The sequence below is a fragment of the Streptomyces sp. NPDC049954 genome, from assembly GCF_040656295.1.
GTDB lineage: Bacteria > Actinomycetota > Actinomycetes > Streptomycetales > Streptomycetaceae > Streptomyces.
This window is the reverse complement of sequence record NZ_JBFALS010000007.1, coordinates 245,903-467,419: the sequence shown is the minus strand read 5'-3', so window position 1 is coordinate 467,419 and position 221,517 is coordinate 245,903. Positions and strand designations below refer to the sequence as shown.

The window sequence follows — 221,517 nt, the reverse complement described above, 5'->3', positions numbered from 1 at the left end:
GGTGCCGGTGTGGCACTGGGTGACCGTCGCGTTCTCGGAGCGGCGGGTCAGCAGCAGCGGCATCGGACGGCCGATGGTGACGCCCCGGCCGACGACGACGACCTCGGCGCCGTTGATCTCCACGCCGTGCTCGCGCAGCAGCCGCACGATGCCGTACGGGGTGCAGGGCAGCGGGGCGGGCTCGTTGAGCACGAGCCGGCCGAGGTTCATCGGGTGCAGCCCGTCCGCGTCCTTGTCCGGGTCCATGAGTTCGAGGACGCGGTTCTCGTCGATGCCCTTGGGCAGCGGCAGTTGGACGATGTAACCGGTGCAGTCGGGGTCCGCGTTGAACTCGCGGACGACGTCCTCGATCTCGTCCTGGGTCGCGGTGGCGGGCAGTTCGCGCTGGATCGAGGCGATGCCGACCTGAGCGCAGTCCCGGTGCTTTCCGGCCACGTACTTCTGGCTGCCGGGATCGTCGCCGACCAGCAGGGTGCCGAGGCCGGGCGTGACGCCCTTGGCTCGGAGGTCCGCCACCCGGGCGGCCAGCGCGGACTTGATCGATGCGGCAGTCGCCTTGCCGTCGAGAATCTGGGCAGTCATGGTTCCATCTTCACCGATGGCGCCCGCCGGGTCCCAATCCGGGTCGCCCCGTACGTCGTCGCGGCGTCCGCACGGTGTTGCGCTTGGGCAACACCCCACCGTTACATCTGGACAAACCCCGTCAGCCCTGAGAACCATGGGCGCTACTGCGCCGCAGGCAGTGAACGGGGGGAACGCGTGCGCGCCGCCTCCGTGCGCGGCCGCGTCGTCCCCGCTCAGCAACGGAGGAAACCTCGCCATGAGTTTCGGCGACCCCAACAACCCCTACGGACCGCCCCCGCAGGGCGGTCAGCCCGGTGGCCAGCAGCCCGGTTACGGCGCCCCGCAGGACCCCGGTTACGGGTATCCCCAGCAGGCCCCGCAGGGCGTGCCGCAGCAGGGCTATCCCCAGGCCCCGCCCGTGCAGCCCTACGGCGGCCCCTACCCGGGCGGCCCCGGTTACGGCGAGGCTCCCCCCTTCGCCCACTGGGGCCTGCGTTTCCTGGCCACCCTCGTGGACGGACTGACCTTGGTGGTGCCGTACGCGTTCATCGGCATCGGTGCGGCGAACGACATCCCGGCCCTCGCGGTCGTCGGCGGCGTGCTCTTCATCGCGTTGGCGATCTACCAGCTGATCCTCGAAGGCCGCAGGGGCCAGACGATCGGCAAGCGCACCCTCGGCATCAAACTGGTGTCGGAGAACACGGGACAGCCGATCGGCGTGGGCATGGCCTTCGTCCGCAGGCTCGCGCACTTCCTCGACAGCATCGCCTGCTACCTGGGCTGGCTGTGGCCGCTGTGGGACTCCAAGAAGCAGACCTTCGCCGACAAGGTCTGCTCGACGCTGGTGATCCGCGCCCGGTGACCGCCGGCCGGTGAGGGACCGGGGGCCGTGGGCGGCCGGACTCCGGTCCGCCCACGGCCCTTACGCGTCCCCCGGGCCCCTCAGTGGGGCCCGGTCGTACTCGGTCGTACTCAGTCGTGCTCGGTCGTACCTCAGTGGAAGAAGTGCCGCGTCCCGGTGAAGTACATCGTGACCCCGGCCTTCTTCGCGGCCTCCACGACGAGTTCGTCGCGGACCGAACCGCCGGGCTGGGCCACGGCCCTGACGCCGGCGGCGAGCAGGATCTCCAGGCCGTCGGGGAACGGGAAGAACGCGTCCGAGGCGGCGAAGGAGCCCTGCGCGCGCTCGGCCCCGGCGCGCTCGACGGCGAGCTTCGCGGAGTCGACGCGGTTGACCTGGCCCATGCCGACACCGACCGAGGCGCCGTCCTTGGCGAGCAGGATCGCGTTGGACTTGACGGCCCTCGACGCCTTCCAGGCGAAGGCCAGTTCACGCAGTCCGGCCTCGTCGAGCGGCTCGCCCGCCGCGAGCGTCCAGTTGGCCGGGTCGTCGCCCTCGGCCTGGAGCCGGTCGGTGACCTGGACGAGCGCGCCGCCGTCGATCTGCTTGGTCTCGGTCGCGTTCGCCGGGGCGCCCTCGGCCCGCAGGATGCGCAGGTTCTTCTTCCGGGACAGCGCCTCGACGGCGCCCTCCTCGTAGCCGGGCGCGACGATGACCTCGGTGAAGATCTCCGCGACCTGCTCCGCCATCTCCTTGGAGACGGGGCGGTTCACGGCGATGACCCCGCCGTACGCGGACAGCGGGTCGCAGGCGTGCGCCTTGCGGTGCGCCTCGGCGACGTCCGCGCCGATCGCGATGCCGCAGGGGTTGGCGTGCTTGATGATCGCGACGCAGGGCTCGTCGTGGTCGTACGCGGCACGGCGCGCGGCGTCCGTGTCGGTGTAGTTGTTGTACGACATCTCCTTGCCGTGCAGCTGCTCGGCCTGGGCCAGCCCGCCGGTGCCGTCGACGTAGAGCGCGGCGCCCTGGTGCGGGTTCTCGCCGTAGCGCAGGACGTTCTGGCGCGTGTAGGTGGCGCCGGTGAAGTCGGGGAAGCCGCTGTCGTCGGCGGCCGCGTAGCCGTCCGCGAACCACGAGGCGACGGCGACGTCGTACGCGGCGGTGTGCTGGAAGGCCTCGGCCGCGAGCCGCTTGCGGGTGCGCAGGTCGAAGCCGCCGTGCTGCGCGGCGGCGAGCACGTCGGCGTACCGCTCGGGGCTCGTGACGACGGCGACCGACGGGTGGTTCTTGGCGGCGGCGCGCACCATCGAGGGCCCGCCGATGTCGATCTGCTCGACGCACTCGTCGGGGGTGGCCCCGGAGGCGACGGTCTCCTTGAACGGGTACAGGTTGACGACGACCAGGTCGAAGGGCTCGACGCCCAACTCGGCGAGCTGCGAGCGGTGGTCCTCCAGGCGCAGGTCGGCGAGGATGCCCGCGTGGACCTTGGGGTGCAGGGTCTTGACCCGGCCGTCGAGGCACTCGGGGAAGCCGGTCAGCTCCTCGACCTTGGTCACCGGCACCCCGGCGGCGGCGATCCGCCCGGCCGTCGAACCGGTGGAGACGAGCTGGACGCCCGCCTCGTGCAGCCCTCGCGCCAGGTCCTCCAGTCCGGTCTTGTCGTAGACGCTGACGAGCGCGCGGCGCAGCGGGCGCCGGGTGGTGGCGGAGCTGTCGCCGGTGTCGGTGGTCGTGGACTCGGTAGTCACGGAACCAGAACCTTTCGTCCCTCAATGCGGTAGCCGTGGCGGGCCAGACGCCCCACGACCTCGACGAGCAGCCTTCGCTCGACGTCCTTGATACGTGCGTGGAGGGCCGCCTCGCCCTCCGGGGAGTCCTCTTCCACGACCTCGACCACGCCCTGGGCGATGATCGGGCCGGTGTCGACGCCGTCGTCGACGAAGTGGACGGTGCAGCCGGTGACCTTCGCGCCGTAGGCGAGGGCGTCCCGCACCCCGTGGGCGCCGGGGAAGCTGGGCAGCAGCGCGGGATGGGTGTTGACGACCCGGCCGCCGAAGCGGGCCAGGAACTCCTTGCCGACGATCTTCATGAAGCCCGCCGAGACCACGAGGTCCGGGGAGTGCACGGCGGTCGCCTCGGTGAGCGCGCGGTCCCAGTCGGCGCGGCTCGCGTGGTCGGCGACCCGGCACACGAAGGTCGGCAGCCCGGCCGCGCGGGCCCGCTCCAGGCCGGCGATGCCCTCCCGGTCGGCGCCCACGGCGACGACCTCGGCCCCGTACGCCTCCGGGCCCTGGGCCTCGATCGTGTCCAGCAGGGCCTGGAGGTTGGTGCCGGAACCGGAGACCAGGACGACGAGACGGCGGACGGCGGGGGGCGGTGCGGTGGCCACGCGGGGGCCCTTTCTCGGGTGGCGCGCCGCAGGTCCCGCCCGTGGGCGGTCCCGTACGACGGGCGTGCTGCGGCTGGCGTGCGGTTGCGGCGGCTGGGGTGCGGTTGCTGCGGCTGGCGTGCGTTCTGCGGGTGGGGTCGGGGCGGCTCCTGCGGTCCGGCCGGCGCCGTACAGCCCGTGCACGGCCCGTGTGCCCGGCCCGTGCGTCGCGACCGGGCGGCCAGGGGCCTGTCGCGTTCGCCGCCGCGCGCCGCACACCTCTGGTGGATCTTTGGTGGATCACACGAAGGCTGCACGCCTCGCCATACGGGGAACTCTACGAAGCCGCCGACCGTCAGCAACGATACCGGCACCTGTGCCGGGCCCCTCCGGCGGCTTGATCGGCGGGGCTCCGGGGCGGGGGCGTCCGCCACTCCGGGCGGGGCCGGAATTGGGGGCCGCCCCGCACAGACGGGTGCGGGCCCGGCAGGTAGCGTCAAGGGTGCCCGCCCCTGTGCCGGGGCGAGGGGGGAGCCGCAGGACGGACTGTCCGACAGACCGCGCGACCGGCTCCCGCCGTCCCAAGTCCGCCCGCCGCCCGTCCCGTACCGCCGTCCGCAAGCCGACTCGTCCAGCCGTCCGGCCCCGCCCGCGCACGGCCTCTCACCTAGGGGAAGACGCACTCCTGATGCCGGACCGACCCTCCCGCCCGACCCTCCGTCTCCCGCAGCCCGCCGGGGCCGTCGCCGGGGGGCCGCTCGGCACCCTCCCCACCGCCGTGCCCGTGTCCACGGTCGCGGTCTCCGCCTTGTCCTTCTCTCCCTTGTCCTTCGCGTTCCCGGGCCCCGCCCTGCGCGGCGGTAACGAGGACGGGAGCGGCGGGGACGCCGGGACGAGCGACAAGAGCGGCAAGAGCGGGGGCGGCGGGGCCTCCGGGCGCGAGGGCTCGCAGGAGGACAACCCCTTCGCGCCGCCGCCCGAGGACCGGCCGGACCAGCCCTGGCAGCCCCGCCGCCCGCAGGGCGGAGAGGGCGGCGAGGGCGGCGGCTACCAGCCGTGGGGCGGGCAGTGGAGCGGCAACCAGCCCGGCCCCTCGCAGGGCGGCGGTTTCGGTGACCGTCCGGGGCGCGGCCCCGAGGGCCCGCAGAACCCTCAGGGCGGTCCGCCCCGGCGCCAGTTCGGCCCGCGCTGGGACCCGACCGACCCGGTGCAGCGGCGCGCGCGGTACGCGCTGATGGCCGGCATCTGGGGCCTGTTCTCCGGGGTCCTGCTCGGCTGGACGTATCTCGCGCTGCTGCTCGGCGCGCTCGGACTGTACTGGGGCATCGCCGCGCTGCGCGGCACGGCCCGCACCCCGGAGGAGACCGAGGCGGCGCTGCGCGCGGCGGCGGGCGGCGGCAACCCGGAGGAGGCGGCCAGGGCGGCGCGCGGTTCCGCCGACTCGCCGTCCGGGGGCCGGGCCACGGCCACGGCCTTCCGCCCGGCGACGGCGCCGCCCGGAGCGGTCCCGCAAGGGGCCCCGCAGCGTACGCGTCCGCAGGTCCCCTCGGCGGTGGGCGGCATCGTCACGTCCTCGCTGACCCTGGCGGCCGTGGTCCTGGTCTTCGTCGGCCAGCTCGTGTACCGCGACTACTTCACGTGCGTCGACGACGCGCTGACCAACGAGTCGAAGCAGTCCTGCGACCGCCATCTCCCCGAGGAACTGCGGCCGCTGCTGGGCGAGTAGCGGACCGCGCGGCGCCCCGGCGGGCGGCCCGCACCCGTGTCACACGGGGTCCCGGCCGTGCCGCCCCGGCCCGTCGCCGCCCCCGGTGGTCCCGTCCGTCCCGCCCTTCGCCTCCCCCGTGTTCCCGGCCGGACCGTCCTCGGCGGTGCCGTCCTCGGCCTTGCTCACGGCGGCCGGTTCGGCGGGTACGGGCGCGACAGGCGGGAGGACGGCGCCGGGCGCCGTGAACTCGTACGGGTCGAAGACCGGGTAACCGGTGTCCGGGTCCGGAGCGCCGCCCCCGTCCGTCCGCTCACCCGCGCTCGCTTCCGCGTCCGTCCCCGCGTCCGTACTACGGCCATGGGCGGGGGCGCCGGGCCGGGCGGTGTCCGGTTCCGTGTCCGTGTCCGTGGCGCTCCCCGGTCCCTGGCCCGAGGCGTCCGAGGCGTCCGGGGCCACCGCCGTGTCGCGCTCGCGGCGGGGCAGCCACCAACGGCCCTCCAGCGCCTCGCGGACGCGCGCCTGCGCGTCCGGCCGCGCCGTGAACGTGGAGGAGGCCCCGGGCTTCCCGTGGCCCGGCCGGAGGAGGAACGCCTCCTTGCCGCGCAGCCCCCAGGCCCGTACGCCCAGCGCCCCGGGTACGCCGAGCAGCGCCGTCCAGCCGAAGGCGGCCGCGCCGACCCGCCAGCCGACGGGCCCGAACTCGGCGAGCGCGCCCGTGCCCAGCGGGCCGCCCGCGAGCGAGGAGAGCACGGCGAGGCCCAGTCCGCACAGGAGGGCGGCGGCGGCCGCCGCGTACGCCGTCGCGCCCGCCGTCCACACCGTCCGCGCCCCGGCGGTGGCCGCGCGCCCGCTCACCCGGGCGACGGCGAGTCCGGCGAGGACGGGGAAACCGAACACGGCCCAGCTCAGCGGCGTACCGCCGCCCGCTTCCGGCACCCCCGCGAGCAGCGGGAACGGCGGCAGGCCGGGCAGCGGGTCGGAGGCTCCGGGGGCCACGACGTGCCCGGAGCCGAGCAGGAAACCGGGGCCGAGACAGTAGGCCGCGGCCCACACCGCGGCGTTCGGCACGAGGCAGACGGCGAGCAGCAGGACCGCGAAGAGACCTGACCACACGTCGGTGAGCCCCTCGAAGGAGGCGCGGGTCGCGGCGCCGTCCGAGACGAGCACGACCGCCACGAGCAGCGCCCCGGCCCCGAGGAGAACGAGGACCCCGGTGCCCGCCGCGCGGTACACGGCGCGCAGCACCTCGGGGCGCGCCCACGCGCGGGCGCCCGCGCCCTTCGCGTACCGCGCGAGCGGGTCGGCCCATCCGTGCGCCGCCGACACACCGGACGCGACCGCGAGGGCCGCGAACAGGGACACGTGGACCAGGGCGCTCAGCGGTACGGGCGCGGGGTCGCCGCCGAGCGCGTACAGAAACGCGGCGCCCGCCGTCGCGAGGTAGCCGGTGAGCACCCCGGCGACGGCGACGCCCCTGCCCTGCGGGCGGCTCACGGGGGCCCACATCGGCGGGTCGGGGGGTGGCTCGGCCGCCTCACGGGCCGCGCGGTGCAGCAGCCACAGCGGCGCCACGGTGAGCAGCAGCGGGACGAGGCCGAGTGGGGCCGACGCCCCGGTCAGCCCGTTCTGCCTGGTCAGCTCGGTTCCGTGGGCGAGGAACCACAGGGCGGCGGCGAACCGGAGCGCCCCGCCGGGGCCGCTGTCGGGGAACGGCGAACTGATCCACAGCCCGATCACGAGGACGGCGGCGCCGCCCAGCCCGAGACCGGCGGCGACCGCCCCGCCGAACAGCGAGGCGACGAGGGCGGGAGCCCGCTCCCGGGCGCGGGCGAGGGGGCCGGCGGGCGGCGGGGACGCGGTGGCGGACGAGGGTCCGGGCTCGGTCGTCTGGGTCACGGGACCATGCTCCCAATGACGCACACAATCCTCGCGCAACAAGCGAATACCGGAGGTGTCGATCAAAATACGCTTATGCGATTTAACGTACAGAAGGGTGAGCGCTCATGCCCTCGCGGGGAGGGGCGCCGATGACGTCCCGCACCCCTGCCCCGGCCGTCCCGCTCCCCCCGCCGAAGGAACGGCGCAGGCTGCGGGAGCGCCACTCCCTCAGCCGCGCCCAGCTCGCCGTCCGCCTCGGCGTCAGCCGCGAGACCCTCCGCACGTGGGAGAACGGCCGCACCGAACCCCGGGGCAGCGAGCGCGCGACCTACGCGGAGGTCCTCGCCACCCTGACGGCGGAGGCGGAGGCCGGGCGGAAAGCCGAACCCGAGGCCGCACCGGAGGCCGCACCTGAGGCCGCACCGGAAGCCGGGGCCGACGCGGGCTCCGGCCCCGGCCCCGCGCCGGGTCCCACCCCGGTCCGCCCCGCGCCCGATCCCGCCCCCGATCCCGTCGCGGCCTTCGCGGCCCTGTACGACGCGTCGTCAGCCACCCTCGAACGTCAGGCGTACCTGCTGACCGGACGCCCCGTCACGGCGCGGGACGCGGTGCTGCGCGGGTTCCAGCTCGCCTGGGAGCGCTGGCCGGAGGTCGCGGTGGACCCGGACCCGGATGGCTGGGTGCGGGCGGCGGTGCACGAGTACGCCCTGTCGCCGTGGAACCGTTTCCGGCCCGCCTCCCGCGGCCCCCTCGTCCCGCCCGCCGACGCCGGGGACGGCGCGTTCGTCGAGGCGTTGCTGACGCTGGCGCCGAGGCACCGCCGCACCCTGCTGCTCCACGAGGGGGTGGGCCTCGGGCTGCCCGAGACGGCCGCCGAGACCGAGGCGAGCACCCCGGCCACCGCGAGCCGGCTGGCGTACGCGCGCGAGGCCCTCACCGCGCGGCTCCCCGGACTTGTCGAGGCGCCCGAGGAACTGGGGCGCCGGCTGCGGGAGTTCCTCGGCGAGCGGGAGGTGCCGGGCGGGCTCGCGCTGCCGGACGCCGGGCGTGCGCTCGCGGTGGGCGAGAGCGTCGCACGGCGGCGCACGGGCGCCTCGCTCGCCCTGACCGGGCTGATCGCGCTCGCGACCGGCTACTGCCTGCTCACCGCCCCCGACGCCTTCAGCGACCGGGGTGCCCCGGTCACCGGATACGTCGGCGAGGCCGCGGTCCACCCCGCCGCGGGGCCGCCCGGCGCCTCCGTACCGCGGCTGCGCGAGGCGCTGCGGTCCGGGACGGCGGACGGCCCGCAGCGACTCGCCCCCGAGCCGCGCTGAGGCCCTGCCGTACGCACACGACCCCCGCCGCCCCGCCCCCGTACGCACGAAGGGCCCGCGTCCGGCCGTACGACGCGATGTCGTACGGACCGGGCACGGGCCCTCACGCGCGGCTCCGGACGGCGGCCCGGCCGTCAGGGACGGCGGCGGGCCGGCCGGGTGGGCCGGTGGGACTCAGCCGTTGAGGATGGCGCGGGCCAGCTTCGCGGTCTCGGTCGGGGTCTTGCCGACCTTGACTCCGGCGGCCTCCAGGGCCTCCTTCTTCGCCTGGGCGGTACCGGCGGAGCCGGAGACGATGGCGCCGGCGTGGCCCATGGTCTTGCCCTCGGGGGCGGTGAAGCCCGCGACGTAGCCGACGACCGGCTTGGTCACGTTGGCCTTGATGTAGTCGGCCGCACGCTCCTCGGCGTCGCCGCCGATCTCACCGATCATCACGATGAGGTCGGTCTCCGGGTCGGCCTCGAAGGCCGCCAGGGCGTCGATGTGCGTGGTGCCGATGACCGGGTCGCCACCGATGCCGACGGCGGACGAGAAGCCGATGTCGCGCAGCTCGTACATCATCTGGTAGGTCAGCGTGCCGGACTTGGACACGAGACCGATGCGGCCGGGCTTGGTGATGTCGCCCGGGATGATGCCGGCGTTGGACTGGCCGGGGGTGATCAGGCCGGGGCAGTTCGGGCCGATGATCCGGGTCTTGTTGCCCTTGCTGCCGGCGTAGGCCCAGAAGGCGGCGGAGTCGTGCACCGCGATGCCCTCGGTGATGACGACGGCGAGCGGGATCTCGGCGTCGATCGCCTCGACCACGGCGGCCTTCGCGAAGGCCGGCGGGACGAAGATGACGGACACGTCGGCGCCCGTCTCCTTGATCGCCTCGGCGACGGTGCCGAAGACCGGGACGGACGTGCCGTCGAAGTCGACGGAGGTGCCGGCCTTGCGCGGGTTGACGCCGCCGACGATGTTGGTGCCGTCGGCCAGCATGAGCCTGGTGTGCTTCATGCCGGTGGCGCCGGTCATCCCCTGGACGATGACCTTGCTTTCCTTGGTCAGGAAAATAGCCATGGTGTGGTGACCTGTTCCCTTACTTCGCAGCCGCGAGCTCGGCGGCCTTGTCGGCCGCGCCGTCCATGGTGTCCACGCGCTGCACCAGCGGGTGGTTGGCGTCCGACAGGATCTTGCGACCCAGCTCCGCGTTGTTGCCGTCGAGGCGGACGACCAGCGGCTTGCTGACGTTCTCGCCCTTCGACTTGAGGAGCTCCAGCGCCTGGACGATGCCGTTGGCGACCTCGTCGCACGCGGTGATGCCGCCGAAGACGTTGACGAACACGGACTTGACGTCCGGGTCGCCGAGGATGATCTCCAGGCCGTTCGCCATGACCTCGGCGGAGGCGCCGCCCCCGATGTCGAGGAAGTTGGCGGGCTTGACGTTGCCGTGCGCCTCACCGGCGTAGGCGACGACGTCGAGGGTGCTCATGACGAGACCCGCGCCGTTGCCGATGATGCCGACCTCACCGTCGAGCTTGACGTAGTTGAGGTTCTTGGCCTTCGCGGCGGCCTCCAGCGGGTTGGCCGCGGCCTTGTCCTCCAGCGCCTCGTGCTCGGGCTGGCGGAAGTCGGCGTTCTCGTCGAGCGAGACCTTGCCGTCGAGGGCGATGATCTTGCCGTCGCCGGACTTGATCAGGGGGTTGACCTCGACCAGGAGGGCGTCCTCCTCGATGAAGACGGTCCACAGCTTCTGGAGCGCCTCGGCGATGCCGTCCTTGACGTCGGCCGGGAAGTTCGCGGCGTCGACGATCTCGCGGGCCTTCTGCGGGGTGACGCCCTCGTTGGCGTCCACGGCGATCTTGGCGAGCGCCTCCGGCTTGGTGACGGCCACCTCCTCGATCTCCATGCCGCCCTCGACCGAGGCCATGGCCAGGAAGGTGCGGTTGGTGCGGTCCAGCAGGAAGGAGACGTAGTACTCCTCCGCGATGTCCGCGGTCTGGGCCAGCATCACCTTGTGGACCGTGTGGCCCTTGATGTCCATGCCCAGGATCTGACCGGCCTTCTCGACCGCGTCCGCCGGGTCGGAGGCCAGCTTCACGCCGCCGGCCTTGCCACGGCCGCCGACCTTGACCTGCGCCTTGACGACAGCCTTGCCACCCAGCCGCTCGGTCGCCTCGCGGGCCGCCTCAGGCGTGTCGATGACTTCACCGGCCAGCACCGGTACACCGTGCTTGGCGAAGAGGTCCCTCGCCTGATACTCGAACAGGTCCACGCGCGTCCGTCCCTACTCTGATTTCTCGCCGCTCTGCTGTTTCTGCGGTCTGTTTTTCAGCGTGGGCGTGCCGCGAGGGGCAGCGTGACTGCTCTGTCACTGGGGAAAGCGCACACGGTGTCCGGGTACGCGGCATGTCCGTCCGCCAGGCTATCGCCGTCTGTGCGGGCTCCGTAAATCGCGAACGCGGGACAGCCGGTGATACCTGTCACAGAGTGCCGTCCACCTCGGCACTCTGTGCCCGGACCGTGCCACTCGGCCCGATACCTCCTGGTCGCCCGGACGTACGGGTCGTCCGGGTGTACGAGGGGGCCCGGGGGCCCGGGGCCCGTCCGCCCTGTCCCGCGCCGCCCCCGCTACCGCGCGCCCTGTGCCGTGTCCGGTACCGGCAGGGGCCGCTTCTCTATCGCGGCGGCCATCACCTCGGGGAACAGGTCCGGGGTGCACGCGAAGGCCGGGGCACCCAGTTCGGCGAGGGCCGCGGCGTGCTCCCGGTCGTAGGCGGGGGCGCCCTCGTCGGACAGCGCGAGCAGCGCCACGAACTGCGTCCCGGCCGCCTTCATGGCCGCGACCCGCTTGAGCATCTCGTCCCGGATGCCGCCCTCGTAGAGGTCGCTGATGAGGACGACGACGGTCTCGGCGGGCCGGGTGATCTTCGACTGGCAGTAGGCGAGCGCCCGGTTGATGTCGGTGCCGCCGCCGAGCTGGGTGCCGAAGAGCACGTCCACCGGGTCGTCGAGCTGGTCGGTGAGGTCGACGACGGCCGTGTCGAAGACGACCAGCCGGGTCGCGAGCGAGCGCATCGAGGCGAGGACCGCGCCGAACACCGAGGCGTACACGACGGACGCCGCCATCGAGCCCGACTGGTCGATGCACAGCACGACGTCCTTCTTCACGGACTGCGCGGCCCGCCCGTAGCCGATGAGCCGCTCGGGCACGATCGTGCGGTACTCCGGCAGGTAGTTCTTCAGGTTGGCCGCGATCGTGCGGTTCCAGTCGATGTCGTGGTGGCGGGGCCGGCTGACGCGCGCGCTGCGGTCGAGGGCGCCGGTGAGCGTCGAGCGGGTGCGGGAGGCGAGCCGTTTCTCGATGTCCTCGACGACCTTGCGCACGACGGCCCGCGCGGTCTCCTTCGTCGTCTCGGGCATCGCCTTGTTGAGGGAGAGCAGGGTGCCGACGAGGTGGACGTCGGCCTCGACGGCCTCCAGCATCTCGGGCTCCAGCAGCAGCGCGGACAGCCCGAGCCGGTCGATCGCGTCGCGCTGCATGACCTGGACGACGGAGCTCGGGAAGTACGTGCGGATGTCGCCGAGCCAGCGCGCGACCCCCGGCGCCGAACCGCCGAGCCCCGCCCCGCGCCGGCCGCTTCCTTGGCGCCCGCCGCCGCCGCCCTCGCCGCGCTGCCCGTAGAGCGCGGCGAGCGCCTTGTCCATCGCCGCGTCCCGGCCCACGAGTCCGGCACCGGTGCCGTCGGCCCCGCCGTCCCCGCCGAGCACGAGCCGCCACCGGCGCAGCCGCTCGCGATCGCCGCCGGACTCCGGGGCGCGGGTGGGGTCCGGGGCGGAGGCGTTCGTCGCGGTGGGCACGGAGGTCTCGGGGGTGGAGGTCTCGGGGGTGGAGGTCATCGTCGTCTTCCCGTCGTCGGCTGGTCGGAGGGGTGCGGGAGCGGGGCGGTCAACGGGCCTCCACACGCGCTCGCCCGGGCGGGGACGCCCCGGTGTCCTGAGGCCCGGGATGGCCGAGGAGCAGCCGCAGTACGGGGACGACGGCCGCCGCCCGCTCCGGGTCCGGCTCCGGCCCGAAGCCGGGCAGCGCCTCGCCCCCCGGCGCGCCGCCGCCCGCCGCCGTGCCCGGTCCGCGTCGCACCAGCTCCCCGAGGCTGCGGCGCACTCCGGGCTCGTAGGCGGAGAAGGTGCGGCGCAGCAGCGGCAGTACGTCGGTGAAGGAACCGGCGGAGACGGAGCCGAGCCAGGCGTCGACCAGGCCGAGCAGCCGTTCGTCGTGGACCAGCAGCATCCCGCCGCCGGTGGCGCCGCCGCCGACGAAGCCGTCGATCCACGCGGCCGCCTCGTCCGGCGCGGTGCCGGGCGACAGGGCGAGCCCCATGAGCCGGGCCGCCGCCTCGTCGCTCAACTCCCCCACGTCCAGCAGCAGTCGTGCGCAGCGCCCACGGATCACCCCGGCCACGGTGTCCCGTTCGGACAGCACGCGCAGTACGGCGTGCCAGCGACCGGGCAGCGCGGCGGTACGGGCACGGAAGGCGGGGGCGGTGCCGGGGGCCGGGACGCGGTCGGGGGCCGGGACGCGGTCGGGGGCCGGGGCGGCTTCGGGAGCCGACCGCTCCTGTTCCGTGTTCGCGGCCCGTGCGGACTCGGCGAGCAGGGAGATCGCGGAGTGCACCGCGTCGACGTGTGCGCGTACGGCCGCCGCGCCGTCCGCGTCGAGCGCCGCGCAGGCCGGGGGCAGTCCGACGAAGACGCGTTCGGCGAGCCCGGTGGCGACCTCGCCGAGCGCGGCGGTGTCGGTGCCGCGCACGTCCCCGTAGCGCAGGGTGCGGACCAGGGCGGGCAGCGCCTGCGCGAGCCGGCCGACGTCGGTGTCGAGGGCGGCGCGGTCGGCGAGCGCACGCATCACGGTGGGCAGCGCCTCGGACAGTCCGGCCGGCAGGCACTGTTCGGCGAGCGCGGTGACCTCGCCGAGCGTGCGGGCCTCGGTGGCCACGGCGACGGCCCTGGCGCTCGCGGCGCCGTGCACCGTCGTGCCCCACACCCCGGCCTCGGCGACCCGTACGGACAGTTCCGGCTCCCAGCGCAGCCGCCAGGTCTCCCGGAAGGTGCCGGTGCTGCCGCGCGAGGCGGCCGGTTCGCCCCAGTCGACGCCGAGCAGCCGCAGCCGGTGCAGGAGGCGGCTGCGCGCGGAGTCGGTGTCCTTGCGCAGGTCGAGTTCGAGTTCGCGTTCGAGGGCTTCCGGTTTGAGCCGCAGGCCGCGCTGGAGGCGGACCAGGTCGCGCTGCAGCGGGACGGCGGGCGCGGAGTCGGGGACCTCGCCGAGGACCTCGCCGACGACGAGCCGTTCGTGGATCAGGGCGAGCGGCACTTCGGAGCCCTCGCACATCACGGCCCGGACCGCGTCGGTGGCCTCGGTGAGCCCGGGCAGCGGCCGGCCGCGCATGACGGCGAGTGTCCCGGCGAGCCGTACGGCCTCGATGACGTGCGCGGAGGACACCAGGCGGTCCTCGTCGCGCAGCAGTCCGGCGACCTTGGTCATCCAGCGCTCGACGGGCCGGTCCGGGGCCTCGTGGAGGTGGCCGTACCAGCCGGGCGAGTCGATGCCCGCTCCGTAACCGCTGAAGCGGGACAGCCTGCGGTGCGTCCACGGCACCCAGGTCATCTCGACCTTCGCCCTGGGCAGCCCCTTGAGCAGGGCGCGGTCGGCGGTGAGCGTGGTCCGCGCGGCGAGCGCGGGGACGTGCCAGGCCCCGCACACGACGGCAACGGCACCGGCCCCGAACTCCTTCTCGGCCGCCTTCACCCGCAGCCGCATGTGGGCCTCGCGCAGCAGGTCGCGCGGGTGCCCGCCGTCCCCGTACGTCTCGCGCAGCGCCCCCATCGCCTCGGCGATCGCCTCGAACGGGCCGAAGGGGTCGGCCGCTTCGAGCGGAACGGCCGGGTGGCCGACCGCTTCGGAGGGTCCGGCGGCAGCCCGTCCCCCGGCGGCGCGCCCGCCCTCCCGCGCGCCCCGGTGTTCCACGACGTCCTCCCACCAGCGTTCGGCGTCGTCGTAGCCGGCGGCCTCGGCGAGGACGGCGAGCGGGTCGATCCGGACGGCCTCGGGCGCCGGGCCCCCGTCCCGGACCGCGTCCGCCTCGTCCCCGTCCTTCCCCTCCTCCCCGTGCCGGCCTTCGTCCCCCTCCCCGGCCGGGCCGGCCGCGCTCAGGGCGAGGCTGTGGGCGGCGGGCAGGTCGATGAAGCGGGCGGGCACCGCGTGTTCGTGGGCCCAGCGCAGCGCCGCCCACTCCGGGGAGAACTCGGCGAAGGGCCAGAAGGCGGAGCGGGCCGGGTCGTCGGTGACGTGGGCGAGCAGGGCGACCGGCGGGCGCATGCCGGGGTCGGCGACCAGGCCGGTGAGGGCGTCCGCCTCGGGCGGTCCCTCGATGAGGACGACGGCGGGCCTGGCCCGGTCGAGCGCGGCGCGCACGGCGCGGGCGGAGCCGGGCCCGTGGTGGCGGACCCCGAGCAGGAGCGGGCGGGCACTCACGCGCTCACCTCGCGGCAGGCGCGGTAGAAGTCCTTCCAGCCCTCGCGCTCGCGCACGACGGCCTCCAGGTACTCCTGCCACACGACGCGGTCGGCTGCCGGGTCGCGGACCACCGCGCCGAGGATGCCGGCGGCGACGTCCGCGGCGCGCAGCCGGCCGTCGCCGAAGTGCGCGGCGAGCGCGAGCCCGCCGGCCACGATGGAGATGGCCTCGGCCGTCGAGAGGGTCCCGCTCGGCGACTTGAGCTTCGTCCGGCCGTCGGCGGTGACCCCGTCGCGCAGTTCCCGGAAGACGGTGACGACCCGGCGGATCTCGTCGGCCCCGGCGGGCGCGGACGGCAGGTCGAGGGAGCGCCCGAGCTGGTCGACGCGCCGGGAGACGATGTCGACCTCGGCCTCGACGCTCTCGGGCAGCGGCAGGACGACCGTGTTGAAGCGGCGGCGCAGCGCGCTCGACAGGTCGTTGACGCCCCGGTCCCGGTCGTTGGCGGTCGCGATGAGGTTGAATCCGCGCACGGCCTGCGTCTCCGAGCCGAGTTCGGGAATCGGGAGCGTCTTCTCGGACAGGATCGTGATCAGGGTGTCCTGGACGTCGGCGGGGATGCGGGTCAGTTCCTCGACGCGGGCGGTCATCCCCTCGGCCATGGCCCGCATGACGGGGCTCGGCACGAGGGCGTCCCTGCTGGGGCCGTGGGCGAGCAGCTGCGCGTAGTTCCAGCCGTACCTGATGGCCTCCTCGGGGGTGCCGGCCGTGCCCTGCACGAGGAGGGTGGAGTCACCGCTGACGGCAGCCGCGAGGTGCTCGGAGACCCAGGTCTTGGCGGTGCCGGGGACGCCGAGGAGCAGCAGCGCCCGGTCCGTCGCGAGGGTCGTGACGGCGACCTCGACGATACGGCGCGGGCCGACGTACTTCGGCGTGATCACCGTGCCGTCCGGCAGGGTCCCGCCGAGCAGATAGGTGGCGACCGCCCACGGCGAGAGCCGCCAGCGGGCCGGGCGGGGCCGGTCGTCCTGCGCGGCGAGCGCGGCGAGTTCGTGCGCGAAGGCGTCCTCCGCGTGCGGCCGCAGCGCCTCCTCGGCCGCCGCCGCGGCCCCGCTCGCGGCCCCGCCGTCCGGGCTTTCCGTGGCGCTCTTCCCGACGGACTGCGCGGGCATGGTCATGGTGGGTCCCCCTCCGGTTCGGATGTGTGTTCCACGGTGCATCACGCCACTGACAATCGACCCAGAACCGGCTCTGACCTGCGGTGATGACTGATTGTCAGTGGCGGGTCCTACGTTTGTGGCATGACTTCGCAGGGGGTGCGCTGGACGGCGGATCAGGTGCTGGCACTGGCTCCTGACGCGCCGTCGCGCAAGGCGGGAAGCAAGCTCGGCGCGGCGGGACCGTGGTCGGGGACCGGTTCGACGGACGACGGGGAGGTGTGGGGCCTGTGCAAGGGAAGCGGCAGCAAGCCGTACCAGACGGTGGTGGACCTGTCGGGGCCCGCGTACAAGTGCAGTTGCCCGAGCAGGAAGTTCCCGTGCAAGCACGCGCTGGGGCTCCTGCTGCTGTGGTCGGCGGGCCCGTCCGCCGTCGCGGCCGGGGAGCCGCCGGACTGGGCCGGGCAGTGGCTGTCCGGGCGCCGCGCCAAGGCGGCGGACGCGGTGGCCGCCAAGGGCGGGGGCGGGATATCGGCCACCGCCGCCCCGGCCGACCCGGAGGCTGCACGTAGGCGGGCCGAGCGCCGCGCCGAGCGGATCACGGCGGGCGCGACGGAGCTGGAGCAGCGCCTGAGCGACCTGCTGCGCGGCGGTCTCGCGACGGCCGAACAGGCCGGGTACGGCATGTGGGAGGAGGCCGCCGCCCGCATGGTGGACGCGCAGGCCAAGGGCCTCGCCTCCCGGGTGCGGGAGCTGGGCGCGATACCGGGATCGGGCCCGGGATGGCCGGTGCGGCTGCTGGAGGAGTGCGCGCAACTGCACCTGCTGGTACGCGGCTGGCTGCACCGCGAGACGCTGCCGCCCGCGCTGGCGGCGACGGTCGCGGGCCGGATCGGCCTGCCGGTCCCCGCCGGCCCGGACGCGGTGGCGGAGCGCGACGCGTGGCTGGTCCTCGCTCAGTACGACACGGTGGACACCAGGCTCACGACCCGCCGCGTGTGGCTGCACGGCACCCGCTCGGGCCGCACCGCGCTCCTCCTCTCCTACGGAGCGGCAGGCCGCGCCCCGGAACTGGCCCTGCCCGTGGGCCTGTGCGTCGAGGCGCTGCTCACCCCGCGCCCCGGCCCCGCGCAGGTCCGCGCGGACCTCGGGGAGCGCCTCGGCCCGGCGACCGTCTCGACGGCCCGGCCCGAGGGCGTGTCCCCGCGGGAGGCGACCGCCGCCTACGGCACGGCCCTGCGCGACGACCCCTGGCTGGACTCATGGCCGACGACCCTGGCCGCGGTCGTCCCGACCCCCACCCCGTCCGGCTGGCAGCTCACCGACCCGGTCTCCGGCCTGGCCCTGCCCCTGACCCCGCAGTCCCGCTTCTCCTCCCACCTGTGGCGCCTGGTCTCCCTCTCGGGCGGCCACCCGCTGACGGTCTTCGGCGAACTGGGCCACCGGGGCTTCCACCCCCTGGCCGCCTGGACCGCGGAAGGAACCTCGGGAGACACCCGGGGAAAAGCCCAGGGAGGCGCCCCGGGAGGAGAGGGAGAGGGCGGGATAACGGCACTGTGGTGAGGGGGCGGAAGCAGCATGCCCCCTCTCCTCCCCCAACCTCCCCCTCCCCCTCCCCCTCTCCTCTCCTCTCCTCTCCTCTCCTCTTCTGGTTCTGGTTCTGGTTCTGGTTCTGGTTCTGGTTCTGCTCAAGGAGGTACGACTTTGTCCCCCGTGCACTCGCCCGTTCCTGAGGTCGAGGCCCTGTCCTGGGAGCACCTCGTGACCACGGCACTCCTGGGCACGGACCGCCGCCCACTGCCCGTGTCCGGTACGGCGGTCGACGGCCCCGTGGCGCTGCTCGACGCCGCCGCCCTGCACACGGCACGCCGGAGGGCGGGGGTGTGCCCGGCGCCCGCCGCGCCCCTGCTGGAGGTGAGCGGCCCGGACACCCGGCCGCCGCTGCCGGACGCCGCGCGCCGTCGCCTCGCGCTGCTGCTCGCCGACCGGGGCGGCGGCGGTGGGGGCGGGAGCCGGGGCAGCGCCCCCGACCTGACCGAACTGCTCCCGCAGTGGCTGGCGTTCGCGGGAGACCTCGGCTTCGCCGCACCGGCCGAACTCCTCCCGCCGCTCCTGGACGCGGCCCGGGCCCGTACGGATCTGCGTCCTGCGGCGCTGGCCTTCGCGGGACCGCGCGCCCGTTGGCTGGCACGGCTCAACCCCGAGTGGAAGTACGTCCTGCGCACGGCCGTGGACGGTGATCCTGGCCTCCCGCCGGGCGAACGCGGCGCGGCGGCGCGACGACTGTGGGAGGAAGGGCTGTTCGCCGAACGGACGGCTCTCCTGGGCCGGTTGCGCGCCGAGGACCCGGCGGCGGCGCTGGACCTGCTGGCCGGTACGTGGCGCACGGAGCGGGCCGAGGACCGCCTGATGTTCCTGGACTCCCTGCGTACCGGGCTGTCACCGGCGGACGAGCCGTTCCTCGAACAGGCGCTGACCGATCGCAGCCGCAACGTCCGGGCCCTCGCCGCCGAACTGCTTACCGCCCTGCCGGAGTCCGCCCTCGCGGGCCGCATGGCGGAGCGGGCGGCGACCTGTGTCGCCCCCGACCGGATCACGGGCCCCGGCCCGGGCATCGTGGTCGAGGCCCCGCACGCGTGCGACGCCGCGATGGAACGGGACGGCGTGATCGCGAAACCGCCCTCGGGCCGGGGCGAACGCTCCTGGTGGCTGGGCCAGATCGTCGAAGCCGCCCCGCTCTCCTCGTGGACGGAGCGGTTCGGTGGATCCTCCCCCGCCGAGATCGTGGCGATGCCGGTCGCGGACGGCTGGCAGGGTGAACTGCACGCGGCCTGGTGCCGGGCAGCCGTACGTCAGGGCGACGCCGCCTGGTCGCGGGCCCTGCTGGGCGCGCCGGGTTCACCCCAGGCGGCGGGCCCGGGGGCGGTGTCGCTCGCCGAACGGGCACGGCTGCTCGCCGCGCTGCCGGACGAGGAGCGCGCCGAATGGGTCGCCGTGTTCGTGTCCGCGCACGGACTGTCGGAGGCCTTCCAACTGCTGGGCGGCTGCACGGTGCCGTGGCGCGGGGCGCTGGGCCGGGCCGTCGTGGACGCCCTCAACATAGCGCGGGACAGCGGCAGTTACCCGTGGAGCTTCAGCGGGGTGATGGGTCTCGCCGAACGCTGCCTGGACCCTGCGGAGGCCGACCGCCTGGAATCCCTGGCCGCCGCCACCGCGGAACCCCCGGACACCCGGCCCGGCTCCGGCACCTACTGGGTCGAGGCGTTCCAGAGGCTGGTGAGCACCCTGCGCCTACGGGAGGAGATACGCCGCGAACTGGAGGGCTCACAGGGAAAGGCGGGCGCCGAGCCGTACGCCTGAGACCGAAACCGGAACGGGGTCCGCCGGGCCAGGACAGGGACCGGAGGACAGCCGAACCGGGGCCGGCCCGCCCGCCCCCGCCAGCGCGGGCCCGGGGCCGGCCCGCCCGCCCCCAGCGCGGGCCCGGGGCCGACCCGTCCGTCCCCGCGCAGGCCCGGGGCCGATCTCCACGACGGCTCGCGGGTCGGCGAGCAGATTGCGGTACCACTGCGGATGCGCGGGCCCCCCGGCGTTCGACGCGTAGACCAGGAAGGAACCCACCTGGTCCCGCCGTCCCGCAGGCCCCTCGGAGCCCCGCGCACGCCCGGGCTCTTCGCGGGTGCAGACCACCGGGTTCGTGTGCGGCCTGCCGCTCTTCGCGCCGGTCGTCGTCAGCAACAGCAGCGGCGCCCCTTCGAAGGGCCCGCCCACGACCCCGCCGTTCTCCCGGAACTCCGCCATGACCTTCTGGTTGAAGTCCCCCGCCGCTAACGGCCCCTCTTGTTCCCGCCCCACATCGGACACGTCTCGCCCTCCAGTCTCGCGACCGCACGATTGACCCAGAAAACAAAACATCTTTGAAAGCAAAGCCATAAGGGAGCGCGAGAGGTGTCAACGGATCGACGCCGCGACCGGCCGCCGTCCGGCGCGACGGACGCAGGCGAGAGCGAGCCCGGAAGCCGGACCAAGAACAGAAGCGAAAACGGAAGCGGAAGCGGAAGCGGAAGCCGGACCGAGAGCGAAAGCGACACCGGCGGCAGCAACGGCACCGGCTCCGGCTCCGGCTCCGGCGTCGACTCCAGCACCGGCACCGGCACCGGCACCGGCACCGACTCCGGCACCGACTCCGACTCCGGCTCCGGCTCCGGCTCCGGCTCCGGCTCCGGCTCCGGCTCCGGCGGCAGCAACGGTATGGACGAGGCGATCCGTTCGCTTCTCCTCCTGATGCCGCGCATGGTCGGTCGCACCAAGCGGATGCCGGTGCCCGCCGAGTTCGCCTCGGTGCACCTGACTGCACGCCACTTGTCGCTTCTGGCCTGTCTCCTGTTCGACGGCCCGACGGGGGTCAACGAACTCGCGGGCAGGCTGGCGGTGGCACCGACCACGGTCAGCCTCATGGTGTCCACGCTCAGCCGGGCGGGCATCCTGGAGCGCAGGGAGGACGAGGCCGACCGGCGGCGCAAGATCGTGAGCATCTCGGAGGCGCACCGGCCGGGTATCGACACGTGGCTCGGCGGCAGCGCGGGCGCCTGGCGCACCGCCCTGACCCCGCTCACCCCCCGCGAACGGGCACTGGTCGTACGCACCCTCCTCACCTACGAGGACGCGCTCAGCCGCGAGCAAGAGAGCCGCGAGTGAAGGAAAGTGCGCCGCCCACTACCGGCGGCGGCGCACTGGGACGTGGAGGGGCGGGGGCGAGACAGCGAAGGCGGGGCGGGACGGGGACGGACGGAGGGGCCGCGGCCGGGGTGAGGTCAGGCCGGCTGGCGTACGTGGCTGGTGACCCAGTCCACGATCGAGGCGGTCGTGGCCCCGGGCGTGAAGATCTCCGCGACGCCCTTCTCCTTCAGCGGAGCGATGTCCGCCTCCGGGATGATCCCGCCGCCGAACACCTTGATGTCCTGCGCCTCGCGTTCCGCGAGCAGTTCGATGACGCGGGCGAACAGCGTGTTGTGGGCCCCGGAGAGGATGGACATGCCGATCGCGTCGGCGTCCTCCTGGATGGCGGTGTCCACGATCTGCTCGGGGGTCTGGTGCAGTCCCGTGTAGATGACCTCCATACCGGCGTCGCGCAGCGCTCGCGCGATGACCTTGGCCCCTCGGTCGTGTCCGTCGAGCCCCGGTTTGGCGACGACCACACGGATCGGTCCGGTTGCCACACTCATCACTGCCTCCCTGTACCGACCGCCGCACTCCGACGAGCCCGGCGTGCCCCGTACCGCACCGGTGCGGGGAAGTGAACGAACGTTATCCACAGCTTCCCGCACCCGGCGGTTTCCCGACACAGACAGAGGGGGAAATCACACGCGGGACACGCACTTGACGTACCGCCCCCGGCCCCGGTGTCACGACGGTACGCGCCCAGGGAGCCGCCCGGTCGCCGCCCACCGCGCCGTCAGCCGCACGGCGCGGTGGCGCGGTGCACACCCAGGACGGCCGCCCCGCCCCCGAGATCCCGCACCGCAACACACCACACCACACAGGTGACAGCGACGCGCCGGAAACAACGGCGGACGGGAACAACGGCGGGACCGGCCTCGCGTCGGCACCCGCCGGGAAACCTCCGACATGCCGCCACCAGCCCGACGCCGGCAGACAGGCCGATGGACAGCCCGACGCCAACGGCCAACGGCCAAGGACCGATCAGGTCGACGGTCAACGCCCGGACCGGCACCCGGACCGGCACCGCATCGACGGCCGGATCAACACCGGATCGACGGACAGACGGGGCCGATCCGGGCTCCGGGCGCGTCGCGCGTCAACGCGACACGAGGGGACACCTTTCGTTCCCGACGGCCGCTCCGGACCCGCAAGCCTTGACCACAGCGCTACCCAGCGGCGCGGAAAATTCGAACACGCTTCGAAACTGAGCCTGTTGGGTCGTCCGCTGTTCCCCGAAAGGCTGCCGAATGCCCGTTTCCCCCCTGCCCGAAACCACTGGAAGATTGTCCGCGCCACAGACCGGCGGGTACAGTCGCCGCACTGTTCCACCCCCGGGAGGCGTGCCTTCCCGCCCCCTGCCGTCGAGGCGAAAGAGACGCTGGTGAACGACCGTCACCCGTCGGGGACCACCTCCCCGACACCGGCTCCCGGCGCCGACTACGCCTCCCCCACGGCGTACACCCCGCAGGGTTCCGACGGGTACGGGTATCGCTACCAGGACTCCCCCGCGCAGGCCCCGTTCACGGGCGGCCAGACCTACGACGCGTACAGCGCCTACCCTGCGGCCCCCTACGCCGGTCCCGTACAGGCCCCGGCCCAGGACGGACCCACCGGCCACCCTGTCAGCGGGAACCATCACAGCCCGTACGAGCAAAGTCCTTATGACACAGGGGCGTTCGCGACCGGGACGTACCCGTCGGTGTCGTACGACTCGGGAACGTACGACACCGGAACCTACGCCTCACACCCGTACGAGACCGGCACCTACGACACGGCGCCCCACTCCACCGGGGCTTACGACGCCGGTTCGTACGAGACCGGTTCCTACCCGGCCGGTTCCTACGGGACGACTTCCTACGAGACGGGTTCCTTCGCCACCGGGGGCTGGCCGGCCGGCGGGCAGGCGGCGGGCTTCCAGCAGGAAACGCCCGCGCCCGGCCTCTACGACACCGGCGGCTGCGACACCGGAAGCCTCAACACGGGCGGCTCCGACACCGGAAGCTTCGACAGCGGGCAGTGGAACCTGCCGTCCCAGGCGCAGTACGACACCCTCGGCGGCCACGGCGTCGGCCCCGGCGGCTACGCCACCGGGAGCCTGCCGCAGCAGCCGCTGGCCGGGGTCCCCGCGCAGTCGCCTCCCACGCACAGTGGTCAGTGGGACACCCGGACCTGGGAGCCCGCGCACCGCGCCCACCCGGAGGACGACACGCCGGAGACGCACACCGCGCAGATGCCGGTGGTGCCCCCGTCCGGCCCGGCGCGGACTGCTGCCGGGCCCCATGACGAGGGCGGGGCGGGCGAGGCGGGCGACGCGTCCCGGCGTACCGCAGAAGACGTCCACTCCCGGAGCGCCGACGACACGCCCGGCGGGACCGCCGCCCCGGACGCATCCGCGCGTCCCTCGCTTCCCGCCTCCTTCGTCCCGGCCGGCCCGGCCGCCTCGACCGCCCCTTCGGCCGGGGAGACCGCCGGCCCGGTGGTGGTCGGTGGCGAGGCGGAGCAGCCGGGCCGGGGCAGAAACCGCCGCCGGATGCCGGCGAAGCGTTCCGCGCTGCTGACGATCGCCGTGCCCTCGGCCTGCGTCATGGGCGTCGCGGGGGTCGCGGCCGCCTCGGTGGGCGACTTCGGCGGGGACGGCAAGGAGACGGGGGCGTCGAGCAGCCCGGAACCGGTGCGGCCCGCCGTCGCCAACAACAAGCTGGACACCCAGCTCGCGAAGCTCTCGGCCGCCGCCGACGACGTCGCCGACCGGGCCAGCCGCACCCAGGAACGTATCGACCTCAAGGCGAAGAAGGAGGCCGCGCACAAAGCGGCCGTCGCCGAGGCCGCCCGCAAGGAACGTGAACGCCCCAAGTTCGCGATGCCCGTCACCCAGCACGGGCTGAGCGCCTACTTCGGCCAGGCGGGAGTCAACTGGATGTCGCAGCACACGGGCATCGACTTCCCCGTGTCGTACGGCACCGCCGTCATGGCCGCGACGGACGGCACCGTCCGCAGCCAGTGGAACAGCGCCTACGGCAACATGGCGATCGTGACGGCCAAGGACGGCACCGAGACCTGGTACTGCCACCTGTCGGGGACCACCGTGCCCAGCGGCACCGCGGTGAAGGCGGGCGATGTCATCGCCCGGTCCGGCAACTCCGGCAACTCCACCGGCCCGCACATGCACTTCGAGGTACGCCCCGGCGCGGGCGCGGCGATCGACCCGCTCCCCTGGCTGCGAAGCCACGGCATCGACCCGACCTGACCTGCCTGACCTGCCGCCCGCACCGCCTGTTCTGCGCGTCGGACCGGCCCGACGACAGGCCCGGCCCGACAACGGGCACAGGCAACGAGCAAACGGGCCCGTCTGGACGACCAGCCGGGCCCGTCGAGCCCGTCTCTACAGCTTCTCGACCGGCGCGTACCGCAGCAGCAGCCGCTTCGGCTTGGGTTCGCCGAAGTCGACCGTGGCCTCCGCGTTGGAACCGGTGCCCTTGACCCCGACGACCGTGCCGAGGCCGAACTGGTCGTGCGTGACGCGGTCGCCGATCGCGAGCGCCACGACCGGCTTCTCCTCGGCCCGCCGCGTCGCGAAGGCCGGCGCCCCCCGCTTGGCGCGCGAGGAGGACAGCGAGGCCGCGATCCCGGAGGCCGGTCCGGTGGCGACGGGCGCGCCGACCGAGCCGGTGCGCTTCCACTCCAGGTGTTCGGCGGGGATCTCCTCCAGGAAACGGGAGGGCGGGTTGTACTGCGGCTGCCCCCAGGCGCTGCGCAGCGCGGACCGCGTCAGGTAGAGCCGCTCGCGGGCCCGGGTGATGCCGACGTAGGCGAGCCGCCGCTCCTCCTCCAGCTCCTTGGGCTGGCCGAGCGCCCGCATGTGCGGGAAGACGCCGTCCTCCATGCCGGTGAGGAAGACGACGGGGAACTCCAGGCCCTTCGCCGTGTGCAGGGTCATCAGCGTGATGACGCCCGATCCGTCCTCGTCCTCGTCGGGGATCTGGTCGGAGTCGGCGACCAGCGCGACCTGCTCCAGGAACTCGGCGAGCGTGCCGGCCCCTTCCTCCTCGCTCCGGTCCTGCTCGAACTCCAGGGCGACAGCGGCGAGTTCCTGGAGGTTCTCGATGCGCGGCTCGTCCTGGACGTCGGTGGACGCCTGAAGCTCGGCCAGGTAACCCGTACGCTCCAGGACCGCTTCGAGTACGACGGCCGGGCCCGCGCCGGACTCGACGACGGTGCGCAGCTCCTCCATCAGCGTGTTGAACCGCTTCACGGCGTTCGCCGAGCGGGCCGCCATGCCGTACGCCTCGTCGACGCGGCGCAGCGCCTGCGGGAAAGTGATCTTCTCGCGCTGCGCGAGGGCGTCGATCATCGCCTCGGAGCGGTCGCCGATGCCGCGTTTGGGCACGTTGAGGATGCGGCGCAGCGGGACGCTGTCCTCGGGGTTGGCGAGCACCCGCAGGTAGGCGAGGACGTCGCGGACCTCGCGGCGCTCGTAGAAGCGGACCCCGCCGACGATCTTGTAGGGCAGCCCGACGCGGATGAAGATGTCCTCCAGGACACGGGACTGGGCGTTGGTCCGGTAGAAGACGGCGACGTCCCCGGCCTTCGCCTTTCCCTCGTCGGTGAGGCGGTCGATCTCGTCGGCGACGAACTGCGCCTCGTCGTGCTCGGTGTCGGCGACGTACCCGAGGATCTTCGTGCCGGTGCCCGCCTCGGTCCACAGGTTCTTCGGGCGGCGGTTCTCGTTGCGCTCGATGACCGCGTTGGCGGCGGACAGGATGGTCTGCGTGGAGCGGTAGTTCTGCTCCAGCAGGATGGTGCGCGCCTGCGGGTAGTCCTCCTCGAACTGGAGGATGTTGCGGATCGTGGCGCCGCGGAAGGCGTAGATCGACTGGTCGGCGTCGCCCACGACGCACAGCTCCGCCGGGTCGTCGCCCTCCCCGCCGGAGGGGCCGACCAGCTCCTTGACCAGGGTGTACTGGGCGTGGTTGGTGTCCTGGTACTCGTCGACGAGGACGTGCCGGAAGTGGCGCCGGTAGTGCTCGGCGACGTCCGGGAAGGCCTGGAGCAGGTGGACGGTCGTCATGATGATGTCGTCGAAGTCCAGCGCGTTGGCCTCGCGCAGCCGCGCCTGGTACATCGTGTAGGCCTCGGCGAGCGTCTTCTCGAACCCTCCCCCGGACTCCGTCTGGGAGGTGCCCCCAACCGCCTTCCCCGCGAACTCCTCGGCGTCCACCAGCTCGTTCTTCAGGTTCGAGATCTGCGCGGTGAAGGACTTCGGCGGGTACCGCTTCGGGTCGAGGTCGAGGTCCCGGCAGACGAGCGCCATGAGCCGCTTGGAGTCGGTCGCGTCGTAGATCGAGAAGGACGAGGTGAACCCGAGCTTCTTCGACTCGCGGCGCAGGATGCGTACGCAGGCGCTGTGGAAGGTGGAGACCCACATCGCGTTGGCGCGGGGCCCGACGAGCTGCTCGACGCGCTCCTTCATCTCCCCGGCGGCCTTGTTGGTGAAGGTGATCGCGAGGATCTGCCCGGGGTGGACCCCGCGCTGACCGAGCAGGTACGCGATGCGGTGGGTGAGCACCCGCGTCTTGCCCGAGCCCGCGCCGGCCACGATGAGCAGCGGGGAGCCGCTGTGCTCGACGGCGGCGCTCTGCTGCGGGTTCAGCCCCTCCAGCAGCGCCGCGGGGTCGATGACCGGGCGCGGCGCGCCGCCCCGGTAGTACGCGTCCCTGGGCGGCGGCGCGTCGAACTTCCCGTCGAACAGGTCGGCCGGGGTGCTGTCGTCCGGGCCGCTGTCCTCGGGCGGGGGCGGGGGCTCTTCCTCCGCGTGCGCCGTGGAGGCCATGTCCGCCAGGAAACTGTCGTCAAAGAGGCTGCTCATCGCCGTCCGAGTCTAGGCTGCCGCACTGACACCCGGGCCCGGGCCGGGAACTTTCCGCCCCCCGTAAGGGCCGGACCGAGTGGTCCGCGACACTTTCCGCCCTGGTCACGCCCGCGTACCGGGCATATCGCACGCGGTCCGTACGGGGACCGACACAGGCTCCGCACCCGCACCGGACCGGCCGCGGGGAATCAGGTCCACAGAACCGCGATGAAGATGTTCACCATGGTGAGCGCGCCCACCGTCGCGAACAGCGGCTTCTCCACCTTCTCCTCGTCCCGCTTCACATAGACGAGCCCGAGGACCACGATCAGCACGGCCAGTTTGACGCCGATCTTGACGGTGTTGACGTGCTGGTCGTCGGCCTGGTTGAGGCCCACCAGGACGATGCCGGTGACGAGCATCGTGAGCGCGCCGTGCAGCATCGCCGGGGTGAAACGGGCGGTGCCCGCGCCCATCGCCTTCATCTGGGTGAGGAACCCGCCGAGCAGGGCGGCGATCCCGATGATGTGCAGGCCGACGAAGACATTGATGAGGACATCCATGGACAGTGAGACTATTCCGGCCTCTCGTACCCTCCGGAGGCCGCCCCCTCCCCGTGGGCACACCCGTGCGACCGTCCCCGCTGACACACCCGCGCGACTACCGCTCGCCGGACCGGGAACCGCGTCTCCGTGCCGGACCGGGGCCCGCGTCTCCGTGCCGGACCGGGGCCCGCGTCTCCGTGCCGGACCGGGACGGACTCCGTGCCGGGCCGGCCCGCCCGCCTGGGCTGAGCGCGGCCCCGGCGGGACCACCGTGGGCCCGCTCCCGCCCCGACCGCGCCCGGCCCGCTCCCCCCGCCCCCTCAGACCAGTCGGCGGGCCGTGGCCCAGCGGGTCAGCTCGTGCCGGTTGGAGAGCTGGAGCTTGCGCAGGACGGCTGAGACGTGCGATTCCACCGTCTTCACCGAGATGAACAGCTCCTTGGCGATCTCCTTGTAGGAGTAGCCCCGGGCGATGAGCCGCAGCACCTCGCGCTCGCGCTGGGTGAGCCGGTCGAGGTCCTCGTCCAGCGGCACCGACTCGGAGGAGGAGAACGCGTCGAGCACGAATCCGGCGAGCCTCGGGGAGAAGACCGCGTCCCCCTCCTGCACCCGGAAGACCGAGTCGACGAGATCGGTGCCGGTGATGGTCTTGGTCACGTAGCCGCGGGCGCCGCCTCGGATCACCCCTATGACGTCCTCGGCCGCGTCCGACACCGACAGCGCCAGGAAGCGGACCGGGTTCGCCGGGTCCGAGACCAGGGCCGCGCAGCGCTTCAGCACCGTCACACCGCCGCCGCCCGGCAGGTGCACGTCGAGGAGGACCACCTCCGGCCGGGTCGCCTCGATCACGGCGACCGCCTCGTCCACGTCCGCGGCCTCTCCCACGACGTCGACCCCGGTCTTCTCGGTCCTGCCGATCTCCGCGCGCACCCCGGTGCGGAACATCCGGTGGTCGTCCACCAGCACGACCCGCACCCTGCGCCCGGGGTCGTCGGCCCCGGCCCCGCCCGGTGCCCCGCTCGTCGGGCCGTCCGTCGGCTCACTCATCGCGTGTCCTCTCCATCTCCAGCTCGACCACGGTCCCGCCTCCGGGGGCGGAACGCAGTACGGCCTTGCCCCCGTTGCGTCTCATCCGGCCGATGATCGACTCCCTGACCCCCATACGGTCCTCGGGCACCGCCTCCGGATCGAAACCCGGTCCCCGGTCCCGTACGGAGACGAACACATGGCCGTCCTCGACCTCGGCGTACACCTGCACCGCTCCGCCCTCGCCACCGTACTTGGCGGCGTTCACCATGGCTTCCCGCGCGGCCTGCATCATCGCCGTCAGCGGCTCGTCGAGCGGGCAGTCCCCGACGACGACCACTTCGAGCGGCACTCCGTGCTTGTCCTCTACCTCCGCCGCGGCCTTGCGCACCGCCTCCGCCAGCTCGGTCGGCTCCTCGTCCGCGTCCTTCCCCGTGCCCTCCGGTCTGTAGAGCCACTGCCGCAGGTCGCGTTCCTGCGCACGGGCCAGCCGCCGCACCTCTCCGGGCCGGTCCGCGTTGCGCTGGATCAGCGTCAGCGTGTGCAGCACCGAGTCGTGGACGTGCGCGGCGACCTCGGCCCGCTCCTGCGCCCTGATCCGCATGAGCCGCTCCTCGGAGAGGTCCTGCGCCATCCGGATCAGGTACGGGCCGGCGAGCAGCACGATGCCGACGAACACGGCCAGCGCCGCCTGAAGCACGGAACCCAAGTGCTGGGCGGAGCCCTGGAGTACGAAGATGACGCCGGCGCCCGTCCCGACGAGCAGGACCCCGGCAGCGGCCCGCAGGACGTTGAGCGTGCGCCGTCTGCTCCCGACCTCGACCCAGCGGGCGCGCCGCGCGTTGTCGGCCTGCCGCCAGACCAGCGCCACCCCGGCGCCGACGAGCAGCGTGGGGATGAGGTAGCCGCGCGCGGTGCCGCCCATGTCGACGCTGTCGACGAACACGAGCGCGAGGATCACCAGCGCGAACAGGGCGACGAGCTGCCCCCGCCGGTCCTGTTTACGGGAGAAGCGTCCGCCCCGGAACCGGAGGGGATGACGCGGTGACCAGCCGGCGGTGTCCTGCCCCGTCCCCGTCCCCGTCCCCGTCCCCGTCCCCGTCCCCGTCGGCGGCGGGGTCGTCGAGCCGACTCCGCCCACGCCGATCGGGACGAAGAACCAGAAGGCGGCGTAGAGGAGCGCGCCGAGGCCGTTCGCGAGGAACAGGCCGAGAAAGACGAGCCGCACCCAGGTGACGGGCAGGGCGAGATGGCCGGCGAGGCCCCGCGCCACTCCCCCCAGCCAGCGGCCCTCGCCGCTGCGATAGAGCTTGCGCGGAGGCCGGTCCGGTGTGCTGGATACGGCTGCGGCTTCCGACATGCCCCGATCCTCACACGCGCGTCCGACACCTGACATCAGGGTTCTCCCCCACAACAACCCTGATCTCCCGCTCGCGCCCCGCCGGATCTCAGGGTCGAGCCAGGGTCATCCCCTATTCGCACGGCGCCCGCCGACCGTCACCATGGAGGCATGACCGATCACCGGACCGGCACCCCACCGCCTACGCGGGCCAGGGGCGCGGGCGATACCGAGCCACCCGTGCGCGGGTTCCGCCGCGACAAGCGGCACAAGGTGCTGGGCGGCATCTGCGCGGGCCTGGCCCGGCGCTGCGATCTCGACCCGGTGATCTTCCGCATCGTGCTGGTCGTGCTCTCGGCCACGGCCGGCGTCGGGCTCATCTTCTACGGGCTGGTGTGGCTCCTCGTGCCGTACGAGGAAGAGGAGGAGAGCGACGGACGCAGGCTGCTGACCGGCCGGGTGGACGGCCCCGCGCTCACGGCGGTGCTGTGCGCGCTGGTCGGCTGCGGGCTCTTCGTGTCGATGCTCAACAACGGGGACCTCCTCTTCTTCGCGGGAGTCCTCGCTCTGCTGACGGTGGGCGCGGGGCACTGGTCGCGGCAGCGCGGCGCGGGGGTCCAGGACCCGGCGGCGGCCCAGGCCGTCGCGGACGCCCCTCCCGAGACCCGCGCGCCTCCGGTGGCGGACACACCGTCGTGGTGGCGTGGCCCGTACGCCCAGGGGGACATCTGGGTCGGCGAGGCCCCCTCTCCCCCCGTCTACCTGTGGGGCCCGGGCGGTCTGCTGTCCTTCGAGGCGCGGTACGCCGGGCTCGCGCACGGGAGGAAGAGGCCCCGGATCGATCCGGACGCCGGGAGCGGGGAGCCCGACACCGGTTTCCTGCCTCCCGACTGGCGCGAGCAGCTCGCCAGGTCCTCGGACGGCTCGCACGAGGGCGCGAGCCCGGCCACCGAGGGCGAGGAGCGGCGCCGTCCGCGCCGGATCGGCGGCCTCGTCTTTCTTCTGGCCCTGGTGGCGGGCGCCCTCGGGGCGGGCGTGGGCTGGGCGGACCGGCCGCTGGGCACGAGCCTCGTGGTGGGGTTCTCCCTCGCTCTCGCGGTGTTCGGCCTGGGGATCGCGGTGAGTGCCTTCCTCGGCCGGCTCAGCGCCGGCTCGATCCTGCTGGCGCTCGTGACGACCGGGCTGCTCATCGGTGCCTCCGCTCTCCCGAAGGACATCAGCGGCGACTGGGTACGCGGCGACTGGCGGCCCACGACCGTGGCGCAGGTGCGGCCGGTGTACAGCATCGGTTCCGGCTCGGGCCGGCTCGATCTGCGCGGGCTGGCGTTCGGCGAGGACACGGTCGTGCGTACCCGGGCCGAGGCCGGCGCGGGGCGGCTGGAGGTCCTGGTCCCGCCGGGCACCCGCGTGAAGCTGGACGTGGACGTCGGCCTCGGCGACATCCAGCTTCCCGGGGAGCGGGCGGACCGGCTGGAGGTGACTCCCGGACAGGAACGCGACGTGACGCTGCCGCCTCGCGCGGGGGCGGCGAGGACGGGCACCCTGGTACTGCGGATGCACGTCGGCGTCGGACAGGCGGTGGTGAACCGTGCGCCATGAACTCCAGCCGGGGCGGCTGTTCCTCGGCCTCACCTTCGTCGTGATCGCCCTCGTCTACGCGGGGGACGCGGGCGGGGCCTGGGAGAGCCCGTGGTGGCTGGGCGCCCCCGTCCTCGCGGTGGGCCTGTTCCTCGCCGTCGGCGCGGTGTCCGTCGCCTACGCGGTGCGCGGCAGGAGGCCACGCCGGGCGGACGACCGGGCAGACGCACGGGGCCGGTCCTCGGAGGAGGGCGACCGGTCCGGCAGGGGTGCCGGTGACGGCACGGCGCACGAGCGAATAGGCGAGGGCTGACGCCCGTCCCTCCGGGCGGGGACGCGGGCTCAGCGGCCCCAGGTGCCGAGGCCGGTTCCGCCCCGCGCCCGTACGCCGCCCGCACGCCACGCGTCGATCGAGAGGTACGGCGCCCCCGCCAGGACCAGGGGAAGCCAGGCCATCAGGTAGACGAGGTCGTTGCCGTAGTAGTACGGGCTCGCGTTCCAGCTGACGGTGAGCCAGAGGCTCAGGGAGATGAGCGCCCCGCCGACGGCGGCCACCCGCGCGTACACCCCGAAGAGGGCCCCGAGCCCGACGAGGAGTTCACCGATGGCGATGGCGTACCCGAAACCGGCCGGGCTCTTCAGTGCGAGGTCCACGAGGGCGGGGACACCGGCGTTGTCCCGGGCGCCGCGCATGAGGTCGCCGAGGGAGCCGGCCCCGGAGGAGGAGAGGAAGGCGCTGTCGGTCAGCTTGTCGAGTCCGGCGTAGACGAAGGTCACACCGAGGAAGATCCGGAGAGGAAGGAGGGCGTAACGGCCGAGGGAGTCGCGGCGTCGGCCATCGCCGCCGTAACCGCCGCCGGGGTAGGAGTCCAGGGATCTGCGGTTCATCGGAGGGCCGCCGCCTTTCAGGAGAGCCGGTTGAGCCGTCAACAGTCCGGCCCCCTTGACCCTACGTATCCGCGTACGAAGGCTCGCACCCGGGACGAGCACGGAGGCTCCCGCCCGGGCCGAGTCGAACATGGCGCCCACCCCTGCGGTGGCGCCCGGACGGCCCGGCTGCGCGCAGCAGACCACCTGCACCGCGTCGTCGGCGTGGTCCGCGCCGGCCGGCACTGCTCGGCGCGGGACCCCGCTGCGGTCAAGGACCGGATCGCCGCGGCCCGGGCGGTCGGCTGGCCGGGCCGTACCGCCGGGGTGCGAAACCGTCCCCGGCCGGAGCCCTGACGATGTGGAGGAGAGAACAGTGACGGACATCGACGTGGTCACCCAGACGGTGCTGCTGGAGCGCCAGGGACGCGACCGCGGCTGGTGGGACCAGATGCGGTCCTGCTACTGGCCCGACTCGACGGTGACGCTCAGCTGGTACCGGGGCGACGGCCCCGGGTTCGTGGACGCTTCCGAGGCCATGTCCGGACGCGGAGACGCGAGCGTGCACCGCTTGTCGCCGCCCGCCGTCCGGATCGTGGGGGACCGCGCCTTCGTGGAGCTGCCCGCGTGCGTCGAGGTGCGGACCGAGGTCGACGGGGTCACCGCCGACCTCGTCTCCTGCACCCGCGTCGTCCACCGCCTGGAGCGCAGGGCCGGCCAGTGGCGCATCCTCACCCTGGACTGCGTCTACGAGCGCGACACCCTGACCCCCGCCGTCCCCGGCACGCACCTCTCCGTCCCCCCGGAGCAGCTCACCGCGTACCGCGCGCCGTACGCGCTCCTCGCCTGGCACCTGGCCCGGCGCGGCTACGAGGTGTCGGACGGCCTGCTCGGCGACGACCAGCCCGACCGCACGGCGGCCTTCTACACGGAGACGCTGGACTGGCTCCGGGGCTGAGGGAGCCGGGCCCAGAGTGCTGAGGAGGCCCACCGTCCCCTCAGCTCAGCCGGTCTCCTGGGCCGGTCTCCGCAACTCGTCTCCCCGACCCGCCTCCTGGGCCGGTCTCCGCAACCCGCCTCCCCGACCCATCTCTTCAACCCGTCTCCGCAACCCGTCTCCTCAGCCGGTCCTCTCAGTCGGCGACGTCCATCCCGCAGCGGTTGCTCTCGACGCCGGCGGCCGTGACGACCTGGACGTCGACCCGGCCCGCTTCGACCTCGGCCGGGATGGGCACGGTGAGCACCGTGTCCGAGGGGTTGGAGAAGCCGCCGGGGACGGGCACGAGCGGCACGTGGACCTGCACGGAGCCGATGCGTACGGCCATGCGGGCCAGGCCCTGCGGGGTCTCGGCGCCGGGCGGCAGGAAGCCGGCGCCGCGGATCTCGATGTCGTCGCCCGTGCGGATGGGCGCGTCCAGGTCGCCGGCCTCGCGGGCCCGGACGACGGAGTGGATGACGGGCCGCCCGCCGTCGGTGGCCTTCCCGGCGAGGTACGTGGCGGCGGAGACGAGGGCGAGGACGGCGAGGCCCCAGGGCAGGTCGGGCAGTTGCTCGGGCCGCCGGGCGAGCCGCACGGCGCAGAAGACGACGGCGACGCCGTGCAGGAGGACGTACTGCGCGTCGGTGAAGCTGCCGCGGCCCGAGTCGTCGGTGAGCAGGTCGGCGGGGCGCGGCCGGTCGGCGCGCACCTTCTGCAGGTGGCGGCCGCGCACCCGCACTCCGACGACGTGGTGGACGAGGACGGCGACGGCGCAGGTGACGGCCAGGACGGTGACGAGGCCGGCGGCACGGCCGAGTTCGAGGCCGTCGATCAGTTCCTGGCGCCGCCGGTGTCCGGAGGCGCCGACGAGTTCCCCGGCGAGGACGAGGACCGCGTAGACGCACAGCAGGAGCCAGGCGGCGGCGACGGCCCGGGAGGTGGACAGCCGCTGGTCCTCGCCGATGACCGGGGCGAGCAGTCCGCCGCGTGTGCGGTGCAGGTGGGCGGCGGCCGTCAGGAGGCCCGCGAGGAGGACGGCGGCGACCAGTCCGGCGGTCCGGGCCGTGGTCCACCCGGCGCCGAGGGCGGTGAGTGCCTCGACCACCAGCAGGAGGGCGACGCCTCCCCACAGGACGTACAGGGTGCGGGGCCGCAGGCGGTGCAGCCAGGCGGCGCCCTCGGCGCGGCTGCGTTCGGCGACGAGCCGCGCGGACTGCGTCAGCTCGTCGGAGACCCACTGCCGGGAGGCTCCGGCCGAGTGGGCGACGGCGGCGGGCAGTCCGTGCCCCGAGGCGAGTTGCTCACGCCGGTCGAGGAAGGCGGCCACCGCCCGCCGGTGGCCCTCGCGCGCCCCGTGCGGGCAGTCCCCGCAGGTGCAGCCCCTCTCGTGGAGCTCCTGTCCCGTGTCCTCCCGCACCGCCACGACCGGATGCCGTCCTTCCGCGCGTCCCCCGTGGCGCACCCACGGTCTCCTTGTACGAACTTCGTTGTGATGCAAGCGAATTGTGCCTCACTCGGGGCCCGGGCGCGGCAACGGGACGGCGGAGAACAGGGAGAAGGGGGTCTCGCCGTACGGAGGTTGACGCGCGCGGCGCGGCTGACCGGCCCGGGAGTACGCGAGACACGCGAGCTCCCGGCCGAAAGCTGACAGAAGATGTCGGGTTTCCCGGGGAGACTGCGGCCATGAGCAACGAGCAGGAGCAGGTGCAGCAGGAGCAGGAACAGCGGCAGCCGACGAACCGGATGAGCGCGGTGACGGGGGTTGCCTGGGCCGGGTTCGCGGCGGCGCGGCCGGAACTGGCGCGGACGGTGGCGGAGCGGTTCGGGCAGTTCACGCACCACACGCTCGCGACCCTGCGCCGGGACGGGTCGCCCAGGACCAGCGGGATCGAGGTCACCTTCGGGCGCGGGGAGCTGTGGCTCGGCATGATGCCCGGCTCGTTCAAGGGACGCGATCTGCTGCGCGACCCCCGGTTCGCGCTCCAGGCCAACAACGGCCCCGGGCAGGAGATGGGCGGCGGTGACGTACGGATCTCCGGCCGCGCGGTGCGGGTCGAGGACCCGGCGGCGCGGAGCGGCTTCGTCGAGGACGTAGAGCCGCCCGAGCCCTTCGAGCTGTACCGGGCGGAGCTGACGGAGGTGGTCCGCACGTGGGTGGAGGACCCGGAGATCGTGCTCGACGTGTGGACCCCGGACCGGCCGCTGCGGGAGTTCAGACGCCGCTGACCGCCACCCCTCGCCCGCCAGCCCTCGCCCGCCGGCCCTCGGTCGCCGGCCCTCGCGCGCCGCGCGCCCGCCGGTCACCGGTCACCGGTCGCCGCCCCTCGGTCGCCGACCCTCCACCCTCGACCGCCGCCCCTCGCGCCCCGCCCGCTGATCGCCGACCGCCGCCCCCTCGCCCCCCGACCGCCCATCGACGCCCCCGAGTCGCCACCCGCCGCCCGCCGCCCATCACCCACCGCCCGCAGCCCGCAGCCCGCAGCCCCGCAGAACGACGTACGCCGGTGCCGTCGCCACCCCTCGCGGAGCGGTACGGCACCGGCGTACGTCGGTGTCGCCGCAGGTCAGCGGGCCGGTCGGGCCCGGGTGGCCTCGGCGGTCACTCCCACTCGATGGTCCCCGGCGGCTTGCTGGTGACGTCGAGGACGACGCGGTTGACGTCCTTGACCTCGTTGGTGATGCGGGTGGAGATCCGCTCCAGCGTCTCGTAGGGCAGCCGCGACCAGTCGGCGGTCATGGCGTCCTCGGAGGAGACGGGGCGCAGCACGATCGGGTGACCGTAGGTGCGTCCGTCGCCCTGCACGCCGACGCTGCGGACGTCGGCGAGCAGCACGACCGGGCACTGCCAGATCTCGCGGTCCAGGCCGGCCGCCGACAGCTCCTCGCGGGCGATGGCGTCGGCCTCGCGCAGCAGGTCGAGGCGCTCGCGGGTGACCTCGCCGACGATGCGGATGCCGAGACCGGGGCCGGGGAACGGCTGGCGCTGGACGATCTCGTCGGGCAGGCCCAGTTCCTGGCCGACGGCGCGCACCTCGTCCTTGAACAGCTTGCGCAGCGGCTCGATCAGCTGGAACTCGATGTCGTCGGGCAGTCCGCCGACGTTGTGGTGCGACTTGATGTTGGCGGTGCCGGTGCCGCCGCCGGACTCCACGACGTCCGGGTAGAGGGTGCCCTGCACGAGGAAGGCGACCTCCTCGCCGTCGGCGGCGCCCTCGGCGACGATCTCGGCCTGCGCCTGCTCGAAGACCCGGATGAACTCGCGGCCGATGATCTTCCGCTTCTGCTCGGGGTCGCTGACCCCGGCGAGCGCGTCGAGGAAGCGGTCGGCGGCGTCGACGACCTTGAGCTGGACGCCGGTCGCGGCGACGAAGTCCTTCTCGACCTGCTCGGTCTCGCCCTTGCGCATGAGGCCGTGGTCCACGTACACGCAGGTCAGCTGGGAGCCGATGGCCTGCTGCACGAGGGCGGCGGCCACGGCGGAGTCGACCCCGCCGGACAGTCCGCAGATGGCGCGCTTGGTGCCGACCTGGGCGCGGATCAGCTCGATCTGCTCCTCCACGACGTTGGTCGTGGTCCAGTTCGGCTCGATGCCGGCGCCCCGGTACAGGAAGTGTTCGAGGACCTGCTGGCCGTGCGTGGAGTGCAGCACCTCGGGGTGGTACTGGACGCCGTACAGCTTCTTCTCGTCGTTCTCGAAGGCGGCGACCGGGACGACGGAGGTCGAGGCGGTCACGTCGAAGCCCTCGGGGGCGGCGGAGCAGGCGTCGCCGTGCGACATCCACACCTGCTGCTCGTCGGGGGTGCCCTCGAAGAGCGTCGAGGCGGACTTGGTCACGGTCAGGCCGGTGCGGCCGTACTCGCGGGCGCCGGAGTTGTCGACGGTGCCGCCGAGCGCCTGGGCCATGGCCTGGAAGCCGTAGCACATGCCGAAGACCGGGACCCCGGCCTCCAGCAGGGCGGGGTCGAGCGCGGGCGCGTTCTGGGCGTAGACCGAGGAGGGGCCGCCGGAGAGGATGATCGCGGCGGGGTTCTTCGCGAGCATCTCGTCGGCCGGCATGTCGCTGGGGACGATCTCGCTGAAGACCCGCGCCTCACGGACACGGCGGGCGATGAGCTGGGCGTACTGCGCGCCGAAGTCGACGACCAGGACGGTGTCGGGGGCGGCGTCGGACGCGGGGGACACTGCTGGCACTGCGGCGGCCTTCCGGCGGTGGGAGCGGGGCGTGGTGCGAGGTGCGTGCGTGCTGCGGACACCGCTGTGCCGGATGCCGCTGTGCCGGGGGCGCGACGAGGCCCCTCACCCCGAGCCTGAGCACACACCTCGAACCGGTTTCCACGGAGCCTCGTACCCGATTCTAACGGCGTACGGGTGTCACCCGTTCCGCCGCACATCGGGCCGCCCGGGCACCCCGCGCCCCCGGGGCGGGTAGGTGGGGGCATACTGGCTGCCGTGACCAAGCACCTCGGCTTTCTCTTTATCTATGGCAACCGGCCCGCCGGCTGCCATGGACGCGCTGCTTGATCACACCGAGCGCAGCGACTTCCCAGGCGCCCCGGGCCGACAAGGCCCGGGGCGCCTGCCGTTTTTCCGGACCTCGTCGCCCCGGGGCCCTTCGACCGACCCCGCTCCGACCCCGACCGACCGAGTACGCACCGAGTACGCACCCGTTGCGAGACAGCCGTACGACACGAAGGAGCCCCGAGATGACCACCACCACCGAGCAGGACGAGACCGCGCGGGCCGCCGCCGCAGCCCGGCACGCCCGCAGGACGTCCACCGCCCCGACCGGCTCCATCCCCGAGCACGGCGAGCTGATCGCCGAGGCCCGCGAGCGGATCGACGCGATCGACGACCGCATCATCGGGCTGATCCAGGAGCGTTCCGCCGTGTCCGCCGTAGTCCAGCGGGCCCGGGTCGAGGCCGGGGGCCGGCGCGTGAACCTGTCCCGCGAGATGGAGGTGCTCACCCACTACCGGGACGCGCTCGGCAGGCCGGGCACCTCGCTCGCGATGACCCTGCTGGAGCTGAGCCGGGGCCGCGTCTGACCGGAGCGGGTCCGGTGGTCCCGGCCGGGCCGGTGTCCGGTGGTCCCGGCCAGGGCGGCGCCCGTACCCGAGTTCGGGCCCCTCCCCCGTCCTCCCGGCCCGTGACCGTCCCGGCCGGATGTCGTTGGTCCCGTTGTCCGCGCCGGCCAGGGGCGGACCGGACACACCACGCGTGGCTCCGCTGGAGCGATGAGACGTGCGGAGCCGTCCGTACGTCGTGGGACCTCGCTTCAGTGCGGTGACCGGACGGCAGGGGACAGCGGCCCGGTCACTCAGGGAAGCGGCCGGTTCCGGGGACGCCCGGGACCGGCCGCGCACGGCTCGCCGACGGTGGCGATGCGGCACAACCCCTGCCCCACGGCCCGTGTCCCACGGTCTCTGTCCCCCGGTCCACTCCGCCCCTCGCGGGGCGGCCCAGAACCTTCACCCGGTTTCCCAGCCGGCGGCGCTACCCCGGCGCCGCCCACCGCGGCACCGGCACCGCCCTGACGCGGGTGCCGCGGGACGAGAGCCCCGGGGCGGCGACCGCCGCTCCGGGGCTCTCGTGCGCACCGGGCGCCCCGTCCGCCCCGGGGGAACCACCGACCCCACCGAGTGGCGCACGTCACATAAAGATTGCGTGAGAACACCGCAACCGTGCAGAGCCTTCACAGGTCTCCCATGTGTCAGAGCGGCGAAAGCCGCGGGCGCACGCGCAGCGCAGCGACCCGGCCCGCCCCTGACCCACCGTCCGCTGTCTCGCAGTCCGCACCCTTCGTGCTCATGCTCCACCTACCTTCCGAGGTTCTGATGAAGCTTCGCCGTGCCCTTGTCACCGCCGCCGCGACCGCGGCCATAGCCCCGGTGGCGCTGCTGTCGGCTCCCTCCGCGTTCGCGGTGGCGGGGGAGTCCCCCACTCCCGCCCCGACCGTCACCGAGACCGTCAGCACCTCGCCCACCGCCACCGCAGGCGAGGGCTCCGCCTCCGCTTCGGCCCCGCAGAGCTCCTCCCCGACCCCGCCCGCGACGGGCACGGCGGCCCCCGGTGAGGGCGGCACCACCGCTCCCTCGGCGCCGCCCTCCGGGAAGCCGACCGGCGGCACGGCGTCCCCCGTGCCGTCCGGCACGACCTCCGCCTCGCCGTCCGCCGAGCCGTCCGAGCCCTCGGACAAGGTGTGCGAGGACTCGAAGGTCGACGTGGTCTTCAGCGGCCTGCCCGGCAAGATCGCCAAGGGCAGCGGCTGGCACCAGTTCGACGTGACCTTCAGCAACAACTCGAAGTCCACCCTGACCGACCTCGGCTTCTTCGCGGGCGTCGCGGCGGACGAGGAGGGCGAGAAGCTCTTCTCCACGAAGCAGGTCGCGCTCCAGGCGAAGAACCCGGAGACGGGCGCCTGGGAGGCCGTCGAGCTGGAGGGCCAGTCGGTCGACTACCTCGGCTTCGCCGACTCGCTGAAGGCGGACTACGAGATCACCATCCCGCTGCGCCTGAACGTGACCGCCTCCGCCCCGGCCGGCGCGGGCTTCTCGCTCGGCGCCGGTGTGTACGCGGACGCCGACGGCGACTGCGAGGGTGTCGGCGACAGCGCGTACAAGTTCCAGATCGTCGAGCCCGGCACCGACACGAGCGGTACGAAGCCGCAGGAGGGCGGCAGCATCCCGCTGCCCGCCGACAAGCCCTCGGCCGGTTCGGTCCCCGAGGTCACCGGCAGCCTCGCCGAGACCGGTGCCGGTTCGGCGCTGCCGAAGATCGGCCTGTTCGGCGGGATCGCCGTCGTCGCCGGTGCCGGCGTGGTCTTCGCGGTGCGCCGCCGGACCTCCGGTGGCGGCGCCGCCGCGTAACACCGCACGCGGGGCGGCCCGGTCGGCCGCCCTCGTGGCACAGATGTGGAGGGCCTGCACTCGGAGGGGGGTGCAGGCCCTTCCCGCTGTCCGCTGCGGATCTCGACGCGTACGGTCCGCTCAGTCCTCGCGCACCTTCGGCATCCCGAGGAACGGCAGGCGCAGCGCGCCGAAGGCCGTGTCCGGGACGGCGGGCGAGGTGGGGGCCACGGGCGTGAGCCGCTCGTACGCCTCGCCCTGCGCCGGACGCGGGTCCCGCTCCCCCTTGTTGGGCCACAGCGACATCGCGCGTTCGGCCTGCGCGGTGATGGTCAGCGAGGGGTTCACGCCGAGGTTCGCGGAGACGGCGGACCCGTCGACGACCGAGATGCCGGGGTGCCCGTACAGCCGGTGGTAGGGGTCGACCACGCCCTCCTCGGGGCTCGCGCCGATCGGGCAGCCGCCGAGGAAGTGGGCGGTGAGCGGGGTGCCCATCAGCTCGCCCAGGTTGCTGCCCGCGAAGCCGTTGATGTCCTTCGCGATGAGGCTCGCCGCCTCGGTCGCGGCCCGGATCTGGGACGGGTTGGGGGCGCCGTGTCCCTGCCGCGCGGTGAGCAGCCCCTTTCCCGGCCCCCGCGTACGGCGGTACGTCGTCAGCGAGTTGTCGAGGGACTGCATGACGAGGCCGATGATGGTCCGCTCCGACCAGCGCCGGTTGGACAGGGAGCGCGCGGTGAGCACCGGGTGGCGCAGGCTGTTGGCGAACCAGCCGAGGGCGCGCGGCATCCTCTCGGCGTAGGGCACCTGGAGGATGGTGAGCCCGCCCATCGCGTTGGACTTCCTGCCGTAGCGCACCGGCTCGATGTGGGTGTGCTCGTCGGGGTGGACGGACGAGGTGATCGCGACGCCCCTCGTGAAGTCGGGGGACTCCCCGTGCCGGGCGCGGTAGCGGCGTTCGGTGGTCTGCGAGCCCACCAGCGCCTCGGAGTTGGTGCGGGTGAGGCTGCCGAGCCGGGCGGAGACGCGGGGCAGCAGCCCGCCGTCGCGCATGCGGTGCAGCAGGGTCTGGGTGCCGTAGGTCCCGGCGGCGAGGACGACGTGGCGGGCGGTCAGGACGCGGCCCCGGCCCCGGCGGCGGTCGTCGGTGGGCAGGGTGCCGACCGCGTAGCCGCCGCGGGAGTCCTCGGTGACGGTGACGACGCTGGTCAGCGGGTGGATGACGGCCCCGCCGCGTTCCGCGAGGTACAGGTAGTTCTCGTTCAGGGTGTTCTTGGCGCCGTGCCGGCAGCCCGTCATGCACTCGCCGCACTCGGTGCAGGCGCGGCGCGCGGGCCCGGCCCCGCCGAAGTACGGGTCGGGGCTCTCGGCGCCGGGCGCGGCCCGTACGGTGCCGTCCGCGTCCTGGCCGTCGCCGAAGAAGACGCCCACGGGGGCGAGGTGGAAGGTGTCGCCGACGCCCATGGCCTCGGCGGCGTTCTTCAGGTGCACGTCGGAGGGCGTGACCGTCGGGTTGAGCCGCACGCCGAGCATCCGCCGGGCCTGCTCGTAGTACGGCTTCAGCTCCTCGGACCAGTCGGTGATGTCCTTCCACTGCGGGTCCTCGAAGAACGGACGGGGCGGTACGTAGAGGGTGTTGGCGTAGTTGAGGGAGCCGCCGCCGACCCCGGCGCCCGCGAGCACCATGACCTTGCCGAGCAGGTGGATGCGCTGGATTCCGTACAGCCCGAGCGCGGGCGCCCACAGATAACTCCTGACGTCCCAGGAGTTGCGCGGCAGGCTCGCCCGGGTGAAGCGGCGTCCGGCTTCGAGTACGCCGACGCGGTAGCCCTTCTCGGTGAGCCGCAGGGCGCTCACCGCGCCGCCGAAGCCGGAACCGACGACGATCACGTCGTAGTCGTAGGCGTGGTCCGGGTCCCGGTCCGGGTCCCGGTCCCGGTCCTGGTCGCTCTCCCGGTCACTGTCCCGGTCCCGGCCGCCGTCCAGGGCGGGGTCCCGGTCCTCGTCGTGGCCGTCGGACGGGTTTTCGGCACGGCTGTCCCCTGGCATGGGCCCTCCTCGTCGAACGCCGCTGCTGTTTCGGTGGATTGGGGTGGTGTGCTCAGCGCAGGCGGAACGCCTTCATGAGCTTGAGCCCGCGGGTCATGAGCGCCGCGTACTGCTCGTCGTCCAGCCCGAAGGACGGGGCCATCGGCACGAGTCGCTGCTCGGCGACGGTCTGGGCCTCGGTGAACTTGTAGAGGCCCTCGGAGCCGTGCCGGCGGCCGATGCCGGACTCCTTCATCCCGCCCATGGGCGACTGGACGCTGCCGTAGGCGGGCGCGTAGCCCTCGTTGAGGTTGACGGTGCCGGTGCGCAGCCGGCCGGCGATCCGCCGGCCGCGGCGCGCGTCCCTGGTCCACACGCTCGAATTCAGGCCGTACGGGGTGGCGTTGACGCGGTCGACGACCTCGTCCTCGTCCCGGAAGCGGTAGAGCGAGACGACCGGGCCGAAGGTCTCCTCGGTGCACACGGCCATCGGCGCCTCGACGCCGCTCAGGACGGTCGGCTCGAAGAAGTAGGGGCCGACGTCGGGCCGGGCCACCCCGCCCGCGAGGAGCGTGGCGCCCTTCTCGACGGCCTCCTCGACGTGCCGGGTCACCGTCTCCAGCTGCCGCTGCCCGGCGAGGGAGCCCATGTCGGCGCCGTAGGTGAGGGAGGTGCCCAGCCGCATCGCCTGCACGCGGGCGACGAAACGGTCGGTGAAGGCGTCGGCGACCGACTCGTGGACGTACAGGCGCTCGATGGAGATGCAGAGTTGGCCGGCGGAGGAGAAGCAGGCGCGGATCGCCCCGGCGGCGGCCTTCTCGATGTCGGCGTCCTCCAGGACGAGCATCGCGTTCTTGCCGCCGAGTTCGAGCGAGGAGCCCACGAGCCGGGCCGCCGCGCGCTGGGCGACCTCGCGGCCGGTGCGGGTCGAGCCGGTGAACGAGATGTAGTCGCCGTGCTCGACGACCTCGGGCCCCACCACCGGGCCCTCGCCGATCACGACCTGGAAGACCTCGGCCGGCAGGCCCGCCTCGATCAGCAGGTCACGGCCCCACAGGGCGCTCAGCGCGGTCTCCGTGTCGGGCTTCATGACGACGGCGTTGCCCGCGACGAAGGCCGGGAGGGCGTCGCCCACGGACAGTTCGAAGGGGTAGTTCCACGGGGCGATCTGCCCGACCACCCCGCGCGGCTGCCGCTGCTCGGTCACCTTGGTGAGCACCGGGAGGGCCCCGGTGTGCCGCTTGGGCCGCAGGTAGGCGGGCGCCCGGCGGCCGTAGTGCCGGGCCGCGATGACGACGGCCTGGACCTCCTCGTGGGCGTGCAGCCGGGTCTTGCCGGTCTCCAGCTGGACGAGGTCGAGGATCTCGGCCTGCCGCTGGAGCACCAGGTCGTGGAAGCGCAGCAGGACGGCGGCGCGCTGCCGTACCGGGGTCGCCGCCCACACGGGCTGCGCGGCGCGGGCCCGGTCGAAGGCGGTGCGGACGTCCTCGGGCGTGGCCTCGGGGAGGTCGGCGAGCCTCTCCCCGGTGAACGGGGAGTGGTTCGCCGTACGGCCCGAGCCGACGACTCCCCGGGTGAGCTGCGCCACCACCTCGGGGGTCACCACGTCGGCCGCCGTGCGGGCGCCCTCCGGGGCGGGGGCCTTCGGGTTGGTGCGGGCGGCGGCGGCCGGTGCGTGCGAGTCCGTCATGAGCGTGAGCGTACGACTTCGGGACGAGTTTTGGGTACCCGCCGGTAACACCTTTCCCGGCCCCGCCCTCGCTGCCAGCGATCACTGGCAGCAAAGGGCCTGATCAGGGCGGGAGGGGGTGGGGAGCGGCGCGCGGAACTCGTGCCGCGCGCCGCTCCCGCCGCTCACCAGTCCTTGATCCGGAAGTTGCGCGCGACGTCCTCGAAGAGCCGGTCGCCGTCCTCGCGGGCGGCGCCCTTGGCGGGCAGTTCGAGGGCGACGCTCCAGTAGACCTTGGCGTCCTTGGGGTCGTTGACGACGCGTTCGTGCAGGAGCTTCCTGATCTGGTTGTTGCCGCTGGGCGGCCCGTCGTACTCCACGAGGTTGTCGAAGACCTCCTTCGCCCCCGCGTAGGCGGCCCCGGTCTGGGTGACCCTGGGCTCGTTGAGCCCGGCGCCGGTGGGGGTGTCGGTCTCGTAGAAGGTCTTCCACTCCTCCCGCGTGCGCCGCTGCGGCTTCTCGGTGTCCTCGGCGAGGTCCACGCGGGCGAGGCTGATCGTGAAGACGCCGCTCGGGTCGTAGTACTGGACGCTCTGCCCGTCGCTCCCGGCGACCCTGCGGTAGTCCTCGGGCACGGCGAGGTCGGCGTGCAGCACCTCGCTCTCGGGCCGCACCTGCCAGCCCGCCGGCATCGGGTCCTCCTGCGCGAACGGGTTGACGAGCAGCAGGACGAGGGCCACCGCGAGGACCAGCACGCCGCCGCCAAGACCCCACTGCGCGGGCCGGTTGCGGTGCAGGACGGGCGGCACCCAGCGGTTGCCGCCCCCGGCGGCGGAGGGCTCGTGCAGCGGCCGTGTCGGCGCGAGCGGTACGGCGGTGACGGCGGCCAGTTGCTGCCGTACCTCGGCGGCGGAGGGCCGCGCGGCCGGGTCCTTGCGCAGCAGCTGCATGACGAGGGTCGCGAGCGGGCCCTGGGCGCGGGCGGGCGGCTGCGGTTCGGCGGACAGCACGGCCTGGAGCGTCGCGGGCGTGTGCGAGCGGCGGTACGGCGACATGCCCTCGACCGCCGCGTACAGCACGACGCCGAGCGACCACAGGTCCGAGGCCGGTCCGGGGCGCTGCCCGAGGACCCGTTCGGGCGCGATGTACTCCGGGGAGCCGATGAACGCGCCGGTCTCGGTGAGCTGCGCCTCGCCCTCGATCTGCGCGATGCCGAAGTCGGTGAGGACGACGCGGCCCTCCGGGGAGAGCAGGACGTTGTCGGGTTTCACGTCGCGGTGCAGGACGCCCCGCTGGTGCGCGGCCTCCAGCGCCCCGGCCACGTCGAGACCGATCCTGGCCGCCTCACGCGGGTCGAGGGTGCCCTCCCCGAGCCGGTCGCCGAGCGACTGCCCCCGGACGAGTTCCATCACGACCCACGGCCGGCCCTCCTCCTCGACCACGTCGTGCACCGTCACGACGGACGGGTGGTCGATACGGGCGGCGGCGCGCGCCTCGCGCTGCATGCGCAGGTAGGCGGTCTGCCGTTCGGCCTCGCTCAGGTGCTCGGGCAGCCGGGGTTCCTTGACCGCGACCTCGCGGTCCACGATCTCGTCGTGGGCGCGCCACACCGTGCCCATCCCGCCGTGCCCGAGCCGCGACAGCAGCCGGTAGCGGCCACCGACCCGGCGCTGCGGCTCCCCCGGCACGGCGGCGGGCGCGGCGGCCGGGCCCGGTACGTACGGCGCGGAGTGCTCCTCGGCGGGCCGGGGCGGCCGGAGCTGGTAACTGGTGGGCTCGGTCGGCCCCTCGTACGGTCCCCCGTGGTTCGTCATGAGCACATCCTGACGAACCAGACGCCCCGCGTGCCACCGCCGGGCCCGAGCGGATGCAGCACCGTGACATAGCGCGGCGCGGCGAGCGCCGCCCCGCGCCGCGCGGCGGCGGGCTCAGCCGGCCTTGTACGAGGCGAGGGCCTGGTCGTAGTAGCGGGTCACGTCGTCGCGGTCGGCGTCCAGTCCGCGTACCTGCACGACGTGGTACTTGCCGCCGACGACCATCACCATGTTGCGCGCGAACACGTCGCCGTCGCCGCCCTGCCAGGTGAACTGCCCCTCGGCCATCTTCCGGCCGCCCTCGTCGATCTCCCGCATGCCGTTGGAGGTCGACCAGGTCGAGTCGCGGAAGGGCTGCGTCTCGGGCTCCGTCTCCCGCTGGTAGCGCAGCAGGTCGGTGCCGAACTTCCCGGTGCTGTCCCGGCCGGGCACCACGATCAGCTCGAAGTCGCCGCTGGTGTACCGCACTTGACCGGCCGCGTTGCGGGCGTGCCGGGTCCAGCCCTTCGGTACGGCGATCTCGAAGCCGGTCGGGTCCTTCTGGAGCGTGTACCCGGCGGGCGCCTTCGCGCTCTTGCCGCCCTGCTCCTTCTCGCCCTTGTCACCCTTGTCACGGCCCTTGTCCTCGGGGGCCTTCGAGTCCGCGGGCGCGCTGCCGGAACCGGCCGGGGCGGACCCGGTGGGCTGCGCCGGGGGCTCGTCCTTCCCGGGCCCGCCGACCGAACCGGGCGCGTGGCTCATCTCGGCGCCGGCCCGGCTCGCGTCGTCCGCCTTCGGCATGAAGGCCATCGCGTAGACGACCGTGCCGCTCAGCAGCAGGAAGACCGCGAGGAGCAGGACCTTCCCGAGCGAGCGGGGGGCGCGGTCACGGGACGCGCTCGGCGTCCGCCGCTGCCTGGGCTCCTTCGGCGGTCCCGGTTGTCCCGCCTCGCGCGGCGGTCGTGGCTCCCGCGTCTCGCGTTCCGGTCCGGGGGCGGGGCCACGGGCGCGGCGGTGGCGCGCGTTGGCGGCGGCCTCGGCCTTCGCGCGGCGCTTGCGGCGGCGGACGAGTTCGCCCTTGCGCCGCACGATGGGCAGGCTCCCGCTGTCGTACGCGGGGGCGGGCACGACGTAGGTGCCGGCCTCCGGTTCGGGCGCCGAGCGGATCAGGGAGCGCAGCCAGCCGCGCAGCTCCTCGAAGTCGGGCCGCTCGGTGGGGTCCTGGCGCAGCAGCGACTCGACGACGGGCCGCAGCGGACCGCACTCCTCGGCGAAGGCGGGCGGCTCGGAGCACACCATCTGCACGAGCTCCGCCGTGCTGTCCTCGGGGTAGGGCGCGAAGCCCTGCACCGCGCGGAACAGCAGGACGCCGAGCGCCCACAGGTCGGTCGCGGGGCCCACGGGCGCGGCGAGCTGCCAGTTGCCGCGCACCGGCCCGGCCTGTTCGGGCGCCCAGCGTTCGGTGACCGCGCCGACGACGACCATGCGCGCCTGCCGGGCCCGTTCGGCGGCGACCGCCGTCGCGGGGCCCTTGTGGACGGGCGCGGGCTCCTGCCCGGCGGCGGCGCCGTTCCACATCGGCCCGGGCGCCACGCCCTGCGGCCCGTGGCCCTGCGGCGGTACGGGACCGGGGACCGCGCCCGGCGGCAGGCCGGGACCGACGGCCGGGCCCCGCTCGTAGTGCGGGGGCAGCGGCAGGGGCGGTACGGCCTGCGGCGGGACGGGCGCCACCCCGGGCGCCCCGGTCCACGCGGCGGGCACCGGCAGCGCCTCCGGGGCCTGCCCGAACGCGGCCGGGCTCTCCGTACCCGTCCCGGGGGCCTGCGTGCCGGGGTCCTGAGCGGGCATCCTGCGCGGCGCCGCGCCGTGCCAACTGCTCTCCCCGGCGGCCCCGTCGTCCTGCCTGTCCTGCCTGTTCTGTCTGTCCTGCTGCACGCCGTACGGATCGCTTATCCGGCCGGGGACCTCGGGCTCGGGGGCGGCGGGGGCCTGTGGGGCCCCGGCATCCTGAGCGCCCTGAGCGTCCTGAGCGCCCTCGACGGCTCCTCGCTCCTCCTGGGCCGGGCCCGGCGCCGTACGGGCCGCACCGGCCCCCTGCCCGGCCTGGGCGCGGGCGGCGGCGCGGGCCCCCGCCCGGTAGGCGGCGATCGCCCCGGCGCGGGCCGCGCGCGCGTCGTACTCGCTCCCGACGGGCGGCAGCGCGGGGGCCGAGGCGCTCGCGGCGGGCCCCACCGCGGGCGGCGCGCCGTGCGGCGCCGGGGCCACGGGCCGCCCGGGGGCCGCGTCCGGAGAGCGGCCGGGCGCGGCGTACCGCGGGGGCGGCGGCGAGGCGAGGGCCCACGCCGGAAGCTCCCCGCCGACCGGCCCGCCCGGGCCGTCGCCGTATCCGTAGCCGCCGCCGTATCCGTTGCCGGGGCTGCCTGGAACTCCCGTACCGGAGCCGGTGATCGCGCCCCGGGGCGCCGGTCCTTCCGCGCCCGCGCCCTGTTCCACGGCGGAGCGCTCGGGCACCGGGTCGTAGCCGCTCAGGGCCTCCTCGGCGGCGCCCGCCGCGAGGCCGGTCAGGACGACGCGGCCGTCCTCGCACACGAGGACGGTGCGCGCGGTGATGTTGCGGTGCACCCAGCCGTGCGCGTGCAGGGCGCGCAGTGCGGTGAGGACGTCGGCGGCGACCTCGGCGGCGCGGTACGGGTTGAGCGGGCGATCGGCGAGGAGCGTGGCGAGCGAGCGGGCGTGGAAGCGTTCGCTGACGATCCACAGCGAGCCGCCCTCGACGAACACGTCGAAGACCTGGTCGAGCCTGGGGTGGTCGGGGACCTGAGCGGCGGCCTGCGCGGCCTCCAGGGCGCGCCGCACCACCGGGTCGGCGGGCCTGCGGGTGGCCCGGCCGGCGGGGCGGCGGGCGGCGGGCCCGCCGGGGCGGTCGGTGTCGAGGAACTCGGCCTCGACGGTCTCGGGCAGCGGTATCTGCCGGACCAGGACCTCCTGGCCGCTGTAGGTGTCGAAGGCGGCCGACTCGCTGAACTCCGCGTATCCGTCCGGGTGCTCGGGGTCGGACAGCGGTAAACGGTAGCGGTCGGCGAGCACCCGTCCCGCGTAGTCGTCCACAACGCCTCCCCCACCGTGGTGGTCAATTCCGTTCGACTTGCGCCTCGTTTACCGCTGCGTACGGTCTGCAAGCACTCACGATACGTGCCGGAGGCGCATTCTCAGGGGGAGATGCCCGATCTGACGGCGGGGACACCTGCCGCGGCCCACCGGAACGGGCGCCGGGCGGGACGGGCCGGCGCCCCCGAGGCGGGGCCCCGGTGTCAGGACCTGGGCTCGAAGGTCCGGGTCAGCGTGTTCCAGGTGTCCTTGCGGGTGCCGCTGTCCCAGTCCGCGTCGCGGGCGGTGTACATCATTCCGTATCCGAGTGAACCGTTCACGACGAAGCCGCGGTCGACGGTGTGGAAGCGGGTGCCGCCGTCGGTGTAGGTGAACTCCCAGTCGGCGGTGTTCCAGCCGCGGAACTCGGCCTTCTCGATGCGCAGGCGCTGGTACTGGGAGCGGCGCATCGCGTGCTCCTGGTTCTTCCAGTCCTGGACGGGGTCGGACTTGGGGGTGCTGGTCCAGCCGATCAGCAGTTTCTGGCCGTCAGGTCCGGTGAAGCGCGCCCCGGCGGCGTCGGTCGAGCGGTACGACCAGCCCTTGGGCAGTCTTATGGAGAAGCCCTGGGAGTGGTGGAAGCCGGTGGTGCCCGCGGCCGGGTCGCCGGAGCCGCCGCCCTTCCCGCCGTCCTCGTCCTCGTCCTTCTCGTCCTTGCCCTTGCCGCCCTTGTCGTCCTTGTCGCCCTTGTCGTCCTTCCCGCTCTTGCCGTGGTCGTCCTTGCCGGAGTCCTCGGCGGACGGGGAGGTCTGCGGGTCGGAGGGCTTCTTCTCGTCGGCGGAGGAGCTGCCGGTGGCCTTCTGCCCGCCGTCCTGCCGGGCGTCCCCGCCTCCGGCCCCGTCGCTCGCGGCGGCGCTGCTCGCGGTGGCTGCGGCCTTCCCGCCCTTGCCGTCGTCCTCGTCCCCGCCGCCGAGGGTCAGCGCGAGCACGGTGGCGACGATCGCGAGGACGACCACGACGGCCACGGCGATCAGGGTGCGGCGCGGAACGACGTCGGTGAGCGAGGCCCGGGTGCTCGCCGCTCCCCCGCCGCCGACGGTCGCGGGGGTGCCGGTGCGCGGGGGCGCGCCGACGGAGGGCGAGGCGGCGGCCGCACCGGCACCGGCGGCGCCCCGGCCGCGTCGCGCGGGCTTCGGGGCGGACGCGGCGGGCGCCGGGGGCAGCGGGACGACCTTGGTGCGGTCCATGGCGACCGGGGCGCCCTCGGGGGCGGCCAGCACCTCGTTCAGCAGGGCGCGCGCTCCGGCGTCGTCCAGGCGCTGCGCGGGGTCCTTGACGAGCAGTCCGTAGATGACGGGTTCGAGCGGCCCCGCGTGCTTGGGCGGGTCGACGGGCTCGGTCATGACGGCGGTGAGCGTCGCGATCGCGGAGCCCTTGTCGTACGGCGGGACGCCCTCGACGGCCGCGTAGAGCAGTCCGCCGAGCGACCACAGGTCGGCGGCCGGTCCCGGCTTGTGGCCGCGCGCCCGCTCGGGCGAGATGTAGGAGGGGGCGCCGACGAGCATCCCGGTGGAGGTGACGGAGGGGTCGCCCTCGACCTGGGCGATGCCGAAGTCGGTGAGGACGACGCGGCCGTCCTCGGCGATCAGGACGTTGGAGGGCTTCACGTCGCGGTGCAGGATGCCCTCGCGGTGCGCGTCGCGCAGCACGTCGAGGACGGCGATGCCCACCTCGGCGGCGCGGCGCGGGCTGAGCAGCCCGTCCTCGCGGACGAACTCGGCGAGCGACTTGCCCTCGACGAGTTCCATGACGATCCACGGCCGGTCGTCCTCGTCCACGACGTCGAAGACGGTGACCGCGCCGTTGTTGCGGATGCGGGCGATCGCCTTGGCCTCACGCAGCGTACGGGTGATGAGCCGTCGCTTCTCGTCGTCGTCGATGCTGGAGGGGAAGCGCAGCTCCTTGACCGCGACCGTCCTGCCGAGGGTCTCGTCGGTCGCCCGCCACACCGTACCCATGCCACCGCGGCCAAGGACCTCCCCCAGGCGGTACCGCCCGGCGAGGAGACGACCCTTGGACTCGCGCGCCTGCTCCGACTCCGACATGCGTCCCCTCTGCAACCCGCCCTGACAGAGCCTCCATTGTCACCCACGCCGGGACCGCTTCTCGCCCAGGGTCCCGGGCGGGGCCCGCGCCCGGTGCCAGGGCCCCGGCGGCCACTCTCCCGCTCCGGCGCGGCGGGGGCAAGGGGCGGGGACAGTCCCTGACGCGCCGTGAGAGAAGGGACACGGCTTCCGGTTTCCGTCCCTGTACACAGAAGTCGGGCACCCGTGTCCTGTCCGGGTGCCCCGCTCCCGTCCCGGTATCCGCCGGTCGCCGCCCCGGTGTCCGTCTCAGGTGAGCGGCACGATGTCGGGGGCGCCGAGGCGGGCCGCGTCGGCGGTGAGGTCGTCGGGCTGGAGCTGCGACTGGCGTTCCGCCGCGACGCGTTTCCCGTACCGCTCGACCTCCCGGTCCGTCTGCTCCGGTGTCCAGCCGAGCACTCCCGCCATCAGCCCGGCGGCCTCTCGGGCGCAGCGGGTGCCCCGGTCGAAGGTCTCGATGGAGACGCGGGTGCGGCGGGTGAGGACGTCGTCGAGGTGCCGGGCGCCCTCGTGCGAGGCGGCGTACACGACTTCGGCGCGCAGGTAGTCGTCGGCCCCGGTGAGCGGGGCGCCGAGGCCCGGCTCGCGCGCGATCAGGTCGAGGACCTCCTCGGCGAGCGCGCCGTAGCGGTTCAGCAGGTGCTCGACGCGGACGACGTGCAGCCCGGCGCGGCTCGCGGTCAGGGCCCGCGCGTTCCACAGGGCGCGGTAGCCCTGCGCCCCGACGAGCGGCACGTCCTCGGTCACGCAGTCGGCCACCCGCTGGTCGAGCCCGTGCACCGCCTCGTCCACGGCGTCCTTGGCCATGACCCGGTACGTCGTGTACTTGCCGCCCGCGACGACGACGAGCCCGGGCACGGGATGGGCCACGGTGTGCTCGCGCGAGAGCTTGCTGGTCGCCTCGGACTCCCCGGCCAGCAGGGGGCGCAGTCCCGCGTAGACGCCCTGGACGTCGTCGCGGGTCAGCGGCCGGGACAGCACCGCGTTGACGTGTTCCAGCAGGTAGTCGATGTCGGCGCTGGAGGCGGCGGGGTGCGTCTTGTCGAGGTCCCAGTCGGTGTCGGTGGTGCCGATGATCCAGTGCCGGCCCCAGGGGATGACGAACAGGACGCTCTTCTCGGTGCGCAGGACGAGGCCGCTGGTGGAGTGGACGCGGTCCTTGGGCACGACGAGGTGGATGCCCTTGGAGGCGCGTACGTGGAACTGCCCGCGTTCGCCGACCAGGGCCTGGGTGTCGTCGGTCCACACGCCGGTCGCGTTGACGAGCTGCCGGGCGCGGATCTCGTACTCGCCGCCCGCCTCGACGTCCTCGACGCGCGCGCCGACCACCCGTTCGCCCTCGCGCAGGAAGCCGGTGACCCGGGCGCGGTTGGCGACGTCGGCGCCGTAGGAGGCGGCGGTGCGCACCAGGGTCGTGACGTAGCGCGCGTCGTCCACCTGCGCGTCGTAGTACTGGAGGGCGCCGGTCAGGGCGTCCTTGCGCAGGCAGGGCGCGAGGCGCAGCGCGTGGCGGCGGGTCAGGTGACGGTGGGCCGGCAGTCCGCGCCCGTGGCCCCGGGCCGTGGACATCAGGTCGTACAGCGCGACCCCGGAGCCCGCGTAGGCGCGTTCCCAGACGCGGTGGCGCAGCGGGTAGAGGAAGGGCACGGGCTTCACGAGATGCGGGGCGATCCGCTCCAGGAGCAGTCCGCGTTCCTTCAGGGCCTCGCGGACGAGCGCGAAGTCCAGCATCTCCAGATATCTGAGGCCGCCGTGGACGAGTTTGCTGGAGCGGCTTGAGGTGCCCGAGGCCCAGTCGGCGGCCTCGACCAGACCGGTCGTCAGGCCCCGGGTGACGGCGTCCAGGGCGGTGCCGGCGCCGACCACCCCGCCGCCCACCACCAGGACGTCCAGCTCCCGGTCGGCCATCCGGGCCAGGGCCTCGGCGCGCTGCGCCGGCCCGAGTGTCGCTGTCCTCACGGTCGCCTCCTGTGCTGACGGTGGTGCGGACCGCGCCGTGCGGGCGGGGCCCGAGCATGACGTGCACCGGCCGGGTGACGCACCGGTCGCGGGACACCGCGTGCGTGCCGCGTGCTCTTCTCCTGCCTGCTGCGGCCCCTCCGTACACACCCGGGTGGGCGCCACCGTGCGGGACATATCAGGAAATTCCGTGTGCCATTACCACATCACGGTCATATTTACTCCTAGTCTGACAGCGCGCTCACCCCGGACCGCCACCACTCCTTGGGAAGGACGGCCCATCCATGCCCGCAGACCTCGCGGTGATCGGCCTCGGCCACCTCGGTCTCCCGCTCGCCCGTGCCGCCGTCGCGGCGGGGATCGCGACCGTGGGCCACGACGAGCCGGCCAGGGTCCGCGACCTGGCGCTCGGCCGGCTGCCCGGCGGCGGCACCGAGGCCGCGCTGAGCGCCGCCGAGGTGCGCCGCATGCTCTCCGGCGGCTTCCGGCCCACCGCCGACCCGGCCGAACTGGGCCGGGTGCGCACCGCCGTGATCTGCGCCCCCGTCCGGCTCGCCCCGGACGGCTCGCTGGAGCTGTCCCGGGTGGCCGACGCGGCCCGCGCCCTCGCCGCCCGGCTGCGCCCGCACACCACCGTCATCCTGGAGTCGCCCGCCTATCCCGGGGCCACCGAGGACTTCCTGCGGCCGATCCTGGAGCAGGGCTCGGGGCTGCGCGCGGGCCGCGACTTCCACCTCGCCTACTCCCCCGGGCGGCTCGACCCCGGCAACCGCGTGCACGACTACCACCGCACCCCGAAGGTCATCGGCGGCCTCACCCCGGCGTGCACCGAGTCGGCCGCCGCGTTCTACGGCCGGCTCACCGACAAGGTGGTGCGGGCGCGGGGGCCGCGCGAGGCGGAGACCGTGCAGCTCCTGGAGACCAACTACCGGCACGTCAACATCGCCCTGGTCAACGAGATGGCGGTGCTCTGCCACGACCTGGGCGTGGACCTGTGGGACGTCATCCGCTGCGCCGAGACCAAGCCGTACGGCTTCCAGGCGTTCCGCCCCGGCCCCGGGGTCGGCGGCCACGGCGTCCCGCTGGACCCCGAGCACCTGCCGCACCCGACCCGTACGCCGGGCCATCCGCTGCGCATGGTCGGCCTGGCCCGCGAGATCAACGGCCGGATGCCCAGCTACGTCATCCAGCGCGCCGCGACCCTCCTCAACGAGCACGGCAAGTCGGTGCGCGGCGCCCGGGTGCTGCTGCTCGGCGTGACCTACAAACCGGACGTCGCCGACCAGGAGGGCGCCCCGGCCGAGGAGATCGCCACGCGGCTGACCGGTATGGGCGCGACCATCAGCTACCACGACCCGCAGGTCCCGCACTGGCGCGTCCTGGGCCACCCGGTCCCGCGCGCCGACGCGCTGTACGAGGCGACGGCGGCGGCCGATCTGACGATCCTGCTCCAGCACCACCGCACCTACGACCTCCAGGGCCTCACGGTGAAGGCCCAACTCCTCCTGGACACACGGGGAGCGACCCCGGTGGGCGCGGCGCACCGGCTGTGAGGGCAAGCGGCGGCGGGGCCGGTCCGGTGTAACGGCCCGGCAACCGAACGTCCCGGCGCCGTCTCCCACTGCTACTGTTTCGGCTCGCCTGACGTGCCCCGATCAAGACGGGGGCGCGTCCTCAGCCGATCGTCACAGGGGGATCTTCCGTGTCGCAGCCGTACCCGCCGCCCGCCGGACAGCCAGGACCGACGCCGCAGCCGGCCGCACCGCAGGACGCGGCGGGCTTCGGCCCGGCGCCCGCCGTGGAGCCCGCCGCACCGGCCGGCTTCGGCCCGGCGCCGTCCGTGCCGCCGCAGCAGCAGCAGGGGCAGCCGTTCCCGCCCGCCGCGCCGTCGGCGCCGGGGCAGCCCTTCCCGGCCGCGCCGGCCGGTTTCGGCCCGGCTCCCGCCGTCTCGCGGGGCGGCAACCCGGCGCTCGGTGTGGTCGCGGCCGTCGTGGCCGCCCTGGTCACCGCGGGCGTGTACGGCTGGCTGATCAGCGCCATCGAGCGCGAGGTCGGCTACGCGGCGGTCGGCGTCGGCTTCCTGGTGGGCTTCGCCGCCGGCAAGCTGGGCGGGACGCACCCGGCGCTCGCCCCGGTCTCGGCGGTCCTGTCCCTGGGCGCCGTGGTCGCCGGTCAGCTGCTCGGGGTGGCGATGCTCGGCGCGAAGGAGTCGGCCTTCACCGTGAACGAGCTGCTCCTCGACCACTTCGGCATGGTCAAGGACGCGTGGCAGGACAACCTCGACCTGCTGTCCTTCCTCTTCCTCGCGCTCGCGGCCTTCGCCGCCTTCTCGGGCGCGAAGAAGGCCGCCGCCTCCTGACGACTGCGCCGACGTGTGCGGCGGGGCCCGGACCACACGCTCTGGTCCGGGCCCCGCCGCAGTGCTGTACGAGCCGGTTCAGCTCTGGTCGTGGCGCGAGGGCGAGACGGTGACCTCGACGCGCTGGAACTCCTTGAGCTCGCTGTAGCCGGTGGTGGCCATCGCGCGGCGCAGGGCCCCGAAGATGTTCATCGAGCCGTCGGGGGTGTGCGAGGGACCGGTCAGGATCTCCTCGGTCGTGCCGACGGTGCCGAGGTCGACCTTCTTGCCGCGCGGCACGTCCTCGTGGACGGCCTCCATGCCCCAGTGGTGGCCCTGGCCGGGCGCGTCCGTGGCGCGGGCCAGCGGGGAGCCGATCATGACCGCGTCGGCGCCACAGGCGATCGCCTTCGGCAGATCGCCGGACCAGCCGACCCCGCCGTCCGCGATGACGTGCACGTAGCGGCCGCCGGACTCGTCCATGTAGTCGCGGCGCGCGGCGGCGACGTCGGCGACGGCGGTGGCCATCGGGACCTGGATGCCCAGGACGTTGCGCGTGGTGTGCGCGGCGCCGCCGCCGAAGCCGACGAGGACGCCGGCCGCACCGGTGCGCATGAGGTGCAGCGCCGCCGTGTACGTCGCGCAGCCGCCGACGATGACGGGGACGTCCAGCTCGTAGATGAACTGCTTGAGGTTGAGCGGTTCGGCGGCGCCCGACACGTGCTCGGCGGAGACCGTGGTGCCGCGGATCACGAAGATGTCGACGCCCGCGTCCACGACGGCCTTGGAGAACTGGGCGGTGCGCTGCGGGGAGAGCGCGGCGGCGGTGACGACACCGGAGTCCCGCACCTCCTTGATGCGCTGCCCGATCAGCTCCTCCTTGATCGGGGCGGCGTAGATCTCCTGGAGACGGCGGTTGGCGCTCTCCGCGTCCAGCCCGGCGATCTCGTCGAGCAGCGGCTGCGGGTCCTCGTACCGGGTCCACAACCCTTCGAGGTTGAGCACGCCGAGGCCGCCCAGCTCGCCGATGCGGATCGCGGTGGCCGGGGAGACCACGGAGTCCATGGGTGCCGCGAGGAACGGCAGGTCGAAGCGGTAGGCGTCGATCTGCCAGGCGATCGAGACCTCCTTGGGGTCACGCGTGCGGCGGCTCGGTACGACGGCGATGTCGTCGAACGCGTACGCCCTCCGGCCGCGCTTGCCGCGTCCGATCTCGATCTCAGTCACCTGCTGGCCTTTCCTACGCGGTCATGCTTTCGTCCCCCAGTATCCCCCGGCACGGACCAGAGCCCCGGGGGCGGGTGTCCGCCGCCCGGGGCCCGGGGGTGTCCGTGCGTCCAGCGCGCTCAGTGGCGGCTGTAGTTCGGCGCCTCGGCCGTCATCTGGATGTCGTGCGGGTGCGACTCCTTGAGCCCCGCCGAGGTGATCCGGACGAAGCGGCCGCGCTCCTGCGTCTCGGGCACGGTGCGCCCGCCGACGTAGAACATGGACTGCCGCAGGCCGCCCACGAGCTGGTGCACGACGGCGGAGAGCGGGCCGCGGAACGGCACCTGGCCCTCGATGCCCTCGGGCACGAGCTTGTCGTCGGAGGCCACGCCCTCCTGGAAGTAGCGGTCCTTCGAGTACGACTTGTTCTCGCCGCGGGTCTGCATCGCGCCGAGCGAGCCCATGCCGCGGTACGACTTGAACTGCTTGCCGTTGATGAACATCAGCTCACCGGGCGACTCCTCGCAGCCGGCCAGCAGCGAGCCCAGCATCACGGTGTCGGCGCCGGCCACGAGGGCCTTCGCGATGTCGCCGGAGTACTGGAGGCCACCGTCGCCGATGACCGGGACCCCGACCGCCTTCGCGGCGAGCGCGGCCTCGTAGATCGCGGTGACCTGCGGGACGCCGATCCCGGCGACGACGCGGGTCGTGCAGATGGAGCCGGGGCCCACGCCGACCTTGATGCCGTCGACACCCGAGTCGATGAGCGCCTGGGCGCCGTCCCTGGTCGCGATGTTGCCGCCGATCACGTCGACCCCGGGGGCGTTCGACTTGATCTTGGCGACCATGTCGCCGACGAGCCGGGAGTGGCCGTGCGCGGTGTCCACGACGACGAAGTCGACCCCGGCCTCGATGAGCGCCTGGGCCCGCTCGAAGGCGTCGCCCGCGACCCCGACGGCGGCACCGACGACGAGCCGGCCCTCGGCGTCCTTGGCCGCGTTCGGGTACTTCTCGGCCTTCACGAAGTCCTTGACGGTGATGAGGCCCTTGAGCACACCCGCGTCGTCGACCAGCGGAAGCTTCTCGATCTTGTGGCGGCGCAGCAGCTGCATCGCGTCCACGCCGGAGATCCCGACCTTGCCGGTGACCAGCGGCATCGGCGTCATGACCTCGCGCACCTGACGGCTGCGGTCGGTCTCGAAGGCCATGTCGCGGTTGGTGACGATGCCGAGCAGCTTCCTGCCGCCGTCGACCACGGGCACCCCGCTGATGCGGAACTTCGCGCAGATCGCGTCGGCCTCGCCGAGGGTCGCGTCGGGGTGGACGGTGATCGGGTCGGTGACCATCCCGGACTCGGAGCGCTTGACGAGGTCGACCTGGTTGGCCTGGTCCTCGATCGACAGGTTGCGGTGCAGGACACCGGCGCCGCCCTGCCGGGCCATGGCGATGGCCATCCGGGACTCGGTCACCTTGTCCATCGCGGCCGACAGCAGCGGGACGTTGAGCTTCACGTTCTTCGACAGGTACGAAGAGGTGTCGATCTGGTCGGGAGCCATGTCCGAGGCCCCCGGCAGCAGCAGCACATCGTCGTAGGTCAGCCCGAGTGTCGCGAATTTCTCGGGCACTCCGTCGACGTTGGTCATGACACCTTCTCCAAATGGCCTTGATCGGTGCGGATGTCCATGCTAACGGCCTGGGAAGGCGTGACATTCCACGAACAAGATCAACGCCGTCCTTCGGAGGTTCCTACGGAATCCTCCGCCGGGCGTCCCCTACGGCTGTTCGGCGAGCGCCCGCAGACGGCTGAGCGCGCGGTGCTGGGCGACGCGGACGGCGCCGGGGGACATCCCGAGCATCTGCCCGGTCTCCTCGGCGGTGAGGCCCACCGCGACCCGCAACAGCAGCAGCTCCCGCTGGTTGTCGGGGAGGTTGGCGAGGAGTTTCTTGGCCCACGCGGCGTCGCTGCTGAGCAGGGCGCGCTCCTCGGGACCGAGGGAGTCGTCGGGCCGCTCGGGCATCTCGTCGGAGGGGATCGCGGTCGACCCGTGCCGCATCGCGGCGCGCTGGAGGTCGGCGACCTTGTGCGCGGCGATCGCGAAGACGAAGGCCTCGAAGGGTCTGCCGGTGTCCTTGTAGCGCGGCAGGGCGAGCAGGACGGCGACGCACACCTCCTGCGCGAGGTCCTCCACGAAGTGGCGGGCGTCACCGGGCAGCCGGGACAGCCGGGTGCGGCAGTACCGCAGGGCCAGTGGGTGGACGTGGGCGAGCAGATCGTGCGTGGCCTGCTGATCGCCCTCGACAGCGCTGTGGACGAGGGCACCGATCGCGGTCGTCTCCTCGTCACGCATCGGACCATGGTGCCTTGGCGCCCGGCGATCCGCGTCGCCGCCTCCGTAGTTGTGCACTGAAGCGTTATGAGCAGGTGCGCCGGATGTCATGTCCTGCGCCCTCCCCTCCCGCTCGACCGACTCGTCCCCGAGGAACTCCACACCCCCAAGGATGCGGCATCGCGCGGGGAACTGACACAGGCCGTGTGCACGGCCCCGGTCCTGGCGCTCCCGCGCCTGGTCAGACGCCCCGTCCGCCGCGCGGCGGACGGGGAGGGGAGCGCCGGGGACCCACCGGCGCCCCTTGCGGGCGTACCGCCGTGGCGGCACCCGGGCCTTCCCGGCCGGACCGGGCCGACGCGCGAGGGCCGGTCCGGGCGGACGGACGACGGGCGGACGGCCCTACCGGACCAGGCCCCAGCGGAAGCCGAGGGCCACCGCGTGGGCGCGGTCCGAGGCGCCGAGCTTCTTGAACAGCCGGCGCGCGTGCGTCTTGACGGTGTCCTCGGAGAGAAAAAGCTCACGCCCGATCTCCGCGTTCGACCGGCCGTGGCTCATCCCTTCGAGCACCTGGATCTCCCGCGCGGTGAGGGTCGGGGCGGCGCCCATCTCGGCGGACCGCAGCCGGCGCGGGGCGAGCCGCCAGGTGGGGTCGGCCAGGGCCTGGGTGACGGTCGCCCGCAACTCCGCGCGGGAGGCGTCCTTGTGCAGGTAGCCGCGGGCCCCGGCGGCGACCGCGAGGGCCACTCCGTCCAGGTCCTCGGCGACGGTGAGCATGATGATCCGGGCGCCCGGGTCGGCGGAGAGCAGCCTCCGCACCGTCTCCACACCTCCGAGTCCCGGCATGCGCACGTCCATGAGAATGAGGTCCGAGCGATCGGCGCCCCAGCGGCGGAGGACTTCCTCGCCGTTGGCCGCCGTCGTCACGCGCTCGACACCGGGCACGGTCGCGACCGCGCGGCGGAGCGCCTCTCGGGCAAGCGGGGAGTCGTCGCAGACGAGGACGGAAGTCATGACTGTCCCTCGCAGCTCTCGCAGCTGTTGCGCGTCACCTTGAGCCTCCAGGCTGGTACTGAATCGTCACCTGAGCGGTGGACACCCTCGGACATCTGCCCGAGCGCTTGTTCCGTCAACCGCCTCAGCCCTCTCAACGACGGTCACCCGAAAGAGTTACGGCCGGGTCGGTCGCCCTCGGCACTCTACGTGAGGGGTCGCACACCTCCGCGTGACCGAGCCCCTCGCGCGCCCCCGGGAGGACACTCCCGGCCGCACGCGAGCGGCCGCACGAGGAGCACGGACCGTCGTCGAACTGAACCATGCCCCATTTAGCGCCTTTTGTTCACGTTTATCGGTGTCTATAACTAGATTCCCCAAGAGTCATATTTTCATCTTCTTAGACAGTCGCTGTACCGTCGTGGGCACCGTATCTGTACAGAACGGCACAAAGGGGACATGCAATGGCAGATTTCTCCCGTCTTCCCGGCCCGAACGCGGACCTGTGGGACTGGCAGCTGCTGGCCGCCTGTCGCGGGGTCGACAGCTCCCTCTTCTTCCACCCGGAAGGTGAGCGGGGAGCCGCGCGAAGCGCCCGGGAGACCTCGGCGAAGGAGGTCTGCATGAGGTGCCCGGTACGCGCCCAGTGCGCGGCCCACGCCCTGGCCGTACGCGAGCCCTACGGGGTGTGGGGCGGCCTCACGGAGGACGAGCGCGAGGAGCTGATGGGCCGCGCGAGACACCGGCTCGTGCAGACCCCGGCGGGGGGCGGTGGCGGACCGTCCGGGGAGGAGCTGGAGGACGAGCTCCAGGGAGGCCGCTGAAGGCCCACCGCGCGGACAGGACGGAGAAGGAACGTTTCGCCACTCGCCCGGCCGACTGCCGACGCGGCCGACTGCCGAGCGGCCGGACGCCCGCGCGACCGGATGCCCGCGCCCCCGTCCGGCGCGCCCCCGTGGCGGGCGCCCCGCTCAGCGCATCACCGTGGTGAGCACGTCCGCGCCCAGGTTCAGCAGCAGCTCGGCGTGCAGCCGGTGGTAGACCATCCGGCCCTCCCGCTGGGAGGTCACGAGGCCGACCTCCCGCAGCCTCCGAAGGTGCCGCGACACCTGCGGCTCCCCGATGCCCATCCGTACCGCCAGTTCCGAGGTGGTGATCGGCTCGCTGAGCAGGTGCCGGCACAGCTCCAGCCGGGCGGGTTCGGAGAGCGCGGAGAGCCGGTCGCGCACGAGCGACTGCGACACCGACGGGCGCTGCTCCCAGTCGTCGGCGATGAAGTGCACGACGAGGGGCAGTCCGGCGTCCAGCTTCAGGATCAGGTGCGGCCAGCCGTGCATGGTGGGCACCAGGAAGCAGCCCCGGTCGCGGACCTTCCCGCGCGCCGACTGGAGCTTGTCGTACGAGACCCGCGGCGCCGGGTCGCGGGTGGCCGCGGCGGTCGGGCTGACGGAGGCGAGCACCGCGTCGGCCGGCTCGGTGCGCAGTTGTTCCCGTACCCGGGCGGCGATGTCGCTCAGCCGGGGGCCGACCCGGCGCCACTCCTCGTCGAAGAAGGCCTCGGCGCAGCGGCCGACCGTCTCCACGAGCCCGGCGCGGAACGCCTCCGGGTCCTCGACGAGCGCGTTCGCCAGCTCCCCCCGGGAGAAGGAGCGGCGCTCGCACGCCTTGACGAACTCGCGCCGCTCGGTCCCGCTCGTCGCGAGGAGACCGGCCCCGGGGAAGACGGCCCCCCGGATGGCGTTGGCGGCGAGCGGTACGAAGGTCTCCTCGCCGAGGCCGAGCAGGGCCTCGGCCTCGGCGTGCAGATCCAGGCCGAGCGGGCCCCGCAGCGGGTAGAACAGGCGGCAGCGGTAGCGCGCCCACAGCGGGGAGTAGTACCGCAGCTCCTGGGCCAGGCCCGCGGGCAGCCGCTCGCCGACCCGTGCCAGCCAGGTGCGGGACTCCGGATGGTGCTCGGGCTCGGACAGGACGTGCAGGCAGGACAGGAGCTCCGCGAGCGGTGACGTACCGGCCACCACGTCGGAAGCTCCTGCCCCCGCCACATCGAGCACGACTACCATGGCGTCGACTCTAGGCGGTGTCCGTAAGGTCCGGCTTCGCGACGGCGTTCCCGCAGGTCACCGGGGCGGACCGGCGGGCGGCGCCTACCTCGGCAGCACGTGCAGCGTGAGCCAGGAGGGTGTCCCGGGCGCCAGGTGGACCCGGTTCCTCGCGACCGTCCGGTGCCGCGAGTCCGCCTCGTTCCCCCCGGTGTTGGGGTTGACGTCGAAGCGGGGGAAGTTGCTGGACGACACGTCCAGCCGGATCCGGTGGCCCGCCCTGAACAGGTTGGCGGTGTCGGGCGCGGTCACGGTGATCGCGTAGACCTCGCCGGGCTCCAGCGGCTCGGGCCGTTCGTAGGAGTTCCGGTAGCGGGCGCGGAGGATGCCGTCCGTGAGGTTCATCGCGTAGCCGTTGGGATAGTCCGGGGTCGGCGGGTGCACGTCCACGAGCTTCACCGTGAAGTCGGTGTCCGGGGCGTCCGAGGAGACGGAGAGCCGCACCTCGACCGGTCCCGCGACCGGGACGTCCGCCGCGAGGGGCTCCGTCTCGAAGACCAGCACGTCGGGCCGGGCGGCCAGCGGCAGGTGCGGGGGCTCGCTGCCGTACACGGTCGCGTCGGGGTGCTGGTCGAAGGCGCCCCCCACCATGACGGGCTCGCCCGAGGTGACCTGGCCCCCCATGGTGGGCACCGGGTGCGCCGGATCGAAGTCGTAGGTCACCAGGTCGTCCAGCCCGGCGACCGAGGCGTCCCGCGTGAGCGTCCCGGGCCGGCGCAGGTACAGCCGCACCGGTTCGGTCTCCTCCGGCGGCCAGGCCCCGGCCGTCCGCCAGCTCCCGCCGTGGTCGAGCCGCCCCTGACCGGTGCGCCGGCCGGTGCCGCCGCCCATCAGGAAGTACTGCACCCGCGGCCAGTCCTGAGCGCTCTCCCCGTCCGGCGGGGTCCCGAGGTGGCGGTCGAACCACCGGGCCCGGAACTCCAGGTAGTCCGGCGCGAGATTGCCGTCCAGGGTGGCGGCGGGCCCGAAGTCGACGTCGCCCGCGTGGCTGACGCTGCGCGCGCCGTGCGTCCAGGGGCCCACGACCAGGTACGCGGGGCTCTCCTTGCGCGCCCCGAGCTGCTGGAAGTTCTCGACCGCGGTGCGGACGTACGGGTCGTACCAGCTGACCATGTGCAGGCTCGGCACGTCGGGGAACTCGTCGTAGAAGCCCCGGCCGTAGATGCCCAGTTGCTTCCAGAAGTCGTCGAAGGGGCCCCGCTCCCACTGGTCGAGCAGGTACTCCTCGTACTCCGGCACGGAACGCAGCGGCGAGACCCCGCGCCGCCACGGCATGGCCTGGAACCAGTCCCGCATGTCCTGCGACTGGAGCGCGGCCGTCGTCACCGGGTCGGCCTGTACCTCGGGGCTCTGGGCCGCGTGCCGGAAGGCCCAGGTCGCCTGCTTCAGCTCGAAGGCGCCGCCCATCCGCACCCCCGCCTCGTAGGCGCTGGCGAAACCACCCGAGTCCACGAACATGGCCGACAGGTGGCGGGGCGACAGCGAGGCGAGCGCGGTCTGGGCGTGCGCCGAGTAGGAGACGCCGGTGGTGGCGACCCGGCCGTCGCACCACGGCTGTGCGGCCAGCCACTCCACGGTGTCGTAGCCGTCGGCGGCCTCGCCGAGGTACTTCACGAAGGTGCCCTCGGAGTCGCCACGGCCCCGGCAGTCCTGGCGTACGACGTGAAAGCCGCGCCCGGTGAAGAAGACCGCCTGGTCCTCGGGCCGGATCGGGCCGCCGTGCGCGTGCAGTCCGTCGGAGCCGCGGCGCTCGCGGCGGCCGTAGGGGGTGCGCTCCAGCAGCACGGGCGCGGCGGCCGGCCGCTCCTCGGCGGTGTAGAGGTCCGCGACGAGGACGACGCCGTCGCGCAGCGGGGTGCGGATCGTGCGCCGCCACACGGAGCCGCCTCCGGGCAGCCGGATCTCCTCGGGCGCGTCCTGCTCGGTGCCGGGGACGGCGCTCGTGGTCACTTGTTGACCTGCTTCGCGAGGGCGGGCCAGATCTTGAGCAGCTCGGGGGCCGGGGCCTCGGTGAACCACTTGTCGTAGATCTTCAGGAAGGTGCCGTCGGAGACCATCTTCGAGACCTGCGTGTCGATCGCCTTCTGCAGCTTGGAGTTCGACTTCCCGACCGCCATGGCCGTCGCGTGGTCCACCGGCGCCGAGACGGCGACCCGGAGGTTCTTGTACTGCTTGCGGTAGGCGTCCGAGTCGGGACCGCCCACGACGAAGGCGTCCAGGCCGCCGGAGAGCAGCTTGGAGACGGCCGAGGGCTGCGTCTGGAAACTGCTGAGCCTGGCCTCGGGCATCTTCGACTTGACGAAGTCCTGCTGCACGGTCCCGGTGACGGCGCCGACCTCCTTGCCCTTGAACGCGGTCAGGGCCGAGGCCTTGCTGTTCGTGCGGGTCAGGACGTCGGTCGTGGACCAGTACAGCCCCTTCGTGAAGCCGACCGCCTTCTGCCGCTCCGCCGTGACACCGAGCCCCGAGGCCGCGAGGTCGTACTGGCCCGAGGTGAGCCCCTGGAGCGCGCCGGGCACGCTGCTCGCCTTGTAGGTGACCTTCAGGTCGAGGCGCTTGGCGACCTCGTCCGTGACGTCGACGATGAAACCGACGGGCCGGCCGCTCTTGGTGGCGCTCGCGAACGGCGGCTGGTCGGTGGAGACGGCCGCCGTGATCGTGCCCGGCTCCTGGAGGCCGTACTTGTCGTCGGCCGCGGAGTCGCCTCCGCCGCAGGCGGAGAGGAGGAGGGCGGCCGAGGCCGCGGCGGCGGTGGCGCTTGCCTTCATGGCGGAATTTCTCATGGTGCTGGAGTCCTGTCTCTGCCTCGGCCGGGGGTGCGCGGGCACACCGCGCCAGCCCGGCAGCTGCTACGGGTTCCGGGACCGGGGGCCGGGGAGCCCGGGAGGGGCGGGGGAAGTGAGGGGGTGGGGGACGGCGGGGCCGGGTCGACAGGCCGGGCCGCGCGCGGTCGGAGGACCTGGGGTCAGAGGACCTGGGAGAGGAAGCTTTGGAGCCGCTCGCTTGAGGGGTTCTCCAACAGGTCCTGGGCGCTGCCCTGCTCGGCGATCCGGCCTTCGTCCATGAAGATCACCCGGTCGGCGACCTCCCGCGCGAAGCCCATCTCGTGGGTGACCACGACCATGGTCATCCCGGAGCCGGCCAGCTCGCGCATCACGTCGAGCACGCCCTTGACCAGCTCGGGGTCGAGCGCGGAGGTCGCCTCGTCGAAGAGCATGACCTCGGGTTCCATGACCAGCGCCCGCGCGATCGCGACGCGCTGCTGCTGGCCGCCGGACAGACCCGCCGGGCGGCTGTCCGCCAGGTGTCCGAGACCCAGGCGGCGCAGCTGGACGTGCGCCCGCTCCTCCGCCTCCTCGCGCTTCATCTTCCGTACGTTGCGCAGGGCGGCCGTCAGGTTGCCGAGCACGGTGAGGTGCGGGAAGAGGTTGAAGTGCTGGAACACCATGCCGATCCGGGCGCGGAGTTCGTCGACGTTGACCTTGGGGTCGGTGAGGGGCACGCCCGACACCACGACGGAACCGCTGGACGGCTTCTCCAGCAGGTTGAGGCACTTCAGCACCGTCGACTTGCCCGATCCGGAGGGGCCGATGACACAGACCACCTCCCGCGGGGCGATGTCGAAGCTCACACCGCGCAGGATCTCGTTCGCACCGTAGGACTTGTGGAGGTCCTTGACGCTGATGACGGGCTCGCTCATGCCCGTACCTCCTTGTCGAGGGCGCCGGCCAGGAGTCCGGTGCCCGGCTGTTCCGCGCCGGTCACCGGGGTGCCGGTCGTGGGCGGGGCGGCTGCGGGGCGCGGGCCCGACGGGCCCTTGCGCATCCTCCGGTCCAGCCAGTTGACGAAATAGGTCAGCGGGACGGTGATCACCAGGTAGCAGAGCGCGGCCGCGACCAGCGCCGAGGAGTTGTAGGTGGCCGCCTGGTGCTCCTGCGCGATGAAGTACAGCTCCCGCTGGCCGGCCGAGAGCCCCAGCAGGTAGACGAGGGAGCTCTCCTTGACGTCCACGATGAACTGCCCCGTGAGTGCGGGCAGGACGTTGCGGATGCCCTGCGGCACCACGACCACCCGCATGGTGCTCAGGTACGACATGCCGAGGCTGCGTCCGGCCTGCATCTGTCCGGCCGGTACGGACTGGATGCCGGAGCGGAAGATCTCGGCGCAGTAGGCGGCCGAGATCAGGCCCACGGCGACGACCGCGTATCCGAGCGGGCTGCGCCCGAAGGGGCGGATCCCGGCCGCGGGCAGCCCGAGTCCGACGAGGCTGACGGTCACGATCGCGGGCATGCCCCGGAACACGTCGACGTAGATCCTGGCGGGCAGCCGGACCAGCCACTTGTTGGACAGCAGCAGTACGGCGAGCAGCATGCCCGCCACCAGGCCGAAGACGATCGCCAGGACGGCGATCAACAGAGTGTTACCGAGCCCCTCGGTGAGGAGGCTCGGCAGTACGTTCCCTATCTCGTGCCAGTCGAAGAACGTATGGAGGAAATCGTGCACGGTCGCTCCGATCGATATGGGGCGACACGCCCCCGACCTCGGTGTTCGCGTCACCCTAAGGCGGACGCGAGGGGGCGGACCGAACACTTGCGCCACGGTGGTAACTGTTTACGGAACCTAGCATTCCGGATGGACGGCGGTGACACATTGTCGCCACAGCCCGGGCACGATCCAGACACGGACGGGACGGGGGCGGGGCGGGGAGAAGGCGGGGCCGCGACGGACACGACCGGACACGGGACGACACGGGCCCGCACGACGCCCCGCGTCCGGCCCTCGCGCCCTGCCGCGTCCGGTCGGCCCCGCTCAGCGCACCGCGGCCCGGGCGAGCCGGTCGAGTGTGGCGGAGACGGCGGGCACCTGGGCGAGGTCGGGCAGGGTGAGCGCGACGATCTGGCGGCGCACGGCGGGCTCCACGGTGACCGCGCGCACCCCCTTGGGCCGTACGGACTCCAGCGCGAGTTCCGGCAGGACGGCGACGCCGAGTCCGGCGGCCACGAGGCCGTGCACGGCCGGGTAGTCGTCGGTGGCGAAGTCGATGCGCGGGGAGAAACCGGCGCTGCGGCACACCTCCACGAGCTGACGGCGGCAGCGCGGGCACCCGGCGATCCAGGGGTCGTCGGCGAGTTCGCCGATTCCTGCGGTGGCGTTCTCCCGGTCCAGCCGGTGGCCCTCGGGGACGAGGCCCACGAGACGGTCGGCGAGCAGGGGCCGCACGACGAGGTCGGTCCACTCCTCCGCCTCCCCGGCCGGTCCGTCCCCGTAACGGAAGGCGAGCGCGATGTCGCAGTCCCCCTCGCGCAGCAGTTCGACCGAGCGGGGCGGCTCGGCCTCCTCCAGGGAGACCCGGGTGCCGGGGTGGTCGCGGCGCAGCGCGGCGAGGGCGGCGGGGACGAGCGCGGAGCTGCCGCTCGGGAAGGACACGAGGCGTACCCGGCCCGCCCGCAGTCCGGCGATGGCGGCGACCTCCTCCTCGGCGGCGGTGAGCCCGGCGAGGATGCCGGAGGCGTGCCGGGACAGGGCCTGGCCGGCCTGGGTGAGCCGCATCTCGCGGCCGGTACGGACCAGCAGCGGGGTGCCGGCCGAGTTCTCCAGCGCCTTCATCTGCTGGCTCACGGCGGGCTGGGTGCAGCCGAGTTCGCGGGCGGCGGCCGAGAAGGAGCCGGTGGCGGCCACGGCGCGCAGGACGCGGAGGTGTCGGGCCTCGATCATGCCACCGAGCATAAGTGATGCTTGGGGGTGACCACGAATTGTCACTGCGAGCTTTGATCGCAGGGCGAAATCGGGCGCGCGCCGCACTCCGCGCCGCCTACCCTCCCGCCTATGAAACTTCTGTCTCTGAACGTGGCCCGGCTGCGGCGGGTTCCCTACACGAACGCGCCCTCCGGCGGTACGGGCATCGACAAGCGCCCGGTCGAGGGGCCGGTGCGGGTCGCGGCGCCCGGCCCGAAGGGGGTGGGGGCGAGCGGGCTGGCCGGTGACGTGGTGAGCGACACGCGCCACCACGGCGGGGACGACCAGGCCGTGTACGCCTTCGCCCGGGAGGATCTCGACGCGTGGGAGCGGGAGCTGGGACGGCCGCTGGCCAACGGCGGTTTCGGCGAGAACCTGACGACGCTGGGCCTGGACCTGACGCACGCGCTGATCGGTGAGCGCTGGCGGGTCGGTCCCGAGGTGGTCCTGGAGGTGACGAGCGGGCGCATCCCGTGCCGCACCTTCGCGGGGCATCTCGGCGAGAGCGACTGGATTCGGCGGTTCACGCAGAAGGGCGAGACGGGCGCGTACCTGCGGGTGATCACGCCGGGCGACATACGGGCCGGGGACCCGATCGAGGTCGTGCACCGGCCGGACCACGAGGTGACGGTGGCGCTCCAGTTCCGGGCGGGGACGACGGACCGTTCGCTGCTGCCCCTGCTGCTGCCCGCCGGGGAGGCGCTGCACAGCGAGTCGCTGGCCGCCGCCCGGGAGTTCGTGGCGCGCGCGGATGCGGCGACGGGCGGGACGGTGGAGGCGGGCGGCGTTTAGAGGCCGTGGAGATCACTAGCCTTGCCGCATGACTACGGCTCTGATTACGGGATCGACCGCCGGTATCGGTTCGGCCTTCGCCCGGCGGCTGGCGGCGGACGGGCACGACCTGGTGCTGGTCGCGCGCGACACCGACCGGCTGCGGGTGCAGGCGACCGAACTGCACGACCGGCACGGGGTGGAGGTCCGGGTGCTCGCCGCGGACCTCTCGACCGACGCGGGCATCGCCTCGGTGGAGAAGCGGCTCGCCGACGCGAAGCAGCCGGTGGACCTGCTGGTGAACAACGCGGGCTTCGGGAACAAGGGCCGGTTCCTGGAGGTACCGGTGGCCGACGAGCTGACGATGCTCAAGGTGCACTGCGAGGCGGTGCTGCGGCTGACGGCGGCGGCGGCCCGCCCGATGCGGGAGCGGGGGCGCGGCGGCGTGGTCAACGTGGCCTCGGTCGCGGCCTTCCTGCCGCGCGGTACGTACGGGGCGTCGAAGGCGTGGGTCGTGCAGTTCACGCAGGGCGCGGCGCGGGACCTGGAGGGCAGCGGGGTGCGACTGATGGCGCTGTGCCCCGGTTTCGTGCGGACGGAGTTCCACGAGCGCGCCGGGATGGGCACGGACAACATCCCGAAGTGGATGTGGCTGGACGCCGACAAGCTCGTGGCCGCGGCGCTCGCCGACCTGGCGCGCGGCCGTACGGTCTCGATCCCCGATCCGCGCTACAAGACGCTCATGGGCGTGGTGAAGATGACGCCGAGGACCCTGCTCGGGGGTGTCACCTCGCGGACGGGACGGAAGTACGGGCCGCAGTAGGCGGTACCGGGGGGCGGGCGCGGTGTGGCGGCGTCCTCCGGCCCGTCCGGCGCGGAGGCCGGGCGGGCGGAGCGGACCGGGACCGGTCACGTACGGGCGCTCACACCATGCGGCGGTTCTCCGGGGTCTGGAGGCCGAGGACGAACTCCGCGTGGCTCTCGAAACCGGCCTCGGACATCACTCCGTGGGCGGAGATGGTGTTGAGGTCGCGGACGAGTTTGCCGAGGACCGAGTCCTCCAGGATCGCGGCGGCCCCCGCGTGCCGGAAGGTGCGGGTGACGACCTCGACGGCGGTCTTCGCGGCGAGCGAGGCGGCGGTCTGCATCCGGTCCAGGAGCGGCAGTTCGACCTTGTCTCCCCCGCCGATGACCCGGTCGACCTCCGTCAGCGTCTCGACGCACAGGCTGCGCACGGACCGGACACGGGCGTCGAGTTCACCCAACTCCCGCTGGAACCAGGTGAGTTCGGACAGGGCGGGCGGCCTGCTGAGGTTGATGCGGCTGCCCCGGCGGATGTGCGGGGCGGCGGCGACGATCTCGTCCAGGGCGCGGCGCGCGGCCCCGAGCACCATGCCGGGGTGCATCTGGAGAACGTAGGGGACCATGCCGAGGCGGGCCAGCGGGGTGTCCTCGCGCTGTCCGTAGCCCATCGGGTCGTAGATCAGCTCGTCCGGTACGTAGACGTCCTCGGCGGCGAAGCTGCTGCTTCCGGTGCCGCGCATGCCGAGTACGCGCCAGTCGTCCAGGACCTGGATGTCGGCCTTGGGCAGGACGGCGGCGCGGCGGACGGGGCGCCCTTCGGCGTCGTCCACGAGGAAGGTGGCGCCGACGTGGCCGGCGTGGTGGAGTCCGCTGACGAAGTCCCAGCGGCCGGTGACGCGGTAGCCGCCCTCGACGCGTTCGGCGGCCCCGGGTTTGAGCGAGGCGGCCTTGAGGGCGAGCCCGTCGGCGAAGAGCCGGCGCGCGGTGGCGGGGGCGACGACGGTGGCGAGTTCGCCCGCGCCCTCCAGGAGGATGGTCGCGGTCCAGGCGGTGGCCGGGTCGATGTGGCCGAGCTTCTCGACGATCTCGAAGGCGGTGACGGCGCCGACCACGTTGCCGCCGAGGTCGTCGGGGGTCATGATGCCGAGCAGTCCGGAGCCCTTGAGGGCGGCGGCGGAGCGGTCGCTGAGCCGTCGCTGCTGTTCCGACTCGACGGCGCCCAGGGTGAGTTCCTCGCGTACGGCTTCGACGGCGGCGAGCGCGTGGGCGCGGCGTGCGGCCGGTTCGGTGGGCCAGGCGGAGGCGGCGGGCGCGGGGGCGTACGTGGTCATGGCGGGTCCCGTTCTCAGGTGTGGGCGGGGAGGCGGCGGGGGCTGTGGGTGCCGAAGCGGCGGTTCTGGTAGGCGAGGGTCGGGGCCTCGCGGTGGTCGGCGGCGAGCACCGTGGCGAGGACGAGGACGTGGTCGCCGCCCTCGACCAGCCGGGTCGCGGCGCACTCCAGCCAGACCGGGGCCTGACGGAGCCGGGGCAGTCCGTTCTGCGGGTACCAGGGCACCGAGGCGAAGCGGTCGGTTCCGGAGGCGGCGAAGGTGAGGGCGAGTTCGTGGTCGTCCGCGCCGAGGAGGCACACGCCGAGCCTGCCGGTGGCGGTGAGAGCGGGCAGCAGGCTGGAGCGCCGGTCGAGGGCGACGGTGACCATGGGCGGATCGAGGGACAGCGAGGCGAAGGCGCTCACGGTCACCCCGCACGGGGTGCCGTCCTCGCGGCGGGCGGTGACGACGGTGACCGGTGCGCACAGCGCGGCCATCGCGTCCTTGAAGCCGGCGGCGAGGGTGCGCCGGGCGTCGTCCTGGTGCGGATCGGCAGTGGCGGACAAGGCGGTCCTCTCCTTCGTCGTCCATGTCTTCCTCGGGCCCGGCGGGTCTGCTGCCGGGGCCGCCCCGTGTGTCGACGGCCCGTTCATCGTGCGGCGGGAGGCCGCTCCGGCTCATCCCCGGAACCCGCTATCCCGGGCGGGCGGCCGGGCCGGGGCACTACCGGTTCCTGACCACCGGCCCGTCACCCGCCCCCGTCACCCGGTGGTGTCCGGGGCGGCCGGCCTGCGGACCAGTCCGAGGACGTGGGCCCGCAGTTCGGCGAAGGCGGGCCGCAGTTTGGTGGCGACCTGTTCGCGGTCGGTGCCCAGGTCCACCGGCACGATCTCGCTGACGGTGGTGGGGGCGCCCGACAGGACGACGACGCGGTCGGCGAGGTAGACGGCCTCGTCCATGTCGTGGGTGACGAGGACGACGGTCATGCCGAGCCGTCGTTGCAGGCGCAGCGTGAGGTCTTCGAGGTCGGCGCGGGTCTGCGCGTCGACGGAGGCGAAGGGTTCGTCCATGACGAGGACGCGGGGCGCGCAGGCCAGGGCCCGGGCGATGGCGGCGCGCTGCTGCATGCCGCCGGACATCTGCCAGGGGTAGAGCCGTCCGGCGTCGGCGAGGCCCACCGCGTCGAGCGCCTCGCGGGCGGCCGCCGTGCGCTGTGCCGCGCCGGTCCCCTTCCCGCGCAGGGGGAGCTGGACGTTCTCGCTGACGCTCATCCAGGGCAGCAGTGAGCGGGAGTAGTCCTGGAAGACGAGGGCGAGTCCCTCGGGCGGGGCGTGCACGGGGGTGCCGCCGAGCCTGACCTCTCCGGAGTCGGGGGCGAGCAGCCCCGCGAGACAGCGCAGCAGGGTGGTCTTCCCGGCGCCGGAGGGGCCGACGACGGTGACGAACTCGCCGTCCTCGACGTCGAAGTCGATGCCGGAGAGCACCTGGCGGACGGTGTCCCCGTTGCCGTACGACTTGGCGATGCCGTGCACTTCGAGGAGCGGGCGGTCCGGGGCGGGGCTCGTGGTGGTGTCCCGGCGGGGGCCGGTGGCGGGGGTCGTCGCGGAGGCGGTCATGCGGGGGAATCTCCTTGTCCGGCGGCGCGCTGCCCGGTGTACCAGCGCAGCAGGCGCAGTTCGAGGGCGCGGAAAGCGAGGTTGCTCGCGTGGCCGAGGATGCCGAGCAGCAGCAGCGAGGCCCACATCTCGGGGATGTCGAAGGTGCGTTGGGACTGGAGTTGCAGGTAGCCGATGCCGTGGGTGGAGGCGGTGTACTCGCTCGCGATGATGAGGACGACACCCAGGGCGACGCTGACCCGGGCACCGGCGAGGATCTGCGGGGCGGCGCCGGGCAGGACGACGCGCAGGAGCCGTTGTCCGCGCGGCAGCCGGTAGCTGTCGGCCATGGCCACGACGGTGGGGTCGAGGGACCGTACGCCGTCCACGGTGCCGAGCAGGACGGGCCACACGGTGCCGTACGCGATGAGCGCGGCCTTCATCCCGTCGCCGGTGCCGAGCAGGACGAGGGCGACGGGGACGAGGGCGATGCCGGGGACGGCGCGCAGGAACTCCAGGACGGGCCGGGCCGCGTCGTTCAGCCCTCCGGCGAGGCCGAGGAGCAGTCCGAGGCCGATGCCGAGGACGGCGGCGAGGAGGAGCCCGGCGATCAGGTTGAGGACGCTGGGCAGGGCGTCGGAGCCGAGCCGGTCGAAGAGCCACAGTTCGCGGAAGGCGCGCAGGACGTCGGGCAGCGGCGGGAAGAAGAAGGAGTGGCGCCGCACGGTGACCAGCCAGACGGCGGCGACCAGCAGGGCGGGCAGCCACAGTTCGTGGGCGGCGGCCTTGAGCAGCCGCAGGGCGCGGTTCACCGGCGGGTCCCCTCTCGGTGGGCGGGCGCCCAGGGCAGGGCGAGGCGTTCCGCGGTCAGCAGGAGGCTGTTGAGGAGGACGCCGAGCAGTCCGGCGACGACCAGCAGCGCGAACATGTGGTCGATGGCCCCGGCCTGCTGGGCGCGGGAGAGTTCGTTGCCGATGCCGGGTGCGGCGCCGAGGTACTCGCCCGCGGTGGTGAGCATGAGGGCGAGCACGGCGCAGTTGCGCAGCCCGGTGACGAGGAACGGGAGCGCGGAGGGCAGGACGAGGTGGCGTACCCGCTGGTGGGCGGGGAGCCGGAAGGTGCGGAAGGTGTCGGCGGCGACCGGGTCGACGTGCCGTACCCCGTCGACGGTCGCGGTCAGCAGCGGCCACACCGCGCCGGACACGACGAGGACGAGCTTCATCGTCATCGTCGAGCCGAGGGTGAGCAGGAGGACGGGGCACAGCGCGACGGCGGGGATGGTGCGCAGGAAGTCGGTGAGCAGCCGGGTGCTGCGGGTCAGGAACCGCGAGGTGCCGATGAGCAGTCCTGCGGGCACGCCGAGGGCGGTGCACAGCAGGAGTCCGGCGCCCCAGCCGAGCGCGGTCTGCCACAGGGCGTGCCAGAAGGCGCCGGTCCCGGCGAGCGTGCGCAGCGCGGAGGCGGTGGCGCTCGCGGTGGGTACGGAGCTGCGCGGCAGCAGCCCGGTGCGTACGGCCGCCTCCCACGCGAGCAGGGCGGCGACGGCGAATCCGGCCTGGTGGAGGGTCCTGCGGTACGGGAGCGGGGGGCCGGCCGGGCGGGGTGCGGCGGCGGGCGGGGCGGTGGGGACGCCGGGCGGGGCGAGGGTCTGGGGCTCAGTGGTCATGCGGTGCCCTTCAGCTCAGCAGCTTGTCGACGTCGACGGGCTCGGCGACGAACCGGTAGCGCTCCATGAGGTCGGTCCACACCTTGAGCGAGGACCGGGGGGTGGAGGCGTCGAACACGGGGAGTTTCATGGTGGCGATGAGCTGCTTCGGCATGGGGCTGATCGAGGGCAGCGCCTCGCGCACCTCCTCGGGGTGGGCGGCGGCGTAGGCGATGCCCTTGTCGAGGGCGCGCCGGAAGCCGCGCACGACGCCGGGGTTCTCCTTCTCGAAGACGGAGGACGTGGCGACGGCCATCTGCATGCCGTGCGGGGCGGCCTCGACGCCGGGCGACATGAGGCGGACCGCGCCCTGGGCGAGGGCCGGGGTGTCGAAGGGCGAGATGGTGCTCATGGCGTCGATACGGCCCTTGACGAGGGCGGCCGTCATGTCGGACAGCGGCATTTCGAGGATCTTGACGCGGTCGCTGTCGGCCCCGGCCTTGTCGAGCGCGGCGCGCAGCGCGACCTCTCCGCCGCCCTTGAGCTGGCCGACGGCCACGGTGCGCCCGTTGAGGTCGGCGGGCCGGTGGACGGGCCCGTTCTTCATGACGAGGAGTCCCCCGCTGTCGTCCTCGGGCCGGGGCGCGGCCTTGCTGATCCCGCCGATCACGTGGACCGGCAGCCCCTTCGCGTAGGCGGAGACGACCCCGGCGGTCTCGCAGAGCGCGAACTGGTCGGTCCCGTTGATGAGGTTGGTGAGCAGGCCGCCGGCGCTCGTCGCGTCGGCCCGCGCGTCGATGCCCTCGTCCCGGAACCAGCCCTTGTCCACGGCGAGGGTGAAGGCGACCGCGTCGACGACCGGGATGTGCCCGACGTGGACGACGGCGAGCCCGTCGTGCCGGCTCAGTTCCCGCGAGGGCCCGCAGCCCACGAGGGCGGTGAGGGCCAGCGCGCTCAGCGCGGCGGCGAGGGCGCGGCGGCGCGTCCGGTGCGGCGACGGGTGCGGCGGGGTGCGGGGCGCGGTGTCCATCCGGTGGTCCTTCCGGTCGTCGTCCAGCGCGTCCTTCCGGGTCCCCGGGAAGTCCGGGCGGTGAGAAGGGGGCGGTACGAGGAAGTCGGGAGGGAAGTTCCGACAGACAGAGCGTGCTGTCCCGGCCAGGCGGGCGGCAATGACCAGAACTCGGGATTCCGGACGGCTGCTTCCGTACGGCCGTGGGTCCCCCGCGTGAACCGGCCGTGTCGCCCGTGTGTCCTGGCCGAAAGGGCGGTGACCTGCTACGGAAGCGACGTACGAGGGTGTCCGGGGGCTCGCGGGGGCCGGGAACGGGTGCGCACGCGGCTGTGTCCACCCCTCGTCCCCTCACAGGAACTGGTCATTTTTCGGGGTGCCGGCGGGCTTCGCGCGGGGGACGGCCGGGACGCGGGCGCAGGAGATGGCCCCGCCCGTCCCGGGGTCACTCCTCCAGGAGGCCGGAGCGGATGGCGTGGGCGGTGGCCTCGGCGCGGCTGGAGACGCCGATCTTGCGGTAGAGGTTGCTGATGTGGCGGCCGACCGTCTCGATGCTGATGAACAGTTCGGAGGCGATGGCCCGGCTCGTCGCGCCGGAGGCGATGAGCCGCAGCACCTGCGCCTCGCGCCCGGTCAGCCCGTCGGGGTGGCGCCTGCGGCGTTCCCTGCGGGGGCCGGGCGCGCGTTTCGCGGAGAGCAGGGGCGGCACCTCGGCGAGGACGTCGCCCACGGTGAGTTCGGCCCCTTCGGCGCACAGCTGCTCGAAGACGGGGCGGGACAGGCTCCACTCGATACTGCTCAGGTCGATCGCGCGGGCCGGGAACTCGACCCAGTCGTCCAGGGTGAGCCGGGAGCGCACGGCCCGGGACAGCCCCACGAGCCGTGCGGCGTACGGGGTTTCGCCGAGGTCGTCGAGGCAGGCGGCGAGCCCTTCCAGGCACCACACGTAGCGCGGCCTGGCCCCGATCCGCTCCACGAGCCGCAGGCTCTCGACGTGGTGGCCGCCGGCCAGCGCCGCCTCTCCCCTGGTGAGCCGGACGTCGGCCAGCAGGTTGAGGAAGACCGAGGCGTTCCAGTCGTCACCGCCCCGCTGCGCGAGCCCGAGCCCCTCACTGAGCAGGGCGACGGCCTGCACGTCGTGGCCCTCCTCATGGAGCATCCGCCCCAGTTGCTGGTAGGGGACGTGGGTCCAGGTGCTCTCGCCGAGGTCCCGGAATCCGCGTACGGCCTCGTCCAGCGCGGTCCTGGCGAGGGTGCGGTGGGCCTCGGTGGCGGCGGCGGAGGCCCCGAGCAGGCTGCGGGCGCGCGCTGCCCACCAGTGGTCCCCGGCCGCGTCGAGGACGTCGATGGCCTCCCGGTACAGGGGTTCGGCGCGGTCGAAGCCGTGGGCCTCGAACACGGCGGCGCCCAGGTCGACCAGGGTCCGGGCGCGGGTGGTCGTCTCCCCGGCGGCCGCCCAGTCGTCGGCGCACTCCTGGAGCGCGGTCAGCGCGTGGGCGTAGGAACTGGCCGCGCCGGTGAGCACGGCGTGCGCCTCGCGGGCCCGCAGCCGGGCGGTGCCCTCTCCGGCGACGGGCAGCGCGAGCACCTCGCCGAGCAGGGCGATGCCCTCGCGCAGCCGGCCCCGGGCGAGCCAGTGGCCGCGCAGGGCGGCGGCCAGGTCGAGGGCGCGGGGGTCGGCGGTGTCGATGAGGAAACGGAGCGCGGCCCGCACGTCGGGCAGTTCCTCCTCGACGCGGCGGGTCCAGGTCTCGGCCGCCGCGCCGTGCTCCTCGTGCCCGTCCAGGACCCGCTCGCCGAAGTGGCGGGCGTGCGCGCCGCGCAGCGCCTCGGCGGCCTGCGGTCCGGCGTCCTCGCGCAGCAGCCGGCGCGCGTACTCGCGGACGACGCCGGGCATGCGGAAGCTGATGCCGGCGCTGCCGTCGGCGGACGGGACGGGCTCCAGCAGTCCGTGGGCGACGAGTTCGCTGACGCCGTCCCACAGCGTCTCGTCCGCCTCCTCCTCCGCCTTCTCCTCCGCGTGTGCGCCGAGGACGTGTTCGACGGCGGGGTAGGCGAAGCGTCCCTCGAAGACGCCGAGGCGGCCGAGGAGCCGCCGGGCGTCCGCCGAGAGGGCGGTCACGGTGTCGTCCAGGACCCGGCCGAGGCTGCGGTGCCGTCCGGGCAGGTCGACGGGGCCCTTCATGCTGAGGGACCAGCCCTCGCGCAGCCGGGCGAGCAGCGCCTCGGCGGGCAGGGCGGCGAGTTGCCGGGCCGCGATGACCAGCGCGAGCGGATGCCCTTCGAGCTGCCGGCAGATCGCGGTGACCGTCTGCTCGTGCGCGTCGAGCCCGTCCTCGTAGGCGACCCGGCGGGCGTGGCGCAGGAAGAGTTCGCGGGCGGCGGCCCCGTCCGCGACGTCGAGCGGACGCACCCGGTACAGGTGCTCGTGGGTGAGCCCGCCGGCCGCGCGGCTCGTGGCGAGCACCGTGAGCCGGGGGTGCCCGGCGAGGAGCGTGCCGAGGGCCGGCGCGAGCGGCAGCACGGCCTCCAGGTTCTCGGCGAGCAGCACGGGAGCCGAGTCGTCCGCGACCGCGGGGAGCGCGTCGGCGAGCAGCGCGAGCGCCGCCTCGGGCCCGGCGGCGCCCGCAAGTTCCACGACCGCGACGTCCGTCCCGGCCTCGCTCAGCGCGACGCGCACCTGCCGCGCCAGCCGGCTCTTGCCGACCCCGCCGAGCCCGACGAGCGTGAGCAGCCGCACCTCGGGCTCGCCCAGCAGCCGCACCACCGAGTCGACGTCACCCCGACTCCCACCAGGTCCGTTCACAGGCCCCCCGTCACCAGAGGCCCCAAGACTCCGAGCCCACCCCCGCGCCCGTCAAGATCGAGTGACCTTCCTCACCCCACCTGACCAGCCCGACAGCAACACCCGGGGACAAGGCCCCCTCACTCCTGAAGCCCAAGACCGAAGGCGCACCCCATCAAGCCCGTCCGGCGCTTGAGGACACCCCTCCCCGAAGCCAGGCCCGAAGGCGCACCCAACCAAGCCCGTCCGGCGCTTGAGGACACCCCTCCCCGAAGCCCCGGCCCGAAGGCGCACCCCATCAAGCCCGTCCGGCGCTTGAGGACATCTTTTCCCAGCCCGTCCGGCGCTTGAGGACACGGCCGAAGGCCGAACCCCCGGCGACGGCAAACAGAACGAGGCCCGGCCTCCCCAGAGGGGAAGACCGGACCTCGCGACCCAAGCGGAGCGGATCAGTGGGAGTGACCGTGCGAGTGACCGCCGGCCTCCGCCTCCTCCTCCGCCGGCTTCTCGACGACCAGGGTCTCGGTCGTCAGAAGCAGGGAGGCGATGGACGCGGCGTTCTCCAGCGCGGAGCGCGTGACCTTGACCGGGTCGATGACACCGGCCTTGACCAGGTCCCCGTACTCGCCGGTCGCGGCGTTGAAGCCCTCGCCCTTGTTCAGCTCGGCGACCTTGGAGGTGATGACGTAACCCTCCAGGCCGGCGTTCTCGGCGATCCAGCGCAGCGGCTCGACGGCGGCGCGGCGGACGACGGCGACACCGGTGGCCTCGTCGCCCTCCTTGCCGAGGGAGCCCTCAAGGACCTTGACGGCGTGGACGAGCGCGGAGCCACCACCGGAGACGATGCCCTCCTCGACCGCGGCGCGGGTCGCGGAGATGGCGTCCTCCAGACGGTGCTTCTTCTCCTTCAGCTCGACCTCGGTGGCCGCACCGACACGGATCACGCAGACGCCGCCGGCGAGCTTCGCGAGGCGCTCCTGGAGCTTCTCGCGGTCCCAGTCGGAGTCGGTGGACTCGATCTCGGCCTTGATCTGGGCGACGCGGCCCGTGATCTCGGACTGCTCGCCACCACCGTCGACGATGGTGGTGTCGTCCTTGGTGACGGTGACGCGGCGGGCGGTGCCCAGCACGTCCAGACCGGCCTGGTCGAGCTTGAGGCCGACCTCCTCGGCGATGACGGTCGCACCGGTGAGGGTGGCCATGTCGCCGAGCATCGCCTTGCGGCGGTCGCCGAAGCCGGGCGCCTTGACGGCGACGGCGTTGAAGGTGCCGCGGATCTTGTTGACGACCAGGGTCGACAGGGCTTCGCCCTCGACGTCCTCGGCGATGATCAGCAGCGGCTTGGAGGCACCGGCCTGGATGACCTTCTCCAGCAGCGGCAGCAGGTCCTGGATCGAACCGATCTTGCCCTGGTGGATGAGGATGTACGGGTCGTCGAGGACGGCCTCCATACGCTCCTGGTCGGTCACCATGTACGGGGACAGGTAGCCCTTGTCGAAGGCCATGCCCTCGGTGAAGTCGAGGTCCAGACCGAAGGTGTTGGACTCCTCGACGGTGATGACACCGTCCTTGCCGACCTTGTCCATCGCCTCGGCGATGAGCTCGCCGACCTGCTTGTCCTGGGCGGACAGCGCGGCCACGGCGGCGATGTCGGACTTCTCCTCGATCGGCCGCGCGGTGGCGAGCAGGTCCTCGGAGACGGCCTTGACGGCGGCGTCGATGCCCTTCTTGAGGAGGGCGGGGGAGGCGCCGGCGGCGACGTTGCGCAGGCCCTCGCGGACGAGCGCCTGGGCCAGGACGGTCGCGGTGGTGGTGCCGTCACCCGCGATGTCGTTGGTCTTGGTCGCCACCTCCTTGACGAGCTGGGCGCCGAGGTTCTCGTACGGGTCCTCGACCTCGACCTCACGGGCGATGGTCACACCGTCGTTGGTGATGGTGGGGGCGCCGAACTTCTTGTCGATGACGACGTTGCGGCCCTTGGGACCGATCGTCACCTTCACGGTGTCGGCAAGCTTGTTGACGCCACGCTCAAGGGCGCGACGGGCGTCCTCGTCGAACTTCAGGATCTTCGCCATGGGAGCGGTTCAGCCCTCTCGGAAAACTGGATCTGAAAACGAGTCGCGCCCCCGGCCCCGGCTTCAAGTGAATCGGGGGCCGGGGGCGCAGCTCATAGCAAAGCTGGGTGAATCCGGGTGGATTACTTCTCGATGATCGCGAGCACGTCGCGAGCCGAGAGGACGAGGTACTCCTCGCCGTTGTACTTCACCTCGGTGCCGCCGTACTTGCTGTAGAGCACGACGTCGCCGGTCTTGACGTCGAGCGGCAGGCGCTCGCCGTTCTCGAAGCGGCCCGGGCCCACAGCGAGGACGACGCCCTCCTGGGGCTTCTCCTTCGCGGTGTCCGGGATGACCAGGCCAGAGGCCGTGGTCTGCTCGGCGTCGAGCGGCTGGACCACAATGCGGTCCTCAAGCGGCTTGATGGCAACCTTGGAGCTGGCGGTCGTCACGATCCGACCTCCCCCTTCGGAGATCTCGCGGGGTCAATGGGGTGGCGACCAGGTGGTCCGTCGTCGCGGGTGCCGGACTGCCCGTCGCTGTTTGGCACTCTCCGGTGGGGAGTGCCAGGGCCGAGACTATGACTGCGATTAGCACTCGGTCAAGCGGAGTGCCAGACGAGTCCCGACGGGCAGGCCGGCGAGCGGCCCGCGGCGGACCGGCGAAGGGCCCGCCACGGGCCGGTTACGGGGCGACAGAGGGCCGGTGCCGGGGCCGCGGAGGACCGGCGGACGGCCTCAGCGGTCAGACGTAGTCCTCCAGCCTGGCCACCGCGTAACCCTTCTCGGTGACGGTTCGCAGGAACGTGCGCAGGGCGTCCGGCATGGTGCCCTTCCACTGCGCGCGGCCCTGGAAGTGCGTCAGCACGATGTCGCCCGGGTGCAGGTCCTGGTCGGCCTCGCGGTACTCCCAGCGGCCGGGGAAGACCTCCGCGTTCCACAGCGGCACGGCGCGCACCCCGCAGGACTTGGCGGTGACGAGGGTGTCGCGGTTGTAGTCGCCGTAGGGCGGCCGGAACAGTTCGGGCCGCTTTCCGTACTGGCGGCCCAGGATGTCCTGCATCCCGCAGATCTCCTCGCGCTGCTCCTCGTGCGAGAGCGCGGGCAGGTAGCGGTGGTGCAGGGTGTGGTTGTTGATCGCGACGCCCTTGTCCCGCGCCTTGCGGAAGTAGCCGTAGTCGTCGCTGACGAGGTAGTCGCTCAGGAACGCCGAGTACGGGATGTGCAGGTCCTCCAGCATCCGCAGCGTCTCGGGGTCCTTGTTGTCGCCGTCGTCGATGGTCAGGAACACGACGCGGTCGGTGGTCGGCACCGTCGTGAAGACCGGGGGCAGGGCGTCGTCCTCCTGGCCGCGCACCTCGAAGCCGGTCCGGGTCGGGGGCAGCACCTTGTCGGCGGGCGGGGGCGGGGCGATCATCGGCGGCTGCTTGAGGCCCCAGCGACGGGAGGCCGCGACCAGGGCCTTGCGTTCGCGGGCGACGCGGGCCCGCTCGGCGATGGCCCGCTCGGCGGCGGCCTTCGCCGCCTCCCGGTCGAGTTCCAGCGCGCCCTTCGGGGCCGCGGCGGCCGGTCCGGGCGCGCCCTGGGCCCCGGCACTCGCCCGCGGGGACGGGCTCGCCCCCTCGCTCGCGTCCTGCGCCCCGGTCGCGCAGCCCGAGGCGGCGAGGAGGGCGGCGAGCAGGAGCGGCAGCCGACGCCGTGCGGACGCGCCACCCCATGGGGTCTTTCTGTCTTTTTGTCGTACTAATCTCATGGGGCCGCATCCTGCTACGGCTGTCGCGCGGCGCGGGCGCGCCACGATTGCGCAACAGCCGGGCGGAGGACGCGCTTCCACCGCACGGCCGTACGAGCCTGGTCCCATGAGTGACGTCTCGTCCCCGCGCCCCGCGCCTCAGCCGGCCCCGCCCTCCGCGTGGGCCCAGGTGGCGCTGGCCGTGATCCTCGGCCTGGTGGAGCTGGCGGTGGTGGCCTGGGCGTTCTTCGCGGACGGTCTGAGCGGCTGGGCCGCGTCCGGCTCCCCGGACCCGCCGGACCACAGCACGCTGCGGTACACGGTGCTGGGCGTGGGCGGCTTCGGCGCGCTGCTCACCGCGCTGTTCTGGTGGGGCCGGGAGCGGGTGGCCGCCGTGCTCCAGGGCCTCCTGGCCCTCGTCCTGCTGCTGGTCGCGGCGCTCAGCTGGGCGCAGGGCCCCGGGAAGGCTCCTTCGCGGGCCCCGGCCCCGAACTACCGCGGTACGTACGGGCAGTGCTTCAGCGGCGGCGACAGCGACGAGTGCCCCGGCGGCTGAGCGGAGGACGGTGGACGGGCCGGGCTTCGCGTCCCGCGTACAGGACCGGGGAGACGGCACCGGAGAATGGGCGGGTGGACCTCGAAGACTTCCGTGCCCTGCGTACCCCCGAGGGCGCCGCCCTGCTCGACGAGCTGCGCGGGCTGCGCCCCGCCGAGGAGCTGCCGACGGCCACGCGGCTGCGCCGTACGCATCCGGCGCCGCTCGTGTCCGCCGCGATCGGCCAGGCGCGGCTGCGGGACCGGGCGGCGGCGAAGTTCGGGGCGGCGGACGCGGGACGCATGTTCTTCACGCCGGGCGGCGTGGAGCAGGCGACCCGGGCCCCGGTCGCCGCCCACCGCGCGCGCCGGTTCGCGCGGCTCGGGGTGTGGCGGCTCGCCGACCTGTGCTGCGGGATCGGCGGGGACGCGCTCGCGCTGGCCCGCGAGGGGATCGCCGTACTGGCCGTGGACCGCGATCCGCTGACCGCCGAGGTCGCGCGCGCCAACGCCGAGGCGCTGGGCCTCGCGGACCTCGTCACCGTCGAGTGCGCGGAGGTCGCCGAGATCGCCCTGTCCGGGTACGACGCGGTGTTCGTGGACCCGGCGCGGCGCGGCGGCCGGGGCCGGATCTTCGACCCCGAGGCGTACTCGCCGCCCCTGTCCTGGGCGGTCGGCGCGGCGCGCGGGGCGCCGGTCGCCGCGCTCAAGGTCGCCCCGGGCGTCCCGCACGAGGCGATCCCGCCGGACGCCTCGGCGGAGTGGGTCTCGGACGGCGGCGACCTCAAGGAGGCCGTGCTCTGGTTCGGTACGGGACCGGGCGGGGAGCCGGGGACAGGGCCGGGCGGGGAGCCGGGGCCGGGCGCGGCGACCGCGACGCTCCTGCCGGGCGCCCACCGCCTCACCGGGCGGGGACTGCCGAACCCGCCGGTGCGGGAGGTCGGCCGCTACCTGTACGAGCCGGACGCGGCCGTGATCCGCGCGCATCTGGTCGCGGAGGTGGCCGAGGAACTGGACGGCGCGCTGATCGACGAGACGATCGCCTTCGTCACCTCGGACCGCCTGCGCCCGACCCCGTACGCCCGCCCGTACGAGATCACCGACACCCTGCCGTTCGGCGTGAAGCGGCTGAAGGCCCTGCTGCGGGAGCGGGAGGTCGGCACGCTCACCGTGAAGAAGCGCGGCTCGGCGATGGAGCCGGAGGAACTGCGCAAGCAGGTGAAACCGAAGGGCCCGAACGCGGCGACCGTCTTCCTGACCAGGGCGGCGGGCGCTCCGGTGATGCTGGTGGGGCGGCCGGCGGGGTGAGGGGGCGGGCGGACCGCCCTGCGATCGGCTCAGTCGACGATCTCCTTGAGCTCCTCGCTCCGCAGGGTGAACCCGACCGGGTCGGGGAGGTCGATGGGCGTGCCGAACGGTCGGGACGTGACGCTACGGTAGCTGCCGCCCTCGGGATCGGTGTGCACGGTGAAGCTGTCCGCGCTCCGGTCGATCAGGAGGTAGACGGGGATGTGGGCCGCCGCGTAGCCGGCCGCCTTGTCCACGTGGTCGCGTTGCCGGGTGTCCCGGTCGTGGGACGTCACCTCGACCGTCATCAGCACCCCCTCCGGGTTGGCCCACTCCCCCGCCGTGAGGAAGTGTCGCCGCGGCGCGAGCACCCCGTCCGGCCTCGCGCGGCCACTGCGGTACCTCTCCACTTTCAGCCCGCGCTCGGGATAGAGCCGGAGATCCGGCCGAAACTGAAGACACTGCTCCAGGAGCCACATGACGATCTCGTCGTGACAGCCGTCCGGCACGGGCTTGACCTCGATCTTTCCGTTCAGATACTCCAGTCGCACGGTCTCGGGCGCCGTGCCGGCGATCTGCTCGAACTCCTCGAGCGTCATCTCCGGCCGGGCTGGGGTGTCCGGGGTCATGGCCTCGCCTCCTCCCCTCCATCCTGCCCGGGTTCCCGGAGGCACGCCGTGAACGAGGACCATGTGCGGCACCCTTTCGAACTTCACCGGGATCAGAAGACCCCCGAACCGTGCCCCCACCATGCCTGACTCCGTCACGGAGCGTGGCGGAAAAGACGATCATCCCCCCGAACGAGTGAGCCTGAAGAAGGGCAGCGGCGACCGCGACAGCGGATCTCCGTCCCAGCCGCACCGGCTCCGCACCGCGCCCGCACATGCGGTGAGGCCGCGTCAGAGTCCGTTCAGCGGGCGTCCCCCGCGACGGCCGCTCGCGCCTGGTCGAGCAGCGCGCCGATGCCCGAGGCCGCCTCCCGCGCCCCGTCCGCCGTTCCGTGCGCGGCGCGTTGCTCCAGCCGCCTCAGCCGGGCCGCGAGGGCGGGATGGCGCTGAAGGCGCACGTAGACGGACCAGTGCGCGGTGAAGCGGCGCAGCGCTGCCGGGTCCGTCTTCGCCCGGGCCCGGGCGGACGCCTCGTCCAGCTCGCGGGTGAAGGACGGGAGGGCGGTGGGCGCGATACGCGCGACGGTCTCGCCCAGAGCGGCGACCGTGGCCCGCCGGCTGCGGGACGGACGGCGGCCCCCAGGCGGGCTCAGGCCCCCTCTTCCCCCTCCTCCACCCCCACCGACTCGAACCGCCACCGGTGCACCGCCCGGGTCGTCAACTCTTCAGGGGGCTCCGGCAGTTCGGGGAAGGCGGTGTCCTGGGGGCCCGGCCACCACGTGAGGACGAGGACGCGGTCCTGCGGGGCGCGGAAGGTCTCGCGGCGCAGGGGGCGCCGCGGCAGCGGCTGGGCGCGGGCCCAGTCGAGGAGTTCCGGTCCGCGTCCCCCGGCCGCGCGCGCCTCCCACATGCAGGTCGTCACCGTGGACGGCTCGGCGGACGTCACCGGTACAGGTTCTCCTTCGCCAGCTCGTGCACGTGGTCGTGGGAGTGGCCCCCGTGGCCGTGGTCGTGCCCGTGCCCGTGCGGGCCCTCCGTGTCGGACTCGCCCCGGTCGTGCCCGGGGACGTGCGGTTCGGTCACCGGGAGGGAGGAGTCGGCGGACAGTTCCCAGTCGGAGGCGGCGCGGTTGCGGGCGACCATCTCGGCGCCGAGCGCGGCGACCATCGCGCCGTTGTCGGTGCACAGCTTGGGGCGCGGTACGCGCAGCCGGATACCGGCCCGCTCGCAGCGTTCCTCGGCGAGCGCGCGCAGCCGGGAGTTGGCCGCCACGCCGCCGCCGATCATGAGGTGGTCGACGCCCTCGTCCTTGCAGGCCCGGACGGCCTTGCGGGTCAGGACGTCCACGACGGCCTCCTGGAAGGACGCGGAGACGTCCCGCACCGGCACGTCCTCGCCCGCGTTGCGCTTCGCCTCGATCCAGCGCGCCACGGCCGTCTTGAGCCCCGAGAACGAGAAGTCGTACGGCGCGTCGCGCGGCCCGGTGAGCCCGCGCGGGAAGGCGATGGCGTCCGGGTCGCCCTCGCGCGCGTACCGGTCGATGACGGGGCCGCCGGGGAAGCCGAGGTGCAGTACCCGGGCGATCTTGTCGAAGGCCTCGCCGGCCGCGTCGTCGATGGTCTGGCCCAGCGGCCGGACGTCGGAGGTGATGTCGGCGGACAGCAGCAGCGAGGAGTGCCCGCCACTCACCAGCAGCGCCATCGTCGGCTCCGGCAGCGGTCCGTGTTCGAGCTGGTCGACGCAGATGTGCGAGGCGAGGTGGTTGACGCCGTAGAGCGGCTTGCCGAGCGCGTAGGCGTACGCCTTGGCCGCGGAGACGCCGACGAGCAGCGCGCCCGCGAGTCCGGGCCCGGCGGTCACGGAGATCCCGTCGAGGTCGCTCGCGGCGACACCGGCCTCCTTGAGCGCCCGCCGGATCGTGGGGACCATGGCCTCCAGGTGGGCGCGGGAGGCGACCTCGGGCACGACGCCGCCGAAACGGGCGTGCTCCTCGACGCTGGAGGCGACGGCGTCGGCCAGCAGGGTCGTGCCGCGCACGATGCCGACGCCGGTCTCGTCGCAGGAGGTCTCGATACCGAGGACGAGCGGTTCGTCAGCCATGGCCTGGAGTGTCGCTTTCTTGTGCTGGGTCTGTCGTCGGGCCAGTCTCCCGGCCGGGTTCTTCGGTGTGTTCGGCGACGGCCGCGGGCCCGGGCGCCGCCCCGGTCTCCCCCGCCCGGTCGAAGGCGCGCGCGCTGCCCGGGTCGGTGAGCCGCATGACGAGCGCGTCGACGTTGCCCGGCTGGTAGTAGCCGCGCCGGAAGCCGATCGCCTCGAAGCCGAAGCGCTCGTACAGCTTCTGGGCCCGTTCGTTGTCGACCCGGACCTCCAGCATGACCTCGGCGCACTCGAAGGCGGTCGCGCTGCGCAGCAGGTCGGTCAGCAGCCGGGAGCCGAGTCCCGCGCCCCAGGCCGCGCGGGCCACCGCGATCGTCTGGACGTCGGCGAGGTCCCCGGAGGCGGCGAGCCCGCCGTAGCCGAGGAGCTGCCCCTCGGGGCCGGTCGCGACGACGTAGTGCCGGGTGGCGCCGGTGCCCCGGGCGTGCGCGAGTTCGGACCAGAACATGCCGCGCGACCACGCGTCGTCGGGGAAGAGTTCACGTTCGAGGGCGAGGACGGCGTCGATGTCCCACCAGCGCATCTCCCGCAGCTCCGCCTCGGGGACGGGAGCGGGCGGGGCGGCGGGGCCGGTCGGTGCGGGTGTCACTGCGGGGTGACCACCTTGTAGTTCTTGGGGACCTGCGCGTCGGGGCGGCGCAGGTACAGCGGCCGGGGCGCGGGCAGTTCCTCGCCGGCGGCGATCCGTGTCGCGGCGAGCGCGGCGAGCGCGGCGGCCGAGGCGTGCTCGGGGGCGCGCGCGTCGGGGAAGGTGTCCGGGTAGAGCAGCGCGCCCGCGCCGGCCGCCGGGAGCCCGGCGACCTGTGCGGCGATGTCGGCGGGCCGGTCCACGGCCGGTTCGGTCACGGGCGTACGGGCGTCCGCGTAGCGCCGCCAGTACACCTCCTTGCGCCGCGCGTCGGTGGCCACGACGAAGGGCCCCTCGACGGGGTCCTCGCCGAGGCCGGCGGCGTACGCGAGGCCGTCGAGGGTGCACAGGCCGTGCACCGGGACGCCGAGCGCGAAGCCGAGGACGTCGGCCGTGGCGAGGCCGACCCGCAGCCCCGTGTAGGGCCCGGGGCCGGTACCGACGACGAGGCCGGTCAGGTCGGGGAGGCGGACCCCGGCGTCCTTCAGGACCCGGTCGACGGCGGGCAGCAGCAGTTCCCCGTGGCGGCGGGCGTCGACCTGGGCGTTTGAGGCGAGGGTCCGCTCCCCGTCGTGCAGGGCGACGGTGACGGCGGGTGTGGCGGTATCCAGAGCGAGCAAGAGCACGCAAACAGCCTACGGCGCTCATGCCCCCGGCACGTCCTGACCGCCGTACGCGCCCACCGGGAGGCCGCCGGGAGGAGGGGCGTGCGCGCGGCTGCTAACGTCACCAGTCGACTCGGCGCCCCGTCGGACCCGGAACCCGGAACCCGGCCCCGGAGACTCGGACCGGAATTCCGGACCCGGGCCCCGCAGGCGGCGCGCGGACCACGCACAGGAGGCGGCACAGTGGCAGGCAGAAGCTCCGCGACGGTGGCCGGGCTGACCGTGGCCGCCCTGGCCGGGATCGGCTTCCTGGCCTTCCAGGCGTCCGCGAGCGCCCCCGACCACCTCACCCCCTCGCACCACAGCAGCGCGTCCCCCTCGCCGTCGTCCTCGGCCCCGCAGAAGGACAAGGGCGGGGCGGGCAGGCACGGGGCGCAGTCCGCGTCCGCCGTGCCCGCGAACTCAGGGACCGGCCGCCGCGTGGTCTACGCGCTCGACGCGCGCCGCGTGTGGCTGGTCGGCGAGGACGGCAAGGCGCAGCGCACCTACGAGGTCACGCCGAGCACGGTCAGCCCGTCCCCCGGCGCCTACGCGGTGACGACGCGGACGGAGACGACGCCCGGTTCGGACGGCATCGCCGTCGTGCACGTCGTCCGGTTCACCCTGGTCGACGGGGTCACGATCGGTTTCAGCGCGGCCCAGGACGGCTCGACGCCCGCGCCGGACCCGCAGTCGCGTACGGGCGGTGTCCGCGAGTCCCTGAAGGACGCCGAGGCGATGTGGCAGTTCGCGCCGACGGGCACGAAGGTCGTCGTCGTCCCGTAGCAGCCGTAACGGCCGTAGCAGCCGTAACGGCCGCGACAGCCGTCCGGACCGGCGCGCGAACCGGACCAGCGAACCGGGACACGCGGGGCGGGGCGAGCCTTACGCCGCTTCGGAGCGCCGTTCCCGTTCGTCCCCCGCGCCCTCGTCCGCACCGTGTCCGCGCGTGTTTTCCTCCGTGCTGCGGGGTGCCGCCGGTGGGGTGGAGACCGCGTTCGCGGCGGCGCAGGAGGCCAGGAGGGTGCTCATCGAGGGGGCCGCGTGCGGCTGGGCGGCCCGCGGGCCTCGGTCGGGGCGTTCGGCCACGGGCATGACTGCCTCCAGTGATCCAGGCGTGGTTAGGTAGACCTAACCAGGTCTCGTGCTCCATGTGACCACGTCGCGGGTCCGCGACGCAACATCATGCCGACACCTTGTCGGAAAACCCGCCACCGGCGCCACTCGGCCGGAAACCCGCCGCCCGCGCCACCCGCCACCGCCCCCGCTCCGGACCTTCCGGGCTCAGGCCGGTTCCTCCCCCTCGGCCAGCCCCTCGCCCAGCGCGGTGAGCGCCGCGACCGTGGCCGGGTCCTGCCAGCGCGGGCCGTACGCGGTGACGGTCACGGTGCGCGTCTCGTCCTGCTCGTCCGGCGTCCCGGCCCCGGTGGCCTCCCCGGCCTGTCCGACGGCGCGGTCGACGCGGAGCTGGAGGCGGTTCTCCGTCAGCCCCTCGACGACGCCCTCACCCCATTCGACGACGACGACCGAGTCCGCGAGGGACACGTCGAGGTCGAGGTCCTCCATGTCGTCGAGGCCGCCGCCGAGCCGGTAGGCGTCGACGTGCACGAGGGCGGGCCCCGCGCCGAGCGGGGGGTGGACGCGGGCGATGACGAAGGTCGGCGAGGTCACCGCCCCGCGCACGCCGAGGGCCTCCCCGAGCCCCCGGGTCAGCGTGGTCTTGCCCGCGCCCAGCTCGCCGCTGAGCATGACGAGGTCCCCGGGGCGCAGGACGGCGGCGAGGCGCCCGCCGAGGCGTGTCGTGGCCGCCGGGCCGGCCACCGCGAAGGACGGGACGGCGAGCGCGGTGGGCGGCTCGGCGGGCGGGGCGGTGGGCTCAGGAGTCTGGTGGTGCGCTGCTTCCATGGGAGTTCACGGTAGCGGCTGCGCGGGCCCCGCCTGCCGCGCGTACCAGCAGGTCCGCGAGGTGTCCGTCCACCAGCTCCGGGTGTTCCAGCATGACGAGGTGCCCGGCGTCGCGGACGAGGACGAGGGCGGCGTCCGGCAGGCGCGCGGCGATGGCCTCGCTGTGCGCGACGGGCGTCAGCAGGTCCTTCGTCCCGGCGAGCACGAGCACGGGCAGGTCCGCGAAGTGGTCGAGGGCGCTGACCTTGTCGTGGCCGGCGAAGGCCGGGTAGAACTCGGCGACGACGTCGATGGGGGTGGCCTCGATGAGGCGTTCGGCGAAGCGGGCGACCGCCGGGTCCACGTCCGGGGAGCCGAAGGAGTACCGCTTGACGAGCCCCGCGAAGAGGTCGGCGGTGGCCCTGCGGCCGCGCTCCACGAGCGTCACCTGGCTGCCGAGCGCCTTGAGCACGCCGGGGACGAAGCGGCGCACGGCGTTGACGCCGACGGCGGGCAGCCCGTAGCTGACCTCGCCGAGCCGCCCGCTGGAGGTGCCGACGAGGGCGACGCCCGCGACCCGCCGCGCGATCAGCTCCGGGTACTGCTCGGCGAGCGCCATGACGGTCATCCCGCCCATCGAGTGCCCGACGAGGACGAGCGGGCCCTCGGGGGCGGCGGCGTCGAGGACGGCTTTCAGGTCGCGGCCGAGCTGTTCGATCGTGACGGGGTCGCCGTCCGGACCGGACTGGGCCTTTCCGCGTCCGGAGCGGCCGTGGCTGCGCTGGTCCCAGTAGACGGCGCGGACGGTGCCGCGCAGCGCGGCGCGCTGGAAGTGCCAGGAGTCCTGGCTGAGGCAGTAGCCGTGGCTGAACACGACGGTGGGGAGCGGCTCCTCCCCCTGCTGCCCGGGGTCTTCGACCTCGTAGTACAGCTCGGTGCCGTCCTCGGCGAGGGCCGTGCCGGGTGTTCCGCGCAGGGCGCCGAAGGGGGCGGTCGCGTCGAGGGCGAGCCGGGCCTTCCTGCGCATCCCGCGTCCCACGGTGAGCCGTTCCACGGCGACCCCGGCGGCGGCGCCCGCCGCGAGCACGCCGACGGCCGCGCCCGCGAAACCGGCCCGGCGCCAGGCCCGCGCGGCGGAGTTCGCGTCGGTGACGGCCCCCGCGACGACCTCGCCGACGGACTCGGACAGCGCGGACACCTGCCCGATCCCGGTACCGGGACTCCCGGCGCCCGCCGTGTAGGCGGCGCCGGCTCCGGCGACTCCGCGCGCGACCGCCCGCGCCCCGCTCTCACCCACGCGCGCCTCCTCGTCTTCGGGACTCCCGGACTCCCGGACTCACGGCCCCCGGGCTCCCTGCGTCGTCCCCGCCTGTCCTACTCGTCCCCCGGCCTGCCGCCGCTTACGCCCGTGGCCCGGCCCCGGGGTCAGGCGTGCAGGTGGACGCGCGGTACGCGGGCGCCGATCCGGGTGACGATCTCGTAGACGATGGTCCCGGCCGCGCGCGCCCAGTCCTCGGCGCCGGGTTCGCCCTGGTCGCCGGGGCCGAAGAGGACGGCCTCGGTCCCGGCGGGGGGCTCCTCGCCGCCGAGGTCGACCACGAACTGGTCCATCGCGACGCGCCCGGCGACGGTGCGCCACTTCCCGGCGACCAGGACCGGCCCGGTGCCGGAGGCGTGCCGGGGGACGCCGTCGCCGTAGCCGAGGGGGACGAGCCCGAGTGTCGTGTCGCCGGGCGTCGTGTACGCGTGCCCGTAGCTGACGCCGTGTCCGCCCGGTACGTGCTTGACCAGGGCGAGCGGCGCCTTGAGCGTCATGACGGGGCGCAGCCCGAGATCGGCCGGGGCGCCCAGCTCGGGGCTGGGCGAGAGCCCGTACATCGCGACTCCGGGCCGGACGAGGTCGAAGTGCGCCTCCGGCAGGGTCAGCGTGGCCGGGGAGTTGGCGAGGTGGCGCACCTCGGGGCGCAGTCCGGCGCGTTCGGCATGGCCGGTCATCTCGTGGAACAGCGTGATCTGCGCGGCGATCGAGGGGTGGCCGGGTTCGTCGGCGCACGCGAAGTGCGACCACAGGCCGGTCACCCTGACCGCGCCCTCGGCCTCGGCGCGCAGGGCGGCGCCGACCAGTTCCGGCCAGTCGGCGGGCTGGCAGCCGGAGCGGCCGAGGCCCGTGTCGGCCTTGAGCTGGACGCGGGCGGTGCGGCCGGCGGCGCGCGCGGCGGCGGTGATCTCGTCGAGGGCCCACAGGCCGCTCACGGACACGTCGACGTCGGCCTCGATCGCCTCGCGCCAGGGACCGCCGGGGGTCCACAGCCAGCACATGAGGGGGCCGTCGAGACCGGCGGCGCGCAGCGCGAGCGCCTCGGCGGGGGTCGCCGTGCCGAGCCAGTCCGCCCCGGCCTCGCGCGCGGCGCGCGCGCAGGCCACGGCGCCGTGGCCGTAGCCGTCGGCCTTGACGACGGCCATGTACGCGGCACCGGGAGCGCGCTCGCGCAGTGTGCGTACGTTGGCGCGCAGTGCGGCCAGATCGATCTCGGCCCTGGGGCCAGGCGCTGACGTGTTCATCGGCCTCAGTGTCTCATCGGCCCTTAGTGCCCCGGTCTCAGAGGGCCACTGTGTCCCGGGCCCCGGAGGCCCTTGTGTCCCGCTCCCAGAGGGGCCTGACGGGGTGCCCGCGAGGTGGCTCGCGGGCGCTCAGCGCCGCGTCGCCGTACTCCGGGCCCACTGCGGGTCGGCGGCGGCGAGCCAGGCGTCCTGGCGGTCGGCGAGCGGGGCGGACAGCGGCAGCGGCTCGAAGCGGCAGGCGAACACGAGGCCCGCGTCCTCGCCGTCCCCGCCGACGTGGTGTTCCCAGGCGGACGCGCCCTCCCTGGGCGCCCACAGCAGGAAGTACGTGGTGCGCCGGGGCTCCCCGGTGTGCGGGTGCGGGCCGCTGTCGACGGCGAGGGCGCGGGCGAGGCGCAGTCCGTCGAGCCCGGTCTCCTCGCGGACCTCGCGCACGACGGCCTCGGCCGCGCTCTCGCCGTCCCGCACGCCGCCCGCCGGGACCCGCGTCCCGGCCTCGGGCATGCCGACGTGGTCGAACACGAGGAGTTCGGGGCCGGCCGCCCCGTAGCGCACGACGTACGCGGCGACACGCGTTCTCGCAAGGGTCATGGGGACATTGTGCGGCCGAACCGGGACATCCTGCTGGAATCCGCCCCAACGCCGGGTGACGGGCGGATGACGCGTCCCGTCCGCCCGGCCGCCCGGCGCACCGCCCGGCTCACCGTTCGCGTACGTCGCGCCAGGCGGCCGGGAGCGCGGCGGCGATGTCGTGGGCGGCGAGCGGTGCGCCGTCCGCCGCGTGGCGTCCGGCGAGTCCGTGCAGGTAGGCGCCTGCCGAGGCGGCGTCGAGCGGGTCGAGTCCGGTGGCGAGCAGGGAGCCGATCAGCCCGGACAGGACGTCCCCGGCCCCGGCGGTCGCGAGCCAGGACGTGCCGGTGGCGTTGACGCGGACGGCGCGGGCCGCGTCGGGGGCGGCGACGAGGGTCGTCGAGCCCTTGAGCAGCACGGTGGCGCGGAACCGGCTCGCGAGTTCCCGTACGGAGGCGAGCCGTTGCCGTTCGACGTCGGCGCGGTCGGCGCCGAGCAGCCGGGCGGCCTCTCCGGCGTGCGGGGTGAGCACGGTCGGGGCGGTGCGGGAGCGGATCTGTTCCGGGTCGGCGAGGCCGAGCGCGTCGGCGTCCATGAGCAGCGGGACCCGGGCGGTGAGCACGTCGCGCAGCGCGGCCTCGGCGTCCTCGCCGTCGCCGAGGCCGGGACCGACGACCCAGGCCTGGACGCGGCCCGCCTCGGAGGGCAGCCCGGAGGAGACGAGCGCCTCGGGGAAGCGGGCGGTCACGGCCTCGGCGGCCGGTCCCGCGTAGCGGACCGCGCCCGCGCCCGCGCGCAGCGCCCCGGCGACGGCGAGGACGGGGGCGCCCGGGTAGCGCACGGAGCCGGCGGCGATGCCGACGACGCCGCGCCGGTACTTGTCGCTTTCGGCGGCGGGCAGCGGCAGCAGGGCCGCGACGTCGGCGTACTGGAGCGCTTCGAGTCCGGGGGGCGCGGCGTGGTAGCGGGGGTCGGGCGGGCCCTGCGGGTCGAGCAGGTCGAGGCCGATCGGGACCAGGCGCAGGGCGCCCGCGTACGCGTGCCCGGGGTCGATGAGCAGCCCCGGCTTGTACGTGCCGAAGGTGACGGTCGCGTCGGCGCGTACCGCCTCCTCGGCGACCTCCCCGGTGTCGGCGTCCACACCGCTGGGCAGGTCCACGGCGACGGTCGTGCCGGGGCTCTCGTCGGCGGTCCGGGCGAGGGCGGCGGCGACCGGGCGCAGTCCGCCCTTGCCGCCGATGCCGACGATCCCGTCGAGGACGAGGTCGGCGCGGCGTACGGCCCCGGCCGCCTCGGAGTCGGTGACCCCGGCGACGCCCTCGCTCTCGGCGGCCTCGACGACGCGGCCCCCGGCTCCCCGGAGCGCGGCGAGCGCGGCGGGGTGGGCGCGGTCCGGGGACAGCAGGACGGCGGTGACCCCGGCGCCGCGCCGGGCGAGGCGGGCGGCCGCGTACAGCGCGTCGCCGCCGTTGTCGCCGCTTCCGGCGAGGACGGTGACGCGGCTGCCGTAGACACGGCCGAGGAGTTCGGCGCAGGCGGCGGCGAGTCCGGCCGCCGCGCGCCGCATGAGCGCCCCCTCGGGGAGCTGGGCCATCAGCCGCCGTTCGGCGGCCCGTACGGTGTCGACGCTGTGGGCGGTACGCATGGGCCCGAGTCTGCCGCAGGTTCAGGCGAGTTGCAGGACCGCTATCCCCGCGAGCACGGCGGCGCTCGCGAGGAGCCGTCTGCCGCCGAGGCGTTCGTGGAAGACGAGGGTGCCGATGACGGCGGCGATCACGATGCTGGTCTCGCGCAGCGCGGCGATGGTCGCGAGGTCCCCGAACGCCTGGGCGCCGACGACGAGTCCGTACGCGGCGAGCGAGAGCAGCCCGCCGAGCACCCCCGTACGCCAGGCGGGCCGCAGCCGCCGCGCGAAGTCCTTGCCGCCCCGGGCCAGGGCGATCAGCGGCAGGACGGGGCCCTGGAGCAGGAACATCCAGCCGATGTAGCCGAGGACGGTGCCGGACTCCCGTACGCCGGTGCCGTCCACGACGGTGTAGCAGGCGATCATCACGCCGGTGCCGAGCGCGGCGGACAGCGCGGGGAGCTGGGCGCGGCCCGGCAGCCCGTCGGCGAGGGCGAGCCCGGCGAGTCCGGCCGAGATCACGACGACACCGAGGGCCTGCCCGGCCGGGAGCGCCTGGCCGAGGACGAACGTCGACAGCAGCGCGACCAGCCACGGCGAGGTGCCGCGCGCGATCGGGTACATCTGCCCGAAGTCCCCGAGCCGGTACGCCTGGAGCAGCAGCACCTGGTAGACGGCCTGGAGCAGCGCGGAGGCGAGGAGGTAGGGCCAGGCGCCACTGTCGGGCACCGGGGTGAAGCACGCGATGATCCCGCCGCCCACGGTGTAGACGAGGCCGATCGTCACCGTCCTGGCCGCCTTGTCGGCGGCGGCGTGCGCCAGGGCGTTCCAGATGGCGTGCAGCAGCGCCGCCGTGAGTACGGCGACCGGGACGCCGGCCATGGGGCTCCTTCCGGGGGCGGTGGCGGTCCGGGCTTCCGTCGACCCGGAACAGAATTCCACGCTACCCTAACCTCATGGAACAGAATTCCAAGCCGCCGCCACCGTCGCCGCCGCCACCGTCGCCTTCGTCGCCGCCGTCGTCATCGGGTGGTTCCGCCCGCTCCACCGACCTCCCCGCTCTGGTCCGCGCGCACCTGCCCGCGCTGCGCGGCGCCGAGGAGCGGGTCGCGCGGACCGTCCTGGAGCAGGGCGCCGCGCTGGTGGGGCTGAGCGTGAGCGAGGTGGCCGCGCTCGCCGGGACGGCGCCCTCCTCGGTCGTCCGGGCCTGCCAGCGGCTGGGCTTCCGGGGCTTCCAGGAACTGAAGATCGCCGCCGCCCGGCAGGCCCCGGCCTCGGTGGCGGAGCCGGTGGACAGCGGGGGCGATCCGGCCGCCCGGGCCCTGTCCGCGACCCTGGCCGCGACGCGGGAGGCGCTGGACGGGCTGTCCGCGACGCTGCCCGCCGAACGGCTCGGCGAGGCCGCCCGGCTGCTGCACGCGGCGAGCCGGGTCCTGGTGGTGGGCGCGGGCCTGTCGGCGCCGGTCGCGACGGACACGGCGTACCGGCTGCGCGCGGTGGGCCGCCCGGTGGACGCGCCCGCCGACCCGCTCACCGCCCAGCTGTCGGCGGGCCTGCTGCCGGACTCGGCGGTGTGTCTCGCGGTGAGCCACACGGGGGCGACGCGCAGCACGGTGGAGGCGGCGCGCCGGGCCAGGCTCCAGGGCGCCGCCGTGATCGCCCTGACGAGCTACGTGCGCTCCCCGCTGACCGAGGCGAGTGACGTCGTCCTGGTGGCGGGCGGACAGGACCTGGTGCTGGGCCTGGAGGCGGTCGCGAGCCGCCTCGCGCACCTCGTGGTCGTGGACGCGCTGACCCTGGCCCTGCTGGAACTGGGCGGCGCCCCGGCCCGCCGCGCCCTGGAGCTGTCGGCGGACGTCACGGCGGACCACACGTACTGAGCGGACGTCACGACGGCCGCACGTCCTGGGAGGTGAGCACGCGGGACGCGGGGCTCCCCCTCCGCGACGGCTACCCCTCCGCGACGGCTACCCCTCCTCGGCGGCTAACCCTCCGCGACGACGACCGCCGAGGCGACTCCCGCGTCGTGGCTGAGCGAGACGTGCCAGTGCCGTACGCCGAGCGCCTCGGCGCGGGCCGCGACGGTGCCGCTCACCCGCAGCCGGGGCCGGCCGCCCTCCTCGGTCCAGATCTCGGCGTCCGTCCAGCGCAGCCCGGGCGGGGCGCCGAGGGCCTTCGCGAGGGCCTCCTTCGCGGCGAACCGGGCGGCGAGCGAGGCGGTGCCGCGCCGCTCCCCGTCCGGCAGGAACGTCTCGGCCTCGACGAACAGCCGCTCGGCGAGGCCCGGGGTGCGCCGCAGCGCCGCCCCGAACCGGTCGATCTCCGCCACGTCGATCCCGACCCCGATGATCACAGCCCGCGCCTCCCGCACCCGTCCCCGTACCCGTACCCGCCACGTAGGTACAACGTACGGACAACGTACGGACAAGAGGACGGCACCCCGGCCGCCGGGCTCACTCCACGGTCACGGACTTCGCGAGGTTCCTCGGCTGGTCGACCTCGTTGCCCCGGGCGGTCGCGAGTTCGCAGGCGAAGACCTGGAGCGGGACGGTGGCGACGAGCGGCTGGAGCAGCGTCGGCACGCGCGGGACGCGTACGACGTGGTCGGCGTAGGGCTCCACGGCGGTGTCGCCCTCCTCGGCGATGACGAGGGTGCGGGCGCCGCGCGCGCGGATCTCCTGGATGTTGGAGACGATCTTGTCGTGCAGGACGGAACGCCCGCGCGGCGAGGGCACGACGACCACGACGGGCAGCCCCTCCTCGATGAGCGCGATCGGCCCGTGCTTGAGCTCCCCGGCCGCGAAGCCCTCGGCGTGCATGTACGCGAGTTCCTTGAGCTTGAGCGCGCCCTCCAGGGCGACGGGGTGGCCGACGTGCCGGCCGAGGAAGAGCACGGTGTCGTGCCCGGCCAGGGAGCGGGCCAGTTCCCGTACGGGTTCCATCGTGTCGAGGACCTGTTCCAGGGCCTCCGGGACCCCGGCGAGTTCGGTGACGACGGAGCGGATCTCGTCGCCGTACTTGGTGCCCCGGTTCTGCGCGAGGTAGAGCGCCACGAGGTAGCACGCGACGAGCTGGGTCAGGAAGGCCTTGGTGGAGGCGACGGCGACCTCGGGCCCGGCGTGCGTGTAGAGCACCGCGTCCGACTCGCGCGGGATGGTCGAGCCGTTGGTGTTGCAGATGGCGAGCACGTGGGCGCCCTGCTCGCGGGCGTGCCGCAGCGCCATGAGGGTGTCCATGGTCTCGCCGGACTGGGAGATCGCGACGACGAGGGTCCGCGCGTCGAGGATCGGGTCGCGGTAGCGGAACTCGCTGGCCAGCTCGACCTCGCAGGGGATGCGGGTCCAGTGCTCGATGGCGTACTTCGCGATGAGCCCCGCGTGGTACGCGGTCCCGCACGCGACGATCACGATCTTGTCGGTCTCGCGCAGCACCTGGGGCGGGATGCGCACCTCGTCGAGCGTGAGGGTCCCGGAGGCGTCGATCCGGCCGAGCAGGGTGTCGGAGACGGCCTTGGGCTGTTCGGCGATCTCCTTGAGCATGAAGGAGGCGTAGCCGGACTTCTCGGCGGCCGAGGCGTCCCAGTCGACGTGGTAGGTGCGGACCTCGGCGGGGCCGCCGTCGAAACCGGTCACCGTGACGCCCTCGCGGCGCAGTTCGACCACCTGGTCCTGGCCGAGTTCGATGGCGGTGCGGGTGTGGTCGATGAAGGCGGTGACGTCGGAGGCGAGGAAGGACTCGCCCTCGCCGACGCCGACGACCAGCGGCGAGTTGCGGCGCGCGCCGACCACGACGTCCGGCTCGTCGGCGTGCACGGCGACGAGCGTGAAGGCCCCTTCGAGCCGCAGGCACACCTGGCGCATGGCCTGCGCGAGGTCCCCGCAGGAGGAGAAGTTCTCGGCGAGCAGGTGGGCGACGGTCTCGGTGTCGGTGTCCGACTCCAGCCGGTGGCCCCGGGTGCGCAGCTCCTCGCGCAGGGCGGCGAAGTTCTCGATGATCCCGTTGTGGACGACGGCGATCCGGCCCGCGTTGTCGAGGTGCGGGTGCGCGTTGACGTCGGTGGGCCCGCCGTGGGTCGCCCACCGCGTGTGCCCGAGGCCGGTCGCGGCGCTCGGCAGGGGGTGTTCGGTCAGCTCCTTCTCCAGGTTGCCGAGCTTCCCCGCCTTCTTCGCCGCCGCGATCTGGCCGTCCGCGAGGACGGCGACGCCCGCCGAGTCGTACCCCCGGTACTCCAGCCGTCTGAGCCCGGCGACTACGACGTCGAGAGCCGACTGTGAACCGACATATCCCACGATTCCGCACATGACGGCAGCCTAAGCCGGTGCCCCCCGGCCCCCGCGAGAGCGACGCGGGCGGTCGGCGGACTGACCGCCCGAACCCTCCGTGCGGGCCCGTCCCATCCCCGCTTCCGGTGCCGGCGGGTGTCAGCCCATCCGGTCGCGCGCGTCCTCGACGAGCCGCAGGTACTCGACCTCCTCGCAGCGGGGTTTGCTGCCCAGGTGGTAGCAGTCGAGCTGATCGTCCAGGTCGTCGGCGATGTCCTCGTCCGGGAGGTCCTGGGCGAGCGTGCGCAGGTCGTCCCCGGCCGCGTCCGGCCCGGCCGGAGCGCCGCGCCCCCGCCTGCCCTCATGGCCGCCGGCCGCCCGGCGCGCCCGCGCGCGGTCCCGCTGCTCGCCCCACCACGCACCCGTCCGTGTCCGTGACATCGGCCTCACCCCCAAGGGGCGGAACCTACCCGCGAGCACACAGACGATCCACAGCTGTGACGAAAGGAGCGGGAACGGAGTGGGAGAGGAGCGGGAGAGGAGGAGAAACGGAACTGCCTCCTCCGGGTGACGGACCCCACGCGCCGGGCCTGACACATCGGCGCAACAATGGAACGTGTGATCACCTCACCCCCGAGGAGCGCCCACCGCAGGCCGGAGGCGACTCCCTACGTGGATCTGACCCGCGAGGAGTGGAGCGCGCTGCGCGCGAAGACCCCGCTGCCCCTGACCGCCGAGGAGGTGGAGCGGCTGCGGGGCCTCGGCGACGTCATCGACCTGGACGAGGTCCGCGACGTCTACCTCCCGCTGTCCCGTCTGCTCAACCTGTACGTCGAGGCCAACGACCGGCTGCGCGGCTCCCTGAACACCTTCCTGGGCGAGCAGGGCTCGCAGGCGGGCACGCCCTTCGTCATAGGGGTCGCGGGCAGCGTCGCGGTCGGCAAGTCGACGGTGGCCCGGCTGCTGAAGGCGCTGCTGGCCCGCTGGCCGGAGCACCCCCGGGTGGAGCTGGTGACGACGGACGGCTTCCTCCTGCCGATGGCGGAGCTGAAGGAGCGGGGCCTGATGTCCCGCAAGGGCTTCCCCGAGTCCTACGACCGCCGGGCGCTGACCCGTTTCGTCGCGGACATCAAGGCGGGCAAGGACCAGGTCACGGCGCCGGTCTACTCGCACCTGACGTACGACATCGTCCCGGGCGAACTGCTGACCGTCTCGCGCCCCGACATCCTGATCGTGGAGGGCCTCAACGTCCTCCAGCCGGCCCTGCCCGGCAAGGACGGCCGCACGCGGGTCGGCCTCGCGGACTTCTTCGACTTCAGCGTGTACGTGGACGCCCGCCCGCAGGACATCAGGAACTGGTACCTCAACCGCTTCCGCCGCCTGCGCGAGACCGCCTTCCAGGACCCCTCCTCGTACTTCCGCAAGTACACCCAGGTCACGGAGGAGGCGGCCCTCGACTACGCCCGCACCACCTGGCGCACCATCAACGAGCCGAACCTGGTGGAGAACGTGGCCCCGACCCGGGGCCGCGCGAGCCTGGTCATCCGCAAGGGACCGGACCACAAGGTGCAGCGGGTGCGGCTGCGGAAGTTGTGAGGGCCCTTTTCCTGTCCTGTTTCCTGGGCGCGGCCCCGGGCAGGGCGGGCGCGCGTCAGCGCGCCGCGCCCCACTCCCCCGGGGCGAACCCGTCACCGGCCCTGCGGACCTCCACCGCCCCCGCCCCGCCGAAGTGCGCGGGAAAGAGCAACTCGTTCTCGTCGGCGGCCCGTTCGAGGATCCTCCGGCGGCTGGCCGCGGCCTGTCCCGGGTCCGCGCAGAAGCAGCTGTTGCAGGCGGGACGGAGGACCTGGACGGGGCTGTGCACGAGGTCGCCGACGAAGACGGCCCGATCGTCTCCCGAGGCGAGCCGCAGGACGCAGGAGCCGGGGGTGTGGCCGGGCGCGGGCTCCAGCGCGAGGTGCTCGTCGATGCGGTGGGCGCCGTCCCACAGCTCGGCCTGCCCGGCGCGGTGCAGGGGCGCGACGCAGTCCTCGTAGATCACCCGGTCGTCCTCCCGCACCCCGCCCGCCCAGCCGCCGCCCGGGCCGTAGTGGGCGTCGTCGGCCGCCGGGACGAGGTACCGGGCGTTGGGGAAGGCCGGTACGCGTTCGCCTCCGGCGCCGAGGACGGTGTTGCCGCCCACGTGGTCGCCGTGCAGGTGCGTGTTGACGACGACGTCGACGTCCTGCGGCCGGACACCGGCCCGCTCCAGCGCACCCGGCAGATCGCTGCGCAGACCGCCGAAGGCCGCCGGTCCGGGCCGCTCGCGCCCGTTCCCGAGCCCGGTGTCGACCAGGACGGTCAGCCCGCCGCTGCGCAGCACCCAGCTCTGGAGGGTGAGCACCGCCAGGTCGCTCCGCGGCTCCCAGTGGTGCGGAGCGAGCCAGTCCTCGTTCTCCCGCCACACCTCGGACCCGGCCTCGGGGACCAGCCGGGACGCCGGCACGAACGGCCCCTGCCACTCCACGACCCGGATGACCTCGACCTCGCCGAGGACGACACTGCGCCCGCTCTGACTCGTCATGCCCCGACTCTAGGAAGGGCGGGCGAACACCTCAACGCCCTTTCGGCTCAACCGAGTACGCCGGCCCGGAGCAAGGGGTGCCCCGACCGCGCACCGTCCGCCCGGGCCGTGAACCGCCGCCCTGCGAGCCGGGGGCTACGACAGCCGCGCGACCCCGGTCCAGAACCCGCTGCGCTCGGCGGGCGGCACCTCGTCGCCCTCCTGGTACCAGTAGTTGGCGGTGACGAGGCCCGGCGGCAGCAGGTCGAGCCCGGCGAAGAACGGCTCGACCTCGGCCCGGGTGCGCATCCGCAGCGGGATCTCGCCCTTGCGGTACGAGTCCTTGGTGGCCGCCTCCAGTTCGGGGTGCTCGTCGGCGGTGCCGTGGGAGAGGACGAGGTAGCTGCCGGGGGCGAGCGCGTCGACCAGGGTGCGGACGATCCCGTACGGGTCCGTGTCGTCGGGTACGAAGTGCAGCAGCGCGATGAGGGACAGCGCCACCGGCCGCTCGAAGTCGAGGAGTGTGCGGGCGCGTTCGACGAGCGCGGCCGGTTCCCGTACGTCCGCGTCGAGGTAGTGGGTCTCCCCCTCGGGTGTGCCGACGAGCAGCGCCTCGGCGTGCCGCAGCACGATCGGGTCGTTGTCGGCGTACACGATCCGCGCGCTCGGCACGATCTCCTGCACGATGCGGTGCAGGTTGGGCTCGGTCGGGATACCGGTGCCGATGTCGAGGTACTGGTCGACCCCGAGGCGGGCGAGGTGGCGGGCGGCCCGGTGCATGAACTCCCGGTTGCGGCGCGCGTTCTCGCGGGCGGCGGCGGGCAGCGCCTCGCCGACGGTCTGGTCCACCGGGTAGTTGTCCTTGCCGCCGAGCAGCCAGTCGTACACCCGCGCCGGGTGCGGCCTGCTCGTGTCGATCCGGGGGTCGGGGCTCATGGCGCACTCTCCAGACGGGCTCGCGGGGAAGCGAAGACGAGGACGGCCGTGGCCACCCGTCCTGCGCCGGTGTGATCAGCCGTCATACGTCGCCCACAGCATGCCGCACCCCTCTCCGCTCCCGCCCACCGGGATGCCCCCGCAGGTCACGGCAGCCGGCCGACCCCCACGTAGAACCCGCTCTCCTCGTCCGGCGGCGCCTCGGTGTCGCGGTACCACTCGGGGGCGCGGACGATTCCCGGCTCCTCGACCTCCAGTCCGTCGAAGAACCGGGTCACCTCGGCGAGGCTCCTCGGGCACAGGGCGATCCCGCCGTCCTGGTACGTGCCGGTGATCCGCTGGGCGACCTCGGGCGGCAGGAAGTCGGCGGTGCCGTGGGAGAGGACGAGGTAGCTGCCGGGTGCGAGCGCGTCGAGCAGGACCCGGGCGAGCGCCCACGGGTCCTCCTCGTCCCGTACGAAGTGCAGCAGCGCGACGAGCGACAGCCCCACCGGCCGGTTCAGGTCCAGGACGCGCGCGGCGTGCGCGAGGATCCCGGCGGGCTCCCTGACGTCGGCCAGCAGGAAGTCCGTGGCGCCCTGCGGCGAGCTGGACAGCAGCGCCTGCCCGTGCCGCAGCACGATCGGGTCGTTGTCCACGTACAGCACCCGGGCGTGCGGCACGAGGCCCTGCGCGATCTGGTGCAGGTTGGGCTCGGTGGGGATGCCGGTGCCGATGTCGAGGAACTGGTCGATGCCGCAGCGCGCGAGGTGGGCCACCGCCCGGTGCATGAACTCCCGGTTGACGAGGGCACCGCGCTGCGCACCGGTCGCGAGCCGCTCGGCCAGCTCCTGGTCCACGGGGTAGTTGTCCTTGCCGCCGAGGAAGTAGTCGTAGACCCGCGCCGGATGCGGCGTCGAGGTGTCGACGGTGAACGTCTCGTGCTGTGCCATCCGCGGGCTCCACTCGTGGGGGGAGATGCCGTACGGGCGCCCTCGCAGGTGGGGCCCCACGGCCTGCCGTCGTGTCACGCACCCGGCAGTGTACGCGCGGGGGCGGTACCGGGGCGGAGCACGGGACCGCCGTCACCACCCTCCGCTGATCCGCCGCTCGCCCCGGCCGCCTACGGTTGTCAGGCGCCCGTCAGACCGGGCGGCGGGCCGTGACGCGTAGCCGGACGGGCCGTGTCCGGGAACGGGAGAAGAAGGTGACCGAGGTGGAGCTGTGCTGAGGCGGGAGCCCGCACCCGAGTCGCGCCGCTTTCAACGGCGCCGCGAGATAGCGGAGTTGCGCGAACAGGGACGGTACGGCCCAGGGCTGGCCGAGGTGCTGCCCGCGATCGCGGGCTTCGCCGTGGGCGCGGCGGTCCTGGTCCTTCTCCTCGTCCAGTCGTACCGCGTCTTCGGCGCCGGCGGTCCGGCGCTGGGCCTCGTCCTGCTCGCGCTGCTCGTGGCGGTCGCGGTGCCGGGGCTGCGCTGGCGGCGGGTGGCGGTGCGCAGGCGGGGCGGCGTCTACACCCCGGCGGAGATAGAGGTACTGGACGACGACGGCCTGGCGGCGGCCGCCGAGCGGATACTGCGCCGCGACGGCTGGCGCGTCATCGCCATGCCGAGCAGGGGCCGGCCCCGTCTGTTCGCGCGCGACCGGGGCGGCCGCCTGCTCGACGTCGGGTTCCACGCCGGGGACGAGCCGGCCGACGAGGACACGCGGACGGGCCCGGCGACCCTGCGGATGGAGTGGCGCACGGGGGTCGACGACCTCGTACGCGTGGTGATCAACAAGGGCGCGTACAGCGCCGAGGACGTGCGGTGGGCCGCCCGCCGGGGCGGGGTCCGCCTGATCGACGGCCCCCGGCTGCGGCGCTGGGCCGCCGGGACACCCCTGGACGACCTGGGCCTTCCGGGCCTCGACGGGGCGAGGCACGGAAGGCCCTGATCCCGGCGGGCAGGAGAGGACCACCGCGCTCCCCGGGCTCGCTACGATCCGCGGATGCTGCATCTGAGGATCATCACGCCCCCCGCGCGCACCGAGGAGGTCCTGCGGCTGCTGCGGGACACGGTGGGCACGGCGCACCTCGTGGTCCTTCCGGACGCCGCCCGCGATCCCGCTGGGGACGTCCTCACCTGCGACGTGGCCCGGGAGGCCGCCGACGCCCTCCTCGACTCCCTGAGGACGCTGGACCTCGGCCCGGACAGCGCGATCACGGCGGAGAACATCGACCTGTCGATCTCCCGTCGCGCCGAGGAGGCGGAGAAGGCGGCGCCCGGGGAGGGCGCGGACGCCGTGCTGTGGCAGCAGCTCGCGGACGCGAGCAACGAGGACTCGGCCCTCACCCTCACCTACCTGGCCTTCCTGACGCTCGCCACGATGATCGCGGCCTGCGGGGTGGTGCTCGACAACGCGATCCTGGTGGTCGGCGCGATGGCGGTCGGCCCCGAGTTCGGCCCGCTGGCCGGGATCAGCGTCGCCCTGGTGCGCCGGGCCCCGCGCCTCGCGCTGCACTCCGCGCTCGCGCTGGTCGTGGGCTTCGTCGTGGCCGCCGGGGTGACGGTGGGCTTCACGCTCCTGATGGACGCGGCGGGACTGTTCAGCGAGCCCCTGCTGGAGGGCAAGCGCCCCAACACCGGTTTCATCTACGCCCCCGACACCTTCTCCTTCGTCGTCGCCGTCCTCGCGGGGATCGCGGGCACCCTGTCCCTGACGTCCTCGAAGGCGGGTCTCCTGGTCGGCGTGGCCATCTCGGTCACCACCGTCCCCGCCGCCGCGAACGCCGCCGTGGCCCTCGGCTACGGCGACTACGGCCAGATGTCCGGCTCCCTGAAACAGCTCGGCCTCAACCTGCTGGGCATCGTCCTGGCGGGCACGGTGACCCTGCTCGCCCAGCGCCTGTTCTGGTCGGAACTACGGGAACGCGCACGGCGGGGGCGGTCCGCTTAGCGGCCCCGCCCCGGAGTCCCGCCCGACCGGTTCTGCACTAAAGTACGCGCAGTAACATGCAGGAACAGGAGATAGTACGGATGCTGGCTGCTGAACGACGCGACCACCTGCTCGGTCTGCTCGCCCGCGAGGGCAAGGTCGTCGCCAAGGACGTCGCCGCCGGACTGGGAATCTCCGAGGACAGCGTGCGGCGCGATCTGCGCGATCTCGCCGCCGAGGGGCTGTGCCAGCGGGTCTACGGCGGTGCGCTGCCCGTCTCACCGGCGGTGGCGGACTACGCCGCCCGGCAGACCGTGGCCCCGGAGGGCAAGCGGAAGGTCGCCTCGGTGGCGGCTGGACTGGTGCGGCCGGGCAGCGCGCTGATCCTGGACGGCGGCACCACGGCCCTCGCCGTCGCCCACGCCCTCCCGCAGGACCTCGCCTGCACGGTGATCACCCACAGCCCGACGATCGCCGCCGCCCTGCTCGACCACCCGCGCGCGGAACTCTTCCTGCTCGGCGGCCGCGTCTTCAAGCACTCGGCGGTCACCTGCGGCGCCGCAGCGGTCGAGGCGGCGCAGAACGTCTCCGCCGACCTGTGCCTGCTCGGCGTCACCGGCGTGCACCCCGAGGCGGGACTGACCACGGCGGACGCCGAGGAGGCCGCGATGAAACGCGCCCTGGCCGCACGGGCGGCGGACACCTACGTCCTCGCCTCCTCGGAGAAGATCGGCACGGCCTCGCGCTTCCGCGTCCTGCCCTGGGAGAAGATCAGCGGCCTGATCACCGACGCCGACCCCCACGACACCGCCGTCGAGCGGCTCAGGGCGCTCGGCGTGGAGATTGTGGCGGCCGGCTGAGCCCACGCGGCTCAACACGCGCCGCAGTGACTTCAAGGAGCCCTCCCTCCAGGGGAGTTCACCCACCCGCCGGGACGGACAACTCAACTGCTCGCGGCACCGCACGACGGGGCGACCGTGGATCACTACGCACCGGACAGCGGGCCGGTCAGGCGACACCAGCCTTGACGCCCGCCACGAACGACGAGAACGCCTCGGCGCGAACGCTCAGGACGGGACCACCCGGGTTCTTCGAGTCACGGACGGGAACCACGCCGCGCGAGCCGACGAAGTTGGCGGCCACCTCAACGCACTGGCCGCCATTAGAGCTGTACGAGGACCTGAACCAGCGGGGGGCTTCGGTCATCACGGGATGTCCTTCCACTACTGGCCCCGCGTGACACCACACAACGGGGCAACGACGGTCAGACAGCACCGGCCTTGACGCCCACCACGAACATCGAGAACGCTCCGGCGGGAACGGTCAGGACGGGACCACCCGGGTTCTTCGAGTCACGGACGGGAACCACACCACGCGGGGCGACAAGGTTGACGGCCACCTCAACGCAGTTGCCACCGTTGGAGCTGTAGGAGGACGTGAACCAACGAGGCGTTTCGTTCATCACCGGATGCCCTTCCTGTACTGACTCACCACGGCCACCGAGTACTTCGCGGCCCGTAGTTGAGAGTAGGACACCCGCACCGGCCACGCGAGAGGGCCTCTCCGGGCGGACAGCACGTGTCCTGCGACCTCGAAGGCTGCGGATCGAAGCTTCACTTTGCGGGGAAGCCTGCCGGACAGCTCACTGCCGGCGCCCAGGCGCCCCGGAGGAGGCGCGGGACGTGAACTTGAGGCAACACGGCCGAGTCGCTACTCGCAGATGAGTCCGCTCTTCCTCAACAGCGGGAGAACGTGATCCCGAACGGCAGGAGCGAGCGTTACGTCCGTCTCGCGACCGGAAATCCACCGCATGCCTGCCAATTCGGCCGCGGGATGCGGTTCACGGCTGATGCCCGCCTCGAAGACCGTCATGCGCATGGGGATTCCCTCCAGCGCGGCCACAGCCTCAACTTCTGCAAGAAACCGTGGCCCCACAGGAGACACACCGAGTTCCTCCATCAACTCCCGAGTCAGCGCCTCCAATGCGTCTTCACCCTGGTCCGGCTTACCGCCCGGCAGATAGAACACCTCAGGAGCCGCCTTCTTGCTCACGACCAGCAGTCGTCCCTCCGAGACCACTGCGGCAGCTGCCACGAGCAGAGGGGCGACGGTGTCGTGGCTCATCGGGTCCTCTCGTTTCATGCGGACCATCCTGCCAGGCAGCGCCGAACAGGTTTCGCCACCCCTCTACTTCACAGGAAGGCACCGATGCTCCCGCGCACGTTGCCCGACCCCGTTCCGCCTGCCCGGCACGAAATCCCCCCTTCTTACGTCAGCCGCCTGGCCACACTCCACGGGCTGGACATCAACGGCCTGTGGTACAGGTCACCCAGCCCGCCTGTCCCGGAGCCGGCCGCCGCGTCGTCGTCCCCGAACGGCTCGCCGCGCTGACCGGCCGCAGCGTTCACGCTCTGGCCGGAGCGATGCCGGAACTGCGCGACCCGCCGCCGAACTGGGAGATGTTCCGCCACCAGCCGCAGACCGGCTGCCATCTCTGCGACGCCCGCCACCCCGGCGGGCGAGTCGTCAGGCTCCTGCCCCACCACACCTACGTCTGCCTGCGGCACCACACCTGGATCGGCCCGCCCGACATCGACCACCCCGGGCGCCCACCGAACTGGCCTCTGATCACCTACACGCCCGGCCGCGTCCGCGGCACCCTCCCCGGCCTCGCGGCCAACCGCCTCGCCCGGCACGAGAGGAGCGCGAAGTGGTCAGCCGCAGCCGCCGCAACCAAGGCCGTTATCTCCTCTTCCACGGGCACCTCAGGCCCGTTCTTCTCCGCGAGCGCGAAGACCGGTACGTGAAGTGGGAAGGCACCGTCCGGCACAGCGAGCGCACCGACGACCTGATGAAGGAAGAGACCGCGAAAATGCGCCGCGCCTTCGAAGGAACAGACCCCCGCCTGCCTCACCAGGGCACGGAATCCGCAAGATCGACTTGCACACAACGTCCCGGCCGCCCGCAGCCCGAACGTTCGTCACCGAGGTAGTCGGCGGGCACGCCCGCACAATCGAACTGCAACGGACAGCACGAAGCCCCACCGTGCGACACCGCAGGGTGGGGCAACCGTGAATCACTGCGCGCTGAACGGGACGGTCAGACAGCGGCGCTCTTGACGCCCGCCACGAAGGACGAGAACACCTCGGCGGCAACGGTCAGGACCGGACCACCCGGCTTCTTCGAGTCACGCACGGGGACCACGCCGCGCGAGGCGACGAGATTCGCCGCGACCTCAACACACTGGCCGCCGTTCTCGCTGTACGAGGACTTGAACCAACGGGGGGATTCGGTCGTCACGGAGTGCCCTTTCGTAACTGGCTGATCATGGCCACGGATGTCGCCTGGGAGGGCGCCTCGGCCTGAAGCTGATGGTAGGCCGTCAGTATGGGCAGCACCAAGGTGCTTTCGCGCTCAAGGTGACCTTGCTGGGCGGACTCGGCGTACGACATGACTGCACGATCAGCCATCGTCAGCAGAGTGACCGGCAAGCTGAATGGGCGGCGCTCTCCCATGTCGAACGGTGCCACCTGCACCACCGTATTCGGCAGCTCAGCGAACTCCAATAGTCGCGCCAGCTGGGCCTCCATGATGGCGGGGCTCCCAATTGGACGACGGAGACAGCTCTCGTCCAACACCACGAAGATCAACGGTGGACGAGTCCGCCGAAGCGCAGCCTGGCGCTCCGCTGTAACCCTCACGCGCTCATCTGCCTGCTCTGGCGTGATCGCACCGCGCTTGAGGGCGCTCTCGGCGATCACCGAGGTGTACTCCGGCGTCTGAAGCAAGCCCGGAACGACGCCAACCTCGTACAACCGAATCTCAGACGCCCGGCCCTCGTAGCCCACAAATTCCGGAAATCCTTCGAGCAGACTGCCCTGTCGGATCTCCCGCCACTGACGTTCGAACGCCTCAGCGGTGCCCTCGGTTCCGAGCGCCCGGTCCGCGCTGCGCGAGAAACGCAGAGTCGGAAGCTTGCGACCAGTTTCGACCGCCGAGACGTGGGTTCCCGAGTACCCCATCCGCTCACCCAGCTCGTCCTGCGTCCAGCCGCGCGCCTCCCTCAAGCTGCGCAGCTTTGCCCCGTAGGCGGCCTGGGGGCTGGTGTCGGGGTTCAACTCCTTCACGTTCATTGCCCTTCGCGCCTTTCTCCGTGCCTGAATGACAGGTTGAACGGGTTCTGACTGTAGGCCACTCTGAGTCGCCCCGGTAGTGGAACGACTACAGAGAGGAACCAATCGTCATGGGAAAAGCTGTTCGCCCGGACACCCAGGGGCCGTCGAGCCCCGCACCCCCCAACACCCCCGCCCCCTGCCGCACCTGCGAGGAATGGCATCTGGCCGAGGCCGTCGCGAACGCCGAGCGTGACTTCAGCCGGGCCACGGACTGCCGGGTGCTGCTCCAGCGGCACCAGGGGACGGCGGACTGCTCGGGGCAGGGGCCGGCATGAGCGAACAGGGCTCCCCCGCACCTGAGTTCAACCCGATGCGCTTCCCGCCCTGCGCGTGCGTCCGCTGCCGTTGCGAGAGGTCCGCCGCGAAGTCCGCCGAGAAGGCCGAAGGCGGCGAGGCCCCGGACGCTGACGACGGCGACTCCGCCCTCCTGCGCCAACTGCGCGCACGCGTGGTCGAGGAGAACGGACTGCGCAACTCCCTGCGACGGGACCAGTGACCGCCCCCGGCACCGCCCCCGGCACCGGACTCGGCACCGGGCCCGGCCCCGCCTACGTGGCCGAGACGTACGCGGGCGACGTGGGGACGGCCGTGCTCCTCGGGGGGACACTCACCAACTCGCCTCGGCTGGCGCTTCGTTGGCTCACCGGCAGAGCCCGCCGCATGGCACGCGCGCTCGCTCCCGATCCGTGCGCGGCCACCTGGTGTCCGCCGGGAGCACTCAGGCCCACCGGACACCGGCACGCCCGTGACGCGCCCGCCCGGCTGCTGGCGTGGGCCGAGTCGGTCCAGGAGCACGAAGAGGTGCTTCGGCACCTCGTGACCGGCCGGGCCTACCGGTTCGTCGCCCAGGACGACGACGGCTGCTGGTACGGGCTCCGCGCCCGCCCCGGGACTCCCCCCGCGCGCTTCCCGCCCGAGGCGGCTGCGCTCTGCCGCGACCTCGCGTGCCGGTCGCCGGCCGGGTGAGGCATGGAGGTGTCGGGAGATGTTTCGAAGGCATTCCTTGCCAGTCGAGGCCAGTCGAGCACCACGCCGATCCGCCCCAGCGGCAGCCGGACGCGGTCAACCACGACGACGGTGGCCGTGGCGTCCACGTCATGGACCTGGCCGGCCACGCGAGGGAACTCATCACCGTGCCGTACGGCGGCCGGCCCCCGCAACCACCCCCGCGGCGCCCCAGCCCCGCGCCGCTCAGTGACGGCCGGTCATGTGGGCGAGGGCCTGTTCCGCGCTGTCGGGGGCGAAGGCGCTCGCGATGCCCTCGGCGGCGCCCTCGGCCGCCTCGGCCGAGCGGGGCAGCAGGATCTTCTCGTAGGCGGTGACGGCCTCGTCGGGTTCCGGGTGGTCGGCGAGGGCCTGGGCGAGGTCGGCTCCGTCGCGCATGGCGAGGTTCGCGCCCATGCCGGAGAACGGGGACATCAGGTGGGCGGCGTCCCCGAGCAGGGTCACGCCCTCGGTGTGCTCCCAGGTGTGCGGGACGGGCAGGGCGAACAGGGGCCGGTTGACGTACCCGGTGTCGGTCTCGGTGAGGAAGCCGTGCAGCGCCGGGCCCCAGTCCGCGAAGCGTTCCAGCAGTGCCGCGCGGACGGCGGCGGGCTCGGTCAGGTCCACGCCCGCCCGGCGGTGCCAGTCCTCGGGGGTGCGCATCCCGACGTAGACGCGGATGTGGCCGCCGCTGTTGCGCTGGGCCACGAGGCCGAGGTTGTCGTCGAGGGCCATCATCGTGCCCTGCCCGGTGAGCGCGGCCGGCTCCGGGTGGCGGGTATCGGCCTCGTTCAGGCCGGTCTCCACGAAGGTGACCCCGGTGTAGACGGGCACGGCGTCCGACAGCAGGCGGCGCACGCGCGACCAGGCGCCGTCCGCTCCGACGATCAGGTCGGCCTCGGACGTCTCCCCGTTGCCGAAGCGCAGCCGGTGACGGCCCGCGCCCAGCGGCTCGGCCCGCTCCAGCTTGTGACCCCACTGGACGGTGCCGGGGTCGAGGGAGTCGAGCAGCAGGTCACGGAGCTGCCCCCGGTCGATCTCCGGGTTGCCCTGACCCTCGCCGGGCGGCGCCGCGTCGAACAGGATCCTCCCGTCGCGGCCGAGCAGACGCATCTGCTCGCCCTCGGGCCGGGCCAGAGCGCCGAACTCCTCCCAGAGACCGGCGGCGCGCAGGGCGTACTGGCCGGTGCCGGGCTGCATGTCCAGGCTGCCGCCCTGGTTGCGGGCGGTCCGTGAGGCGTCGAGATCGTGGACGGTGACCTCGACGCCGTGCCGCTGAAGGACACGGGCGCAGGTCAGGCCGCCAGGACCGGCGCCGATCACGGCGATACGGGTGGGGGTGCGGTTCATGTCGTACTCCTTGGTGTGCGAGGGGGTGGCGGCAGAAGGGCGCACGAGAACCCCCTCACCCACAAAAACACACTCAATACAAAAGTGCAATGACTAAACCTTTTACCTCGGGCCACCTTCGGAGAGTCCGCGCACGAGAAAGCCGGCCGTGACGTTCAACGTCACGGCCGGCTCGCCAGATGTCAGCGGGAGTCCAACAGCCCTACCCCAGCGTCGACTTGACCACGTCCGCGAGGCCCGCCGCGACCGAGCGGGCCTGTTCGATGTCGGCCGCCTCGACCATGACCCGTACCAGTGGTTCCGTGCCCGAGGGGCGCAGCAGGACGCGGCCGGTCGTGCCGAGGCTGTGCTCGGCCTCCTCGACGGCGGTGCGCAGTTCGGGGGCGGAGCCGACGCGGGACTTGTCGACGTCCGGGACGTTGATCAGGACCTGCGGCAGGCGGGTCATGACGGAGGCCAGGTCGGCCAGCGAGCGGCCGGTCTCGGCGACGCGGGCGGCGAGCATGAGCCCGGTCAGGGTGCCGTCGCCGGTCGTCGCGTGGTCCAGGATGATGACGTGGCCGGACTGCTCCCCGCCGAGCGCGAAGCCCTCCTTCTTCATCTGCTCCAGGACGTAGCGGTCGCCGACCGCCGTCTCCACGAAGGACACGCCCTCGCGCTCCATGGCCAGCTTGAAGCCCAGGTTCGACATGACGGTCGCGACGACGGTGTTCTTGCGCAGCGTGCCGTGCTCGCGCATGGAGAGGGCGAGGACCGCGAGGATCTGGTCGCCGTCCACCTCGTTGCCCTCGGCGTCCACCGCGAGGCAGCGGTCGGCGTCCCCGTCGTGGGCGATGCCGAAGTGCGCGCCCTGCTCGACCACGGCGGCCTGGAGCTTGGCGAGGTGCGTGGAGCCGCAGCCGTCGTTGATGTTGAGGCCGTCGGGCTCCGCGCCGATCGTGATGACGTCGGCCCCGGCGCGCGCGAAGGCGTCGGGCGAGACGCGGGCCGCCGCGCCGTGCGCCTCGTCGAGGACGATCTTCAGCCCGTCGAGCCGGTTGGGGAGCACGCCGACGAGGTGCGCGACGTACTGGTCGTAGCCCTCGTCGTACTCCCGGACGCGGCCGACGTCTCCCCCGGTCGGGCGGTCCCAGGCGGGGGCGCCGGGCTCGGTGTGGCGCTCGTACTGCGCCTCGATGCGGTCCTCCAGCTCGTCGGCCAGTTTGTGGCCGCCGCGCGCGAAGAACTTGATGCCGTTGTCGGGCATCGCGTTGTGGCTCGCGGAGAGCATGACGCCGAAGTCCGCGCCGAGCGTCCCGGTGAGGTGCGCGACAGCCGGTGTCGGCAGCACGCCCACCTTCAGCACGTCCACCCCGGCGCTGGCCAGGCCCGCGACCACGGCGGCCTCCAGGAACTCCCCGGAGGCGCGCGGATCACGGCCGACCACGGCCGTCGGGCGGTGGCCCGGGCGGCTGCCCAGTTCACCGAGCACGTGTGCCGCCGCGACCGAGAGGCCGAGCGCCAGCTCGGCCGTCAGATCGACGCCCGCGACCCCGCGTACGCCGTCCGTCCCGAAGAGCCGTCCCACTTGGTGTCCTCCCGCGTTGTTCACCGGCGACGTCGGCCTGAGCCGCCCGCCACCCTCCGCACACACATCTTGTTATACGTCATACCGCACAGGTCGTACCGCATAGAGCCGGTTCCTCCCCAAAGCGCACGCATTCGCGTGGACGAACCACACGCGTCCGCGTAGACGAACGCCCCGGCGGCACGAGCGTGCCGCCGGGGCGAACGGTGAAGAACAAGCAGGCGGATTTAGCGCTTGCTGTACTGCGGGGCCTTGCGGGCCTTCTTCAGACCGGCCTTCTTGCGCTCGACGGCACGGTCGTCACGACGCAGGAACCCGGCCTTCTTGAGGGCGCCGCGGTTGTTGTCCACGTCGGCCTCGTTCAGCGCGCGGGCCACGCCCAGGCGCAGGGCGCCGGCCTGACCGGAGACGCCGCCACCCGAGATACGGGCGACCACGTCGTAGCGGTTGTCCAGCTCCAGAACCTTGAAGGGCTCGTTGACTTCCTGCTGGTGCACCTTGTTGGGGAAGTAGTCCTCAAGGGTGCGGCCGTTGATCTTCCACTTGCCGGAGCCCGGAACGATCCGGACGCGGGCGATGGCGTTCTTGCGACGGCCCAGGCCGGCGGCCGGCTGGGGCTCGCCGAAGGCGGACGCGAGGGACTCCGAGGTGTACTCGCCCTCGACGGGGACCTCGGACTCGGTGGTGTACTGCTCGACGTCGACAGCCTCTTCGATCGGCTGCTCGGCGGTGGTCTCGGCCACGATGCTCCTCAGATTTCTCTACGTCTTAGGGGGTGGCCGGAACTACTGCGCGACCTGGGTGATCTCGAACGGCACAGGCTGCTGCGCCGAGTGCGGGTGCTGCTCGCCCGCGTAGACCTTCAGCTTCGACAGCATCTGACGGCCCAGGGTGTTCTTGGGGAGCATGCCCTTGACGGCCTTCTCGATGGCCTTCTCGGGGTTCTTGTCGAGCAGCTCGTCGTAGCGCACGGAGCGCAGGCCGCCCGGGTACCCGGAGTGGCGGTAGGCCATCTTCTGGGTCCGCTTGTTGCCGGAGAGGTGCACCTTGGCCGCGTTGACGATGATGACGAAGTCACCGGTGTCGACGTGGGGCGCGTAGATCGGCTTGTGCTTGCCCCGCAGGAGGCTGGCAGCGGTCGACGCCAGACGGCCCAGGACGATGTCCTGAGCGTCGATGACGTGCCACTGGCGAGTGACATCGCCAGGCTTGGGGCTGAACGTACGCACGGTCGTAGCCTTCGCTTCTCAGTGATGGGGTCTCCCCCGGCTCGGCAGAGCCAGGGGAAGGGTCCTGACATGGCCACCACGGACGATCACGACAGCCCTGGACGCACGACGGTGACGCAACCGTGTGCATGCCGCTGGTCATCGGCCCGGTGGACCGGTGTAAGGGCCCCTCACGTGAGAATGAGCAAGCCAATACACATAACGAAGAGGCAGAATACCCGGGCGCACCCGGACGGGTCAAAACGATGAAGACCCCCTGTTCAGGGAGTCGGGGACCTGTCCCGGCGCCGCTTCGGCGCGGTCTGCGGCCCTTCGCCGCTCTCCAGCGTACGTCCCCCGCTCGCGGTCCGGCGGGGGGACGGGCGGGATCCGGCCCCGGGCAGGGCCGCCGCCCGGCCGCCACCGGGGCGGGTACCGGGCCGCGACCGGCCCGGGTACCGGTACGGGCACGGTCGCCGGCCGTCTCTCGACCGGCTGCGGGCGGGTCCTTAGGATGCGGCCCATGAGCTTTGGGCAGGGGGGACCCTCGTGGGGCCCGGGGGGTACGGGCCCGCAGGGGCAGCAGGGGCAGCAAGGGCGGCAGGGACCGCACGGCGGCCGTTTTCCGCAGTCCGGTCCCGCGTCCGGTCCCGCGACGCCGGACTGGTCGGCGCTCGCGGAGGCGTCGGCCGCGCGGGAGCGGCGCAGGAAGTGGCTGTGGGTGGGCGGCGGCGTGGTCGCGACGGTCGTGGTGGCCTCGCTGGTGGCCGCCGTCGTCGTCACCGCCAACCACGACGACGGGGAGCGGGCCGACGCCCGGCCCAGCGGGCTGCCGCCCACGCAGACCCTGCCGAGCGAGACGGCGAAGCCCTCCCCGACCTTCCCCTCGGTCGCGCCGAAGCCGGTGCCGAAGCCGACGGAGTACCTGAACAGCGCGGCGAAGGACACCGCCCCGCTGTCCGCCGCCGGGCTGTTCCCGGGCACGGAGGTCACGATCGGCAGCGCCGTCTACAAGAAGGGCGCGCTCGCCTCCACCACGGACTGCGCCTCGGCGACGCAGGGCGCCCTCGGCGGTGTCCTGTCCGCGAACGGCTGCGGGCAGCTGCTGCGCGCGACGTACACGAAGGACGGGACGGCCGTCACGGTCGGGGTCGCGGTCTTCGGCACGGACGCGGCGGCGCTGAAGGCCAAGCAGCAGGCGAGGGGCAACGTGGCCTCCCTCGCGGGCGCGGGCGTGCCGGTCTTCTGCCGGGCCGTGAAGTGCCGCAACACCACCAACGCGGTGGGCCGCTACCTGTACGTCACGGTGGGCGGGTTCACCGCGCGCAAGGACGTGACGCCGCAGGACACGGCGGTGTTCCGGGCCGGGGACGACCTGTCGGCCTTCGCGTTCCGGCAGATCTACGGACGGGGCGTGGCCGCGGCCTCGGCGGCGGCCACCGCCCCGGCGGCGTAGGAACCGGGCGCCACGCCCCTCAGTGGTGCTTGAACCGCAGCCGCAGCGGCACGAGGGCGGACTCCAGCTGGGTGCGCAGCGTCATCTTGGAGACGCCCTCGGTGCGTTCCTCGAAGCGGATGGGTATCTCCACGGCCGGGTGCCCGGACCGTAGCGCCTTGTACTTCAGCTCGACCTGGAAGCTGTAGCCGGCGCTGTCGAGCGAGTCGAGGTCCACGTCGCGCAGGGTCGCGGCGGTCCACAGGTTGAAGCCGGCGGTGATGTCCTTGACGTCGGTGCCGAGGACGGCGCGGACGTAGCTGTTGGCGAACCTGGACAGCAGGACGCGGTGGCGGCCCCACTCCTCGTCGAGCTGTCCGCCCTCGACGTAGCGGCTGCCGACGACGAGCCCGGCGCCGCTCTCCTCGGCGGCCGCGAGCATCCGGACGACGGCCTCGACGGGGTGGCTGCCGTCGGCGTCCATCTGCACGACGTACGCGGCCCCTTCGGCGAGCGCGGCGTTCATCCCGGCGACGTAGGCGCGGCCGAGGCCGTCCTTCTCGGTGCGGTGCAGGACCGACATGCGGGCGGCGGGCGCGCCGTCGTTGTACTTCTCGGCCAGCTCCTCGGCGATCCGGCCGGTGCCGTCGGGGCTGGAGTCGTCCACGATCTTCAGGTGCAGCCCGGGCAGCGGCAGGTCGAGGACGGCCTGCGCCATGCGCGGCAGGTTCGCCGCCTCGTTGTAGGTCGGCATGACGACGGTGACGGGAGGTGTCGCGGCCTGCGCCGGCTCCTCCTCGCGGGACGGTGACACGGTTCTCCTTGGGAGCTTCAGAGGTGGACCCTGCGGCCGGCCGCGCTGTCGCCGCCGTCCGCCTTCTGGTCCTTGTTGTCCCCGGTGCGGGTCAGCAGCAGCACCTGGACACTGGCGAGTTTCTTCGTGCCCGCGATCCGGAAACCGGCGCGCAGGGCCTTGACGGTGGCGGGCGTCATCTGTGCGTACGGATTGCCGTCCGGGGAGGTCGCGACGAGCCACAGCCGCTCGGTGCGGGCGAGGCAGGCGGCGGGCCTGGGGCACTCCTGCGCGCCGTACGAGGCGATCTGCTGCGGGGTGCGGTACATCAGGACGTCCTTGGGGCGCTCGGCGGCGTCCCGCAGTTCGTAGTCCATGCCGCGCCGTTCGGCGAGCAGCCCGCTGTACGCGATGGCGTCGCCGTGCTTCTGGTGGGCGAGGACGTAGTGCGCGGCGCCCCGGTAGTCGGGCTCCCCCGGGATCGGGCCGCGGGCCGCGTCGATGCCGGGCAGCGCGGTCACGGTGAGCCCGCCCACCGCGAGCAGGCCGAGCGCGAGCCCGGCCGTGCGCAGCCCCCTGGCCCCCGTCCCGGCGGCGGGGCCGGTGACGGCACCTGCGGCGCGGCCCAGCGCGACGGCGCCGAGCAGGACCCAGGCGGGCGCCGTGAACAGCAGGTACCGCGCGAGGAACAGGTGGAGCTGGGCGGCCGTGGCGAAGGTGAGCAGCGGCGGCAGGACGGCCCACAGGGCGAGCGGCAGCGCGTACCGCCCGGCGAAGCACAGTCCGATCAGGCCCAGGACGAGGACGGGGACGGCCACCGCCCAGGTGCCGAACAGTTGCTGCGGGAGTTCGCGCAGGTCGTGGAGGGTCGGGTTGTTCCACGCGATCTGGCCGCTCTGCCCGGTGCCGGAGAGCGCCATCGGCAGGACGAGGCACAGGCCGAGGGTCGCGGCGGCGGTGAAGGCCCAGCCGGCGATCCGGTCGCCCTCGCGCCGCACCCGCGCCACCATCGCGAGGTGCGCGGCGAGCACGCACAGCGAGGCGAGGTGGCTCCAGCCGATGAGCGGGATCGAGAAGGTGTACGCGGTCCAGCCCTTGAAGGTGGGCCGCTCCAGCGAGCGGGCGAGCAGCAGCGTGGACAGCAGGACGGCGGCGACCGCGAAGGCGTACGGCCGGATCTCCTGCCCGTAGCGGGTGGTCGCGGGCAGCACGGCGAAGGCGAGTCCGGCGATCAGTCCGACGCGGGCGGTGAACAGCTGGCGGCCGAGCAGTCCGAGGAGTCCGGCGGCGGCGCCCATCGCGAGGGCCCCGGGCACGCGCAGCGCGGTCGGGGAGTCGCCGAACACCGCGACCCAGCAGTGCATCAGCACGTAGTAGGGGGTGAAGACGATGTCGATGGAGCGGATCAGCCGGCTCAGGTCGTGCATCGAGAGGCTGGAGGCCCACCAGGTGGCGTGTTCGTCGCGCCACAACTGCCGGTCGTCGAGGCCCTGGAGGACGAACAGGAGGGCGAGCAGGGTCGGCAGCGCGAACACGACGAGGGCGAGGCGGCGCCCGCCCCTGCCGGGGCGTTCGACGGGCGGCGGGGGCTGCGGGGTGCCCGACTCGCGGGCGAGCGCCTGCGCCGAGGGCCGCAGTTGCGGCAGCAGCAGGCTCATGGTCTGCGTGGACTCGGCGGCGGGGCCGGGCGGCCGGTGGTGAGCCGGTCCGGCGTCCGCCCCGTGGCCGGTGTCCTGCCCGGCCGCCCCGGGCATTCTGTCCTGGCTCGCGGCGCGCTGCCGCATGTCCCGGCTCACTGCTTGACCCATATCCGGTAGGAGGAGGTGCCGCTGCTCGTGGTGGTCGGGAACTGGGCGGTCAGCCGGTAGTGCGCGTTGCCGCGCAGCTCCTTGCGGACCGCCGCGTCGACCTCGGGGGTGACTCCGCCGCGCAGCATGATGACGTCGAAGTAGCCGTCGCGGACGGCCGCGCGGAAGCCCGCGGGCTCACCGCCCGAGTACCGCTTCCCGTTCTTCGCGGTGTAGTCGAGGGAGGCCGTGTTCTTCCACTGGTTCCAGCCGGTGACGTCCCGCAGGTAGTAGCCGGGCACCTCGGACTCCTCGGCGAGGTAGACGCCCTTGCGGTCCACGACGGTGCGCAGATAGGCCATCGGCCCCCGGGAGTCGGGGAAGCTGAACGCGTTCTGCGCCTGGACCATGCCGAGGACCAGGGTCAGGACGAAGAGCATGATGCCGAGCTGCGGGTTGCGGAAGTGCGAGCCGACCAGCCGGGACATGCCGAGGCCCGCCATGGGCGCGGCGAACAGCAGCCCGAAGCCGACGTGCTTGTAGAGGGACACCTCGGTCTGGAGGTGGATCTGGTAGGCCGTCGCGAGCAGCGCGGTGCCGGTCAGGACGGTGCCGAGCAGGGCGCGTCGCACCCGCCCCGGGGTGGACCCGGAGACCCAGGGCATCTCGACCATGCGGGCCCGTACGACGTAGGCGACGGAGCCGGCCAGCGCGGTGAGGAACACGAGGCCGCCCCACTGCGCGCTGTGCTGGAGCAGGGTCCACGCGGTGTCGCTGCCGTGCTGCCGGTCGGTGGTGGTGGAGCTGATCCCGCCGAGCGGCCCGGACAGCGCCCATCCGGCGCCGAGCAGGACGAGGACCCCGGCGGCCAGCAGGGCGCCGCGCAGCAGGGTCCGTACGCCGCGCTGGCGGTAGGCGGTGAGGACGGCGAGCACCACGAGGGTCGGGATGTAGAGGCCGGCCGCGTACTTCACGCCGAAGGCGAGGGCGATGGGCGGCGCCGCGAGCAGCACGGCGGGCGCCTTCATCCGGCCGGTGCGCACCAGGACCCAGAAGGCGAGGGCGAGCAGGAACAGCGCGGCCGCGTCGTACGTCGCGAGGCGGCCCAGCACGATCGTGGACTGGACGACGGAGAACAGCGCGGCGGCGCCCAGCGCGGAGCGCGAGTTGAACATGCGCCGGGTCGCCGCGTACAGCAGGGCGGTGGTCGCGAGCATGAACACGAGGCTCAGCGCGCGGACTCCGGCCAGGCCGAAGGGACCGTCCACGAGCGCGGCGAGGACCGGGTAGAGCTTGGGGTGGCCGGAGAAGTAGGCGGCGAAGTCGACGGGCAGCGGGGTGCCGTGCAGCAGGTTGTCGAGTTCGTAGTGCCCGGAGGCGATGTAGAGGGCCTCGTCCTGGAAGGCGGTGCCGCGCAGCCGCAGCGAGAGCACCGCCTGCACGGCGAGCACGCACAGCAGCGCGGCCCGGCTGATGAGGGTCGAGCGCCGGGTGTCGACGGCCCAGGCGGACTCGGGCACCTTCGGCAGCGTGTAGCCGCGTACGGGCTCCCGCTGCGGGTTGATCTCGAAGGGGTCCTCGGGCAGCGCGGCCGGATCGGCCTCCGGCTGCGGCGCGGGCGCCTGCTCCCAGGGCTGCGGCTCCGGGTCGAGGGGCTGCCGCGGTAGGTACGCGCCGTGGTCGGCGGGCTGCGGTATGTACACACCGTGGTCGGCGGGCTGCGGCTGCGGGTACGGGGGCCCCGGCGGCGGGGAGGCGGGGGGATACCGGTCCATCAGGGCTTCTTCACATCGAATCCGTAGCCGGGGTCACGGGCCTGGTCCTGGTACGCCCGCTCGGCGGCGGGCCCGCTCGCGATGCGCCAGTCCGCCTCCTTGTCGAAGTCGAACCACACGTGGCCGAGGACGTCCTTGCGGGCCAGTACGCCCTGGAACAGGTCCTTGATGTCGGCCGGTTTGCGCTCCCCCGCCTCGGAGGCGGTCTCGGCGATGAGGAAGGGCCGCCGGGTGAAGGCACGGACCTGGTCCATGGTCGGGCCGTACAGGGCGTTGAAGGTGGAGGGGCCGCCGGTCGCGTAGTAGCCGACGACGCCGACCCAGTCGACGTAGGCGTCCCCGGGCCAGTACGGCCTGAGCTTCACGTCGGGCACGGGGTTGACGACGTTGGGGCTCCACACCCAGATGACCTGGGTGGCGCCCTCGTCGGCGAACACGTCGTGGACGTGCTTCCAGGCCTTCACGAACTCCTGCGGGGTGGCCTTCTTGGTGCCCCAGGGGTACCAGCCGCCGTTCATCTCGTGCGCGAAGCTGATCGCGACGGGCTGGTTCAGCTCCTTCACGGAACGGGCGTACTCGCGTATGTACGTGTCGTCCTTGCCCGCGCCTATCTGCTTGAGGCTGCGCTTGAACGGCTCCCAGGCGACGAAGGGCAGCGCCCCGTAGTCCCAGGCGTTGACCGCGAGCCGGGTCTCGTACTGGTCGCCCCAGGCCGAGTAGAACTCGACCAGGTTGGGCTTCTTCCCGGCCTGCCCGGCGAACTTGTCGAGCGGCTTGACGGAGGCGGGCGCCCCGTCGAGGGCCACCCCGAAGTACTTCTTGTCCGGCTTCAGCAGGGGCCGTACGTCGTAGGGCAGGACGCTCTTCTCGGGCGCCGCCGAGGCGGACTTCTTCGACGCGGAGCCGTCCGGCTCGCCCTGGGCGCGCTCGTACTGGTCGCGGCCGCTGTCGGAGAAGACCCCGCAGCCGGTCGCGGACAGCAGGGCACCGGCCAGCAGTACGGCGGTGAGGCCGCGACGGGCGGCGCGGCGGGCGGGGCGTCGTGGGGGGCGCTGAGAGGAGCGGATCATGCGCTCGCTTCCTGGGGACGGGCGTTGCGGGGCTGGACGAGCACGCGGGCGACGACGGCCGCGTAGAAGAGTCCGCCGGACAGCATCAGGGCGAAGTCGGGCGGGTACGCGGTGAGCACGCGCCAGCCGGCCAGGACCACCCACAGCACGGCGGTGCCGGCGGTCCAGCCGTACATCCCGGCCCAGTAGCGGCCCATGCCGTTCTTCTTGGCCCCGTCGGAACCGGTCGGCTTCCAGCCCATGGGGCGGCCCCGCAGGACGTCCCACACGGCGAACACGTGCGACCAGCCGTACATGATGCGCACCGCCCAGGCCTCCAGGCGGTACGGGGCGCGGTGCCACAGCGGCAGCACGAGCGTCACGTAGAACACGCTGGGCAGGATGAGCAGTCCGGCCTGGGCGCGCAGCAGATCGGGGCGCAGCACGAGCAGGGACAGCGGGATGAGCGGGGCGACGAAGGTCAGCAGCGCGGTCTGGAGGTAGTAGAGGAAGCCGGAGACGTAGCACAGCCGCGTCATCAGCTTGAGGTCCATCTCCCAGAAGGACTTGCTGGTGAGCAGCGACAGCGAGCCCATGCACCAGCGGTACTGCTGGTTGTGGAAGGCCCCCGCGGTGTCCGGGCAGACCCCGGCGGACAGCGCGACCGGCACGTAGCGCAGCTTCCAGCCGAGCGCCCGCAGGTCGAAGCCGGTGTACATGTCCTCGGAGTGCTCGATGAGCGAGATGCCGCCGATCTCGTCGAGCGCGGAGCGCCGGTACACGGCGCAGGAACCCACGCAGATCGAGCCGTCCTTGTCCTCCCGGGAGGTCTGCACCGAGCGGTAGAACTGCTCCTGCACGGCGCCCGCGCCGCGCTCGATCCAGTTCTGCCGGTCCACGGTGCGGAAGAACTGCGGGGACTGGACGATGCCGATGCGCTCGTCGTCCATGTGCGGCAGGAGTTCGTCCAGCAGGTCGGCGCGCGGCGCGAAGTCGGCGTCGAGGATGAGGATGTGCTCGCCGTGGGTGCGCTCGAAGGCGTGCCGCAGGTTCCCGGCCTTCTTGAACCAGCCCCGGTTGGGCCGCACCACGTAGTGGAAGCCGAAGTCCCCGGCCATGGCGGCCACGTCCGGGTCGTCGGCGTCGTCCAGGACGTACACCTCGACGGGCCCCCGGTACGCGGCGTCCAGCGCGCGCACGTGCGTCCAGGTGTTGGCGAGCACCTCCAGGGGCTCCCCGCACACCGGCAGGTACACGTCGACGCTCGGGTGCCTGACCGGCCGCCAGTTGCGCACCAGCCGCTTGTGGCCCTTGAGGTCGAAGTCCTTGCTGAAGCTGTCGAGCACGAAGGACAGCAGGTAGTCCGCGACGATGAACGCGAGCAGCGGCATCATGATCCAGAACCACGGGCTGGACGCCGTGAACAGCAGCTGACTGACGCCCAGACACGCGAAGCTCAGCATCGAACCGAAGGTCAGCACCCACCGGTTGCGCTGCGCGTAGGAGTACTTCTCCCGGTCGTCGGGCGGCTGCGGCAGCAGTCCGTGGCTGTGGGCGACGGTCCTGCGCCACTCTGCGGCACCGCCGGCCCTCCGGCGGCGCGGGGGAACGGGCCCCCCGGCCCCTCCGGAACGGGAGGCGGAATCAACGGCACTCATGGAAGACCCCCGGGCCTCAAGCCCCGATTTGCTCCAACGGCGACCGGGGTCGAACACCCGGGCCGGAAATCGCGAGCATATACGAGCAGAGGAAGGCCGAGTTCCGCGCGGTGCCGACCGTTTGGCAGGGTTTCGGCACCTCTTGGGGCGCCGAACACGCCCCGAACTGTCGCTTTGTGCCAGGGCCGCGCGACGGTCACCCGGGGTGTGGCATCAATAACACCCCTTCGGACACAACCCCCCGCCCGCGCCCCTCAGCCACTCTTCTCAGCCACAGCCCCCGCAGGCGGGCAGCGTCCGCTTGTTGCGCGCCTGGACGCTGCGCGCCGCGAGGAGTTCGTCGGCCGGGTAGCCGACCTCCTCCAGCGTCAGCCCGTGCGGCCGGACGACGTGGACGGCGGAGTCCCGCACCCGGGCCGCGAGGACCTTGGCGGGCCAGTCGGGCGGCCGGTGCCCGTCGCCCACGAACAGCATCGCGCCGACCAGGGAACGCACCATGTTGTGGCAGAAGGCGTCGGCCCGCACGGTCGCCTCAAGGACCCCGTCCGCGCGCCGCTCCCAGCGCAGCTCCTGGAGCGTCCGGATGGTCGTGGCACCCTCGCGCTTCTTGCAGTACGCGGCGAAGTCGTGCTCCCCGAGCAGACCGCGGGCCGCCTCGTTCATCGCGTCGAGGTCCAACGGCCAGTCGTGCCACAGCACATGGCCGCGCAACAGCGGGTCGACGCCGCCCGGGGCGTCCGTCACCCGGTACGCGTAGCGCCGCCAGACCGCCGAGAACCGCGCGTCGAAGCCCTCGGGGGCCGGGGCGATCCGCCACACCCGTACGTCCCTGGGCAGCCGCCCCGCGAGCCGCTTGAGCAGCTTCTCGCCGTGCTCGGCCCACAACTCCTCGCCCACGTCCACGTGCGCGACCTGTCCGCGCGCGTGCACCCCGGAGTCGGTGCGCCCGGCCACGGTCAGCTCGTACGGCACCGCGGACCGGGTGACGACGCGCAGCGCCTCCTCGATCTCCCCCTGCACGGTGCGCCGCCCCGAGGGCTGCTTCGCCCAGCCGGAGAACTCGCTCCCGTCATAACTCAGATCAAGCCGCAACCGCACGTGGAACTCCCAGCGAACGAAGTAGTAAGGGACGGGAAAAGGAAAAGCGGGCCCGCCCCCGAAGGGACGGACCCGCTCAGCTCGCGCGAGGCGGGCTCAGGCGTCCTTGGACTCCTCGGCCGCCTCCGGCTTGGCGTCCTCGACGGTCTCGGCCGGGGCCTCGTCCTTCTTGAGGGCGTCTTCCTTGACCGCGCGCTGCGTCGCGGCCTCGGCCTCACCGGTGGCCTGCTGGGCCACGGTCAGGGCCTCCACCAGCTCGATGACCGCCATGGGCGCGTTGTCGCCCCGACGGTTACCGATCTTGGTGATACGGGTGTAACCACCCGGACGGTTCTCGTACCGCGGGCCGATCTCCGTGAAGAGCGTGTGCACGATGCTCTTGTCGGTGATGATCTGGAGCACCTGACGGCGGTTGTGAAGGTCGCCCTTCTTCGCCTTGGTGACCAGACGCTCGGCGTACGGCCGCAGCCGGCGCGCCTTGGCCTCGGTGGTCGTGATCTTGCCGTGCTCGAACAGCGCCTTGGCGAGGTTCGCCAGCAGCAGCTTCTCGTGCGCGGCGCCGCCACCGAGACGGGCACCCTTGGTGGGCTTCGGCATGGTGTTACTCCTTGTGATCTGCGCCGGCCGTATCAGGTACCGACGACAGTGTCCCGCGCGGGCGACTGCCCGCCGGAAGTTTAAGAACGGCTAACCAAGCCCGTCCAGCTCAATCAAGCCCGTCCGGCGCTTGAGGACAAGCGCGAAGCGCGACCTTCAAGCCCGTCCGGCTCAATCAAGCCCGTCCGGCGCTTGAGGACAAGCGCGAAGCGCGACCTTCAAGCCCGTCCGGCGCTTGAGGACACCCGCCGGAGGCGGGCACCCCCACCCCCGGCCGGCAGGCCCTCAGTACTGCTCGGTCTCCACGAAGCCGGCATCCGCGTCGTCATCCGCACCAAAGGTGTCGGCCGCCGAGGTCGGGTCGAACCCGGGAGGCGAGTCCTTGAGCGCCAGGCCCATACCGGCCAGCTTCGCCTTGACCTCGTCGATCGACTTCGCACCGAAGTTGCGGATGTCGAGCAGGTCGGCCTCGGAGCGGGCGACCAGCTCACCCACGGAGTGGATGCCCTCGCGCTTGAGGCAGTTGTACGAGCGGACCGTGAGCTCAAGCTCCTCGATCGGCAGCGCCAGATCGGCGGCGAGCGCGGCGTCCGTCGGGGACGGGCCCATGTCGATGCCCTCGGCGTCGATGTTCAGCTCGCGCGCGAGACCGAACAGCTCGACCAGGGTCTTGCCGGCGGAGGCCATGGCGTCACGCGGACGCATCGCCTGCTTGGTCTCGACGTCGACGATGAGCTTGTCGAAGTCGGTGCGCTGCTCGACTCGGGTCGCCTCGACCTTGTAGGTGACCTTGAGGACGGGCGAGTAGATCGAGTCGACCGGGATACGGCCGATCTCCTGGCCCACCTGCTTGTTCTGGACGGCGGAGACGTAGCCGCGACCGCGCTCGACGGTCAGCTCCATCTCCAGCTTGCCCTTGGCGTTCAGCGTGGCGAGCACCAGGTCGGGGTTGTGCACCTCGACACCGGCCGGGGGCGCGATGTCGGCGGCGGTGACCAGGCCCGGACCCTGCTTGCGCAGGTACATCACGACCGGCTCGTCGTGCTCCGAGGAGACGACCAGCTGCTTGATGTTGAGGATGAGGTCGGTGACGTCCTCCTTGACACCCGGCACGGTGGTGAACTCGTGCAGGACGCCGTCGATCCGGATGGACGTGACGGCCGCGCCCGGGATCGAGGAGAGGAGCGTACGGCGCAGGGAGTTGCCGAGGGTGTAACCGAAGCCCGGCTCCAGCGGCTCGATGACGAACCGGGAGCGGAACTCGTCGACGACCTCTTCGGTCAACGAGGGACGCTGAGCGATCAGCATGCGTGTGTTCCTTCTGTCGTGGGCGACCACTATTTGACGCCCGACGTACCGGGCCGGAGCCCGACGGTGTTACTGCCACAAGGGTACGGGCGGTACGGCCGTTACGGCCGTACCGCCCGCGAAACCCACAGCTCACCGGGGTCGGCAGACCCCGGCGGTCCGGTCAAACGCGGCGGCGCTTGGGGGGACGGCAGCCGTTGTGCGGGGTGGGGGTGACGTCCTGGATCGAGCCGACCTCCAGGCCGGTGGCCTGGAGCGAGCGGATCGCGGTCTCACGGCCGGAGCCGGGACCCTTGACGAACACGTCCACCTTGCGCATGCCGTGCTCCTGCGCGCGGCGGGCGGCCGACTCGGCGGCCATCTGCGCGGCGAACGGAGTCGACTTGCGCGAGCCCTTGAAGCCGACGTGGCCGGCGGAGGCCCAGGAGATCACGTTGCCCGTGGGGTCGGTGATCGAGATGATCGTGTTGTTGAACGTGCTCTTGATGTGGGCGTGCCCGTGAGCGACGTTCTTCTTTTCCTTGCGGCGCACCTTCTTGGCAGCGCCCTGACGGCCCTTCGGAGGCATGTATTACTCCCGTGGAGGTGGTCGGTCCTGCAGCGTCAGCTGTCGATCGACCGCTGAGGACTACTTCTTGCCCGGCTTCTTCTTACCGGCGATGGCGCGACGCGGGCCCTTGCGGGTGCGGGCGTTCGTGCTCGTGCGCTGGCCGCGGACGGGCAGGCCGCGGCGGTGACGCAGACCCTGGTAGCAGCCGATCTCGACCTTGCGGCGGATGTCGGCCTGGATCTCGCGACGGAGGTCACCCTCGGTCTTGAGGTTGGCGTCCACGTACTCGCGGATCTTGACGAGGTCTTCCTCGGCAAGGTCGCGGACGCGGGTGTTGGGGTCAACGCCGGTCGCGGCCAGCGTCTGCTGGGACAGGGTGCGACCGATGCCGAACACGTACGTGAGGGCAACCTCGACGCGCTTTTCGCGCGGGAGGTCAACACCTTCAAGGCGTGCCATTCAAGGCTCCTGTTGTTTTCGGAGGTCTTCCGCAGCACCACTCCCGCCCGCCGAGGCCCCTGCGGCCTGGTACGGAACGGGTCCCCGGCCTCCGACCGGGGGTGTCGCCCTCCATCACTGACAGATCACTCTGAAGGATCCGAAGAGGGACGGGTACTGCGTATGTACTTGGTTACGTCGCGCTGAATCTCTGCGAATGCAGTGAGGAGCGGTGTCGCGTCAGCCCTGGCGCTGCTTGTGGCGCGGGTTGTCGCAGATGACCATGACCCGGCCGTGACGGCGGATCACCCTGCACTTGTCGCAGATCTTCTTGACGCTCGGCTTGACCTTCATGGGTGTGAGGTTCTCCGGGTCAGTGCCGGCGCCCCACGGGAGGGACGTCAGCGAGATCAGATCTACTTGTAGCGGTAGACGATCCGGCCACGCGTCAGGTCGTACGGAGACAACTCCACCACGACCCGGTCGTCAGGGAGGATCCGGATGTAGTGCATCCGCATCTTGCCGCTGATGTGCGCCAGGACCTGGTGGCCGTTCTGGAGCTCCACCTTGAACATCGCGTTCGGCAGAGACTCGACGACAGTGCCCTCGATCTCGATGGCACCTTGCTTCTTGGCCACGCTTCGCCCTTCGAATCGACTACCTGGGTCGACCCTCGGTGAAACGGACATGCCGATACACGAGAGCCGACGAGTCAGTCTACGTCAGCCCCCGCAGAAACACGAATCGAGAAAGACTGCCCGTACGGGGCGTCCTCAACCGCCGGACGGGGTCAATTCTGGGCCCGTCCGGTACCTGAGGCATCTGGGATCTTCAGCCCAGCGGGTCCGGCGCGACATCGATCCCCATGGACCCGAGCTTGGCCTTGCCGCCGTCCACCGCGGTGAGGACGAAGGGCCCGGCCTCGGTCAGCGCCACACTGTGCTCCCAGTGCGAGGACCACGAGTGGTCGATCGTCTCGACGGTCCACTCGTCGTCGAGGACCTCCGTCTTCGGGGAGCCCAGCGAGACCATCGGCTCGATCGCGAGGCAGAACCCCGGCACGAGCTTGGGGCCGCGGCCGCGGCGCCGCTCGACGTAGTTCAGCAGGTGCGGGTCCATGTGCATGGCCGTGCCGATGCCGTGGCCGCCGTAGTCCTCGACGATCCCGTACTTCCCGCCGCCCGGCTTCGGCTGCCGGCGGATGTACGTCTCGATCGCGCGGGAGACGTCCACGAGCCGGTTGCCCAGCTTCATCGCGGCGATCCCGGCCCACATCGACTCCTCGGTGACCCGGGACAGCTCGACCAGCTCCGGGGCGTGACCGGTGCCGACGAAGGCGGTGAAGGCGGCGTCCCCGTGCCAGCCGTCCACGATGGCCCCGGCGTCGATCGAGATGAGGTCCCCGTCCTTCAGGACGGTCCTGTCGTCGGGGATGCCGTGCACCACGACGTCGTTCACCGAGGTGCAGATGGTCGCGGGGAAGCCCCCGTACCCGAGGAAGTTCGGCTTGGCGCCGTGCTCGGCGAGCACCTCGCGGGCCACGAGGTCGAGGTCCCGCGTGGTGGCCCCCGGCACCGCCGCCGCACTGGTGGCGCGGTGCACCGCGGCCACGACCAGCCCGGCCTCGCGCATCTTCGCGATCTGCTCCGGGGTCTTGATCTCCACCATGGGTCCGGCTTTCCTCACTGCGCGTACGGCCCGTACGGCTCCGACAGCGGTACGTGGCGGGCTCTGCGGCCCCCTCCTCGTACCCGTACACCAACAACACTACGGCCGCGACGCCCTGCGAGGCGCCGCGGCCGCTTCGACCGGTGGTACCGCCACGGAGGCGGTACGCCCGGTTACTTCTTGAGCGCCTCCAGGGCGCGTTCGGTGACCTCGCCCACCTTGCCGAGCGCCGAGATCGTCACGACCAGGCCCTGGGCCCGGTAGTGGTCGATGATCGGCTCGGTCTCCGTGTGGTAGACCTCCAGCCGCTTGCGGACGGTCTCCTCCTTGTCGTCCCCGCGCTGGTACAGCTCGCCGCCGCAGACGTCGCAGACGCCCTCGTGCTTCGGCTTGCTGTACTCGACGTGGAAGACGTGGCTGGAGTCGTTGCGGCAGATGCGGCGGCCCGCGATGCGCTTGACCACCTCGTCCTCGGGGACCTCCAGGTCCAGGACCGCGTCGAGCTTCTGGCCCTCGTCCTTCAGGAGCGCGTCGAGCGCCTCGGCCTGGAGGACGTTGCGGGGGAAGCCGTCCAGCAGGAAGCCGTTCCCGGCGTCCCCCTGGTCCATGCGGTCCTTGGCCATCCCGATGGTGACCTCGTCCGGCACCAGGTTCCCGGCGTCGATGAAGGACTTCGCCTGCTTGCCCAGCTCCGTGCCCTGGCTGATGTTGGCGCGGAAGAGGTCGCCCGTGGAGATGTGCGGGACCGACAGCTTCTTGGCGAGGAACGCGGCCTGCGTTCCCTTGCCCGCACCGGGCGGTCCGACGAGGACGATACGCATCAGCGGAGGAACCCTTCGTAGTTGCGCTGCTGGAGCTGGCTCTCGATCTGCTTCACGGTCTCCAGACCCACACCCACGATGATCAGGATGCTCGTCCCGCCGAACGGGAAGTTCTGGTTGGCCCCGAAGCCCGCCAGTGCCAGCGTCGGCACCAGTGCGATCAGCCCCAAGTACAGCGAGCCCGGCCAGGTGATCCGGTTGAGCACGTAACTCAGGTACTCAGCGGTCGGTCGGCCAGCCCGGATGCCCGGGATGAACCCACCATACTTCTTCATGTTGTCGGCGACTTCTTCGGGGTTGAAGGAGATGGCCACGTAGAAGAAGGCGAAGAACACGATCAGCAGGAAGTACAGCGTCACGTGCGGCCAGGCCGCGTTGTTGGCCAGGTTGTCCCGCACCCACACCGCCCAGCCGGCCTGCGAGTCGGTGAACTGCGCGACCAGCGCCGGGATGTACAGCAGCGAGGAGGCGAAGATGACCGGGATGACGCCCGCCTGGTTGACCTTGAGCGGGATGTAGGTCGAGGTCCCGCCGTAGGAGCGGCGGCCGATCATGCGCTTCGCGTACTGCACGGGGATGCGCCGCTGGGCCTGCTCGACGAAGACCACGAGGGCCACCATCACGAGCCCCACGAGGATCACGGTGCCGAACTCGATCCAGCCGCCGGCCAGGTCGCCCTGCTTCTTGATGGCCCACAGGGCGCCGGGGAAGCCGGCCGCGATCGAGATGAACATGAGGATCGACATGCCGTTGCCGATGCCGCGGTCGGTGATCAGCTCGCCGAGCCACATGACGGCGGCGGTGCCGGCGGTCATGGTGACGACCATGGTGACCGTGGTGAAGATCGACTGGTCCGGGACGATGTCCCCGGCGACGGAGCAGCCCTGGAAGATGGCGCCGCTGCGCGCGGTCGCGACGAGGCCGGTGCCCTGGAGGATCGCGAGGGCCACGGTCAGGTAGCGGGTGTACTGGGTGATCTTCGCCGTACCGGCCTGGCCCTCCTTCTTCAGGGCTTCGAGCCGCGGGATCACGACGGTCAGCAGCTGAAGGATGATGCTCGCCGTGATGTACGGCATGATCCCCAGCGCGAAGATGGTGATCTGGAGCAGGGCGCCGCCACTGAACATGTTGATCAGACCGAACAGACCGGAGTTGGTGTTGGCCTGGTCGATACAGGTCTGCACGTTCTTGTAGTTGACCCCCGGGATCGGTACGTGCGTACCGAGCCGGTAGATCACGATGATGCCCAGCGTGAAGAGCAGCTTCTTGCGCAGGTCGGGCGTCTTGAACGCTCGGGCGAACGCGGTGAGCACGGTGCCTCCTGCGACCCCCGCGCTACTGCGTCAAGGGTGACGGTCTTGAGGTTCGACGGAAACGGATACTGCTGTCAGGACAACCGCGTGAACTCACGAGAGGACACGCGGGCATAACAGTGCACGCCACCTTACCGGCGACGCCACCCCCCGGGAACGACCAACCGGGGATACCCCATAAGTGGGGTATCCCCGGTGGGATGTGTTCACGTCACGAGACAGCCCGAGGGACTCAGACCAGCTCGGTGACGGTGCCGCCAGCGGCGGCGATCTTGTCCTTGGCGGAGGTGGAGACCTTGTCGACCTTCACCGTCAGCGCCACGGAGATCTCGCCCTGGCCGAGCACCTTGACGAGGCTGTTCTTGCGGACAGCACCCTTGGCGACCAGGCCCTCGACGGTGACCTCGCCACCCTCCGGGTAGAGGGCTCCGAGCTTGTCGAGGTTCACGACCTGGAACTCGGTACGGAACGGGTTCTTGAAGCCCTTGAGCTTCGGGAGACGCATGTGGAGGGGCATCTGCCCGCCCTCGAAGCGCTCCGGAACCTGGTAGCGGGCCTTGGTGCCCTTGGTACCACGACCGGCGGTCTTACCCTTGGACGCCTCACCACGACCCACACGGGTCTTGGCGGTCTTGGCGCCCGGGGCGGGCCGGAGGTTGTGGACCTTCAGCGGGTTCTGCTCACCCATGTCAGTCGACCTCCTCGACCGTCACGAGGTGGCGGACGGTGTGCACCATGCCGCGGAACTCGGGACGATCCTCCTTGACAACCGTGTCGTGCAGGCGCTTGAGCCCGAGCGAACGCAGGGTGTCACGGTGGTTCTGCTTGCTGCCGATGTACGACTTCGTCTGCGTGATCTTGAGGCGAGCCATTACGCACCCGCCCCGGCACGCGCACGCAGCAGGGCAGCGGGGGCCACGTCCTCGAGGGGCAGACCGCGGCGGGCCGCGATCTCCTCGGGACGCTGGAGACCCTTGAGGGCCGCCACAGTCGCGTGAACGATGTTGATCGCGTTGTCGGAGCCCAGGGACTTCGACAGGATGTCGTGAACGCCGGCGCACTCCAGAACGGCACGCACCGGGCCACCGGCGATAACACCGGTACCGGGGGAAGCCGGCTTCAGGAGGACGACACCGGCGGCCTTCTCACCCTGGATCGGGTGAGGGATGGTGCCCTGGATGCGCGGGACCTTGAAGAAGTTCTTCTTCGCTTCCTCAACACCCTTGGCGATCGCGGCCGGCACCTCCTTGGCCTTGCCGTAACCGACACCGACGGTGCCGTCCGCGTCGCCCACCACGACCAGCGCGGTGAAGCTGAAGCGGCGACCACCCTTGACTACCTTGGCAACACGGTTGATCGCGACGACGCGCTCAACGTACGCGGTCTTCTCGGCGGCGGAAGCTCCGCCGTCACGGCCCTTCCGGTCCCGCCGCTCGCCGCCACCGGCACCGCTTCCGCGGCGCTGGGGTCCAGCCATTGGATATACCTCTCTCTGTTTCCGCTAGCTACGAACGGGACTCAGAACTTGAGTCCGGCCTCGCGGGCGGCGTCCGCGAGGGCAGCGATGCGCCCCGCGTACTTGTTGCCACCGCGGTCGAAGACGACAGTCTCGACGCCGGCCGCCTTGGCACGCTCGGCGACCAGGGCGCCGACCTGCTGGGCCTGCGCGCTCTTGTCGCCCTCGCCGCCGCGGATGGACGTGTCCAGGGTGGAGGCCGACGCCAGGGTGTGACCCTTGATGTCGTCGATCACCTGGGCGACCATGTGGCGGTTGGAACGCGTCACGACGAGGCGGGGACGCTCCTGCGTACCCGAGATCCTCTTGCGGACGCGGATGTGACGTCGCTTGATGGCAGCGGCCTTGTAGGCCGAGCCCTTCGCGATCTTCACGCCGTATGCCATGGCTTACTTACCCGCCTTTCCGACCTTGCGGCGGATGACTTCGCCCTCGTACTTGACACCCTTGGCCTTGTACGGGTCGGGCTTGCGCAGCTTGCGGATGTTGGCCGCAACCTCGCCGACCTTCTGCTTGTCGATGCCCTCGACCGAGAAGTGGGTCGGGTTCTCGACCTTGAACGTGATCCCCTCGGGGGCCTCGATCAGGATCGGGTGGCTGTAGCCCAGCGAGAACTCCAGGTTGGAGCCCTTCGCGAGGACGCGATAACCGACACCGCTGATTTCGAGCTTCTTGACGTATCCCTGGGTCACACCGGTGATCATGTTCGCCACCAGCGTGCGGGACAGGCCGTGCAGGGCCCTGTTCTGACGCTCGTCGTTGGGGCGGGTCACCGAGAGGGTGCCGTCCTCGCCCTTGGCGATGTCGATCGGAGCGGCGATCGTGTGCGAAAGGTTCCCCTTGGGGCCCTTCACCGCGACCTGGCGCCCGTCGATGGTGACGTCCACGCCGGCGGGAACCGGGATGGGGAGCTTGCCGATGCGCGACATATGCTTTCCTCCGTTCCCGACTACCAGACGTAGGCGAGGACTTCCCCACCTACGCCCTTCTTGCTGGCCTGCTGACCGGTGAGGAGACCGTGCGACGTGGAGATGACCGCCACGCCGAGGCCGCCGAGCACCTTCGGCAGATTGGTGGACTTCGCGTAGACCCGCAGGCCCGGCTTCGAGATCCGCTTGATGCCCGCGATGGAGCGCTCACGGTTCGGGCCGAACTTGAGCTCCAGGACGAGGTTCTTGCCGACCTCGGCGTCCTCGACCTTCCAGCCCGTGATGAAGCCCTCCTGCTGGAGGATCTCCGCGATGTGCGACTTGATCTTGCTGTGCGGCATAGCCACGGTGTCGTGGTACGCCGAGTTGGCGTTACGCAGACGCGTCAGCATGTCTGCGATCGGATCAGTCATGGTCATGAATTGGCCTTGGGCCTTTCTCGCCGGGGTTTCCTGTATGCGCCATCCCTCTCCCCGATCCGAGACGGGACGGGTGCGGCGCGGGGACCTACGGCGTAGTAAGCGTTGACTGCGGGCCTGACGCCCGCCAGTGGTCCAGGGCGGCGGGGGACCCAGCCCTCCAAGCCTAAGCCATGGAGGGGTGGGCTCCCGACGCCCCGATGCTTACCGAGAGGCTGGCGATTCCCTGAAAGCGGGAACTACCAGCTGCTCTTGGTCACGCCCGGCAGCTCGCCGCGGTGAGCCATCTCACGAAGGCACACACGGCACAGGCCGAACTTGCGGTAGACGGAGTGCGGACGCCCACAGCGCTGGCAGCGGGTGTACGCGCGCACGCCGAACTTCGGCTTGCGCTCCGACTTTGCGATAAGAGCCTTCTTCGCCACGGCTCACGCCTCCTTGAACGGGAAGCCGAGGTGACGGAGAAGCGCGCGGCCCTCGGCGTCGTTGGTCGCCGTGGTCACCACGGTGATGTCCATACCCCGGACGCGGTCGATCTTGTCCTGGTCGATCTCGTGGAACATGACCTGCTCCGTGAGACCGAAGGTGTAGTTGCCACGGCCGTCGAACTGCTTGGGGGACAGGCCGCGGAAGTCGCGGATGCGCGGAAGCGCCAGCGACAGGGTGCGGTCCAGGAACTCCCACATGCGGTCGCCACGGAGCGTGACGTGGGCGCCGATCGGCTGGCCCTCGCGCAGCTTGAACTGCGCGATGGACTTCCGGGCCTTGGTGACGGCCGGCTTCTGACCGGTGATCGTGGTGAGGTCGCGGATGGCGCCCTCGATCAGCTTGGAGTCGCGGGCGGCGTCGCCCACACCCATGTTGACCACGATCTTGACGAGGCCGGGGGTCTGCATGACGTTCTCGTACTTGAACTCGTCACGCAGCTTGCCCGCGATCTCCTCGCGGTACTTCTGCTTCAGGCGGGGGGCAGTGGTGGTCGTCATCAGATGTCCTCACCGGTCCGCTTGGCCACGCGGATCTTGCTGCCGTCCTCGGAGAGGCGGTAGCCGACGCGGGTGACGACCTTCTTGCCGTCCTTCTCCACGACCAGCTGCACGTTGCTCACGTGGACCGGGGCTTCGGTGGTGATGATGCCGCCGGCCTGCGAGGCCTGACCGGGCTGGTTGGCCTTGGTGTGCTTCTTGACCCGGTTGACACCCTCGACCAGGACGCGGTCCTCGCGGGGGAAGGCCGCGATGACCTTGCCCTGCTTGCCCTTGTCCTTACCGGTGATGACCTGGACCAGGTCGCCCTTCTTGATCTTCATGCTTACAGCACCTCCGGCGCGAGCGAGATGATCTTCATGAACTTCTTCTCGCGCAGCTCACGACCCACGGGGCCGAAGATACGGGTGCCGCGAGGGTCGCCGTCGTTCTTGAGAATGACGGCGGCGTTCTCGTCGAAGCGGATGTACGAGCCGTCCTGACGGCGACGCTCCTTGACGGTGCGAACGATGACGGCCTTGACGACGTCACCCTTCTTCACGTTGCCACCGGGGATCGCGTCCTTGACGGTGGCGACGATGACGTCGCCGATGCCCGCGTAGCGGCGACCGGAACCACCGAGAACACGGATGGTGAGAATTTCCTTCGCACCCGTGTTGTCGGCGACCCGCAGTCGCGACTCCTGCTGGATCACGTCTATCTCCTGATCGTCTGCCGGTTCCCCGGGGGCCTCGCAAGCGAGTGCCCCCGGAGCCTGGCGGAACTGTTCCGAGGAGGTGAAGTCCCCCTCGGAGGGGTTTACTTGGCCTTTTCGAGGATCTCGACGATGCGCCAGTTCTTGCCCGCGGACAGCGGACGCGTCTCCATCAGGAGGACGCGGTCGCCGGTGCCGGCCGAGTTCTGCTCGTCGTGAGCCTTCAGGCGGCGCGTACGGCGGATGACCTTGCCGTACAGCGCGTGCTTGACGCGGTCCTCGACGGCGACGACGACGGTCTTGTCCATCTTGTCGCTGACGACAAGGCCCTCACGGACCTTGCGGGAGCCGCGGGTGGCGGGGGTGGTCTCTTCAGTCACAGTGTTCTCGCTCATCAGGCGCTCTCCACCGTCTCGATGCCGAGCTCGCGCTCACGCATCAGGGTGTAGATCCGGGCGATGTCCTTACGGACGGAGTTGAGCCGCCCGTGGTTTTCGAGCTGCCCGGTCGCCGCCTGGAAGCGGAGGTTGAACAGCTCTTCCTTGGCCTCGGAGAGCTTGGCAACAAGCTCCTCGTTGCCCAGCTCGCGCAGCTCGGACGCCTTGGTACCGGCCGACATCACGACTCACCTGCCTCGCGCCGAACGATCCGGCACTTCATCGGGAGCTTGTGAGCAGCGCGGGTAAGCGCCTCACGAGCGATCTTCTCGTTCGGGTAGGAGAGCTCGAACATCACCCGTCCGGGCTTGACGTTCGCGATCCACCACTCCGGGGAACCCTTACCGGAACCCATGCGGGTCTCGGCGGGCTTCTTGGTCAGCGGGCGGTCCGGGTAGATGTTGATCCAGACCTTGCCGCCACGCTTGATGTGGCGGGTCATCGCGATACGAGCCGCCTCGATCTGGCGGTTGGTGACGTACGCCGGAGTCAGGGCCTGAATGCCGTACTCGCCGAACGTGACCTCAGTACCACCCTTGGCCATACCGCTGCGCTTGGGGTGGTGCTGCTTGCGGTGCTTGACCCTGCGGGGGATCAGCATTGGTCAGCCCTCCGTTCCGGTGCTCTCAGCCGGAGCGGCAGCGGCGGAAGCCTCGGCCTTGGGGGCCTCGGCTGCCGGCGCGGACTGCTGCGGCTTACGACCGCGACCGCCACGCTCGCCACCACGGCCACCACCACGGGCCGGGCGGTCGTTGCCGCCACGGGCCGGACGGTTGCCGGCACGGGCCGCTGCGTTCTCGGCGCGAACCTCGGCGATGTTCTTGACGTCGCCCTTGTAGATCCAGACCTTCACACCGATGCGGCCGAAGGTCGTCTTGGCCTCGAAGAAGCCGTAGTCGACGTTCGCACGGAGCGTGTGCAGGGGCACACGGCCCTCGCGGTAGAACTCCGAGCGGGACATCTCGGCGCCGCCGAGGCGGCCACCGCACTGGATCTTGATGCCCTTGGCGCCGGCCTTCATCGTCGACTGCATGCTCTTGCGCATGGCGCGACGGAAGGAGACGCGGGAGGACAGCTGCTCGGCCACGGCCTGCGCGACCAGCTGAGCGTCCACCTCGGGGTTCTTGACCTCAAGGATGTTCAGCTGGACCTGCTTGCCGGTGAGCTTCTCCAGCTCGCCGCGGATACGGTCGGCCTCCGCGCCGCGACGGCCGATGACGATGCCCGGCCGGGCGGTGTGGATGTCGACGCGGACGCGGTCACGGGTGCGCTCGATCTCGACCTTCGAGATGCCGGCCCGCTCCATGCCCTTCGTCATCATCCGGCGGATGGCGACGTCTTCCTTGACGTAGTCCTTGTACAGCTTGTCGGCGTACCACCGGGACTTGAAGTCGGTGGTGATGCCGAGCCGGAACCCGTGCGGGTTTACCTTCTGGCCCATTACCGGGTTCCTTCCTTGGCGCTGACGACCACGGTGATGTGGCTGGTCCGCTTGCGAATCCGGTAGGCACGCCCCTGGGCACGCGGACGGAAACGCTTCAGAGTCGGGCCCTCATCGACGTACGCCTCGCTGATGACCAGCGAAGAGGAGTCGGTGTGGTCGTAGTTGTGCGCGGCGTTGGCGATGGCGCTGTCCAGCACCTTGCCGACGGGCACGCTCGCGGCCTGCGGGGCGAAGCGCAGGACCGCCTGGGCCTCCGTGGCGTCCATGCCACGGATGAGGTCCACCACCCGGCGGGCCTTCATGGGCGTGACGCGGATGTACCGCGCCTGGGCCCTGGCTTCCATGGTTGTCCCTTCAGTGTCTGTCATTGGTCAATCCACCCCGCGCTTAGCGGCGCTTCGACTTCCGGTCGTCCTTGATGTGGCCCCGGAAGGTGCGCGTCGGCGAGAACTCGCCGAGCTTGTGGCCGACCATGGACTCGGTGACAAACACCGGGATGTGGGTCTTGCCGTTGTGCACCGCGATGGTGTGTCCGAGCATCGCCGGGATGATCATCGAGCGGCGGGACCAGGTCTTGATGACGTTCTTGGTGCCGGCCTCGTTCTGTACGTCCACCTTCTTGATGAGGTGGTCGTCGACGAAGGGCCCCTTCTTGAGACTGCGCGGCATCTAAACCCGCTCCTAGCGCTTCTTGTTCGTCTTGCGGCGGCGGACGATGTACTTGCTGCTCGCCTTCTTGGGAGAGCGCGTACGACCCTCCTTCTGACCCCAGGGGCTGACCGGGTGGCGACCACCGGAGGTCTTGCCCTCACCACCACCGTGGGGGTGGTCAACCGGGTTCATCGCGACACCGCGGACGGTCGGGCGGACGCCCTTCCAGCGCATACGGCCGGCCTTGCCCCAGTTGATGTTCGACTGCTCGGCGTTGCCGACCTCACCGATGGTGGCGCGGCAGCGCGCGTCCACCATGCGGATCTCGCCGGACGGCATACGCAGGGTCGCCATGGCGCCCTCACGTGCCAGCAGCTGCACGGAGGCACCCGCGGAGCGGGCGAACTTCGCGCCGCCGCCGGGCCGCAGCTCGATGGCGTGGACGGTCGTACCGACCGGGATGTGGCGGAGCGGGAGGTTGCTGCCCGGCTTGATGTCGGCGCCCGGGCCGTTCTCGACCCGGTCACCCTGCACGAGACCGCGCGGCGCGAGGATGTAGCGCTTCTCGCCGTCGGCGTAGTGCAGCAGCGCGATGCGCGCGGTGCGGTTGGGGTCGTACTCGATGTGCGCGACCTTCGCCGGCACGCCGTCCTTGTCGTGACGACGGAAGTCGATCACTCGGTAGGCGCGCTTGTGTCCGCCACCCTGGTGGCGAACGGTCACACGACCGGCGTTGTTACGGCCGCCCTTGCTGTGCAGAGGGCGGACCAGCGACTTCTCCGGCGTGGACCGCGTGACCTCGACGAAGTCGGCGACGCTGGAGCCACGACGGCCCGGAGTCGTCGGCTTGTACTTGCGGATACCCATTCTTAAGTCCTCGTCCGATATCGGACGATCCGGACCTCCGTCAGGAGGTCGGACCGCCGAAGATGTCGATACGGTCGCCCTCGGCGAGGGTCACGATCGCGCGCTTGCTGTCGGCACGCTTGCCGAAGCCCGTGCGGGTCCGCTTGCGCTTGCCCTGGCGGTTGATCGTGTTGACCCCGGTGACCTTGACCTCGAAGACCGCCTGGACGGCCTGCTTGATCTGGGTCTTGTTGGCACGCGTGTCGACGACGAAGGTGTACTTGCCCTCGTCGAGCAGCGCGTAGCTCTTCTCGGAGACGACCGGGCGGATGAGAACGTCACGGGGGTCCGTGAAGCTCTTGCTCAGCGGCGTCTCAACGGTGTTCTTGCCCTCGGTGGCGTGGCGCTTCGCCTTGGCGAGGCGCGCGGCCTTGGCGGCCTTGGCCGCCTTGGGGGCGATGCTCGGGTGACGCGTAGCCATCAGGCTTCGCTCCCTTCGGTGTCAGTGGCCTTGCTCGGGCCGGACACGAAGGACTCGAAGGCGGCCTGGGTGAAGACCACGTCGTCCGAGACGAGAACGTCGTACGTGTTCAGCTGGCCCGGCTCCAGGAGGTGCACCTGGGGCAGGTTGCGGGCGGACAGCCACGCGGCCTCGTCGGCACGCTCGACGATCAGGAGCACGTTCTTGCGCTCGCTGATCTTGCCGAGCAGGCTCTTCGCGGCCTTCGTGGAGGCAGCGCCCTCGACCACGCCGGAGACGACGTGGATGCGCTCGTTGCGGGCCCGGTCGGTGAGGGCTCCGCGCAGGGCGGCGGCCTTCATCTTCTTGGGCGTCCGCTGCGAGTAGTCGCGCGGCACGGGGCCGTGGACGACGCCACCGCCGGCGAACTGCGGAGCGCGGGTCGAGCCCTGACGGGCGCGGCCGGTGCCCTTCTGGCGGTACGGCTTGCGGCCACCGCCGCGGACCTCGCCACGGGTCTTCGTCTTGTGCGTGCCCTGGCGGGCAGCGGCCAGCTGAGCGACAACGACCTGGTGGATCAGCGGAATGCTGATCTTCGCGTCGAAGATCTCCGAGGGGAGTTCGACGGTCCCGGCCTTGTCGCCCGCGGGCGAAAGGATGTCAACGGTGCTCATTGTTACCTCAGACCCCCTTGGCCGCAGTACGGACCAGGACGAGGCCGCCGTTCGGACCGGGGACGGCGCCCTTGATGAGGAGCAGTCCCTTCTCCGCGTCAACGGCGTGGACGGTCAGGTTCTGGGTGGTGACTCGCTCGCCGCCCATACGGCCCGCCATGCGGAGGCCCTTGAAGACGCGGCCCGGGGTGGCGCAGCCACCGATGGAACCGGGCGAGCGGTGCTTGCGCTGGGTGCCGTGACCGGCGCCGAGGCCCTTGAAGTTGTGACGCTTCATGACACCGGCGAAGCCCTTGCCCTTGCTCTTGCCGGTGACGTCCACCTTCACGCCGGACTCGAAGGTCTCGGCGTTGACCTCCTGGCCGAGGGTGTACTCGCTGGCGTCAGCGGTACGGATCTCGACGAGGTGGCGGCGGGGGGTCACGTCGGCCTTGGCGAAGTGGCCCTTGAGGGGCTTGTTCACCTTGCGAGGGTCGATCTCGCCGAAGGCGATCTGGACCGACTCGTAGCCGTCGGAGTCATTCGTACGGACCTGGGTCACGACGCAGGGTCCGGCCTTGACCACGGTCACCGGGACGACGCGGTTGTTGTCGTCCCAGACCTGGGTCATGCCGAGCTTCTCGCCCAGGACGCCCTTGATCTGCTTGGTCATCTCTCGCGCGCCCTTCAGAGCTTGATCTCGATGTCGACGCCGGCCGGAAGGTCGAGGCGCATCAGCGAGTCAACGGTCTTCGGCGTGGGGTCGAGAATGTCGATCAGGCGCTTGTGCGTGCGCATCTCGAAGTGCTCGCGCGAGTCCTTGTACTTGTGCGGCGACTTGATGACGCAGTACACGTTCTTCTCTGTGGGCAGCGGCACCGGGCCTGCGACCGACGCACCAGTGCGGGTCACCGTCTCGACGATCTTCTTCGCCGAGGAGTCGATGACCTCGTGGTCGTAGGCCTTGAGCCGGATGCGGATCTTCTGTCCCGCCATGGCTACTTGGTAGTCCTGTCTCTCGTCACGCTCATGGGACCCGGTGGTCCTGCTGTCCTTGTCCGACCCACGCGGTCGGGCGTGTCGCATCCCCGCCAACAGAAAACCGCTGAGGGTTTGCGATCCGTGACCGCGGGGTTGTGATGGAAGAACATCCACCGGGCGCCTGGCCGGCGCCCCGCATACGCTTCCCCGAAGATTCCCGTACGTCCGGCCCGCGTGGGGCCGACGAGTACTGTGGGACTCGCTTCAGGTCCTCCCGGCGGGAGGCGCGCAGCATCGGCACTCAACCGAGCAACCTGGTCAGTGTGCCACACGGGCCGGGGCCCCGGCCAATCGGGTCAAGCAGCTTACCCCGGGCGGGGCAGGTATCAAACGCGGGTACGGGCGCGTGGACCCTCGCGGGTCAACCCGGGAGTGGCCGGTATCACCTCTTCGAGCATGACTCCGGCATATGCAGCCGCGCGGCGGCTTTCCGGCCCTAGGTTCGCCTCATGGTCAGCGCACCCCACGAAGCGATGCACCGGGTCTTCCAGCAGGACCCGACGCTCTACGCCCGCGTCTTCCGCACGCTGGGCCTGTCGGTCGAGGAACCGGTGGCCGTGAGCCTCCTGCCGACGGACCTCACGGAGAACAGCCCGCTGGAACGCCGGGTCGACACCCTCCTGAAGGTCGAGGGCAAGGAGGCGGACGGCTCCTTCCTCCTGGCCGTCGAGGCCCAGGGCAAGAAGGACCACGCGAAACCGGACGCCTGGGCCTATTACGTCACGTACCTGCGCAGCAAGTACGCGCTGCCGACGGTCCTGATGGTCGTGTGCCAGAGCCGCGCGACGGCGGCCTGGGCGGCCGAGCCCCGCCACATGGGCACCCCCGAGTGGCCCACGATCACCCTGCGCCCGCTGGTCGTCGGCCCGCACAACATGCCGGTCATCACCGACCCCGACCGGGCCCGCACAGACATTCCCCTGACCGTCCTTTCGGCCGTGACCCACGCCGCCGACCCGGACGTCGATGCGATACTGAAGGCACTGTCCACGGCCCTTCGGGACGTGTCCGAGGACCAGGCCAACACCTTCGTCGAACTCACCGCACAGGGCCTCGGCCGAGGCCGAGCCGCACACCAGTGGAGGAACCTCGTGGCAGCCGACCTCTCCTTCTACACATCACCGCTGTCCCAGGAGATCCGGGACGAGGGCCGGGTCGAAGGGCGGGTTTCCGACCGTGCCGAGGCCGTGCTCGCGCTGCTGGCGCGCCGAGGCGTCGACATCCCCGAAGCCGCCCGGACCCGCGTCTCCGCCTGCCAGGACTACGACACTCTCGTCCGCTGGTTCGACCGCGCCGTCACCGCCCGAGCAGCCGACGAGATCTTCGCCGAGTCCGAGTCGGGGTCCGAGCCGGAACCCCGGTAGCCTCCGGCCCGGCCCGCCCCGCGCCTCAGTACTTGCCGTTCACCGGGATCCAGTCCGAGTACGCCTCGGGGACGTAGAACTTGTCGGTGTCGGTGTCGTAGCGGAAGGCCCGGAGCTGGACCCTGCCCTTCTCCGAGTAGTCGAAGTCGCATTTCACCCAGTGGTTCGCGCCGGCCTTGTTGAGGCAGGCCTCGGGGGCGCGGCCGTAGTCGGTGTAGACGCCGGCGGCGGCGGACATGCCGTCCTTCTCCGTGTCCAGGACCCAGACGACGTCGCCGTGGGGGACGAAGCAGACCGAGGAGCCGTAGGCGGCGGTGCGGCCGAGGCAGCCGGACGGGGGGCCCGAGGCGGAGGCGGTCGCCGACTTGGCGGAGGCGGAGGCGGACGCGTCCGGCGCGGTCCCGGGCTCGGGCGCGGTCCCGGGCTCGGGCTCGGTGTCGGTGGGGGTGTCGGCGACGACGGGGCCCTGGTCGGCCCCCTCGGAGAGCGTCGTGCCCGCCGGGAGGGTGACCTCGGTGGGGGCCGGCTCGTCCTCGGCGGCGGCCGGTGTGGCGAGCAGGGCCGCCGCGCAGGCGAGTGCCGCCGCGCCGGTCAGCGCACCTCGTCGGACCTTGTGGACGCCACGAAGTCCGGGCACCTGCTCACTCCCCGCCTGGCCGACTGGCCGCTTTTGAACACAGAACGATCACTTGCGTGAACGAAGTGATCGTAGCGACCAGGAAAAGTGAAGGAAAGATGACCGACGTTCCCGCCTCGGTCACTCCCCCGCCGGTCCTCCCGCCCCCTCGGGGCCCCACGCGGCGCTCAGCATGTCCCGCAGCCAGTGGCGGTACGTCGCGGCGCTCCAGCCGCGTTCGCGGGTGAGCCGTACGTACAGGAGCGGACCGGTCAGGGCCCAGCCCGCGTCGGCGGCGTACCCGGGGGCGCGTTCCGCTCCCGGTCCGAGGAGGCCCTGTTCCGCGAGGTGACCGAGGAAGGCGGTCACGCCGCGTAGCCGTTCGGTGTCGGTTTCGGCCACGATCCCGCTCGCGTCGGGGCCCGCCTGCTCCAGCAGCAGGACGAGGTCCGCGAGCCTCTCGTGGGTGTCCGCGACGAAGCCCGCGTACCGCCACAGCGTCTCGCCGAGGTCCGCGCGCGCGTCCAGCACGCCGCGCAGTAGCGGCCGTTCGGCCATGGTGAGGGGTTCGTCGTCGCCGGCCTGGGTGACGTCCCAGAGCGCCTTCAGGAGGGCGGCCTTGGTGCCGAAGCCCTTGTAGACGGTCTCCGGGGAGACCCCTGCCGCCCGGGCCACCGCCTTGATCGTGGTGGCCCGGTACCCGTCGCGCAAAAAGAGTTCGCGGCTCGCGTCCAGTACGGCGGCCCGGTGGGCGCGCGCGGCGGCCCGGCGCGAACTGGTGTCGTACGGGCGGCGCCGCGCCCCGGACGAACCAGAGGGATCAGACGCATCAGACGAATCAGACGGATCAGGGGCGGGCGGTACGGCGGCGGCGGAGTTCACCTGCGGATTCTCCCATCGGCCCCGTCATTCCGTTACAGTCGACTGTAACGGAATGAGGTGGAGTCGGCATGGGAGCAGCGACGCGGCGGCCGGGGGCCGAGGTGGCTCCGGGGGTCTTCCGGCTGGGGGACGCGGTGGTGAACTACTACCTGGTCGAGCAGTCGGAGGGGCCGGTCCTGGTGGACGCGGGCCTGCCCGGTCACCGGAAGGGGCTGGAGCGGTTCCTCGCGGCCTCGGGGCGTTCGGTGGCGGACGTGCGGGCGGTCCTGCTGACGCACGCGCACCCGGACCACACGGGTCTGCTGGCCCCGCTGCGGAGGGCGGGGGCGGAGATCTGGGTGCACGAGAGGGACGCGCCGATCCTGCGGGACGGTCCGCGCAGCGCGCTGCGGCACGCGAGGCCGCAGCGCTCGATGCTGGGGTATCTGGCGCGCAGGCCGGCGGCGGCCGGCACCCCGTTGCACATGGGCCTGAAGGGCGGCTTCACGGCGCCCGCCGTGTCCGGGGCCCGTACGTTCGCGGGCCCGGGCACCCTGGACTCCGTGCCGGGGCGGCCCGAGGTGGTCGCGCTGCCCGGCCACACCGGCGGCAGCGTCGGCTTCCGCTTCCCGGGCAGCGGGGTCCTGTTCACCGGCGACGCGCTCGTCACGTACGACGGGCTGACCGGCCACCGGGGCCCGACCCTGGTGTGCGAGGGCTTCACGCAGGACGGCGCGCAGGCGCTCGCCTCGCTGGAGACGATCGCGGAGCTGGGCGCCGGTCTGCTGCTGCCGGGCCACGGCGACCCGGTGACCGGCCCGCGCGCGGCGGTGCTGGAGGCGCGGCGGCGCGGGCTGCGCTGAGGCGAGGGCCGCCGGGTGGGCGCCCGGCGCTCAACTCCCCACGGGGGCCACCGCTTCGAGGGCCGCGACGTCCCCCGTCATGAGCGTGGGCACGTGTGCGGTGAGGTGCTCGACGGGCCAGTCCCACCAGGCGAGGGCGAGCAGCCGGGCGATCTCGTCCTCGGTGAAGCGCAGGCGCAGGACGCGGGCCGGGTTGCCTCCGACGACCGCGTAGTCGGGCACGTCGCGGGTCACGAGGGACCCGGCGCCGACGATCGCCCCGTGTCCGATGCGCACGCCGGGCAGCACGGTGGCCCCGTCGCCGAGCCACACGTCGTTGCCGACGACGGTGTCGCCCCGTCCGGGCAGTCCGGCGAGCAGCCCGAAGTGCTCGGCCCAGGGGCCGCCCATCGTCGGGAAGGGGAAGGTGGAGATGCCGTCCATCCGGTGGTTGGCGCCGTTCATGAGGAAGCGCACCCCGGCGGCGAGGGCGCAGAACTTCCCGATGACGAGGCGCTCGGGCCCGTAGTGGTGGAGGACGTTGCGCGTCTCGAACGCCTCGGGCTCGTCCGGGTCGTCGTAGTACGTGTACGCGCCGACCTCGATGAGCGGTGAGGTCACGAGCGGTTTGAGCAGCACGACGCGCGGCTGCCCCGGCATGGGGTGGAGGGTCTCGGGGTCGGTGACCGGCAGGGGCCCGGGGCCGGGCGTCTCCTGCTGCGGCCGCTGGTTCGGTTGCGTCATGGGGCTCCTTCGGCTCGTGGTCCTGCGACAGGTCGCCGCTCCCCCGGTGCGGGGTCCGGCGGGCAGGGTGATCATGCCCTTGGTGACCGTCCCGGGGCCACCGGATTGCCGGGCGAAGGTGGGGACTTGACCACCTTGACCACGGGGTGGGGCACGGCGGTCCGGGGCCGGCCCCGGAGCCGGACCAGACCGGTCCGTCCCGTCCCCGTCCCGTCCCCGGGCTCAGTGCTCCCGCGCGTCGTACTCCGCCTGGCTCCGCTCGATGTCGGCGTTGTGGTCGGCGGCCCACTCGGCCAGTTTCACGGCGGGTTCGATCAGGGTGCGGCCCCTCGCCGTCAGTTCGTACTCGACGCGTGGCGGGACCTCGGGGAAAGCGGTGCGGGACACGAGGCCGTCGCGTTCCAGGTGGCGGACCGTGCGGGTCAGCATGCGCTGGGAGATGCCCGGGACGCGCTGCTGGAGCTCGGTGAACCGCAGACGTTCGCCGTCGAGCGTGGCCACCACCAGGAGGCTCCACTTGTCGCCGACGCGGTCCAGGACGCCCCGGACCGCCCGGCCGCCGTCACCGCGGATGAGACAGGACCTGCGGTACTTCGACATCGGGCGCCCTCCGCCTGTTCGTCCGTGCGCTGTCCGGCCGCGCCGTCGTCCGGCCTGCCACGCTTCCGTCCTGGCCGCGCGCCCGGACCGTTCGCCCTGCCTGCCGCCACGCACACCCGTGTGCCTTTTGCAGGGGCCCTCATAGTCACCGACCATGCGGTTACTTACCACTTGTCACATCGACGGAGGACGAAGCACGTGAGGCTCGCCTACTGGATCGTCGCCGGGCTGCTGGGGGTCTTCTACCTCTACTCGGGCGGCAAGAAGGCCGTGCAGGACAAGGAGCGGCTGGCGCCCATGATGGGCTGGGTGGACACGGTCCCGATGTGGCTGGTCCGGGTGGTCGGCGTGATCGAGGTGCTCGGCGTCCTCGGCCTCGTCCTGCCGCCGCTGACGGGGATCGCGCCCGCCCTCGCCGTGGTGGCCGCGCTCGGCCTCGCCGTGCTCCAGATACTGGCGGCGGCCCTGCACCTGTCCCGCGGCGAGGCGAGGGAGACCGGCCTCAACTTCAGCCTCGTCGCACTCGCGGGAGTCGCCGCGTGGCTCGCCACGACGTGGTGAGGTGACGACGGCGCCGCCGCGCCCCCAGCCCCGGCGGCGTGGCCGTCAAGGTGTCCAGCGCGCGGACCAGCCCCGGGCCTCGGGGACGTCCGGTACGGCGAAGTCCGCCCGCCATACCCACACCCCGTCGTGCGGCCGGGTCACGTCGTCCGCGAAGTCATGGCGGAGCAGGGTGGGTTCCCTCCCCCGTCACGGGGTGCTGATCGCTGCCGAAACCCTCGTAACCGGTTGATCACCCGCCTGACGGCTCCCCCGAGTGCAGGCTCGTCAACCGGTTCAGGGCGGCGCGGAGACCGGGGTCGCCGGTACCGCGGGCGCTGAGATAGCCGTCCGGGCGTACGAGGATCCAGTCCCCGTCGGTCGCGGCCAGCGTGTCCTGGACCCGGCCGTCCGGATCCCACACAGCGTCGCCGTCCCCGTCCGGCCGGTGCCTGCTGATCGTCACCTTGTCCAGCCAGGCCGGTAGTGACTCGGTCCCCGCGGTGGCCTGGTCCCGGCGGGTGGCGTGCTTGCCGTCGTCGAAGACGAGCAGGTGCCAGGCCGAGGTCCTGAGCGAGGCGCGCAGTGCCGTCCAGCCGGGTGCCTGAGCGTCGGCGGCGGAGATCTGGGTGAGTCGCCGGCCAGGTCGTGGCCCCTCGCCCGGCTCGTCGTCGGGCACCGTCAACGGGCTGTCGGGGTAAGCGATGCTCAGGCCCGACATGTTCCGGATGAGCTGGCGCATGAAGCCTCGATCGGACTCCTGGGGGTCCTCGGTGGTGTCCTCGACCATGGCCGTGTTCATGACCTTTCCGGTGGAGGCGAGCAGGGCCTGGCCGATGGGCACGCGCTCGGCGTCGTAGGTGTCGAGCAGCGTGGGGTCGGCGTGGCCGTGCACGACCATGGCCAGCTTCCACGCCAGGTTGCAGGCGTCCTGGATGCCGGTGTTGAGGCCCTGCCCGGACGCCGGGGAGTGGACGTGGGCCGCGTCCCCCGAGACGAAACACCGCCCGACGTGCATCGCGGGTACGGCGCGCTGCTGGATGGTGAACTTCGACGCCCAGGTGGGGTTGTCCACGAGGGTGTCGCGCCCCAGAGCCTGCGACAACTTGGCGCTGAACTGCCGGGCGATCTCTCCGGGCCGCTCGGCGTCTCCTTCGCCGGTCGTGTCCAGGAGCCGCCACTTGCCCGGATCCGGGAACGGGAACAGCATCAGCGCGCCGCCGGACGGGAACAGCCAGTGCAGGCCGTCTCGGTCCAGCCCGGTGTGGACGATCGCGTCGGCGATCAGCCAGGTGTGGGCGGTCTCGCCCGCCAGGGGGAGCCGGAGGGTCTTGCGGACGGTCGAGTGTCCGCCGTCGCAGCCCCAGAGGTATCGCGCCCGCACCGTCTCCTGCCCCGCGCCGGAGCCGTCGCCGCCGCCCAGCACGGCCGTGACGCCGTCGTCGTCGTACTGGAAGGACTCCAGCCTGGTGTTCCACTCCACCTCGGTCCCGGCCGCAGCGGCGTGTCCGCGGAGCACGCGTTCGGTGATCACCTGGTCGATGTTGAGCATGTACGGGAACCGGGTCGTCAGGTCGCCGAAGTCGTAGTCGACCCGGGACGCGCGGTCGGCCTGATGACGGATGAACGCGTTGACCCGTGTTCCGTGCGGAGCGATGTCCCCGAGGATCCCGAGCTGGTCGTACATCTCCAGGCTGCGGGCGTGCGTACCCAGGGCGCGGCTGGTCGTGGCCGGACCGGGCGCGGCGTCCACCAGGCGGACCGAGACACCCCGACGGGCCAGTTGCCACGCCGCCGTGAGTCCGACCGGGCCGGCCCCTGCGACGAGGACGTCAACGTCAGTGACTGTCATGGCAACCGGACTCCTTCTGTGTCAGCTATGCTGACACAGAAAGTTATCTCGCGAGCCGGAGGGACGCAAACAATGGGTGCCGAGGATCGTCCGGACGTCGACCCGCCGCTGCTCCACCTGTTGCAACGAGGCGTCCGGTGGTTCTCCGACGAACTGGTGGAGCGCCTGGACGCCGCAGGCGTGGACCCCATCACCCCGGCGCACACGGTCGTGCTCGCGCACCTGGACGGGGACACCTCGCTGAGCATCGCCGAACTGGCCCGCCGTGCCGGAGTCACCCGCCAGACGATGCACCGCGCGGTCACACAACTTCTCGGCGAAGGACTGCTGACCAGTACGCCGGGGCCGGGTTTTCCGCGCAGCACCCTCATCGGGCTGACCGACGCGGGCTGTCGGCGCCGTGAGGTCGCCTGGGGAATTCTTCACGACCTGGAGCAGGAGCTCGGCAGTCAACTGGGGTCCACGGCACTGGCGGAGCTGCGCGACAGCCTGACGCGAGCGTGGCCGCGGTGAAGAACGGCCGGGCTCGCCGGGCCCTCGTGGGCATCCGCTGCCGCTGAGGGGCGTTGCCGACCGGGCGGGGGTCACGGGCACCGGACCCGGCCCCGGCCCGGCCGGACTTAGGGCATGCCGGTGTGCCGGACGTCCGTCGCCCCGGCCCGCCGGCCCGCCGCCCCGCCGGTCCGTCCGTCAGCCTCGGCGGCGGGCCGCCGCGTCGAGTGCGCGGATCAGCTCCCCCACGCGTCCGCCCCCGGGCAGAGGTGCGGGCAGGCGGGCGAGTACGGCGGTGACCGCGTCCGGGGCGTGGTCGAGTGCCCGTTCCAGGGGGGCGGCCGGGGCCCTTCCCGCCGTCTCCTCCGCGAGGGCGGCGTGTGCCGCCGAGCCGAGGACGTGTTTCACCTGGTGGGGGCTGGCCTTGGGGTGGAGGAACGCGGCGGCGGCCGCGTGACTCGCGGAGCGGGCCGCGGCGGCGGCTGTGGGGGTGGCGGCCTCGCGGCCCGCCTTGTACGCCGCCCACGCGCTCTGCCGCAGGGCCGTGGTGCGCGGGCCGCCCTGTGCGAAGGCACGTGCCGCGTCGACGGCTGCGCGGGGGCGCGGGTCCTCGGGATGTGCCTGCTCGAAGAGGGGCAGCACCCGGCTCGCGCGGTCGGCGGCCCAGCCCGTGACGGCCCGCAGCTCGTGTACGTCCAGCTGGATCGTGCCCGGGTCGGTCGGCATCGCCCCATCTTGGCGCAGGGGTAAGGCCGTTCGGTGCACCGGGCTCAGGTCACCGCTCAGTCGCCGAGGCGGTTGAAGCCGCCCCGGTAGAAGAGCAGCGGCTGCCCGTGGTGCGTTTCGATGTCCCGTACCGCGCCGATGACCAGTTCGTGGTCCCCGGCGTCGTACGCCTCCGTGAGCGCGCACTCGATGTGGGCCAGGGCCCCGGGCAGGCGCGGCGCCCCGCTCGGTCCCGGGGTCCATGTCACGCCCGCGAACTTGTCCGTACCGCTGGCCGCGAAGGCGCGGCACAGGTCCTCCTGGGTGTCGGCGAGCACGTTGACGCAGAAGCTTCCGGCCTCCCGGATCCGGGGCCAGCTCGTCGAGGACTTGCCCGGGGCCAGGGCCACCATGGGCGGTTCGAGGGAGAGCGAGGTGAACGACTGGCACGTGAAGCCGACCGCTCCCTCTCGCGTGGCGGCCGTGACGATGGTGACCCCGCTCGCGAAGTGCCCGAGAGCGTTCCGGAACTGTCGGCCGTCGAATGTCTGTGTGCGGTCCACCGGTCATTCCCCTTCGTGCGATGTGCGATGTGCCATGTGCGTGGCGCCGGGCCGGCGTGGTGTGCGCGCCCGGCCCGGCGCGTTCTGCGTACCCCTGGTGGTCAGGTCCTCGTGACGAGCGGGCCGAGGTCACCCGTGATCTCGCCCCGGCGGATCGGCACGCAGTCCGGGGGCAGTTGTGCGGTGATCTCCACGCCGTCGTCGAGCACGCGGTCCAGGAAGGCGGGGAGGTGCCGCATGGCGTCCTCGACGGGGTCGTGCAGGACGAGGAGCGTCCACGGCCGGCGCCCGATGTCGCGCAGCGCCCGTTCGCTCCATCCGTCGGGGTCCTCCCAGTCCCGGGGGACGCTGTTCCACAGGGCCACGGTGTACCGCTCGGCCACGAGGTGGTCGAGCGCCTCCTGGCTGAAGAGGTGCGGACCGAGGTGCCCGCCACCGCCGAAGGGCCTGAACAGCGGTTCGGGACCCGCCAGTTCACCGAGGAGGTGCCGCATGTCGCTGATCTCGCGCCGTACCGTCTCGGGGCCCGGGCTCTCGCCCAGCGGGACGGTGTGCGTCATGGAGTGGTTCCCGATGGCGTGTCCCGCCGCGGCGACCTCTTCGAGTACCTGACGGCCTCCCGGCCGGCGGATCTGGTCGCCGACCGGGAAGAACGTGGCTTTCAGGTCCCGGTCCGCGAGCTGCCTCAGGACGAAGCGCGTGCCCTCCGGGTGCGGGCCGTTGTCGAAGGTCAGGGTGAGCCGGTGTCGCGCGGCCATGTCAGGACTCACTGCGGAACGGGTTGTTGCTGCTGTGGTCCCCGCCCAGCCAGCGGTCGAGGTCGGCGTGGGCCTTCGCGCGGCGTTCGACGTTGATCCGCTCCGCGTCCGGGTGGTCGCGGGTGAATTCGAGCTGGAGGCCGTCGGGGTCGGTCGCGTACAGCGAGACGCAGTACCCGTGGTCGATCACCTGGTGCGCCCAGCCGCTCCCGGTGAGCCTGCGGGTCAGCTCGTCCTGCGTGTCCGCGTCGACCTGGAGGGCGATGTGCAGGAACGGCGAGGGCCGGAACCGCGGTTCGAACTGCTCCTGGTCGGCGGGGTCGGCGAACTGGAAGAAGGCCAGGGCGCTGCCGTCCGCCAGGCCGTAGAAGGTGTGGCAGTACGTGCGTTCCGCGCCCATCAGCTCGTCCACCTCGGTCCAGGTGGCGATGAGCGGGAAGCCGAGAACGCCCTCGTAGAACCGCTGTGTCTCCCGCTGGTCCTTGACGACGTGGGCGTTGTGGTGCAGCCGGGCGGGCAGGTGCTGCGAGGGGGCGGGGACGCCGGTGCGCGCGGTGGCACCGGTGGACGTGCTGGTGGAAGTGCTGGTCACGGCGTCTCTCCTTTGAATCGCGTGAACTGGGTGAACCGCGTGAACCGCAGGAACGCGACTGCGGGTTGCGCGGGATGCCGAGGTCTCAGGCGGAGGTCTCGATCGGGAGGGCGGGGATCAGTGCGGGGGTCTCCGCGCGGACGGCGTAGCGGCGCAGCGCGGCCTCGCGGTAGCCCGCCGCGCCCAGTTCGCGGCGGAAGGCCCGCACCCGGGGGTCGTCCAGGTGCCGCCGCAGGTCGCCCTCGGTGCGCCAGCGGGTGTGGACGCGTACGGCGCCGGGGTCGGTGTCGGGGGTGAGCGAGTAGTCGAGGACGCCCGCCTCGTCCCGGGTGGCGTCGGCGAGGCGGCGGGCCGAGGCGAGGACGTCCGCGCGACGGCCCGGGTCGACGGCGAAGGTGCCGGCCACGATGAAGGAGGCCGCGCTCTGCGGGGTGGCGGCGACCGAGGGGTCGGGTCCGCCGAGCCGCCAGTGGGTGCGCACGACGCGTTCGGCGATGCGCCAGCCCTCGTCCGTGCGGCGCAGGCGGTCGAAGTAGACGCCGCCGACGTCCTCCACGTCGGTGCCCGCGGTGGTCTGGGTGAAGTAGTGCGACTGGTACTGGCAGCGGCTGGTGGCGGTGTCCCCGTCGACCTCCACCTCGTGGTTGGTCACGAGGTGCTGGGAGCGGTCCACCGAGCGGGCGTCGACGACCTTGGCGAAGAAGCCGCCGATCTCCTGGGGGCTGGTCATGATGTGGTCGGCGCCGTAGTCGGCGTGGCACTCCTCGGTGAAGACCTGTGCCAGGTCCTCGAAGCGCCGCTGGTCCAGGGCCCAGCAGTACCGGACGGTCACCGCGATGATCTCGGACGTGTCCTGCGACGTCATGTCTGTCCCTCAGCTCGTTCTACTCGGGTGGTGCACGCCGCGCGCGCGGCGCGTGGGCGGGGGCCGGGGCGTTCCCCGCTCTCCGGCCTCACTGGCCGACGAGCCGGCCGGCGACCTCGGGGACGCGTCCGAGCAGCTGCGCCCCCACCTTGCTGAGGATGTGGTCGTCGTCGATCGTGGCGTGCCCGCGCAGGGTCTGGAGGTCGCGGACGTAGTGCTGGGTGACGTCGCTGGACTTGTAGACGCTGGAGCCGGAGCCCTGGAGGCAGGTCTGCGTGGCCTCCCAGGTCAGGCGCGCGATGGTCTGGCAGTCCAGTTCGAGCAGGGCGCGCGTCCCGGCGCTCAGTTCCTCCGGCCCGGCCTCGTTCGCCTCGGTGATCCGCCGCACCATGTCGTCGAGCAGGGCGGCGGCGGCCCGCAGCGTGGCGGTCGCGCGGGCGTACCGCATCTGGCCCGCGGTGGTGTCGCCGGTCAGTACGGGGCTGAACGCGGCCCGCCGCTTCTCCAGCCGCTCGCGGTAGCCGGAGAGGACCCCTTCGGCCCCGCCCAGCATCACGATCGGCACGATGAGCATGATCAGGTCGCGGCTGTCGTACGAGTAGAGGGGTTCGGGGTGCAGCGCGGCGCCGGGGCTGTGCCGGGAGAACTCGGCGTCGAGGCGCTGCACGAAGTGGCCGGGGACGAACTGGTTCTCGACGAGGACGTCGTGACTGCCCGAGCCCTTCATCCCCGAGACGTGCCAGGTGTCGCGCACCTCCACGTCGGCGCGCGGGACCAGGAAGCAGCACGGCACGTCCTCGCCCTCGATCACCGCGACGAGGCTCACCCAGTCGGCGTGCATGACGCCCGAGCAGTAGCTCCAGTGCCCGGACACCTCGTAGCCGCCCTCGACGGCCTTCGCCCGGCCCGGCGGGTTGGCCACGCCCGCCATCTGGGCCGGCCTGCCGTCCGTGAAGAGTTCCCGCTGCGCCGCCTCGGGCCAGCGCGCCAGCAGGAAGTTGTGGCACATCAGGAAGCCGAGGGTCCACGCGGCGGTGGGGTCGCCCTCCGCGAGGGTGCGCATGACCCGGACCGCCTGGGCGAGGTCGCCGCCCGAGCCGCCGAGGTCGCGCGGGAGCAGCAGGGTGAAGATGCCCGCGTCGTAGGCGTCCTGGACGGTCTCCTCGGGGAGCCGGCGCAGCTCCTCGGTGGCGAGCGCGCGCTCCCTCAGCAGCGGGACGAGGCGGCGGCTGTGGGCCACGACCTCCTCCGCCGAGGGGGCGGACGCCTTGGTGGGGCCGGCAGAAGTCACGGTGTCTCCTTTCACCGACGGCAGTCCGGACCTGGTGTTCGTCCTCTGCCGCGGCGCGGGCCCGGGGGCTCCGGCGTGCGGACACGCGGGCCACTCCCGAGCCATTACGTACGGAACGGTTTCGTACTAACATAGTGGCGGGATCACGAAACGCAAGAGGTTGAACGTAGAACTTGCCACCGGACAGAGGCGGCCGACCCGGACGAACCGGCCAACGACCCGGCCGGCGAACCAGCACGCGAACCAGCACGTGAACCGGGTCACGAGACGGCCCACGAACCGGGGCGCCACAGGAGCGGACCCACAGGGCGCGAAGGACGCCGAACGGCACCGAAGCACACCGAAGGCCGCGAAAAGCCTGATCGGCGGCTCGCGGCACACGCGAGACGCCCGTCCCCGCTCACCCCCGCCCACACACCGGGCGCGCACCCCCGCACCCCCCGCACCGGTCCGCACGGCACACCGCACGCCGACCTCGCGCCAGGCCCCACCAGGCCCGCCCCCGATCCCGCCCCGATCCCGCCTTCGTCACTCACGGTAGCGATGGGGCGGCGTTGGGTCCGGATTAACGGCAATGAAGAAAAATATCGCTAATCCATTGCGCTGGCGAAATTCAGCGGCAACACTCCTGTCACATGGCTGCCGCCGGGCAGTCAGCTACTGAGCACACAGCGGTGCACGGGAGGCCCCTCATGCGTATGGCGAACATCGGCGGCAGGCTCACACTGGTCACTCCTCGGGGGCCGGTCGACGTGGCCGGGGCGAGCGGGGGGCGCTTCGGCCCGGATCCGCAGGACGCGTTCCGGGACTGGGCGGGCTTCGCCTCCTGGGCGGCGGGCGCGCTGTCCACGGCCGCCGTGAGCGAACCGGAGGCGGGCGCGGTGCGCGGCGCCCCCGTCCCGGCGCCGCGCCAGATCTTCGCGATCGGCCTCAACTACCGGGACCACTGCGCCGAGGCGGGGCTCGCGGTGCCCGGGGAACCGGCCGTGTTCACGAAGTTCGTCACCTCGCTCACGGGCCCGGAGCACGACGTGGAGCTGCCGGAGGGCTGGGTCGACTGGGAGGTCGAACTCGTCGTGGTCATCGGCCGCGAGGCGCACCGGGTGTCACGTGCGGACGCCTGGTCGTACGTGGCCGGGCTGACGGCCGGCCAGGATCTCTCGGAGCGCCGGCTCCAGCTCGCCGGGCCCGCGCCGCAGTTCTCGCTCGGCAAGTCCTACCCGGGGTTCGCCCCGCTCGGGCCCGAGCTGGTCACCCCCGACGAGTTCGCCGACCCGGACGACCTGGAACTGGGCTGCGGGCTGGCGGGCGGCGAGGTGTTCCAGAAGAGCCGCACCTCGCAGATGGTCTTCGACGTCCCCGAACTCGTCGAGCGGCTCTCGGCGGTGTGCCCGCTGCTGCCCGGTGACCTGATCTTCACGGGGACGCCCGCCGGGGTCGGCGGGGCGCGTGACCCGAAGCGGTTCCTGCGGCCCGGGGAGGTCCTGGAGAGCTGGATCGAGGGCGTCGGCACGCTCCGCAACACGATGCGCGCGGCCTGAACCCGGTCACTCCTCCCGGCCGCGCCCCCTTCGTTCCCCCGCCCCTCCTCCGCCCCGGCCCGCCCCGGCCCCCGGCCCCGAAAGGACCGCGTCGTGTCCCTGCACCGCCTCACCCGCATCGTCATGGGAGTACCGGACGTCGCCGCGACAGCCGCGTACTACCAGGAATTCGGGCTCACCCCCGTCAAGAGCCCGGCCGCGGTCCCGGCGGGGACCGCGAGCCCCGTCGCCGTCGCGAGCCCCGCCGCCGTCCACGAGGCGACCGCCCGCGCGGCCCGCTGCGTGTTCGCCACCGCCGACGGCGGCGAGCAGCTCGACCTCGCGTACGCGCCGCGCCGCCGCCTCCTCGAACTGGGCGTGGGCGCCGGGAACCCGGACGACCTCGACCGTGTGGCCGCCTCCCTGGCCCGGCTCGGCATGCCCTTCGAGCGCACCCCGGGCGCCGTCCTCGCGCACGACCCGGGCACCGAGGTCCTGGTCCGCGTCGAGATCGCCCCACAGGTCAGCTCCGGGCCGGGCCCCGTACCGGCGTACAACGCGCCGGGGGTGACGCCCCGTCTCCACGAGCGCGCTCCCGGCATCCTGCGCGAGGCGCCGGTCCGGCCCCGCAAGCTCGGCCATGTCGTGCTCGGCTCCACCGACCAGGAGACCTCGCAGCGCTTCTTCCAGGAGGGCATCGGCTTCAAGGTGAGCGACAGCGTGCCGGGCCTGGCCGCCTTCATGCGCTGCTCCACCGATCACCACAACGTGCTCGTGCAGCAGGCCCCCGTCGCCTTCCTGCACCACACCTCCTGGCAGGTCGACGACGTGGACGAGGTCGGGCGCGGGGCGAGCGCGATGCTGGAGGCCGACCCCGGGCGGCACGTGTGGGGCCTGGGCCGCCACTTCATCGGCTCGAACTTCTTCTGGTACCTGAAGGACCCGGCGGGCAACTTCTCCGAGTACTACGCGGACCTGGACTGCGTCGTGGACGACGCGCTGTGGAAGCCGGGGGTGTGGGACGACGCCCGGGCCCTGTACGCCTGGGGCCCGCCGCCTCCCCCGTCCTTCCTCGCCCCCGACGACCTGGCCGCGCTCATGACCGGCGCCCACAGCGACGGGGAGTGAGCGGCCGCCATGAGCACCACCACCCCCGACTGCGAGGTCCTCGTCGTCGGCGCCGGGCCCACCGGGCTCACCACCGCCCTGTACCTGGCCCGCGCCGGGCACCGCGTCACCGTCCTGGAGCGCTGGCCCTCCCCGTACGCGCGCCCTCGCGCCGTGCACTACGACGACGAGGTGGCCCGTCTCCTCGCCCGTACGGGCATCGGTTCCGCTCTCGACGGGGTCGTCGAGGCGGCCGACACCTACGAGTGGCGCAACGCGCACGGCGAGACGCTGCTGAACTTCGACTGGTCGGGACCCGGCCGCTCCGGCTGGCCCCGGGCCACCATGTTCCACCAGCCCGACCTGGAACGCGCCCTCTCCGATGCCGCCGAGGCCCATCCGCTGATCACGGTCCTGCGCGGCCACGAGGTGCTCTCGGCCCAGGACGGACCGGAGTTCGCCACCGTCACCGCCCGCACCACCGGCGCCGGGGACGGGGACGCAGGCGAGGTCCCGGCGGGCGCACGCGAGTTCACCGCCCGCTGGGTCGTCGGCTGCGACGGGGCGAACAGCCTCGTGGCCCGCACGATCGGTACCGGCTTCACCGACCTCGGCTTCACCTACGACTGGCTCATCGTCGACGTGCTGCCGCACGACCGGACGCCGTGGACCCCGGCCAACCTCCAGGTGTGCGACCCCGGGCGGCCCACCACCGTCGTGTCCGGCGGTCCGGGGCGGCGGCGCTTCGAGTTCATGCGGATGCCCGGCGAGACCAAGGAGGAGCTGACCGCGCCCGGACACGTCCGGCTCCTCCTCGAACCCTGGGGCCTGACCCCGGACACCTGCGTGGTCGAACGCAGCGCGCTGTACACCTTCGGCGCCCGCTGGGCCGAGCGCTGGCGCGCGGGCCGGCTGCTGATCGCCGGTGACGCCGCGCACCTGATGCCGCCGTTCGCCGGTCAGGGCATGTGCTCAGGCATCCGGGACGCCGCCAACCTGAGCTGGAAGCTGGACCTGGTGCTGCGCGGACGCGCCGGTGCCGCCCTCCTCGACACGTACGGGGAGGAGCGCGCCGCGCACGTCCGGCACGCGATCGGCATGTCGGTGGAGCTGGGCAAGGTCATCTGTGTCACCGACCCGGAGGCGGCCCGGCGGCGCGACGCGCACTTCCTCGCCCACGACGCCGACCCGGACCGCGCCCTGCCGCCCGTACCGCCGCCCCGGCTGCCGTCCGGGCTCCTGCACCGCACACCCGAGGGCACCCCGGGAGCGTGGGACGGCGTCCTGAGCTTCCAGGGCCGTGTCACGCGCGCGGGGCGCACCGGGCTGCTGGACACCGTCACCGGTGCGGGCTTCGTCCTCCTCACGGCGGAGGACCCGCGCTCCGCGCTCGGGCCCGGACGCCTGTCCCGGCTCGCCGGCTCGGGAGTCCACGTCCTGCACCTCGTCCCCGCACCGGGCGCCGCGGAGGCCACCGGGACCGGGAATCCGGCCGCCGGGGACCCGGCCGCCGGGAATCCGGCCGCCGGGAACCCGTACGCGGCCGAGGACACCGACGGCGTCTACCTCAAGCACCTCGCCGAGGCCGGGTTCACCGCCGTACTCGTCCGCCCCGACCACTACGTCTACGGCACCGCCCGCTCGGCGGCGGACCTGCCCGGTCTGGTGGACGGCCTGCACCGGGCCCTGGCCGTGGGGGTTCCCGCGTGAGCCCGCTACGCCCCGGGACCGGCCCCCCGGGTCAGCGCGGGCAGGACGGCCACGTCGATGTACTCCACGATGTAGTCGGCGTCGGCGAAGGTGTTCTCCTCGAAGAGGTGCCGGGTGAAGCACGCGGCGAAGAACATCTGCGGCAGGAACCTGGCCGCCGCCGGAGTCTCTGGCAGTTCGCCGCGCCGCACCGCCCGCTCCACGAAGGTCCCCAGCTCCTCGGGCGTCAGCAGGGTCTGCCGCATGGCCCGCGCCAGTTCGGGGTCCTGGAGGGCGGCGTGCGCCAGGGCCGCGACGAGCGGGGTGTCCTGGGCGACCTGCCGGGCCACCAGGCGGGCCATCGAGACGAGGTCGCCGCGCAGCGTCCCGGTGTCCACGGACGCCGTGTCGGCGGGCCGGGCGGCACGCAGCGCCGAGGCCACCATCTGCGGTTTCCCGCCCCAGAGGCGGTACAGGGTCGCCTTGCTGCACCGCCCGCGCGCCGCGACGGCGTCCATCGTCACCGCCTCGTACCCGACCTCGCGGAGCACGTCCAGGGCGACGGCAAGGAGGTCCGCGGCGCGGTCCTCCGTGACGCGCGGCCGACGGACCGGCTGCGGGGTGGGCACACTCATGAGGACACTCCAAAGTACGAAACGGTACGGTACTAAAGTGTAGCCGTGCGGAGCGGTGGGGGCCGTCGGTCCCCGCCCCGCGCCCGGCGCACCGGTCCGCACCCGCCTTACCGGGCCGCTCTTCCGGCGTACCGGCACGCACCCCGCCGTCGCGACGCTCGTTCGCCGGACACCGAGCCTCGCGCCCCGGGGCCCCCTCTCACGGCCGTGTCCCCCATGGCCGTAACTCAGCGCGGAAGGAAACCCCATGGTTCTCGACGGTGGACGAGACGGCGGCGCAGACGGCGGACGAGTCGATGTGCACCAGCACATCGCGCCGCCCTTCTGGAAGGAGGCCGCCGGTTCGGTCGACCCGCACCTCGCGCAGATCGCGGACTGGTCGGAGACGAACGCGCTGCGGTCCATGGACGCGATCGGCACCCGGTTCTCGCTGCTGTCGCTCACCAGCCCCGGCGTGCACTTCGGGGACGCGAAGAAGGCGAGACGGCTCGCGCGCGCGGTCAACGAGTTCGGCGCGGACGCGGTGCGCCTGCGCCCGGACCGCCTCGGGCTGCTGGCCTCCCTGCCGCTCCCCGACGTCGAGGAGGCGGTGGCCGAGGCCGAGTACGCGCTGGACGAGCTGGGGGCGGACGGCATCGCGCTGCTGAGCAACGCGGGCGGGAAGTACCTGGGGGACAGTTCCTTCCGCCCGCTGTGGGAGTCGCTCGACCGGCGGGCGGCGGTGGTCCTGATCCACCCGACCTCTCCCCCGGGGCTCGCGGACCTGCCGGGGCTGGCGGGGTGGGCGGAGTGGCCCTTCGACACGACGAGGACGGCGCTGCATCTCGTGGTGAACGGGGTGCTCCGCGCGTTCCCGTCCATCAAGTTCGTCCTGTCGCACGCGGGCGGGTTCCTCCCCTACCAGATCACCCGGTTCGAGGAGCTGACGGCGACCAACCCGGACGTGACCAGGGAGGCGGTGGAAGAGGACCTGCGCCGCTTCTACTTCGACACGGCGCTGTCCACCCATCCGGCGACCCTCCAGGGGCTGCTCGCCTTCACCGGCCCCGACCACGTGCTGTTCGGGACGGACTCCCCGGCAGCTCCGCTGAGCGTGGCGAGTTCCCTCGCCGCGCAGCTCGACGCGCACCTGGCCGACATACCCGGCGCCGCGCACGAGATCAACATCGGCACCGCACAGAAGATCTTCGGAAGGACGTTCTGACCCATGCCCGTCACCCGCCTGGACCCCGTGACCGCACTCCTGGTCATCGACCTGCAGAACGCGGTCCGCACCTTCCCCTACACGGACCCGGTCACCGGCGTCGTGGACAACTCGGCAGCGCTGGCACGGGAGTTCCGCAAGCGCGGCCTGCCGGTGGTGCTCACGCGGGCCGACTCGCGGGGCGTCGCACCGACCCGGGTCGACGCGCCCCTGAGCCTGGGGCGGCTGAAGGTGCGGCTGCCCGAGAACTGGGACGCCCTGATGGAGGAGCTGGAGCCGCAGGACGAGGACCTGGTGCTCGTCAAGCAGCGCTGGGGCGCGTTCACCGGGACCTCCCTGGCCGAGTGGCTGGCGGCCCGCGCGGTCACCGGGGTGGTGGTGACAGGGGTCGCGACGGCCTTCGGCGTGGAGTCGACCGCCCGCAGCGCGAGCGAACTGGGCCTCAACGTCACGCTGCCCACGGACGCCATGACCGACATGGACGCGGCGGCCCAGGCCAACAGCGTCGAGCGGGTCTTCCCCCGCCTGGGCGAGTGCGGCACCACGCAGGACGTCCTCGACCGCCTCGCGGAACGCTGAACCACCGCTGCACGAGGGCCTTCAGGGGCTCCGGGGTCCCGAAGGCCCTCGCGGGTCAGTTCCCGCAGGGCAGCCGGACCGCGGCCGACGAGCCGCGCGTCTGGAACTCGCCGTCCCTGAGGTAGGAGCTGCCCTCCACGACGAACCACCGGGGCTCGTCGGAGGGCGCGCACGCGACACCGCCGCGGTACTCGGCGACCCGGCCCTCGCCGTCCGGCAGCGGGCTGCGCGCGTAGGTCATGACGACCCTGTTGGGGCACCCGCGCTCGCAACTCCGGCTGAGGATGCGGGCCTTCACCCACTGCGTCTTCCAGCCGCCGCCCTCGCAGGTCTGCCGCACCCGCGCCTCGATCCGCCCCTCCCCGCTCACCCGGGGAGGGGCCTCCTCCATCACGCAGCGGTGAGTGGTCTCGGACGGGGCGGAGAAGGAGGTGACCGCGACCACCACGGAGACGATCGCGCCGAGCAGCACCACGGTGCACACCAACGAAAGAGACCTGCGCACCTGAGCCCTCTGGAGTTCTCGACACCGGGAACGACTTGGCGAGAACTATGCCGAACCGGCGCGGAGCGGGCACACCCGGACAACGCACTGTCGCCCCAACGGGCCAATAGCACTACCGGGTGAACCTTTCTGCCGCACGGCCACCGGAGGGCACCGGCGCCCACCGGAGGGCACCGGAGGCGCCGGGACCACCGGCCAACGGGCTCCCGGGTGGCACCATCAGGCGGCCTTGGCGCCTTCGTGCTTCCCGTACCGGTGCACGTGCTCGCTCAGGGCCAGGAGCGGGAGCAGAGCACCAGGCGGTAGCCGTCCGGGTCGGCGACCGTGACTCCGTGCTCGTCCCAGTACGGGTTGTGCGCCGGGACCCGGGTGCCACCGGCGGCGACCAGGCGGCCGGTGAGGGACTCATCCACGGGTTCGCCGAGGTAGACCACGAACAGGTCGTCGACCGTGGGGCTCGGCTCCAGCGGACGTTCCGGGTCGTGCGTCAGCTCGAAGTGCCAGGCGCCACCGGCCGGTCCGACCATCACGAGGTCGTGCTCGCCCGGGACGCGTTCGGTGGTGCGCCACAGCACGGTCAGCCCGAGGCCGTGCACGTAGAACCGTTCGGCGGCGGCCAGATCACGCGAGGGCCTGGCCACCCGGACGTGGGCGGCCGGGTCGATCACGCCGACACCTCCGCGTCGGCGCGCCGGACGAAGCCGCGCGCGGCCCGCCGGACGGCGTCGCCCGCAGCCCGGCGGGCGGACCGGTCCGTCCCGGCGCGGGCCCGTCCCGCGTACGGCTGCTGCTGGGGGTCGGAGCTTCTCTCCCGGGTCATGCCGCGAATCTACGTCCCCGCGCCCGCCCCCGGCCGGCATCGACGGGCGATCCGTCAGGTCCGCACGGGCGCGGTACGGGGAGTCCGGCGGCTCGGTGGCGGCGGGCCAGGGGACATCGGTCTCGGCTCAAGTGGCGGCGGGCCAGGGGACGTCGGTCTCGACGGGGGCGCTGTAGTCGACCCCGGGGACGGCGAACCCGTACAGCTGCTCGACCTGCGTACGGAACCAGTCGAGGTCGGCGAGTTCCCCGAGGGACCCGGTGTCCGCGCCGCCCCACCGCTCACCGACCGCCGCCTGTACCGCCGGGTCCAGCTCCCAGGTGTCGAGCCGTACGCGGCCCTCCTCGTCCAGGTCGAGGGGCGCGACGCCGGTGAGCTGGTCCCAGAGCGCGGTGAGCTGGACGATGGGCGGGACCAGGCCGTCCCCCAACTCCCGCCGCAGCAGCCCGAGGTAGAGGGCGACGCCGGGGATCGCGGTGGACGACTGGGTGACGGCGGCGCCGTTGACGGAGGTGACGGCGCGACCGCCGTGGGCCTTGAGGTAGTCGGTCAGTTCGCGGGCGGTGGCCTCCAGGTCGGCCTTGGCCGCCCCGATCGTGCCCTGCCGGTAGAGGGCGGCGGTCAGCGGGGACCCGATGTACGACAGGGCGGCGGTGGTGAACCCCTCGGCGAGCAGACCGCGTCCGGCGAGCCGCTCGACCCAGCGCCGCCAGTCGGCCCCGCCCATGACCCCGACGGTCTGCCGGATGTCGTCGCCCTCGGCGGGCGCCGTCTCCACGGTCGTGACCTCGGGCCGCCCGTCGCCGTCGAAGACGAGGCTCTTGGTGCGGTGTGCCCGGCCGATCGGCTTGAGCACGGAGGCGTACTTCTCGCCGGTGTCCGGGTCGGTGCGCCGGGGGGCGGCGACGGAGTAGACGAGGTAGTCGATCTTCCCGCCGAAGCGGTCGGTGACGAGCTGGGCGACGGTGTCCTTCATCGCGTCGCCGAAGGCGTCGCCGTTGAGGAACACGAAGTCGTGCCCGTGCCGGTCCGCGAGCGCGGCGGTCGCCGCCGTGCGGTACCACCCGGCCGTCCCGGTACGCCGGTCCGGCGCCTTCTCGAAGCTCACCCCGATCCCCCGGACCCCGGCGTGCGCGAGGCCCGCGACCGTGGCGGCGAGCCCGTAGCCGGCCGAGGAGCCGATGACGAGAGCGACGGGCCTGTCCGCGCCCGCCTCGCGCAGGTCCGCCACGGGCGGCGGCGTGGCCCGCCACATGTCCTCGACCACCCGCGCGCAGCCGGCGGGATGGGAGTCGAAGAACAGGAATCCACGATTCCGGGGCGCGACAACACGTTCACTCATGAGCTTCCTCGCAGGTCGGGGGCGCGCTCGCGGACAGAGCGGCCGCAGGAGCGAGAAGCGCGTCCCGCGAGGACCGCGTCCGCGAGCGCCGCGTCCGCGAGCGCCGGTCCCCCAAGTCTCCAGCCGTACGCGTCCCGGCGGGGGCCCGGTACAGGACAGTGATGCCGGGCCGATCTTGGAGGGTTGCCACGAGGTGAGGCGCCGGAGGCCCGCGACCTTCCCGGCCGGCCGACGTCCGGGATCTACGCCTCACCGGCACCGGCGCCGGTTTCGGTCCCGCTCGCCCACGCCTGCGCGGCGAGCAGGTTCTCGGCGGTCCCGGCGGGGACGTAGGCGAACCCGTCCCAGGTCTCCAGGACCCTGGGCTGTTCGGGCCGGAGGTGACCCGCACCGCCGTGCAGCGGACGGTGGCGGCGGTAGACGTCCATCGGCGCCCGGCGCCGTTGGTGGTACTCGGCGAGCGGTTCATCGCCGTCGACGCGTGCGACGGCGCGCGACGGCTGGTTCGGCGGCCCGGGACGAGAGTGCTTACCCATGCGCTCGATGGTCTCAGGCCGCGATGGTGGTCGGCCGGGTAACGGCGAGACGGGCTCGACGGCCCAGAAGTGGACCGGAGAGCCAGACCCGCGCGGACGCGACGAAGACCGACCAGGCGGCCGGCGCGAAGCCGAGGGCGGGCGCGAGGTCCTTCGAGTCGCGGACGGGGAGGGAGGCGGCCGAACCGTCGGCTGCGCTACCGCTCCGGGAAGGGCTACGGGTGACGGGTGGCGTGCAGGCTGCCGAGCAGGGTCAGTGCCTCCGCGGCGGGGCTTCCCGGTGCGGCGTGGTAGATCACCAACTGCTGGCCGGGGGCCCCGCGCACGTCGAAGGTCTGGTACGTGAGGTCGAGCGGGCCGACGTCGGGGTGCACGACCTCCTTGCCGTCCCGGGTCTTGCCATGGACGGTGTGCGAGGACCACAGCTCGGCGAACTCCTCGCTCGCCTCGGTCAGCGAGTCGACGAGGTCGTGCAGACGCCGGTAGTGCGGGTCGAGGCCGGTGGCGTGACGCAGTCCGGCCACGACCGCCTCGGCCGCCCGGTCCCACCGCGTGAAGAACCCCCGGGCGGCCGGGTCGAGGAAGGTCATGCGGGCCATGTTGTCCCTCGTGCCGAACGCCGAGAAGAGGGCGTCGGCCAGCGCGTTCGACGCCAGGAAGTCGGTGGCCGGGTTCAGCACGAACGCCGCGGCGTTCGGGTATCCGTCCAGCAGCTGGCGCAGCGCGGGACTGACCGTTTCCCGTGGCTGCGGCCGCTCGCCGTCCGGCGCGGTGCCCGCCAGCCGGAACAGGTGCTCGCGCGCCTCGTCGTCCATGCGCAGCGCGTTGCCGATCGCGTCGAGGATCTGCGGGGAGGGGCTGCGCTCGCGGCCCTGTTCCAGGCGGGCGTAGTAGTCGCTGTTCATTCCGGCCAGGACGGCGACCTCCTCCCGCCGCAGCCCCGCCACCCGGCGCACACCGTACGAGGCGAGTCCGACGTCGGCGGGCCGCAGGCGGGCGCGGTGGGCGCGCAGGAAGTCCCCGAGATCGTTTCTGGTCACCTTTTCAGGCTAATCCGCGTCCCGCCGTCGTGCCTGGGTGTGCCGTACCCGGGCACGACTCGTCCTGGCTCCCCTCCCCCGGCCCGGCCACGCTGGTGGCCAGGTCAGCACCCGCGAACGGGAAGGAACGCATCATGAGACACCGGACGAGCCCGCCGGAGGGCACCTCCGCACAAGGAACCGGTGACGTGGACGTGGTCGGCATGTGGGTGACCGCGGACGGGCACATCCGGCAGGAGCTGCTGCCCGACGGCCGCTACGACGAGGCGCGCGGCACCCGCCGCAGCGCCTACACCGGCCGCTACACCGTGACCGGCAGCCATCTCGACTACGTCGACGACACCGGCTTCACCGCCACCGGCGACATCCGCGACGGCGTGCTCTTCCACGAGCACCTCGTCCTCTACAAGGAGACCCAGGCATGACCGGGACGACCACCACCAGGAACTTCCTGATCACCGGCGTCAGCAGCGGCCTCGGGCGCGCCTTCGCCACCGCCGCTCTCGACGCCGGCCACACCGTCGTCGGCACCGTCCGCAGGGAAGCCGACGCGAAGGCGTTCACCGCTCTGCGTCCGGGGCGCGCCCACGCCCGCCTCCTCGACGTCACCGACGAAGCGGCGGTCCGCGCCGTCGTCGGCGACGTGGAACAGTCCGTGGGCCCCGTGGACGTCCTCATCGCGAACGCCGGTTACGGCCTGGAGGGCACCTTCGAGGAGACGCCTCTGGCCGAGCTGCGCACCCAGTTCGACGTCAACGTCTTCGGCGCCGCCGCCACCGTGCAGGCCGTCCTGCCGTTCATGCGCGAACGGCGTCGCGGGCACATCCTGGCCGTCACCTCGATGGGCGGCCTGGCCTCCTTCCCCGGCGTCTCCGCCTACTGCGGAAGCAAGTACGCCCTGGAAGGCATCCTCGAAGCCGTCGGCAAGGAGGTCTCCGGGTTCGGCATCCACGTCACGGCCGTCGAGCCGGGTTCCTTCCGCACCGACTGGGCGGGCCGCTCCATGGTGCGCGCCCCGCGTACCGTCCCCGACTACGACGAGCTGTTCGAGCCGATCCGCGCCGCCCGGCAGAGCGCCAGCGGCAAACAGCTCGGCGACCCCGCGAAGGCGGCCGCCGCCCTCCTGCGCGTACTCGACGAGCCAACCCCTCCGGCCCACCTCGTCCTCGGGTCCGACGCCCTGCGCCTGGTACGGGCCGGCCGCGAGGCGGTCGACCGCGACCTCGACACCTGGGCGGACCTCACCCTCTCCACCGATCACCCGCCCGCCGACGACGCGTCGTAGACGGCCTGGGCCTGGCCCCGGGCCTGGGGCTGCGGCTCGGCGTGGAGGCGGTACGCGGTTCCAGTCGGGCCGGGCGGGGCACACCCGTCGAGGAGTCAGCTTCGCGCGGACGTGACGAAGACCGACCACGCGGCCGGGGCGAAGCCGAGGGCGGGGCGCGTGGTGTCCTTCGAGTCACGGACGAGGAGGGCGGCGGGGGCCACGGCCACCTCCACACAAGCGCTGCTGTCGCTGGAGTCGCTGTGACTGCTCTTGAACCACGCCAAGGGGGCGGAGCCGTGCCGGTACGTGTCCATGCGCTTCAGACTGAGGCGCGAAGTGGCCTGGCACAAGACCGCGTTGACAGCAGCCGCTCAGACCCGCGCGGACGAGACAAACGCCGACCACGCAGCCGGGGCGAAACCAAGGCCCGGACGACGCACGTCCTTGGAGTCGCGGACATGCAGGGCACCGGGAGCCACGGCGACCTCCACGCAGGAGGGGCCGTTACTGGAGTCGCTGTAGCTGCTCTTGAACCACTTCAACGGGCCTTGCCGGTAAGCGTCCATACGCCCAAGCCTGGACCGCGACGGTCGACGGCACAAGACCGCCGCCGACCGTGACGAGCGAGCAACGGACCGAGAAGTCAGACCCGCGCGGACGAGACGAATGCCGACCAGGCAGCCGGAGCGAAACCAAGGCCCGGACGGCGTACGTCCTTGGAGTCGCGGACATGCAGGACGCCGGGAGTCACTGCCACCTCAACACAGTCATTGTTGTTACTTCCGCTGTAACTGCTCTTAAACCACTCCAGCCCCGCAAGGTCCATGGCAGAAGGCTTCAGAGTCATGTCTCTCCCAGCAGTTTCTCGATGTATTCCTGCGACCTGCGTGGCGACAGGGCCTGCGAGCGGATGATCCCATACCGCAGTTCGAGCACCTGTACCTGTTTCGGATCATCTACCAGTCGGCTCGTCAACTGGGTCTCGGAATAGCCGATCGCCGACCCGTCCCGAAGCTTGAGCAGCTGGAACTCCCCGCTCAGCCCGGCGTGCTCACTCGTACCCGTTGGCATCACCTGGAACTCGACGTTCCTCTGCCTGCTGAGCTTCAAGATGTGCAGGAGCTGACGGCGCAGTACGTCAGGCCCACCGATGGGGCGCTCAAGCGTCACTTGCTCCTGTACGAAGGTCAGCGTCGTCATCGGCTCCCACGTAAACACCTCCTGCCGAAGCATCCGTGCGGCCACTAGGTTTTCGTACCGCTCCGAGGACAGGACGGGGCGTCGCTCATCGAAGGCCGCTTCGGCATACTCCCTGGTCTGAAGCAGCCCATGGATGTTGTGGCTGCCGTAGGCCCCGATCTCCAGCGCCTTCTTCTCCAGCTTGGTGAGATCTCGTAGCTTCTTCGGGTACTTGATCTCGGCCACGTCCTGCTTCATGGCCGAGATCTTGCCTTCCGCACCGAGCGCCTCGTCCGAGCGGTCCAGGAACTCCGGCCGGGGAATCCGCTGCCCCGTTTCAACCTTGTACACCAAGTTCTCGCCGTACCCGATGGCCTTGCCGAACTCCGGCTGTGACAGCCCGGCGGCCTGGCGCCACAACTTGATCTGGCGCCCCACTGCCGCGAGTACCGCACTGGCCTCGTCTTCATCCTCGAAGTCCCAGCCGGACTCCTCCGGGTCCACAGCCCCGTTCACGACCATAGTCACTCCGTTCACCCGGACAGCACCGGACAAGCCTTCAACCCTACTGGACAGTCACGATCCGTACAGGCATCGTCACTGGTCAGCCTACGCAGAGCGAACGAACCTTAGTGACGTGAATCACGAAATCACCCACACCCCCGAAACCGTCCGACACTTCAGCGTGCAGCTCTCCTCCACGCTCCGGGGCGCGCGCCTGGCGCGCCTGCTGGCCGTTGAGCAACTGCGTTCCTGGGAGCTTCCCTTGGAGGCTCCCGCGCAGATCATCGCCGAACTCGCCGCGAACGCCGTCACGCACGGGAACGTGCGCGGGCGGGACTTCCTGCTGTCCATGCGGGCCACGACCGACACCCTCCGTATCGAGGCGACGGACACGCGGCGTGACCGGGAGCCGGTGGTCTCGGTGCCCGGGGCGGAGGACGAGGGCGGGCGCGGGCTGCTCCTGATCTCGGCGTTGTCCGACGACTGGGGCGTCGAGCAGGGCCCCGTCCCCCGCAAGACGGTATGGGCCGAACTGGCTCTGCGGTGAGTCCCGTTCCGATACGCACGTCGCCCGCCGCACACGTCACCGGGTCGCGGGAACCTGCGACCCGGTGATGCGCGACCCGCTGCCGGGCGACATCACCCCGTAAAGGACGAGAGAGAAGGACCCTTCCTGCCTGCCTGCCTGCCGGAACCCGTCCCCAAGCTCACCCGTAGGGGTGAACGAGGACGTTTGGGCTGGTAAAGCAGCAACTGTGCTGGCATATGCTCGCCGCGAGCAACACCGAGACTTCCTCACAACTGCACACGCCCATAACGCAGATGGGCCCCCGCAGGGACTGGCATCCCGGCGAGGGCCTAACCACTTCGGAAGAGAGAGCCTTCCTCATGGCTGGGACCCAGCTTAATCGGCTGTCCGCGCCCTGTCGCGGAGTCACGCACTCCAACCGCCGACACACCGCGCACTTCACCGTGATCGGCAACCACCTCGCACAACACGCCGAGTTGAGCCTCATCGCCATCGGCCTCGCCGTCTACATCCAGTCCCTCCCCGCCGGAGCCGACGTCAGCATCAAACGGCTGACCTCCCGCTTCCCGGAGAGCGAGGCCCGCATCGCCACCGCCCTGCGCGAACTGGAACACCACGGCTACTACCACCGCGAACGCGTACGACTGCCCAGCGGCGCCATCGTCACCCGCACCACCTCGTACAACCAGCCGAAGGGGGACACCGCCCCCACCCGCCCCACCGTCGTCACCCGCGTCGCCCGACTGTCGCGCACCAAGGCCGTACCGCAACAACCACAGCCACAGCCGCTGCCGCCCGAAGACGCGTACGACGACCGCCACGAGCCCACACCACCCACCCCCGCACCCGCCGCGACGACCGCACCCGCGCCGCACACCGAGACCGGGACCAGGACCGGGACGGGGACCGTGACCAGGGCCGGGACCGGGGCCGAGACCGAGACCGAGACCGAGACCGAGACCGGCAGCGAAGCCGACACCCGGGCCGAGACGCCACCGGCACCCCTCTCCGCCGTGGAGACGCGCGCGGTCCGCATCCTGATCTCCCTGCGCCACGCCGACCCCCGCCTCCTCCTCTCCGCAACAGAAGTCACCCGCCTCACCCCCGCCGTCGCCGAATGGCTCACGCGGGAGGCAGGCCCCGAAGCCATCCGCACCGCACTCACCACCAACCTCCCCGAACCCCTCCACCGCCCCGCAGCCCTCCTCACCCACCGCCTACGCACCGGCCTGCCACCCATGCCCCCACCAGGCCCCCGCCCCACCCCGTACGAAACACCCCGCCCCGCACCACGCTCCACCACCCGCTGGACCCACAGCTGCGACACCTGCGAACGCGCCCTCCCCACCAAAGCGTCACAGTGCAGGGACTGCGCGAGAGACGCCCCACCCCAGGCCGTGGCGCCCCACCGTCCCGGGCTTGCCTGACGGGATGAACGGACGGGACGAACCGGGCACGGGGCTCCACGCGGCCGCCGTGCGGGACCCCGAGGGCAACAGATTCGACGTCGTCCGAGGGCCGTTGCGAAGCGGTGCCGGCCACAGCCACTCGTGCACGGCTGCGACCAGTACCGGCGCCCTGAGGCGGACGGCGACTCCCAGTCACCGGGGCGCCCGGGACGGCTCCGGTGCCGCCGTGGCCACACCGGACCCGGCCCGGGCCCGGCCCCGATCACCCGTCTCTCGTACCATCGCCTCCAGCGCCTCCAAGGGGCGCTCACAGCCGTCGCCGGGGGAGCCGACAGGGATGATCGCGGTACGCCTGGTGGCGGTGGTGGTGGCTACGTAGCTCGCGCTTCTCGTGCTCTTCGCCGCGCCGTCGGCCCTCCCGGAGCAGTGGCAGTACTACGTCTACTCACCGGCGACCGTGGGCTTGTGGCTGCTGACCCTGCCCATCGCGCCCTTCGTGGTCTGCGCCCTCACCTGGCCATGGATCATGTCGGACGACAAGTGAGCCCCGCAGCACGAAGGTGATCCCCGCCGTACGGAGGTGACCTCCGGCACCGCCCCGGCCGGGCGACGGTCCCGGGACCCCGGGTGGCCGACCCTCGTTCAAGGGTGCAGGACGATCTTCCCCACGTGGTCCCTGCGGGCGAGCTGTTCCTGCGCCCGGGCGGCCTGCTCCAGGGGGAACGTCGCTGCGACCACGGGCTGGAACGCGGCCTCGCGCGCCAGGTCCACGAGGAGGCCGAAGTGCGTGGGCGTGTGCATCGCGGAGCCGATCAACTGGGCGTTGTGCAGGTAGAGACGGCGTACGTCGAAGGCCACCCCGTACCCGCCGAGCGCACCGGCCACGACCCACCGGCCACCCTCGCGCAGCAACGGCAGCCCCTCGCTCACCAGGTCCCCGGCGACCACGTCGAGTACGACGTCGATCCCCTCGGGGGCGGCGGCCCGCACCTGCCCGGCGATCTCCCGCGCGCGGTCGAGGACTTCGTGGGCGCCCGCCTCGCGCACCGCCTCGATCTTCGATCCGCTGCTGATGGCGAGCACCCTCGCGCCCCGCGCACGGGCGAGCTGCACCAGCGCGACACCGACCCCGCCGGACGCCCCCGAGACGAGGACGGTCTCCCCCTCCCGCAGCCTTCCCCGCTCGATCATGCCGAGCGCCGTGCCGTAGGCGGTCGGCAGGGTCGCGAGCTGGTCGCCGGTGAGCGGGGAGTCCGTCACGTCGTGCACCCGCCCGGCCTGCGCGGTCACGAACTCGGCGTAGCCGCCGTCGCGTTCGCTGCCCATCAGGCCCACCGGATGCGCGTCCGGGCCCTCGGAGTCGTAGATCGCCGGGTCGACGACGACCCGGCGGCCGAGGAGTCCCCCGTCCACGTCGGCGCCGACCGCCGCGACCCGGCCGGACACGTCGGCGCCCTGGATACGCGGGAAGTCGAGCGGGCCCCGCCAGCCCGACAGGGCCTCCGGGTCCTCCGGACGGCCGTAGGCGCCCTCCCGGGTCCACAGATCGGTGTTGTTCAGCGCCACGGCACCGACCTCGACCAGGACCTCACCCGGCTGCGGGACGGGCACGGCCACCTCCGCCGGCTCCAGGACCTCGGGACCTCCGTGCCGGGTGATCCGCATCGCGCGCATGGTCTCGGGCAGACCCATCGTTCAACCTCCTCGCAGGTACACTGATCGGTGAACTTCCTCCACCGTACACCGATCGGTGAAGGAGCGCCGGGATGCAAGGGGACGCCGGGATGCGAGGGGACGCCGAGATGCGAGGGGACGCCGAGATGCGGAGGAACGCCGGGATGCGGGGAGATTCCACGCGAGGGACCACGCCCCAGGGGGCCGAAGAGCCGGACGCGTCGCCGCCCATGACACCGGCCGGCCGCCGCATCGTCGCGGCGGCCGAGGAGTTGTTCTACGAGCGCGGCATCACCGCGGTGGGCGTGGACCTCATCGCCGAACGCTCGGGCGTGACCAAGCGGACCCTCTACAACCGGTTCGGTTCGAAGGACCGCCTGGTCACGACCTACCTCGCGGAACGCGACCAGCGCTGGCGCTCACTCGTCCGCGCCCGCGTCGACGCCTGCGAGGAGCCCGTCGCGGCCGTCACCGCGCCCTTCGACGCACTGCGGATCTGGAGCGGGACCAACGCCCGCGGCTGCGCGTTCATCAACGCCCTGGCCGAACTCCCGGACCCCTCGCACCCCGCGCACCGCATCGCCGCGAACCAGAAGCTCTGGCTGCGGAACCTCTTCGAGGAACTCGCCACCGAAGCGGACTGCCCGGACCCCACCACCCTCGCCGCCCGCCTCCTCGTCCTGCACGAGGGCGTCCTCGCCACGCAGCCACTCCCGCTCGACACCTTGCCGGCCGCCACCGACCTGGCCCGGGCGCTGGTACGAGCCGACGCGCCGGGCGGGCGGCGGGGGGCGGCGGGGCAGGACGGGTGAGCGGTGGCGTACGCCGCCGGCCGGAAGCTCGTCCCCGTACCCTCCCCGCTCTCCCAGCCGGACACCCGGCTCAGTCGATGGTGAACACCGCGCCGGGCGCCGCGTAGTCGACGGGACCGTCGAACCGGGCCGAGGCGCGGGCCACCGCCTGCTCCGGCGTGAGGAACCGCCCCACGTGCGTGACGATCAGCCGTCCCGCCCCGGCTGCCCGCGCGGTCTCCCCGGTGTCCTCGGGCGTGTGGTGCACCCGCTCCTCGTCGCCCGCCGGGGCCTCGGCGCTCTCCGCCTCGCACAGCAGGGCATCGCAGCCCTCGGCCAGGCTCGTCAGGCGGGCGCAGGGGGCGGAGTCACCGGAGTAGACCAGGGACCGGGACCGGCCGCCCGGGGTCCCGGTTCCGGTCGGGAGCCCCGCAGGAGTCCCGGTCTCGACGCGCAGGGCGAAGGCGGGCATGCCGTGCGCCACCGCCCCGCTGGTCAGCGTGAGGCCGCCGACCCGCGCCCGGTGCCCGTCGTGCAGTTCCCCGACGGCGAAGGCGGACTCGACGGGGCTGCGACTGGCGCCGTTGGTGAGGAAGTGGGCCAGCCGGTCCGCGATCCCCGGCGGGCCGTACAGCGGGATCGGCGCCGGGAGCCGGATGTCGGCGAAGAGCGCGGCGTAATAGGCGGTGAGCAGGTCGGCGCTGTGATCGGCGTGCAGATGCGAGATCCAGATCGCGTCCAACTCGTCGAGCCGCACGTGCCGTTGCAGTTGCGCGAGCGTCCCGCTGCCCGCGTCCACCCACACCCGGGCACCGCCGCCGGACACCAGGTAGCCGGAACAGGGGTTGTCCACGAGCGCGTACGGCGTCGCGCTGCCCAGAACGGTGAGGGTGAGAGGGGACGGGTCGCTGGTCATCGGGTCGCTGGCCATCGAGGGAGACTAGAGCACCCGGTGCGCGGGCGGGGGGCTTTTTGCCGGGCCCCCAGACCGGCCCGCCGGAGCCCCGGGGCTGCGGCACCGCCTCAGCCGCCGCGCACCGCACCCGGACACCCGGACACCCGGACACCCGGACGCCCGGACGCCCGGACAATTTGACACCTTCGATTCCGGATATTTAGTGTCCAGGTTATGAGGATGAGCAAGGGCGTCGAGTGGGCGGTGCACACGCTGCTCAATCTGGCGTGGGTGGACCACGGCAGGCCGGTCGCGACCGCGCAGCTCGCCGCCGGACACGACCTGCCCGGCCCCTACCTCCACAAGCAGCTCCAGGCGCTGGTCAGGGCCGGGCTGCTGGAGTCGGTGCCGGGGGCGCGGGGCGGGTTCCTGCTCGCGCGGGCACCGGAGGCCATCAGCATGCTCGACGTCGTCCTCGCCATCGAGGGCGACGAACCCCTCTTCCGCTGCACCGAGATCCGGCAGTGCGGCCTGGTCGGCGCCGAGTGCTCGGGGCCGGACGACTTCGCGCTGCCCTGCGCGGTGAAGTCCGCCCTCGGCAGGGCCGAGACCGCCTGGCGCGAGGCCCTGGCCGCACAGTCCCTGGCCGACGTGGGCCGGGCGACCGACGAGCACGCCCCGAACGTCGGCGGCGCCGTCCGCAGGGCCCTCGGCAGCGACTGACCGCGAGCGACCGGGCGGCCACAGCACAACCGCAGAACAACCGCAGAACAACCAGGGCGACCGTCCGCGTACGAGCGCGGTCGCCCCGACCCAAACCATCGCGCGGCACGAGCCGCGCAGACGCAGGAGGTGAATCCGGATGAAAAATATCCTGGTTATTGGTGGCGGCTTCGCCGGTGTCTGGAGCGCGGCGGGCGCCGTCCGCGCGGCGCGCCTGCACGCCGCAGCGACGGCCGGCCCCCAGGCGGGACCGGCCGAGGAGATCCGGGTGACGCTCGTCAGCGCCGGGGACGACCTCGTCATACGGCCGCGTCTGTACGAGGCGGACCCCGAGAGCAAGCGCGTCGCGCTCGACCGGGTGCTCGGCCCCATCGGCGTACGCCGGGTCGCCGCCACCGTCACGGGCATCGACACCGAGGCCCGGAGCGTCACAGCCCTGAGCCGGGGCGGGGAGTCCCTGTCCCTGCCGTACGACCGCCTGGTCCTGGCCACGGGCAGCCAGACGGCCCGCCCGCGCTTCCCGGGCGCCGAGGACGTGTTCGACGTGGACACCATGGGCGCGGCGGCGGCCCTCGACCACCACGTCCGCCGCCTCTCCGAACAGGCCGGGCGTGACGGGCAGTTCACCGCCGTCGTCGTCGGAGCGGGCTTCACCGGGCTGGAGGTCGCCACCGAACTGACCGGGCGGCTCGCCGAGTTCGCCCCGGACGGGCAGGCGGTCCGGGTCGTCCTCGTGGAGCGCGCGGACGAGCTGGGCCCCGAGCTGGGCGCCACGCCCCGCCCGCACATCACCGAGGTGGTGGACGGCCTCGGTATCGAGCAGCGGCTCGGCACGACCGTCGAACGGTACGAGGACGGCGTCGTGCACCTCGCGGACGGGGAGACGATCCCCGCCTCGACCGTCATCTGGACGGCCGGGATGGCGGCCAGCCCGCTGACCGCGCACATCCCGGGCGAGCGGGACCGCATGGGCCGCCTGGAGGTCGACGCGTTCCTGCGCGTCGTCGGCGCGCCCGAGGTCTACGCGGCGGGCGACACCGCCGCCGCCGTGGCCGGCGAAGGGCACTTCGTCACGCAGAGCTGCCAGCATGCCGTGCCGCTCGGCAAGTTCGCGGGCCACAACGTCGCCGCCGACCTGCTGGGGACCGATCCGGTGCCCTTCGCCCCCGCGCCCTACGTGACCTGCCTCGACCTGGGCCCGGCCGGCGCCGTGCTCACGGCCGGCTGGGACCGCGTGGTCCAGCTCACCGGCCAGGACGCCAAGCAGCTGAAGCAGCAGATCAACACCGAGTGGATCTACCCGCCGGTGGACGACGCCGAGGCCATCCTCGGCCTGGCCGACCACCGCACCATCTGGCCGACCGACGAAGCGGCCTGACCGGCACGCGACGTCCCGCCCGGCGCGTCAGCCCCTTGTCGGGGGGCGGCGTGCCGGGTTTTTCGCGGCTCCACTGGAGAGGAGACGGTGCCCCCGCCCCCTCGCTACTCCTCCCCCCGCCCCGGCTCCCCGTCCACCAGCGGGAACATCCGCACCACCGCCGCGACCGGCACGCTCCCCGCCGGGCGGGTCCCCGGGCGCGTCTCGCGCTCGCGGTACTCGGCCAGCAGCCCCCGTACGGAGTCCGCGAGGGCCGTCAACTCCTCGGGCGTCAGGTGCAGTACGGCGCTGAAGGACTCGTCCTCCCGCCATGCGCTCGGCGCCCGGTCCCGCTCGGCCCGCCACCTGTCATAACTCTCGTCCTCCAGCTCGCGCGACAGCCCGGCGAAGCCCTCGGGGAGCCCGTGCCCACGATCGTCCGGCCTCCCGCCCTCGGACTCGCCCTCCCAGCGCAGCCGCCACGGCCGGGCCTTGCCGCCCGAGTGCGGCGCCTCCTCGATCAGCCCGTGGCGGGCGAGCTGGCGCAGGTGGAAGGAGCACAGGCCGCTGCTGTGGCCGAGGCGGGCGGCGGCCTGCGTGGACGTGAGGGTGCCGACCTCGGCGAGCAGGTCCAGCAGGGCCACCCGTACGGGGTGATCGGGGAGCGAGCGGGGCGCACGCGGCGGCGACCGGCGCCCGTCGGACGCGGCAGCCCCCTGGGAAGCGTCGGACGCACCGGACGCACCGGCCGCAGAGGAAATCTCGTCTTCAGTCACTTTGCAAAGAGTGCTACTTTGCAAAGCCTCCGGTCAAGAGGGGCCGGGGACCGGTGACTTCGCCGGTGCGGCAAGCAGGCAGGCCCCCGGCGAACTGACGGGTGCCGGGGAGGCGTTGACACACATGGCCGCTGTCCGATCCAGTGACCGCACGGAGGGGCCCCGCGACCCCCGCGACCGCACCCCCGACGACCGCGTCCACGACCATGACCACGACCGCGTCCGCGTCCGCGTGCAGGGCGAACCCGTCGCCTCCTGGCCCCTGGTCACCCCGGAGACCGAGCGCGGGCGGGTGCGGCGCGTCACCGTCGTCGGCGAGGAGATCCTGCGCCGCCGGTGCCGGCCGGTCACCGCCTTCGGGACCCCCGGACTGTCGGCGCTGATCGACGACATGTTCGCCACGAACCACGTCGCACGCGGCGCGGCCATCGCCGCCAACCAGGTGGACGTGGACCTGCGCCTGTTCGTCTGGGACATCACGGACGACTGGGGGGTGCGCCACGTCGGGCACATCGCCAACCCCGTACTGGACGAAGTACCGCAGGAACACCGGAGGTTGGTCGAGGAGAGCGAGGGGTGCCTGTCCGTCCCCGGGCCGTACCGGGTGGTGGCCCGGCCCGACCGGACCGTCGTCCGGGGCCAGGACTGGAAGGGCGAACCGCTGACGATCGAGGGCCGCGGCTACTTCGCGCGCTGCCTCCAGCACGAGACCGACCACCTGGACGGACGTCTCTACCTGGACCGGCTCGCCCAGCGCGAACGCAAGTCCGCGCTGCGGGAGATGGCCGGATCGCGGGACGAAGTACTGGCCCGGCGCGCCGCCCTGGCCCGCGAACTGGGCAAGTGACCGGCTCCGCTACCCCTCGTCGAGTCGCGCGCGCAGAGTCGCGGCGAAGTCCTCGGCGCGGCTCAGCTGGACACGGAGCTTCTCGACCTGCTCCGTCGCCGCCCGCTCGTACTCCCGTACGCGCTCCAGCAGGACGTCACGAGCCGCCCCGTCCTTCGCGTCCTGCCCGCCGTCGACGGCGTCGAGGCGGTCCGTCGCGTCCAGCAGGTCGCGCATCTGGTCCAGGGTGAAGCCCAGCGGTTTCATCCGGCGGATCACCATGAGGCGCGCGACGTCCGCCTCCGTGTACAGACGGAATCCGCCCTGGGAACGGGCGCTCGGAATGACGAGGCCGGTCTCCTCGTAGTGCCGGATGGTGCGCAGGGACAGCTCGGTCCGCGCGGCGACCTCACCGATCTGCATGTGCCCGCCGTCCACGCCCACCGATCCTCCGAACTCCGACTCGCGCCCCGAACCGCACCACCGCACCGCCCTCCCGCTCGTCCCGGCGAAGAGGTGCTGGGCGTCACGGGAAGGAGACGCCGATCTCTACCCTAACGTTAGGGTAGAGTTGCCCAGGTGCGCACCGCCCCAGCAGGAGCGCGCGCACCGCAGGCGCCGCGCCAGAGCCGACGCGGCCCCGGCGCGACCCCAATTCTCGCAGGTCCCCCAGCGGGTCCCGCAGTTCCCGCTGGAGCGAGGGGTGTGCGCCCGAGCGGCCCAGGGCCGCGCCCCGCCCCGACCTCCTCCTCCCCCGTAGCCCGTCCCCTCCCTCCCCGCCCCGCTCAGCCCCTCCCGGGGCGTGCCCGTACGACTCAGGTGGCCGTCCCGTGACCCCTTCCGCCGACTCCCCCTCGCCCACGTCGCCCACGTCGCCCAGCGCCGCCCGGCTGCGGGCGCTGCGCCCCGACTGGCTGGCCGATCCGCGCGTGTGGCGGACGGAGGTGCTGGCCGGTCTGGTGGTCGCGCTCGCGCTGATCCCCGAGGCGATCTCCTTCTCGATCATCGCGGGCGTCGACCCGAAGATCGGGCTGTTCGCCTCGTTCACGATGGCCGTGACCATCTCCGTGGTCGGCGGACGGAGGGCGATGATCTCGGCGGCCACCGGGGCGGTCGCCCTGGTGATCGCCCCCATGAACCGGGAGCACGGCTTCGGTTACCTCGTCGCCACCGTCGTCCTCGCCGGGGTCTTCCAGATCGTGCTGGGCGCGCTCGGCGTCGCGAAGCTCATGCGCTTCGTGCCGCGCTCGGTCATGGTCGGCTTCGTCAACTCCCTCGCGATCCTGATCTTCCTGGCGCAGGTGCCCCAGATGCACGACGTGCCGTGGCCGGTCTACCCGCTGATCCTCGCGGGCCTCGCCCTGCTCGTGTTCTTCCCGAGGATCACCACGGTGATCCCGGCCCCGCTCGTGTCCATCGCCGTCCTCACCGCGCTCACCGTGGCCGCCGGCATCGCCGTCCCGACCGTGGGCGACGAGGGGGCGCTGCCCTCCTCGCTGCCGGTGCCGGGGCTCCCCGACGTGCCGTACACGACGGACACCCTCACGACGATCGCCCCGTACGCGCTCGCGATGGCGCTGGTCGGGCTCATGGAGTCGCTGATGACGGCGAAACTCGTCGACGAGATCACCGACACCCGTTCGTCCAAGACCCGGGAATCGGTCGGCCAGGGCATCGCCAACATCGTCACCGGGTTCTTCGGCGGGATGGGCGGCTGCGCCATGATCGGCCAGACCATGATCAACGTGAAGGTGTCCGGGGCCCGCACCCGCCTGTCGACCTTCCTGGCGGGCGCGTTCCTGATGGTGCTGTGCGTCGTCTTCGGGCCGGTCGTCTCCGACATCCCCATGGCCGCCCTCGTCGCCGTCATGGTGATGGTGGCCTTCGGCACCTTCGACTGGCACTCGATCGCGCCGAAGACGCTCCGGCGCATGCCGCTGGGTGAGATCGCCGTCATGCTGATCACGGTCGCGGTCGTCGTCGCGACGTCCAACCTGGCGATCGGCGTCGTGGTCGGCTCGGTCACCGCGATGACCGTGTTCGCCCGGCGCGTCGCCCACCTCACGCGCGTCACCTCGGTCACCGACCCCGACGGCGGCACCGTCGTGCACCACGTGACCGGCGAACTCTTCTTCGCCTCCTCCAACGAGCTGGTCGGCCAGTTCGACTACGCGACGGCACCGGAGCACGTCGTCATCGACCTGCACGAGGCACACGTCTGGGACGCCTCCTCCGTCGCGGCCCTGGACGCCGTCGAGGCCAAGTACCGGGAGCGCGGCAGCACGGTCGAGATCGTCGGCCTGAACCCGGCCAGCGCCGCGCTGCACGGAAAGCTGAGCGGAGAACTCACCGGCGGGCACTGAACGACGCCGCCGGGGAGGGCACCGGGCACGCCGGTCCGGCGCGAGCACTCATCGGGCAGGGGGGGGCACTCGTCGGGAAGAGCGGGCACTCGTCGGACGGAGGGGAGCAGGAGCCCGCACCTCTCAGGCTTCCCCCGGCCCCCGGTCCCCCGTGCTCGCCGCCGCCTGGCGCTCCGCGATCCGGTACTCCCGCGTGTGCGGCGGCCGCAGGAACAGGACGAGCGGTATCCACACCACGAGGCCGGCCACGCCCGTCCACAGGGTGTCGCCGTCGAGGCCGGGTTCACTCAGCCCGAGGCCGACGACCGCCGGGACGCCGGGACGCCGGGACGCCGGGGCCACGCAAACGCCCGCCGAGCGACCGCAACGGCCTCAGACGGGTCCCGCCCAGGCTCCCATCGTGCGCTCCAAGGTCCAGATCCTGACGTCGGCCCGCACCCTGGCCGCGTACAGATCCCGTTCGGCCACGATGCTCAGATCCCCGGCGCCCAGCAACTGTCGGGTGGCGTGTTCGGCGAGGTCGATTCCGGTGCTTCCCCCGCTCTGGAGCGTCCGCAGGAAGTCACCGCCCCACGTCCGTTCGTGCAGGACCCACGGAGCCTCCCCCATGGCCGTCTTCACCAGCAGACTGCCGAACTTCTCGGCCCGGTCACGGCGCGCCGTGCCCTCCTTGATCTGGAAGACGTGGTTACCCGTCTCGATGACGGTGGCCGTCGGCAGGACGAACCGCACGCGCTCTGAGCCGTCGGTCCATCTCGGCCAGCACAGAAGCGCGTTGGGCGTTCATGTGCGGCACGTCGAGGATCTCGACCAGGACCGACGTGTCGAGGAAGTCCACGACCGGGCGCGGCAGCGCCGGGGACGAGGAGGAAGAGGCAGGCACGGCTCACAGGCTCCTCAGGAAGTCCTCGACGCCACCGGGCTCCCCGTCCCTCGGACGGACGGCCTCCGGCAGACGCCCCTTCGTGACCGCGTCGCCCAGCTCCCCCGCGGCCATGAGATCCACGTAGCCCGGAAGTTCGGTGAGGCGCGAGAGCACGCTCTCCCCCGAGTCCGGGTCCCTCGTGCACACGACCACACCCGAATGGTCCTGCGCGGTCAGCGAGTTGAGCAGGGCCGGGCTGTGCGTGGTGAACAGGACGTCGATACGGCGGTGCACCGACTCGTCCTTCATCAGCTCCAGCACCCGCGCCGCCTGCGTCGGGTAGAGCCCGTTCTCCACCTCCTCGATCACGAGATGCCGCTGCCCCGCCGATCCCGGGGGCTGGTGGGCGGCGGGCGCGCTGAGCAGGGCCGTACCGAAGGCGAGGAAACGCAGCATCCCGTCGCTCAGCAGCCGTGCGGGCACGTCGTGCACCCGGCCGTGGTAGCCGTCCTCGCGCAGCACGAGCTGGACGTCGCCGAGCCGCGTCCCCACGCTGCGCACCCCGCGCACCGGGTACTCCGGCATCCCCGCGACCAGCCGGGTCAGCCGGTCGAAGGCGTCCTTGTCCGCGTGCTTCAGCCCGTCGACGGCCGCGCTCAGGTTGTCGGCGCTGCGCCGCAGCTCGACGTCCCGCGCGTTGACGTACTGGCGCATGAGATGCGGGACGGGATCGAGCAGGAAGACCCCGCGCAGTACCTCCAGGACCTCCTGCGCCGCCCGGTGCACCAGCTTCGTGGCCTCCGTGGTGGCCGGGACGCGCACGGGGACCTGCGAGCACAGCAACCGGTCGGAGGCGAAAGGGAGCCCCGGATCGAGTCCTCGTCTGCCGTTGAAGTACCGCACGTCGAGATCGCCGCGTCGCGGGTCGGGAGGGTCACTCGCCAGCAGCGCCCGCCCCTTGCCCAGCCGGCGCCCCGCGTACGGCACGCCTTCGACGGCTGTCAGCCTCTCGCTCAGGACGCGCACCTCGGGCGAGACCGCGACGGTGACGTCCAGGTCGTACACGGCCGTACCGGAACGCACCCGGACGCCGACCGTGAAGGCGTCCTCCCCCAGCGGCGCGCACCCCTCCGCCCCGCCCCGGATCGCCTCCTCGCCCACGCGGGGCCCGTCCAGCGCGTCACGCACCGGCTCCCCGAGGGCGAGCCGGGACAGCACCATGAGACCGTCGAGCGCGTTGGACTTGCCGCTGCCGTTCCTGCCGATCAGCACGGTCAGGTCCTGAAGGGGCAGAACCTGGCGCGTGAAGCTCTTGAACGAGGTCAGCCGCACCTCTTCCAGGCGGGGAGTGTCCACGGGTGCTTCTCTCCAGTCGTCACCTCTGCTTCGCCCTCGGCCTCGGCCACGGCCGGGCTCCGCACGGTCCACAGAAAAAGCCGGATCGTCTGCGAACGAGAACAGCTAACCCCAATCAGGGACCGCGTTCCACACCTGCCCGGGACGCGAACCACACCTCCCACGCGAGGTACGAGCACCTGTCCACGCTCCCGGCACAACCCGAGCGCCGCGCCCCCTCACTCCACCCCCACCGCGCGGAGCACGCTCTCGCGGAGCAGGGCGCGGCGCTGTTCGTGGACCTCGGGCGGTTCGTCGGCGGTCGCCGCGTAGACGTTGCTCACCGGGGACCAGGCCATGGACATGGCGATCACCATGGCCTTCAGGTCGAAGGGGTCGCCCCGGCGTACCAGGCCGGCCTCCTGCGCCTCGGTGATGGCGCGGAGCTTGGGGTCGTCGAAGTGCTCGTGGTCCTCCACCAGGTGGCCGGCGGAGCGGCGCTCCAGGCGGGCCCAGGTGGCCAGGCGGATGAGGTCGGGGCGGCGCAGATACTCGTCGTAGAGGCGCACGGCCCAGTCCGCGAGGTCGGTCGCGTCGATCGGGACGACGTTGGTGATCCGCTCCAGCGAGCCGAAGAAGATCGCGTCGAAGAGGCCGTCCTTGCTGCCGAAGTAGGTGTAGAGCTGCGCCTTGTTCGTACGGGCGGCCGCCACGATGCGCTCGACGCGCGCACCGGCGATCCCGTACTCCGCGAATTCCTGCGTCGCCACCTCGATGATGCGCTGGTACGTCGCCGCTCCGCGGGAGGTCAAGGGCTGTTGCGCCATACCCGGAGGCTACCAAACAGAACGGTTGGTTTGCCCGCCCGCTCCACGCGGCTTACGCTCGGACGAAAGACAAACAGACCGAACAGTCTGTCTGGCGTCGGCTGGCCAACTGTCCGGCGCTGGACCGGCCGGCCAGCCAGCCGGCCAGCCGGCCGCGAACTGTCCGCCGATCACCCTGAAGGAGACCCGCATGAGAACCACCGTGGGATGGAAGGCGGACGGCCACCCGGCCGTACTGCGACGGGTGCCGCTGGAGCGGCGCGACCTGCGCCCGGACGACCTCGCGGTCCGGGTCGACTACTGCGGCGTCTGCCACACCGACCTGCACGCCCTCGGCGCCCGGTCCGCCGAGGACGACTCGCCCCTGGTGCCGGGCCACGAGTTCACCGGCACCGTGACGGAGACCGGGCCCGAGGTCACCCGCTTCCGCGCCGGCGACCCGGTGGCGGTCGGCAACATCGTCGACTCCTGCGGCACCTGCCCCATGTGCCGGGCCGGTCAGGAGAACTTCTGCCACACCTTCCCGACCCTGACCTACGGCGGCACCGACCGGCAGGACAGGACGACCACGCTCGGCGGCTACGCGCGCGAGTACGTCGTACGGGAACACTTCGCCCATCCCCTGCCCGCCGGACTCGACCCGGCCACCGCCGCTCCCCTGCTGTGCGCCGGGATCACCGTCTGGGAACCCCTGAGCAGCCTCGGCGTGGGGCCGGGCACCCGCGTCGCCGTGGCGGGGCTGGGCGGCCTCGGGCACCTCGCGGTGAAACTGGCCGTCGCCCTCGGCGCCGAGACCTCCGTCATCAGCCGTTCGGCGGACAAGGCCGAGGACGCCCGGCGGCTGGGCGCCCACGATCTGGTGCTCTCCTCCGACCCGGAGCAGATGGCCGCCGCCCGCGACCGCTTCGACGTCCTCATCGACACCATCTCGGCCCCGCACGACGTAGGCCCCTACCTGCGCCTCGTCGCGATGGACGGGACGCTCAGCCACCTCGGGCACCTGGGCACCCTCACCGTGGAGGCCATGGACCTGCTCGTGGGCCGCAAGAAGCTCAGCAGCGCGGGAAGCGGCGGCCTGCCCGCGACCGCCGCCATGCTGGAGTTCTGCGCGGAGCACGGCATCACCGCCGACATCGAACTGCTTCCCTCGGCCCAGGTGCACGAGGCCCTGGACCGCCTGAGCCGCAACGACGTCCGCTACCGCTTCGTCCTCGACCTGTCCGACCTGGACGACCCGGACGGCCCGGACGGCCCCAACAACCCCATCGCCCCGGCGTAACCGCACAAAAAAACTCCGGGCCCTGCCCCCGTCCACGAAGGACGGGGGCAGGGCCCGGAGCGGTGACCCGCGAGCGGGTCAGAGGTCGTACTCAGCTCACGCGAGCAACAAGACTTACTTGTTGATCTTGGTGACCTGGCCGGCGCCCACGGTCCGGCCACCCTCACGGATGGCGAACTTCAGGCCCTCTTCCATGGCGACGGGCTGGATGAGCTCGACGGTCATCTCGGTGTTGTCGCCCGGCATGACCATCTCGGTGCCCTCGGGGAGGGTCACGACGCCGGTCACGTCCGTGGTGCGGAAGTAGAACTGCGGACGGTAGTTGTTGAAGAAGGGGGTGTGACGGCCACCCTCGTCCTTCGACAGGATGTACGCCTGCGCCTCGAAGGAGGTGTGGGGCGTGACCGAGCCGGGCTTGATGATGACCTGGCCGCGCTCGACGTCCTCGCGCTTGATGCCACGGAGGAGCAGACCGACGTTCTCACCGGCCTGGCCCTCGTCGAGCAGCTTGCGGAACATCTCGATACCGGTGACCGTGGTGGTCGCCTTCTCCTGCTTGATACCGATGATGTCGACGGTCTCGTTGACCTTCAGGATGCCGCGCTCGATACGGCCGGTGACGACGGTGCCACGACCGGTGATCGTGAAGACGTCCTCGATCGGCATCAGGAACGGCTTGTCGACGTCGCGCTCGGGCTCCGGGATGGACTCGTCCACGGCCTTCATGAGCTCCAGGACCGAGTTGCCCCACTCCTTGTCGCCCTCAAGGGCCTTCAGAGCGGAGACCTTGACGACCGGAAGGTCGTCGCCCGGGAACTCGTACTCGGAGAGGAGCTCACGCACCTCGAGCTCGACGAGCTCCAGGATCTCCTCGTCGTCCACCATGTCGGCCTTGTTCAGGGCGACGACGATGTAGGGGACGCCGACCTGGCGGGCCAGGAGCACGTGCTCCTTGGTCTGCGGCATCGGACCGTCGGTCGCGGCGACCACGAGGATCGCGCCGTCCATCTGGGCGGCACCGGTGATCATGTTCTTGATGTAGTCCGCGTGACCGGGGCAGTCGACGTGGGCGTAGTGACGCGTCTCCGTCTGGTACTCGACGTGCGCGATGGAGATGGTGATACCGCGCTGGCGCTCCTCGGGAGCCTTGTCGATCTGGTCGAAGGCCGAGGCCTCGTTCAGCTCGGGGTACGCGTCGTGCAGCACCTTGGTAATGGCGGCCGTGAGGGTCGTCTTACCGTGGTCGATGTGACCGATGGTGCCGATGTTGACGTGCGGCTTAGTCCGCTCGAACTTCGCCTTCGCCACTGGGTCCTCCTGTGGAGTGGTTCTGTACGCCTTGCTTCATCGGCGCCAGGTGATCTTTGCTGGGATGCCCGGTGCCCCGGGGCGCCCGCCGCTGTAGCGGTGGGGGCGCCCCATCGGGCTCCGGAGTCAAGCCTACGGCGTTAACTCGGGTGAGTTATTCGCCCTTGGCCTTCGCGATGATCTCCTCGGCGACGTTCCGCGGAACCTCGGCGTAGGAGTCGAACTGCATCGAGTAGCTTGCGCGACCCGAGGTCTTGCTGCGGAGGTCTCCGACGTAGCCGAACATCTCCGACAGCGGAACCAGGCCCGTGACGAGCTTGGCGCCGTGGCGGTCCTCCATGGACTGGATCTGACCGCGACGGGAGTTGATGTCGCCGATGACGTCACCCATGTAGTCCTCGGGCGTCGTCACCTCGACCTTCATCATCGGCTCCAGCAGGGCCGGGCTGGCCTTGCGGGCGGCCTCCTTGAAGGCCATCGAACCGGCGATCTTGAAGGCCATCTCGGAGGAGTCGACCTCGTGGTAGGCACCGTCGAGAAGGGTGACGCGGACACCCGTGAGGGGGTAGCCGGCGAGCACACCGAACTCCATGGCCTCCTGCGCACCCGCGTCCACCGAGGGAATGTACTCCCTGGGGATACGGCCACCGGTGACCTTGTTCACGAACTCGTAGCCGTCGCCCTCAAGCGGCTCAAGGGCGATCTGCACCTTCGCGAACTGGCCGGAACCACCGGTCTGCTTCTTGTGCGTGTAGTCCAGGCGCTCGACGGCCTTGCGCAGGGTCTCGCGGTACGCGACCTGCGGCTTGCCGACGTTGGCCTCGACGCGGAACTCACGGCGCATACGGTCGACCAGCACGTCCAGGTGAAGCTCACCCATGCCGGCGATGATCGTCTGCCCGGTCTCCTCGTCGGTCTTGACGCGGAAGGACGGGTCCTCCTCGGCCAGACGCTGGATCGCGACGCCCAGCTTCTCCTGGTCGCCCTTGGACTTCGGCTCGATCGCGACCTCGATCACGGGGGCCGGGAAGTCCATGGACTCCAGGATCACCGGGTTCGCCGGGTCGCAGAGGGTCTCACCGGTGGTGGTCTGCTTCAGACCCATGACGGCGACGATGTCACCGGCACCCACCGACTCGATCTCCTCACGCTTGTTGGCGTGCATCCGGTAGATCTTGCCGATGCGCTCCTTGCGGCCCTTGACCGAGTTCTGCACGGCAGAACCCGACTCCAGGCGCCCGGAGTACACGCGGACGAAGGTCAGCTTGCCGAGGTGCGGGTCGCTCGCGATCTTGAACGCGAGGGCCGCCAGCGGCTCGTCCTCGGAAGGACGACGCTTGATGACCTCTTCCGGGTTCTTGACGTCCTGGCCCTCGATCGCCTCGATGTCGAGCGGGGAGGGCAGGTAACGGACCACGGCGTCGAGCAGGGGCTGAACGCCCTTGTTCTTGAACGCGGTACCGCAGAACACGGGGGTGACGGTGGTGCCGTCGCCCTTGCCGGAGGCGATCGTGATGCGGCGGATGGCCTCGTACAGCTGCTCCACGGAGGGCTCCTCGCCCTCCAGGTACAGCTCCATCATGGCGTCGTCGTTCTCGGCCACGGCCTCAAGGAGCTTGCCGCGCCATTCGGCGGCGGTCTCCGTGTGCGTGTCCGGGATGTCGATGATGTCGTACGCCTCGCCCAGCGCGGTCTCGGCGGACCACACGAAGGCCTTCATCGTGACGAGGTCGACGACACCCTGGAAGTCGGCCTCGGCCCCGATGGGCAGCTGCATGACGATCGGCGTCGCACCGAGGCGGTCGATGATCATGTCGACACAGCGGTGGAACTCGGCGCCGGTGCGGTCGAGCTTGTTGACGAAGCAGATACGCGGGACGCCGTAGCGGTCCGCCTGACGCCAGACGGTCTCGGACTGCGGCTCAACGCCGGCGACACCGTCGAACACCGTGACAGCACCGTCGAGCACGCGCAGCGAACGCTCCACCTCGACGGTGAAGTCGACGTGGCCCGGGGTGTCGATGATGTTGATCGTGTGGTCGACGTCGTTCAGCGGCCAGTGACAGGTGGTGGCAGCAGAGGTGATCGTGATGCCACGCTCCTGCTCCTGCTCCATCCAGTCCATGGTCGCCGCGCCGTCGTGGACCTCACCGATCTTGTACGAGACACCGGTGTAGTACAGGATGCGCTCGGTGGTCGTCGTCTTGCCCGCGTCGATGTGCGCCATGATCCCGATGTTGCGGACCTTGGCAAGGTCAAGCGAAGTGGTAGCCATAAGGCTTCTGTCTTCTCTCGGTCTCGATGGGGGTAGCGACTACCAGCGGTAGTGCGCGAAGGCCTTGTTGGACTCGGCCATCTTGTGCGTGTCCTCGCGCTTCTTCACCGCGGCACCGAGGCCGTTCGAAGCGTCGAGAAGCTCGTTGGTCAGCCGCTCGGTCATGGTCTTCTCGCGACGGGCGCGCGAGTAGCCGACGAGCCAGCGCAGCGCGAGAGTGCTGGCGCGGCCGGGCTTGACCTCGATCGGGACCTGGTAGGTCGCACCGCCGACTCGGCGGGACTTGACCTCCAGGGTCGGCTTGATGTTCTCCAGCGCGCGCTTGAGCGTGATGACCGGGTCGTTGCCGGTCTTCTCGCGCAGGCCCTCCATGGCGCCGTACACGATGCGCTCGGCGGTGGAGCGCTTGCCGTTCAGCAGCACCTTGTTGATGAGGGAGGTCACCAGAGGAGAACCGTAGACCGGGTCGATGATGACCGGGCGCTTCGGGGCGGGGCCCTTACGAGGCATTCTTACTTCTCCTTCTTGGCGCCGTAGCGGCTGCGGGCCTGCTTGCGGTTCTTGACACCCTGGGTGTCGAGGGAACCGCGGATGATCTTGTAACGAACACCCGGCAGGTCCTTCACACGGCCGCCGCGCACGAGCACGATGGAGTGCTCCTGCAGGTTGTGTCCCTCACCCGGGATGTAGGCCGTGACCTCGATGCCGGAGGTCAGACGCACACGCGCGACCTTACGGAGGGCCGAGTTCGGCTTCTTCGGGGTGGTCGTGAACACACGCGTGCAGACGCCACGGCGCTGAGGCGAACCATCGAGCGCGGGCGTCTTGTTCTTCTCGACCTTGTCCTGCCGGCCCTTCCGGACCAGCTGCTGGATCGTAGGCACTACTTCTCCGGTTTCTGTGTGCCGAATAGGTAAAGCTAACCTGGAACACCTCCGACCCACGCGGTCGGGTGTGTCGAACCCTGCGGACTTCCGCACAAGGCGGAGAGGATGCGGATCACGGTGGCCGGTGTCGAGTCCCACATGCGGTGGATAGGCACGCACGAGGACCCGGGCACACCCCAGGCACAAGGTCAGAGCGTACCTACCGTATGGACCTGGGTCAAAACAAATGCACATGCGTACGACGGGACCGTACGAGTGTGGCACGAGAGGCGGGCGCCGACTCCCGGGACGGTCACGGTGCGTACGTGAGCGGTGGCCGGGGGACGCCCGGCCCGGCGGGCCTCACCGGTTCACGGCCTGGATCTCCTCCACCTGAACGTCCTGCTGCTGCCCGTACGTCCCGTCCGGCAGATCCCCTCCGGCGCCGCCCGTCCCGGTCCAGTGCGTCTCCCAGTTCACGGCGGCCGACATCCGGTACGTGCCCTTCCCCGAGGACCGCGTGTACGTCACCCCGCAGGGCGGCGTCCGGTCCGCCTTCCCCGGCGCGAAGGGCTCACCGATCGTGCCGCCGACCACCGGGCAGGTCCCGTCGCCCGGTATGACACGAGCGTCCTGCGTACCCGGCTCCACCTTCATCCCGGTCGGCGTCGCCACCGTCGTCGCCTGCATATGGAAACCACCCACATCCAACGAGGCCGTGACCGACACCGGCTCCACATCCGCCCGGTCCAGCCACACCCACGTCGGCAGGTTGACCTTGCTCGCAGCGGCCGGGGCGAGCTTCGCCTTCAGACTGGGCACCTTCATACGCTCGTAGGCGAGGCCGGCGAGGATCTCGGGCGAGACGGCGTTCGGCACGTCCGGAGCCGTACCGTTCTCCGCCCAGAAGGGCGGACGGTCGCACTCCATCATCTGTTCCAGCGTGGCGTCGTCCCGGTACTGGACGGACCAGTACATCCCCTTGCCCTTGTCCTTCTTGTGGTACTCGTCCTTCGCGTAGCCCTGGTTCTCTCCGGAGATGTCGCGCACGATGTCGTCCGCACCGGGATCGTGCACAGCCGTGTAGTACAACCGCTGCCGCGACTTCTCGAACTCCTCCGGGGTGTACTCGGGGGCGTACCAGCAGCCGGGCGGATCCCAGTCGGCGACAGTGGCCCGGCCCCCGGAACCACCGGAAGCCCCGCCGCGCTGGGTGTAGGTGATGTGGACGGTGGAGCTGATCTCGCGGTTGTGGGAGTTTCCGTGCTGGTCCGCATCAAGGTTGTTGCCCCACCCCGGGCCGCCCTGTCCGGCCGAGGCGACACCGGGCGCACACAGCAGGAGACCGCTCCCCAGCAGCAGCGCTGTCAGCGGCAGGAAGGGACGCCTCACTCCGTTCACTGGCATTCCTGCGCCCCCACGTCCGCACGGACTTCCTTGGCCCGCCACACGCCACCCGCTTCACCCGAGCCGACCATGCCGAACTCGAACTTGGTGTGGTCGTCCGCGCTGGGCTTGGTCAGCATCGGCTTCCCGGTCTTGAGATCCTTCGTATAGAAGTTCGTGTCATCCACGCAGAAGGAGACGACGGCAGTGCTGCCCGAGTGCACGATCTTGACGCTCGGTCTCGACATCCGCTCCGTGCCGGTGACCGAGTACTTCTTGTCCACGTGCTCCTGCACGTTCTTCTGAGACGACTGGCGCGTCTGCCCCTGCGGATACGAGTAGTACAGGTAGGCCGGGTCCTTCGCGTCCTGCTGGGCGATGGCCCGATTCAGCCCGACCATGAAGTTCGCAGCGGCCCGGAGCACTTGCGCCTGCTCCTTGTCAGCGGGCTCCCGCCAGTCCGCAACGACCTTGACGTCCTTCGGCAGGCTCAGGTCCGGCGCCTTCGGGTCCGACGTACTCGCCGAAGGCGAAGGGCTCTTGCTGGCCTTGGGCGAGCCCACATCGGCCCCCGCCACCTTCTTCCCCGAGTCCGATTCCCCGTCCCCGTCCCCGCCGCCCCCTCCCCCACACCCCGTCAACATCACCGAGGCGGCGGCCAGGAGGGCGGCGGCGGGCAGGAGGCGCTGGCGATTCACTACGGGGCTCCAGAGACGTGGGGAGTACCTGTCAACCGAAGACGCTATCCGGGCGCTCACGGGTTGCGCCAGATTTCGCCGTCCCGGGCCGGGCCTCCACGGAAAGTCCACGCGCGGCGACTCAACACGTGCCGCTAAATGACGTGTTGCCGGACATGCCGGTACGTACGCCCCGCGCCCCCTGTCGCCCCCGCCAGGGAAAGCGCACCATGGGGACAGGCCGAGCATCGAGGGGGAACTCCATGCCGCACGACGCCTCCCCGTCCCCGTTTCCGGAGGACAGGTCCCCGAGGGACAGGTTCCCGGACGTCGCGTCCAGCCGACCGTCCGCCCCGGGGGAGCCCGAACCGGGTACGGACCGGCGCCCGTTGACCTGGCCCCGCGCGGTCGGGCACGGCGTGGCCAGCGGCACCGTGCTGTTCCTGCTGCTCGTCCTGTCGATGACGCTGTTCCCCGACGGGAAGCTGTTCGCCCTCGTCTTCCTCGGCGGACTCGTCGTCCCGCCCGCGCTCGCCGCGCACCACTACGGCCGGGGCAACCCCGCGCTCGCCCGCAAGCGGCCGGCCCGGACCGTGCAGCCGGAGGTGCTGGACTACGCCCGGGAGGTGCAGGCGCTCGACTACCGGCCGGGGCCCGACTCCACCGAGGACGACCTCGCCGACTACCAACTCGCCCTCGACGCCTACGACAAGGCGCTCGACGAAGGGTACGAGGACGCCACCGTGACGCTCCAGGAGGGCTGGACGGCGCTCGCCCGGCTGCGGGTGCCCAACGCCGAGTGGAACCACGGCACGGGGCACGCCACCCTGCGCCTGGTGCGCCCGGAGCCGGGCCGGCCCGCCGTGCTGGCCTTCACCGGCCCGGCGCTCGGCCTGGTCCGGCTGCGCACACGCGGCCCCCGGGGCAGCTGGATACGGCTGTACGAGGCGGGCGGGCCGGTCTGCGCCCGGCTGCCGTTGCAGGCCCGCGAGGACGCCACCCTGCAACTGGAGATCCACACCGAGGGCGCCTGGCGGGCGGCCGTGCTCGGCGCCTCCGTGATCCGCACGCTCGACGAGGAGACCCCGGCCCTGCACGGCCACGGCGGCGACCTCCTGCACGTACGGCCCGTGCCACGGCTGTTGTTCCGGCACACCGGGCAGGGGCCCTACCAGGTACGGCACCTCACGGAGAGCCTGCGTCCGGCCGGGGTCGTGGCGGAGGGCAGCGGCCCCGCCCAGCTGTGGCTGCCGCGCACCACCAGGACCGCCCTGCTCCAGATCCAGACCCGGGGCGGCTGGTCACTGAGCAGCCGCCCCAAGGAGAGCTGACCCCCCGTCTCCCGCGAGCCGCCGCCCGTCAGCCCCAGTAGCCGCCGACGGGCTGCCTGACCCACAGCTCCCTGCCCGAACCACCCCCGCAGTAGAACCAGTACGGGCCGCTGCCGTCCTGCGGATACCCCCACCACTCGTTGCTGGTCTCGGCCGCTCCCCTGCACCGGCCGGCCGAACTCTCGTTGTACTGCCAGATGTTCACGTAGTCGGTGGCGGAGGCGGGCCCCACCGTCAGCGCGAGGGCCGCGCCCGCCCCCGCCGTCGCCACCGCGGCCGAGACCAGCCGGCGCCTGCACCTCGTCGTCTTCGCCCTCATCAACGTCTCTCCTCCCGAGCGGCGTACGTCCTTCGACCGGTACACGCCTGAGGGAGGCCGAGAGGTTCACGATGTTCGCCCGCGGGTCAGTAGTGCCAGCGCAGCGCGTTGGCGGACTGGCCGCAGGTGATCCTGCGGCCCGAGGCGTCCGTGGTGGAGCGGCCGGTGTCCGCGCCCCGGCAGAACTGGCCCGCGCGGTAGCAGTTGCCCGCGTTGGAGCGGATGTCGCACAACTCGGTGGCCGGCCGGGCCACGCTCGGCTTGGCCGCCGGGGACTTCACGACCGGGGCCGGCCTGGTGACCGGGACCCGGGTGCGGGTGGGGACGGCCGCCGCCGCGTGCGTACGGGTGGGCGCCGGGGCCACCGTGTGCGTACGGGTCGGCGTGGGCGTGACGACCGGGGCGGTACGGGCCGGGGCGGGCGTGGTCGTGCGCGAGGGGCTCGGCGTCGGCGAGGCGGCCGGTGCGGAGGGGCTCGGCGTCGGCGACCCGGACGCGGGCGCGGACCGTTCGGCGGGCGAGGAGGACACGGCCACCGTCCGGTGCGCCTCGCCCGCCGAGGAGGAGCCACCGGCGCCGCAGGCCGTCAGCACGAGCCCGATGAGGAGAGAACCGGCGGATATCGTGAAGCGTTTGTGAATCATGGCGGGATGTTAGACCGGCCGCACAGCCCCCGTCAGCCGTTTCACCAACACCGGCCGACGTCCCTGCCCCGGGCCGGGCGCACGCGAAAGGGCGGCCACCCCGCCGAAGCAGGATGGCCGCCCTTCACCGCGCTACAGGCCGCGAACGGCCCGGATCGCCTTACTGGTTGTACGGACCGTAGTCGTAGTCCTCCAGCGGGACGGCCTGGCCGGAGCCCGAGCCGAACGGCGAGTAGTCGATGTCGTCGTAGCCGACGGCCGAGTACATCGCGGCCTTGGCCTCCTCGGTCGGCTCGACCCGGATGTTGCGGTAGCGGGACAGACCCGTACCGGCCGGGATGAGCTTACCGATGATGACGTTCTCCTTGAGGCCGATCAGGGAGTCCGACTTGGCGTTGATCGCCGCGTCGGTCAGGACCCTGGTCGTCTCCTGGAAGGACGCCGCCGACAGCCACGACTCGGTGGCCAGCGAGGCCTTGGTGATACCCATCAGCTGCGGACGGCCGGAAGCGGGGTGACCGCTCTCGGTGACCACACGACGGTTCTCCTGCTCGAACTTCGAGCGCTCGACCAGCTCGCCGGGCAGCAGCTCCGCGTCGCCCGACTCGATGATCGTCACACGGCGCAGCATCTGCCGGATGATGATCTCGATGTGCTTGTCGTGGATCGACACACCCTGCGAGTTGTAGACCTTCTGGACCTCGCCGACCAGGTGCACCTGGACCGCGCGCTGGCCGAGGATACGCAGCACGTCGTGCGGGTTGGTGGCACCCACGGTGAGCTTCTGGCCCACCTCGACGTGCTCGTTCTCGCTGACCTGGACCCGGGCACGCTTGGAGATCGGGTACGCCGTCTCCTCGCTGCCGTCGTCCGGGGTGACGACGATCTTCTTGGTCTTCTCGGTCTCCTCGATACGGACGCGGCCGGCCGCCTCCGAGATCGGGGCGACACCCTTGGGCGTACGAGCCTCGAAGAGCTCGACGACACGGGGCAGACCCTGGGTGATGTCGTCACCGGCCACACCACCGGTGTGGAAGGTACGCATCGTCAGCTGCGTGCCGGGCTCACCGATGGACTGGGCGGCGATGATGCCGACCGCCTCACCGATGTCGACCAGCTTGCCGGTGGCCAGCGAACGGCCGTAGCACATCGCGCAGGTACCGACGGCGGACTCGCAGGTCAGGACCGAACGGGTCTTGACCTCCTCGATGCCGTGGCGGACCAGCTCGTCGATGAGCACGTCACCGAGGTCGGTACCGGCCGGGGCCAGTACGACGTCCCCGACGACGATGTCCTCGGCGAGGCAGCGCGCGTACACGCTGGTCTCGACGTTCTCCGTCTTGCGCAGCACACCGTCCGCACCGCGCTCGGCGATGGCCAGGCGCAGACCGCGGTCGGTGCCGCAGTCCTCCTCGCGGATGATGACGTCCTGCGAGACGTCGACCAGACGACGCGTGAGGTAGCCGGAGTCGGCGGTACGCAGAGCGGTGTCGGCCAGACCCTTACGGGCACCGTGCGTGGAGATGAAGTACTCCAGCACGGACAGGCCCTCGCGGAAGGACGCCTTGATGGGACGCGGGATCGTCTCGTTCTTGGCGTTCGACACCAGACCACGCATACCGGCGATCTGACGCAGCTGCATCATGTTCCCTCGGGCGCCCGAGTTCACCATCATGGCGATCGGGTTGGTCTTCGGGAAGTTCTCGTTCATCGCCTCGGCCACCTCGTTGGTGGCCATGGTCCAGATCCGGATGAGCTCCTGCGTGCGCTCGTCCTTGGTGATCAGACCGCGCTCGTACTGCTTCTGGACCTTCTCGTCCTGCGCCTCGTAGCCCTGGACGATCGCCTTCTTGGCCTCGGGGACCACGACGTCGGAGATGGCCACGGTGACACCGGAACGGGTCGCCCAGTGGAAGCCGGACGCCTTCAGGTTGTCGAGCGTCGCCGCCACGATGACCTTGGGGTAGCGCTCGGCGAGGTCGTTGACGATCTCGGAGAGCTGCTTCTTGCCCACCGAGTAGTCGACGAACGGGTAGTCCTCGGGCAGCAGCTCGTTGAAGAGCGCGCGGCCCAGGGTCGTCCGCAGCCGGAAGGAGTCGCCCGGCTGGTACGCGGCCGTGCCGTACTCCTCGTTCTCCTCCTCGCTCGGCGGGGTCCAGCCACGGGGCGGCATGGTGCCGACCGGGAACCGGATGTCCACCTTCGCCTGGAGGGAGAGCTCCCCGGCGTCGAAGGCCATGGTCGCCTCGGCGGTCGAGCCGAAGGACCGGCCCTCGCCGATGACCTTGCGCTCCTCCTCGTCCGTGGTGAGGAAGAAGAGGCCCAGCACCATGTCCTGGGTCGGCATGGTGACCGGACGGCCGTCGGCCGGCTTCAGGATGTTGTTCGAGGACAGCATCAGGATGCGGGCCTCGGCCTGCGCCTCCGCGGACAGCGGCAGGTGCACGGCCATCTGGTCACCGTCGAAGTCCGCGTTGAACGCGGTGCACACGAGCGGGTGGATCTGGATGGCCTTGCCCTCGACCAGCTGCGGCTCGAAGGCCTGGATGCCGAGGCGGTGCAGGGTGGGCGCACGGTTCAGCAGCACCGGGTGCTCGGCGATGACCTCTTCGAGGACGTCGTACACGACGGTGCGGCCACGCTCGACCATGCGCTTGGCCGACTTGATGTTCTGCGCGTGGTTCAGGTCCACCAGGCGCTTCATCACGAAGGGCTTGAACAGCTCCAGCGCCATCGCCTTCGGCAGACCGCACTGGTGCAGCTTGAGCTGCGGGCCGACGACGATCACGGAACGGGCCGAGTAGTCGACGCGCTTGCCGAGCAGGTTCTGACGGAAGCGGCCCTGCTTGCCCTTGAGCATGTCGGACAGCGACTTCAGCGGACGGTTGCCGGGGCCCGTGACCGGGCGGCCGCGACGGCCGTTGTCGAAGAGCGCGTCCACGGCCTCCTGGAGCATGCGCTTCTCGTTGTTCACGATGATCTCGGGCGCGCCGAGGTCGAGAAGCCGCTTCAGGCGGTTGTTGCGGTTGATCACGCGGCGGTACAGGTCGTTGAGGTCGGAGGTCGCGAAGCGGCCACCGTCCAGCTGCACCATCGGACGCAGGTCCGGCGGGATGACCGGGACGCAGTCCAGGACCATGCCCTTGGGGCTGTTGACCGTCTGGAGGAAGGCGGAGACGACCTTGAGGCGCTTGAGCGCACGGGTCTTCTTCTGGCCCTTGCCGGTCCGGATGATCTCGCGGAGGCGCTCGGCCTCCTCGTCGAGGTCGAAGGTCTCCAGCCGCTTCTGCAGCGCGGCGGCGCCCATCGAACCGTCGAAGTAGGTGCCGAAGCGGTCGCGCAGCTCGCGGTAGAGCAGCTCGTCGCCCTCCAGGTCCTGGACCTTGAGGTTCTTGAACCGGCTCCACACCTCGTCGAGGCGGTCGATCTCGCGCTGCGCACGGTCGCGCAGCTGCTTCATCTCGCGCTCGGCACCCTCGCGCACCTTGCGGCGCACGTCGGCCTTGGCGCCCTCGGCCTCCAGCTCGGCCAGGTCGGTCTCAAGCTTCTTGGCGCGGTTCTCCAGGTCGGAGTCGCGACGGTTCTCGACCTGCTGACGCTCGACCTGAACCTGGGCCTCCAGGGAGGGCAGGTCGCGGGTACGGCGGTCCTCGTCCACGTACGTGATCATGTACGCGGCGAAGTAGATGACCTTCTCCAGGTCCTTCGGGGCGAGGTCGAGCAGGTAGCCCAGCCGCGACGGAACGCCCTTGAAGTACCAGATGTGGGTCACGGGAGCGGCCAGCTCGATGTGGCCCATCCGCTCACGGCGCACCTTGGCGCGGGTGACCTCGACGCCACAGCGCTCGCAGATGATGCCCTTGAAGCGGACACGCTTGTACTTGCCGCAGTAGCACTCCCAGTCCCGGGTGGGGCCGAAGATCTTCTCGCAGAAGAGCCCGTCCTTTTCCGGCTTGAGGGTGCGGTAGTTGATGGTCTCCGGCTTCTTGACCTCGCCGTGCGACCAGGTCCGAATGTCGTCCGCGGTGGCGAGGCCGATCCGCAGCTCATCGAAGAAGTTGACGTCGAGCACTATGCGTCAATCCCTCTCAGGGTTGTGTCAAAAGTGGTCTGTACGGGTCCTGCGCCCCATGGGGGGCCGGGTTGTCTCCCGTCGCCGGCCCACCGCCTGAGGCGGTGGGCGGGGCGACGGGAGGGCCCGTCAGACCTCTTCGACGCTGCTCGGCTCGCGCCGGGACAGGTCGATACCGAGCTCTTCCGCGGCACGGAAGACGTCCTCGTCCGTGTCGCGCATCTCGATGGACATGCCGTCCGAGGACAGCACCTCCACGTTCAGGCAGAGCGACTGCATCTCCTTGATGAGCACCTTGAAGGACTCGGGGATGCCGGGCTCGGGGATGTTCTCGCCCTTGACGATGGCCTCGTAGACCTTCACGCGGCCGGTCACGTCGTCGGACTTGATCGTCAGCAGCTCCTGGAGGGCGTAGGCGGCGCCGTAAGCCTCCAGCGCCCACACCTCCATCTCGCCGAAACGCTGTCCACCGAACTGCGCCTTACCACCCAGCGGCTGCTGGGTGATCATCGAGTACGGACCGGTCGAGCGGGCGTGCAGCTTGTCGTCGACCAGGTGGTGGAGCTTGAGGATGTACATGTAGCCGACCGAGATCGGCTCCGGGAACGGCTCGCCGGAGCGGCCGTCGAACATCCGCGCCTTGCCGGTGGGCTGCACCATGCGCTCACCGTCCCGGTTGGGGATGGTGTGCTCCAGCAGACCGGCCAGCTCGTCCTCGCGGGCACCGTCGAAGACCGGGGTCGCGACGTTGCTGCGGGGGTCGACCCGGTCGGCGCTGATCGCGCGCAGCCGCTGCGCCCAGTCCTCGGGGACCTGGGAGACGTCCCAGCCCTGGCTGGCGAGCCAGCCGAGGTGGACCTCCATGACCTGTCCCGGGTTCATTCGGGACGGGACACCGAGCGGGTTGAGGATGATGTCGATCGGGGTGCCGTCCTCCAGGAACGGCATGTCCTCGATCGGCAGGATCTTCGAGATGACGCCCTTGTTGCCGTGACGGCCGGCGAGCTTGTCACCGTCGGTGATCTTGCGCTTCTGGGCGACGTAGACGCGGACCAGCTGGTTCACGCCCGGGGGAAGCTCGTCGCCCTCCTCGCGGTCGAAGACGCGGACGCCGATGACCTTGCCGATCTCGCCGTGCGGGACCTTGAGCGAGGTGTCGCGGACCTCACGGGCCTTCTCGCCGAAGATCGCGCGCAGCAGGCGCTCCTCCGGGGTCAGCTCGGTCTCGCCCTTGGGCGTGACCTTGCCGACCAGGATGTCGCCCGCGATGACCTCGGCGCCGATGCGGATGATGCCGCGCTCGTCGAGGTCGGCGAGGACCTCCTCGGAGACGTTCGGGATGTCCCGGGTGATCTCCTCGGGGCCGAGCTTCGTGTCACGGGCGTCGACCTCGTGCTCCTCGATGTGGATCGAGGAGAGGACGTCGTCCTGCACGAGGCGCTGCGACAGGATGATCGCGTCCTCGTAGTTGTGGCCCTCCCAGGGCATGAAGGCGACGAGCAGGTTCTTACCCAGCGCCATCTCACCCTCTTCGGTGGCCGGACCGTCGGCGAGGACCTGGCCCTCGATGATCCGGGCCCCCTCGTCCACGACGACCTTCTGGTTCACCGAGGTGCCCTGGTTGGAGCGGGAGAACTTCGAGAGGCGGTACGTGGTGTACGTGCCGTCGTCGTTGGCCGTGGTGATGTAGTCCGCGGAGACCTCCTGGACCACACCGTCCTTCTCGGCCTTGAGGACGTCACCGGCGTCGGTCGCGCAGCGGTACTCCATGCCGGTGCCGACGAGCGGCGCCTCGGACTGGATGAGCGGCACGGCCTGGCGCATCATGTTCGCGCCCATGAGGGCACGGTTGGCGTCGTCGTGCTCCAGGAAGGGGATCATCGCGGTCGCGACGGACACCATCTGGCGCGGCGAGACGTCCATGTAGTCGACGTCGTCCCCGGGGACGTAGTCGACCTCTCCGCCACGGCGGCGCACCAGGACGCGGGCCTCCTCGAAGTGGAGGTCCTCGGTGAGCGGCGCGTTCGCCTGGGCGATGACGAAGCGGTCCTCCTCGTCGGCGGTCAGGTAGTCGACCTCGTCGGTGACGATGCCGTCGGTGACCCGGCGGTAGGGCGTCTCGACGAAGCCGAAGGCGTTGACCCGGCCGTAGGAGGCGAGCGAACCGATCAGGCCGATGTTCGGGCCTTCCGGGGTCTCGATCGGGCACATGCGTCCGTAGTGGGACGGGTGCACGTCACGGACCTCGAAGCCGGCCCGCTCACGGGAGAGACCACCCGGGCCCAGCGCGGACAGACGACGCTTGTGCGTCAGCCCGGAGAGCGGGTTGTTCTGGTCCATGAACTGGGACAGCTGGCTGGTGCCGAAGAACTCCTTGATGGAGGCGACGACCGGCCGGATGTTGATCAGGGTCTGCGGCGTGATCGCCTCGACGTCCTGCGTCGTCATGCGCTCACGCACGACGCGCTCCATCCGCGCCAGGCCCGTGCGGACCTGGTTCTGGATGAGCTCGCCGACGTTGCGCAGACGACGGTTGCCGAAGTGGTCGATGTCGTCGGTCTCGACGACGATCGACTGACCGTTCGCGACGGTCGTCTCGGTCTCGCCGGCGTGCAGCTGCACGAGGTACTTGATCGAGGCGATGATGTCCTCGGTCGTCAGCACCCCGGCGTCCAGCGGCGCCTCGGAACCCAGCTTCTTGTTGACCTTGTAGCGGCCGACCTTCGCGAGGTCGTAGCGCTTCGGGTTGAAGTAGAGGTTCTCCAGCAGCGTCTGGGCCGCCTCGCGGGTGGGCGGCTCGCCCGGGCGGAGCTTGCGGTAGATGTCGAGCAGCGCGTCGTCCTGGCCCTGGGTGTGGTCCTTCTCCAGGGTGGCGCGCATCGACTCGTACTGGCCGAACTCCTCAAGGATCTGCTCGGTCGTCCAGCCGAGGGCCTTGAGCAGCACGGTGACCGACTGCTTGCGCTTGCGGTCGATGCGGACACCGACCATGTCGCGCTTGTCGATCTCCATCTCCAGCCAGGCACCCCGGGAGGGGATGATCTTGGCGGAGAAGATGTCCTTGTCGGAGGTCTTGTCGATCGAGGAATCGAAGTAGACACCCGGCGAGCGGACGAGCTGGGACACGACGACACGCTCGGTGCCGTTGATGACGAAGGTGCCCTTGTTGGTCATGAGCGGGAAATCGCCCATGAAGACCGTCTGGGACTTGATCTCGCCGGTCTCGTTGTTCGTGAACTCGGCGGTGACGAAGAGCGGGGCGGCGAACGTGAAGTCGCGCTCCTTGCACTCGTCGATGGAGTTCTTCGGCGGCTCGAAACGGTGGTCGCGGAAGGTCAGCGACATCGACCCGGAGAAGTCCTCGATCGGCGAGATCTCCTCGAAGATCTCTTCCAGACCGGACTTCGTGGGGACGTCCTGGCCATTGTCCAGAGCCGCCTCGACACGGGACTTCCAAGCGTCGTTACCGAGCAGCCAGTCGAAACTCTCGGTCTGAAGAGCAAGAAGATTGGGAACCTCAAGAGGCTCCTTGATCTTCGCAAAGGAGATGCGCAGCGGGGCGGTGCTGGCACCGTTGTTCGTATTCGCGGTCGAGGCAGTGCGCGAGGCGGCCAAGAGGGGGTCCTTCCGAGGGCTCGGACTCACTACGCGCGTACCGGTCCCATGTCGGACGCACCGAGTGAAAGCCCTGTTCAGGGCGGTAATTTCGATCGGTGCTCGGCACGGGCATGCCCCTGGTGACGGGCAGGAGGCAGCTAACAGGCAGCGCAAAGGGTCAGTGTAGCCACTTGGCCCACTGATGTCCAGTGCGGGTTTCGCCCCGACTGCTGAAGTCCCTCGCTGATCTCAACTCCTGCGGCACGTCGTGCGTCTCGCGACGCACCTCATTACTGCCCTCTTGGCCGTCGATCCATGCCTCGGAACCCGGATCGTTGTGACGACGCGTCCTGAGAATTGCGCGCTGCGTGCCGTTCGTCAAGGCCCCCGCCTCCCGGCCGGTCGCGCGGCCGCCGACCGCCTGGCAGCCCGACACGACGTACGGGGGCACAACGAAGATCACCCTACCCGCAGGGGTGGACGACCCGCAGCTCCCGCCACGGCAACGCCGAAGGGCGACCACCCGGTTGGGTGATCGCCCTGAGGGCCCGCGGCGTTACACGTGCGGGTGAAACGCCGGAACGGGCGATGCCCCGGCCGCAGGGCCGGGGCATCGCCACGACGCGCTCACACGCTGCGCGTCGTCAGTTCCGTACCAGGGGTACGGAGGGGGTCACTTGACCTCGACGGAGGCGCCGGCGCCCTTGAGGGACTCGGCGGCCTTCTCGGCGGCGGCCTTGTCGACCTTCTCCAGGACGGGCTTGGGGGCGCCGTCCACGAGGTCCTTGGCCTCCTTCAGACCCAGCGAGGTCAGCTCACGCACGACCTTGATGACCTGGATCTTCTTGTCGCCGGCGCCGGTGAGGACGACGTCGAACTCGTCCTGCTCCTCAGCGGCCTCGGCCGGGGCGGCGCCGCCACCCTGGGCGACGACGGCGGCCGGCGCGGCGGCGGTGACGTCGAACTTCTCCTCGAACGCCTTCACGAACTCGGAGAGCTCGATGAGGGTGAGCTCCTCGAACTGAGCGAGCAGGTCTTCCTGGCTGAGCTTCGCCATGATGGCGGTCCTTCCACTAATTCGGCAGGTGCCGGATGTACATGTCGGCGGGCGTACGTACGGCCCGCGGTGACCTCCGCCGGGATCGGCTCGGGTCAGTTGCGAGCCGAATTACTCGGCACCGCCCTGCTCGGCCTTCTTGGCACGAAGCGCCTCCGCGGTGCGGACGAACTTCGAGGGAAGCGCCTGGAAGAGCGCGGCAGCCTGCGACTGCTTGCCCTTCATGGCGCCCGCCAGCTTGGCCAGCAGAACCTCGCGGGACTCAAGGTCCGCAAGCTTCTTGATCTCGTCGGCGGAGAGCGCCTTGCCGTCGAGTACACCGCCCTTGATGACCAGGGCGGGGTTTTCCTTGGCGAAGTCACGAAGACCCTTCGCCGCCTCGACCGGGTCCCCGGTGACGAAGGCGACTGCCGTCGAGCCCTTCAGGTGCTCGTCCAGCTCCGAGAACCCGGCCTCCTTGGCCGCGATCTTGGTCAGCGTGTTCTTCACCACACGGTACTGAGCGTTCTCGCCGAGAGAACGGCGAAGCTGCTTGAGCTGCGCCACGGACAGTCCGGTGTAAGCGGTCACTACAGCCGCGTTGGAGTTACGGAGCTTCTCCGTGATCTCCTCGACGGCATCGACCTTGTCGGACGTCGCCATGAGCCTCGGCCTCCTTCCGGGGTGATGAGCTTCGACTGACCTCACGATCAGCCGCGATCGAGCCGGTGGACCGCACGGATCAGGCACCTGGTTCAAGGAGCTTGGAAGGAAGAAGAGGAAAACAAATCGCCCCGGCGCAGGCGCACGGGGCGAGGGCTCGACCGGAATCACTCCCGGGAACTCGTTCCACGAACACCTGCGCGGGTCGCTCGCGTTCAGCGAATCCTTCGGCCACCGCGCCTCTTGCGAGACACAGCGACGACCAGCGGTCTTTGGCTTCACTGGGAGCGTACGCGAGACGGGCCCGCCGGAGCAAATCGCTCGGACGGGCCCGTACGGGGAAGGGCGCGGGACCCGTCCGCACAGGAGCGCGGGCCCGTCCCGGAAGGGCGCCGGCTCAGCTCTTGCCCAGCTCCTCGGCGAGCTTCGCCTGCTCGTCCGGACTGAGGTCGCCCAGCTCGCCCAGCATGTCCTCCAGCGAGGTCAGGTCCTTGGCCGGGGGCTTGGTGACGTTCACCGGCTTGTTGTAGTCGCCGAAGGTCACGACCTGGTCGAGCGGGCCCTTGTCCGTCTTCGAGGTCGTGCGGAACCGCTTGGTGCGGCCCTGGGCGTCGAGGTAGACGTCCATCGTCATCGTCTCGACACCGAGGTCCCGGTACTGCTTGACCGCCGCCTCGCGCTGCTTCGCGGTGGCCGGGTCCTTCCTGGCCTGCGCGCTCAGCTCGTCGAGGGAGACGGTCCCCCGGTAGTGCGTCGTCTCCACCCCGTCGACGGTCTGCGGGCCGACCTTCTTCAGGTCGTCGGAGGCGGTCAGGAAGGTCGAGTCCTGCGCCGGGTTCTTGTTGGCCCAGGTCGCGGAGGGCTCGGCGGCCGCCGCCTTGTCCAGGTCGCCGACCGGCAGGGAGATCCAGCGCTTGCCGCCGGTCTCCTTGGCCGTCGCGGCCCCGCCGTCGACGTACATGTTCCCGTCGACCAGCCGGATCTCGGTGCCCTCCTCCTGCGCGGAGGCCATCTCCATCGTCATCCGCGCGGCGAGCGGCTTCGTGCTCATCGCCGCCTTCGCCGACATCTTGCCCGCGCCGGGCGTCGTGCCCTCCATGCGGTAGGTGAAGGAGGTCAGCTCCTGGCTCCTGGCCGCCGCGTCCTTGATCGCGGCGGCCGGGCTCACCCCGGCCGCCTTCTTCGAGGCGGCGGCGGTCGGCTCGGCGTCCGCCTTGTCCTCGCTCCCCGAGCAGCCGACGGCCGCGCCCCCGAGCAGCGCCGTCGCCAGGACCGCCCCCGCGATCCGCCCCGCGCGCCCCCGCACCGTTCCCACCGTGATCCCCAAGATCCCCACCCCACCGGTTTGACGTGTGTGTTCACCTGCCGTTCGCACGCTACCGGATCAGTGCGACAGCTCCGCCGCGGAAATCCGGTCCGCGGCCGGGGGCTCCGGCACCGCCGGCACCGTGACGCCGAAGTCCGCCCAGTACGTCGTGGTGCGGATCAGGCCCCCGTCCCCGCGCCCCGACTCGACGCGTTTGACGAGCCGGCCCCGCGCGTCCACCCACAGGTCCACGGACTGCCGCCCGACCCCGGCGTCGCGGACCCTCGCCGACTCGGAGGCGTGCACGACGCCCGCGTAGTGCGTGGCCACGACCCCTCTGATGCGGGCCCGGCCCGCGAGGTGCGCGTCGGCGGCGGACAACAGCAGGTCCACCGAGGCGTACGGGGCGAGGGTCTGGGCCGTCTGCTGCGGATAGCGCATCCAGTGCCGGCCGCCCACGGGTTTCGCGAGCCGCACCCAGTACGCCTCGGGCCGCACCCGGAACTCGGCGGGGCCGCCCACCCCGGGCGCCCGGACCTTCAGCCGGCCGCGCGGCGCCCCGGGCCGCGACCAGTCGAGCGAGCCCTGCGCGAGGGAGCGCACCCCGTCCGCCTCGGTCACCGAGTCGACGGCCGCGGAACCGGCCAGCGCGGTCGCCGTACGGGCCGCGCGCAGGGCGGCCGCGGCGCCCTCGTCCTTCGGGGCCTCGTCCTTCGCCGGGCCGCCGCAGCCCGCGAGCAGCAGCCCGAGCGCGCACACCGCCGCCGCCGTACGTCGCCTCATGGCCGCCTCCCCGTCGCCGTACCCGCACGCCACCTGGCACCCTAGGCGGCCCGCGCCCGGGGCAGTACGGCAAAACGGACGGGCCCCGTACCTGAAGTCAGGTATGGGGCCCGTCCGTTGAGGCTACGCGTGCGCGACGCGGCCACCGGTGAGCACGGGGGCTCAGACGGAGGCCGGGTCCTCCTCGACGAGGAGGTTGCGGGTGCGGTTCTGGTCCAGCGGGATGCCGGGGCCCATCGTGGTGCTCAGGGCGGCCTTCTTGATGTAGCGGCCCTTCGCGGCGGACGGCTTGAGGCGGAGGATCTCCTCAAGGGCGGCGCCGTAGTTCTCCACCAGCTTGGTGTCGTCGAACGACGTCTTGCCGATGATGAAGTGGAGGTTCGCGTGCTTGTCGACGCGGAACTCGATCTTGCCGCCCTTGATGTCCGTCACGGCCTTGGTGACGTCCGGGGTGACGGTGCCGGTCTTGGGGTTCGGCATGAGACCACGCGGGCCGAGGACGCGGCCGAGGCGGCCGACCTTGCCCATGAGGTCCGGGGTGGCGACGACGGCGTCGAAGTCCAGACGGCCCTTCGACACCTCGTCGATGAGCTCGTCGGCGCCGACGATGTCGGCGCCCGCGGCACGCGCGGCCTCGGCACGGTCACCGGTCGCGAAGACCAGGACCCGGGCGGTCTTGCCGGTGCCGTGCGGGAGGTTCACGGTGCCACGGACCATCTGGTCGGCCTTGCGCGGGTCGACGCCCAGGCGGAAGGCGACCTCGACGGTGCCGTCGAACTTGCTCGTGGAGGTCTCCTTGGCGAGCCGGACCGCCTCCAGGGGCGCGTACAGGCGCTCCTGGTCGATCTTGGCGTCGGCAGCGCGGAGAGACTTGCTGCGCTTCACTTCTGCTCCTGTTGTCGTTTCGGAGTCGTGGTCCGGGCCGGCGCGGGCCCTGCCACTAAAGGTCGTACGGGGAGGATCAGCCCTCGACGGTGACGCCCATGGAACGGGCGGTACCGGCGATGATCTTGGACGCGGCGTCCAGGTCGTTCGCGTTGAGGTCTTCCAGCTTGGTCTGGGCGATCTCGCGGACCTGCGCCTGGGTGATCTTGGCGACCTTGGTCTTGTGCGGCTCGCCGGAGCCCTTCTCCACGCCCGCGGCCTTGAGGATCATCTTCGCGGCCGGCGGGGTCTTCGTGATGAAGGTGAAGGAGCGGTCCTCGTAGACCGTGATCTCCACCGGCACGACCCAGCCACGCTGCGACTCGGTCGCGGCGTTGTAGGCCTTGCAGAACTCCATGATGTTGACGCCGTGCTGGCCCAGCGCGGGGCCGACCGGCGGAGCCGGGTTCGCGGCGCCGGCCTGGATCTGGAGCTTGATAAGCCCCGTGACCTTCTTCTTCTTGGGAGGCATTGCTCTCTCCGGGTCCTAGTGAGAGTGTTCCGCCTCCGTCCGGTTCATCCGGATGGAGGCATACCGCACAACGATAACGGGTATCGACGTACGGCCAAAACCGACAGGTCAGAGGGGCCTTTCCGGCTGGAAAAGCCCCTCCGCCCCGGTCGGAGGCGTAAGTCCGGGAACCGGCGCCCGGGCCGGTTCTTCCGGTGCTGGGGACGGCCGGTCGCTGGTCGGTCAGCGCTCGCACGGCCGTGAACAGGTGGATCAGTCACCCATCCTGTCACCGTGGGCCGCCCCTGGTCCACTTCGGCCGTCCTCGTGGGCGGGGTTCCGGCAGTCCTGCGGGCGGAGAGCGAAACAGCCTCCCGCCGAGGAGCGGAGTCCTGGGGGAGGCTGTCGCGTGACCGACCGGCGGCTGGTGTCCGCCGGGCCGGTTCTGCCGGATACGCGGGTCAGTTCTTCTGGATCTGGTCGAAGCTCAGCTCGACCGGGGTCTCGCGGCCGAAGATCTCGACGAGGCCCTTGACCTTCTTCGAGTCGGCGTTGATCTCGTTGATCGTGGCCTGGAGGGTCGCGAAGGGGCCGTCGGTGACGGTGACCGAGTCGCCCACCTCGAAGTCCAGCACCTGGACCTCGACCTTGCGCTGCGGGGCCGGCTTGCCCTCGGCCTCGGCGGCCTCGCGGGCGGCCTTCTCCTCGGCCTCGGGGGCGAGCATCTTGACGATCTCGTCCAGGGTCAGCGGGTACGGGTCGTAGGCGTTGCCCACGAAGCCGGTGACACCGGGGGTGTTGCGGACGACGCCCCAGGACTCGTTCGTCAGGTCCATGCGCACCAGCACGTAGCCGGGGAGCTTGTTCTGACGGATGGTCTTGCGCTCGCCGTTCTTGATCTGGGCGACCTCTTCCTGCGGCACCTCGGCCTGGAAGATGAAGTCCTCGACGTTGAGCGAGACGGCGCGCTGCTCCAGGTTGGTCTTCACGCGGTTCTCGTAACCGGCGTAGGTGTGGATGACGTACCACTCGCCGGGCAGGGTGCGCAGTTCCTCGCGCAGGGCGGCGACGGGGTCGACGGCCTCGGCGGGTTCCTCGTCCTGAGCGTCCTCAGCCGTGGGCTCCTCGGCGTCGGCTTCCTCCGCCGCGGCGTCCTCGGCGACCTCACCGGTGGTCTCGCCCTCGGCCTCGGTCCCGTCCTCGACGGGGGCGCCCTCGCCGACCATCGCGGCTTCCTCGTCGCCCTCGGCGAGCACGTCGTCGGCGGCGGCCTCCTCGGTGGCGGCCTCGACCACGGCGGCCTCCTCGGCGGGCTCAGCGGCGGCGGCGTCCGCAGCCTCGGCCTGGTCCGGCGCCTCGGCGTCCGCAGCCCCGACGATGTCGAGTCCGTCCTCGCGGGACTCCAGGTCCTCGCTCGCGGGCTGGTCGGCGCCGTTCAGGTTCGGGTCAGACACGTCGCTGCTTCTTCCTGGATACATAGGGGTGGAACACGCGAAAGGGGCGCCGACTCCGGCGCCCTCCGCATTGTGCACTTTTCGGCTCAGCCAAAAACGTACTTGATGGCCTGGGAGAATCCATAGTCGATCACGGTCACCAGACCGATCATGATGACCACGAAGACGATGACGACGCTCGTATACGTCGAGAGCTGTCCACGCGTCGGCCAGACGACCTTGCGGAGCTCGGCGACGATCTGCCGGTAGAAGAGCGCGAGACGGCCCAGGGGGCCCTTCTTCCCGCGCTTGCCGCCCTTGCGGTTCTTCCGCGACTCAGGCACCTCGTCCTGGGCATCAGGCGTATCGATGGAGCCCACGGCGTCCGTCACGTGTCCTCACCTGAATTCCGGATCGGTGCCGTGCGTCGCCCGATGGAGCCGCACGGCGGTGCAATTACTGTACGTACACATGCGCACACGACCTGGCGAAAGGTTGTGTGTAGCAGGGCCGGAGGGACTTGAACCCCCAACCGCTGGTTTTGGAGACCAGTGCTCTACCAATTGAGCTACGACCCTTTGTCTCCTCCAACGTACCGCATCCGCCCGCATGCACTAAGTGCCTGTGCCGAAGAGGTCCGCCGAAGGCCAACGAGCACAGAGCATACGTGCTCAGGGCCCTGAGGTCGAACGCGATGCTCCGCGAGCCCTGTTGGCGGCCGGTGCCGTGGCGGTGATCGTCCCGGCCCCGCTCTCCCCGTCACCCGCCCCTTATGCGCGTCTCAGCTCGCAAACCTGTGTGCCCGGCTTGTTGCCTGTCTGAAACGATGGGGGACATGAGCGCTGCTACCCCTTCCTCCGAGCGCAGGGTCTCCGCCCGCATCGGTGCGATCTCCGAGTCCGCGACCCTCGCCGTCGACGCCAAGGCCAAGGCCCTCAAGGCCGCCGGCCGGCCGGTGATCGGTTTCGGCGCGGGTGAACCCGACTTCCCCACCCCCGAGTACATCGTGGACACGGCCGTCGAGGCGTGCCGCGACCCGAAGAACCACCGCTACACCCCGGCCGGCGGTCTGCCCGAGCTGAAGGCCGCGATCGCCGCCAAGACGCTGCGCGACTCGGGCTACGAGGTCGACGCCTCGCAGGTCCTCGTGACCAACGGCGGCAAGCAGGCCATCTACGAGGCGTTCGCGGCGATCCTCGACCCGGGCGACGAGGTCATCGTGCCCGCGCCGTACTGGACGACGTACCCGGAGTCAATCCGGCTCGCGGGCGGCGTCCCGGTCGACGTGGTCGCCGACGAGTCCACCGGCTACCGCGTGACGCTGGAGCAGCTGGAGGCGGCACGCACCGAGCGCACCAAGGTCGTGCTGTTCGTCTCGCCGTCCAACCCGACCGGCGCGGTGTACTCCGAGGCCGACGCGGAGCGGATCGGCCGCTGGGCCGCCGAGCACGGGCTGTGGGTGCTGACCGACGAGATCTACGAGCACCTCGTGTACGGCGACGCGAAGTTCACCTCGCTGCCGGCGATCGTGCCCGAGCTGCGCGACCGCTGCATCGTGGTGAACGGCGTGGCGAAGACGTACGCGATGACCGGCTGGCGGGTGGGCTGGCTGATCGGCCCGAAGGACGTCGTGAAGGCCGCGACGAACCTCCAGTCGCACGCCACGTCCAACGTGAGCAACGTCGCGCAGGCCGCGGCGCTCGCCGCCGTCTCCGGTGACCTGGACGCGGTCGCCGAGATGCGGACGGCCTTCGACCGGCGCCGGCGCACCATCGTGCGGATGCTCAACGAGATCGACGGCGTGCTGTGCCCCGAGCCGGAGGGCGCGTTCTACGCGTACCCCTCGGTCAAGGGCCTGCTGGGCAAGGAGATCCGGGGCAAGCGCCCGCAGGACTCGGTGGAGCTGGCCGCGCTGATCCTGGACGAGGTGGAGGTCGCGGTGGTCCCGGGCGAGGCCTTCGGCACCCCGGGTTACCTGCGGCTGTCCTACGCGCTGGGCGACGAGGACCTGGTCGAGGGCGTGTCCCGCATCCAGAAGCTGCTGGCCGAGGCGAAGGACTGAACGCCTTCCCTGACGGCGAGAAGCGGGCCTCCGGCGTTGCCGGGGGCCCGCTTTCGCGTTCGGGCAAGGACTCGAAGGGGTAACCGGCTTGGGCCCGGCCGCGCGCGTGCGGCAGGATCTATGAATGGAGAGCATGCACGTGACCCCGCCAGGTGCGGGTGCCCGCGACCGGACCAGGGACCTTCGTGAACTGCCGAAGGCCCATCTGCATCTGCACTTCACCGGTTCGATGCGCTCCACGACGCTGCTGGAACTGGCCGACAAGTACGGGGTGCGGCTGCCGGACGCGCTGACCGGCGGGGAGCCGCCGAGGCTGCGGGCCACGGACGAGCGGGGCTGGTTCCGCTTCCAGCGGCTGTACGACGCGGCGCGGTCCTGTCTGCGGGAGCCCGCCGACATCCAGCGGCTGGTGCGGGAGGCCGCAGAGGAGGACGTGCGGGACGGTTCGGGCTGGCTGGAGATCCAGGTCGACCCGACCTCGTACGCGCCGCTGCTGGGCGGTCTGATCCCGGCGATGGAGATCATCCTGGACGCGGTGGACGCGGCCTCGCGCGAGACGGGGCTCGGGATGCGGGTGCTGGTCGCGGCCAACCGCATGAAGCATCCGCTGGACGCCCGCACCCTGGCCCGGCTCGCGGTGCGGTACGCGGACCGGGGGGTGATCGGCTTCGGCCTGTCCAACGACGAACGGCGCGGGATGGCCAGGGACTTCGACCGGGCCTTCGCGATCGCCCGGGAGGGCGGTCTGCTGGCCGCTCCGCACGGCGGGGAACTGGCGGGGCCCAGCTCGGTGCGGGACTGCCTGGACGATCTGCACGCGGCCCGCGTGGGCCACGGGGTGCGGGCCGCCGAGGACCCGTACCTGCTGCGGCGGCTCGCGGACTCCGGCGTGACCTGCGAGGTGTGCCCGGCCTCGAACGTCGCCCTCGGCGTCTACCCGAAGCAGTCCGACGTCCCCCTGCGCACGCTGTTCGAGGCGGGCGTCCCGATGGCGCTGGGCGCGGACGACCCGCTGCTGTTCGGCGCCCGGCTCGCCGACCAGTACGAGATCGCCCGCCGCGACCACGGCTTCACCGACCCCGAACTGGCCGAGCTGGCACGCCAGTCGGTGCGCGGTTCGGCGGCCCCGCCGGACGTGCGGGAGAAGCTGCTCGCGGGGGTGGAGGACTGGCTGGCGGGGTGAGGGGCGCGGCCGTCGCGCAGGAGGTGGGCGGGCGTGTCCGGCCGGTTCTCGGGGGGTGCTGTCGCCGCCCGGGCGCGAGGTTTCTCGCGCCGGGCCCGCCTCCGTGCGGAGGCACGCGTTCCACCCCGGTGACGGGAAACCCGCCGGTCATGAAACAGCCCTCGCGGTCCCACACGTCAGCCGCCCCCTCGCCGCATCCCCCGCTCGATCCCGCCGCACGGGGGAGGGTGCGCGGAGTGGACCGCTTCCTGATGTGGGCCGCTCCGGTGTGCGGCGGCGTGGCGCTACTGAGGCTTGAAGGCCGACGCCGGTCCGTCGGCTTCCCGGGAGTGGCGGGCCTTCCGGGACCGGCTGTCTTCCCCGGGGTCGGCGGGCTTTCCGGACCCGGCGCTCCGGTCAGAGGCTGACGCCGACCGTGACGGGTTCGTTGACGAGGGTCACGCCGAAGACCCGCTCGACCCCGGCGACGACCTCCCGGGCGAGGTCCAGCAGGTCCTCGGTGGTGGCGGAGCCCCGGTTGGTGAGCGCCAGGGTGTGCTTGGTCGAGATACGGGCGGGACCCGCGCCGTATCCCTTCGTGAACCCGGCCTTGTCGATGAGCCAGGCGGCGGAGGTCTTGGTGCGTCCCTCGCCGGCCGGGTAGGCGGGCGGTACGACGTCCTCGCCGAGGTGGGCGCGGGCGCGGTCGAGGAACAGCGCCAACTGGGCCTCGTCGAGCAGCGGGTTGGTGAAGAAGGACCCGGCCGACCACGTGTCGTGGTCCTCGCTGTCGAGCACCATGCCCTTCCCCGCGCGCAGCTTCAGGACGGTGTCCCTGGCCTGCGCGAGCGGGACCCGGTCGCCCGCCTCGACGCCCAGGGCGCGGGCGGTCTCGGCGTAGCGGATCGGGGCGGACAGCCCGTCCTCGTCGGCGAGCGCGAACCGCACCCGCAGGACGACGTAGCGCTCGGGTTCGGCCTTGAAGCGGCTGTGCCGGTACGAGAAGGCGCACTCCTCGTTGCCGAGGGTCACGGTCTCTCCGGTGGCGCGGTCGAGGGCGAGGACCTCGGTGACGGTCTGGGAGACCTCCTGGCCGTAGGCGCCGACGTTCTGGATCGGCGTGGCGCCGGCCGATCCGGGGATGCCTGCCAGGCACTCGATCCCGGCGAGCCCGGCCTCGACGGAGGCGGCGACCGCCTCGCTCCAGACCTCCCCCGCGGCGAGTTCCAGGGTCGTGCCCTCGATACGACGGCCGCGCGTGGCGATCCGCAGGGCCGTGCCGTCGAAGCCCTTGTCGCCGATGACGAGGTTGCTGCCCCCGCCGATGACGAGCAGCGGTTCACCGGCCGCGTCGGCGGCCCGGACCGTCTCGACGACCTCGGCGTCGGTCGTGGCGGTGACCAGCCGGGTGGCGGGCCCGCCGAGCCGGAGGGTCGTGAGGGGGGCGAGGGGGGCGTCATGGAGTTCCTGCACAGGACAAGCGTAAGGGGCAGGCCACCTGGGGCCCGCCCCTTACGCTCGTGCTCCTTGGCCGACTTCTCGCCGGTCCCTCGCCGAGTCCTCGCCGCTTCTCCGTCCGAGAACCGAGGGCCGAGGGCTCAGAGACCGGCGGGGGTGAGGTGGTCGGGGGCCGGGGAGCCGGGGACGGTGTCGGCCCCGGCCGCCTCACGCGCCCCCTCCACCGCGCTCCCCTCCACCGTGCTCCTGTCCACCGGTGTCCCCGCCGTCGTCATCCCGGAGCGGCGCGGGATGAGGAGAGCGAGCAGGGCACCGAGGGCCACGGCGGACGCCCCGACCCAGAGGGCGGGGGTGAGCCCGTCCACGAAGGTCTGCGGCGTCCCGTATCCGCCGCTCGCGGAGAACACGGCGCTGATGACGGCGATACCGAGCGCCCCGCCGAGTTCCCGCAGGGCGTTGTTGGTGCCGGAGGCGATGCCCTGTTCGACGGGCCGGACGCTTCCCATGACGAGTGCGGCGGCCGGCGCGAAGTAGAGCGCCATGCCGATCCCGCCGAGGATCAGGGCGGGCAGCATGTCCCCGTAGCTCATGGCCGGGTCGATGACGGCCGCGAACCAGCCGAGTCCGAGCGCCTGGAGCGCGAGCCCGGTCACGACGACGTTCCGCCCGCCGATCCGGTCGGACAGGTATCCGGCGAGGGGAGCGACGAGCATCGGCATCCCGGTCCAGGGCAGCATCCGCAGCCCCGCCTCGGTGGGCGAGTAGTGCTGGACCACCTGGAAGGCCTGGCTCAGCAGGAAGATCGAGCCGAACATCCCGAGGAACATCAGCAGGCTCGCGGCGTTGATCCCGGTGAACGCGCGGCTGCGGAACAGCCGCATCGGCAGCATCGGCCGGGGTGTGCGCAGCTCCCACAGGACGAAGGCGGCCAGGAGCACGGCGCCGGCCACGAGTCCGGACAGCACCAGCGGGTCGGTCCAGCCGTCCCGGTTGCCGCTGATCAGCCCGTAGACGATGCCGAAGAGACCGGCGCTCGCCAGCAGTGTGCCGGGGAAGTCGAGCCGGGTACCGGGCGCCGTGGACTCCCGCAGCCGCAGCGGCGCGAGGACGAGCAGCAGGACGCCCAGCGGAACGTTCAGCCAGAAGATCCAGTGCCACGAGATGTGCTCGGTGAGCGCCCCGCCGATGAGCGGCCCGCAGGCCACGGCCAGGCCGTTGACCGCGCCGGTGATCCCGAAGGCCATCCCGCGCCGGGCGGCCGGCACGGCGGCGCTGAGCAGTGTCAGGGTCAACGGCATCATGATCGCCGCCCCGACGCCCTGCACGGCGCGCGCAGCGATGAGCTGGCCGATCCCCGAGGAGAGCGCGGCGGCGGCCGAGGACGCGGTGAACACCCCCACACCGACGAGGAAGAGCCGCCGCCGCCCGAACCGGTCCCCGAGCGCCGCGCCGAGCATCATCAGCACCGCGAAGGTCAGGGTGTACGCGCTGACCGTCCACTCCAGGTCCCCGAGCCCACCCCCGAGATCGGCCTGGATGGACGGCAGCGCATTGCTGACGACGAGGTTGTCCAGCGCGGCCATGAACCCGGCGATGCTGGTGATCAGCAGGGCCCAGAAGACCGGACGCCGCTGCCCGGAGGACGAAGTGCTTCGCGCGTCTCCACCCGTCCTCGGCCCCGGCCCTGCGGACCGCCCTCCCCGCAGCCCTCCCCTCTCGTGCTTCTCCGGCTTCTCCGGCTTCTCATGCTTCTCGTGCTTCTGACTTGTCCCGGATTGCTCGTGTCGCTGGTACTGCTCCTGGCTCTCGTGCTTCACGGTCTCCCCCTGGAGTTCTCCACGTCCGACGTGGGTTAGTTATTAATCACTAATTTTTGCGGGCAGACGGGTGCGCCACAGACGGGCCGATACGCCCCGCCGCCCCACACTTTTCCGCCGGCGAACCGGTCAGCGGGCGGTCCGCCGCCCGGCCTCCGCATCTGGTTCCGGCGCCCTGGCCTCCTCGTACACCCCGCTCCAGACCCGGTGCTCCCTGGAGAACCCGAGGGCGACGAGATTGTTGACCAGCATCCCGTACGCCAGGAACTGGGTCGCCTCACCGACGTCCCCGCCGTGCAGCTCGACGACGCAGTCGAACAAATCGGCCCACGCGCGCCGCAGCGCCTCGGCCAGTTCCTCGTCCCCGGACGCCTTCGCGGCGGCGGCGGCACCGTAGATCTGCAGGTACATCTGCACGACCTCGGGCTGCTCGGCGAGCAGTTCCTGGTAAGCCCGCCCCATCGCAGCGACGGCGACCTCACCGACCTCACCCTCCAGCCCCTCCCCGGCGACCTGGAACACCCTCTGCGTCTCGCCGACGCAGTGCTGCGCGGCCGCGAGGAACAGCGCCTTCTTGTTCTTGAACAGCCGGAAGAGATACGGCTGCGACACCCCGACCCGCCGCGCGATCGACTCCGTCGAGGTGCCGTCGTACCCACGCTCGGCAAACTCGACCACAGCCGCCCGCACCGCGCTCTCGCGCCGCTCTCCCGCACTCATCCGAACCATGAAGATAAGTTAGTACTCAATCACTAACTTCGCAAGGGGGCGAGGAAACCACAGGACGGAGAGGGGCGGGGGGAGGAATGGGGGGCCCAGGGGTGGAGCGGTGTCCGGGACGAGAGCAAGGGACGCGTCCCGGGCGGCTCACCCCCACCCGAACCGCCGCCCCTCGACCGGGGTCCGCCAGGGGGCCAGCCCTGCCCCTACTGCCGAAGCACCCCACACACCACGCAGGGGCGCCGGAACACCGACCTACCGAGTTCCGGACCACCTGGGCACCTGGGCACCTGGGCACCTGGGCACCTGGGCACCTGGGCACCTGGGCACCTGGGCACCTGGGCACCTGGGCACCTGGGCACCTGGGCACAGGTTGATTCTCCGCGCACGAAGTTCTCCGCGTACGAGCGAAATGCGGTGGGCAGGCTCAGGCCAGGGGGGCACTCTCAGTAAGGGGCACTCCCCCATTGCCGCCGCCCCTTACCGCTCGCCGCGTGCGCCCCGACTTACCGCTCACCGCGCTCCGGACGTCGACGCCCCGGAGGCCCCGCCCCGCGAAACCTCAACGTCCCGCGCCCCCGCCGTGCCGTGCCCCTGACTCGGGCCCCGCGCGGCCGTCGACGGCTTCGGTCGGGCCCCCGCCCCCATCGATGCGGGGGCCCGACCGGTTCACCCACGGATGCGGGAGGCCCGACCCGTTTCACTCACCGGCCGCCCCCGCCACTCACCGGCAGTCGACCACAGACAGTCAGCCACCAGCAGGCGGCCACCAGGCACCAGGCACCAGGCACCAGGCACCAGGCACCAGGCACCAGCCGGCCGCTACCGCTCAGCCGAGTCGCACCACGGCGCGCGACATGCCGAGGACCTTCTGTTCCGCGCTCTTGGCAACGAGGTCGACGCGGACGAGCTGGTCGTCGAGCTTGGCCCCGACCTTCGCGCTGACCTCGATGACGGCGCCCTTGTCGTCGTCCGGGACCACGACCGGCTTGGTGAACCGGACTCCGTACTCGACGACGGCGCCCGGGTCCCCCACCCAGTCGGTGACGACACGGACGGCCTCGGCCATCGTGAACATGCCGTGCGCGATGACGTCGGGCAGTCCGACGGCCTTCGCGAACCGCTCGTTCCAGTGGATCGGGTTGAAGTCCCCGGAGGCGCCCGCGTACTGGACGAGGGTCGCGCGGGTCACCGGGAACTCCGCGGCCGGCAGTTCGGTGCCGACTTCGACGTCCTCGTACGAGATCTTCGCCGCCATCAGTTTCCGCCCTCCCCTTCGGCCGCCGCACGGGCCACGAGCTTCATCAGCGCCGTCACGACATGGCCCCCGGAGGCGTCGTGCACCTCTCCGCGGATGTCGATGATGTCGTTGCCCGCGAGCGACTTGATGCCGTCGATCGTCGAGGTGACGCTCAGCCGGTCACCGGCGCGCACCGGACGCGTGTACGCGAACTTCTGGTCACCGTGCACCACCCGGCTGAAGTCCAGGCCCAGCTGCGGGTCCTGCACGACCAGAGCCGCGGCCTGGTAGGTGATCGCGAACACGAAGGTCGGGGGCGCGATCACATCGGCGTGCCCGAGGGCCCTGGCGGCCTCCGGGTCGGTGTACGCGGGATTCGGGTCGCCGACGGCCCGGGCGAACTCGCGGATCTTCTCCCGGCCGACCTCATAGGGATCGGTGGGCGGGTAGCTCCGCCCCACGAAGGACTGGTCGAGCGCCATGCGCCTCGGCACCTCCTGGTTCTCACAGCGAATACAGCCGGCAGGCACACCGGCGGACACCAACTCGGCCCGTACGTCGTACGCGGCCGCGAAGTGACACGGACCGCGCACCGCACCGGTCGCCCGGCCCGTGGGACAACATGCCCACCGGCGTACGGGACGTACGGAAGACCACACACCCGGACGCACCCGAGGGCGCCCTGCGGACGCACACGGCCACCGCCCACGCGGACGTACGCGACGACCGCCGGGCGGAGCGCGGCGCCCTAGGACCTGTCTTCAAACTGCCGCTTGCCGCGCGGCGCCAGTTTGAAGACAGGCCCTAGCGTCTCACGGCGCGCAATCGCGTCCTGCGGCATACCGGCGATCCCGCGCACGCCCCTTACCGCCCCCGCGCGCTCCCCTGCGCCTTCCGGGCCCGGAGGGCGCGCGCTCCCCTCTGCCCACCGGGCCCGGAGGCCGACGCCCCGGGCGACCCGGCACCGGAAACGCCACGAGGCCGCTCCCCGAAGGGAACGGCCTCGTGAACGAGCCTGATTTATCGCGTCTCGCGGTGCGCGGTGTGCGCGTTGCAACGCGGGCAGTGCTTCTTGAGTTCCAGACGATCCGGGTCATTACGCCGGTTCTTCTTGGTGATGTAGTTCCGCTCCTTGCACTCCACGCAGGCCAGCGTGATCTTCGGGCGGACGTCGGTGGCAGCCACGTGAGTGCTCCTTGACGAACGGATAGAAAATGATTAACGCATAGAAGAGTAGCCGATCGAAGGACCGACCCCGCAATCGGCTACTGTCTGTAGCGGTGACCGGACTTGAACCGGTGACACAGCGATTATGAGCCGCTTGCTCTACCGACTGAGCTACACCGCTGCGATGCGCTTCGGCTCCCCGTCCGAGAACGGGGGGCCTGGCACATCAGAGCCCCAAAACGGAATCGAACCGTTGACCTTCTCCTTACCATGGAGACGCTCTGCCGACTGAGCTATTGGGGCGAGCGATGAAGACATTACACGGTCGCCCACCGTTCGCCCAAATCCGTTTGCCGGGTCTCTCCACATCTGCGGAAGCGCGCCCACGACGAGCCCCCGTTCCGGGCCCCGCGCGCCCCCGGACCTGCACCGCGGCTTTCCCACGGCGCCCTCCGCACCCCCTGCGCGGCGGGCGCGACAAGCACCCCGCCGGGACCCCCGTCGCACCCCGCCGCGGGCCCCCCGTCCACGCCGCCGCGGGCCTCCCGGGCCCCTGTGGCCGTCCTCCCGGGCGGGGCGGCCTTCACACCACACCAGTACGACTATTGCGCTCCTGCTCGTAGCCGCCGGGCGCGCGCCCTAGGCTCTTGTCCACTCTCAGTGATCTTGACGGCGGCGGTGGCGTCGCGGTCCGGCCCAGTGCTCCGTCGTGGACCGTCCCCGGCCCACCGGTCCGAGCCCCGCAGCCGTCCGAACGCCACCAGGAGCGCCATGCCCGACAGCCATCCGCAGCCACCCCCGCTCCCCGGCAGCAGCGCGGGCGGCCCGGCCGGCCTCCTGCTGTGCGGCGCCCGGCTGACCGACGGCAGGACGGTCGACGTTCGGCTGGGCGGTGGCCGCATCGAGGCCGTCGGCACGGCGGGCAGCCTTCCCGCCCACCACTCGCGCGTCGACCTGAGCGGCTACCTCCTGCTGCCGGCCCCCGCCGAACCGCACGCGCACGCCGACACGGCGCTGGCCGCCCGCGCCGACGGCCCCGTCCCGTTCGACTCGCGCGAGGTCCGCCGCCGTACGACGGAGGCGGCGCTGCTCCAGCTCGGTCACGGCGCCACCGCCCTGCGCTCCCACGTGCGGGTCGGGGACGTGCAGGGGCTCTCGGCCCTGGAGGCGGTCCTCCAGGCGCGCCGAGCGCTGACCGGCCTCGCGGAGCTGACCGCCGTCGCCGTACCGCGGCTGCTCACCGGCGCGGCGGGGGCCGACGGACGAGAACTGCTGCGCGACTCCGTGAAAATGGGCGCCGGCGTGGTCGGCGGCTGCCCCGACCTGGACCCCGACCCGACCGGCTACACCGAGATCGTCCTGGAGACGGCGGCGGAACACGGCTGCCCCGTGGACCTGCACACGGACAGCGCGGACCCGGCCCGGCTGTCCCGGCTCGCCGCGATGGCCGGCGGGCTGCGCCCCGGGGTGGCGCTCAGCCCGTGCGGCGGGCTGTCGCGCATGCCGCAGGAGGCCGCGGCACGCTGCGCGCGGCAACTCGCGGCGGCCGGAGTCGCGGTCGTCTGCCTTCCGCAGGGCGACTGCGGCGGCGTGGAACGCCGGGGCACGGGCACGGCGCCGGTGCGGATGCTGCGCGGCGCGGGGGTCACCGTCGCGGCCGGCAGCGGCGGTCTGCGCGACATCGCCAACCCCGTGGGCCGCGGCGACCCGCTGGAGGCCGCCTACCTCCTCGCCTCGCAGCAGGGGCTGCGCCCGGAGGACGCGTACGGGGCGGTGAGCGAGGCGGCGCGCGCGGTGCTCGGACTGCCCGAGATCCGTGTGGAGGCGGGCTTCCCCGCCGAGCTGCTCGCCGTGCGGGGCGAGCAGCTGTCGGGGGCGCTCTCGCTCGCGTACAGCAGGATCGTGATCCACCGAGGCCGCGTCGTCGCGAGGACCAGCGCGGTACGGGAGTACTGCGACTCCGTCTCGGCCCTCGACCTGCCGAGGCAGGGCAGGCAGGAGCGCCGGTAGGGCCCGCGGAGCCGCCTGGACGGGGCCGGGCGGACTTCGGGCGGGGCCGGACGACACTCGGGGCGGACGACGGCCGGGGGCCGGCACAGGGCCGTACGCGGCCCGCTCCTGGCGCGGGGCGTGCGGCTCGCGACAAGCGCGCACAAGCGTGTGCACGAGCCGTACACGGCCGGCGCCCCGGCCCGTGCCACGGGCACGTACCGGCCGACACCACCGGTGAGACCGACGTGTACGACTACGACTACGACGACGTCCGGCGACGGGTCGCCCGTGACCTGGACCGTGCGGTCCGGCGGACGACCGTCGCGGTCAGCCCGGGAAACCGCCACGGTCGGACGGCGTCCACGACGGGCAGCCGACGACAGCCGACGACAGCCGACGACAGCCAGGATCCGCCCGCGACGGTCAGTCAGCCCGTGCGCCGACTCGTCCACGCACGGCCACCCTCGCGGTCAGCTCTTGAGCGCGCCCTTCCCGGTCGCGCCGTCCCCGAACTCCTCCTTCAGCTGCTCCTGGATCTGCTTCTCGATCTCGTCGCCGAGCGGGCCCTTGTCGTAGTCCGCGCCGAACTCCTTCTTCATTTCCTTGCGGAGTTCCTGCTCGAACGCCTTGCGGTACGTGGGGTCGTCGCTGAGGGCGTCATCGTCCGGACCGTCCAAGGGGCTGAGGTCGGCCGAGGCGTCCTCCGCCGTGCCCGGCCCGCCGAAGAGGGAGTCGGGCTTCACCATGAAGGAACCGTCGTCGCCCTTCGGGAGTTCGGTCGCTCCCGCCGGGGCGGTGATCTTCCCGGCCTTGCCGAAGCCGAGGACGATGTCGAACTTGTCGCCCTTCTTGACCGGGTCGCCGGGCTCGGCGAGCTGGGTGGCGTCGAAGGTGATGCCGGAGAGGGCGCCGTCCTTGAGCGCGAAGTCCACGCCGATCTTGCGCTTCGGAGCGTCCTTGAGGTCCTTCTCCGTGGGCAGCCCCTTGCTCAGCTGCGGCGGCAGTTCGTCGGAGACGTTCCTGAGGGCGCCGAAGACGTCGCTCAGCAGGTCACGGGCCGAGGCCTTGGCGAGAATGTGCTCGGCGCCGTCCTTCTCGCCCTGGTCGGTGAAGGTCACGCGGCGGGCGACGATCGCCTTGAGATCGGTCTGCAGCTTGCGCTGCGTCCTGCTGTCGAGCTTCTCCGCGTTCTCCCCGTCCTTGCCGCCCTTGCCCTTGCCGCCGGCCGCGGCCTCGGCGGAGTCGACGTCGGTCCTGACCCAGCGGCCCGCGAACAGGTCCTTGAGGCTGCCCAGCTCGGGGGGCAGTTCCCCGGCCCCCGCCCCGGCCCCGGGTATGGGGGTGCCGAGGGCCTTGCCGAGCGCGTCGACATCGGCCTTGAGGTAGACGGTCTTGTCGATCATCCGCACCTCGACGAGGTCCGCCCCCTTGCCGGAGCCGACCGTCATCGCCATGGCCTTGAAGTCCTTCTCCTCGGCCTTGGCCAGGGGCTTGGACGCCTCGACGGAGAGGGACACCCGCAGGTGGGCGAGGGTCTTCGCGGCCTGGGGCGGCATGGCGTCCTCGGGCGAGTCCGAGGCCGCTGCGGCCTCCAGCACCTTCGGGTCGGCGTCGAGCCCCAACTCGACCTTCAGCGAGCGCTGCTCACCGAGCTTCTCGCTGGCGTTCTGGATCTTCTGTGCGGCGCTGAGGCTCTTGACGGTGCCGCAGGCGGCGAGCCCCGTCAGGGCCAGCGCGGCGCACGTGGCGGCGGTCAGAGTGGTACGTCGTACGGTGTTGATGATGTCTCCCGTTTGTCTCCCGTTGTACACAGGAGACTCACGGAGACCGCACACAGTTGCGCGAGTGCGAACAACGGAACGGTCACGGTCGGCGTGTCGCCTGGGCTCGGCCGGGTGCGCCGTGAACGTACCGGGGCGGCAGTCGCCCGCCGCCGTCCCAGGCGCTTCGGACGACGCGCGCGTTCCGGTCTCGGAGCGTACGGTCGGAACCATGCGCATGGTCATCGCTGGAGGACATGGACAGATCGCGCTGCGGCTGGAGCGCCTGCTCGCCGCACGCGGTGACGAGGCAGTGGGCCTGATCCGGAACCCGGCCCAGGAGGCGGACTTGCGGGCCGCGGGCGCCGAACCGGCCCTCTGCGACCTGGAGTCCGCGTCGGTGGACGAGGTGGCCGAGCTGCTGAAGGGCGCCGACGTGGCGGTCTTCGCGGCCGGCGCGGGCCCCGGCAGTACGGCGGAACGCAAGGACACCGTGGACCGCGACGCGGCGATCCTGCTGGCCGAGGCGGCGGAACAGGCAGGTGTACGACGCTTCCTGATGGTCTCCTCGATGGGCGCCGACGCCTCCCACAAGGGGGACGGCATCTTCGACATCTACCTGCGGGCCAAGGGCGCGGCGGACGACGCGGTACGCGCGCGCACGACCCTGGACTGGACGATCCTGCGCCCCGGTGCACTCACCGACGACGAGGGCACCGGGCAGGTGCGCCTGGAGCCGTCGACCGGCCGGGGCTCGGTCCCCCGCCAGGACGTCGCGGCGGTCCTGGCGGAACTGGCCCAGGCACCGGGCACGGTGGGCCTGACCCTGGAACTGATCGGCGGCGACACCCCGTTGGCGGTCGCGGTACGAGACGCGGGCACCGCCTGACCCTCGTCCCGTCCCGCTAGAACAGCGACATCTGCCCGGGGAAATCCGGGACGACGTACCCGTCGAGAGTGGCCTGCGCCCCTCCGAGGGGCGCGAGCCGCCGCGACCCGGTACAGGACTGAAGCCCCCCGGCGGCCCGCGTCCCGGGGGCATCGTGCCGCGCGTACCGCCCGGCGACAACGGCGATCTCACGACGACACTGCGGACACCTGCGACGTGGCGTGGACGACATGCCCCCAGTGTGCCGCGCCCCACCGACAAGTCACCGGAAAGGGCGCGGCTCCCTGCCTGCGCAAGGCTGCGGGGAGGTGTTCGCGGGGCCGCTCCGGAACGGCGAGAACGGCACCGCCGTCCAGCGGCATCGCGACCAGCCCAGCGCCGTCGCGACCAGCGGCATCGTCAACCGGCGAGCGTCTCGTGCAGCACCGGGGGGAAGACGACGCGCCCGGCCCCGGTGTCGACCACCCCCGCCTTCTCCGGCGCTTCCACCGCGGCGCAGGCATGCCAGGCGGCGAGAGCAAGGTGACGCAAGCCCGGTAGAGACTGCGCATTAAACGCACCGGCTACGTGGGAGTGATCGAGATCGATAGGCCGCACCATACGGGGCGCGGCTCGGACGACAAGAGCCGCGAGCGGCTCGGCTCCTGCGGAACGCGGGCGTCAGATACATCAATCGCATCGACGTCAAGGACACCAGCACCAAAAAGGGAAGTGGACAAGTTCGGCACAGACTTTCTCCGCCACCTCAGCGGCTGAGGCCCGCGCCGGACTGGTTGACATCAACGCCTGACACCAACAGCGACGAACGTGAGCAACCGCCGGTCGCGAACGGACACGCGGCCTCGGGCTTTGTGGGAAGAGCCTGGCGTGGAAGAGGGCTGTCGTCGATGGAACCAGCCCGACCAGGGCGGCCGTCACCCCGGGGGACGCCGGGGGGACACGGGCCGACCGTGGGTGGGACGCACGCGAGGCGCGCTGAGACAGCCCTCGCCGCACGGCCACTGCTCCGATAACGAAAGAACCCTCTCCGACCAGCTCTTTCGGGCTGATCGGAGAGGGTTTCTCGTCCGTGTGGCGGCGCCAGGATTCGAACCTGGGAAGGCTGAGCCGGCAGATTTACAGTCTGCTCCCTTTGGCCGCTCGGGCACACCGCCTGGGATGCTGCTGGGGACTCCGCCGGAGCGGGTGTTCCCTGGCAACGACGTAAACAATACCTGATCGGTGGGGGTGGTCCGCCACCCGATAGATCGGTTCCGGGGGGCGGGGCGGTGACTAGGCTTTGGGGGTGCGGCCCGTTGGGGGTCGCAGCCCCTACGCACCCCGATCCAAGGAGCCACAGCACATGGCCGACTCCAGTTTCGACATCGTCTCGAAGGTCGAGCGGCAGGAGGTCGACAACGCCCTCAACCAGGCCGCCAAGGAGATCTCGCAGCGCTACGACTTCAAGGGCGTCGGCGCCTCGATCGCGTGGTCCGGCGAGAAGATCCTCATGGAGGCGAACTCCGAGGAGCGCGTGAAGGCGATCCTCGACGTGTTCCAGTCCAAGCTCGTGAAGCGCGGGATCTCCCTGAAGTCCCTGGACGCGGGTGAGCCGCAGGTCTCCGGCAAGGAGTACAAGCTGTTCGCCTCCGTCGAGGAGGGCATCTCGCAGGACAACGCCAAGAAGGTCGCCAAGATCATCCGCGACGAGGGCCCCAAGGGCGTCAAGGCGCAGGTCCAGGGCGACGAACTGCGCGTGTCCTCGAAGAGCCGGGACGACCTGCAGCAGGTCATCGCCCTGCTCAAGGGCCGCGACTTCGACTTCGCGCTGCAGTTCGTGAACTACCGGTGAGCCGGTCCCGGTAGCGCCTCGGCGGGCGGCGGGTGCCGGCGGCGGGGTGACGTATGAAGCGGGCGGGGCGGGGGGGGGGGGGCGGCGGCCGGCCCGCCGCGCGCGCCGAGGGCGGAGCGCGGCGGCCCGGGCGCGGGCGGGGCGGCGGGG

223 protein-coding genes, 4 tRNA genes and 1 pseudogene (1 of these 228 running past the window's edge) are annotated in these 221,517 nt (G+C 72.1%); 57 read left to right on the top strand and 171 right to left on the bottom strand.

From position 1 onward, the window contains the following. On the bottom strand, positions 1 to 582 hold the 5' portion of the coding sequence (locus tag AB0J21_RS19150; protein WP_363147156.1) for a bifunctional methylenetetrahydrofolate dehydrogenase/methenyltetrahydrofolate cyclohydrolase. It extends 285 nt beyond the left edge of the window; only the first 582 of its 867 coding nucleotides appear in the window; it begins with the start codon at positions 580 to 582; its stop codon lies off the left edge, out of view. 238 nt (positions 583 to 820) lie between these two features. Here AB0J21_RS19150 and AB0J21_RS19145 point away from each other — a divergent pair, with 238 nt between their 5' ends. Further along, on the top strand, positions 821 to 1,426 hold the full coding sequence (locus tag AB0J21_RS19145) for an RDD family protein (RefSeq protein ID WP_363147155.1): 606 nt from the start codon (positions 821 to 823) through the stop codon (positions 1,424 to 1,426). 131 nt (positions 1,427 to 1,557) lie between these two features. On the opposite strand, the gene purH is transcribed toward AB0J21_RS19145, so the two are convergent. Continuing rightward, positions 1,558 to 3,153, bottom strand: coding sequence for a bifunctional phosphoribosylaminoimidazolecarboxamide formyltransferase/IMP cyclohydrolase (purH, locus tag AB0J21_RS19140; RefSeq protein ID WP_363147154.1), 1,596 nt, complete (start codon positions 3,151 to 3,153; stop codon positions 1,558 to 1,560). Further along, complete coding sequence (gene purN, locus AB0J21_RS19135; RefSeq protein WP_363147153.1) at positions 3,150 to 3,794, bottom strand: phosphoribosylglycinamide formyltransferase; 645 nt, start codon at positions 3,792 to 3,794, stop codon at positions 3,150 to 3,152. Before purN ends, purH begins: the two co-directional genes overlap by 4 nt. Positions 3,795 to 4,461: 667 nt before the next feature. On the opposite strand from purN, the gene AB0J21_RS19130 reads away from it, so the two are divergent. Next, positions 4,462 to 5,499: a hypothetical protein gene (locus AB0J21_RS19130; protein WP_363147152.1), complete on the top strand. Its 1,038-nt coding sequence runs from the start codon at positions 4,462 to 4,464 to the stop codon at positions 5,497 to 5,499. 39 nt (positions 5,500 to 5,538) lie between these two features. Here AB0J21_RS19130 and AB0J21_RS19125 read toward each other — a convergent pair whose 3' ends face one another. After that, positions 5,539 to 7,377 carry a DUF6350 family protein gene (locus tag AB0J21_RS19125; protein ID WP_363147151.1) on the bottom strand — a complete coding sequence of 613 codons (1,839 nt, stop codon included), beginning with the start codon at positions 7,375 to 7,377 and terminating at the stop codon, positions 5,539 to 5,541. 131 nt (positions 7,378 to 7,508) lie between these two features. Here AB0J21_RS19125 and AB0J21_RS19120 point away from each other — a divergent pair, with 131 nt between their 5' ends. Next, the gene (locus tag AB0J21_RS19120; RefSeq protein ID WP_363147150.1) at positions 7,509 to 8,675 is read left to right on the top strand and encodes a helix-turn-helix domain-containing protein; all 1,167 of its coding nucleotides are present in this window, start codon (positions 7,509 to 7,511) and stop codon (positions 8,673 to 8,675) included. A gap of 174 nt (positions 8,676 to 8,849) precedes the next feature. Here the strand turns inward: AB0J21_RS19120 and sucD are convergent, their stop codons facing one another. The 5 genes from sucD to AB0J21_RS19095 form a co-directional block, all read right to left on the bottom strand. Beyond that, positions 8,850 to 9,734, bottom strand: a complete 885-nt coding sequence (gene sucD / locus AB0J21_RS19115; protein ID WP_363147149.1) for a succinate--CoA ligase subunit alpha — start codon at positions 9,732 to 9,734, stop codon at positions 8,850 to 8,852. 19 nt (positions 9,735 to 9,753) lie between these two features. Beyond that, complete coding sequence (sucC, locus tag AB0J21_RS19110) at positions 9,754 to 10,929, bottom strand: ADP-forming succinate--CoA ligase subunit beta (protein ID WP_363147148.1); 1,176 nt, start codon at positions 10,927 to 10,929, stop codon at positions 9,754 to 9,756. 356 nt (positions 10,930 to 11,285) lie between these two features. Continuing rightward, positions 11,286 to 12,554, bottom strand: coding sequence for a VWA domain-containing protein (locus AB0J21_RS19105; RefSeq protein ID WP_363147146.1), 1,269 nt, complete (start codon positions 12,552 to 12,554; stop codon positions 11,286 to 11,288). 49 nt (positions 12,555 to 12,603) lie between these two features. Next, positions 12,604 to 15,186, bottom strand: a complete 2,583-nt coding sequence (locus AB0J21_RS19100) for a DUF5682 family protein (protein WP_363147145.1) — start codon at positions 15,184 to 15,186, stop codon at positions 12,604 to 12,606. Next, positions 15,183 to 16,346 carry an AAA family ATPase gene (locus tag AB0J21_RS19095; RefSeq protein ID WP_363147144.1) on the bottom strand — a complete coding sequence of 388 codons (1,164 nt, stop codon included), beginning with the start codon at positions 16,344 to 16,346 and terminating at the stop codon, positions 15,183 to 15,185. Before AB0J21_RS19095 ends, AB0J21_RS19100 begins: the two co-directional genes overlap by 4 nt. A 123-nt stretch (positions 16,347 to 16,469) precedes the next feature. On the opposite strand from AB0J21_RS19095, the gene AB0J21_RS19090 reads away from it, so the two are divergent. Next, entirely contained in the window at positions 16,470 to 17,888 is a 1,419-nt protein-coding gene (locus AB0J21_RS19090) for an SWIM zinc finger family protein (RefSeq protein ID WP_363147143.1), read from the top strand. A gap of 150 nt (positions 17,889 to 18,038) precedes the next feature. Beyond that, complete coding sequence (locus AB0J21_RS19085) at positions 18,039 to 19,685, top strand: DUF5691 domain-containing protein (protein ID WP_363147242.1); 1,647 nt, start codon at positions 18,039 to 18,041, stop codon at positions 19,683 to 19,685. Here the strand turns inward: AB0J21_RS19085 and AB0J21_RS19080 are convergent. After that, a complete protein-coding gene (locus AB0J21_RS19080; RefSeq protein WP_363147241.1) occupies positions 19,650 to 20,126 on the bottom strand; it encodes a nitroreductase/quinone reductase family protein in 477 nt (158 codons plus the stop codon). The two genes, AB0J21_RS19085 and AB0J21_RS19080, sit on opposite strands and share 36 nt — an antisense overlap. Positions 20,127 to 20,576: 450 nt before the next feature. Here AB0J21_RS19080 and AB0J21_RS19075 point away from each other — a divergent pair, with 450 nt between their 5' ends. Further along, positions 20,577 to 21,023, top strand: a complete 447-nt coding sequence (locus tag AB0J21_RS19075; RefSeq protein ID WP_363147240.1) for a MarR family transcriptional regulator — start codon at positions 20,577 to 20,579, stop codon at positions 21,021 to 21,023. A gap of 116 nt (positions 21,024 to 21,139) precedes the next feature. Here the strand turns inward: AB0J21_RS19075 and AB0J21_RS19070 are convergent, their stop codons facing one another. Further along, on the bottom strand, positions 21,140 to 21,550 hold the full coding sequence (locus tag AB0J21_RS19070) for a cobalamin B12-binding domain-containing protein (protein WP_363147142.1): 411 nt from the start codon (positions 21,548 to 21,550) through the stop codon (positions 21,140 to 21,142). 878 nt (positions 21,551 to 22,428) lie between these two features. Here AB0J21_RS19070 and AB0J21_RS19065 point away from each other — a divergent pair. Next, positions 22,429 to 24,294 carry a peptidoglycan DD-metalloendopeptidase family protein gene (locus AB0J21_RS19065; protein ID WP_363147141.1) on the top strand — a complete coding sequence of 622 codons (1,866 nt, stop codon included), beginning with the start codon at positions 22,429 to 22,431 and terminating at the stop codon, positions 24,292 to 24,294. A 135-nt stretch (positions 24,295 to 24,429) separates the two neighbouring features. Here the strand turns inward: AB0J21_RS19065 and pcrA are convergent, their stop codons facing one another. The 4 genes from pcrA to AB0J21_RS19045 all read right to left on the bottom strand — a co-directional run bounded on the left by pcrA (position 24,430) and on the right by AB0J21_RS19045 (position 29,825). Then, complete coding sequence (gene pcrA / locus AB0J21_RS19060) at positions 24,430 to 26,913, bottom strand: DNA helicase PcrA (protein WP_363147140.1); 2,484 nt, start codon at positions 26,911 to 26,913, stop codon at positions 24,430 to 24,432. A 191-nt stretch (positions 26,914 to 27,104) separates the two neighbouring features. Beyond that, positions 27,105 to 27,458 (bottom strand): hypothetical protein, encoded by a 354-nt coding sequence (locus AB0J21_RS19055; RefSeq protein ID WP_363147139.1) that lies wholly within the window; start codon positions 27,456 to 27,458, stop codon positions 27,105 to 27,107. Between the two features lie 302 nt (positions 27,459 to 27,760). Next, positions 27,761 to 28,486, bottom strand: coding sequence for a response regulator transcription factor (locus AB0J21_RS19050; protein ID WP_363147138.1), 726 nt, complete (start codon positions 28,484 to 28,486; stop codon positions 27,761 to 27,763). Next, complete coding sequence (locus AB0J21_RS19045) at positions 28,479 to 29,825, bottom strand: PspC domain-containing protein (protein ID WP_363147137.1); 1,347 nt, start codon at positions 29,823 to 29,825, stop codon at positions 28,479 to 28,481. The genes AB0J21_RS19050 and AB0J21_RS19045 overlap by 8 nt, the downstream gene beginning before the upstream one ends. 150 nt (positions 29,826 to 29,975) lie before the next feature. Between AB0J21_RS19045 and AB0J21_RS19040 the strand changes: the two genes are divergently transcribed. Together AB0J21_RS19040 and AB0J21_RS19035 are read left to right on the top strand one after the other, a co-directional pair. Then, the gene (locus tag AB0J21_RS19040) at positions 29,976 to 31,403 is read left to right on the top strand and encodes a PspC domain-containing protein (protein WP_363147136.1); all 1,428 of its coding nucleotides are present in this window, start codon (positions 29,976 to 29,978) and stop codon (positions 31,401 to 31,403) included. Beyond that, the gene (locus tag AB0J21_RS19035; RefSeq protein ID WP_363147135.1) at positions 31,393 to 31,695 is read left to right on the top strand and encodes a hypothetical protein; all 303 of its coding nucleotides are present in this window, start codon (positions 31,393 to 31,395) and stop codon (positions 31,693 to 31,695) included. Before AB0J21_RS19040 ends, AB0J21_RS19035 begins: the two co-directional genes overlap by 11 nt. A gap of 29 nt (positions 31,696 to 31,724) precedes the next feature. Here the strand turns inward: AB0J21_RS19035 and AB0J21_RS19030 are convergent, their stop codons facing one another. Next, entirely contained in the window at positions 31,725 to 32,270 is a 546-nt protein-coding gene (locus AB0J21_RS19030; RefSeq protein ID WP_363147134.1) for a DoxX family protein, read from the bottom strand. Positions 32,271 to 32,625: 355 nt separating this feature from the next. Here AB0J21_RS19030 and AB0J21_RS19025 point away from each other — a divergent pair, with 355 nt between their 5' ends. Continuing rightward, entirely contained in the window at positions 32,626 to 33,207 is a 582-nt protein-coding gene (locus AB0J21_RS19025) for a nuclear transport factor 2 family protein (RefSeq protein ID WP_363147133.1), read from the top strand. 175 nt (positions 33,208 to 33,382) lie between these two features. On the opposite strand, the gene AB0J21_RS19020 is transcribed toward AB0J21_RS19025, so the two are convergent. Beyond that, entirely contained in the window at positions 33,383 to 34,651 is a 1,269-nt protein-coding gene (locus AB0J21_RS19020) for a hypothetical protein (protein ID WP_363147239.1), read from the bottom strand. 320 nt (positions 34,652 to 34,971) lie between these two features. Here AB0J21_RS19020 and AB0J21_RS19015 point away from each other — a divergent pair, with 320 nt between their 5' ends. Beyond that, positions 34,972 to 35,454 (top strand): pyridoxamine 5'-phosphate oxidase family protein, encoded by a 483-nt coding sequence (locus AB0J21_RS19015; RefSeq protein ID WP_363147238.1) that lies wholly within the window; start codon positions 34,972 to 34,974, stop codon positions 35,452 to 35,454. A 373-nt stretch (positions 35,455 to 35,827) separates the two neighbouring features. Here AB0J21_RS19015 and guaA read toward each other — a convergent pair whose 3' ends face one another. Next, positions 35,828 to 37,420 carry a glutamine-hydrolyzing GMP synthase gene (gene guaA, locus AB0J21_RS19010; RefSeq protein ID WP_363147132.1) on the bottom strand — a complete coding sequence of 531 codons (1,593 nt, stop codon included), beginning with the start codon at positions 37,418 to 37,420 and terminating at the stop codon, positions 35,828 to 35,830. A 512-nt stretch (positions 37,421 to 37,932) separates the two neighbouring features. On the opposite strand from guaA, the gene AB0J21_RS19005 reads away from it, so the two are divergent. Together AB0J21_RS19005 and AB0J21_RS19000 are read left to right on the top strand one after the other, a co-directional pair. Next, positions 37,933 to 38,274 (top strand): chorismate mutase, encoded by a 342-nt coding sequence (locus AB0J21_RS19005; protein WP_363147131.1) that lies wholly within the window; start codon positions 37,933 to 37,935, stop codon positions 38,272 to 38,274. Positions 38,275 to 39,063: 789 nt separating this feature from the next. Beyond that, positions 39,064 to 40,095 (top strand): hypothetical protein, encoded by a 1,032-nt coding sequence (locus tag AB0J21_RS19000; RefSeq protein WP_363147130.1) that lies wholly within the window; start codon positions 39,064 to 39,066, stop codon positions 40,093 to 40,095. 120 nt (positions 40,096 to 40,215) lie between these two features. Here AB0J21_RS19000 and AB0J21_RS18995 read toward each other — a convergent pair whose 3' ends face one another. From AB0J21_RS18995 to AB0J21_RS18970, 6 genes are all read right to left on the bottom strand, one after another. Beyond that, positions 40,216 to 42,120: a GMC family oxidoreductase gene (locus tag AB0J21_RS18995; RefSeq protein WP_363147129.1), complete on the bottom strand. Its 1,905-nt coding sequence runs from the start codon at positions 42,118 to 42,120 to the stop codon at positions 40,216 to 40,218. Between the two features lie 52 nt (positions 42,121 to 42,172). After that, positions 42,173 to 43,789 carry a succinic semialdehyde dehydrogenase gene (locus AB0J21_RS18990; RefSeq protein WP_363147128.1) on the bottom strand — a complete coding sequence of 539 codons (1,617 nt, stop codon included), beginning with the start codon at positions 43,787 to 43,789 and terminating at the stop codon, positions 42,173 to 42,175. A 164-nt stretch (positions 43,790 to 43,953) separates the two neighbouring features. After that, entirely contained in the window at positions 43,954 to 45,582 is a 1,629-nt protein-coding gene (locus AB0J21_RS18985; RefSeq protein ID WP_363147127.1) for a serine/threonine-protein kinase, read from the bottom strand. 114 nt (positions 45,583 to 45,696) lie between these two features. Continuing rightward, a complete protein-coding gene (locus tag AB0J21_RS18980) occupies positions 45,697 to 48,669 on the bottom strand; it encodes a protein kinase (RefSeq protein WP_363147126.1) in 2,973 nt (990 codons plus the stop codon). Between the two features lie 203 nt (positions 48,670 to 48,872). Further along, the gene (locus AB0J21_RS18975) at positions 48,873 to 50,753 is read right to left on the bottom strand and encodes a serine/threonine-protein kinase (RefSeq protein ID WP_363147125.1); all 1,881 of its coding nucleotides are present in this window, start codon (positions 50,751 to 50,753) and stop codon (positions 48,873 to 48,875) included. Positions 50,754 to 51,041: 288 nt separating this feature from the next. Then, positions 51,042 to 52,751 carry a glycerol-3-phosphate dehydrogenase/oxidase gene (locus AB0J21_RS18970; protein ID WP_363147124.1) on the bottom strand — a complete coding sequence of 570 codons (1,710 nt, stop codon included), beginning with the start codon at positions 52,749 to 52,751 and terminating at the stop codon, positions 51,042 to 51,044. Between the two features lie 284 nt (positions 52,752 to 53,035). On the opposite strand from AB0J21_RS18970, the gene AB0J21_RS18965 reads away from it, so the two are divergent. Both AB0J21_RS18965 and AB0J21_RS18960 read left to right on the top strand, forming a co-directional pair. After that, positions 53,036 to 54,304, top strand: coding sequence for a nucleotide sugar dehydrogenase (locus AB0J21_RS18965; RefSeq protein ID WP_363147123.1), 1,269 nt, complete (start codon positions 53,036 to 53,038; stop codon positions 54,302 to 54,304). 149 nt (positions 54,305 to 54,453) lie between these two features. Next, on the top strand, positions 54,454 to 55,110 hold the full coding sequence (locus AB0J21_RS18960; RefSeq protein ID WP_363147122.1) for a hypothetical protein: 657 nt from the start codon (positions 54,454 to 54,456) through the stop codon (positions 55,108 to 55,110). 78 nt (positions 55,111 to 55,188) lie between these two features. Here AB0J21_RS18960 and AB0J21_RS18955 read toward each other — a convergent pair whose 3' ends face one another. The 4 genes from AB0J21_RS18955 to AB0J21_RS18940 form a co-directional block, all read right to left on the bottom strand. Next, entirely contained in the window at positions 55,189 to 56,316 is a 1,128-nt protein-coding gene (locus AB0J21_RS18955) for a GuaB3 family IMP dehydrogenase-related protein (RefSeq protein ID WP_363147121.1), read from the bottom strand. A gap of 119 nt (positions 56,317 to 56,435) precedes the next feature. Next, positions 56,436 to 57,938 (bottom strand): IMP dehydrogenase, encoded by a 1,503-nt coding sequence (gene guaB / locus AB0J21_RS18950; RefSeq protein ID WP_363147120.1) that lies wholly within the window; start codon positions 57,936 to 57,938, stop codon positions 56,436 to 56,438. 129 nt (positions 57,939 to 58,067) lie between these two features. After that, on the bottom strand, positions 58,068 to 58,643 hold the full coding sequence (locus tag AB0J21_RS18945; protein WP_363147119.1) for a sigma-70 family RNA polymerase sigma factor: 576 nt from the start codon (positions 58,641 to 58,643) through the stop codon (positions 58,068 to 58,070). A gap of 381 nt (positions 58,644 to 59,024) precedes the next feature. Beyond that, on the bottom strand, positions 59,025 to 59,636 hold the full coding sequence (locus tag AB0J21_RS18940; RefSeq protein WP_003948568.1) for a response regulator transcription factor: 612 nt from the start codon (positions 59,634 to 59,636) through the stop codon (positions 59,025 to 59,027). Positions 59,637 to 60,079: 443 nt separating this feature from the next. On the opposite strand from AB0J21_RS18940, the gene AB0J21_RS18935 reads away from it, so the two are divergent. Continuing rightward, entirely contained in the window at positions 60,080 to 60,439 is a 360-nt protein-coding gene (locus tag AB0J21_RS18935; RefSeq protein ID WP_363147118.1) for a WhiB family transcriptional regulator, read from the top strand. Between the two features lie 147 nt (positions 60,440 to 60,586). On the opposite strand, the gene AB0J21_RS18930 is transcribed toward AB0J21_RS18935, so the two are convergent. From AB0J21_RS18930 to AB0J21_RS18905, 6 genes are all read right to left on the bottom strand, one after another. Beyond that, positions 60,587 to 61,675, bottom strand: coding sequence for a DUF5937 family protein (locus AB0J21_RS18930; protein ID WP_363147117.1), 1,089 nt, complete (start codon positions 61,673 to 61,675; stop codon positions 60,587 to 60,589). A gap of 84 nt (positions 61,676 to 61,759) precedes the next feature. Continuing rightward, positions 61,760 to 63,664 (bottom strand): CocE/NonD family hydrolase, encoded by a 1,905-nt coding sequence (locus AB0J21_RS18925; RefSeq protein WP_363147116.1) that lies wholly within the window; start codon positions 63,662 to 63,664, stop codon positions 61,760 to 61,762. Then, on the bottom strand, positions 63,661 to 64,497 hold the full coding sequence (locus tag AB0J21_RS18920; protein WP_363147115.1) for a transporter substrate-binding domain-containing protein: 837 nt from the start codon (positions 64,495 to 64,497) through the stop codon (positions 63,661 to 63,663). Before AB0J21_RS18920 ends, AB0J21_RS18925 begins: the two co-directional genes overlap by 4 nt. Positions 64,498 to 64,679: 182 nt before the next feature. Further along, positions 64,680 to 65,414 (bottom strand): amino acid ABC transporter ATP-binding protein, encoded by a 735-nt coding sequence (locus AB0J21_RS18915; protein ID WP_363147114.1) that lies wholly within the window; start codon positions 65,412 to 65,414, stop codon positions 64,680 to 64,682. Further along, positions 65,411 to 66,217: an amino acid ABC transporter permease gene (locus tag AB0J21_RS18910; protein ID WP_363147113.1), complete on the bottom strand. Its 807-nt coding sequence runs from the start codon at positions 66,215 to 66,217 to the stop codon at positions 65,411 to 65,413. The genes AB0J21_RS18915 and AB0J21_RS18910 overlap by 4 nt, the downstream gene beginning before the upstream one ends. 306 nt (positions 66,218 to 66,523) lie before the next feature. Further along, a complete protein-coding gene (locus AB0J21_RS18905; RefSeq protein WP_363147112.1) occupies positions 66,524 to 67,429 on the bottom strand; it encodes a LysR family transcriptional regulator in 906 nt (301 codons plus the stop codon). A 111-nt stretch (positions 67,430 to 67,540) separates the two neighbouring features. Here AB0J21_RS18905 and AB0J21_RS18900 point away from each other — a divergent pair, with 111 nt between their 5' ends. Beyond that, positions 67,541 to 68,242: an MOSC domain-containing protein gene (locus AB0J21_RS18900; protein ID WP_363147111.1), complete on the top strand. Its 702-nt coding sequence runs from the start codon at positions 67,541 to 67,543 to the stop codon at positions 68,240 to 68,242. Between the two features lie 28 nt (positions 68,243 to 68,270). Next, positions 68,271 to 69,044, top strand: a complete 774-nt coding sequence (locus tag AB0J21_RS18895; RefSeq protein WP_363147110.1) for an SDR family oxidoreductase — start codon at positions 68,271 to 68,273, stop codon at positions 69,042 to 69,044. Between the two features lie 100 nt (positions 69,045 to 69,144). On the opposite strand, the gene AB0J21_RS18890 is transcribed toward AB0J21_RS18895, so the two are convergent. From AB0J21_RS18890 to AB0J21_RS18845, 10 genes are all read right to left on the bottom strand, one after another. Beyond that, on the bottom strand, positions 69,145 to 70,356 hold the full coding sequence (locus AB0J21_RS18890) for a hypothetical protein (protein WP_363147109.1): 1,212 nt from the start codon (positions 70,354 to 70,356) through the stop codon (positions 69,145 to 69,147). 14 nt (positions 70,357 to 70,370) lie between these two features. Further along, a complete protein-coding gene (locus AB0J21_RS18885) occupies positions 70,371 to 70,901 on the bottom strand; it encodes a flavin reductase family protein (protein ID WP_363147108.1) in 531 nt (176 codons plus the stop codon). A gap of 195 nt (positions 70,902 to 71,096) precedes the next feature. Next, positions 71,097 to 71,951, bottom strand: a complete 855-nt coding sequence (locus tag AB0J21_RS18880) for an ABC transporter ATP-binding protein (RefSeq protein ID WP_363147107.1) — start codon at positions 71,949 to 71,951, stop codon at positions 71,097 to 71,099. Then, a complete protein-coding gene (locus tag AB0J21_RS18875; protein ID WP_363147106.1) occupies positions 71,948 to 72,742 on the bottom strand; it encodes an ABC transporter permease in 795 nt (264 codons plus the stop codon). The genes AB0J21_RS18880 and AB0J21_RS18875 overlap by 4 nt, the downstream gene beginning before the upstream one ends. Beyond that, positions 72,739 to 73,596: an ABC transporter permease gene (locus AB0J21_RS18870; RefSeq protein WP_363147105.1), complete on the bottom strand. Its 858-nt coding sequence runs from the start codon at positions 73,594 to 73,596 to the stop codon at positions 72,739 to 72,741. The genes AB0J21_RS18875 and AB0J21_RS18870 overlap by 4 nt, the downstream gene beginning before the upstream one ends. 10 nt (positions 73,597 to 73,606) lie before the next feature. Beyond that, positions 73,607 to 74,605, bottom strand: coding sequence for an ABC transporter substrate-binding protein (locus AB0J21_RS18865; protein ID WP_363147104.1), 999 nt, complete (start codon positions 74,603 to 74,605; stop codon positions 73,607 to 73,609). Between the two features lie 424 nt (positions 74,606 to 75,029). Then, positions 75,030 to 77,390 (bottom strand): LuxR C-terminal-related transcriptional regulator, encoded by a 2,361-nt coding sequence (locus tag AB0J21_RS18860; protein ID WP_363147103.1) that lies wholly within the window; start codon positions 77,388 to 77,390, stop codon positions 75,030 to 75,032. A gap of 428 nt (positions 77,391 to 77,818) precedes the next feature. After that, the gene (gene groL, locus AB0J21_RS18855; RefSeq protein WP_363147102.1) at positions 77,819 to 79,444 is read right to left on the bottom strand and encodes a chaperonin GroEL; all 1,626 of its coding nucleotides are present in this window, start codon (positions 79,442 to 79,444) and stop codon (positions 77,819 to 77,821) included. A 122-nt stretch (positions 79,445 to 79,566) separates the two neighbouring features. Then, positions 79,567 to 79,875: a co-chaperone GroES gene (gene groES, locus AB0J21_RS18850; protein ID WP_003948573.1), complete on the bottom strand. Its 309-nt coding sequence runs from the start codon at positions 79,873 to 79,875 to the stop codon at positions 79,567 to 79,569. A gap of 292 nt (positions 79,876 to 80,167) precedes the next feature. Beyond that, a complete protein-coding gene (locus AB0J21_RS18845; protein WP_363147101.1) occupies positions 80,168 to 81,175 on the bottom strand; it encodes a polysaccharide deacetylase family protein in 1,008 nt (335 codons plus the stop codon). A gap of 106 nt (positions 81,176 to 81,281) precedes the next feature. On the opposite strand from AB0J21_RS18845, the gene AB0J21_RS18840 reads away from it, so the two are divergent. Both AB0J21_RS18840 and AB0J21_RS18835 read left to right on the top strand, forming a co-directional pair. Continuing rightward, entirely contained in the window at positions 81,282 to 81,710 is a 429-nt protein-coding gene (locus tag AB0J21_RS18840; protein WP_363147100.1) for a DUF6234 family protein, read from the top strand. A 74-nt stretch (positions 81,711 to 81,784) separates the two neighbouring features. After that, positions 81,785 to 82,996: an SAM-dependent methyltransferase gene (locus AB0J21_RS18835; RefSeq protein ID WP_363147099.1), complete on the top strand. Its 1,212-nt coding sequence runs from the start codon at positions 81,785 to 81,787 to the stop codon at positions 82,994 to 82,996. 29 nt (positions 82,997 to 83,025) lie between these two features. On the opposite strand, the gene AB0J21_RS18830 is transcribed toward AB0J21_RS18835, so the two are convergent. The 6 genes from AB0J21_RS18830 to tsaB form a co-directional block, all read right to left on the bottom strand. Then, on the bottom strand, positions 83,026 to 83,604 hold the full coding sequence (locus AB0J21_RS18830; protein WP_363147098.1) for a Uma2 family endonuclease: 579 nt from the start codon (positions 83,602 to 83,604) through the stop codon (positions 83,026 to 83,028). Positions 83,605 to 83,885: 281 nt separating this feature from the next. Next, positions 83,886 to 84,281: a hypothetical protein gene (locus tag AB0J21_RS18825; RefSeq protein WP_363147097.1), complete on the bottom strand. Its 396-nt coding sequence runs from the start codon at positions 84,279 to 84,281 to the stop codon at positions 83,886 to 83,888. Next, on the bottom strand, positions 84,233 to 84,493 hold the full coding sequence (locus AB0J21_RS18820) for a hypothetical protein (RefSeq protein ID WP_363147237.1): 261 nt from the start codon (positions 84,491 to 84,493) through the stop codon (positions 84,233 to 84,235). Before AB0J21_RS18820 ends, AB0J21_RS18825 begins: the two co-directional genes overlap by 49 nt. Before the next feature lie 32 nt (positions 84,494 to 84,525). Next, positions 84,526 to 85,683 (bottom strand): tRNA (adenosine(37)-N6)-threonylcarbamoyltransferase complex transferase subunit TsaD, encoded by a 1,158-nt coding sequence (gene tsaD, locus AB0J21_RS18815; protein ID WP_363147096.1) that lies wholly within the window; start codon positions 85,681 to 85,683, stop codon positions 84,526 to 84,528. Then, complete coding sequence (gene rimI / locus AB0J21_RS18810) at positions 85,676 to 86,263, bottom strand: ribosomal protein S18-alanine N-acetyltransferase (protein WP_363147236.1); 588 nt, start codon at positions 86,261 to 86,263, stop codon at positions 85,676 to 85,678. The genes tsaD and rimI overlap by 8 nt, the downstream gene beginning before the upstream one ends. Positions 86,264 to 86,325: 62 nt before the next feature. After that, entirely contained in the window at positions 86,326 to 86,994 is a 669-nt protein-coding gene (tsaB, locus tag AB0J21_RS18805) for a tRNA (adenosine(37)-N6)-threonylcarbamoyltransferase complex dimerization subunit type 1 TsaB (protein ID WP_363147095.1), read from the bottom strand. Between the two features lie 222 nt (positions 86,995 to 87,216). On the opposite strand from tsaB, the gene AB0J21_RS18800 reads away from it, so the two are divergent. Beyond that, positions 87,217 to 87,798: a L,D-transpeptidase gene (locus tag AB0J21_RS18800; RefSeq protein ID WP_363147094.1), complete on the top strand. Its 582-nt coding sequence runs from the start codon at positions 87,217 to 87,219 to the stop codon at positions 87,796 to 87,798. A 99-nt stretch (positions 87,799 to 87,897) separates the two neighbouring features. On the opposite strand, the gene AB0J21_RS18795 is transcribed toward AB0J21_RS18800, so the two are convergent. The 7 genes from AB0J21_RS18795 to AB0J21_RS18765 all read right to left on the bottom strand — a co-directional run bounded on the left by AB0J21_RS18795 (position 87,898) and on the right by AB0J21_RS18765 (position 94,534). Further along, positions 87,898 to 88,107: a hypothetical protein gene (locus AB0J21_RS18795; protein ID WP_363147093.1), complete on the bottom strand. Its 210-nt coding sequence runs from the start codon at positions 88,105 to 88,107 to the stop codon at positions 87,898 to 87,900. Positions 88,108 to 88,296: 189 nt separating this feature from the next. Continuing rightward, positions 88,297 to 88,917: a tRNA (adenosine(37)-N6)-threonylcarbamoyltransferase complex ATPase subunit type 1 TsaE gene (tsaE, locus tag AB0J21_RS18790; RefSeq protein WP_363147092.1), complete on the bottom strand. Its 621-nt coding sequence runs from the start codon at positions 88,915 to 88,917 to the stop codon at positions 88,297 to 88,299. Next, positions 88,889 to 90,085, bottom strand: a complete 1,197-nt coding sequence (locus AB0J21_RS18785) for an alpha/beta hydrolase (RefSeq protein WP_363147235.1) — start codon at positions 90,083 to 90,085, stop codon at positions 88,889 to 88,891. The genes tsaE and AB0J21_RS18785 overlap by 29 nt, the downstream gene beginning before the upstream one ends. A gap of 236 nt (positions 90,086 to 90,321) precedes the next feature. Beyond that, the gene (gene alr / locus AB0J21_RS18780) at positions 90,322 to 91,458 is read right to left on the bottom strand and encodes an alanine racemase (RefSeq protein WP_363147091.1); all 1,137 of its coding nucleotides are present in this window, start codon (positions 91,456 to 91,458) and stop codon (positions 90,322 to 90,324) included. A 129-nt stretch (positions 91,459 to 91,587) separates the two neighbouring features. Beyond that, positions 91,588 to 92,049 (bottom strand): NUDIX domain-containing protein, encoded by a 462-nt coding sequence (locus AB0J21_RS18775; RefSeq protein ID WP_363147090.1) that lies wholly within the window; start codon positions 92,047 to 92,049, stop codon positions 91,588 to 91,590. 109 nt (positions 92,050 to 92,158) lie between these two features. Continuing rightward, positions 92,159 to 93,673, bottom strand: a complete 1,515-nt coding sequence (locus tag AB0J21_RS18770; RefSeq protein ID WP_363147089.1) for an NAD(P)H-hydrate dehydratase — start codon at positions 93,671 to 93,673, stop codon at positions 92,159 to 92,161. Between the two features lie 21 nt (positions 93,674 to 93,694). Further along, entirely contained in the window at positions 93,695 to 94,534 is an 840-nt protein-coding gene (locus tag AB0J21_RS18765) for an EamA family transporter (RefSeq protein ID WP_363147088.1), read from the bottom strand. 74 nt (positions 94,535 to 94,608) lie between these two features. Between AB0J21_RS18765 and AB0J21_RS18760 the strand changes: the two genes are divergently transcribed. Continuing rightward, on the top strand, positions 94,609 to 95,532 hold the full coding sequence (locus tag AB0J21_RS18760) for a MurR/RpiR family transcriptional regulator (protein ID WP_363147087.1): 924 nt from the start codon (positions 94,609 to 94,611) through the stop codon (positions 95,530 to 95,532). Between the two features lie 104 nt (positions 95,533 to 95,636). On the opposite strand, the gene AB0J21_RS18755 is transcribed toward AB0J21_RS18760, so the two are convergent. The 3 genes from AB0J21_RS18755 to AB0J21_RS18745 all read right to left on the bottom strand — a co-directional run bounded on the left by AB0J21_RS18755 (position 95,637) and on the right by AB0J21_RS18745 (position 98,355). Next, positions 95,637 to 96,005 carry a holo-ACP synthase gene (locus AB0J21_RS18755; RefSeq protein ID WP_363147086.1) on the bottom strand — a complete coding sequence of 123 codons (369 nt, stop codon included), beginning with the start codon at positions 96,003 to 96,005 and terminating at the stop codon, positions 95,637 to 95,639. Between the two features lie 100 nt (positions 96,006 to 96,105). Continuing rightward, positions 96,106 to 97,953 carry a glutamine--fructose-6-phosphate transaminase (isomerizing) gene (gene glmS, locus AB0J21_RS18750; protein WP_363147085.1) on the bottom strand — a complete coding sequence of 616 codons (1,848 nt, stop codon included), beginning with the start codon at positions 97,951 to 97,953 and terminating at the stop codon, positions 96,106 to 96,108. Positions 97,954 to 98,073: 120 nt separating this feature from the next. Further along, the gene (locus AB0J21_RS18745) at positions 98,074 to 98,355 is read right to left on the bottom strand and encodes a hypothetical protein (protein ID WP_363147084.1); all 282 of its coding nucleotides are present in this window, start codon (positions 98,353 to 98,355) and stop codon (positions 98,074 to 98,076) included. 168 nt (positions 98,356 to 98,523) lie between these two features. Between AB0J21_RS18745 and coaA the strand changes: the two genes are divergently transcribed. Next, positions 98,524 to 99,510, top strand: coding sequence for a type I pantothenate kinase (gene coaA, locus AB0J21_RS18740; RefSeq protein ID WP_363147083.1), 987 nt, complete (start codon positions 98,524 to 98,526; stop codon positions 99,508 to 99,510). 55 nt (positions 99,511 to 99,565) lie between these two features. Here coaA and AB0J21_RS18735 read toward each other — a convergent pair whose 3' ends face one another. The 3 genes from AB0J21_RS18735 to AB0J21_RS18725 form a co-directional block, all read right to left on the bottom strand. Continuing rightward, on the bottom strand, positions 99,566 to 100,477 hold the full coding sequence (locus AB0J21_RS18735) for an MBL fold metallo-hydrolase (protein WP_363147082.1): 912 nt from the start codon (positions 100,475 to 100,477) through the stop codon (positions 99,566 to 99,568). 135 nt (positions 100,478 to 100,612) lie between these two features. Continuing rightward, positions 100,613 to 101,392, bottom strand: coding sequence for an SAM-dependent methyltransferase (locus AB0J21_RS18730; protein WP_363147081.1), 780 nt, complete (start codon positions 101,390 to 101,392; stop codon positions 100,613 to 100,615). A 146-nt stretch (positions 101,393 to 101,538) separates the two neighbouring features. Next, positions 101,539 to 102,324, bottom strand: coding sequence for an SAM-dependent methyltransferase (locus AB0J21_RS18725; protein ID WP_363147080.1), 786 nt, complete (start codon positions 102,322 to 102,324; stop codon positions 101,539 to 101,541). 334 nt (positions 102,325 to 102,658) lie between these two features. On the opposite strand from AB0J21_RS18725, the gene AB0J21_RS18720 reads away from it, so the two are divergent. From AB0J21_RS18720 to AB0J21_RS18710, 3 genes are all read left to right on the top strand, one after another. After that, a complete protein-coding gene (locus AB0J21_RS18720; protein ID WP_363147079.1) occupies positions 102,659 to 103,306 on the top strand; it encodes a hypothetical protein in 648 nt (215 codons plus the stop codon). A 54-nt stretch (positions 103,307 to 103,360) separates the two neighbouring features. Further along, a complete protein-coding gene (locus AB0J21_RS18715) occupies positions 103,361 to 104,308 on the top strand; it encodes a DUF389 domain-containing protein (protein ID WP_363147078.1) in 948 nt (315 codons plus the stop codon). A gap of 80 nt (positions 104,309 to 104,388) precedes the next feature. Continuing rightward, positions 104,389 to 105,147, top strand: coding sequence for a DeoR/GlpR family DNA-binding transcription regulator (locus AB0J21_RS18710; protein ID WP_363147077.1), 759 nt, complete (start codon positions 104,389 to 104,391; stop codon positions 105,145 to 105,147). A 148-nt stretch (positions 105,148 to 105,295) separates the two neighbouring features. On the opposite strand, the gene AB0J21_RS18705 is transcribed toward AB0J21_RS18710, so the two are convergent. The 3 genes from AB0J21_RS18705 to AB0J21_RS18695 all read right to left on the bottom strand — a co-directional run bounded on the left by AB0J21_RS18705 (position 105,296) and on the right by AB0J21_RS18695 (position 106,429). Continuing rightward, positions 105,296 to 105,496, bottom strand: coding sequence for a DUF397 domain-containing protein (locus AB0J21_RS18705; RefSeq protein WP_363147076.1), 201 nt, complete (start codon positions 105,494 to 105,496; stop codon positions 105,296 to 105,298). Between the two features lie 55 nt (positions 105,497 to 105,551). Then, on the bottom strand, positions 105,552 to 105,752 hold the full coding sequence (locus AB0J21_RS18700) for a DUF397 domain-containing protein (protein ID WP_363147075.1): 201 nt from the start codon (positions 105,750 to 105,752) through the stop codon (positions 105,552 to 105,554). Between the two features lie 245 nt (positions 105,753 to 105,997). Continuing rightward, positions 105,998 to 106,429, bottom strand: a complete 432-nt coding sequence (locus tag AB0J21_RS18695) for an NUDIX domain-containing protein (RefSeq protein WP_363147074.1) — start codon at positions 106,427 to 106,429, stop codon at positions 105,998 to 106,000. 173 nt (positions 106,430 to 106,602) lie between these two features. Here AB0J21_RS18695 and AB0J21_RS18690 point away from each other — a divergent pair, with 173 nt between their 5' ends. After that, on the top strand, positions 106,603 to 107,094 hold the full coding sequence (locus tag AB0J21_RS18690; protein WP_363147073.1) for a hypothetical protein: 492 nt from the start codon (positions 106,603 to 106,605) through the stop codon (positions 107,092 to 107,094). 292 nt (positions 107,095 to 107,386) lie between these two features. Here AB0J21_RS18690 and AB0J21_RS18685 read toward each other — a convergent pair whose 3' ends face one another. Both AB0J21_RS18685 and AB0J21_RS18680 read right to left on the bottom strand, forming a co-directional pair. Continuing rightward, positions 107,387 to 107,587 carry a DUF397 domain-containing protein gene (locus AB0J21_RS18685; RefSeq protein WP_363147072.1) on the bottom strand — a complete coding sequence of 67 codons (201 nt, stop codon included), beginning with the start codon at positions 107,585 to 107,587 and terminating at the stop codon, positions 107,387 to 107,389. Beyond that, positions 107,584 to 108,420 carry a helix-turn-helix transcriptional regulator gene (locus AB0J21_RS18680; protein ID WP_363147071.1) on the bottom strand — a complete coding sequence of 279 codons (837 nt, stop codon included), beginning with the start codon at positions 108,418 to 108,420 and terminating at the stop codon, positions 107,584 to 107,586. Before AB0J21_RS18680 ends, AB0J21_RS18685 begins: the two co-directional genes overlap by 4 nt. A gap of 110 nt (positions 108,421 to 108,530) precedes the next feature. Between AB0J21_RS18680 and AB0J21_RS18675 the strand changes: the two genes are divergently transcribed. Genes AB0J21_RS18675 through AB0J21_RS18665 form a run of 3 tightly spaced genes read left to right on the top strand, consistent with a single transcriptional unit; the run spans position 108,531 to position 109,428 of the window. Continuing rightward, positions 108,531 to 108,737, top strand: coding sequence for a hypothetical protein (locus AB0J21_RS18675; protein ID WP_363147070.1), 207 nt, complete (start codon positions 108,531 to 108,533; stop codon positions 108,735 to 108,737). Beyond that, positions 108,734 to 108,958 carry a hypothetical protein gene (locus AB0J21_RS18670; protein ID WP_363147069.1) on the top strand — a complete coding sequence of 75 codons (225 nt, stop codon included), beginning with the start codon at positions 108,734 to 108,736 and terminating at the stop codon, positions 108,956 to 108,958. The genes AB0J21_RS18675 and AB0J21_RS18670 overlap by 4 nt, the downstream gene beginning before the upstream one ends. Next, positions 108,955 to 109,428, top strand: a complete 474-nt coding sequence (locus AB0J21_RS18665; RefSeq protein ID WP_363147068.1) for a hypothetical protein — start codon at positions 108,955 to 108,957, stop codon at positions 109,426 to 109,428. Before AB0J21_RS18670 ends, AB0J21_RS18665 begins: the two co-directional genes overlap by 4 nt. 225 nt (positions 109,429 to 109,653) lie before the next feature. Here the strand turns inward: AB0J21_RS18665 and AB0J21_RS18660 are convergent, their stop codons facing one another. From AB0J21_RS18660 to rplM, 4 genes are all read right to left on the bottom strand, one after another. Then, the gene (locus AB0J21_RS18660) at positions 109,654 to 110,796 is read right to left on the bottom strand and encodes an NAD(P)/FAD-dependent oxidoreductase (RefSeq protein ID WP_363147067.1); all 1,143 of its coding nucleotides are present in this window, start codon (positions 110,794 to 110,796) and stop codon (positions 109,654 to 109,656) included. 202 nt (positions 110,797 to 110,998) lie between these two features. Beyond that, positions 110,999 to 112,363 carry a phosphoglucosamine mutase gene (glmM, locus tag AB0J21_RS18655; RefSeq protein ID WP_363147066.1) on the bottom strand — a complete coding sequence of 455 codons (1,365 nt, stop codon included), beginning with the start codon at positions 112,361 to 112,363 and terminating at the stop codon, positions 110,999 to 111,001. 227 nt (positions 112,364 to 112,590) lie between these two features. Next, positions 112,591 to 113,106, bottom strand: coding sequence for a 30S ribosomal protein S9 (rpsI, locus tag AB0J21_RS18650; RefSeq protein WP_363147065.1), 516 nt, complete (start codon positions 113,104 to 113,106; stop codon positions 112,591 to 112,593). Positions 113,107 to 113,148: 42 nt separating this feature from the next. Next, positions 113,149 to 113,592: a 50S ribosomal protein L13 gene (gene rplM / locus AB0J21_RS18645; protein ID WP_363147064.1), complete on the bottom strand. Its 444-nt coding sequence runs from the start codon at positions 113,590 to 113,592 to the stop codon at positions 113,149 to 113,151. 502 nt (positions 113,593 to 114,094) lie between these two features. Between rplM and AB0J21_RS18640 the strand changes: the two genes are divergently transcribed. Then, entirely contained in the window at positions 114,095 to 115,027 is a 933-nt protein-coding gene (locus tag AB0J21_RS18640; RefSeq protein ID WP_363147063.1) for a hypothetical protein, read from the top strand. A 19-nt stretch (positions 115,028 to 115,046) separates the two neighbouring features. Here the strand turns inward: AB0J21_RS18640 and AB0J21_RS18635 are convergent, their stop codons facing one another. The 36 genes from AB0J21_RS18635 to rpsJ form a co-directional block, all read right to left on the bottom strand. Further along, entirely contained in the window at positions 115,047 to 115,820 is a 774-nt protein-coding gene (locus AB0J21_RS18635; RefSeq protein WP_363147062.1) for a polyprenol monophosphomannose synthase, read from the bottom strand. 17 nt (positions 115,821 to 115,837) lie between these two features. Beyond that, positions 115,838 to 117,583: a glycosyltransferase family 39 protein gene (locus tag AB0J21_RS18630; RefSeq protein WP_363147061.1), complete on the bottom strand. Its 1,746-nt coding sequence runs from the start codon at positions 117,581 to 117,583 to the stop codon at positions 115,838 to 115,840. Positions 117,584 to 117,591: 8 nt separating this feature from the next. Then, a complete protein-coding gene (locus AB0J21_RS18625) occupies positions 117,592 to 119,115 on the bottom strand; it encodes a glycosyltransferase family 39 protein (RefSeq protein WP_363147234.1) in 1,524 nt (507 codons plus the stop codon). A 245-nt stretch (positions 119,116 to 119,360) separates the two neighbouring features. Beyond that, complete coding sequence (locus tag AB0J21_RS18620; protein ID WP_363147060.1) at positions 119,361 to 120,431, bottom strand: glycosyl hydrolase; 1,071 nt, start codon at positions 120,429 to 120,431, stop codon at positions 119,361 to 119,363. Continuing rightward, entirely contained in the window at positions 120,428 to 122,068 is a 1,641-nt protein-coding gene (locus AB0J21_RS18615; protein WP_363147059.1) for a glycosyltransferase family 2 protein, read from the bottom strand. Before AB0J21_RS18615 ends, AB0J21_RS18620 begins: the two co-directional genes overlap by 4 nt. Before the next feature lie 267 nt (positions 122,069 to 122,335). After that, positions 122,336 to 123,166, bottom strand: coding sequence for a tRNA pseudouridine(38-40) synthase TruA (truA, locus tag AB0J21_RS18610; RefSeq protein WP_363147058.1), 831 nt, complete (start codon positions 123,164 to 123,166; stop codon positions 122,336 to 122,338). A 96-nt stretch (positions 123,167 to 123,262) separates the two neighbouring features. Then, positions 123,263 to 123,763, bottom strand: coding sequence for a 50S ribosomal protein L17 (gene rplQ, locus AB0J21_RS18605; RefSeq protein WP_363147057.1), 501 nt, complete (start codon positions 123,761 to 123,763; stop codon positions 123,263 to 123,265). 285 nt (positions 123,764 to 124,048) lie between these two features. After that, the gene (locus tag AB0J21_RS18600; protein WP_363147056.1) at positions 124,049 to 125,071 is read right to left on the bottom strand and encodes a DNA-directed RNA polymerase subunit alpha; all 1,023 of its coding nucleotides are present in this window, start codon (positions 125,069 to 125,071) and stop codon (positions 124,049 to 124,051) included. 163 nt (positions 125,072 to 125,234) lie between these two features. Continuing rightward, positions 125,235 to 125,639, bottom strand: a complete 405-nt coding sequence (gene rpsK, locus AB0J21_RS18595; protein WP_363147055.1) for a 30S ribosomal protein S11 — start codon at positions 125,637 to 125,639, stop codon at positions 125,235 to 125,237. A 60-nt stretch (positions 125,640 to 125,699) separates the two neighbouring features. Next, positions 125,700 to 126,080 (bottom strand): 30S ribosomal protein S13, encoded by a 381-nt coding sequence (gene rpsM, locus AB0J21_RS18590; protein ID WP_363147054.1) that lies wholly within the window; start codon positions 126,078 to 126,080, stop codon positions 125,700 to 125,702. Between the two features lie 219 nt (positions 126,081 to 126,299). Next, entirely contained in the window at positions 126,300 to 126,413 is a 114-nt protein-coding gene (gene rpmJ / locus AB0J21_RS18585; RefSeq protein ID WP_003974245.1) for a 50S ribosomal protein L36, read from the bottom strand. 62 nt (positions 126,414 to 126,475) lie between these two features. Beyond that, positions 126,476 to 126,697: a translation initiation factor IF-1 gene (infA, locus tag AB0J21_RS18580; RefSeq protein ID WP_003948620.1), complete on the bottom strand. Its 222-nt coding sequence runs from the start codon at positions 126,695 to 126,697 to the stop codon at positions 126,476 to 126,478. Positions 126,698 to 126,890: 193 nt separating this feature from the next. Beyond that, complete coding sequence (gene map, locus AB0J21_RS18575; RefSeq protein WP_363147053.1) at positions 126,891 to 127,727, bottom strand: type I methionyl aminopeptidase; 837 nt, start codon at positions 127,725 to 127,727, stop codon at positions 126,891 to 126,893. 173 nt (positions 127,728 to 127,900) lie between these two features. Further along, the gene (locus tag AB0J21_RS18570) at positions 127,901 to 128,548 is read right to left on the bottom strand and encodes an adenylate kinase (RefSeq protein ID WP_363147052.1); all 648 of its coding nucleotides are present in this window, start codon (positions 128,546 to 128,548) and stop codon (positions 127,901 to 127,903) included. Beyond that, positions 128,548 to 129,861, bottom strand: coding sequence for a preprotein translocase subunit SecY (gene secY / locus AB0J21_RS18565; protein ID WP_363147051.1), 1,314 nt, complete (start codon positions 129,859 to 129,861; stop codon positions 128,548 to 128,550). Before secY ends, AB0J21_RS18570 begins: the two co-directional genes overlap by 1 nt. A gap of 232 nt (positions 129,862 to 130,093) precedes the next feature. Further along, a complete protein-coding gene (gene rplO / locus AB0J21_RS18560; RefSeq protein ID WP_363147050.1) occupies positions 130,094 to 130,549 on the bottom strand; it encodes a 50S ribosomal protein L15 in 456 nt (151 codons plus the stop codon). Position 130,550: 1 nt separating this feature from the next. After that, positions 130,551 to 130,733 carry a 50S ribosomal protein L30 gene (rpmD, locus tag AB0J21_RS18555; protein WP_056701158.1) on the bottom strand — a complete coding sequence of 61 codons (183 nt, stop codon included), beginning with the start codon at positions 130,731 to 130,733 and terminating at the stop codon, positions 130,551 to 130,553. Next, positions 130,733 to 131,338 carry a 30S ribosomal protein S5 gene (gene rpsE, locus AB0J21_RS18550; RefSeq protein WP_363147049.1) on the bottom strand — a complete coding sequence of 202 codons (606 nt, stop codon included), beginning with the start codon at positions 131,336 to 131,338 and terminating at the stop codon, positions 130,733 to 130,735. Before rpsE ends, rpmD begins: the two co-directional genes overlap by 1 nt. Before the next feature lie 41 nt (positions 131,339 to 131,379). Next, complete coding sequence (gene rplR / locus AB0J21_RS18545; RefSeq protein WP_363147048.1) at positions 131,380 to 131,763, bottom strand: 50S ribosomal protein L18; 384 nt, start codon at positions 131,761 to 131,763, stop codon at positions 131,380 to 131,382. A gap of 3 nt (positions 131,764 to 131,766) precedes the next feature. Next, positions 131,767 to 132,306: a 50S ribosomal protein L6 gene (gene rplF, locus AB0J21_RS18540; RefSeq protein ID WP_363147047.1), complete on the bottom strand. Its 540-nt coding sequence runs from the start codon at positions 132,304 to 132,306 to the stop codon at positions 131,767 to 131,769. A gap of 20 nt (positions 132,307 to 132,326) precedes the next feature. Continuing rightward, positions 132,327 to 132,725, bottom strand: coding sequence for a 30S ribosomal protein S8 (gene rpsH / locus AB0J21_RS18535; protein ID WP_363147046.1), 399 nt, complete (start codon positions 132,723 to 132,725; stop codon positions 132,327 to 132,329). 239 nt (positions 132,726 to 132,964) lie between these two features. After that, entirely contained in the window at positions 132,965 to 133,150 is a 186-nt protein-coding gene (locus tag AB0J21_RS18530; RefSeq protein WP_008747480.1) for a type Z 30S ribosomal protein S14, read from the bottom strand. A gap of 3 nt (positions 133,151 to 133,153) precedes the next feature. Then, positions 133,154 to 133,711 carry a 50S ribosomal protein L5 gene (rplE, locus tag AB0J21_RS18525; protein ID WP_363147045.1) on the bottom strand — a complete coding sequence of 186 codons (558 nt, stop codon included), beginning with the start codon at positions 133,709 to 133,711 and terminating at the stop codon, positions 133,154 to 133,156. After that, a complete protein-coding gene (gene rplX / locus AB0J21_RS18520; protein ID WP_363147044.1) occupies positions 133,711 to 134,034 on the bottom strand; it encodes a 50S ribosomal protein L24 in 324 nt (107 codons plus the stop codon). The genes rplE and rplX overlap by 1 nt, the downstream gene beginning before the upstream one ends. Before the next feature lie 2 nt (positions 134,035 to 134,036). Further along, positions 134,037 to 134,405: a 50S ribosomal protein L14 gene (gene rplN / locus AB0J21_RS18515; protein WP_003966950.1), complete on the bottom strand. Its 369-nt coding sequence runs from the start codon at positions 134,403 to 134,405 to the stop codon at positions 134,037 to 134,039. A gap of 104 nt (positions 134,406 to 134,509) precedes the next feature. Next, entirely contained in the window at positions 134,510 to 134,800 is a 291-nt protein-coding gene (gene rpsQ, locus AB0J21_RS18510) for a 30S ribosomal protein S17 (RefSeq protein WP_363147043.1), read from the bottom strand. Next, positions 134,800 to 135,024 (bottom strand): 50S ribosomal protein L29, encoded by a 225-nt coding sequence (rpmC, locus tag AB0J21_RS18505; RefSeq protein ID WP_363147042.1) that lies wholly within the window; start codon positions 135,022 to 135,024, stop codon positions 134,800 to 134,802. Before rpmC ends, rpsQ begins: the two co-directional genes overlap by 1 nt. After that, a complete protein-coding gene (gene rplP, locus AB0J21_RS18500) occupies positions 135,024 to 135,443 on the bottom strand; it encodes a 50S ribosomal protein L16 (RefSeq protein ID WP_363147041.1) in 420 nt (139 codons plus the stop codon). The genes rpmC and rplP overlap by 1 nt, the downstream gene beginning before the upstream one ends. Positions 135,444 to 135,446: 3 nt before the next feature. Next, the gene (rpsC, locus tag AB0J21_RS18495; protein ID WP_363147040.1) at positions 135,447 to 136,283 is read right to left on the bottom strand and encodes a 30S ribosomal protein S3; all 837 of its coding nucleotides are present in this window, start codon (positions 136,281 to 136,283) and stop codon (positions 135,447 to 135,449) included. After that, on the bottom strand, positions 136,283 to 136,630 hold the full coding sequence (gene rplV / locus AB0J21_RS18490) for a 50S ribosomal protein L22 (RefSeq protein ID WP_363147233.1): 348 nt from the start codon (positions 136,628 to 136,630) through the stop codon (positions 136,283 to 136,285). The genes rpsC and rplV overlap by 1 nt, the downstream gene beginning before the upstream one ends. A gap of 43 nt (positions 136,631 to 136,673) precedes the next feature. Beyond that, the gene (gene rpsS, locus AB0J21_RS18485; protein ID WP_363147039.1) at positions 136,674 to 136,955 is read right to left on the bottom strand and encodes a 30S ribosomal protein S19; all 282 of its coding nucleotides are present in this window, start codon (positions 136,953 to 136,955) and stop codon (positions 136,674 to 136,676) included. Positions 136,956 to 136,967: 12 nt separating this feature from the next. Next, positions 136,968 to 137,804 (bottom strand): 50S ribosomal protein L2, encoded by an 837-nt coding sequence (gene rplB / locus AB0J21_RS18480; RefSeq protein WP_363147038.1) that lies wholly within the window; start codon positions 137,802 to 137,804, stop codon positions 136,968 to 136,970. A 40-nt stretch (positions 137,805 to 137,844) separates the two neighbouring features. Beyond that, positions 137,845 to 138,264 (bottom strand): 50S ribosomal protein L23, encoded by a 420-nt coding sequence (gene rplW, locus AB0J21_RS18475; protein ID WP_363147037.1) that lies wholly within the window; start codon positions 138,262 to 138,264, stop codon positions 137,845 to 137,847. Further along, positions 138,264 to 138,917, bottom strand: coding sequence for a 50S ribosomal protein L4 (gene rplD / locus AB0J21_RS18470; RefSeq protein ID WP_363147036.1), 654 nt, complete (start codon positions 138,915 to 138,917; stop codon positions 138,264 to 138,266). Before rplD ends, rplW begins: the two co-directional genes overlap by 1 nt. A gap of 7 nt (positions 138,918 to 138,924) precedes the next feature. Further along, a complete protein-coding gene (gene rplC, locus AB0J21_RS18465; RefSeq protein ID WP_363147035.1) occupies positions 138,925 to 139,569 on the bottom strand; it encodes a 50S ribosomal protein L3 in 645 nt (214 codons plus the stop codon). Positions 139,570 to 139,583: 14 nt separating this feature from the next. After that, a complete protein-coding gene (gene rpsJ, locus AB0J21_RS18460) occupies positions 139,584 to 139,892 on the bottom strand; it encodes a 30S ribosomal protein S10 (protein WP_003948644.1) in 309 nt (102 codons plus the stop codon). A gap of 494 nt (positions 139,893 to 140,386) precedes the next feature. On the opposite strand from rpsJ, the gene AB0J21_RS18455 reads away from it, so the two are divergent. After that, entirely contained in the window at positions 140,387 to 141,301 is a 915-nt protein-coding gene (locus AB0J21_RS18455) for a hypothetical protein (RefSeq protein ID WP_363147034.1), read from the top strand. 25 nt (positions 141,302 to 141,326) lie between these two features. Here the strand turns inward: AB0J21_RS18455 and AB0J21_RS18450 are convergent, their stop codons facing one another. After that, complete coding sequence (locus tag AB0J21_RS18450; RefSeq protein ID WP_363147033.1) at positions 141,327 to 141,938, bottom strand: hypothetical protein; 612 nt, start codon at positions 141,936 to 141,938, stop codon at positions 141,327 to 141,329. Between the two features lie 120 nt (positions 141,939 to 142,058). Further along, entirely contained in the window at positions 142,059 to 142,799 is a 741-nt protein-coding gene (locus AB0J21_RS18445; protein ID WP_363147032.1) for a TetR family transcriptional regulator, read from the bottom strand. Positions 142,800 to 142,867: 68 nt separating this feature from the next. On the opposite strand from AB0J21_RS18445, the gene AB0J21_RS18440 reads away from it, so the two are divergent. Further along, positions 142,868 to 143,641, top strand: a complete 774-nt coding sequence (locus AB0J21_RS18440) for an MBL fold metallo-hydrolase (protein WP_363147031.1) — start codon at positions 142,868 to 142,870, stop codon at positions 143,639 to 143,641. A gap of 30 nt (positions 143,642 to 143,671) precedes the next feature. On the opposite strand, the gene AB0J21_RS18435 is transcribed toward AB0J21_RS18440, so the two are convergent. Next, a complete protein-coding gene (locus AB0J21_RS18435) occupies positions 143,672 to 144,280 on the bottom strand; it encodes a CatB-related O-acetyltransferase (RefSeq protein WP_363147232.1) in 609 nt (202 codons plus the stop codon). A 306-nt stretch (positions 144,281 to 144,586) separates the two neighbouring features. Next, complete coding sequence (locus AB0J21_RS18430; RefSeq protein WP_363147030.1) at positions 144,587 to 144,964, bottom strand: helix-turn-helix domain-containing protein; 378 nt, start codon at positions 144,962 to 144,964, stop codon at positions 144,587 to 144,589. A 198-nt stretch (positions 144,965 to 145,162) separates the two neighbouring features. On the opposite strand from AB0J21_RS18430, the gene AB0J21_RS18425 reads away from it, so the two are divergent. Continuing rightward, on the top strand, positions 145,163 to 145,525 hold the full coding sequence (locus AB0J21_RS18425) for a DoxX family protein (protein WP_363147029.1): 363 nt from the start codon (positions 145,163 to 145,165) through the stop codon (positions 145,523 to 145,525). A gap of 232 nt (positions 145,526 to 145,757) precedes the next feature. On the opposite strand, the gene AB0J21_RS18420 is transcribed toward AB0J21_RS18425, so the two are convergent. Further along, the gene (locus AB0J21_RS18420) at positions 145,758 to 147,356 is read right to left on the bottom strand and encodes an FAD-dependent oxidoreductase (protein WP_363147028.1); all 1,599 of its coding nucleotides are present in this window, start codon (positions 147,354 to 147,356) and stop codon (positions 145,758 to 145,760) included. 72 nt (positions 147,357 to 147,428) lie between these two features. Here AB0J21_RS18420 and AB0J21_RS18415 point away from each other — a divergent pair, with 72 nt between their 5' ends. Next, on the top strand, positions 147,429 to 147,869 hold the full coding sequence (locus AB0J21_RS18415; RefSeq protein ID WP_363147027.1) for a MarR family winged helix-turn-helix transcriptional regulator: 441 nt from the start codon (positions 147,429 to 147,431) through the stop codon (positions 147,867 to 147,869). A 177-nt stretch (positions 147,870 to 148,046) separates the two neighbouring features. Here the strand turns inward: AB0J21_RS18415 and AB0J21_RS18410 are convergent, their stop codons facing one another. From AB0J21_RS18410 to AB0J21_RS18385, 6 genes are all read right to left on the bottom strand, one after another. Further along, the gene (locus AB0J21_RS18410) at positions 148,047 to 148,574 is read right to left on the bottom strand and encodes a putative immunity protein (RefSeq protein WP_363147026.1); all 528 of its coding nucleotides are present in this window, start codon (positions 148,572 to 148,574) and stop codon (positions 148,047 to 148,049) included. Positions 148,575 to 148,630: 56 nt separating this feature from the next. After that, complete coding sequence (locus tag AB0J21_RS18405; protein WP_363147025.1) at positions 148,631 to 149,116, bottom strand: flavin reductase family protein; 486 nt, start codon at positions 149,114 to 149,116, stop codon at positions 148,631 to 148,633. Positions 149,117 to 149,217: 101 nt separating this feature from the next. After that, positions 149,218 to 149,874: a polysaccharide deacetylase family protein gene (locus AB0J21_RS18400; protein WP_363147024.1), complete on the bottom strand. Its 657-nt coding sequence runs from the start codon at positions 149,872 to 149,874 to the stop codon at positions 149,218 to 149,220. Between the two features lies 1 nt (position 149,875). Beyond that, a complete protein-coding gene (locus tag AB0J21_RS18395) occupies positions 149,876 to 150,466 on the bottom strand; it encodes a VOC family protein (protein WP_363147022.1) in 591 nt (196 codons plus the stop codon). 85 nt (positions 150,467 to 150,551) lie between these two features. Further along, on the bottom strand, positions 150,552 to 151,331 hold the full coding sequence (locus AB0J21_RS18390; protein ID WP_363147021.1) for a nuclear transport factor 2 family protein: 780 nt from the start codon (positions 151,329 to 151,331) through the stop codon (positions 150,552 to 150,554). Between the two features lie 88 nt (positions 151,332 to 151,419). Beyond that, positions 151,420 to 152,622 carry an acyl-CoA dehydrogenase family protein gene (locus AB0J21_RS18385; RefSeq protein ID WP_363147020.1) on the bottom strand — a complete coding sequence of 401 codons (1,203 nt, stop codon included), beginning with the start codon at positions 152,620 to 152,622 and terminating at the stop codon, positions 151,420 to 151,422. Positions 152,623 to 153,314: 692 nt separating this feature from the next. On the opposite strand from AB0J21_RS18385, the gene AB0J21_RS18380 reads away from it, so the two are divergent. The 3 genes from AB0J21_RS18380 (at position 153,315) to AB0J21_RS18370 (ending at position 156,959) form a co-directional block, all read left to right on the top strand. Further along, the gene (locus AB0J21_RS18380; protein ID WP_363147019.1) at positions 153,315 to 154,163 is read left to right on the top strand and encodes a fumarylacetoacetate hydrolase family protein; all 849 of its coding nucleotides are present in this window, start codon (positions 153,315 to 153,317) and stop codon (positions 154,161 to 154,163) included. Between the two features lie 93 nt (positions 154,164 to 154,256). Next, the gene (locus AB0J21_RS18375; RefSeq protein WP_363147018.1) at positions 154,257 to 155,270 is read left to right on the top strand and encodes a VOC family protein; all 1,014 of its coding nucleotides are present in this window, start codon (positions 154,257 to 154,259) and stop codon (positions 155,268 to 155,270) included. Positions 155,271 to 155,279: 9 nt separating this feature from the next. Beyond that, a complete protein-coding gene (locus tag AB0J21_RS18370; RefSeq protein ID WP_363147017.1) occupies positions 155,280 to 156,959 on the top strand; it encodes a bifunctional 3-(3-hydroxy-phenyl)propionate/3-hydroxycinnamic acid hydroxylase in 1,680 nt (559 codons plus the stop codon). Positions 156,960 to 156,964: 5 nt separating this feature from the next. On the opposite strand, the gene AB0J21_RS18365 is transcribed toward AB0J21_RS18370, so the two are convergent. After that, complete coding sequence (locus AB0J21_RS18365) at positions 156,965 to 157,573, bottom strand: TetR/AcrR family transcriptional regulator (RefSeq protein WP_363147016.1); 609 nt, start codon at positions 157,571 to 157,573, stop codon at positions 156,965 to 156,967. A gap of 247 nt (positions 157,574 to 157,820) precedes the next feature. On the opposite strand from AB0J21_RS18365, the gene AB0J21_RS18360 reads away from it, so the two are divergent. Together AB0J21_RS18360 and AB0J21_RS18355 are read left to right on the top strand one after the other, a co-directional pair. Continuing rightward, positions 157,821 to 158,777, top strand: coding sequence for an amidohydrolase family protein (locus AB0J21_RS18360; protein ID WP_363147015.1), 957 nt, complete (start codon positions 157,821 to 157,823; stop codon positions 158,775 to 158,777). 3 nt (positions 158,778 to 158,780) lie between these two features. Continuing rightward, a complete protein-coding gene (locus AB0J21_RS18355; protein ID WP_363147014.1) occupies positions 158,781 to 159,356 on the top strand; it encodes an isochorismatase family protein in 576 nt (191 codons plus the stop codon). 55 nt (positions 159,357 to 159,411) lie between these two features. On the opposite strand, the gene AB0J21_RS18350 is transcribed toward AB0J21_RS18355, so the two are convergent. The 7 genes and pseudogenes from AB0J21_RS18350 to AB0J21_RS18320 form a co-directional block, all read right to left on the bottom strand. Continuing rightward, positions 159,412 to 159,861: a hypothetical protein gene (locus tag AB0J21_RS18350; RefSeq protein ID WP_363147013.1), complete on the bottom strand. Its 450-nt coding sequence runs from the start codon at positions 159,859 to 159,861 to the stop codon at positions 159,412 to 159,414. Positions 159,862 to 160,130: 269 nt separating this feature from the next. Further along, the gene (locus AB0J21_RS18345; protein WP_363147012.1) at positions 160,131 to 160,529 is read right to left on the bottom strand and encodes a VOC family protein; all 399 of its coding nucleotides are present in this window, start codon (positions 160,527 to 160,529) and stop codon (positions 160,131 to 160,133) included. Next, positions 160,526 to 160,681 carry a hypothetical protein gene (locus AB0J21_RS18340; protein WP_363147011.1) on the bottom strand — a complete coding sequence of 52 codons (156 nt, stop codon included), beginning with the start codon at positions 160,679 to 160,681 and terminating at the stop codon, positions 160,526 to 160,528. Before AB0J21_RS18340 ends, AB0J21_RS18345 begins: the two co-directional genes overlap by 4 nt. A gap of 127 nt (positions 160,682 to 160,808) precedes the next feature. Continuing rightward, the gene (locus AB0J21_RS18335; RefSeq protein WP_363147010.1) at positions 160,809 to 162,023 is read right to left on the bottom strand and encodes an enoyl-[acyl-carrier-protein] reductase FabV; all 1,215 of its coding nucleotides are present in this window, start codon (positions 162,021 to 162,023) and stop codon (positions 160,809 to 160,811) included. Between the two features lie 242 nt (positions 162,024 to 162,265). Further along, a complete protein-coding gene (locus AB0J21_RS18330; RefSeq protein ID WP_363147009.1) occupies positions 162,266 to 162,559 on the bottom strand; it encodes a DUF6087 family protein in 294 nt (97 codons plus the stop codon). Between the two features lie 13 nt (positions 162,560 to 162,572). Continuing rightward, positions 162,573 to 162,737, bottom strand: a pseudogene (locus AB0J21_RS18325) (DUF397 domain-containing protein); the annotation flags it as partial. Positions 162,738 to 162,774: 37 nt separating this feature from the next. Then, complete coding sequence (locus tag AB0J21_RS18320; protein WP_363147008.1) at positions 162,775 to 163,599, bottom strand: helix-turn-helix transcriptional regulator; 825 nt, start codon at positions 163,597 to 163,599, stop codon at positions 162,775 to 162,777. A gap of 134 nt (positions 163,600 to 163,733) precedes the next feature. Between AB0J21_RS18320 and AB0J21_RS18315 the strand changes: the two genes are divergently transcribed. Together AB0J21_RS18315 and AB0J21_RS18310 are read left to right on the top strand one after the other, a co-directional pair. Beyond that, a complete protein-coding gene (locus AB0J21_RS18315) occupies positions 163,734 to 164,024 on the top strand; it encodes an Atu4866 domain-containing protein (protein ID WP_363147007.1) in 291 nt (96 codons plus the stop codon). Next, positions 164,021 to 164,884 (top strand): oxidoreductase, encoded by an 864-nt coding sequence (locus AB0J21_RS18310; protein ID WP_363147006.1) that lies wholly within the window; start codon positions 164,021 to 164,023, stop codon positions 164,882 to 164,884. Before AB0J21_RS18315 ends, AB0J21_RS18310 begins: the two co-directional genes overlap by 4 nt. Before the next feature lie 95 nt (positions 164,885 to 164,979). Here AB0J21_RS18310 and AB0J21_RS18305 read toward each other — a convergent pair whose 3' ends face one another. From AB0J21_RS18305 to AB0J21_RS18290, 4 genes are all read right to left on the bottom strand, one after another. Beyond that, a complete protein-coding gene (locus tag AB0J21_RS18305) occupies positions 164,980 to 165,180 on the bottom strand; it encodes a DUF397 domain-containing protein (protein WP_363147005.1) in 201 nt (66 codons plus the stop codon). A gap of 57 nt (positions 165,181 to 165,237) precedes the next feature. After that, positions 165,238 to 165,432, bottom strand: a complete 195-nt coding sequence (locus AB0J21_RS18300; protein ID WP_363147004.1) for a DUF397 domain-containing protein — start codon at positions 165,430 to 165,432, stop codon at positions 165,238 to 165,240. Between the two features lie 77 nt (positions 165,433 to 165,509). Continuing rightward, positions 165,510 to 165,713 carry a DUF397 domain-containing protein gene (locus tag AB0J21_RS18295; RefSeq protein ID WP_363147003.1) on the bottom strand — a complete coding sequence of 68 codons (204 nt, stop codon included), beginning with the start codon at positions 165,711 to 165,713 and terminating at the stop codon, positions 165,510 to 165,512. After that, a complete protein-coding gene (locus AB0J21_RS18290) occupies positions 165,710 to 166,567 on the bottom strand; it encodes a helix-turn-helix transcriptional regulator (RefSeq protein ID WP_363147002.1) in 858 nt (285 codons plus the stop codon). The genes AB0J21_RS18295 and AB0J21_RS18290 overlap by 4 nt, the downstream gene beginning before the upstream one ends. 115 nt (positions 166,568 to 166,682) lie before the next feature. On the opposite strand from AB0J21_RS18290, the gene AB0J21_RS18285 reads away from it, so the two are divergent. The 3 genes from AB0J21_RS18285 to AB0J21_RS18275 all read left to right on the top strand — a co-directional run bounded on the left by AB0J21_RS18285 (position 166,683) and on the right by AB0J21_RS18275 (position 169,031). Then, positions 166,683 to 167,096: an ATP-binding protein gene (locus AB0J21_RS18285; protein WP_363147001.1), complete on the top strand. Its 414-nt coding sequence runs from the start codon at positions 166,683 to 166,685 to the stop codon at positions 167,094 to 167,096. Between the two features lie 341 nt (positions 167,097 to 167,437). Next, on the top strand, positions 167,438 to 168,505 hold the full coding sequence (locus AB0J21_RS18280; RefSeq protein ID WP_363147000.1) for a helix-turn-helix domain-containing protein: 1,068 nt from the start codon (positions 167,438 to 167,440) through the stop codon (positions 168,503 to 168,505). Between the two features lie 373 nt (positions 168,506 to 168,878). Continuing rightward, entirely contained in the window at positions 168,879 to 169,031 is a 153-nt protein-coding gene (locus AB0J21_RS18275) for a hypothetical protein (RefSeq protein WP_363146999.1), read from the top strand. Between the two features lie 98 nt (positions 169,032 to 169,129). Here the strand turns inward: AB0J21_RS18275 and AB0J21_RS18270 are convergent, their stop codons facing one another. Continuing rightward, on the bottom strand, positions 169,130 to 170,179 hold the full coding sequence (locus tag AB0J21_RS18270; protein WP_363146998.1) for a zinc-binding dehydrogenase: 1,050 nt from the start codon (positions 170,177 to 170,179) through the stop codon (positions 169,130 to 169,132). Positions 170,180 to 170,391: 212 nt separating this feature from the next. Between AB0J21_RS18270 and AB0J21_RS18265 the strand changes: the two genes are divergently transcribed. After that, positions 170,392 to 170,973, top strand: coding sequence for a TetR family transcriptional regulator (locus AB0J21_RS18265; RefSeq protein WP_363146997.1), 582 nt, complete (start codon positions 170,392 to 170,394; stop codon positions 170,971 to 170,973). A gap of 70 nt (positions 170,974 to 171,043) precedes the next feature. Here AB0J21_RS18265 and AB0J21_RS18260 read toward each other — a convergent pair whose 3' ends face one another. After that, a complete protein-coding gene (locus AB0J21_RS18260) occupies positions 171,044 to 171,868 on the bottom strand; it encodes an MBL fold metallo-hydrolase (RefSeq protein ID WP_363147231.1) in 825 nt (274 codons plus the stop codon). A gap of 213 nt (positions 171,869 to 172,081) precedes the next feature. On the opposite strand from AB0J21_RS18260, the gene AB0J21_RS18255 reads away from it, so the two are divergent. Both AB0J21_RS18255 and AB0J21_RS18250 read left to right on the top strand, forming a co-directional pair. Next, complete coding sequence (locus AB0J21_RS18255; protein WP_363146996.1) at positions 172,082 to 172,570, top strand: Rrf2 family transcriptional regulator; 489 nt, start codon at positions 172,082 to 172,084, stop codon at positions 172,568 to 172,570. A 139-nt stretch (positions 172,571 to 172,709) separates the two neighbouring features. Further along, positions 172,710 to 173,948, top strand: coding sequence for an FAD-dependent oxidoreductase (locus tag AB0J21_RS18250; RefSeq protein ID WP_363146995.1), 1,239 nt, complete (start codon positions 172,710 to 172,712; stop codon positions 173,946 to 173,948). Between the two features lie 104 nt (positions 173,949 to 174,052). On the opposite strand, the gene AB0J21_RS18245 is transcribed toward AB0J21_RS18250, so the two are convergent. Next, positions 174,053 to 174,688 carry a helix-turn-helix domain-containing protein gene (locus AB0J21_RS18245; RefSeq protein ID WP_363147230.1) on the bottom strand — a complete coding sequence of 212 codons (636 nt, stop codon included), beginning with the start codon at positions 174,686 to 174,688 and terminating at the stop codon, positions 174,053 to 174,055. Between the two features lie 247 nt (positions 174,689 to 174,935). Here AB0J21_RS18245 and def point away from each other — a divergent pair, with 247 nt between their 5' ends. Continuing rightward, entirely contained in the window at positions 174,936 to 175,550 is a 615-nt protein-coding gene (gene def, locus AB0J21_RS18240; RefSeq protein ID WP_363147229.1) for a peptide deformylase, read from the top strand. A gap of 9 nt (positions 175,551 to 175,559) precedes the next feature. On the opposite strand, the gene AB0J21_RS18235 is transcribed toward def, so the two are convergent. Beyond that, positions 175,560 to 175,967 carry a MerR family transcriptional regulator gene (locus AB0J21_RS18235; RefSeq protein WP_363146994.1) on the bottom strand — a complete coding sequence of 136 codons (408 nt, stop codon included), beginning with the start codon at positions 175,965 to 175,967 and terminating at the stop codon, positions 175,560 to 175,562. 392 nt (positions 175,968 to 176,359) lie between these two features. Between AB0J21_RS18235 and AB0J21_RS18230 the strand changes: the two genes are divergently transcribed. Then, positions 176,360 to 177,892 (top strand): SulP family inorganic anion transporter, encoded by a 1,533-nt coding sequence (locus tag AB0J21_RS18230; RefSeq protein WP_363146993.1) that lies wholly within the window; start codon positions 176,360 to 176,362, stop codon positions 177,890 to 177,892. 123 nt (positions 177,893 to 178,015) lie between these two features. On the opposite strand, the gene AB0J21_RS18225 is transcribed toward AB0J21_RS18230, so the two are convergent. The 5 genes from AB0J21_RS18225 to AB0J21_RS18205 form a co-directional block, all read right to left on the bottom strand. Further along, positions 178,016 to 178,234 (bottom strand): hypothetical protein, encoded by a 219-nt coding sequence (locus AB0J21_RS18225; protein WP_363146992.1) that lies wholly within the window; start codon positions 178,232 to 178,234, stop codon positions 178,016 to 178,018. Positions 178,235 to 178,264: 30 nt separating this feature from the next. Further along, complete coding sequence (locus AB0J21_RS18220) at positions 178,265 to 178,624, bottom strand: hypothetical protein (protein WP_363146991.1); 360 nt, start codon at positions 178,622 to 178,624, stop codon at positions 178,265 to 178,267. After that, positions 178,581 to 178,775, bottom strand: coding sequence for a hypothetical protein (locus AB0J21_RS18215; protein ID WP_363146990.1), 195 nt, complete (start codon positions 178,773 to 178,775; stop codon positions 178,581 to 178,583). The genes AB0J21_RS18220 and AB0J21_RS18215 overlap by 44 nt, the downstream gene beginning before the upstream one ends. Positions 178,776 to 178,778: 3 nt before the next feature. Then, entirely contained in the window at positions 178,779 to 180,113 is a 1,335-nt protein-coding gene (locus tag AB0J21_RS18210) for an ATP-binding protein (protein ID WP_363146989.1), read from the bottom strand. A 218-nt stretch (positions 180,114 to 180,331) separates the two neighbouring features. Further along, positions 180,332 to 180,919: a TetR family transcriptional regulator gene (locus AB0J21_RS18205; RefSeq protein WP_363146988.1), complete on the bottom strand. Its 588-nt coding sequence runs from the start codon at positions 180,917 to 180,919 to the stop codon at positions 180,332 to 180,334. 190 nt (positions 180,920 to 181,109) lie between these two features. Between AB0J21_RS18205 and AB0J21_RS18200 the strand changes: the two genes are divergently transcribed. Next, positions 181,110 to 182,198, top strand: coding sequence for an NAD(P)-dependent alcohol dehydrogenase (locus tag AB0J21_RS18200; protein WP_363146987.1), 1,089 nt, complete (start codon positions 181,110 to 181,112; stop codon positions 182,196 to 182,198). A gap of 114 nt (positions 182,199 to 182,312) precedes the next feature. On the opposite strand, the gene tuf is transcribed toward AB0J21_RS18200, so the two are convergent. The 6 genes from tuf to AB0J21_RS18170 form a co-directional block, all read right to left on the bottom strand. Further along, entirely contained in the window at positions 182,313 to 183,506 is a 1,194-nt protein-coding gene (tuf, locus tag AB0J21_RS18195; RefSeq protein ID WP_363146986.1) for an elongation factor Tu, read from the bottom strand. 154 nt (positions 183,507 to 183,660) lie between these two features. Beyond that, entirely contained in the window at positions 183,661 to 185,781 is a 2,121-nt protein-coding gene (gene fusA / locus AB0J21_RS18190) for an elongation factor G (protein WP_363146985.1), read from the bottom strand. Positions 185,782 to 185,820: 39 nt separating this feature from the next. Next, entirely contained in the window at positions 185,821 to 186,291 is a 471-nt protein-coding gene (rpsG, locus tag AB0J21_RS18185; RefSeq protein ID WP_077968976.1) for a 30S ribosomal protein S7, read from the bottom strand. A gap of 2 nt (positions 186,292 to 186,293) precedes the next feature. Beyond that, positions 186,294 to 186,665: a 30S ribosomal protein S12 gene (gene rpsL / locus AB0J21_RS18180; RefSeq protein WP_007823146.1), complete on the bottom strand. Its 372-nt coding sequence runs from the start codon at positions 186,663 to 186,665 to the stop codon at positions 186,294 to 186,296. Between the two features lie 345 nt (positions 186,666 to 187,010). Then, on the bottom strand, positions 187,011 to 188,054 hold the full coding sequence (locus tag AB0J21_RS18175; RefSeq protein WP_363146984.1) for a hypothetical protein: 1,044 nt from the start codon (positions 188,052 to 188,054) through the stop codon (positions 187,011 to 187,013). After that, positions 188,045 to 188,731, bottom strand: coding sequence for a hypothetical protein (locus AB0J21_RS18170; protein WP_363146983.1), 687 nt, complete (start codon positions 188,729 to 188,731; stop codon positions 188,045 to 188,047). Before AB0J21_RS18170 ends, AB0J21_RS18175 begins: the two co-directional genes overlap by 10 nt. A 368-nt stretch (positions 188,732 to 189,099) precedes the next feature. Between AB0J21_RS18170 and AB0J21_RS18165 the strand changes: the two genes are divergently transcribed. Then, positions 189,100 to 190,041: a cell wall protein gene (locus AB0J21_RS18165; protein ID WP_363146982.1), complete on the top strand. Its 942-nt coding sequence runs from the start codon at positions 189,100 to 189,102 to the stop codon at positions 190,039 to 190,041. Between the two features lie 28 nt (positions 190,042 to 190,069). Here the strand turns inward: AB0J21_RS18165 and AB0J21_RS18160 are convergent, their stop codons facing one another. The 13 genes from AB0J21_RS18160 to AB0J21_RS18100 all read right to left on the bottom strand — a co-directional run bounded on the left by AB0J21_RS18160 (position 190,070) and on the right by AB0J21_RS18100 (position 205,847). Beyond that, on the bottom strand, positions 190,070 to 190,360 hold the full coding sequence (locus AB0J21_RS18160) for a hypothetical protein (protein ID WP_363146981.1): 291 nt from the start codon (positions 190,358 to 190,360) through the stop codon (positions 190,070 to 190,072). Between the two features lie 86 nt (positions 190,361 to 190,446). Beyond that, positions 190,447 to 191,004, bottom strand: coding sequence for a hypothetical protein (locus AB0J21_RS18155; protein ID WP_363146980.1), 558 nt, complete (start codon positions 191,002 to 191,004; stop codon positions 190,447 to 190,449). 160 nt (positions 191,005 to 191,164) lie between these two features. Then, a complete protein-coding gene (locus AB0J21_RS18150) occupies positions 191,165 to 195,076 on the bottom strand; it encodes a DNA-directed RNA polymerase subunit beta' (protein ID WP_363146979.1) in 3,912 nt (1,303 codons plus the stop codon). Positions 195,077 to 195,205: 129 nt separating this feature from the next. After that, positions 195,206 to 198,691 (bottom strand): DNA-directed RNA polymerase subunit beta, encoded by a 3,486-nt coding sequence (gene rpoB / locus AB0J21_RS18145; RefSeq protein WP_363146978.1) that lies wholly within the window; start codon positions 198,689 to 198,691, stop codon positions 195,206 to 195,208. A 655-nt stretch (positions 198,692 to 199,346) separates the two neighbouring features. After that, positions 199,347 to 199,730 (bottom strand): 50S ribosomal protein L7/L12, encoded by a 384-nt coding sequence (rplL, locus tag AB0J21_RS18140; RefSeq protein WP_363146977.1) that lies wholly within the window; start codon positions 199,728 to 199,730, stop codon positions 199,347 to 199,349. 111 nt (positions 199,731 to 199,841) lie between these two features. Further along, positions 199,842 to 200,372, bottom strand: a complete 531-nt coding sequence (gene rplJ / locus AB0J21_RS18135) for a 50S ribosomal protein L10 (protein WP_363146976.1) — start codon at positions 200,370 to 200,372, stop codon at positions 199,842 to 199,844. 397 nt (positions 200,373 to 200,769) lie between these two features. After that, positions 200,770 to 201,699, bottom strand: coding sequence for an LppX_LprAFG lipoprotein (locus AB0J21_RS18130; protein WP_363146975.1), 930 nt, complete (start codon positions 201,697 to 201,699; stop codon positions 200,770 to 200,772). 57 nt (positions 201,700 to 201,756) lie between these two features. After that, on the bottom strand, positions 201,757 to 202,461 hold the full coding sequence (locus AB0J21_RS18125) for a hypothetical protein (protein WP_363146974.1): 705 nt from the start codon (positions 202,459 to 202,461) through the stop codon (positions 201,757 to 201,759). Between the two features lie 162 nt (positions 202,462 to 202,623). Then, positions 202,624 to 203,346, bottom strand: coding sequence for a 50S ribosomal protein L1 (gene rplA / locus AB0J21_RS18120; RefSeq protein ID WP_363146973.1), 723 nt, complete (start codon positions 203,344 to 203,346; stop codon positions 202,624 to 202,626). 76 nt (positions 203,347 to 203,422) lie between these two features. Further along, positions 203,423 to 203,857: a 50S ribosomal protein L11 gene (rplK, locus tag AB0J21_RS18115; RefSeq protein ID WP_363146972.1), complete on the bottom strand. Its 435-nt coding sequence runs from the start codon at positions 203,855 to 203,857 to the stop codon at positions 203,423 to 203,425. Positions 203,858 to 204,297: 440 nt separating this feature from the next. Then, positions 204,298 to 205,290, bottom strand: coding sequence for a transcription termination/antitermination protein NusG (nusG, locus tag AB0J21_RS18110; protein ID WP_363146971.1), 993 nt, complete (start codon positions 205,288 to 205,290; stop codon positions 204,298 to 204,300). Between the two features lie 86 nt (positions 205,291 to 205,376). Further along, positions 205,377 to 205,661, bottom strand: a complete 285-nt coding sequence (gene secE, locus AB0J21_RS18105) for a preprotein translocase subunit SecE (protein ID WP_363146970.1) — start codon at positions 205,659 to 205,661, stop codon at positions 205,377 to 205,379. Between the two features lie 113 nt (positions 205,662 to 205,774). After that, positions 205,775 to 205,847, bottom strand: a tRNA-Trp gene (locus AB0J21_RS18100). A 257-nt stretch (positions 205,848 to 206,104) separates the two neighbouring features. Here AB0J21_RS18100 and AB0J21_RS18095 point away from each other — a divergent pair. After that, entirely contained in the window at positions 206,105 to 207,331 is a 1,227-nt protein-coding gene (locus AB0J21_RS18095; RefSeq protein WP_363146969.1) for a pyridoxal phosphate-dependent aminotransferase, read from the top strand. Between the two features lie 124 nt (positions 207,332 to 207,455). Then, a complete protein-coding gene (locus AB0J21_RS18090) occupies positions 207,456 to 208,514 on the top strand; it encodes an adenosine deaminase (RefSeq protein WP_363146968.1) in 1,059 nt (352 codons plus the stop codon). A 396-nt stretch (positions 208,515 to 208,910) separates the two neighbouring features. On the opposite strand, the gene AB0J21_RS18085 is transcribed toward AB0J21_RS18090, so the two are convergent. From AB0J21_RS18085 to AB0J21_RS18050, 8 genes are all read right to left on the bottom strand, one after another. After that, complete coding sequence (locus AB0J21_RS18085; protein WP_363146967.1) at positions 208,911 to 209,966, bottom strand: UDP-N-acetylmuramate dehydrogenase; 1,056 nt, start codon at positions 209,964 to 209,966, stop codon at positions 208,911 to 208,913. A gap of 125 nt (positions 209,967 to 210,091) precedes the next feature. Beyond that, a complete protein-coding gene (locus AB0J21_RS18080) occupies positions 210,092 to 211,561 on the bottom strand; it encodes a DHA2 family efflux MFS transporter permease subunit (RefSeq protein ID WP_363147228.1) in 1,470 nt (489 codons plus the stop codon). A gap of 336 nt (positions 211,562 to 211,897) precedes the next feature. Continuing rightward, complete coding sequence (locus tag AB0J21_RS18075) at positions 211,898 to 212,497, bottom strand: helix-turn-helix domain-containing protein (protein WP_363146966.1); 600 nt, start codon at positions 212,495 to 212,497, stop codon at positions 211,898 to 211,900. An 820-nt stretch (positions 212,498 to 213,317) separates the two neighbouring features. Further along, positions 213,318 to 213,746: a MaoC family dehydratase gene (locus tag AB0J21_RS18070; RefSeq protein WP_363146965.1), complete on the bottom strand. Its 429-nt coding sequence runs from the start codon at positions 213,744 to 213,746 to the stop codon at positions 213,318 to 213,320. Next, entirely contained in the window at positions 213,746 to 214,210 is a 465-nt protein-coding gene (locus tag AB0J21_RS18065; RefSeq protein WP_363146964.1) for a MaoC family dehydratase N-terminal domain-containing protein, read from the bottom strand. The genes AB0J21_RS18070 and AB0J21_RS18065 overlap by 1 nt, the downstream gene beginning before the upstream one ends. A gap of 538 nt (positions 214,211 to 214,748) precedes the next feature. After that, positions 214,749 to 214,913 carry a 50S ribosomal protein L33 gene (rpmG, locus tag AB0J21_RS18060; protein WP_065962933.1) on the bottom strand — a complete coding sequence of 55 codons (165 nt, stop codon included), beginning with the start codon at positions 214,911 to 214,913 and terminating at the stop codon, positions 214,749 to 214,751. A 90-nt stretch (positions 214,914 to 215,003) separates the two neighbouring features. After that, positions 215,004 to 215,076, bottom strand: a tRNA-Met gene (locus AB0J21_RS18055). Between the two features lie 49 nt (positions 215,077 to 215,125). Further along, positions 215,126 to 215,198 (bottom strand) — tRNA-Thr (locus tag AB0J21_RS18050). A gap of 468 nt (positions 215,199 to 215,666) precedes the next feature. Here AB0J21_RS18050 and AB0J21_RS18045 point away from each other — a divergent pair. Beyond that, entirely contained in the window at positions 215,667 to 216,905 is a 1,239-nt protein-coding gene (locus AB0J21_RS18045) for an amidohydrolase family protein (protein WP_363146963.1), read from the top strand. 452 nt (positions 216,906 to 217,357) lie between these two features. Here the strand turns inward: AB0J21_RS18045 and AB0J21_RS18040 are convergent, their stop codons facing one another. Then, a complete protein-coding gene (locus AB0J21_RS18040; protein WP_363146962.1) occupies positions 217,358 to 218,698 on the bottom strand; it encodes a hypothetical protein in 1,341 nt (446 codons plus the stop codon). Between the two features lie 181 nt (positions 218,699 to 218,879). Here AB0J21_RS18040 and AB0J21_RS18035 point away from each other — a divergent pair, with 181 nt between their 5' ends. After that, a complete protein-coding gene (locus AB0J21_RS18035) occupies positions 218,880 to 219,536 on the top strand; it encodes an SDR family oxidoreductase (protein ID WP_363146961.1) in 657 nt (218 codons plus the stop codon). Between the two features lie 16 nt (positions 219,537 to 219,552). On the opposite strand, the gene AB0J21_RS18030 is transcribed toward AB0J21_RS18035, so the two are convergent. From AB0J21_RS18030 to AB0J21_RS18020, 3 genes are all read right to left on the bottom strand, one after another. Continuing rightward, complete coding sequence (locus AB0J21_RS18030) at positions 219,553 to 219,768, bottom strand: hypothetical protein (protein ID WP_363146960.1); 216 nt, start codon at positions 219,766 to 219,768, stop codon at positions 219,553 to 219,555. 167 nt (positions 219,769 to 219,935) lie between these two features. Then, positions 219,936 to 220,067, bottom strand: a complete 132-nt coding sequence (locus tag AB0J21_RS18025) for a hypothetical protein (RefSeq protein ID WP_363146959.1) — start codon at positions 220,065 to 220,067, stop codon at positions 219,936 to 219,938. Between the two features lie 541 nt (positions 220,068 to 220,608). Next, a tRNA-Tyr gene (locus AB0J21_RS18020) sits at positions 220,609 to 220,690 on the bottom strand. 188 nt (positions 220,691 to 220,878) lie between these two features. Between AB0J21_RS18020 and AB0J21_RS18015 the strand changes: the two genes are divergently transcribed. Continuing rightward, a complete protein-coding gene (locus AB0J21_RS18015; protein ID WP_363146958.1) occupies positions 220,879 to 221,367 on the top strand; it encodes a YajQ family cyclic di-GMP-binding protein in 489 nt (162 codons plus the stop codon). Positions 221,368 to 221,517: the final 150 nt, after the last annotated feature.

Bases quoted from the DNA above. Each gene is read 5' to 3' on its own strand.
- AB0J21_RS19145 (WP_363147155.1), top strand. From the start codon at position 821: ATGAGTTTCGGCGACCCCAACAACCCCTACGGACCGCCCCCGCAGGGC.
- AB0J21_RS19130 (WP_363147152.1), top strand. From the start codon at position 4,462: ATGCCGGACCGACCCTCCCGCCCGACCCTCCGTCTCCCGCAGCCCGCC.
- AB0J21_RS19120 (WP_363147150.1), top strand. From the start codon at position 7,509: ATGACGTCCCGCACCCCTGCCCCGGCCGTCCCGCTCCCCCCGCCGAAG.
- sucD (WP_363147149.1), bottom strand. From the start codon at position 9,734: ATGGCTATTTTCCTGACCAAGGAAAGCAAGGTCATCGTCCAGGGGATG.
- AB0J21_RS19105 (WP_363147146.1), bottom strand. From the start codon at position 12,554: ATGACCTCCACCCCCGAGACCTCCACCCCCGAGACCTCCGTGCCCACC.
- AB0J21_RS19095 (WP_363147144.1), bottom strand. From the start codon at position 16,346: ATGACCATGCCCGCGCAGTCCGTCGGGAAGAGCGCCACGGAAAGCCCG.
- AB0J21_RS19090 (WP_363147143.1), top strand. From the start codon at position 16,470: ATGACTTCGCAGGGGGTGCGCTGGACGGCGGATCAGGTGCTGGCACTG.
- AB0J21_RS19080 (WP_363147241.1), bottom strand. From the start codon at position 20,126: ATGGCGGAGTTCCGGGAGAACGGCGGGGTCGTGGGCGGGCCCTTCGAA.
- AB0J21_RS19075 (WP_363147240.1), top strand. From the start codon at position 20,577: ATGGACGAGGCGATCCGTTCGCTTCTCCTCCTGATGCCGCGCATGGTC.
- AB0J21_RS19070 (WP_363147142.1), bottom strand. From the start codon at position 21,550: ATGAGTGTGGCAACCGGACCGATCCGTGTGGTCGTCGCCAAACCGGGG.
- pcrA (WP_363147140.1), bottom strand. From the start codon at position 26,913: ATGAGCAGCCTCTTTGACGACAGTTTCCTGGCGGACATGGCCTCCACG.
- AB0J21_RS19055 (WP_363147139.1), bottom strand. From the start codon at position 27,458: ATGGATGTCCTCATCAATGTCTTCGTCGGCCTGCACATCATCGGGATC.
- AB0J21_RS19050 (WP_363147138.1), bottom strand. From the start codon at position 28,486: ATGAGTGAGCCGACGGACGGCCCGACGAGCGGGGCACCGGGCGGGGCC.
- AB0J21_RS19045 (WP_363147137.1), bottom strand. From the start codon at position 29,825: ATGTCGGAAGCCGCAGCCGTATCCAGCACACCGGACCGGCCTCCGCGC.
- AB0J21_RS19040 (WP_363147136.1), top strand. From the start codon at position 29,976: ATGACCGATCACCGGACCGGCACCCCACCGCCTACGCGGGCCAGGGGC.
- AB0J21_RS19030 (WP_363147134.1), bottom strand. From the start codon at position 32,270: ATGAACCGCAGATCCCTGGACTCCTACCCCGGCGGCGGTTACGGCGGC.
- AB0J21_RS19015 (WP_363147238.1), top strand. From the start codon at position 34,972: ATGAGCGCGGTGACGGGGGTTGCCTGGGCCGGGTTCGCGGCGGCGCGG.
- AB0J21_RS19005 (WP_363147131.1), top strand. From the start codon at position 37,933: ATGACCACCACCACCGAGCAGGACGAGACCGCGCGGGCCGCCGCCGCA.
- AB0J21_RS19000 (WP_363147130.1), top strand. From the start codon at position 39,064: ATGAAGCTTCGCCGTGCCCTTGTCACCGCCGCCGCGACCGCGGCCATA.
- AB0J21_RS18995 (WP_363147129.1), bottom strand. From the start codon at position 42,120: ATGCCAGGGGACAGCCGTGCCGAAAACCCGTCCGACGGCCACGACGAG.
- AB0J21_RS18990 (WP_363147128.1), bottom strand. From the start codon at position 43,789: ATGACGGACTCGCACGCACCGGCCGCCGCCGCCCGCACCAACCCGAAG.
- AB0J21_RS18985 (WP_363147127.1), bottom strand. From the start codon at position 45,582: ATGACGAACCACGGGGGACCGTACGAGGGGCCGACCGAGCCCACCAGT.
- AB0J21_RS18975 (WP_363147125.1), bottom strand. From the start codon at position 50,753: ATGTCGGAGTCGGAGCAGGCGCGCGAGTCCAAGGGTCGTCTCCTCGCC.
- AB0J21_RS18965 (WP_363147123.1), top strand. From the start codon at position 53,036: ATGCCCGCAGACCTCGCGGTGATCGGCCTCGGCCACCTCGGTCTCCCG.
- guaB (WP_363147120.1), bottom strand. From the start codon at position 57,938: ATGACCAACGTCGACGGAGTGCCCGAGAAATTCGCGACACTCGGGCTG.
- AB0J21_RS18945 (WP_363147119.1), bottom strand. From the start codon at position 58,643: ATGCGTGACGAGGAGACGACCGCGATCGGTGCCCTCGTCCACAGCGCT.
- AB0J21_RS18940 (WP_003948568.1), bottom strand. From the start codon at position 59,636: ATGACTTCCGTCCTCGTCTGCGACGACTCCCCGCTTGCCCGAGAGGCG.
- AB0J21_RS18935 (WP_363147118.1), top strand. From the start codon at position 60,080: ATGGCAGATTTCTCCCGTCTTCCCGGCCCGAACGCGGACCTGTGGGAC.
- AB0J21_RS18930 (WP_363147117.1), bottom strand. From the start codon at position 61,675: ATGGTAGTCGTGCTCGATGTGGCGGGGGCAGGAGCTTCCGACGTGGTG.
- AB0J21_RS18920 (WP_363147115.1), bottom strand. From the start codon at position 64,497: ATGAGAAATTCCGCCATGAAGGCAAGCGCCACCGCCGCCGCGGCCTCG.
- AB0J21_RS18915 (WP_363147114.1), bottom strand. From the start codon at position 65,414: ATGAGCGAGCCCGTCATCAGCGTCAAGGACCTCCACAAGTCCTACGGT.
- AB0J21_RS18905 (WP_363147112.1), bottom strand. From the start codon at position 67,429: ATGATCGAGGCCCGACACCTCCGCGTCCTGCGCGCCGTGGCCGCCACC.
- AB0J21_RS18900 (WP_363147111.1), top strand. From the start codon at position 67,541: ATGAAACTTCTGTCTCTGAACGTGGCCCGGCTGCGGCGGGTTCCCTAC.
- AB0J21_RS18895 (WP_363147110.1), top strand. From the start codon at position 68,271: ATGACTACGGCTCTGATTACGGGATCGACCGCCGGTATCGGTTCGGCC.
- AB0J21_RS18890 (WP_363147109.1), bottom strand. From the start codon at position 70,356: ATGACCACGTACGCCCCCGCGCCCGCCGCCTCCGCCTGGCCCACCGAA.
- AB0J21_RS18880 (WP_363147107.1), bottom strand. From the start codon at position 71,951: ATGACCGCCTCCGCGACGACCCCCGCCACCGGCCCCCGCCGGGACACC.
- AB0J21_RS18870 (WP_363147105.1), bottom strand. From the start codon at position 73,596: ATGACCACTGAGCCCCAGACCCTCGCCCCGCCCGGCGTCCCCACCGCC.
- AB0J21_RS18865 (WP_363147104.1), bottom strand. From the start codon at position 74,605: ATGGACACCGCGCCCCGCACCCCGCCGCACCCGTCGCCGCACCGGACG.
- groL (WP_363147102.1), bottom strand. From the start codon at position 79,444: ATGGCGAAGATCCTGAAGTTCGACGAGGACGCCCGTCGCGCCCTTGAG.
- AB0J21_RS18845 (WP_363147101.1), bottom strand. From the start codon at position 81,175: ATGAGATTAGTACGACAAAAAGACAGAAAGACCCCATGGGGTGGCGCG.
- AB0J21_RS18840 (WP_363147100.1), top strand. From the start codon at position 81,282: ATGAGTGACGTCTCGTCCCCGCGCCCCGCGCCTCAGCCGGCCCCGCCC.
- AB0J21_RS18830 (WP_363147098.1), bottom strand. From the start codon at position 83,604: ATGACCCCGGACACCCCAGCCCGGCCGGAGATGACGCTCGAGGAGTTC.
- AB0J21_RS18820 (WP_363147237.1), bottom strand. From the start codon at position 84,493: ATGTGGGAGGCGCGCGCGGCCGGGGGACGCGGACCGGAACTCCTCGAC.
- tsaD (WP_363147096.1), bottom strand. From the start codon at position 85,683: ATGGCTGACGAACCGCTCGTCCTCGGTATCGAGACCTCCTGCGACGAG.
- rimI (WP_363147236.1), bottom strand. From the start codon at position 86,263: ATGCGCTGGTGGGACATCGACGCCGTCCTCGCCCTCGAACGTGAACTC.
- AB0J21_RS18795 (WP_363147093.1), bottom strand. From the start codon at position 88,107: ATGCCCGTGGCCGAACGCCCCGACCGAGGCCCGCGGGCCGCCCAGCCG.
- tsaE (WP_363147092.1), bottom strand. From the start codon at position 88,917: ATGGAAGCAGCGCACCACCAGACTCCTGAGCCCACCGCCCCGCCCGCC.
- alr (WP_363147091.1), bottom strand. From the start codon at position 91,458: ATGAACACGTCAGCGCCTGGCCCCAGGGCCGAGATCGATCTGGCCGCA.
- AB0J21_RS18775 (WP_363147090.1), bottom strand. From the start codon at position 92,049: ATGACCCTTGCGAGAACGCGTGTCGCCGCGTACGTCGTGCGCTACGGG.
- AB0J21_RS18770 (WP_363147089.1), bottom strand. From the start codon at position 93,673: ATGCGTACCGCCCACAGCGTCGACACCGTACGGGCCGCCGAACGGCGG.
- AB0J21_RS18765 (WP_363147088.1), bottom strand. From the start codon at position 94,534: ATGGCCGGCGTCCCGGTCGCCGTACTCACGGCGGCGCTGCTGCACGCC.
- AB0J21_RS18760 (WP_363147087.1), top strand. From the start codon at position 94,609: ATGGAACAGAATTCCAAGCCGCCGCCACCGTCGCCGCCGCCACCGTCG.
- glmS (WP_363147085.1), bottom strand. From the start codon at position 97,953: ATGTGCGGAATCGTGGGATATGTCGGTTCACAGTCGGCTCTCGACGTC.
- AB0J21_RS18745 (WP_363147084.1), bottom strand. From the start codon at position 98,355: ATGTCACGGACACGGACGGGTGCGTGGTGGGGCGAGCAGCGGGACCGC.
- coaA (WP_363147083.1), top strand. From the start codon at position 98,524: ATGGAACGTGTGATCACCTCACCCCCGAGGAGCGCCCACCGCAGGCCG.
- AB0J21_RS18735 (WP_363147082.1), bottom strand. From the start codon at position 100,477: ATGACGAGTCAGAGCGGGCGCAGTGTCGTCCTCGGCGAGGTCGAGGTC.
- AB0J21_RS18730 (WP_363147081.1), bottom strand. From the start codon at position 101,392: ATGAGCCCCGACCCCCGGATCGACACGAGCAGGCCGCACCCGGCGCGG.
- AB0J21_RS18725 (WP_363147080.1), bottom strand. From the start codon at position 102,324: ATGGCACAGCACGAGACGTTCACCGTCGACACCTCGACGCCGCATCCG.
- AB0J21_RS18715 (WP_363147078.1), top strand. From the start codon at position 103,361: ATGCTGCATCTGAGGATCATCACGCCCCCCGCGCGCACCGAGGAGGTC.
- AB0J21_RS18710 (WP_363147077.1), top strand. From the start codon at position 104,389: ATGCTGGCTGCTGAACGACGCGACCACCTGCTCGGTCTGCTCGCCCGC.
- AB0J21_RS18695 (WP_363147074.1), bottom strand. From the start codon at position 106,429: ATGAAACGAGAGGACCCGATGAGCCACGACACCGTCGCCCCTCTGCTC.
- AB0J21_RS18680 (WP_363147071.1), bottom strand. From the start codon at position 108,420: ATGAACGTGAAGGAGTTGAACCCCGACACCAGCCCCCAGGCCGCCTAC.
- AB0J21_RS18675 (WP_363147070.1), top strand. From the start codon at position 108,531: ATGGGAAAAGCTGTTCGCCCGGACACCCAGGGGCCGTCGAGCCCCGCA.
- AB0J21_RS18670 (WP_363147069.1), top strand. From the start codon at position 108,734: ATGAGCGAACAGGGCTCCCCCGCACCTGAGTTCAACCCGATGCGCTTC.
- AB0J21_RS18660 (WP_363147067.1), bottom strand. From the start codon at position 110,796: ATGAACCGCACCCCCACCCGTATCGCCGTGATCGGCGCCGGTCCTGGC.
- AB0J21_RS18640 (WP_363147063.1), top strand. From the start codon at position 114,095: ATGAGCTTTGGGCAGGGGGGACCCTCGTGGGGCCCGGGGGGTACGGGC.
- AB0J21_RS18630 (WP_363147061.1), bottom strand. From the start codon at position 117,583: ATGCGGCAGCGCGCCGCGAGCCAGGACAGAATGCCCGGGGCGGCCGGG.
- AB0J21_RS18620 (WP_363147060.1), bottom strand. From the start codon at position 120,431: ATGATCCGCTCCTCTCAGCGCCCCCCACGACGCCCCGCCCGCCGCGCC.
- AB0J21_RS18615 (WP_363147059.1), bottom strand. From the start codon at position 122,068: ATGAGTGCCGTTGATTCCGCCTCCCGTTCCGGAGGGGCCGGGGGGCCC.
- rplQ (WP_363147057.1), bottom strand. From the start codon at position 123,763: ATGCCGAAGCCCACCAAGGGTGCCCGTCTCGGTGGCGGCGCCGCGCAC.
- AB0J21_RS18600 (WP_363147056.1), bottom strand. From the start codon at position 125,071: ATGCTGATCGCTCAGCGTCCCTCGTTGACCGAAGAGGTCGTCGACGAG.
- rpsK (WP_363147055.1), bottom strand. From the start codon at position 125,639: ATGCCTCCGAAGGGCCGTCAGGGCGCTGCCAAGAAGGTGCGCCGCAAG.
- rpsM (WP_363147054.1), bottom strand. From the start codon at position 126,080: ATGGCACGCCTTGAAGGTGTTGACCTCCCGCGCGAAAAGCGCGTCGAG.
- rpmJ (WP_003974245.1), bottom strand. From the start codon at position 126,413: ATGAAGGTCAAGCCGAGCGTCAAGAAGATCTGCGACAAGTGCAGGGTG.
- map (WP_363147053.1), bottom strand. From the start codon at position 127,727: ATGGTGGAGATCAAGACCCCGGAGCAGATCGCGAAGATGCGCGAGGCC.
- AB0J21_RS18570 (WP_363147052.1), bottom strand. From the start codon at position 128,548: ATGCGTATCGTCCTCGTCGGACCGCCCGGTGCGGGCAAGGGAACGCAG.
- rplO (WP_363147050.1), bottom strand. From the start codon at position 130,549: ATGGGTGAGCAGAACCCGCTGAAGGTCCACAACCTCCGGCCCGCCCCG.
- rpmD (WP_056701158.1), bottom strand. From the start codon at position 130,733: ATGGCTCGCCTCAAGATCACGCAGACGAAGTCGTACATCGGCAGCAAG.
- rpsE (WP_363147049.1), bottom strand. From the start codon at position 131,338: ATGGCTGGACCCCAGCGCCGCGGAAGCGGTGCCGGTGGCGGCGAGCGG.
- rplR (WP_363147048.1), bottom strand. From the start codon at position 131,763: ATGGCATACGGCGTGAAGATCGCGAAGGGCTCGGCCTACAAGGCCGCT.
- rplF (WP_363147047.1), bottom strand. From the start codon at position 132,306: ATGTCGCGCATCGGCAAGCTCCCCATCCCGGTTCCCGCCGGCGTGGAC.
- rpsH (WP_363147046.1), bottom strand. From the start codon at position 132,725: ATGACCATGACTGATCCGATCGCAGACATGCTGACGCGTCTGCGTAAC.
- rplE (WP_363147045.1), bottom strand. From the start codon at position 133,711: ATGACGACCACCACTGCCCCCCGCCTGAAGCAGAAGTACCGCGAGGAG.
- rplX (WP_363147044.1), bottom strand. From the start codon at position 134,034: ATGAAGATCAAGAAGGGCGACCTGGTCCAGGTCATCACCGGTAAGGAC.
- rpsQ (WP_363147043.1), bottom strand. From the start codon at position 134,800: ATGAGCGAGAACACTGTGACTGAAGAGACCACCCCCGCCACCCGCGGC.
- rpmC (WP_363147042.1), bottom strand. From the start codon at position 135,024: ATGTCGGCCGGTACCAAGGCGTCCGAGCTGCGCGAGCTGGGCAACGAG.
- rplP (WP_363147041.1), bottom strand. From the start codon at position 135,443: ATGCTGATCCCCCGCAGGGTCAAGCACCGCAAGCAGCACCACCCCAAG.
- rpsC (WP_363147040.1), bottom strand. From the start codon at position 136,283: ATGGGCCAGAAGGTAAACCCGCACGGGTTCCGGCTCGGCATCACCACC.
- rplV (WP_363147233.1), bottom strand. From the start codon at position 136,630: ATGGAAGCCAGGGCCCAGGCGCGGTACATCCGCGTCACGCCCATGAAG.
- rpsS (WP_363147039.1), bottom strand. From the start codon at position 136,955: ATGCCGCGCAGTCTCAAGAAGGGGCCCTTCGTCGACGACCACCTCATC.
- rplB (WP_363147038.1), bottom strand. From the start codon at position 137,804: ATGGGTATCCGCAAGTACAAGCCGACGACTCCGGGCCGTCGTGGCTCC.
- rplW (WP_363147037.1), bottom strand. From the start codon at position 138,264: ATGGCTACGCGTCACCCGAGCATCGCCCCCAAGGCGGCCAAGGCCGCC.
- rplD (WP_363147036.1), bottom strand. From the start codon at position 138,917: ATGAGCACCGTTGACATCCTTTCGCCCGCGGGCGACAAGGCCGGGACC.
- rplC (WP_363147035.1), bottom strand. From the start codon at position 139,569: ATGACCAAGCAGATCAAGGGCGTCCTGGGCGAGAAGCTCGGCATGACC.
- rpsJ (WP_003948644.1), bottom strand. From the start codon at position 139,892: ATGGCGGGACAGAAGATCCGCATCCGGCTCAAGGCCTACGACCACGAG.
- AB0J21_RS18455 (WP_363147034.1), top strand. From the start codon at position 140,387: ATGGTCAGCGCACCCCACGAAGCGATGCACCGGGTCTTCCAGCAGGAC.
- AB0J21_RS18440 (WP_363147031.1), top strand. From the start codon at position 142,868: ATGGGAGCAGCGACGCGGCGGCCGGGGGCCGAGGTGGCTCCGGGGGTC.
- AB0J21_RS18435 (WP_363147232.1), bottom strand. From the start codon at position 144,280: ATGCCGGGGCAGCCGCGCGTCGTGCTGCTCAAACCGCTCGTGACCTCA.
- AB0J21_RS18430 (WP_363147030.1), bottom strand. From the start codon at position 144,964: ATGTCGAAGTACCGCAGGTCCTGTCTCATCCGCGGTGACGGCGGCCGG.
- AB0J21_RS18420 (WP_363147028.1), bottom strand. From the start codon at position 147,356: ATGACAGTCACTGACGTTGACGTCCTCGTCGCAGGGGCCGGCCCGGTC.
- AB0J21_RS18415 (WP_363147027.1), top strand. From the start codon at position 147,429: ATGGGTGCCGAGGATCGTCCGGACGTCGACCCGCCGCTGCTCCACCTG.
- AB0J21_RS18410 (WP_363147026.1), bottom strand. From the start codon at position 148,574: ATGCCGACCGACCCGGGCACGATCCAGCTGGACGTACACGAGCTGCGG.
- AB0J21_RS18400 (WP_363147024.1), bottom strand. From the start codon at position 149,874: ATGGCCGCGCGACACCGGCTCACCCTGACCTTCGACAACGGCCCGCAC.
- AB0J21_RS18390 (WP_363147021.1), bottom strand. From the start codon at position 151,331: ATGACGTCGCAGGACACGTCCGAGATCATCGCGGTGACCGTCCGGTAC.
- AB0J21_RS18380 (WP_363147019.1), top strand. From the start codon at position 153,315: ATGCGTATGGCGAACATCGGCGGCAGGCTCACACTGGTCACTCCTCGG.
- AB0J21_RS18370 (WP_363147017.1), top strand. From the start codon at position 155,280: ATGAGCACCACCACCCCCGACTGCGAGGTCCTCGTCGTCGGCGCCGGG.
- AB0J21_RS18365 (WP_363147016.1), bottom strand. From the start codon at position 157,573: ATGAGTGTGCCCACCCCGCAGCCGGTCCGTCGGCCGCGCGTCACGGAG.
- AB0J21_RS18360 (WP_363147015.1), top strand. From the start codon at position 157,821: ATGGTTCTCGACGGTGGACGAGACGGCGGCGCAGACGGCGGACGAGTC.
- AB0J21_RS18355 (WP_363147014.1), top strand. From the start codon at position 158,781: ATGCCCGTCACCCGCCTGGACCCCGTGACCGCACTCCTGGTCATCGAC.
- AB0J21_RS18340 (WP_363147011.1), bottom strand. From the start codon at position 160,681: ATGACCCGGGAGAGAAGCTCCGACCCCCAGCAGCAGCCGTACGCGGGA.
- AB0J21_RS18335 (WP_363147010.1), bottom strand. From the start codon at position 162,023: ATGAGTGAACGTGTTGTCGCGCCCCGGAATCGTGGATTCCTGTTCTTC.
- AB0J21_RS18330 (WP_363147009.1), bottom strand. From the start codon at position 162,559: ATGGGTAAGCACTCTCGTCCCGGGCCGCCGAACCAGCCGTCGCGCGCC.
- AB0J21_RS18315 (WP_363147007.1), top strand. From the start codon at position 163,734: ATGAGACACCGGACGAGCCCGCCGGAGGGCACCTCCGCACAAGGAACC.
- AB0J21_RS18310 (WP_363147006.1), top strand. From the start codon at position 164,021: ATGACCGGGACGACCACCACCAGGAACTTCCTGATCACCGGCGTCAGC.
- AB0J21_RS18305 (WP_363147005.1), bottom strand. From the start codon at position 165,180: ATGGACACGTACCGGCACGGCTCCGCCCCCTTGGCGTGGTTCAAGAGC.
- AB0J21_RS18300 (WP_363147004.1), bottom strand. From the start codon at position 165,432: ATGGACGCTTACCGGCAAGGCCCGTTGAAGTGGTTCAAGAGCAGCTAC.
- AB0J21_RS18295 (WP_363147003.1), bottom strand. From the start codon at position 165,713: ATGACTCTGAAGCCTTCTGCCATGGACCTTGCGGGGCTGGAGTGGTTT.
- AB0J21_RS18290 (WP_363147002.1), bottom strand. From the start codon at position 166,567: ATGGTCGTGAACGGGGCTGTGGACCCGGAGGAGTCCGGCTGGGACTTC.
- AB0J21_RS18280 (WP_363147000.1), top strand. From the start codon at position 167,438: ATGGCTGGGACCCAGCTTAATCGGCTGTCCGCGCCCTGTCGCGGAGTC.
- AB0J21_RS18270 (WP_363146998.1), bottom strand. From the start codon at position 170,179: ATGGGTCTGCCCGAGACCATGCGCGCGATGCGGATCACCCGGCACGGA.
- AB0J21_RS18265 (WP_363146997.1), top strand. From the start codon at position 170,392: ATGACACCGGCCGGCCGCCGCATCGTCGCGGCGGCCGAGGAGTTGTTC.
- AB0J21_RS18260 (WP_363147231.1), bottom strand. From the start codon at position 171,868: ATGACCAGCGACCCGTCCCCTCTCACCCTCACCGTTCTGGGCAGCGCG.
- AB0J21_RS18255 (WP_363146996.1), top strand. From the start codon at position 172,082: ATGAGGATGAGCAAGGGCGTCGAGTGGGCGGTGCACACGCTGCTCAAT.
- AB0J21_RS18250 (WP_363146995.1), top strand. From the start codon at position 172,710: ATGAAAAATATCCTGGTTATTGGTGGCGGCTTCGCCGGTGTCTGGAGC.
- AB0J21_RS18205 (WP_363146988.1), bottom strand. From the start codon at position 180,919: ATGGCGCAACAGCCCTTGACCTCCCGCGGAGCGGCGACGTACCAGCGC.
- AB0J21_RS18200 (WP_363146987.1), top strand. From the start codon at position 181,110: ATGAGAACCACCGTGGGATGGAAGGCGGACGGCCACCCGGCCGTACTG.
- fusA (WP_363146985.1), bottom strand. From the start codon at position 185,781: ATGGCTACCACTTCGCTTGACCTTGCCAAGGTCCGCAACATCGGGATC.
- rpsG (WP_077968976.1), bottom strand. From the start codon at position 186,291: ATGCCTCGTAAGGGCCCCGCCCCGAAGCGCCCGGTCATCATCGACCCG.
- AB0J21_RS18175 (WP_363146984.1), bottom strand. From the start codon at position 188,054: ATGCCAGTGAACGGAGTGAGGCGTCCCTTCCTGCCGCTGACAGCGCTG.
- AB0J21_RS18160 (WP_363146981.1), bottom strand. From the start codon at position 190,360: ATGAGGGCGAAGACGACGAGGTGCAGGCGCCGGCTGGTCTCGGCCGCG.
- AB0J21_RS18155 (WP_363146980.1), bottom strand. From the start codon at position 191,004: ATGATTCACAAACGCTTCACGATATCCGCCGGTTCTCTCCTCATCGGG.
- rplL (WP_363146977.1), bottom strand. From the start codon at position 199,730: ATGGCGAAGCTCAGCCAGGAAGACCTGCTCGCTCAGTTCGAGGAGCTC.
- rplJ (WP_363146976.1), bottom strand. From the start codon at position 200,372: ATGGCGACGTCCGACAAGGTCGATGCCGTCGAGGAGATCACGGAGAAG.
- AB0J21_RS18125 (WP_363146974.1), bottom strand. From the start codon at position 202,461: ATGAGGCGACGTACGGCGGCGGCGGTGTGCGCGCTCGGGCTGCTGCTC.
- rplK (WP_363146972.1), bottom strand. From the start codon at position 203,857: ATGCCTCCCAAGAAGAAGAAGGTCACGGGGCTTATCAAGCTCCAGATC.
- AB0J21_RS18095 (WP_363146969.1), top strand. From the start codon at position 206,105: ATGAGCGCTGCTACCCCTTCCTCCGAGCGCAGGGTCTCCGCCCGCATC.
- AB0J21_RS18090 (WP_363146968.1), top strand. From the start codon at position 207,456: ATGGAGAGCATGCACGTGACCCCGCCAGGTGCGGGTGCCCGCGACCGG.
- AB0J21_RS18075 (WP_363146966.1), bottom strand. From the start codon at position 212,497: ATGGTTCGGATGAGTGCGGGAGAGCGGCGCGAGAGCGCGGTGCGGGCG.
- AB0J21_RS18070 (WP_363146965.1), bottom strand. From the start codon at position 213,746: ATGGCGGCGAAGATCTCGTACGAGGACGTCGAAGTCGGCACCGAACTG.
- AB0J21_RS18065 (WP_363146964.1), bottom strand. From the start codon at position 214,210: ATGGCGCTCGACCAGTCCTTCGTGGGGCGGAGCTACCCGCCCACCGAT.
- AB0J21_RS18045 (WP_363146963.1), top strand. From the start codon at position 215,667: ATGCCCGACAGCCATCCGCAGCCACCCCCGCTCCCCGGCAGCAGCGCG.
- AB0J21_RS18035 (WP_363146961.1), top strand. From the start codon at position 218,880: ATGCGCATGGTCATCGCTGGAGGACATGGACAGATCGCGCTGCGGCTG.
- AB0J21_RS18030 (WP_363146960.1), bottom strand. From the start codon at position 219,768: ATGTCGTCCACGCCACGTCGCAGGTGTCCGCAGTGTCGTCGTGAGATC.
- AB0J21_RS18015 (WP_363146958.1), top strand. From the start codon at position 220,879: ATGGCCGACTCCAGTTTCGACATCGTCTCGAAGGTCGAGCGGCAGGAG.